This window comes from Enterococcus wangshanyuanii (genome assembly GCF_002197645.1).
GTDB lineage: Bacteria > Bacillota > Bacilli > Lactobacillales > Enterococcaceae > Enterococcus_L > Enterococcus_L wangshanyuanii.
In genome coordinates this window covers 3,113,478-3,344,163 of sequence record NZ_CP021874.1, presented here as the reverse complement: position 1 = coordinate 3,344,163, position 230,686 = coordinate 3,113,478, and the positions used below count along the sequence as shown (strand labels likewise).

General features: G+C 38.2%; 204 protein-coding genes and 1 pseudogene (2 of these 205 only partly in view). 39 read left to right on the top strand and 166 right to left on the bottom strand.

The features are described 5' to 3' along the window. Nucleotides 1-92 carry the start of a DMT family transporter gene (locus CC204_RS16585; protein ID WP_088271187.1) on the bottom strand. It extends 238 nt beyond the left edge of the window, so 92 of the gene's 330 nt are visible here — the first part of the coding sequence; it begins with the start codon at nucleotides 90-92; its stop codon lies off the left edge, out of view. A gap of 623 nt (nucleotides 93-715) precedes the next feature. After that, entirely contained in the window at nucleotides 716-2,044 is a 1,329-nt protein-coding gene (locus CC204_RS16575; protein ID WP_088271185.1) for a C1 family peptidase, read from the bottom strand. A 145-nt stretch (nucleotides 2,045-2,189) separates the two neighbouring features. Between CC204_RS16575 and CC204_RS16570 the strand changes: the two genes are divergently transcribed. From CC204_RS16570 to CC204_RS16560, 3 genes are all read left to right on the top strand, one after another. Continuing rightward, the gene (locus tag CC204_RS16570; protein ID WP_088271184.1) at nucleotides 2,190-2,564 is read left to right on the top strand and encodes a GntR family transcriptional regulator; all 375 of its coding nucleotides are present in this window, start codon (nucleotides 2,190-2,192) and stop codon (nucleotides 2,562-2,564) included. A 14-nt stretch (nucleotides 2,565-2,578) separates the two neighbouring features. Then, a complete protein-coding gene (locus CC204_RS16565) occupies nucleotides 2,579-3,961 on the top strand; it encodes a PH domain-containing protein (RefSeq protein ID WP_088271183.1) in 1,383 nt (460 codons plus the stop codon). Between the two features lie 435 nt (nucleotides 3,962-4,396). Continuing rightward, nucleotides 4,397-4,903 (top strand): GNAT family N-acetyltransferase, encoded by a 507-nt coding sequence (locus CC204_RS16560; protein WP_088271182.1) that lies wholly within the window; start codon nucleotides 4,397-4,399, stop codon nucleotides 4,901-4,903. A gap of 119 nt (nucleotides 4,904-5,022) precedes the next feature. Here CC204_RS16560 and CC204_RS16555 read toward each other — a convergent pair whose 3' ends face one another. Next, a complete protein-coding gene (locus CC204_RS16555; protein WP_087642208.1) occupies nucleotides 5,023-5,223 on the bottom strand; it encodes a heavy-metal-associated domain-containing protein in 201 nt (66 codons plus the stop codon). Between the two features lie 36 nt (nucleotides 5,224-5,259). Continuing rightward, the gene (locus CC204_RS16550; protein WP_088271181.1) at nucleotides 5,260-5,706 is read right to left on the bottom strand and encodes a CopY/TcrY family copper transport repressor; all 447 of its coding nucleotides are present in this window, start codon (nucleotides 5,704-5,706) and stop codon (nucleotides 5,260-5,262) included. 331 nt (nucleotides 5,707-6,037) lie between these two features. On the opposite strand from CC204_RS16550, the gene CC204_RS16545 reads away from it, so the two are divergent. After that, nucleotides 6,038-6,652, top strand: a complete 615-nt coding sequence (locus CC204_RS16545; protein ID WP_088271180.1) for a CPBP family glutamic-type intramembrane protease — start codon at nucleotides 6,038-6,040, stop codon at nucleotides 6,650-6,652. Between the two features lie 58 nt (nucleotides 6,653-6,710). On the opposite strand, the gene CC204_RS16540 is transcribed toward CC204_RS16545, so the two are convergent. The 7 genes from CC204_RS16540 to nirB form a co-directional block, all read right to left on the bottom strand. Then, nucleotides 6,711-7,244 (bottom strand): dihydrofolate reductase family protein, encoded by a 534-nt coding sequence (locus CC204_RS16540; protein WP_088271179.1) that lies wholly within the window; start codon nucleotides 7,242-7,244, stop codon nucleotides 6,711-6,713. A 109-nt stretch (nucleotides 7,245-7,353) separates the two neighbouring features. Then, nucleotides 7,354-8,034: a uroporphyrinogen-III synthase gene (locus CC204_RS16535; protein ID WP_088271178.1), complete on the bottom strand. Its 681-nt coding sequence runs from the start codon at nucleotides 8,032-8,034 to the stop codon at nucleotides 7,354-7,356. Beyond that, nucleotides 8,031-8,939: a hydroxymethylbilane synthase gene (gene hemC, locus CC204_RS16530; protein WP_088271177.1), complete on the bottom strand. Its 909-nt coding sequence runs from the start codon at nucleotides 8,937-8,939 to the stop codon at nucleotides 8,031-8,033. The genes CC204_RS16535 and hemC overlap by 4 nt, the downstream gene beginning before the upstream one ends. A gap of 47 nt (nucleotides 8,940-8,986) precedes the next feature. After that, complete coding sequence (locus CC204_RS16525; protein ID WP_088271176.1) at nucleotides 8,987-9,772, bottom strand: formate/nitrite transporter family protein; 786 nt, start codon at nucleotides 9,770-9,772, stop codon at nucleotides 8,987-8,989. 295 nt (nucleotides 9,773-10,067) lie between these two features. Continuing rightward, nucleotides 10,068-11,057, bottom strand: a complete 990-nt coding sequence (gene cobA, locus CC204_RS16520) for a uroporphyrinogen-III C-methyltransferase (protein ID WP_088271175.1) — start codon at nucleotides 11,055-11,057, stop codon at nucleotides 10,068-10,070. Between the two features lie 2 nt (nucleotides 11,058-11,059). After that, nucleotides 11,060-11,365, bottom strand: coding sequence for a nitrite reductase small subunit NirD (nirD, locus tag CC204_RS16515; protein WP_088271174.1), 306 nt, complete (start codon nucleotides 11,363-11,365; stop codon nucleotides 11,060-11,062). A 1-nt stretch (nucleotide 11,366) separates the two neighbouring features. Next, nucleotides 11,367-13,769, bottom strand: coding sequence for a nitrite reductase large subunit NirB (gene nirB / locus CC204_RS16510; protein WP_088271173.1), 2,403 nt, complete (start codon nucleotides 13,767-13,769; stop codon nucleotides 11,367-11,369). Nucleotides 13,770-13,928: 159 nt separating this feature from the next. Here nirB and CC204_RS16505 point away from each other — a divergent pair, with 159 nt between their 5' ends. Continuing rightward, nucleotides 13,929-14,348, top strand: a complete 420-nt coding sequence (locus CC204_RS16505; RefSeq protein ID WP_088271172.1) for a hypothetical protein — start codon at nucleotides 13,929-13,931, stop codon at nucleotides 14,346-14,348. Between the two features lie 54 nt (nucleotides 14,349-14,402). On the opposite strand, the gene CC204_RS16500 is transcribed toward CC204_RS16505, so the two are convergent. Genes CC204_RS16500 through CC204_RS16480 form a run of 5 tightly spaced genes read right to left on the bottom strand, consistent with a single transcriptional unit; the run spans nucleotide 14,403 to nucleotide 17,679 of the window. Continuing rightward, entirely contained in the window at nucleotides 14,403-14,843 is a 441-nt protein-coding gene (locus tag CC204_RS16500) for a precorrin-2 dehydrogenase/sirohydrochlorin ferrochelatase family protein (RefSeq protein WP_088271171.1), read from the bottom strand. Next, entirely contained in the window at nucleotides 14,831-15,568 is a 738-nt protein-coding gene (locus CC204_RS16495) for a sirohydrochlorin chelatase (protein WP_088271170.1), read from the bottom strand. Before CC204_RS16495 ends, CC204_RS16500 begins: the two co-directional genes overlap by 13 nt. Nucleotides 15,569-15,577: 9 nt before the next feature. Then, complete coding sequence (locus CC204_RS16490) at nucleotides 15,578-16,225, bottom strand: response regulator transcription factor (protein WP_088271169.1); 648 nt, start codon at nucleotides 16,223-16,225, stop codon at nucleotides 15,578-15,580. Then, nucleotides 16,222-17,241, bottom strand: a complete 1,020-nt coding sequence (locus CC204_RS16485) for a sensor histidine kinase (RefSeq protein WP_088271168.1) — start codon at nucleotides 17,239-17,241, stop codon at nucleotides 16,222-16,224. Before CC204_RS16485 ends, CC204_RS16490 begins: the two co-directional genes overlap by 4 nt. A gap of 9 nt (nucleotides 17,242-17,250) precedes the next feature. Continuing rightward, the gene (locus CC204_RS16480) at nucleotides 17,251-17,679 is read right to left on the bottom strand and encodes a GAF domain-containing protein (RefSeq protein WP_088271167.1); all 429 of its coding nucleotides are present in this window, start codon (nucleotides 17,677-17,679) and stop codon (nucleotides 17,251-17,253) included. Nucleotides 17,680-17,777: 98 nt separating this feature from the next. Between CC204_RS16480 and CC204_RS16475 the strand changes: the two genes are divergently transcribed. Next, nucleotides 17,778-19,283: an amino acid permease gene (locus tag CC204_RS16475; RefSeq protein WP_088271166.1), complete on the top strand. Its 1,506-nt coding sequence runs from the start codon at nucleotides 17,778-17,780 to the stop codon at nucleotides 19,281-19,283. 29 nt (nucleotides 19,284-19,312) lie between these two features. Here CC204_RS16475 and CC204_RS16470 read toward each other — a convergent pair whose 3' ends face one another. Beyond that, nucleotides 19,313-20,383: an acyltransferase family protein gene (locus tag CC204_RS16470; protein ID WP_088271165.1), complete on the bottom strand. Its 1,071-nt coding sequence runs from the start codon at nucleotides 20,381-20,383 to the stop codon at nucleotides 19,313-19,315. A 204-nt stretch (nucleotides 20,384-20,587) separates the two neighbouring features. Between CC204_RS16470 and CC204_RS16465 the strand changes: the two genes are divergently transcribed. The 3 genes from CC204_RS16465 to CC204_RS16455 all read left to right on the top strand — a co-directional run bounded on the left by CC204_RS16465 (nucleotide 20,588) and on the right by CC204_RS16455 (nucleotide 24,523). Beyond that, nucleotides 20,588-21,358 carry a MurR/RpiR family transcriptional regulator gene (locus CC204_RS16465; RefSeq protein ID WP_088271164.1) on the top strand — a complete coding sequence of 257 codons (771 nt, stop codon included), beginning with the start codon at nucleotides 20,588-20,590 and terminating at the stop codon, nucleotides 21,356-21,358. A 281-nt stretch (nucleotides 21,359-21,639) separates the two neighbouring features. Continuing rightward, nucleotides 21,640-22,971 carry a PTS sugar transporter subunit IIC gene (locus tag CC204_RS16460; RefSeq protein ID WP_088271163.1) on the top strand — a complete coding sequence of 444 codons (1,332 nt, stop codon included), beginning with the start codon at nucleotides 21,640-21,642 and terminating at the stop codon, nucleotides 22,969-22,971. Nucleotides 22,972-23,092: 121 nt separating this feature from the next. Next, nucleotides 23,093-24,523, top strand: a complete 1,431-nt coding sequence (locus tag CC204_RS16455) for a 6-phospho-beta-glucosidase (protein WP_088271162.1) — start codon at nucleotides 23,093-23,095, stop codon at nucleotides 24,521-24,523. A 144-nt stretch (nucleotides 24,524-24,667) separates the two neighbouring features. Here CC204_RS16455 and CC204_RS16450 read toward each other — a convergent pair whose 3' ends face one another. Together CC204_RS16450 and CC204_RS21555 are read right to left on the bottom strand one after the other, a co-directional pair. After that, complete coding sequence (locus CC204_RS16450) at nucleotides 24,668-25,375, bottom strand: substrate-binding domain-containing protein (RefSeq protein ID WP_227011184.1); 708 nt, start codon at nucleotides 25,373-25,375, stop codon at nucleotides 24,668-24,670. Beyond that, nucleotides 25,372-25,542: a helix-turn-helix domain-containing protein gene (locus CC204_RS21555; protein ID WP_227011183.1), complete on the bottom strand. Its 171-nt coding sequence runs from the start codon at nucleotides 25,540-25,542 to the stop codon at nucleotides 25,372-25,374. Before CC204_RS21555 ends, CC204_RS16450 begins: the two co-directional genes overlap by 4 nt. A gap of 153 nt (nucleotides 25,543-25,695) precedes the next feature. Between CC204_RS21555 and CC204_RS16445 the strand changes: the two genes are divergently transcribed. Further along, complete coding sequence (locus CC204_RS16445; RefSeq protein WP_088271161.1) at nucleotides 25,696-26,040, top strand: cupin domain-containing protein; 345 nt, start codon at nucleotides 25,696-25,698, stop codon at nucleotides 26,038-26,040. Nucleotides 26,041-26,331: 291 nt separating this feature from the next. Here the strand turns inward: CC204_RS16445 and CC204_RS16440 are convergent, their stop codons facing one another. The 9 genes from CC204_RS16440 to CC204_RS16400 form a co-directional block, all read right to left on the bottom strand. After that, complete coding sequence (locus tag CC204_RS16440) at nucleotides 26,332-26,874, bottom strand: DNA-3-methyladenine glycosylase I (RefSeq protein WP_088271160.1); 543 nt, start codon at nucleotides 26,872-26,874, stop codon at nucleotides 26,332-26,334. 412 nt (nucleotides 26,875-27,286) lie between these two features. Then, nucleotides 27,287-28,210, bottom strand: a complete 924-nt coding sequence (locus CC204_RS16435) for a transketolase family protein (protein WP_088271159.1) — start codon at nucleotides 28,208-28,210, stop codon at nucleotides 27,287-27,289. After that, nucleotides 28,210-28,998 (bottom strand): transketolase, encoded by a 789-nt coding sequence (locus tag CC204_RS16430; protein ID WP_229677500.1) that lies wholly within the window; start codon nucleotides 28,996-28,998, stop codon nucleotides 28,210-28,212. The genes CC204_RS16435 and CC204_RS16430 overlap by 1 nt, the downstream gene beginning before the upstream one ends. A gap of 42 nt (nucleotides 28,999-29,040) precedes the next feature. Next, nucleotides 29,041-30,408, bottom strand: coding sequence for a PTS ascorbate transporter subunit IIC (locus tag CC204_RS16425; protein ID WP_088271157.1), 1,368 nt, complete (start codon nucleotides 30,406-30,408; stop codon nucleotides 29,041-29,043). 54 nt (nucleotides 30,409-30,462) lie between these two features. Continuing rightward, a complete protein-coding gene (locus CC204_RS16420) occupies nucleotides 30,463-30,744 on the bottom strand; it encodes a PTS sugar transporter subunit IIB (protein ID WP_088271156.1) in 282 nt (93 codons plus the stop codon). Continuing rightward, nucleotides 30,741-32,792, bottom strand: a complete 2,052-nt coding sequence (locus tag CC204_RS16415; protein WP_088271155.1) for a BglG family transcription antiterminator — start codon at nucleotides 32,790-32,792, stop codon at nucleotides 30,741-30,743. Before CC204_RS16415 ends, CC204_RS16420 begins: the two co-directional genes overlap by 4 nt. Before the next feature lie 203 nt (nucleotides 32,793-32,995). Further along, nucleotides 32,996-33,439: a hypothetical protein gene (locus tag CC204_RS16410; protein WP_088271154.1), complete on the bottom strand. Its 444-nt coding sequence runs from the start codon at nucleotides 33,437-33,439 to the stop codon at nucleotides 32,996-32,998. 48 nt (nucleotides 33,440-33,487) lie between these two features. Beyond that, on the bottom strand, nucleotides 33,488-33,919 hold the full coding sequence (locus tag CC204_RS16405) for a DUF2188 domain-containing protein (RefSeq protein ID WP_088271153.1): 432 nt from the start codon (nucleotides 33,917-33,919) through the stop codon (nucleotides 33,488-33,490). Between the two features lie 18 nt (nucleotides 33,920-33,937). Further along, nucleotides 33,938-34,825, bottom strand: a complete 888-nt coding sequence (locus CC204_RS16400) for an SDR family oxidoreductase (protein WP_088271152.1) — start codon at nucleotides 34,823-34,825, stop codon at nucleotides 33,938-33,940. Nucleotides 34,826-35,168: 343 nt separating this feature from the next. Between CC204_RS16400 and CC204_RS16395 the strand changes: the two genes are divergently transcribed. The 3 genes from CC204_RS16395 (at nucleotide 35,169) to celB (ending at nucleotide 38,032) form a co-directional block, all read left to right on the top strand. Further along, entirely contained in the window at nucleotides 35,169-35,768 is a 600-nt protein-coding gene (locus CC204_RS16395) for a LemA family protein (protein WP_088271151.1), read from the top strand. A gap of 6 nt (nucleotides 35,769-35,774) precedes the next feature. Beyond that, nucleotides 35,775-36,593 carry a TPM domain-containing protein gene (locus tag CC204_RS16390; protein ID WP_088271150.1) on the top strand — a complete coding sequence of 273 codons (819 nt, stop codon included), beginning with the start codon at nucleotides 35,775-35,777 and terminating at the stop codon, nucleotides 36,591-36,593. Nucleotides 36,594-36,769: 176 nt separating this feature from the next. Continuing rightward, nucleotides 36,770-38,032, top strand: coding sequence for a PTS cellobiose transporter subunit IIC (gene celB / locus CC204_RS16385; RefSeq protein WP_088271149.1), 1,263 nt, complete (start codon nucleotides 36,770-36,772; stop codon nucleotides 38,030-38,032). Between the two features lie 239 nt (nucleotides 38,033-38,271). Here the strand turns inward: celB and CC204_RS16380 are convergent, their stop codons facing one another. Then, nucleotides 38,272-39,789 (bottom strand): zinc ABC transporter substrate-binding protein AdcA, encoded by a 1,518-nt coding sequence (locus CC204_RS16380; protein ID WP_088271148.1) that lies wholly within the window; start codon nucleotides 39,787-39,789, stop codon nucleotides 38,272-38,274. A 243-nt stretch (nucleotides 39,790-40,032) separates the two neighbouring features. Here CC204_RS16380 and CC204_RS16375 point away from each other — a divergent pair, with 243 nt between their 5' ends. Then, nucleotides 40,033-40,755 (top strand): GntR family transcriptional regulator, encoded by a 723-nt coding sequence (locus CC204_RS16375; protein WP_088271147.1) that lies wholly within the window; start codon nucleotides 40,033-40,035, stop codon nucleotides 40,753-40,755. Between the two features lie 48 nt (nucleotides 40,756-40,803). On the opposite strand, the gene CC204_RS16370 is transcribed toward CC204_RS16375, so the two are convergent. The 7 genes from CC204_RS16370 to CC204_RS16340 all read right to left on the bottom strand — a co-directional run bounded on the left by CC204_RS16370 (nucleotide 40,804) and on the right by CC204_RS16340 (nucleotide 46,604). Next, complete coding sequence (locus CC204_RS16370) at nucleotides 40,804-42,201, bottom strand: glycoside hydrolase family 1 protein (protein ID WP_088271146.1); 1,398 nt, start codon at nucleotides 42,199-42,201, stop codon at nucleotides 40,804-40,806. Between the two features lie 159 nt (nucleotides 42,202-42,360). Further along, a complete protein-coding gene (locus CC204_RS16365; RefSeq protein WP_088271145.1) occupies nucleotides 42,361-43,119 on the bottom strand; it encodes an ABC transporter permease in 759 nt (252 codons plus the stop codon). Then, entirely contained in the window at nucleotides 43,100-43,762 is a 663-nt protein-coding gene (locus tag CC204_RS16360) for an ABC transporter ATP-binding protein (protein ID WP_162288363.1), read from the bottom strand. The genes CC204_RS16365 and CC204_RS16360 overlap by 20 nt, the downstream gene beginning before the upstream one ends. 176 nt (nucleotides 43,763-43,938) lie before the next feature. Further along, nucleotides 43,939-44,787 carry a VOC family protein gene (locus CC204_RS16355; protein WP_088271144.1) on the bottom strand — a complete coding sequence of 283 codons (849 nt, stop codon included), beginning with the start codon at nucleotides 44,785-44,787 and terminating at the stop codon, nucleotides 43,939-43,941. A gap of 38 nt (nucleotides 44,788-44,825) precedes the next feature. After that, nucleotides 44,826-45,422 (bottom strand): nitroreductase family protein, encoded by a 597-nt coding sequence (locus CC204_RS16350; protein WP_088271143.1) that lies wholly within the window; start codon nucleotides 45,420-45,422, stop codon nucleotides 44,826-44,828. Nucleotides 45,423-45,587: 165 nt separating this feature from the next. Continuing rightward, complete coding sequence (locus CC204_RS16345) at nucleotides 45,588-45,953, bottom strand: DUF1304 domain-containing protein (protein WP_087642169.1); 366 nt, start codon at nucleotides 45,951-45,953, stop codon at nucleotides 45,588-45,590. A 12-nt stretch (nucleotides 45,954-45,965) separates the two neighbouring features. Then, nucleotides 45,966-46,604: a nitroreductase family protein gene (locus tag CC204_RS16340; protein ID WP_088271142.1), complete on the bottom strand. Its 639-nt coding sequence runs from the start codon at nucleotides 46,602-46,604 to the stop codon at nucleotides 45,966-45,968. A 102-nt stretch (nucleotides 46,605-46,706) separates the two neighbouring features. Here CC204_RS16340 and CC204_RS16335 point away from each other — a divergent pair, with 102 nt between their 5' ends. Beyond that, nucleotides 46,707-47,018 (top strand): ArsR/SmtB family transcription factor, encoded by a 312-nt coding sequence (locus tag CC204_RS16335; RefSeq protein ID WP_088271141.1) that lies wholly within the window; start codon nucleotides 46,707-46,709, stop codon nucleotides 47,016-47,018. A gap of 328 nt (nucleotides 47,019-47,346) precedes the next feature. Here CC204_RS16335 and CC204_RS16330 read toward each other — a convergent pair whose 3' ends face one another. The 6 genes from CC204_RS16330 to CC204_RS16305 are packed head-to-tail and all read right to left on the bottom strand — an operon-like array spanning nucleotide 47,347 to nucleotide 52,825. Next, nucleotides 47,347-48,177, bottom strand: a complete 831-nt coding sequence (locus tag CC204_RS16330; protein ID WP_227011182.1) for a beta-keto acid cleavage family enzyme — start codon at nucleotides 48,175-48,177, stop codon at nucleotides 47,347-47,349. A gap of 15 nt (nucleotides 48,178-48,192) precedes the next feature. Continuing rightward, on the bottom strand, nucleotides 48,193-48,963 hold the full coding sequence (locus CC204_RS16325) for a cyclase family protein (protein WP_088271139.1): 771 nt from the start codon (nucleotides 48,961-48,963) through the stop codon (nucleotides 48,193-48,195). A 30-nt stretch (nucleotides 48,964-48,993) separates the two neighbouring features. Continuing rightward, nucleotides 48,994-50,310, bottom strand: a complete 1,317-nt coding sequence (locus CC204_RS16320) for a GntP family permease (RefSeq protein ID WP_088271138.1) — start codon at nucleotides 50,308-50,310, stop codon at nucleotides 48,994-48,996. Further along, nucleotides 50,310-51,500 (bottom strand): acetyl-CoA C-acetyltransferase, encoded by a 1,191-nt coding sequence (locus tag CC204_RS16315; RefSeq protein WP_088271137.1) that lies wholly within the window; start codon nucleotides 51,498-51,500, stop codon nucleotides 50,310-50,312. Before CC204_RS16315 ends, CC204_RS16320 begins: the two co-directional genes overlap by 1 nt. Before the next feature lie 13 nt (nucleotides 51,501-51,513). Further along, on the bottom strand, nucleotides 51,514-52,155 hold the full coding sequence (locus CC204_RS21840) for a 3-oxoacid CoA-transferase subunit B (RefSeq protein ID WP_088271136.1): 642 nt from the start codon (nucleotides 52,153-52,155) through the stop codon (nucleotides 51,514-51,516). Next, entirely contained in the window at nucleotides 52,139-52,825 is a 687-nt protein-coding gene (locus tag CC204_RS16305) for a 3-oxoacid CoA-transferase subunit A (protein ID WP_088271135.1), read from the bottom strand. The genes CC204_RS21840 and CC204_RS16305 overlap by 17 nt, the downstream gene beginning before the upstream one ends. A gap of 167 nt (nucleotides 52,826-52,992) precedes the next feature. On the opposite strand from CC204_RS16305, the gene CC204_RS16300 reads away from it, so the two are divergent. Beyond that, nucleotides 52,993-53,889 carry a LysR family transcriptional regulator gene (locus CC204_RS16300; protein ID WP_088271134.1) on the top strand — a complete coding sequence of 299 codons (897 nt, stop codon included), beginning with the start codon at nucleotides 52,993-52,995 and terminating at the stop codon, nucleotides 53,887-53,889. 88 nt (nucleotides 53,890-53,977) lie between these two features. Here CC204_RS16300 and CC204_RS16295 read toward each other — a convergent pair whose 3' ends face one another. The 8 genes from CC204_RS16295 to kdpA form a co-directional block, all read right to left on the bottom strand. Next, nucleotides 53,978-54,919, bottom strand: a complete 942-nt coding sequence (locus CC204_RS16295; protein ID WP_088271133.1) for an NADP-dependent oxidoreductase — start codon at nucleotides 54,917-54,919, stop codon at nucleotides 53,978-53,980. 150 nt (nucleotides 54,920-55,069) lie between these two features. Further along, complete coding sequence (locus CC204_RS16290; RefSeq protein WP_088271132.1) at nucleotides 55,070-56,353, bottom strand: ABC transporter permease; 1,284 nt, start codon at nucleotides 56,351-56,353, stop codon at nucleotides 55,070-55,072. Further along, nucleotides 56,354-57,034 (bottom strand): ABC transporter ATP-binding protein, encoded by a 681-nt coding sequence (locus tag CC204_RS16285; protein ID WP_088271131.1) that lies wholly within the window; start codon nucleotides 57,032-57,034, stop codon nucleotides 56,354-56,356. A gap of 326 nt (nucleotides 57,035-57,360) precedes the next feature. Then, nucleotides 57,361-58,059 carry a response regulator transcription factor gene (locus tag CC204_RS16280; protein WP_088271130.1) on the bottom strand — a complete coding sequence of 233 codons (699 nt, stop codon included), beginning with the start codon at nucleotides 58,057-58,059 and terminating at the stop codon, nucleotides 57,361-57,363. Next, nucleotides 58,060-60,720: a sensor histidine kinase gene (locus CC204_RS16275; protein ID WP_088271129.1), complete on the bottom strand. Its 2,661-nt coding sequence runs from the start codon at nucleotides 60,718-60,720 to the stop codon at nucleotides 58,060-58,062. A gap of 14 nt (nucleotides 60,721-60,734) precedes the next feature. Further along, a complete protein-coding gene (locus CC204_RS16270) occupies nucleotides 60,735-61,265 on the bottom strand; it encodes a potassium-transporting ATPase subunit C (RefSeq protein ID WP_088271128.1) in 531 nt (176 codons plus the stop codon). Nucleotides 61,266-61,300: 35 nt separating this feature from the next. Then, nucleotides 61,301-63,361, bottom strand: coding sequence for a potassium-transporting ATPase subunit KdpB (gene kdpB, locus CC204_RS16265; protein WP_088271127.1), 2,061 nt, complete (start codon nucleotides 63,359-63,361; stop codon nucleotides 61,301-61,303). Between the two features lie 19 nt (nucleotides 63,362-63,380). After that, on the bottom strand, nucleotides 63,381-65,063 hold the full coding sequence (gene kdpA / locus CC204_RS16260; RefSeq protein ID WP_088271126.1) for a potassium-transporting ATPase subunit KdpA: 1,683 nt from the start codon (nucleotides 65,061-65,063) through the stop codon (nucleotides 63,381-63,383). Between the two features lie 261 nt (nucleotides 65,064-65,324). On the opposite strand from kdpA, the gene CC204_RS21065 reads away from it, so the two are divergent. Further along, nucleotides 65,325-65,411, top strand: coding sequence for a type I toxin-antitoxin system Fst family toxin (locus CC204_RS21065; protein ID WP_120308914.1), 87 nt, complete (start codon nucleotides 65,325-65,327; stop codon nucleotides 65,409-65,411). 124 nt (nucleotides 65,412-65,535) lie between these two features. Here the strand turns inward: CC204_RS21065 and CC204_RS16255 are convergent, their stop codons facing one another. Together CC204_RS16255 and CC204_RS16250 are read right to left on the bottom strand one after the other, a co-directional pair. Beyond that, the gene (locus CC204_RS16255) at nucleotides 65,536-66,009 is read right to left on the bottom strand and encodes a glutathione peroxidase (RefSeq protein WP_088271125.1); all 474 of its coding nucleotides are present in this window, start codon (nucleotides 66,007-66,009) and stop codon (nucleotides 65,536-65,538) included. Nucleotides 66,010-66,082: 73 nt separating this feature from the next. Next, complete coding sequence (locus tag CC204_RS16250; RefSeq protein ID WP_088271124.1) at nucleotides 66,083-68,422, bottom strand: helix-turn-helix domain-containing protein; 2,340 nt, start codon at nucleotides 68,420-68,422, stop codon at nucleotides 66,083-66,085. Between the two features lie 189 nt (nucleotides 68,423-68,611). Between CC204_RS16250 and CC204_RS16245 the strand changes: the two genes are divergently transcribed. The 4 genes from CC204_RS16245 to CC204_RS16230 all read left to right on the top strand — a co-directional run bounded on the left by CC204_RS16245 (nucleotide 68,612) and on the right by CC204_RS16230 (nucleotide 73,085). Next, nucleotides 68,612-69,805, top strand: a complete 1,194-nt coding sequence (locus CC204_RS16245; protein ID WP_088271123.1) for a M20 family metallopeptidase — start codon at nucleotides 68,612-68,614, stop codon at nucleotides 69,803-69,805. A 2-nt stretch (nucleotides 69,806-69,807) separates the two neighbouring features. After that, nucleotides 69,808-71,205, top strand: a complete 1,398-nt coding sequence (locus CC204_RS16240) for an MFS transporter (protein ID WP_088271122.1) — start codon at nucleotides 69,808-69,810, stop codon at nucleotides 71,203-71,205. A gap of 34 nt (nucleotides 71,206-71,239) precedes the next feature. Further along, nucleotides 71,240-72,385 carry an ArgE/DapE family deacylase gene (locus CC204_RS16235; protein ID WP_088271121.1) on the top strand — a complete coding sequence of 382 codons (1,146 nt, stop codon included), beginning with the start codon at nucleotides 71,240-71,242 and terminating at the stop codon, nucleotides 72,383-72,385. Between the two features lie 244 nt (nucleotides 72,386-72,629). Beyond that, complete coding sequence (locus CC204_RS16230; RefSeq protein WP_088271120.1) at nucleotides 72,630-73,085, top strand: GNAT family N-acetyltransferase; 456 nt, start codon at nucleotides 72,630-72,632, stop codon at nucleotides 73,083-73,085. A gap of 118 nt (nucleotides 73,086-73,203) precedes the next feature. Here the strand turns inward: CC204_RS16230 and cls are convergent, their stop codons facing one another. From cls to xylA, 10 genes are all read right to left on the bottom strand, one after another. Next, nucleotides 73,204-74,700: a cardiolipin synthase gene (gene cls, locus CC204_RS16225; RefSeq protein WP_088271745.1), complete on the bottom strand. Its 1,497-nt coding sequence runs from the start codon at nucleotides 74,698-74,700 to the stop codon at nucleotides 73,204-73,206. Nucleotides 74,701-74,898: 198 nt separating this feature from the next. Beyond that, complete coding sequence (locus CC204_RS16220; RefSeq protein ID WP_088271119.1) at nucleotides 74,899-76,230, bottom strand: dihydrolipoyl dehydrogenase family protein; 1,332 nt, start codon at nucleotides 76,228-76,230, stop codon at nucleotides 74,899-74,901. A 141-nt stretch (nucleotides 76,231-76,371) separates the two neighbouring features. Continuing rightward, nucleotides 76,372-77,238: an ROK family protein gene (locus CC204_RS16215; protein ID WP_088271118.1), complete on the bottom strand. Its 867-nt coding sequence runs from the start codon at nucleotides 77,236-77,238 to the stop codon at nucleotides 76,372-76,374. A gap of 20 nt (nucleotides 77,239-77,258) precedes the next feature. After that, the gene (gene xylB, locus CC204_RS16210) at nucleotides 77,259-78,746 is read right to left on the bottom strand and encodes a xylulokinase (protein WP_088271117.1); all 1,488 of its coding nucleotides are present in this window, start codon (nucleotides 78,744-78,746) and stop codon (nucleotides 77,259-77,261) included. A gap of 94 nt (nucleotides 78,747-78,840) precedes the next feature. Beyond that, complete coding sequence (locus CC204_RS16205) at nucleotides 78,841-80,277, bottom strand: glycoside hydrolase family 1 protein (RefSeq protein ID WP_088271116.1); 1,437 nt, start codon at nucleotides 80,275-80,277, stop codon at nucleotides 78,841-78,843. A 16-nt stretch (nucleotides 80,278-80,293) separates the two neighbouring features. Next, on the bottom strand, nucleotides 80,294-82,579 hold the full coding sequence (gene yicI / locus CC204_RS16200; protein ID WP_088271115.1) for an alpha-xylosidase: 2,286 nt from the start codon (nucleotides 82,577-82,579) through the stop codon (nucleotides 80,294-80,296). 231 nt (nucleotides 82,580-82,810) lie between these two features. Beyond that, the gene (locus tag CC204_RS16195) at nucleotides 82,811-83,635 is read right to left on the bottom strand and encodes a carbohydrate ABC transporter permease (RefSeq protein WP_088271114.1); all 825 of its coding nucleotides are present in this window, start codon (nucleotides 83,633-83,635) and stop codon (nucleotides 82,811-82,813) included. Continuing rightward, nucleotides 83,632-84,495 carry a carbohydrate ABC transporter permease gene (locus CC204_RS16190; protein WP_088271113.1) on the bottom strand — a complete coding sequence of 288 codons (864 nt, stop codon included), beginning with the start codon at nucleotides 84,493-84,495 and terminating at the stop codon, nucleotides 83,632-83,634. Before CC204_RS16190 ends, CC204_RS16195 begins: the two co-directional genes overlap by 4 nt. Nucleotides 84,496-84,574: 79 nt before the next feature. After that, nucleotides 84,575-85,861, bottom strand: coding sequence for an ABC transporter substrate-binding protein (locus tag CC204_RS16185; RefSeq protein ID WP_088271112.1), 1,287 nt, complete (start codon nucleotides 85,859-85,861; stop codon nucleotides 84,575-84,577). A 21-nt stretch (nucleotides 85,862-85,882) separates the two neighbouring features. After that, a complete protein-coding gene (xylA, locus tag CC204_RS16180; RefSeq protein ID WP_088271111.1) occupies nucleotides 85,883-87,190 on the bottom strand; it encodes a xylose isomerase in 1,308 nt (435 codons plus the stop codon). 137 nt (nucleotides 87,191-87,327) lie between these two features. Between xylA and CC204_RS16175 the strand changes: the two genes are divergently transcribed. Both CC204_RS16175 and CC204_RS16170 read left to right on the top strand, forming a co-directional pair. Next, nucleotides 87,328-88,488 (top strand): ROK family transcriptional regulator, encoded by a 1,161-nt coding sequence (locus CC204_RS16175; protein ID WP_088271110.1) that lies wholly within the window; start codon nucleotides 87,328-87,330, stop codon nucleotides 88,486-88,488. 235 nt (nucleotides 88,489-88,723) lie between these two features. Then, on the top strand, nucleotides 88,724-89,236 hold the full coding sequence (locus CC204_RS16170) for a LysM peptidoglycan-binding domain-containing protein (protein ID WP_088271109.1): 513 nt from the start codon (nucleotides 88,724-88,726) through the stop codon (nucleotides 89,234-89,236). Nucleotides 89,237-89,329: 93 nt separating this feature from the next. Here the strand turns inward: CC204_RS16170 and CC204_RS16165 are convergent, their stop codons facing one another. From CC204_RS16165 to CC204_RS16065, 22 genes are all read right to left on the bottom strand, one after another. Continuing rightward, the gene (locus CC204_RS16165; protein WP_088271108.1) at nucleotides 89,330-90,859 is read right to left on the bottom strand and encodes a bifunctional metallophosphatase/5'-nucleotidase; all 1,530 of its coding nucleotides are present in this window, start codon (nucleotides 90,857-90,859) and stop codon (nucleotides 89,330-89,332) included. Between the two features lie 37 nt (nucleotides 90,860-90,896). Next, nucleotides 90,897-92,087, bottom strand: coding sequence for a metallophosphoesterase (locus CC204_RS16160; protein WP_088271107.1), 1,191 nt, complete (start codon nucleotides 92,085-92,087; stop codon nucleotides 90,897-90,899). A gap of 16 nt (nucleotides 92,088-92,103) precedes the next feature. Further along, a complete protein-coding gene (gene phnE / locus CC204_RS16155) occupies nucleotides 92,104-92,883 on the bottom strand; it encodes a phosphonate ABC transporter, permease protein PhnE (protein WP_088271106.1) in 780 nt (259 codons plus the stop codon). Then, nucleotides 92,883-93,662: a phosphonate ABC transporter, permease protein PhnE gene (gene phnE, locus CC204_RS16150; RefSeq protein ID WP_088271105.1), complete on the bottom strand. Its 780-nt coding sequence runs from the start codon at nucleotides 93,660-93,662 to the stop codon at nucleotides 92,883-92,885. The genes phnE (CC204_RS16155) and phnE (CC204_RS16150) overlap by 1 nt, the downstream gene beginning before the upstream one ends. After that, nucleotides 93,659-94,426: a phosphonate ABC transporter ATP-binding protein gene (gene phnC, locus CC204_RS16145; protein ID WP_088271104.1), complete on the bottom strand. Its 768-nt coding sequence runs from the start codon at nucleotides 94,424-94,426 to the stop codon at nucleotides 93,659-93,661. Before phnC ends, phnE (CC204_RS16150) begins: the two co-directional genes overlap by 4 nt. Before the next feature lie 200 nt (nucleotides 94,427-94,626). Further along, complete coding sequence (locus CC204_RS16140; RefSeq protein ID WP_373285323.1) at nucleotides 94,627-95,565, bottom strand: phosphate/phosphite/phosphonate ABC transporter substrate-binding protein; 939 nt, start codon at nucleotides 95,563-95,565, stop codon at nucleotides 94,627-94,629. A 511-nt stretch (nucleotides 95,566-96,076) separates the two neighbouring features. After that, entirely contained in the window at nucleotides 96,077-97,087 is a 1,011-nt protein-coding gene (locus CC204_RS16135; protein ID WP_088271103.1) for an ABC transporter substrate-binding protein, read from the bottom strand. Between the two features lie 40 nt (nucleotides 97,088-97,127). Continuing rightward, entirely contained in the window at nucleotides 97,128-97,892 is a 765-nt protein-coding gene (locus tag CC204_RS16130) for an ABC transporter ATP-binding protein (protein ID WP_088271102.1), read from the bottom strand. Between the two features lie 3 nt (nucleotides 97,893-97,895). Further along, entirely contained in the window at nucleotides 97,896-98,951 is a 1,056-nt protein-coding gene (locus CC204_RS16125; RefSeq protein WP_188634492.1) for a FecCD family ABC transporter permease, read from the bottom strand. 72 nt (nucleotides 98,952-99,023) lie between these two features. Then, complete coding sequence (locus CC204_RS16120) at nucleotides 99,024-99,638, bottom strand: nitroreductase family protein (protein WP_088271100.1); 615 nt, start codon at nucleotides 99,636-99,638, stop codon at nucleotides 99,024-99,026. 206 nt (nucleotides 99,639-99,844) lie between these two features. Beyond that, a complete protein-coding gene (gene bglX / locus CC204_RS16115; protein ID WP_088271099.1) occupies nucleotides 99,845-102,061 on the bottom strand; it encodes a beta-glucosidase BglX in 2,217 nt (738 codons plus the stop codon). Between the two features lie 3 nt (nucleotides 102,062-102,064). After that, on the bottom strand, nucleotides 102,065-103,333 hold the full coding sequence (locus CC204_RS16110) for a PTS sugar transporter subunit IIC (RefSeq protein ID WP_088271098.1): 1,269 nt from the start codon (nucleotides 103,331-103,333) through the stop codon (nucleotides 102,065-102,067). Nucleotides 103,334-103,448: 115 nt separating this feature from the next. Next, entirely contained in the window at nucleotides 103,449-104,276 is an 828-nt protein-coding gene (locus tag CC204_RS16105) for an AraC family transcriptional regulator (RefSeq protein WP_162288362.1), read from the bottom strand. A gap of 151 nt (nucleotides 104,277-104,427) precedes the next feature. Continuing rightward, a complete protein-coding gene (locus CC204_RS16100) occupies nucleotides 104,428-104,964 on the bottom strand; it encodes an HdeD family acid-resistance protein (RefSeq protein ID WP_088271096.1) in 537 nt (178 codons plus the stop codon). A gap of 155 nt (nucleotides 104,965-105,119) precedes the next feature. Next, nucleotides 105,120-105,782, bottom strand: coding sequence for a PepSY domain-containing protein (locus tag CC204_RS16095; RefSeq protein WP_227011181.1), 663 nt, complete (start codon nucleotides 105,780-105,782; stop codon nucleotides 105,120-105,122). 115 nt (nucleotides 105,783-105,897) lie between these two features. Next, a complete protein-coding gene (locus CC204_RS16090) occupies nucleotides 105,898-107,271 on the bottom strand; it encodes a sensor histidine kinase (RefSeq protein WP_088271094.1) in 1,374 nt (457 codons plus the stop codon). Next, entirely contained in the window at nucleotides 107,268-107,960 is a 693-nt protein-coding gene (locus CC204_RS16085) for a response regulator transcription factor (RefSeq protein ID WP_088271093.1), read from the bottom strand. The genes CC204_RS16090 and CC204_RS16085 overlap by 4 nt, the downstream gene beginning before the upstream one ends. A 634-nt stretch (nucleotides 107,961-108,594) precedes the next feature. Further along, nucleotides 108,595-108,678 carry a hypothetical protein gene (locus CC204_RS21835; RefSeq protein WP_120308913.1) on the bottom strand — a complete coding sequence of 28 codons (84 nt, stop codon included), beginning with the start codon at nucleotides 108,676-108,678 and terminating at the stop codon, nucleotides 108,595-108,597. Nucleotides 108,679-108,701: 23 nt separating this feature from the next. Further along, nucleotides 108,702-108,983 carry a hypothetical protein gene (locus CC204_RS16080; protein ID WP_088271092.1) on the bottom strand — a complete coding sequence of 94 codons (282 nt, stop codon included), beginning with the start codon at nucleotides 108,981-108,983 and terminating at the stop codon, nucleotides 108,702-108,704. 8 nt (nucleotides 108,984-108,991) lie between these two features. After that, complete coding sequence (locus CC204_RS16075) at nucleotides 108,992-109,171, bottom strand: hypothetical protein (RefSeq protein ID WP_088271091.1); 180 nt, start codon at nucleotides 109,169-109,171, stop codon at nucleotides 108,992-108,994. A gap of 95 nt (nucleotides 109,172-109,266) precedes the next feature. After that, a complete protein-coding gene (locus CC204_RS16070; protein ID WP_088271090.1) occupies nucleotides 109,267-109,857 on the bottom strand; it encodes a type 1 glutamine amidotransferase family protein in 591 nt (196 codons plus the stop codon). A gap of 190 nt (nucleotides 109,858-110,047) precedes the next feature. After that, nucleotides 110,048-110,704, bottom strand: coding sequence for a Crp/Fnr family transcriptional regulator (locus tag CC204_RS16065; protein WP_088271089.1), 657 nt, complete (start codon nucleotides 110,702-110,704; stop codon nucleotides 110,048-110,050). A gap of 235 nt (nucleotides 110,705-110,939) precedes the next feature. Between CC204_RS16065 and CC204_RS16060 the strand changes: the two genes are divergently transcribed. Both CC204_RS16060 and CC204_RS16055 read left to right on the top strand, forming a co-directional pair. Beyond that, nucleotides 110,940-112,160: an MFS transporter gene (locus CC204_RS16060; RefSeq protein WP_088271088.1), complete on the top strand. Its 1,221-nt coding sequence runs from the start codon at nucleotides 110,940-110,942 to the stop codon at nucleotides 112,158-112,160. 18 nt (nucleotides 112,161-112,178) lie between these two features. Next, nucleotides 112,179-112,361: a hypothetical protein gene (locus tag CC204_RS16055; protein WP_088271087.1), complete on the top strand. Its 183-nt coding sequence runs from the start codon at nucleotides 112,179-112,181 to the stop codon at nucleotides 112,359-112,361. 51 nt (nucleotides 112,362-112,412) lie between these two features. Here CC204_RS16055 and CC204_RS16050 read toward each other — a convergent pair whose 3' ends face one another. From CC204_RS16050 to CC204_RS16005, 10 genes are all read right to left on the bottom strand, one after another. After that, the gene (locus CC204_RS16050; RefSeq protein WP_088271086.1) at nucleotides 112,413-113,234 is read right to left on the bottom strand and encodes a MetQ/NlpA family ABC transporter substrate-binding protein; all 822 of its coding nucleotides are present in this window, start codon (nucleotides 113,232-113,234) and stop codon (nucleotides 112,413-112,415) included. 16 nt (nucleotides 113,235-113,250) lie between these two features. Beyond that, the gene (locus CC204_RS16045; protein ID WP_088271085.1) at nucleotides 113,251-113,925 is read right to left on the bottom strand and encodes a methionine ABC transporter permease; all 675 of its coding nucleotides are present in this window, start codon (nucleotides 113,923-113,925) and stop codon (nucleotides 113,251-113,253) included. Continuing rightward, complete coding sequence (locus CC204_RS16040; protein ID WP_088271084.1) at nucleotides 113,922-114,653, bottom strand: methionine ABC transporter ATP-binding protein; 732 nt, start codon at nucleotides 114,651-114,653, stop codon at nucleotides 113,922-113,924. Before CC204_RS16040 ends, CC204_RS16045 begins: the two co-directional genes overlap by 4 nt. Nucleotides 114,654-114,668: 15 nt before the next feature. Further along, nucleotides 114,669-115,682, bottom strand: a complete 1,014-nt coding sequence (locus CC204_RS16035) for a lipoate--protein ligase (RefSeq protein ID WP_088271083.1) — start codon at nucleotides 115,680-115,682, stop codon at nucleotides 114,669-114,671. Nucleotides 115,683-115,969: 287 nt separating this feature from the next. Beyond that, on the bottom strand, nucleotides 115,970-119,266 hold the full coding sequence (locus tag CC204_RS16030) for a KxYKxGKxW signal peptide domain-containing protein (protein ID WP_088271082.1): 3,297 nt from the start codon (nucleotides 119,264-119,266) through the stop codon (nucleotides 115,970-115,972). A 303-nt stretch (nucleotides 119,267-119,569) separates the two neighbouring features. Further along, a complete protein-coding gene (locus tag CC204_RS16025; RefSeq protein WP_088271081.1) occupies nucleotides 119,570-120,661 on the bottom strand; it encodes a tyrosine-type recombinase/integrase in 1,092 nt (363 codons plus the stop codon). Between the two features lie 765 nt (nucleotides 120,662-121,426). Continuing rightward, nucleotides 121,427-122,848, bottom strand: a complete 1,422-nt coding sequence (locus CC204_RS16020; RefSeq protein ID WP_088271080.1) for a glycoside hydrolase family 1 protein — start codon at nucleotides 122,846-122,848, stop codon at nucleotides 121,427-121,429. A gap of 26 nt (nucleotides 122,849-122,874) precedes the next feature. Then, nucleotides 122,875-124,731 (bottom strand): beta-glucoside-specific PTS transporter subunit IIABC, encoded by a 1,857-nt coding sequence (locus tag CC204_RS16015; protein ID WP_088271079.1) that lies wholly within the window; start codon nucleotides 124,729-124,731, stop codon nucleotides 122,875-122,877. Between the two features lies 1 nt (nucleotide 124,732). After that, nucleotides 124,733-125,584, bottom strand: a complete 852-nt coding sequence (locus CC204_RS16010) for a PRD domain-containing protein (RefSeq protein ID WP_088271078.1) — start codon at nucleotides 125,582-125,584, stop codon at nucleotides 124,733-124,735. A 202-nt stretch (nucleotides 125,585-125,786) separates the two neighbouring features. Next, nucleotides 125,787-127,235 carry a glycoside hydrolase family 1 protein gene (locus tag CC204_RS16005; RefSeq protein WP_088271077.1) on the bottom strand — a complete coding sequence of 483 codons (1,449 nt, stop codon included), beginning with the start codon at nucleotides 127,233-127,235 and terminating at the stop codon, nucleotides 125,787-125,789. Nucleotides 127,236-127,399: 164 nt separating this feature from the next. Between CC204_RS16005 and CC204_RS16000 the strand changes: the two genes are divergently transcribed. Further along, nucleotides 127,400-128,191: a MurR/RpiR family transcriptional regulator gene (locus CC204_RS16000; protein ID WP_088271076.1), complete on the top strand. Its 792-nt coding sequence runs from the start codon at nucleotides 127,400-127,402 to the stop codon at nucleotides 128,189-128,191. Between the two features lie 202 nt (nucleotides 128,192-128,393). Further along, nucleotides 128,394-128,996: a hypothetical protein gene (locus tag CC204_RS15995; RefSeq protein WP_088271075.1), complete on the top strand. Its 603-nt coding sequence runs from the start codon at nucleotides 128,394-128,396 to the stop codon at nucleotides 128,994-128,996. A gap of 56 nt (nucleotides 128,997-129,052) precedes the next feature. Here the strand turns inward: CC204_RS15995 and CC204_RS15990 are convergent, their stop codons facing one another. After that, nucleotides 129,053-131,338, bottom strand: coding sequence for a glycosyl hydrolase family 18 protein (locus CC204_RS15990; RefSeq protein ID WP_088271074.1), 2,286 nt, complete (start codon nucleotides 131,336-131,338; stop codon nucleotides 129,053-129,055). 191 nt (nucleotides 131,339-131,529) lie between these two features. Next, nucleotides 131,530-132,201, bottom strand: a complete 672-nt coding sequence (yeiL, locus tag CC204_RS15985; RefSeq protein WP_088271073.1) for a transcriptional regulator YeiL — start codon at nucleotides 132,199-132,201, stop codon at nucleotides 131,530-131,532. Nucleotides 132,202-132,293: 92 nt separating this feature from the next. On the opposite strand from yeiL, the gene CC204_RS15980 reads away from it, so the two are divergent. Next, nucleotides 132,294-132,920 carry a YczE/YyaS/YitT family protein gene (locus tag CC204_RS15980; protein WP_088271072.1) on the top strand — a complete coding sequence of 209 codons (627 nt, stop codon included), beginning with the start codon at nucleotides 132,294-132,296 and terminating at the stop codon, nucleotides 132,918-132,920. 52 nt (nucleotides 132,921-132,972) lie between these two features. Here CC204_RS15980 and CC204_RS15975 read toward each other — a convergent pair whose 3' ends face one another. The 30 genes from CC204_RS15975 to CC204_RS15830 form a co-directional block, all read right to left on the bottom strand. Beyond that, nucleotides 132,973-133,761: an LssY C-terminal domain-containing protein gene (locus tag CC204_RS15975; protein ID WP_088271071.1), complete on the bottom strand. Its 789-nt coding sequence runs from the start codon at nucleotides 133,759-133,761 to the stop codon at nucleotides 132,973-132,975. 29 nt (nucleotides 133,762-133,790) lie between these two features. Beyond that, complete coding sequence (locus CC204_RS15970) at nucleotides 133,791-134,003, bottom strand: hypothetical protein (RefSeq protein ID WP_088271070.1); 213 nt, start codon at nucleotides 134,001-134,003, stop codon at nucleotides 133,791-133,793. 260 nt (nucleotides 134,004-134,263) lie between these two features. Beyond that, entirely contained in the window at nucleotides 134,264-134,839 is a 576-nt protein-coding gene (gene apf / locus CC204_RS15965; RefSeq protein ID WP_088271069.1) for an aggregation-promoting factor, read from the bottom strand. A gap of 429 nt (nucleotides 134,840-135,268) precedes the next feature. Then, nucleotides 135,269-136,510, bottom strand: a complete 1,242-nt coding sequence (locus tag CC204_RS15960) for a hypothetical protein (RefSeq protein WP_088271068.1) — start codon at nucleotides 136,508-136,510, stop codon at nucleotides 135,269-135,271. A gap of 24 nt (nucleotides 136,511-136,534) precedes the next feature. Continuing rightward, entirely contained in the window at nucleotides 136,535-138,358 is a 1,824-nt protein-coding gene (locus tag CC204_RS15955) for a glucosaminidase domain-containing protein (protein ID WP_088271067.1), read from the bottom strand. 18 nt (nucleotides 138,359-138,376) lie between these two features. Next, the gene (locus CC204_RS15950; RefSeq protein WP_088271066.1) at nucleotides 138,377-139,525 is read right to left on the bottom strand and encodes a coiled-coil domain-containing protein; all 1,149 of its coding nucleotides are present in this window, start codon (nucleotides 139,523-139,525) and stop codon (nucleotides 138,377-138,379) included. Between the two features lie 750 nt (nucleotides 139,526-140,275). Further along, on the bottom strand, nucleotides 140,276-141,010 hold the full coding sequence (locus CC204_RS15945) for a hypothetical protein (protein WP_088271065.1): 735 nt from the start codon (nucleotides 141,008-141,010) through the stop codon (nucleotides 140,276-140,278). Between the two features lie 32 nt (nucleotides 141,011-141,042). Beyond that, nucleotides 141,043-142,020, bottom strand: coding sequence for a DUF5067 domain-containing protein (locus tag CC204_RS15940; protein WP_088271064.1), 978 nt, complete (start codon nucleotides 142,018-142,020; stop codon nucleotides 141,043-141,045). After that, nucleotides 142,017-144,626, bottom strand: coding sequence for a YfhO family protein (locus CC204_RS15935; RefSeq protein WP_088271063.1), 2,610 nt, complete (start codon nucleotides 144,624-144,626; stop codon nucleotides 142,017-142,019). The genes CC204_RS15940 and CC204_RS15935 overlap by 4 nt, the downstream gene beginning before the upstream one ends. Nucleotides 144,627-144,651: 25 nt before the next feature. Beyond that, nucleotides 144,652-145,311: a signal peptidase I gene (gene lepB / locus CC204_RS15930; protein WP_227011180.1), complete on the bottom strand. Its 660-nt coding sequence runs from the start codon at nucleotides 145,309-145,311 to the stop codon at nucleotides 144,652-144,654. Nucleotides 145,312-145,358: 47 nt separating this feature from the next. Continuing rightward, a complete protein-coding gene (lepB, locus tag CC204_RS15925; RefSeq protein WP_088271062.1) occupies nucleotides 145,359-146,162 on the bottom strand; it encodes a signal peptidase I in 804 nt (267 codons plus the stop codon). A gap of 18 nt (nucleotides 146,163-146,180) precedes the next feature. Further along, nucleotides 146,181-146,846 (bottom strand): hypothetical protein, encoded by a 666-nt coding sequence (locus tag CC204_RS15920; protein ID WP_088271061.1) that lies wholly within the window; start codon nucleotides 146,844-146,846, stop codon nucleotides 146,181-146,183. A 24-nt stretch (nucleotides 146,847-146,870) separates the two neighbouring features. Beyond that, a complete protein-coding gene (locus CC204_RS15915) occupies nucleotides 146,871-147,971 on the bottom strand; it encodes a WxLIP family cell surface protein (protein ID WP_088271060.1) in 1,101 nt (366 codons plus the stop codon). Nucleotides 147,972-148,070: 99 nt separating this feature from the next. Further along, complete coding sequence (locus tag CC204_RS15910; RefSeq protein ID WP_088271059.1) at nucleotides 148,071-148,835, bottom strand: WxL domain-containing protein; 765 nt, start codon at nucleotides 148,833-148,835, stop codon at nucleotides 148,071-148,073. Nucleotides 148,836-148,869: 34 nt separating this feature from the next. Further along, the gene (locus tag CC204_RS15905) at nucleotides 148,870-149,670 is read right to left on the bottom strand and encodes a WxL domain-containing protein (RefSeq protein ID WP_088271058.1); all 801 of its coding nucleotides are present in this window, start codon (nucleotides 149,668-149,670) and stop codon (nucleotides 148,870-148,872) included. A 3-nt stretch (nucleotides 149,671-149,673) separates the two neighbouring features. Next, on the bottom strand, nucleotides 149,674-150,021 hold the full coding sequence (locus CC204_RS15900) for an LPXTG cell wall anchor domain-containing protein (protein WP_088271057.1): 348 nt from the start codon (nucleotides 150,019-150,021) through the stop codon (nucleotides 149,674-149,676). 20 nt (nucleotides 150,022-150,041) lie between these two features. Then, nucleotides 150,042-154,349 (bottom strand): isopeptide-forming domain-containing fimbrial protein, encoded by a 4,308-nt coding sequence (locus CC204_RS15895; RefSeq protein WP_157894313.1) that lies wholly within the window; start codon nucleotides 154,347-154,349, stop codon nucleotides 150,042-150,044. Between the two features lie 125 nt (nucleotides 154,350-154,474). Further along, complete coding sequence (locus CC204_RS15890; RefSeq protein ID WP_088271055.1) at nucleotides 154,475-155,176, bottom strand: DNA-binding response regulator; 702 nt, start codon at nucleotides 155,174-155,176, stop codon at nucleotides 154,475-154,477. Between the two features lie 294 nt (nucleotides 155,177-155,470). Further along, the gene (locus CC204_RS15885; RefSeq protein WP_088271054.1) at nucleotides 155,471-156,571 is read right to left on the bottom strand and encodes a tyrosine-type recombinase/integrase; all 1,101 of its coding nucleotides are present in this window, start codon (nucleotides 156,569-156,571) and stop codon (nucleotides 155,471-155,473) included. A 485-nt stretch (nucleotides 156,572-157,056) separates the two neighbouring features. Then, nucleotides 157,057-158,571, bottom strand: a complete 1,515-nt coding sequence (locus tag CC204_RS15880) for a helix-turn-helix domain-containing protein (RefSeq protein ID WP_088271053.1) — start codon at nucleotides 158,569-158,571, stop codon at nucleotides 157,057-157,059. A 198-nt stretch (nucleotides 158,572-158,769) separates the two neighbouring features. Further along, nucleotides 158,770-160,701 carry a heavy metal translocating P-type ATPase gene (locus CC204_RS15875; RefSeq protein WP_088271052.1) on the bottom strand — a complete coding sequence of 644 codons (1,932 nt, stop codon included), beginning with the start codon at nucleotides 160,699-160,701 and terminating at the stop codon, nucleotides 158,770-158,772. A gap of 178 nt (nucleotides 160,702-160,879) precedes the next feature. Further along, a complete protein-coding gene (locus CC204_RS15870) occupies nucleotides 160,880-162,520 on the bottom strand; it encodes a peptide ABC transporter substrate-binding protein (protein ID WP_088271051.1) in 1,641 nt (546 codons plus the stop codon). 40 nt (nucleotides 162,521-162,560) lie between these two features. Beyond that, nucleotides 162,561-162,938 carry an OsmC family protein gene (locus CC204_RS15865; RefSeq protein WP_088271050.1) on the bottom strand — a complete coding sequence of 126 codons (378 nt, stop codon included), beginning with the start codon at nucleotides 162,936-162,938 and terminating at the stop codon, nucleotides 162,561-162,563. A 397-nt stretch (nucleotides 162,939-163,335) separates the two neighbouring features. Continuing rightward, complete coding sequence (locus CC204_RS15860; RefSeq protein ID WP_088271049.1) at nucleotides 163,336-163,518, bottom strand: hypothetical protein; 183 nt, start codon at nucleotides 163,516-163,518, stop codon at nucleotides 163,336-163,338. Nucleotides 163,519-163,537: 19 nt separating this feature from the next. After that, nucleotides 163,538-163,846: a hypothetical protein gene (locus CC204_RS15855; protein ID WP_088271048.1), complete on the bottom strand. Its 309-nt coding sequence runs from the start codon at nucleotides 163,844-163,846 to the stop codon at nucleotides 163,538-163,540. Nucleotides 163,847-163,867: 21 nt separating this feature from the next. Next, a complete protein-coding gene (locus CC204_RS15850) occupies nucleotides 163,868-165,109 on the bottom strand; it encodes an alpha/beta hydrolase family protein (RefSeq protein WP_088271047.1) in 1,242 nt (413 codons plus the stop codon). Nucleotides 165,110-165,112: 3 nt separating this feature from the next. Further along, entirely contained in the window at nucleotides 165,113-165,517 is a 405-nt protein-coding gene (locus tag CC204_RS15845; protein WP_088271046.1) for a hypothetical protein, read from the bottom strand. A gap of 247 nt (nucleotides 165,518-165,764) precedes the next feature. After that, nucleotides 165,765-167,102, bottom strand: a complete 1,338-nt coding sequence (locus CC204_RS15840; RefSeq protein WP_088271045.1) for a metallophosphoesterase — start codon at nucleotides 167,100-167,102, stop codon at nucleotides 165,765-165,767. Between the two features lie 125 nt (nucleotides 167,103-167,227). Continuing rightward, nucleotides 167,228-167,560, bottom strand: coding sequence for a thioredoxin family protein (locus CC204_RS15835; RefSeq protein ID WP_088271044.1), 333 nt, complete (start codon nucleotides 167,558-167,560; stop codon nucleotides 167,228-167,230). Between the two features lie 78 nt (nucleotides 167,561-167,638). After that, a complete protein-coding gene (locus CC204_RS15830; RefSeq protein ID WP_088271043.1) occupies nucleotides 167,639-168,403 on the bottom strand; it encodes a MerR family transcriptional regulator in 765 nt (254 codons plus the stop codon). Between the two features lie 101 nt (nucleotides 168,404-168,504). Here CC204_RS15830 and CC204_RS15825 point away from each other — a divergent pair, with 101 nt between their 5' ends. Continuing rightward, on the top strand, nucleotides 168,505-170,229 hold the full coding sequence (locus tag CC204_RS15825) for an ABC transporter ATP-binding protein (protein ID WP_088271042.1): 1,725 nt from the start codon (nucleotides 168,505-168,507) through the stop codon (nucleotides 170,227-170,229). 27 nt (nucleotides 170,230-170,256) lie between these two features. Then, on the top strand, nucleotides 170,257-172,032 hold the full coding sequence (locus CC204_RS15820; protein ID WP_088271742.1) for an ABC transporter ATP-binding protein: 1,776 nt from the start codon (nucleotides 170,257-170,259) through the stop codon (nucleotides 172,030-172,032). Nucleotides 172,033-172,106: 74 nt separating this feature from the next. On the opposite strand, the gene CC204_RS15815 is transcribed toward CC204_RS15820, so the two are convergent. Together CC204_RS15815 and queG are read right to left on the bottom strand one after the other, a co-directional pair. Then, nucleotides 172,107-172,745 carry a lactate utilization protein gene (locus CC204_RS15815; RefSeq protein WP_088271041.1) on the bottom strand — a complete coding sequence of 213 codons (639 nt, stop codon included), beginning with the start codon at nucleotides 172,743-172,745 and terminating at the stop codon, nucleotides 172,107-172,109. A 25-nt stretch (nucleotides 172,746-172,770) separates the two neighbouring features. After that, nucleotides 172,771-173,928, bottom strand: coding sequence for a tRNA epoxyqueuosine(34) reductase QueG (gene queG, locus CC204_RS15810; RefSeq protein ID WP_088271040.1), 1,158 nt, complete (start codon nucleotides 173,926-173,928; stop codon nucleotides 172,771-172,773). 280 nt (nucleotides 173,929-174,208) lie between these two features. On the opposite strand from queG, the gene CC204_RS15805 reads away from it, so the two are divergent. Next, a complete protein-coding gene (locus tag CC204_RS15805) occupies nucleotides 174,209-176,167 on the top strand; it encodes a MucBP domain-containing protein (protein WP_088271039.1) in 1,959 nt (652 codons plus the stop codon). 139 nt (nucleotides 176,168-176,306) lie between these two features. Here CC204_RS15805 and CC204_RS15800 read toward each other — a convergent pair whose 3' ends face one another. Together CC204_RS15800 and CC204_RS15795 are read right to left on the bottom strand one after the other, a co-directional pair. Then, nucleotides 176,307-176,798 (bottom strand): LURP-one-related/scramblase family protein, encoded by a 492-nt coding sequence (locus CC204_RS15800; RefSeq protein ID WP_088271038.1) that lies wholly within the window; start codon nucleotides 176,796-176,798, stop codon nucleotides 176,307-176,309. Between the two features lie 44 nt (nucleotides 176,799-176,842). Beyond that, nucleotides 176,843-177,883, bottom strand: a complete 1,041-nt coding sequence (locus tag CC204_RS15795; RefSeq protein ID WP_088271037.1) for a zinc-binding alcohol dehydrogenase family protein — start codon at nucleotides 177,881-177,883, stop codon at nucleotides 176,843-176,845. A gap of 248 nt (nucleotides 177,884-178,131) precedes the next feature. On the opposite strand from CC204_RS15795, the gene CC204_RS15790 reads away from it, so the two are divergent. Beyond that, nucleotides 178,132-179,238, top strand: coding sequence for an NAD(P)/FAD-dependent oxidoreductase (locus CC204_RS15790; protein ID WP_088271036.1), 1,107 nt, complete (start codon nucleotides 178,132-178,134; stop codon nucleotides 179,236-179,238). 51 nt (nucleotides 179,239-179,289) lie between these two features. On the opposite strand, the gene CC204_RS15785 is transcribed toward CC204_RS15790, so the two are convergent. Next, the gene (locus CC204_RS15785; RefSeq protein ID WP_227011178.1) at nucleotides 179,290-179,688 is read right to left on the bottom strand and encodes a YbgA family protein; all 399 of its coding nucleotides are present in this window, start codon (nucleotides 179,686-179,688) and stop codon (nucleotides 179,290-179,292) included. 196 nt (nucleotides 179,689-179,884) lie between these two features. Between CC204_RS15785 and CC204_RS15780 the strand changes: the two genes are divergently transcribed. Continuing rightward, nucleotides 179,885-181,354: a peptide MFS transporter gene (locus tag CC204_RS15780; protein ID WP_088271035.1), complete on the top strand. Its 1,470-nt coding sequence runs from the start codon at nucleotides 179,885-179,887 to the stop codon at nucleotides 181,352-181,354. 131 nt (nucleotides 181,355-181,485) lie between these two features. Here CC204_RS15780 and CC204_RS15775 read toward each other — a convergent pair whose 3' ends face one another. The 8 genes from CC204_RS15775 to CC204_RS15740 all read right to left on the bottom strand — a co-directional run bounded on the left by CC204_RS15775 (nucleotide 181,486) and on the right by CC204_RS15740 (nucleotide 191,482). Further along, nucleotides 181,486-182,649: a cation:proton antiporter gene (locus CC204_RS15775; RefSeq protein WP_088271034.1), complete on the bottom strand. Its 1,164-nt coding sequence runs from the start codon at nucleotides 182,647-182,649 to the stop codon at nucleotides 181,486-181,488. A gap of 143 nt (nucleotides 182,650-182,792) precedes the next feature. Continuing rightward, nucleotides 182,793-183,356, bottom strand: a complete 564-nt coding sequence (efp, locus tag CC204_RS15770; RefSeq protein ID WP_088271033.1) for an elongation factor P — start codon at nucleotides 183,354-183,356, stop codon at nucleotides 182,793-182,795. Nucleotides 183,357-184,091: 735 nt separating this feature from the next. Then, nucleotides 184,092-184,550 (bottom strand): nucleoside deaminase, encoded by a 459-nt coding sequence (locus CC204_RS15765; RefSeq protein ID WP_088271032.1) that lies wholly within the window; start codon nucleotides 184,548-184,550, stop codon nucleotides 184,092-184,094. A gap of 17 nt (nucleotides 184,551-184,567) precedes the next feature. Beyond that, on the bottom strand, nucleotides 184,568-186,007 hold the full coding sequence (locus tag CC204_RS15760; protein ID WP_088271031.1) for a cytosine permease: 1,440 nt from the start codon (nucleotides 186,005-186,007) through the stop codon (nucleotides 184,568-184,570). 25 nt (nucleotides 186,008-186,032) lie between these two features. After that, nucleotides 186,033-187,172: an ankyrin repeat domain-containing protein gene (locus CC204_RS15755; protein WP_088271030.1), complete on the bottom strand. Its 1,140-nt coding sequence runs from the start codon at nucleotides 187,170-187,172 to the stop codon at nucleotides 186,033-186,035. A gap of 21 nt (nucleotides 187,173-187,193) precedes the next feature. Continuing rightward, nucleotides 187,194-188,618, bottom strand: coding sequence for a YlbE family protein (locus CC204_RS15750; protein ID WP_088271029.1), 1,425 nt, complete (start codon nucleotides 188,616-188,618; stop codon nucleotides 187,194-187,196). Next, nucleotides 188,615-190,168, bottom strand: coding sequence for an acyl-CoA synthetase FdrA (fdrA, locus tag CC204_RS15745; RefSeq protein WP_088271028.1), 1,554 nt, complete (start codon nucleotides 190,166-190,168; stop codon nucleotides 188,615-188,617). Before fdrA ends, CC204_RS15750 begins: the two co-directional genes overlap by 4 nt. A 417-nt stretch (nucleotides 190,169-190,585) precedes the next feature. Next, nucleotides 190,586-191,482: an oxamate carbamoyltransferase subunit AllH family protein gene (locus CC204_RS15740; protein WP_088271027.1), complete on the bottom strand. Its 897-nt coding sequence runs from the start codon at nucleotides 191,480-191,482 to the stop codon at nucleotides 190,586-190,588. Between the two features lie 168 nt (nucleotides 191,483-191,650). Here CC204_RS15740 and CC204_RS15735 point away from each other — a divergent pair, with 168 nt between their 5' ends. Then, on the top strand, nucleotides 191,651-193,327 hold the full coding sequence (locus CC204_RS15735) for a PucR family transcriptional regulator (protein ID WP_088271740.1): 1,677 nt from the start codon (nucleotides 191,651-191,653) through the stop codon (nucleotides 193,325-193,327). Nucleotides 193,328-193,405: 78 nt separating this feature from the next. On the opposite strand, the gene fabZ is transcribed toward CC204_RS15735, so the two are convergent. Continuing rightward, the gene (fabZ, locus tag CC204_RS15730) at nucleotides 193,406-193,840 is read right to left on the bottom strand and encodes a 3-hydroxyacyl-ACP dehydratase FabZ (RefSeq protein WP_010772238.1); all 435 of its coding nucleotides are present in this window, start codon (nucleotides 193,838-193,840) and stop codon (nucleotides 193,406-193,408) included. Next, nucleotides 193,837-195,081, bottom strand: coding sequence for a beta-ketoacyl-ACP synthase II (fabF, locus tag CC204_RS15725; protein WP_088271026.1), 1,245 nt, complete (start codon nucleotides 195,079-195,081; stop codon nucleotides 193,837-193,839). The genes fabZ and fabF overlap by 4 nt, the downstream gene beginning before the upstream one ends. Before the next feature lie 301 nt (nucleotides 195,082-195,382). On the opposite strand from fabF, the gene fabI reads away from it, so the two are divergent. Then, the gene (gene fabI, locus CC204_RS15720) at nucleotides 195,383-196,135 is read left to right on the top strand and encodes an enoyl-ACP reductase FabI (protein WP_088271025.1); all 753 of its coding nucleotides are present in this window, start codon (nucleotides 195,383-195,385) and stop codon (nucleotides 196,133-196,135) included. A gap of 141 nt (nucleotides 196,136-196,276) precedes the next feature. Here the strand turns inward: fabI and CC204_RS15715 are convergent, their stop codons facing one another. From CC204_RS15715 to CC204_RS15705, 4 genes and pseudogenes are all read right to left on the bottom strand, one after another. Continuing rightward, complete coding sequence (locus tag CC204_RS15715) at nucleotides 196,277-197,359, bottom strand: acyltransferase family protein (RefSeq protein WP_227011177.1); 1,083 nt, start codon at nucleotides 197,357-197,359, stop codon at nucleotides 196,277-196,279. A 167-nt stretch (nucleotides 197,360-197,526) separates the two neighbouring features. Beyond that, nucleotides 197,527-197,943: pseudogene (locus CC204_RS15710) on the bottom strand (GNAT family N-acetyltransferase); the annotation flags it as partial. A gap of 75 nt (nucleotides 197,944-198,018) precedes the next feature. Continuing rightward, on the bottom strand, nucleotides 198,019-198,132 hold the full coding sequence (locus tag CC204_RS21675) for a GNAT family N-acetyltransferase (protein WP_241389387.1): 114 nt from the start codon (nucleotides 198,130-198,132) through the stop codon (nucleotides 198,019-198,021). A gap of 253 nt (nucleotides 198,133-198,385) precedes the next feature. Then, entirely contained in the window at nucleotides 198,386-199,933 is a 1,548-nt protein-coding gene (locus CC204_RS15705; protein ID WP_088271024.1) for an ABC-F family ATP-binding cassette domain-containing protein, read from the bottom strand. Between the two features lie 426 nt (nucleotides 199,934-200,359). Between CC204_RS15705 and CC204_RS15700 the strand changes: the two genes are divergently transcribed. Then, nucleotides 200,360-200,950: a helix-hairpin-helix domain-containing protein gene (locus tag CC204_RS15700; RefSeq protein WP_088271023.1), complete on the top strand. Its 591-nt coding sequence runs from the start codon at nucleotides 200,360-200,362 to the stop codon at nucleotides 200,948-200,950. 64 nt (nucleotides 200,951-201,014) lie between these two features. On the opposite strand, the gene CC204_RS15695 is transcribed toward CC204_RS15700, so the two are convergent. The 10 genes from CC204_RS15695 to CC204_RS15650 all read right to left on the bottom strand — a co-directional run bounded on the left by CC204_RS15695 (nucleotide 201,015) and on the right by CC204_RS15650 (nucleotide 214,055). Next, complete coding sequence (locus CC204_RS15695; protein ID WP_088271022.1) at nucleotides 201,015-202,943, bottom strand: BglG family transcription antiterminator; 1,929 nt, start codon at nucleotides 202,941-202,943, stop codon at nucleotides 201,015-201,017. A gap of 35 nt (nucleotides 202,944-202,978) precedes the next feature. Continuing rightward, on the bottom strand, nucleotides 202,979-204,022 hold the full coding sequence (locus CC204_RS15690) for a tyrosine-protein phosphatase (protein ID WP_088271021.1): 1,044 nt from the start codon (nucleotides 204,020-204,022) through the stop codon (nucleotides 202,979-202,981). Between the two features lie 2 nt (nucleotides 204,023-204,024). Beyond that, entirely contained in the window at nucleotides 204,025-204,849 is an 825-nt protein-coding gene (locus CC204_RS15685; protein ID WP_088271020.1) for a PTS system mannose/fructose/sorbose family transporter subunit IID, read from the bottom strand. Next, a complete protein-coding gene (locus CC204_RS15680; RefSeq protein WP_088271019.1) occupies nucleotides 204,846-205,625 on the bottom strand; it encodes a PTS mannose/fructose/sorbose/N-acetylgalactosamine transporter subunit IIC in 780 nt (259 codons plus the stop codon). The genes CC204_RS15685 and CC204_RS15680 overlap by 4 nt, the downstream gene beginning before the upstream one ends. Continuing rightward, nucleotides 205,626-206,093, bottom strand: coding sequence for a PTS sugar transporter subunit IIB (locus CC204_RS15675; protein ID WP_088271018.1), 468 nt, complete (start codon nucleotides 206,091-206,093; stop codon nucleotides 205,626-205,628). Beyond that, nucleotides 206,080-206,511 (bottom strand): PTS sugar transporter subunit IIA, encoded by a 432-nt coding sequence (locus CC204_RS15670; protein WP_088271017.1) that lies wholly within the window; start codon nucleotides 206,509-206,511, stop codon nucleotides 206,080-206,082. The genes CC204_RS15675 and CC204_RS15670 overlap by 14 nt, the downstream gene beginning before the upstream one ends. Nucleotides 206,512-206,935: 424 nt before the next feature. Further along, nucleotides 206,936-207,259: a nitrous oxide-stimulated promoter family protein gene (locus CC204_RS15665; RefSeq protein ID WP_088271016.1), complete on the bottom strand. Its 324-nt coding sequence runs from the start codon at nucleotides 207,257-207,259 to the stop codon at nucleotides 206,936-206,938. 212 nt (nucleotides 207,260-207,471) lie between these two features. After that, on the bottom strand, nucleotides 207,472-208,902 hold the full coding sequence (locus tag CC204_RS15660; RefSeq protein ID WP_088271015.1) for a helix-turn-helix domain-containing protein: 1,431 nt from the start codon (nucleotides 208,900-208,902) through the stop codon (nucleotides 207,472-207,474). After that, complete coding sequence (locus CC204_RS15655) at nucleotides 208,903-209,502, bottom strand: bacterial Ig-like domain-containing protein (RefSeq protein WP_088271014.1); 600 nt, start codon at nucleotides 209,500-209,502, stop codon at nucleotides 208,903-208,905. 89 nt (nucleotides 209,503-209,591) lie between these two features. Next, on the bottom strand, nucleotides 209,592-214,055 hold the full coding sequence (locus CC204_RS15650) for a bacterial Ig-like domain-containing protein (RefSeq protein WP_088271013.1): 4,464 nt from the start codon (nucleotides 214,053-214,055) through the stop codon (nucleotides 209,592-209,594). A gap of 311 nt (nucleotides 214,056-214,366) precedes the next feature. Between CC204_RS15650 and CC204_RS15645 the strand changes: the two genes are divergently transcribed. Further along, complete coding sequence (locus CC204_RS15645) at nucleotides 214,367-215,038, top strand: hypothetical protein (RefSeq protein WP_088271012.1); 672 nt, start codon at nucleotides 214,367-214,369, stop codon at nucleotides 215,036-215,038. Beyond that, nucleotides 215,038-215,919 (top strand): sce7725 family protein, encoded by an 882-nt coding sequence (locus CC204_RS15640; protein ID WP_088271011.1) that lies wholly within the window; start codon nucleotides 215,038-215,040, stop codon nucleotides 215,917-215,919. The genes CC204_RS15645 and CC204_RS15640 overlap by 1 nt, the downstream gene beginning before the upstream one ends. Nucleotides 215,920-215,944: 25 nt before the next feature. Here CC204_RS15640 and CC204_RS15635 read toward each other — a convergent pair whose 3' ends face one another. The 3 genes from CC204_RS15635 to CC204_RS15625 form a co-directional block, all read right to left on the bottom strand. Further along, nucleotides 215,945-217,138 (bottom strand): AbrB/MazE/SpoVT family DNA-binding domain-containing protein, encoded by a 1,194-nt coding sequence (locus CC204_RS15635; protein WP_088271010.1) that lies wholly within the window; start codon nucleotides 217,136-217,138, stop codon nucleotides 215,945-215,947. A gap of 727 nt (nucleotides 217,139-217,865) precedes the next feature. Further along, nucleotides 217,866-219,182: a glycosyltransferase family 2 protein gene (locus tag CC204_RS15630; protein ID WP_088271009.1), complete on the bottom strand. Its 1,317-nt coding sequence runs from the start codon at nucleotides 219,180-219,182 to the stop codon at nucleotides 217,866-217,868. A gap of 190 nt (nucleotides 219,183-219,372) precedes the next feature. After that, on the bottom strand, nucleotides 219,373-222,456 hold the full coding sequence (locus CC204_RS15625) for a hypothetical protein (protein ID WP_088271008.1): 3,084 nt from the start codon (nucleotides 222,454-222,456) through the stop codon (nucleotides 219,373-219,375). Nucleotides 222,457-222,641: 185 nt separating this feature from the next. On the opposite strand from CC204_RS15625, the gene CC204_RS15620 reads away from it, so the two are divergent. Beyond that, entirely contained in the window at nucleotides 222,642-224,135 is a 1,494-nt protein-coding gene (locus CC204_RS15620) for a helix-turn-helix domain-containing protein (RefSeq protein WP_088271007.1), read from the top strand. Between the two features lie 79 nt (nucleotides 224,136-224,214). On the opposite strand, the gene CC204_RS15615 is transcribed toward CC204_RS15620, so the two are convergent. The 8 genes from CC204_RS15615 to CC204_RS15580 form a co-directional block, all read right to left on the bottom strand. Further along, nucleotides 224,215-224,493: a hypothetical protein gene (locus CC204_RS15615; RefSeq protein ID WP_088271006.1), complete on the bottom strand. Its 279-nt coding sequence runs from the start codon at nucleotides 224,491-224,493 to the stop codon at nucleotides 224,215-224,217. A gap of 176 nt (nucleotides 224,494-224,669) precedes the next feature. Continuing rightward, nucleotides 224,670-225,773, bottom strand: a complete 1,104-nt coding sequence (locus CC204_RS15610) for an NADH-dependent flavin oxidoreductase (protein ID WP_088271005.1) — start codon at nucleotides 225,771-225,773, stop codon at nucleotides 224,670-224,672. Between the two features lie 86 nt (nucleotides 225,774-225,859). Next, entirely contained in the window at nucleotides 225,860-226,228 is a 369-nt protein-coding gene (locus tag CC204_RS15605) for a MarR family winged helix-turn-helix transcriptional regulator (RefSeq protein WP_088271004.1), read from the bottom strand. 148 nt (nucleotides 226,229-226,376) lie between these two features. Then, on the bottom strand, nucleotides 226,377-227,690 hold the full coding sequence (locus tag CC204_RS15600) for an NCS2 family permease (RefSeq protein WP_088271003.1): 1,314 nt from the start codon (nucleotides 227,688-227,690) through the stop codon (nucleotides 226,377-226,379). Nucleotides 227,691-227,932: 242 nt separating this feature from the next. After that, nucleotides 227,933-228,322, bottom strand: coding sequence for a hypothetical protein (locus CC204_RS15595; protein ID WP_088271002.1), 390 nt, complete (start codon nucleotides 228,320-228,322; stop codon nucleotides 227,933-227,935). 114 nt (nucleotides 228,323-228,436) lie between these two features. After that, nucleotides 228,437-229,069, bottom strand: coding sequence for a hypothetical protein (locus CC204_RS15590; RefSeq protein ID WP_088271001.1), 633 nt, complete (start codon nucleotides 229,067-229,069; stop codon nucleotides 228,437-228,439). A 3-nt stretch (nucleotides 229,070-229,072) separates the two neighbouring features. Then, a complete protein-coding gene (locus tag CC204_RS15585) occupies nucleotides 229,073-229,729 on the bottom strand; it encodes a DUF998 domain-containing protein (RefSeq protein WP_088271000.1) in 657 nt (218 codons plus the stop codon). A gap of 46 nt (nucleotides 229,730-229,775) precedes the next feature. Next, on the bottom strand, nucleotides 229,776-230,686 hold the 3' portion of the coding sequence (locus tag CC204_RS15580) for a DUF4767 domain-containing protein (RefSeq protein WP_088270999.1). It continues 19 nt past the right edge of the window; only the last 911 of its 930 coding nucleotides appear in the window; its start codon lies beyond the right edge, outside the window; it ends in the stop codon at nucleotides 229,776-229,778.

Genomic DNA, 230,686 nt, shown 5'->3' with positions numbered 1-230,686 from the left:
AATTGCCACCAGTTAGAGCTATGCTTCATTCCAATCACCCACAGCACTTCAAAAAAAGCGCCAATGATCAATTTTATCCAGTCCTTATTCATTACAATTCCTCCTAACTTTAAATAAACAATCTGTTTGATCAACTAAAAAAAGCGTCAACCAACAATTCCATCTACGGCCTAAGAATTGTTGATCCACACTTTGAGTGACAGGCTGCCGGCGCAGACTGTCAAAAGTTTTTTATTTAATTTGGTTGTTCAAACTGATTCTCATTCTACGCCACAATAATCCATATGGCAATAGAGAGATTCTTTTTTTACATTGATTTCTAATGAAGATAGCCCACTTGTTTCTGTGAAGCTATTTTCATGGGCTGAAATTCTCAAAAAGCTCTTGATAATACCTATTTTACTATTATTATGAAAATCTTTTCGTTCTGTTAAAAAGCCCATTTCAATCTAAGAAATTCTTAAAATATAGCGTCCAGGATTTTGTAAATCCAAACAACATATGATACACTTACGTTATCAAAAAAAGATTCTAAGTGAATCGGTTAACGTTGATATTACTTACTTTAGGCGGTAGTAATATCAACGTCTTTCTTTATCTCTACAAATTATAACACACAAAAAGCTTTTTGAAAATATACATAGACCTTTGGTAACAAAAAAATCCTGCGTTTACTCGTAGGGATTTTTTTGTTAGCCAACAGCCTACTACTCTATTAAGCTAATGCCCCCATTGGATCCCAAGGTGCTAACATGATGGGTTCTTGTTGCCAAACTTCTTGTAATTCTTGAGACAGGAACTCTTTACGCACTACGATTTGATACGTATATTCATCCATCCAAGCATCACTCATCACGAAGAAGCCTTTATCACCAACTTTTTCTCCCCAGCTGTTTTCAACTTTCCATTTTGTAGACACGCCATCGATCAAATCGACACCTGTCAAGACCATTGCGTGTGTCATCAAGCTTTCACCGAAATCCAAACGCTCTGCTTTTGTCATCGTAAAATCGATATCAAAAAGATCATTCATCTCATAGGCATCTAACGACATGATCCCGCTATCTCTCGTAGAAGATTGACCAACATCACACCCAAACCAAACAGACTCTCCTTGTTCTAATTGAGCAGCTGCTAATTTTTTAAACGTTGTCATATCTACATTAATATATTTCACTGCTTTACTGCCGACTACGTTGCCAAGCATTTCAACCGTATACGTTTTATTATACGGCTTATCTGCCGTTGGTGCATTGATCACGCTGACATAGTCGTCTAAATCAACACCAACATATTTTTCATAGAAAGATTGCGGGGTCAACCCTTGATCCAGATGATAATTTTTCTCCTCATCGCGGTATTCAAAATCAAAGTTCTCTGGCGGTGTTCCCAACGAGATCGCCAAAAAATTATAAATTTCTCCCAGCATAATTTCTTTTGCTGCCTGTACTTCTTCAATTGTTTTACCATTGTGGATCAGCCCACGAAGGATGGTTGCATCTTTTCTCAATTTTTTGTTTAGGTAATTATTTAAATCACGAGAATTAGAGCTATTGCTGCTTTCCGGCATCGCAGTTTTTGGTACCACACCATACTTTTGGAAAATAGAAACGATCATATCCCACTGTCCACCATCTTGTTGTGGTGTTGCTAAAAGGAAAGCTACTTTGCGACTGTCTAATTCTTGATCAGCAGTTGCAATGATATTTTCATAGAAATAGTTAGATTTCTCATATTTATCCCAGAAAAAAGTATAATTTTGAGATAGTTCAAAATCTTTTAGATTAAAGCTATTGATCATTTTGTGTCTAAACGTATTCAGCGCTGCAAACATCCAGCAACGTCCACTTTGTTTTTGATTTGCTACTTTCCCAGTCGCAAGATCTACAGAAAAAACAGGAACATTATTCACTTCTGCCGCTTGGTTCTGAGCCGAAGCGCTGATACCATTTTTTACGACGCTTCTTTGCAGCGCATTTTGCTTATTGTTTTCTGCAAAAGCAGTGCGAAATTTTTGTGTCATTGTAGGTTCGATTGTTGACATATACATTCATCCTTCCACTTTTTCATCATTCTATTTTATTATATGCCTGATAATTCATTCTCACAAGTTTTTGTATAAAATCATTGCTTTTCAACAATACATGTATTAACATATATAATACAAACGATACAAAAGAGGTGAACTTATGCTATTGGAAATAGATACTCAAAGTCAAACGCCCATTTATCAACAAATCTGTAATCAACTAATCATTGGAATCGCTAAAAATCAGCTACATGCTGGTGAACAATTACCATCTGTTCGTCAACTGGCCGATGAAATAGGTGTCAATATGATGACTGTTTCAAAAGCGTATACATCATTAAAGGCAGACGGTTATATTTTAACGGATCGACGAAATGGGACGATCGTCGCTGATCGGCAATCACCGACATCACAGTTTCAAGAATATTTTTCTGAACGATTGGATTTATTGTTAGCTGAAGCTGCTATCCATCAAGTCTCAGAAGAAATGGTACAAAAAAAAGTGAAACAGATTTATCAAAAATTTGAACAATAAAAGGTGTGTTGAAAATGAATTTTTTATTATATGTGATCCTCGTGGGTGTTAACTTTTTGATGGCTTTTACAGGACGAATCCCTGCAAATCCTCACAAAAATATTATTTTAGAAACGACTTTACCAAAAGAAAAGCTGCAAGACCCTCAAGTTTTAGCTGTTAGTAAGTTGTATAAAAAACGGTTACTGCAAGGGGCTATCGCTTTTCTATTCATTGCTTTACCCGTGATCATCATTCCTTATGATTCACTGACAATGATCTACTTTTTAACTGTTCTATTTGGTTTTATCGGGACTTTTTACTACTTAGAAGTGATCTATATTCGTAAAATGACGGCCGTTAAAGTTCAAAATAAATGGTTTTTGCCTACAAAACCGATCTTGGTAGATACCAAGCTTGTTGCCAATAAAAACCGCAAATTGATCAGTATCTGGTGGTTTTTACCGAGTTTTATCCTCACTATTGCCGGAGCGATCTACTCATTAACTGCTGTCGGTAAGGATAATGGATCTTGGCTGCTTTTTCTTATCAGTTTCCTCTTATTCGGTTTTTTCTTGCTTTTCTATTATTTTATCGGACGTTTACCTGTTAAACCTTTGACAAGTGATGAAGCGATCAATCAACAGGTCAACGATTTAATGCGACACCACTGGTCTGTCTTGATGGCTGTATCAGCTTTGGTTTTGAGCCCACTACCTTTTATAGCTGGCTTGTCTGTCATTTTACCTTATGAACAAATGATGCTTTTGACCTTTGGTTTTGTTTTAGCCATTTTACTATTCATTGTGTTTACCTTCTATTATCTATTTTCTTCTCGCAAAAAGCAGGATCAGTTGATTGCTCTAGCAGAAGAATATCGTTATAGTGATGAAGATCAATACTGGAGATATGCGATTTATATCAATCCTAATGATAAAAGAATTCTTGTCCCTGATCGGGTCGGGATGAATATTTCAACAAATCTGGGGCGCCCTGCTGGAAAAATCATCATGAGTATTGTTGGTATCTTTGTTTTTGTTACCTTGATTGCAGTGAGCATCCCTATGTTGATCAGCGATTTTTCATCAAACCCATTTGAACTGGCAACTTCCCACGATGGCATCAATTTGTCTGCCCCATTTTCTAAAAATAGAGCCATCGAATGGAATGAAATCGAGTCGGTGCAATTGATCAATGAGCTTCCTAAAAATACCATTCGCGTTTACGGAACAGCTACAGAGAATTACATGACTGGTGAATTTCAAGTAGATAATGAACCAGCTTATCTCCTCGTTTATCGAAAAAAACAACCGATCTTAGAAATAGAAACGAAAGATAAGCGCTACTACTATACCAATAAAAATAGTCGCTTGACCAAAAAATATTACGAAGAGATTCAATCTATCCGTGAACAGTAGAAAAGAAATTAGAGCGTAATCCATAGTGATATGCTCTAATTTTTTTCATTGAATAAACAGAGAAAGTTATTTTCTAAAAAAGACATTACTGAATGACTTTTGTCTTTGATTATAACCCGACTACTGAACAACCTATTCAATTCTTCACTACTAGTATTTCTAGCTAAAGAGATGTTTTCGCCAATTTGACGTTCTATATTCCTTTTCATTTTGTTCGTTTAACACTATTTTTTCGTTTTCATTGAAAAGATTTTTATTCTTATTTTCTATGCGTTGTATGCTGTTGCTTTCCGTTTCTTCTTTACTTAAGCCATCGTCATAGTTGATTGTTCAATAACCGGAAATAAATAAAAATTTGCACTTTTTTTTAATTATATTTTGACATATTCCTTTTGTATGATTAAACTAGTTTTAACGAATAGGAGTGATGAACAAATGACTGTATTCAGTTTAAGAGACTATCAACGTTCTGACTTAGAAGAATTGGTTGCGTTATTTAATTCAACCGTTCAAGCGATCAATAAAAAAGATTATACAGAACAACAAATCGAACAATGGGTGCAGCCCACACCTGACTATGAAAAATGGGATGCGGCCTTAAGTTCAACTTACACACGTGTCGTATTGGTTGGTATGAAAATCGTTGGTTTTGGGAATATTTCAAAATCAGGTAAACTTGATTATTTATATGTAAGCAAAGAATGGATCGGTTACGGTGCAGGAAAATTATTAGCAAATGATTTGATCGATCACGCCTTTAAAGCTGGAGCAAAGGAAATTACTGTCCACTCTTCGATCACAGCGAAAACATTCTTTGAATCACTTGGCTTCAAGGTAATAAAACAAAACAATAATTATCGAAATGGTGTGCTCTTACTAAATTATTTGATGGTTTATGCTAAAGAAAGTACGCCTGATAAAAAGTTCTTTCCCTTTATGTAAAAAGGAGCCTTAGACAAAACTAAAAACAGTTTTGTCTAAGGCGCTAATTCCGAATAAGCGGCGAGAAAAAAACAGCTCCTTTTTCCAAAGGAGCTGTTTTTTTCTCAGCCGTTTTTACATTAAGCAACCGTAAATTTTGTTTCTGACAGAGCTTGCTGCAGCTCTGTATTTGAAATTTCTCGATCGCTTGTGATAGAAGCAGATTTTTTTTCAAGATCAACTGCGGCTTGTTGAACACCTGCAATCGATTCAAAATTTTCTTTGACGATATTTACACAGCCGTCACACTTCATTCCATTGATCGTTACTGTTTTTTCCATGTATAAAAACTCCTTAATTATTTTAGTTTCATTTAATTAATGAACATGATGACACTGACATTGACCAGGAATACAATTACAAGGAACTACTTCAACAGCCGTCTTTCTTTTCTCTTGCAAAAGGCTTTCCAGCTGGTCAAGATCTGAGAAACTCAAGGTACTATTAGTAATGATCGATTCTAATACCTTTCCGACTTTTTTACTACAGATTTTTCTTAATAAATCTTCTGAAAGAACTTCAATGCTTCTGCGCTCTTCCACTAATGGAAAATAAGTGAATTTATTCCCATTGCGCTTTGTTCCAAGCATCTCTTTTTCTACCAATCGGCTAAGCAACGTCTTCACCGTCGTACTTTTCCACTCAGTCTTTTCATTCAAAATCTCAGTAACTTCTTTACTGGTCGTTTCTTCTTTAGTCCAGACAACGCGCATGATCTCCCACTCTGCATCGGTGATTGCTGAAGTCTTTTTCTTGTCAGACATAGGAAGTCTCCTTTACTCGTATTCCAAAAACAACTACAATCGTAGTCTTTCCATAAATTAATAGTAGTCCTTTCTTTCGCCTTTGTCAACAGATGATTCTTTTTTTTCCTAATTTATCTGATTTGAAAATAAATCATGGTATCAAATATAGGACCTTCTTCAATAAACGGCTTTGTTCAATGTATACTCATACTATTCTCTAATTTATTAAAGCAACTTGTTTTTTTTATTAAGCGAAACCTATTATACTTAGTTGGATACTTTAGTAAACTTGGTACCCTTAATGATCATTTCTTAGTACAATAATTACTTTTCAGAAAGAGGCATTTTTATGAAAACAAACGAAACGATGCATAGTTCTACCGCTAGACTTACTGGCGCTGCTTTACTTTTATTGCTTGGCTTCTTTAGTTTAACAACTATTTCTTGGGCATGGAGCGGCCTTTTTGTCGGAGGTATTTTGGCTTGGCTTTTAGCCTTTGGAAGCAGCAGTAAACAAGCATTTAAAATGCCTCATAAACTATGGTTGATACCACTTGGAGTTATTAGCTATTTTGTTATCGGTCTCTTAGTAGGTCTACTTGCACAAGCTATCGGATTCAATTGGGCAGCAAGCCCTGAATCAGGGAAACTAGGCTCGATCATTTTTATGATTCCGTTTATGCTGATGGGAGAAGAACTATTAGGTATTGGTGTTCTAGAGGGTTCATTGAGTACCGGTCTATCTTTAAGAAGCAGTACTTTGTTGAGCGCGCTCATTTTTGGTCTTTTGCATATTCCTTCTTATTGGGATGGTTCGCTATTTTCGACAGTTATGCATGTATTACTATTACAAAGTGTCGCCCGCCTGATTTTAAATTTAGTGTATTTAAAAGCGGGAAAAAGTATTTGGGCTTCCTGGATCACGCATTTATTGATCGATTTAATTGCTTTATCCATAAGTTAATAAGTAATTTTCTAAAAAAGATCAGGATGTCATTGAGAGGCTGACATCCTGATCTTTTTTATCGTTTTGAATACGTTGTGTAAACCATATTGTTTTTTACATAAACATCTTCAACAGTGAGCTTAATTGGTCCATTAAATTCATTGAATAATGGAATTCCTTTACCTAACATTACAGGGATCGTTGTAATAATATACGTATCGATCAAGTTCGCTTCCACCAAAGGCGCAATAATGCTACCTCCTCCAACGATCCAGATTGCTTTTCCTTCTTCTTTTGCTAGTGCTTTGACCAGCTCTACAGGTTCTTGATTTGTAAAGATAAGGTTTTCTGAACTGTCTTCCGTACGACTTGTGATAATGTAAGACGTTTGTTCCTCATAAGGGTACTGATCTGGTGCTAATTCATTTACCACTTGATCATAAGTCGTACGCCCCATTACGACTGTATCGATTTTTGCCATCAATTCTTGGTAGCTTGTTTCATCCTCAAGTAATTCAGCTCCACCACCCAAAAAATCAATACTACCATCCATCTCAGCAATAAATCCATCCAAACTTACTGCAATATACAAAATAATTTCCCTGCTCATTATGATCCCCCTTTAAAGTAGTCATCCTAGTCTATTCATTGTACTAGATTTGTCTCTCTAGTCAATCAGTTTGTCTACTTCCCTGGATCTCTATACAGGAAACAACGGTTTATTTTATGATTGCATCATAGTTCACTTTTTTGATTGCCTGTTGAGTGGTTTCACCCAAACAATAGAGGACTGGCATCTTCTCTAGTCTTAGCTCTGAAAATATAGTGAAAAAACGGAACCACAAAGATGGGCTGGCGAAATAAGCAGCTGTAAGTTCTTTTTCATTCAAGTATTTACGCAGGCTTGTTTTACTTTCGACTGGAAAAAAATTGGTATAAATAATTGGTGTATACAGTGTATGTCCTTGCTTTAGCAAAATTTCTTCCCAAGCAGCGTCAGCTAAATTACTTTTAGGATAAAAAATCGAAGCAGGCTCCGTCTGATGCTCTGCCCAAAAATGAAACAAGCTCTTTTTAGTCGGTTCTGGTGCTACAAGTGAAATTTCTAATTGATCGTTCAACAGGACAGATGCTGTTTTAGCTCCAATAACAGCAAATTTTTTTGAGTGTAGCTGATCCATCAGCCCGTCTTTTTTTACGTGCTCTAAAAAAAAGATAGCGGAGTGCTGACTCGTTAAAAAAATCCATTCACACTGTTTTAACTCATCACCGAATGCAGGATAAATATGCGGTTTTAATCCAATCAAAGGTATTTCAACCGTCTCAAATCCTTGTTCTTGAAAATAAACTCGATCGTCTCTATTGTCTTCAATCATTCGCGTTAGAAGTATTTTTTTCATGCTTTTTCCTGATCAATCTTTGCCAATAATCGTCTCGCCATCACCTGACCAACACCTGTTATATCTTCTACGGTCATCGTTTCACTAAATGGCCGCTGCAAGTCTTTATCTCCTAGAAATCCTGAAAATTGATAGCCTTTGCTTGATTTAGCGGCGTAAGCTCCAATAGGAATATCACAATTTCCATTCAGCTCTGCTAAGAAGGCTCTTTCTTCCATAACCAATTTCCTTGTTAAAGAATCATCGATCTGACCTAAAAAAGCCCGCATCACTGGATCATCACTACGGCATTCCACAGCTAACGCGCCCTGACCAACAGCTGGTATACACTGTTCACATGTTAAATGACTATAGGAGTAGCCCGGCTCTTCAAACCAGTTCAATCGTTTTAATCCAGCAGTCGCCAAAACAATCGCATCAAGTTTTTCTTCCTCCATCCGCTTCAAACGAGTACCAACATTACCGCGAATCGACTCCACTTGAATATCTTCTCTCAATTTTTTCATTTGAAATTCCCGTCGTAAACTACTTGTACCGATCCTCGCTCCGTCAGGCAGCTGATCTACAGCATCGACTTCACGAAAAATCAGACAGTCTGTTGAGTCACTTCTTTTGGGCAGTGCTGCTAACGTCAATCCATCAGCCATCTTTGCCGGCATATCTTTTAAACTATGCACAGCAAAATCAATCGTCCCCACTAGTAAAGCCTGCTCCACTTCATTGACAAATAGTCCCTTACCACCTATTTTAGATAAACTAACAGAAAGTAACTGATCGCCTTTAGTAGTCATAGGTACAATTTCAAAAGTAACATCTTTATGAACAGCTTTTAGTAATTCCAAAACAATCATCGTTTGTTTCATAGCCAGAGGACTATTTCTAGTGCCGACACGGACAGTTTTCATTTTTTTAACTTCCTTTATGTTTTCTTATCCTATAATCATACTAAATTTTACTTGTTTGGCAACAGGTGCGTCCCTACTTTATAGGCTAAAAAGTATAAACCAGCGACAAAAAAACTACCTCCAACAATATTACCTAAATAAACACTGATCATATTTTGACCAAACGCTGACCAAGTATTTCCGCCTAGAAGAATTCCCATTGGAATCAAAAACATGTTGGCTACCACGTGCTGATATCCGCAAATCACAAATCCCATGATCGGTAAAAAGATTCCTACGATTTTTCCAATAAAATCTTTCGCTGCAAAATTTAAATAAACGGCTGTACTGACTAAAAAATTACAAGCAATTCCAGAAAGAAAACCTTGTAAAAACGTGTCCTTCGTCCTACCTAAAGAAACCTGAATCGCCCGCTCAGCAAAATCACCTTGTAACGCACCGCTTAAATAACCAAAGAAGTAAGCAACAAATAATGAACCAAGTAAATTAAAAATCGTGACGATCACAATATTACGCACCCATTCTTTGCCACTGATTTTTTTAGCAAACAGCGCCATGGAAACAACCATCATATTACCGGTCACCAACTCACCCCCAGCTAATAATAAGCAAATCAAACCAAACGGAAAAACAGCCGCGCCAATCACATTAACTAGACTGCCCCATTCCTTCGGCATCGTTCCCATCGCTCGAATCATCGCAACTCCTGCAACAGCAATAAACATCCCTGCTAAAAAGCCTAAAACGGCCAATGTCAAAATACTCGCTCGAGCCTTTTGAATCCCTTTTTCAATTGTAACATCAACTATTTCTGGTGGTTGAAGTGACCCCATAAAATTTCATCTCCTTAATTTAAAAGCGGAACAAGCCGCTTAGCCTTGACTGAAAAATAGGAAATTTGATTTGAGACGCTTTTTGTCTCAAACCAAATTTATCTTTTTTCCGAAAGGCTGACTTGTGCAGCTGGATAATATAGCTGATCAACACTTTCTTTCGAAAGTCTTATATTGTTTAACATCAACTCATTACTTTCGTTGTATTTCTCAGTAAAAGCGGAACAAATCACTTAATTCTGTAGAAAATCAGGAAATTGACTTCGTGACGTTCTTTGTCACACTGGCAATTTATCTATTTCCCTAAGGTTATTTCCTTTTTTAAAATATCCCATTGTTTGCTATACGTTGTCTCTAATTCCTGATCCAAATAAACAACTTCATTAAACGAGTGATCCGTCAGATATTGTTGATGAACCTCATCGAATCTACGATCCCGGTCTTCACCAACTTGAACGGCGTAGACATCCGCCCCTTGCTGCGTATAGGAAAGAATCGTATCGAACTTGATCTTTTGCGTATCGATCAACAGGATTTTATGTCCAAACAACGTCATGTCTTCAAACCAGTCTGAGCCTTTACGATATGCTGCCACTTCTCCTAGAATGATCAATGACGGATTTTGAATATGATTATTATCAATCGTTTTGACTAACTCTTGAAGCGTCGTTGTTATGGTACGCTGACGACCAAGGCTAGCCCACTCAATGATAGCTACCGGTATGTTTTTAGAGACACCTTGCTCTAGAAGTTTTTTCTGTGTACTGTGCGCTCGCTCTACACCCATGTATAAACACATCGTACCATTTTCTGTCAAACCTTTAAAATCGATCGTTTCATCAGCTTGACGATGAGCGGTTGCCAAAGTCACTTTACTACTGCATTCTCGGTGAGTTAAAGGGATTCCGCTATAACTACTGGCAGCAGAAGCAGCCGTAACACCTGGAACGATTTCATAGTTGATATTTTTGCTTTTTAAAGTCGTGATTTCCTCACCGACACGACCAAAAATACCGGGATCGCCCCCCTTTAAACGCACCACACGCTGCTGTTTTTGTCCTTCTTCCAGCAATAACTCATTAATAGTTTTTTGCTTTAGCACATGATTTTTAGGATATTTACCGCTATAAATAAAGCGGGCAGAATCCTTGGCTAAATACAATAGCACAGGATGAACTAAACGATCATAAATAATCACATCAGCTGATTCCAACACTCGTTTCCCTTTTAGTGTCAATAATTCCGGATCTCCTGAACCTGCACCGACAAAATAAACTTTTCCCATAACTAGACCATGATATAGACAAGTTCTTCTTCAACAATCGTTTCGTAGGCACGAACACAGCCTTCATCTGGTTCTTGTACTTGACCATCATTCAGGTTGATCTTATAGTCATGCAGCGGACAAAAGACATATTCACCAGAGACCGTTCCTTCGGCTAAAGGTCCTTGCTTATGGGGACAAATATTTTCGATTGCTTTCACACGATCATCACTTAAACGAAAAACGGCAATTTTTTGGTCTCCAACAATGACTTCTTTTCCCATTCTCGATGCTAATTCATCTAAGCGGGCAACAAAAACTTTTTCCATTTTAGACTCTCCCTACTGTGTACAATTCTTCTCGTGTTTGTTGATCTTCAACGACTTCATCCCAAGGATTGCCACGGCGTCCTTCAACTGCTTGATCTAATGCAGCTATTAATTCTTGTCGTTTTTCATGATTGAGTAAAACCTCTTTCACAACTTCAAAGCCCATCCGTTCAATCCATGGTGCAGTACGTTCTGCATAAATTCCTGTTTCCCGATAATATTGAAGCATTGCTCCGCAAATATCAATGACTTCTTGTTCAGTCTCAGCCGTTGTCAGCAGTTGAGCTTCTTTCACTTCTGTTCCGCCATTTCCGCCAATATAGATTTGGAATCCATTTTCAACACCGATGATTCCGAAATCTTTTACACCACTTTCCACACAACTTCTTGGACAAGCAGAAACCCCCATTTTAAATTTATGTGGTGTATCGATGAATTCATAGCGTTGTTCCAATTTGATTCCCAACCCCATGGAATCCTGTGTACCAAAACGGCAAAAGTTTGCCCCAACACATGTTTTTACAGAACGGACAGCTTTGGCATAAGCACCCGCTGCTTTCATATCCAATTCTTCCCAAATCTGTGGAAGATCTTCTTTTTTGACACCATACAAACCGATTCGTTGACTTCCTGTCACCTTCACCATTGGGACATCATATTTTTCTGCAACTTTTGCAATCAGCACTAATTGTTGCGGATTTGTTTTCCCCCCACGCATTCTTGGAATCACAGAAAACGTTCCGTCATTTTGAATATTGGCATACAACCGTTCGTTGACATAGCGGGATTCTTTTTCATCCTCATGTTCTTTAGGCCAAGCAACATTCAAATAGAAATTGATTGCCGGACGACACTTTGGACAGCCTTCTGGATTAGTAAAGTTTAATTCGCGATACACTTCTTCTGAAGAGGTTAATTTTTTCGCATAAATTTGGGTAACGATCTGGTCTCTTGTTAAGTCTGTACAGCCACAAATACCTGTCGGAGCTGAAACCACTTTGCCGCCTAAAGCATGTGCCAATACATCCCCGATAACGGACTTACATTTTCCACAAGAGCCGCCAGCTTTCGTATGCTTCGTGACAGCTGCAACAGAGGTCAATTCTTTTTCTTTGATAGCTGTCATGATCGTTCCTTTATCGATCCCGTTACAGCCGCAGATCACCTCATCATCCGGCCATTCACCAACATCTGCACTAGCTTCTTCACCGACTATGTGCAGCAGTGACACTGGTGTATAGTCTTCAATACTTTCGTTTTTCTTTAAAATATTGTAGTAGCGATTTCCTTCACTCGTATCACCATATAATACAACACCGACCACTCGATCCTCTTTGACGAAAATTTTCTTATACGTGTAATTGATGCCATCAAAAGCTTCAATGCTGTTTACGCCTTCTTCCTGCCTGATATTACCAGCAGAATAAAGGTCACAGCCGGATACTTTTAGCGACGTAAATGTCGTACTTCCTTTATAAGGTTTTGCTTCACGTCCGGTCAAAACATCTGCTAAAACTTTCCCTTGTTCAAATAATGGTGCCACTAAGCCGTAGACGTTACCGTTATGCTCTGCACATTCCCCCACTGCAAAAACATCTTCAGCACTGGTATGCATGAAGTCATCTACGACAATTCCCCGGTTGACTTCAATACTTGCTTCGCTGGCAATCGTTGTTTCCGAACGAATCCCGATCGACATCACCACTATATCTGTTTCGATCGATGTACCGTCATTAAAAGCCAAGCCTGTGACGCGCTCTTCTCCTAGGATTTTTTGAGTCATTTTTTCCATCAAAAATTTTAACCCTTGTTTTTCCAAGTCAGCCTGCAGCATTTTTCCGGCTTTTTCATCCAGCTGTGTTTCCATCAACCATTTTTCTAAATGAACAACGGTGACATCCATCCCTTGATCCAGCAGGCCCTTAGCCGCCTCCAAGCCAAGTAAACCGCCGCCAATCACTACTGCTTTTTGATATTTTTGAGCTGCTTCCAGCATATTTTCTGTGTCATCGATCGTTCTAAAACCAAGTACACCCGGCAAGTTTGCTCCTTCTACTGGTAAAATAAAGGCTCTAGAACCTGTTGCTATAATACATTTATCATAAAAAATTTCTTTACCTGATTGTGTAATAATTTGCTTTGCCGCTGTATCGATTTTTACAGCTGGATCATGATTGATCAATTCGATCTGATTTTCTTCATACCACGCCAACGGATTCGTAACGATTTCAGGAACCGTCATTTTCTTTTGCAGCACATTCGATAGCATGATACGGTTATAATTCGGATACTTTTCTTCACCAATGATCGTGATTTGATAGCGTTCTGCATCTCGATCAAGAATTTCTTCGATCGTTCGAACTCCAGCCATTCCATTTCCAATTAAGACAAGCTTTTCTTTCATTTTATTCATGATCTCCTTTTGTGATTACTTGAGCAATTTACTAGTCTCAGAATAACAAGAACGTGCAGCTATGCCTATTAGGGAATTGCCTAATTAACTACCCGCATGCCGCTCTCCAAAGAAAAGCTTTATGGTATACTAAGAAAAAAGAGTGAAAGAATGAACAAATGGAGAAATTTATTATATAAATCTAGAACAGACAGTTTAAAAAATGGGCTGGTTTTCACTATTTTAGGAATTGCAATTGCTATCGGAGCTAACGTTATATATGCCAAAATTTTCGGCTATATTATTGGGCTTATGTTTATTTTGATCGGGCTATTTTTCCTTATATTCAAAAGATCAGACCACATCGCTATTCATGAACATGCGATTTTATTGACTGTGAAAAAACAGATAGTTATAAAAAAGGAAGACATCAAAGAAATTGCTTATAAAGAATTAAATACCCATAAGAACCCTATAACCAGTTATTATCCTGTCTTGCTTTTGAATAATGGGCAAGAAATTTTTATCAATATTGCTTTTAACAAACTTATCAACAGAGATTTTGAAAAAATTATTAAATCCTATCTATAAAAAAGACAACCATGTTCTATCATCAAATAGTTCATGGTCGTTTTTTACTTGATTCTAATTAATTGTGTGATTCAGCAGAGTCTCTAATTTTTTTCGCTGCTCTTTTAGTTTAGCAGGATCCTTTCCGTAAGAAGAAAGAGCAATCAAGGAATCTTCTTGTTCGATCGTACTCATATTATAAAAGTTGCTATTTTCTTTTTGGCTGCAATCATTGATCCACTGCCATTCAGCTGTATCTTTCACTACTTGTTGATTGACAGATAAAGAATCTGTACAGGCAAAAATCAAATGTGCCGTTTTGATATATTTACTTTCATACGTTGATTCAATCCACTGAACAGCACTCAGCTCAAAAAATTCTGGTAAAATTGCTGGTGCAACGATCGTAACCTTCCCGCCTGCTTTTATAATTGCTTTCGTTTTTCTTAATGCAATGTTTCCGCCACCAATGATCACAATTTTTTTTTCAGTCAAATCGAGCATTATTGGATACATGATAATGCCTCTTTAACAATACCTTCTAAATCCGTCAAAATTCGCGAATCAAATTCTAGCGTTGGTGTAATGATAAAGCTAGTTATCGGAAACGCTTCCGCTAGTTTACTTTTCATGACCGTGATCAAATGCCCATCGAATAAAAAGAAAGGAACGATCACTGGTTTACGTTTTTGGTCCAGTTGCTCACCGATGATTTCTAAATAATTTTCTTGGCCTTTTAAACTGACCGCTGTTACTGGATAACCAACTTGTCGTTCGATTTCTGAAGCAATTTCAACCAAGGTTTGTTGCGGTTCCTCTGTTTGCTTTGTGCCATGAGCCACTAAAAAGCCAGTCAATCGGTCTTCCTGATATTCGTCAGAAACTTTCTTAAAGCGCTCGAGCAAAACTGCTCGGCTACCTTTTTTACTACCAAATGTCTCTGTTTGAAAAAATTGAACTGTTGGATAAGCCTTTTTAACTGGTTCAAGCTCAGCTGGAATATCGACTAAAGCATGTTTAGCAGCAAATAATAGAACTGGGACAACGATTATTTTTTCAACACCTGATTCGATCATTTTCTTAGCTGTGCCTGCAATCGTATCCGAATGATTTTCTAAAAAAGCTGTTTTTTGTAGAATAGTTGTTGGTATTCTTTCTTGGAGCTGTTGAATAAACACCCTCGCGGCTTGATTTTTTTCATTTTTTTGACTGCCGTGAAAGACATAAAGAATTCCTATCATTTTCTCACCTCATAAGTCGATTAATTGATGTTTCATACTATATTGCAACAATTCAGTAAATGTTTCAAATTCTAATTTCTTCATCAAATGAGATTTATGGACTTCGACTGTTTTAACTGAAATAAAGAGACGCTCTGCGATTTCCTTGTTACTATAGCCCAAAGCTACCAATGGCAAAACTTCCCGTTCTCGTTTTGAAAGACGCTCATATTTATTATCCTTTTCGATCGTTGTTCGTTCATTGTTCCAAAGTTCTGTACAATAAGGACCAAAAAATGGGTCGATCGTGACACTGCCTGTTGCTACTTGTTCGATGGCTTCCAGTAAAACCGTGTCCGAGGAACTTTTTAAAATGTACCCTTCCGCTCCATATTCTAACGCTTTACGTACATATTCTTCTTCATCATGCATACTCAAAATAATCGTTTTGACTTCAGGAAAATGTTCTTTGATTCGACGAGTTGTTTGCAGACCATTTTCACCAGGAGGCATCCGCAAATCCATCAAAACGACATCTACAGAATATTTTTCCAATAACATAAACGCTTCTGTTCCATCCGCGGCGTCACCAACTACTGTCCAATTTTCTTGATTTTCCAGCAACAAGCGTAACCCACTGCGCACGACCGCATGATCATCTGCTATGATAATATTCATATTTTTTCCCCCAGTCTAATCGGCAAACGTAGAATGATCGTGGTTCCTTCACCTTTTTCAGATTGTATTTCTAAGCGTCCACCGATCGATTCAGCTCTTTCCTGCATATGTAAAAGTCCCAGTCCCTGACTATTTTTGTTGACTGAAAAAGGGTCAAAACCTTTCCCGTGATCTCGTACAGTCAGCATTAAATGATGATCCCGTTCACTTAATGTTACCCACAATTCATCGACATCAGCATACTTCACACTATTCATCACACTCTCCTGCAATACACGATAAGTGATCGTTTCTAAACTATCTGCAAATCTTTTGTTGGGTACAACAGGAATAAAATGGATATCCATTCCTGTCGTTTCCTTATAACGATGAAGTAATGCTTCAATTGCTGGTATCAGTCCTAAATCGTCTAAAGCTGCTGGGCGTAAATCGACTGCAAGCTGTTTGACTTCACTAAGCAGCAACACAAAATCTTCGTCGATTTTTTGCAGTCGATCCATAAGGCATTCAGATCGATCTACCCATTTCAATTGACGTGTCTCCAGCATCAGACTGTAGATACTTTGCGCCAATCCATCATGGAGTTCTTGAGATAATGCCCGGCGCTCGTTTTCATGTGCTTGATTGACATACTCGATCAAGCGTTTATTTTGAATCATCTGCTGCAGGCGATCTTCAACTGCGATACGACGAATACTCAGCAAAGATATTTTTTCATCTACCTGGCTAAAGCTACCGCTAAATTGTTCCTGATGGCCGGCTGAGGTTTCCAATATAATTGGAAAAGATCCTTGATCCCAGTCTGCTCTGACCTCGCAGTCCAGACATTTCTCCAATGTTGAATGCAACATGCAGCCGTCACCTTTGGCAATTTCTAAAATCTTTTGTAAATGAATTGGATATTCATCACTCAACTCATCTGCCGCTTTATTTTGTTTGATACATCGATCCCCTTCGAGTAAAAACAACGCATCACTTACAACCTCAAAAATTTTTTCTAATCCTCTTTTTTCCATATTTATCCCCTATAAATAAGCCTCCAGCTCATTTGCTTTGTCTTGTGCAGCGGTCATCAATTCACTTGAAACGTCTCTTACCTCACGATAGCCGACAAGCAACACACCTTTGACCTCTCCTGTGTTCAGAACAGGATAAGCCAATACCGTTTCCAGTTTTTCCATTCGAGTGATCGGCAGTTCGACCAGTTGTTCAGGCTTTTTCTGTAAATTGGTTGCCTGATAGCTTCGACCTGTTCGCCAGACGATTCCGCCAATCCCTTTGCCTACTTGTAACCGAATCCGCTCATAGTGTTGATTCATATTGCCAGACACATATTTCCAACGGATTACTCGTATACTGGTTCTGTCACTGATCGTGGACAGCGCTAGCGCCGCAAAATCAACATGAAGTTCTTCTTTGATTTGATCGATTTTTTGTTGAATCGGCTCTATCATCTTCATACTCCTATTCCCTAATTTTTAATAAAAAGCTTGTATTCATTCTCACATTCTCTTATCCTTAAGCCTATATCAACTATCAAAAGGATTTTTTTATGAAAACTACTACTGCATTTAGTCCTAAACGTTTAATCATGATCATCACAATGACTGTCTTTTCTTTTTCCAGCTTGACTACTGCATTTTTCTTGATGGGAATCAAAGCTGTTCCTTTTTTTATCGGTGCTGCACTTTTTTATTTTATTCCTTACGCCATCATTATATCAGAATTTACTGGTGTATATAAAAATCATATTGGCGGTTTGTATCAGTGGTTAGCTGGACATCTGTCAGAAAAGGTTGCTTTTATTGCCTCTTTTTTGTGGTACTGCAGCTATTTCATCTGGATGATCAGTTTATTTATGAAACTTTGGATTCCTTTATCTATCTTGTTATTTGGGTCCGATTTAACGAAAAAAGACATCCCGCTACCATTTATCTCCTCCTCTGTTTTGATTGGACTATTGTCCTTGATCGCCGTTAGTGTGACTTTTTATTTTATCAGTCGCGGCTTTAAAGGGATCGCTTCTATTTTATATTTGAGCGGAGTCATGATGAGCCTATTAGTAGTCATCAGTCTTAGTGGAAATTTATGGTTATGGTTCACAAACAGTTCGGCTATTTTGCCCAACCTTTCTGCAAGTTTCACTAGTGGAAATCACGATCCTGCTTCTAAGCAATCATTAATGGAACAATTATCCTTTTTGATTTTTGCTATCACTGCTTTCGGAGGATTGGATACTATTGCCAGTTTAGTGGATAAGACTGGTGCACAAAAAAATCGGTTCCCACGGTTATTGATTTCAAGTAGTGTCCTTGTCGTACTTTGTTATTTTTTAGGAATTTTATTATGGAGTGGCGGAAATAATTTAGCTCACTTAAAAGCAAATAACACGATTCATTTAGGCAATCTTATGTATGAACTGATGGAAAATCTTGGCTACTCTATCGGAAAAACACTTTCTTTAAATCATGTGTATCGTCAACTTTTAGCACAACTATTCACCCGTTTTACTGCCTTGACCTTGCTATTTTCTTATATTAGTTTACTTTCAACAATCTCTTATCTCCCAATTCGAACACTCGTTGAGGGAACACCAAATCATTATTGGCATCCTTGGCTCAAACAAAAAAACAGATACGATATGCCGACAAATGCATTACTTGTTCAAGGAATCTTGATCAGCTTATTTATTTTGGGTATCAGTTTCGGTAGTCATTATGTGGTCGCTTTATACAATCAGCTAACCTTAATGACCAATATTTCAAGAGCGATCCCATATCTACTAGTTGCTCTTGCTTATCCTACATTCAAAAAGAAACAGCTAGCAGCTAGTCAGCCGATAAGTTTTATTCAATCTAATAAAATGAGTCAGGTGATTAGCTATAGTGTCATTTCCAGCATCACCTTAGCGATTGGTTTTCAATTATATCAGCCACTTTCTCAAGGAGAAGTGATGAAAAGCGCTTCTTTATTGATCGGTCCTTTATTATTTACACTGATTGCCTATCTGCTGTATAAAAATTTCCAGTTGAAACGGGAAGTGTATACATTAGATTAATGGACAAAAATAACCAATCCTAAATGACTCTAGGATTGGTTATTTTCGATTTCGGCATTTAACGTACCATATGTTCTTTCACCTATTGCCGCAAAGCGTTTCATTAGATAATTTGTAACGATCCTAACTAAATAAGAAATAACGACTGTGAACAGTACGACCAATAGGCCATACAGAAAGCGTTTTTCAACAAGCCATGCTTGTGTTTTTAAAGCTGATATCATCAGCCCATGATAAAGGTAAAGCTCAAAGGACATCTTTTTCATCATAGAAAAGAAGGGAGCATTCACCCAGTATTTATAACTAAGTGCAATCACTAAAACGGCAAATAAAATACATGCAAGCTCTCTAAAATAGATCAACGGTTGAATTTCATCCAAATAAAAGAAAAAGCTGAACAGCAATGCAATCGCTGCACAATATATTCTGTATTTAGCCCCTACGACTGCTACGATTCTTTTTTCTTGAGACGCCCACAACGCACCTACCGGAAATGTAAACACAGCATTATACCACCATTCCCCATAACCGATGTAGCTTGTAATACCAAAGAAAAGTGCTGTCCCTATAAATAAAAATACGATGAACATTGATTTGTTCCGAGAAAGTTTTCCAGATAAATAAAATAATAGATAGAAAAAAATAATCGCTATAACATACCAGCTATTACTCACGAATGGACTGCCGTTGACTAATGATTTGATCGCATCTTTAACACCCAATCCCCCAGTGATCCTCCGATAAATAAAATAGATGAGCATGGCAAAAGCATACGAAAACAGCAATGGTCCTAATCTCTTTTGAAGAAAATTTTTCAAATAACTTTCTTTTTTCACTAAGTATTGCTTAAAAAGCCCGTACCCAGAAATAAAAAAGAAGACGGAAACAGCCAAACGCCCCGCAACGGATAAACCATTAGACAAAAGTGAGCCTGGTGCTCCTGCTGTTACTTGAGAAATATGATGAAGCATGATGATAAATACCAATACACATTGCAGATAACTCGTCGTTTGAACGGATAATGTCTGATCCTTACTCGTAGGATTCGATGACAAGTTGAAAAAGAAAAAAATCAAAAATAATAACAAAAGTAAATCCATACAACACACTCCCACAAAAACGCATTCATCAACATTATACCTCTTAATAGCCGTTATTCAATCATCTATTCCAAATAAACTAACTTTTCTTTTATTTTTGATTAGATAAACAAGCGAAAATACTCACTTTCCTGTACAATATTAAAGTAAGCGTTTCTCTTTATTTATTCTAAAACAACTAACTTGCATATAGGAGGAATTCTTTTGTTTGATCTGGAGAAAGTTCAATCACTAAATGAGCTGGAAATGCTGGTCTATCATTACACGCTAGAGCACATGACAACGATTCCTACGTTAACGATCCGGCAATTATCTGCTGATTGTCATGTATCAACTTCAACTATTTTACGCTTTTGTTCAAAAATGGGCTTTGATGGCTTTTCAGAATTAAAATATGCACTTAAAAAAGAAGCTGAACAAAAAGAACACCAGTCTTTCGAGCAATATTATACTGCAACGATTCATGTTGATTCTTTTTTAAAACGAATCAATCAACAAACCTATTATGAAACGTTAAAACCAGCAATTACCATGATTACTGAAAATCGGCATGTCGTATTTTCAGGGATTGGAACCAGCGGCATTTTAGGAAGTTACGGCAGCCGTTATTTTGCGAATATGGGCATCAATGCCTATAGTATCGATGATCCCTTCACGCCTATTCCTCAAAGAGGATTCGAAAATACCTTAGCCATCATTCTTTCAGTTTCTGGAGAAACTTCTGAAGTGATCAAGCAGGTGACTGATTTCAAGCGTTCGGGCGCAAAAGTCTTGAGTATCACAAATGATGAGCATTCAACGATCGCCCGTTTAGCAGACTACAATATTTCCTATTATATGCCAGACGAACGATCATTATACGCGGATCCTTTTATCAATATTACCACTCAAATTCCTGTTATTGCTTTAATTGAACTGCTCGCTCATCAGGCAAGTAAGGAATTTTCAGAAAGAAATTCTCAAAATCGACCATAAAAACGAATCCACAGTCGCTTAGCTATTGTTTGCTACCGTTTATGAAGAATTAAGGTCTGGGCAAAAACTGTTTTATAGTTTTTGTTCTAGACCCTTTTTTTGTTTTTTCAGCTGGAACATGTTTCTCAAAACAGCAAAACTATTTTAAAAAGAGTAAAACTCCCTTATAGTAGATATGTAAACGTATTCAATCTTCTTAAAAAAAGACGGCCGCTTTTTTTGAATACACTACACGCACTTATTTTTATTTACCTAAACTCAGAACAAAGGAGAGGTTTTTAATGAACGAATGGATCAATGAAAAAGTTCTACCACCAGTTTTAAAATTTGTGAATACCAAAGCGATCACAGCACTAAGAAATGGGATGCTGTATACCATGCCGTTTACGATCGTTGGTTCGATTTTCCTTTTATTAGCAAATCTGCCGATCGAATCGGTTGCTAACTGGATCACTGAAAGTGGTCTTGTCGTTTATTTCAATCAGGCTTATGGAGCTTCTTTTGCGATTATGTCTGTTTTCGCTGTTATTGGTATCGCTTATTCTTATGTTAAAACTGAAGGGTTTGAGGGATTACCTGCTGGGATGATTTCTCTTGTTGTGTTTATCTTATTCATGTCTGCTGAAATCACTGATGCAGAAAGTGGTGTAACGATCGGCAACATTATCAATAAAGATTGGACAGCTGGTAAAGGGATGATCACAGCGATCATCGTTGGTTTGATCGTCGGTTGGGTCTACAGCTGGTTCTTACGTCATGATATCCGCATTAAATTACCTGAAGCTGTACCAGAAAACGTAGCAAACTCATTTACAGCCTTGATCCCAGCTGCGGCTTTGATCACTGGTGCGATGTTTGTCTATATCTTCTTTGACAAAGTCTTTAAAACAACGTTCTTTGATTTTATTTACGAAGTACTGCAATCTCCACTTCAAGGAGTTACTGATTCATTAGGCGGCGCATTAGTTCTTGGCTTCTTAGTTCCTTTGTTCTGGTTCTTCGGCGTTCACGGATCAACGATCGTTGGTGGAATCATGGGACCTATTTTACAAGCAAACTCATTAGAAAATACAGATATTTTAAACGCTGGAAAAGAATTGACAGTTGCTAACGGTGGTCACATTGTTACCCAACAATTTTTAGATCAATTTTTGACTGTTACAGGTGCTGGAATGACCCTTGGTTTAGTGGTTTACATGGTATTCTTTGCAAAATCAGCGCAATTTAAACAATTAGGTCGTTTATCTATCGGACCTGCAGTCTTCAATATCAATGAACCGATCACTTTTGCCACACCGATCGTAATGAATCCTATCATGGCGATTCCATTTATTTTAACACCAGTCGTTTCTTCGATCATTACGTATTTTGCTTTATATACAGGTTTAGTTCCATTATTTACAGCCGTTCAAGTGCCTTGGACAACCCCTCCGATCATTTCTGGATTATTAGTAGGCGGTTGGCAAGCAGCCTTGTTACAAGCATTTGTTTTAACGGTTGGATTCTTTATCTACCTACCATTCGCTAGAAAAATGGATGCAATCAACTATGCTCAAGAAACAAATCAACCAATCACAGAAGAAACATTGGAAGAAATCGAAGCACAAGCGTAATACTTTTAACCTAAGTTACCTACTGGCTCTCTCGCACAACTGATCCGTTCAAGCGTTTCCTCCCAGTTGTGCGGAGACCTTTTATTTATAAAAATAGTATATGCTGCAAGGAGTAGATTAGATGTCGATATTAAGAGAGAATTTCCTTTGGGGCGGCGCTGTTGCTGCTCATCAATTAGAAGGTGGTTGGGATCAAGGCGGTAAAGGAATCAGCGTCGCTGATGTAATGACCGTCGGAGCAAATGGGGTTCCTAGAAGAATCACTGATGGCGTTTTAGCTGGAGAAAATTACCCAAATCATGAAGCAATCGATTTTTATCATCATTACAAAGAAGACGTAAAATTATTTGCCGATCTTGGATTGAATTGTTTCAGAACGTCGATTGCCTGGACACGGATTTTTCCTAACGGAGATGAAGCGGAGCCAAATGAAGCTGGCCTTCAGTTCTACGATGATTTGTTTGATGAATGCTTAAAATATGGGATCGAGCCTGTTATAACTTTGTCTCATTTTGAAATGCCTTATCATTTAGTAACAGAATACGGCGGCTGGCGCAATCGGAAAATGATCGACTTTTTTGCTAAATTTGCCCGAGTTTGTTTTGAGCGTTATAAAGATAAAGTCACGTATTGGATGACCTTCAATGAAATCAATAACCAAGCCAATTATGCAGAAGACTTTGCGCCTTTTACCAACTCCGGAATCAAGTATCAGGATGGAGAAGATCGTGAAAAAATCATGTACCAAGCGGCTCATTATGAGTTAGTCGCTAGTGCTCAGGCAGTCAAGATCGGTCATGAGATCAATCCTGATTTTCAAATCGGTTGTATGATCGCAATGTGCCCGATTTACCCTTATTCATGTGATCCAAAAGATATGATGGCTTCTGTCAGTGCCATGCAAAAACGTTATTGGTTTACAGATGTTCATGTGCGTGGACATTATCCAAGTTTCATGGAAAAATACCTGACACGTAAAGGATTTGAATTAGATATCACTGCAGAGGATCTAGCTGATTTAACACAAGGCTGTGTGGACTATATCGGTTTTAGCTACTATATGTCTTTTGCGATCAAAGATCATGATAAAGGTCCTGCCTTTGACTATGATGAATCAAAAGATCTAGTTAAAAATCCTTATGTAGAAGCTTCTGACTGGGGCTGGCAAATCGATCCGTTAGGCTTGCGTTATGCAATGAACTGGTTTAATGAACGCTATGAATTGCCGCTGTTTATCGTGGAAAATGGTTTTGGTGCCATTGATGAAGTCGAACCCGATGGTACGATCAACGATCAGTATCGAATCGATTATTTGAAAGCGCATATCGAAATGATGAAAGAAGCTGTTGAATACGATGGAATTCCATTGATCGGTTACACGCCTTGGGGCTTCATCGATTTAGTTTCTGCGGGAACAGGTGAGATGAAAAAACGTTATGGTTTTATCTATGTGGATAAAGATAATGAAGGCCAAGGAACCTTGGCACGTTCTAAGAAAAAATCATTTGACTGGTATCAACAAGTGATCAAGAGCAACGGTGAAATTCTTTAGACTATAAAAAATAAGCTGGTGAGAAAGCCTAAAAGGCAAGTGTCTCATCAGCTTATTTTTGTAGTCCTTTGCTCATCACTATCTAGCCATATCCAGCTAATTGACGTTTTACTAGTAGATCGAACTGAAGTCTTTGTCCATTTCTCAAACAATAACAGTTCTTATCACTTGGATAAAATCCTTTAGATAATCAGAGAACCATTTGTCTTTGTGGTAAATCAGTTGTGTCATCATTTTATAGTCAGTCTGATAGTTGATTCTAACTAACGTCCCCTTTTCCAGTTCATCCTTAACTGTGATCAGAGGCAGTACACATACACCTAATCCACTAATTGCCGTTTGTTTGATTGCTTCTACACTACTAGTCTCAAAAACGATTTTTGGGGTAATTTCTGCTGCTTTTAGTTCATCTTCAAATAGAGTTCGATAGACACACTCTTTACTAGTTAAAAGTAATGGAACATCGGCAAAATCTTCGATGAGAGGATTAGATTTTTGAGCTAACTCGAAATCTGCTGCAGCAAACACACCGATCTCTTCTTCTAATAATGCCTCTGTAATAAATGAGGTCTGCTGATTTTGCAGATTTAACTCCAGAGCAAGATCTAACTGACTGTCCATAAGTAACGATGAAAAATCAGGAGAATCAATGATCTGTATCGATAGTTCGATATCCGGATGCATGGTTTTGAATGTTGAAATAATTTCAGGCAAACGATGAATACAGATAGACTCAGTCGCACCGATCACAATCGTTCCATGTGTTTCTTTAGAAAACTGTTCTTCTAAATCTGCTGAGAGGGCAAGCATTTTTTTCGCATAAGGAATCAATGACTTCCCGTCAGCAGTCAAATTAATTTTTTTCCAAGTCTTTCAAAAAGCTGCGTATCAAGCTCTTCTTCAAGCTGCTGGATCAGCGTTGAAACATAGGATTGCGCATAATGAAGCTGTTCAGCTGTTCTGGTAAAATTCCTAATGTCGCTTAGTGTCAAAAAAGTTCGTAAATGCTTGATCTCCATCGTTGTTTCCTTTCTATTAAAAAAAAATCAATCTGTATAAACGATCGTTACTATACGAATAATCTATTTTTAAGATAATTATTCTCATGCTATCATGGATACACAAAGAAATCAATAACATCTGATTTCTAGATAAGAAAGGGTGAAAGATGGATGAATAAAGTAAATTTAAAAGAAGCAGTTGATCAAGTAACACAGCTATATGTATATGAAAAAATCGGTGTGCTCAACGGACATGTACTAAGTGTGGTAAATGTCGAAAATCGAACACTTGATTTTCATGTACATGAAGAATCTGATGAACTATTTTATGTTATAGAAGGAAGTTTTCAGCTTGAAACAGAAGACGGATTGACTAGACTAAATACTGGCGAAATGATTATTGTACCCAAAGGAATAAAGCATCGTCCTGTGGTAAAAGACCTAACAAAATTTTTAATGATCGAGCTTGAAGGAACATTGAATAAAGAAAATAGCGGCGATTTATACGAAGCATAGAAAAATATAGTTTATTCATGTGTCTATTAAAAACGAGCATGTAAATAAACTGTATAAGCTGCAGTTCTCCTGAAAGCTACTTTTACAGTTTGTTTCCATAAAACTTATTTAACAAATAGTATCGATGAAATAGCTCAATCGATTGATTCAATTTTAAAGCCTGACTTCTTTGAAGCTTTTCCCGGCTTTGATTTCTACTAAAAGTAAAAAAGCATGAGGCGATGATCAGAAAATACTCTGATCGACGCCTCACACTCTACTAAACCAAAACAATATTTTTGTTACTATCACTTATTTTACTGATCGACCGTCTTGATTCAACACTTCATCTTGTATCATTCCACTGGCTTTCATAAACATGTAAGTAACAACTGGTCCCACAAAAGTAAATCCATGCTGCTTCATATTTTTAGCAACATTCTTGGAAAGCGGCGATACATTAGGGACTTGGTACGCTTCTTCATAAACATTCAAACGAGGAACACCGCCAACAAAATCCCACATATACTCAGCAAAGCTGCCATATTCTTTTTGTACTGCTACAATCGCTTGAGCATTTTGAATCGTCGCGTTGATTTTTCTTGGGTTGCGAATCATTTCAGGGTCCTGCATGATTTTTTCCACATCGTCTGGCATCATTGCAGCCACTTTTTGAATGTCCATATTGTGGAAATTTCTCAAAAAGACATCCAATTTACCAGCTGCAGCCTTCCAGCTTAATCCTGCTTGAAAGGTACCTACCGTTAATAAAATAAAAAGCAAGCGGTCATCATGTGTAGGTTTTCCCCATTGTTTATGGTACCAGTCGAATTTTGACGGTTGGTCTTTTTTCATTTTTCTCTCCTATGAATAGCTATTTCTCTTATCATAACATAAAATGAATCGTGACTTATTCATTGTTCTTGACCAAAAGAGGATGGGACAGAGGTGTTCAACTCCGAGAACCAAGTAGGTACTGTGCAAAACTGTTTATCTGCGACGAGTCTTTGACGAGAAAGCATCAACTCATTCTTCGTTGAGTTTTACAGCAATTTCGGCTTATTTCGAAACCTTCAACTCTTAGTGCTTTAGCACTTGGAATTTTGCTAGCTTCACTTTGTTCTCTAAACAATAGTGAAACTGTATGTGTTAGCTGATGTGATCGAAGCAATGCGTAGTAGTTACTTCTGCTTCCACCGTTTATTCGTTTTAAAAAGGACTGGGTCGTAACTCATAGAGTTATGTCCCAGTCCCTAAATGTGTATATTTATTTTAATAACTCTATCATCGCATTTGAAATATCAACAGCCTTTAATCCATAAACTTCTTTCAAATAATCCAGCTTACCCACTTGACCAAATTGTTCTTTTACACCGATTCGTTTCATTTTTGTTGGATGATTTTCAGCAATGATTTCTGCTACAGCACTTCCTAGTCCGCCAATCACGTTATGATTTTCTGCGGTTACGATCGGACCTAGTTTGGCAGCTTCGATTACGACTTCTTCATTCATCGGCTTGATCCTAAACAAATCGATCACTTGAACTGACATCCCTTGTTCTTCTAAAGCATTAGCTGCTTGAAGTGCTTCTTCTACCATGATTCCACTAGCAAAAATCGTCCCATGTGTTCCTTTTTTTAACCGACAATAACCTTTAGAGAAATCCTGATCTGCTTGATACAACGATTTTGCCTGCTTACGAATGGTCCGAATATAGAAAAGTCCTTCAGCTGTATGTGCGTATTCTAAAATAGCTTTGAACTGATAAGGATCAGAAACCTCATATACATTGTTTCCGGGAATCACCCGCATCAAGGCTACATCTTCAAACGGCATATGCGTACCGCCATTCATTTCCGCTGTAACACCAGGGTCCGTTCCAACGATGACTGCATGATTTTTGGCATACCCAAGAGAGATAAATACTTGATCAAATGAACGTCTCGTCGCAAATGGCGCAAAGGTATGGATAAATGGAATAAATCCCGTTACAGCTAATCCAGCAGCAGCACTCATTTCCTGCGCTTCCATAATCCCTACATTGATATAACGATCGCCCAGCTTTTCTTTTAGTTTGCTGGTTCCCATCGATCCAGCCAAATCAGCCTCTAATGCTAAAACGCTTTGATCTTTTTCTGCTAGCTCTTGTAGTGTTTGAGTATAAACTTGACGCATTTCTAAGTCTTTCATCACTGATTCACCTCGATCTTTTTAGCTAAGCTTTCAATCGATTCTTTGATCGCTATTTTACCTGCCTCATCGGGACGAACATGATGGTTATCCATCAGCTCTTCAAAATAAGGAACGCCTTGCCCTTTTACTGTATCCAAAACGATCGCGGTGGGTTTTCCATTCACTTTCTTCGCGTGATCGATTGCTGCTTCTATAGCTGACACATCTCCACCATTCACCCGCCAGCTATTAAACCCAAACGCCTGCATTTTTTCAACAAAATCAAGTGGATCACAAATCTCTGCAGTATATCCATCCAGCTGCTTTTTATTATCATCGATCAACACGATCAAATGGTCTAGCTTTTGATGTGCAGCAAACTGAAACGCTTCCCAGCATTGGCCTTCATTCAATTCTCCGTCACCAACGATTGCATAGGTAAAATTATTTCGGCCAGCTAACTGATTGCCTTTGGCGATCCCAGTAGCAGCGGAAATGCCTTGTCCCAATGATCCTGTCGTCATATCAACACCCGGTGTTTTGTTTCGATCCGGATGAGATGGTAAACGCGTCCCATTTTGATTTAAGCTAAAAAGAAAGTTTTCATCAAAATACCCTTTTAAAAAAAGCGTCGCATACAACGCGGGACCCGCGTGTCCTTTTGATAATACAAAATAATCACGATTCGGATCAGTCGCTCGTTCTGGAGAAACATCAAGCACCTTTCCATATAAAACAGCTAACGTTTCAACGATCGACAGACTGCCGCCAAAATGACCAAACCCAAGATTATCCAGCTCTTTCATCGTGTAATAACGAATTCGATCAGCAAATTTCTGAATATTCACTTATGCTGCCTCCTCAGTTTTTGTTGTTTTCTTTTTACCAAATACGGTTAGCGCCAAAAGTAAGACTAAGACTGCAACGATTCCAACCACAACTGCAAGCTGTCCGCCCATATCTGCTAGTTTTCCAAGGAAAATCCCTGTCACTCCATAATCGGTATCAGAGAATGTCGATCCTTGGAAGCCAAGATCGCCCATGACTGGCATCAATAGAATCGGCATGAAACTGATGATCACCCCATGGATAAATGAACCTACCACTGCTCCGCGTACACCGCCTGTGGCATTTCCAAAAACACCTGCCGTCGCACCACAGAAGAAATGCGGCACCACACCTGGAATGATCACGGTCGTACCCGTTGCTACCATGATGAACAAACTCACGATCCCACCTACAAAACTAGTTAAAAAGCCGATCAACACTGCATTTGGTGCATAAGGAAAAACGATCGGACAATCCAGCGCCGGAATCGAATTGGGAACTAATTTTTCAGAGATTCCTTTGAATGCCGGAACAATTTCCGCTAAGATCAATCGAACACCTGCAAGGATCACAAACACGCCTGCGGCAAACATACCTGCTTGCTGTAAAGCATAAATAATATAATTCGTGCCATCACTAAGGTTTTCTGAGATAAACGTGTTTCCTGCAAATAAAGCGACAATCGTATATACGATTCCCATTGTCAACGTTATACTAACTGTGGAATCTCGTAAAAACGCAAGGCCTTTAGGAAAATTGATATCCTCTGTTGATTTTTCTTTATTTCCCACATACTTGCCGATAAACCCACTAAGCGCATAACCAAAGTTTCCTGTATGCCCTAAAGCCACAGAATCATTCTTCGTGATCTGTTTGGTAAATGGTTGGGCAATTGCTGGAAAAATCGTATTTGCCAAACCTAAAGCCAAACCGCCAACCAAAACTAATGGTACAGCACTCATTTTTGTCACACTCATGATAACTGCAATCATACACGCCATGTAAAGCGTGGCATGTCCAGTTAAATAAATGTATTTAAATTTAGTGATGCGGGCGATCAAAATATTGAAGGCCATACCAACTAACATGATCAATGCTGTATAAGTGCCGTATTTCGTCAAGGCTAATGCTACGATCGCTTCGTTGTTCGGTACAACGCCCTGCATATTGAATGCATGCTGAAACATTTCTCCAAATGGCGCTAATGAGCCTTCAATAACTCCCGCTCCTGCAGTAACCACTAAAAAGCCAACAAAGGTTTTGATTCCGCCACGCACGACATCAGAAATCGGCTTTTTCTGTAAACCTAACCCAAGTACCGCAATCAAAGCAACCAAGATTGCTGGTGTACTTGCGATATCGATCAGTATATTTAATACCCCATTCATTGATTTTCCCTCACTTTCTTTTCCTCAAAATGCTCCTATGTTCTTTGATCATCATTACAACAGTTCATTTTCAACACAAACAGCTTTAACCTTTTCCCGCAATTCATCCATATCGATAATACTGTCTAACACCACGACATTGCCCAAATGCTGGGCACTATCTGCAAGATCTCCTGCTACAAAGAAGACATCTGCCAAATCAGGTGTAGCACTTCCCATATCATAATGAGCGACCTCAACACCTGTTACTCCCAGTTCATTCAACACACTGTTGATGTTCATTTCCACCATAAAACTAGATCCTAATCCTGATCCGCATACCGCTGCCATTCTCATAATAATTCTCCTTCCTTTAATAGCGCCATGATCGTTTGTTGATCGGTTGCAGCCAATAATTTTTCTAAATTGTCTTTATTTGAAAGTATCTTGGTCAAACTAGCTAAAGCTTTCAAATGCATCTCATTATCAATGGCTGCCAGACAAATAAAAATCGTGATTTCATGTTTGGGATCGTCTAAAAGCTCGATCGGTTCACTCACTTTTAACAACGACATCCCTAATTGTTTGACACCATCTTCTGGTCTGGCATGCGGCAAAGCAATCCCTTTGCCAATGTGAATGAAGGCACCATAGTCTTTGACCTTTTGGATCATTGCTTCTATATAATGATCGGTTATTTTTTCTTGTTTTAATAATGGGGCTGCCGCATAAGTAATGGCTTCTTCCCAATTCATTTTTTTATCCGTCAATTGGATCATCTCTTCGGTCAGCAACTCAGATAACATTGGTTTCTCATCTTCTTTCACTTTCAATTTTTTGATCATTTTACGATTTAAAATTCGATAAATTTTTTCTTTTGTGACGCCTTTTTTCAGTTCCACATATGGCAAGAGTGTTTCGATGATTTCATCCACAGAAGGAACGACAATTCCAGGAATCAATAAATCTTCCTGCACACACCTCATCAGATTGTTTTTCTCTAATTGCGACATGATCGGTTTGACTAAATACACCTTTTTAGGAATCGTCAGCGGAACACTTGAAAAGATCACGTCATACTCTGTTTCAGAGATAGTTTCCAGCTGATCAACTGTCGTCGTTAAACTAAAATCGATCGTCGGAAACAATTCTTTCAATTCAGACTGCATGATCAATGATGAACTGATCCCGCTGGGGCATAAAACGAGCGCTTTGTATCGAATCACCCGGTTCAATTCCCGCTGATTGCCGATTTCTCCACCAAACAAAATGGTAAAGTAACCAATTTCTTCATCTGGGATTTTTTCTCCTGTCAGCACTTCTAAAGGAATTAGCGCGCGCTTAGTCAAAGCAAATATTTCACCATATTGTTCTTTGATCTCCTCGATCAACACATTGGATAACGAAAAATGATACTTGATCCTAAAAAAGGCAGGGACTAAATGGTAAAAAAGATCCAGCAACAACTTGCGGTACGCTTTAAATTCGATCGCCGCCAAACGCTCCATTTCATGAATGATCTGACTAGCACATTCTAATAAAAACTCTAAAGCCGTTTCTCTAACCTCACCTTGAATGATGGTCATCAAAATCAATGAACAATAAAACGCCTCATTACTAGAATATTCAAGTGTCGGAAACTGAGCTAAAAAATCCTGACTGCCTCGAAATACGATCAATTGGCTCAGCCATTTTTTACTTTCCTCATCTACTAAGACAGGCTGCTTTGAGCGTCGGTATAATATATAGGCTAAAAAATAGACTGTTTCTTCGATTCGACTAGGTACGATCGACCAGTCATATTTTTTGATCGTTTCAAATAAATGGAAACGAACATCAGCTTCAACTGTTTTTGATTGCATTAGTAGCCCTTTTTTCAAGCCCCATTTTCCTGCTTGTGTTCCAACGATTTTCGTGATCATCTCATGCGCTTTGAGGCGAAGCTGATTTTCCTGACCAACCAAATGAAACCCGTGTTTTCTTGAATAGTTCAATGTGATGTGATTTTTCGAAAGTATCTCCCGCAGTTTTTTGATATCTGACAAAATCGTATTTTTACTTACCTGAAAAAAATCTTGATAATGAAAAACGGATAAATCTTCTTTTTCTAAAAACGTTAAAAGATATAATAGCGCTTGTCTTTCCTGCTCTGAATAATAAATATCCCACTCATGTTTGCCAAATTGTATTTCCAACCACAGCTCTGTCAGCTGATCCGAAAAATAAACACGATCCTTTTGCCAAACCATTGGTCGATAAGAATTCTCCTGTAAAAATTCATTGATCTTGCCTAGCTGATCGATGACTACTTCTGTTGTCAAACCTGTCTTTTCATTGATTTCTTGAATGGAGTAACCCACTCCGGCCGGCATTGCGATAAGATAACTCATTCGATAATCAATCATATGTGTTCCTCCTGTTTTCACTATATAATGTAAACGCTACAAACGAAAGAAGTCTTGGGTCTAATCTATTTTTTATTTTTTAAAAGAATTGGACTTAACTAAAAAAATAACAAAATAGCTATGGAAGTCAACAAAAAATTGATTCCATAGCTATTTTGTTTGTAAAATTGAATGGGTAGTGATTTTAATGAATTTTTGATCCGCTAAAGCCAGACTAAACGCCTGACCTCATCCAAATCAAGACCATACTGTTGCGGTGAATCGGCGATCACTTGCTTAACCTCGTTTATTTGAGCCGATTCTTTTACCAGCACATCGATTCCTGCCGGTGTCAAAAAGGACCGTTCAAATTTGATCACCAAAATCGTTTCTGTCAAAGCCAAGATCGACCAGCGGCTGCTCAATACTTTTAAGATTCCCCTACCGCGCCAGATAAATGTATTTTGCTTCCAAGTATCTTTTCCAATAATCGTTTTACTTTTCCCCTGCTGGTTTTTATAGCAGACTGTATCTAAAAAAACGAGCGGATCGACTGATAAAAGCTTGTAAGAAATCATCGGCTGCTGACGTTTTCCTGACAGCCACAAAGGAAAGGTCGTTCCTTTTATCAGCCAGTTTCCTGACAATGATCCAGCTTTCTTTTCCACGTCTCAACCACCTTTCCTATTTACGCCTTTCAACAAGCAAAGAGCTGATTATTTATCCGGTGTTTCACCTTTTTTATAGGTTATAACGTGAGCGTTTTTATTTTCTGCAATTTCTTTCGCTCTTTTTACTGCCTGCTCTTTTGTGTCAAAGGAATCTGCTGCTTTTTTGGCGTTTTTTGTTTGAACATACCAGCGATCATTTTCATAATAAACTAATACATCATTGTCCAAAAAATCCGTATTGATTTTGTTTGGGTGTTTATCGTTTTTTTGCGGATCAGCAGCGTGCTTAAATGCTGTTTTCTCCGACTCAGACGCTTCAGCATACCATTTTTTTGCTTGAGAAATAGCAATCGGAATAGCATCACTTTCGGGATACCCTTCACTCACAAGCGCATTGACAATATCGATGGCTTTTTTCTTAAGGAGCGGTTCAAAATGTTTGAATGACGCTGGATAATCATTTAGATCCCAAGGCATAAGTCAGCTCCCCCTTTCTTATGCAAAAAAGCTTCCGCCAGTAATGGCATACACTTGTCCGGTGACATAGCTAGCTTCGTCAGAGGCTAAAAAGACATATACAGCAGCTAATTCAGCTGGCTGCCCTGCTCTTTGAAGCAACTCATTTTGACCAAATTCCGGAATTTTCTCTTGCGGCTGTCCTCCGCAAATCTGTAATGCCGTCCAAATCGGACCTGGTGCGACAGTATTGACACGAATACCAGATGCGGCCAATTGCGCAGACAGTCCTTTACTGAATGAAGTGATCGCGCCTTTCGTCGCTGCATAATCAAGCAAATGTGCACTAGGTTCTGCACTTTGGATAGAGGTAGTGGTGATAATACTCGCTCCCTTTGGCAGATAATCCAATGCTTCTTGGACAGCCCAGTACATTGAAATGATATTCGTTGTATAGGTATCGATGATTTGTTGTGTCGATAGATCCTTGATCGATTCAACTGCTTGTTGCATTCCAGCATTCAAAACTAAAATATCTAAACCATCCAGTTCCTTAGCAGCATCATGAATCAATTTTCGTGTAAAATCTTCTTCTTTTAAATCTCCAGGAAGCAACACTGCTTTGCGTCCTTCTGCTTCGATCAATTGTTTTACTTGCTGCGCATCATCTTCTTCAAAAGGCAGATAGTTGATAGCAACATCCGCACCTTCTCTCGCGTAAGCAATTGCTGCTGCACGACCGATACCAGAATCTCCGCCTGTGATCAATGCTTTACGGCCTGTAAGTTTCCCAGACCCGTGATAAGATTCTTCCCCACAATCAGGAATAGGAGTCATTTTTTGCTGTAATGCCGGTGCTTCTTGAACTTGCTTCTCAAATTTCCCATCATAGAATTTCGTGAGCGGATTTTCAATTTTCTTCGTCATACTGATTCCTCCTAATTTTTTTGTGAACAGTGAACATTGAGATTTCCTTCTATATTTAGCCTAATACAAAAAAGCAACCTTCACAAATCATATGATTTTCATTAAAAAAATCACATTCTTTGGTTTATATAAAAGAACTTCGTATAATGAGGGATAGAGATGTTACAATAAAAATAGGTCTTAGGATGGATGTCAAAACATTTCATAAATATTACAATATCATTACACTATACTTTAATAGGGATCCTTTCGTTGAACATCCGATGATTATTTGATGAATGAATCCTATAGGCTTTTTACAAAATAAGTATTGATGAATGCTAAATTTGAGGAGGAATTTTTTATGAAGAACAGTAAATCGAAAATCGGCTTGATCGTTTTGATTGGTGTCATTTTATTAGGGGTATTCGGTGTCAGTCAATATAACGGCTTAGCTAAAAAAGAACAATCTGTAGAATCACAGTGGAGTCAGGTGGAAAACGTGATGCAGCGTCGTGCCGACCTAGTCCCTAACTTAGTCAACAGCGTTAAAGGCAGCATGCAGCAAGAGCAAAAAGTCTTTGGTGATATCGCTAAAGCACGTGAAGCATACGGCTCAGCAAACAATGATTCAGACAAAATCAAAGCCAGCCAGGAGTTAGATCAATCGGTCGGTACATTGATCAATGTCATCAATGAAAACTATCCGGAATTAAAATCAAATGACAATGTCCAAACATTGATGACCCAGCTTGAAGGAACTGAAAACAGAATCTCAGTTGAACGTAAACGATACAATGATGTTGTGAAAGAATACAATGAACAAGTTGTTTCCTTCCCTAAAAATATCTTTGCAAATATGATGGGCTTAGGCAAAAAAGATTACTTTAAAGCAGATCCGACAGCTAGCAGCGTCCCTTCTGTCAACTTTGATGATTCAACCAGCACATCCAGCGGGAAGTGAAACTAAATGAATAAAAACAGACGAGGCCTTTTCATCAGTGTCATTCTTTTCCTTGTCACCATTTTTGCTGGTTTTCAATTGCCGGCTTTTGCAGAAGAACTGCCAGCAGCACCTAGTCATTTCTATTTAGATCAGCCTGGTATCCTTAATGAAACAACAAAAAACTTAGTTGATCGAAAAGGAGCCGTATACAAGGAAAAAGCTGAAGCTCCCCAAGTTGTTTTAGCTGTTATCGATTCAACGGATGGTGATAGCATCGATAGCTATGCGCCTGATCTTTTCCAAAAATGGAAAATCGGTAATCAAAAAGAAAACAATGGAATCTTGATTCTTTACGCCGTTAATGATGGCGAACGAAATGTCCGCATCGAAGTGGGATATGGGTTAGAAGATGTGATCACCGACAGCCTTGCGGGAAATATTCTGCAACAGGCAAAAGATGATTTAAAATCGAGCGATCCAGCTGCGATCAACAAAGGATTACAATATACATTCAATGCCGTTACGACTTTGATCGATAAGCATTACGATTATCCAGCAGATGAAAATGCTCTGTCAGAGGATGAACTTGATCAAGTAACCGCGGATGATTCTGGTATTCCTGACTTTTTCTCTTTTGGGATCGTAGTGATCGTCATCTTAGTAGCGATCTTTGGTTCCGGCGGACGCGGTGGTCGCGGTAGACGCGGCGGTCCTTGGTATTGGGGCGGTGGCGGTTATGGCGGCGGCTTTGGTGGCGGTTCATCAAGAGGCGGTGGCGGCTTCGGCGGAGGAGGTTTCTCTGGCGGTGGTGGTTCATCCGGCGGCGGCGGTGCTAGTATTTAGACTGTTGAGTATAAAATGAATAAAAGATAGAGCAGACATTTGAATGTTTGCTCTATTTTTTTTACTCTCAAAATAAAACCAGATTTAAAAACATAAAAGTATAGACATTTATAATTAAAGATGGTATATTATTTTTGTAATCGATTACAAATTTATGATAAAGGATCGTGATTTTCATGAATGGCTTTATGGATTCTCTTGCTGAAAAAATTATGCCTTTGGCTAATAAGCTCGGGCAAAACCGTTACCTATCTGTACTTAGAGATGCTTTTATGCTGTCTTTCCCTTTAACAATGTTTGGTTCGATCATCGTTGTAATCAATAATTTACCATTTTTCAGCGATGCCACGAAAGGTACCTTATCTTCATTATTCGGTAATGGACAAAATGCCACAATGAGTATTATGTCCGTGTTTGTCACATTCGGTATTGGCTATTATTTATCAAAATCTTATGATGTTGAAGGTATTTTCGGAGGCGCGGTTTCATTCGCAAGCTTCCTATTATTGACGCCTTTTATGATGACAACCGCTGAAGGTGTCGAAGTTTCTGGTGTGTTATCTTTAGACCGTTTAGGCGCTAAAGGTATGTTTATTGGGATGATCGCAGCATTTTTAGCCGCTGAAATCTATTGTCGGATCACTAAAAAAGGCTGGCAAATCAAAATGCCAGATGGAGTTCCGCCTGCAGTTGCAAAATCTTTTGCCGCATTGATTCCGGCTATTTTAACTCTTTCTGTTTTCTTATTCCTAAATGCCGCTGTGACTGGTCTATTTAATACAAATCTTCATGATGTTGTGTATGAAATCATCCAAAAACCACTTGTTGGTCTAGGCAGCAGCTTACCAGCAACATTGATCGCGTTATTCTTCGTTCAATTCTTATGGTTCTTTGGTTTACATGGCCAAATCATCGTCAACTCTGTGATGGACCCGATTTGGAATACATTGATGTTAGATAACTTAGAAGCATATAAAGCAGGACAATATCTACCTCATATCATTACCAAACCATTTATGGAGACCTTCACTGTGGGACTTGGAGGTTCTGGTATGACTTTAGCGGTTGTATTGATCATGGCATTTATCATGAAGAAAAAACAATACCGTGATATCGGACGATTAAGTTTAGCTCCTGGGATTTTCAACGTCAATGAACCCGCTATTTTCGGCTTACCGATCGTATTGAATGCAACGATTTTGATTCCATGGGTCATTGCACCTTTGATCGTCACAGTCTTTAACTATCTGATCATGGCAGCAGGTATCGTGCCACCGCCAACGGGGGTTTCTGTTCCTTGGACTGTACCGATCTTCTTTAGCGGGATGCTTGCTACAAACTCTATTTTAGGAGGTATCTTACAATTAGTCGATATGGTTCTCGTAGGTCTTATCTGGTATCCATTCCTACGTATTTTAGATAAAGAGAAATTAAGCTAATTTATTCCTATGATCACAAAGTGAAGCTGAGACAAAAGTGCTTAGCTCCGAGAAATAAGCCTGCAACATTCTAAGTGCTTTAGCACTTAGAATGTTGCTAGCTTCACTTTGTTCTTTGAACAATAGTGAAACTGTATGTGTTAGCTGCTTTTGTCTTGCCGTTTATTCCTTTTTAGAGAGCGAAACAAAACTGATATTTAGTTTTGTCTCGCTCTCACTTTTCTATTTTATAGTTAAGCTCAATGAGCTAGCATTTCTTGTGCTATTTCAAATCCTGTCATCGTCTCAGGATAGTAGGTCGGCCAATTGTCCATTTGCTCCAGCAGATTTTCTTGACTGTCATTGCCAAAATAGATATGGAAATGTGCCGCTTTGTTCGGTGCTATTCCATGATCAGAAAATTGGACATATTTGTAAGGTGTATCTTCAGTGGTTTCAAATAGAAAGCGTACTCCGCGATTTCCTGCTTCATAGGTCAAAATTTGCTTTCCAGCATAAGTATAATTCGCTTTATATTCTTTCTTGCCTACCACAAACGTCATTGTATTTTCAGTAATGCCGATTTGATCTACATCTGTTTGGTAGCCATTGCGATAATACTCTTTGTATTCTGAGGCAGACATTTTTTGAGTCAATTTTGCTTTATAATCAAAAACCTGATCAAAGGTTCCTTCTTCTAAATAGGGATAAACAGATTGCCAGTTCCCAGCATAGTCTGACAGTTCACGATCTTTCACTTGTTCATCTTCAAAATAGCCATTATAGACCGTTTTCTCTGTAGCAGAAGCAGTCAGTTCCTTTTTAGGCGTTGTGTCAGTTGACTTTGTTAATGCGCTTAAATTTTCCTTCATTACACTGATGTAGGTTTTGCCCGCATCCATATCTTTTTGCGTCAATCCCTCAAGCGGATTGAGTACGAGAAGGTCTACATTTGCTTCACTCGCCAATGTTTTTGCGACACGGTCATTAGCATTTTCTTCAAAATAAATATATTTGATACCTGTTTCATCGACTATTTTTTTTAATTCTGCTAGCCTTGAAGGCTGTGGTTCTTGATCCGGCGAAATCCCTGCAATCGGTAATTGTTTTAATCCATAATCCAGTGCCAAGTATGAAAAAGCTGTATGTTGAGTGATAAAATTTTTCTGTTTCGCTGCTGATAGCTTTTCTTCAAAGTCTTGATGAAGGGCTGTTAGTTCTGAAATGTATGCAGCAGCATTCTTATTAAAAACAGTCGTTTGTTCTGGAAACTGTTCAATCAAACCATCTCTGATTTTTTCTACTGCCTGGATTGCACGATATGGACTCAGCCAAATATGAGGATCATAATCGTGAGAATGTCCGTCATGGCTTTCTTGTGCTCCGTGCTCATGATCTTCTGTCCCCGGAAGTAAGAGCATTCCTTCAGTAGCTTTGATACTATTGACATTTTTTAAAGATTTCTCTGTTTTTGGAACCCAGGTTTCCATGTACTCACTAAGATAAATAAACGCATCGGCATCTTGTAGCTTAGCAATTTCTTTGGCGGAGGGTTCATAATCATGTGCCTCTGTTCCTGCTGGAATCATCAGCGAAACGTCTCCAGCAGCGCCAACGATATTTCTTGTAAATTCATACATAGGATAAAAAGAAGTTACGATCGTAAGCTCCTTATCCTTGTTCTCAGTTTTATCTTGAACGTTAGGAGTCGTACATGCCGTTAAAATCCCTACTAAAAAAAGGACGCTCCAAATGATTGTTTTTAGCTTTTTTTTCATTTATTTTCCCCTTAATTCTAGAATGAATGCTTTTGCTTTTTTGTCTTATTTCGATTTGCGCAAACCAAAACGTAATAATTACGATTTAGACATTCGATACTATAGCAATTCATGTTTTTATTGTCAAGGATTTATATAATTTTTTTTGCACATCATTCAAACAAATCGATTTAGTTTCATTTTATTACAATTGTCTATACATTGATAATCGGGTACAATACAAGTTAGGAGGTCGTGAAAATAATGAAACCAAAATATGAAGAAATTGCAGATACAATACGCGAAAGAATCAAAAATAATGTCTACGAAGCGGACACTCTTTTACCGAATCAAACAGATTTAGTCAAGGAGTTCAATGTCAGTCGTATGACTGTCAAAAAAGCCATCGGTATTTTAGTGATGGAGGGCTTGCTGTATTCTCAAAGAGGTTCTGGAACGAAAGTATTGAATCGCTCATTTTGGGATAAAGACACTTCTCCTGCAAATGAATACGGTGGTCTGAGTAAGCAGATGGATGAACGCCATAAAGACCTCAAAAGTCGTGTGATTCTATTTGAAGTTGAATTTCCAACCAAAGAAGTACAAGAACGTTTAGCGATTTCTGCTGAACAGCCTGTCTATAAAATCATCCGTTTACGTATTCTTGAAAACGAACCATTTATTTTAGAACATACTTATATGCCATGTGACTTAGTTCCTGGCTTAACAACAGATATCTTAAAAAAATCGATCTACACTTATGTTAAGAAAGAATTATCCTTAAACTTTGCCGGGGCTTATCGAAATATTCAGGCCAGCAAATCTGATGAGTATGACCAAAATTATTTGAATTGTAAAATAGACGATCCAGTTCTTGAAGTACAGCAAGTCGTTTATCTAAAAAATGGACGACCGATCGAGTTCTCTTGCAGTCGAAATCGATATGATCAGCGTGGGTATTCTATTTTAAATGTAGATTATAATTAAAAAGCGTAATGAGAAAATGCTAGTATTTTCTCATTACGCTTTTATTCTTTAATCGCTTAAGCTGTTTGTTTCAGCAACTTGTTTAAACCAATGACCTGATTTTTTGATGGTTTTGATTTGTGTATGGATGTTTGTAGAAATAAAACCATAGCGGTTTTTATAGGCATTTGCCCATGACCAACAATCGATCGGCGTCCATAAATGATAGCCAAAACAATTTGATCCTTCTTCGATTCCTTGATGAACCCATTCTAAATGCTCACGGATAAAGTCGATTCGGTAACCATCTTGAACAACGCCTGATTCATCCATAAAACGTTCTTCGCCTGAAATCCCCATCCCATTTTCAGAGACAAACCAAGGAATATTATTATAGTTATCCCGAATATTGATCGCGATATCATACAATGCTTTCGGATAAATTTCCCAACCGCGGTCGATATTCATGCGACGTCCAGGCATATTGTATTCATCAAAATAGCGATTTGGCAACCAAGCACCAACACTATTTGATGCAACATCTGGAGCTTTGACCCGATTTGGATGATAGAAATTAACCCCTAGCACATCGATCGTATTTTCTTTGATGAGTGCTAACTCTTCTGGTGTACTTTCCCATAGAACGCCATCTTTTCGCAACAGTTCAACCAATTCTTCCGGAAATTCTCCAAGAACTGCGGTATCTAAAAACATCCGATTATTAAACAACTCTGCAATATTAGCTGCTGCTAAATCTTCCGCACTTTCTGACCTTGGATACGTCGGTGTTAGATTCAGAATGATCCCGATTCTTCCTCCGTCGTTTTGAAGACCCATTTTTCTAAATGCTTGAACCGCTTTTGCAGAAGCTAAATTTAAATTATACGCCACTTGGACTGCTTTTTTACCATCAACGATTTTTGGATAATGGAATTGATATAGGTATTCACCTTCTACTACTACGATTGGTTCGTTATGGGTGAACCAGTCCTTCACACGATCACCGAATAATTCAAAACATTTTTCAGCAAATTTAACATATAGATCAACGACATGTTTTGATTCCCAACCGCCGTATTTATGAAAAAGCTCTACAGGTAAATCAAAATGATGTAGATTCATCACGGGACGAATCCCCGCCGCGATAAATTCATCGATGACTTCATTGTAAAAACGGACAGCATCTTCATCAACACTTCCTGTTTCAAAATCATCGATCAAACGAGTCCACTGGATCGACGTCCGCACACTATTCAATCCGATTTTTTTCATCAATGCGATATCTTCTTTAAAGCTATTATAGAAATTTGAAGTGACATCTGGTCCTACTTGATCATAGAAATCTTGCGGTTCAATTTCATACCAGTGGTCAAACATGTTAGCATGTTTTTTATTGAATCTTCCTTCACTTTGAGGCCCAGATGTTGCTGCGCCCCACCAAAAGTCATCTTTAAATGTTTTTACCATGAATTTACCTGCTTTCCTTAGATAATTAATCGATCGTTCAGTTATATTATAAAGGGAAAACCCGTAAATGTCTAGACTTTTAAATTAAAAGTCATTCAAAAAAAGTGTGGAGCATCTGTATAAAAACATTTGCTTCACACTCAAAAATCCATGTCCTATTTAAACGATCAATTGTTTTCGCTCATTATAATACTCTTTATACGCCAGATAAGTTGCAATCACTGAACCAATACTTGTTGCAGATAGCAGCATAAAGGTTACCATGATTTGATATTTGATCGCATGTACTGGATCGACTCCGGCAAAAATCAAACCTGACATCATTCCAGGTAAACTAACGATTCCCACTGTTTTAGCTGAATCGATCGTCGGTGCCATCCCCGTACGGATACTTTCTTTGACGATCGTAATAGATGCTAATTTGATCGAAGCACCTAGTGCAAGCTTTTCTAAAACGGCTTGTCTTTGATCATGAAAAAGTCGATCTAAGCTTCTATAACACAACCCGATCGCAATCATCGAGTTACTGGCGATCATGCCGCTGATCGGTACGATTTGAGAAGGAATAAAACGGATCGCACCAGATAAAATCAAGACACCGATCGTTATGATCGTACTGGCAGCAATTGCAATGAACGAGATCAAAAAGCCATTTTCCAACTGGTTATTACGCTTTTTCGCATTTAAAGAAGCATTTATAATAATAATTGCGGTCATTGCCAACGTCAAAAAAACATTATTGACTTGAAAAATATATTTAAGTAAATAACCGACAAGCACTAGCTGGATGATTGCTCGAAACACACTGATTAAAATATCTTTGGTAAATCCAAGTTTTTCTTTGTAGCTAATAACGATCGAAACAAGCACAAGCACTGCCGCTAATGTCAGCGATAAATTATTTACTGCGAGATTCATCAGCTATCACCTGCCTGTCTTTTAATTGAATCAGCTTTTGTGCACCCGCAATTTCTTGAGTATCATGGGTCACTCGGATCAACGTCACTTTTTTCTCGCGATTTAATGCCGCTAACCATTGATTGACGATCTCTTTGCTTTGTTGATCAAGCCCCGCAGTAACTTCATCAAGCAATAGAACCTTAGGTAAAAAGAGGACATTTCGAATCAAGGCCACACGTTGTTTTTCGCCTCCCGATAATTCGTTGATCGGTTTATTCAAATAATCTGGTTTCAACTGCATATCATCCAAAAGCTCTATCGCATGCTGGTCATCAAATGATTTCTTGCGAATTTGATAAGGAAATAAAAAATTATCCTTTACCGTATCACCAAACAATGATGGCTGTTGAAAACAATAAGAAACGGCCATCCGATATTCTTCCACTGGTACAGCCAAGCTATCGGTTCCTTCAAACATAATTTTCCCTTTTGTCGGCGTTAGTAACGATGCTAATAGTTTTAATAAGGTACTTTTTCCACTGCCGGAAGGTCCAGTGATCGTCACATGACTTGCTGAGTCGATTGTGATCGTGATATCCTGAAGAATCATTTGTTGGTCAGCTTCATAAAAAAGAGATTCTGTTGCTAAAATCGGGTTCACTTTTTCTACACTCCAATCCTATTTCTACTCTTGTCATCTTCTATCTTACCTTTCAGTTTATCCTGACTCAATAGTAAATTTAACTTAAAGCAAAAAACAAGACAACGAGACACACTCTTTGATCACTCATAGAGTATGGTTCGTTGTCCTGTTTTTACTTAGTTTTTGAAATGAGCTTACTTATACGTGAATATCAATGCTGTCCCATTTGGATCTGAAACAGTCACAGTATTTTCCTTCACTTCATACGAAACCGCTTCTTCCTGCAAGTGCTTTTGCAATTGATCGGAAGCTTCTTTGTTCGGCAATATGAACGCATAGGATTCTAAACCAAATTGCTCCGGCTGCATTTTCGGCAGATTACGGCTCTCCCAGACGTTCATCCCAATATGATGATGGTAATTGCCAGCGGCGAAAAACTTCGCCTGACGCCCAAAATTGTATTTTAGCGAAAAACCGATTTTCTCCATAAACATGCCTGACTCTTCTATGTCAGAGACACTTAAATGGATATGCCCGATTTTCGAGCCTGAAGGCAGACCTAGCCAAGTTCTATCAGCCTCTGAGATAATCCCATCTGCATCAAGTTCTTCTGTTATACCGACAATTTCACCGTTTTCTCTGATATCCCAGTCTTCCATTGGACGATCGCGATAAATTTCGATTCCATTTCCTTCTGGATCTGAGAAATAGAGTGCTTCGCTATAGCCATGCTCGCCAGCACCGATTTCGATATTATTTTGCAGCAACCACAGTAACGTGTTGCCTAGATCTTTTCTCGTCGGAAGCAAGAAGGCGATGTGATACAACCCTGCCGTATTCATCTCTTTTTGAGGTTCCGGTAGTTGTTTTAATACTAAAATAATTTTTTCAGGCGTTCCCTGTGCACTTAGAAAAGCCATTTGTGCTTCTGACTTAACAAGCATCAGTCCAACGATCTCAGTATAAAACGCAACCATTTTCTCTAGATTTTTTACTTTTAAAACAACTTGACTTGGATATGTTTCAGCAGGTAATTGAAACATCGTGATCCCTTCTTTCTTCCAGCATGACCTATTTTCTTTTAACCGAATGTTTTAAAGCGAGCGCTATCTTCCATATATTCTTTTGAGCCAGCCGCTTCTTCGATTGAACCGAAGACTAATTGTCCTCTTAATTTCCAGTTGCTTGGGATTGACCATTCTTTAGCAACAGCTTCATCGATTACTGGGTTATAATGTTGTAGGTTTGCACCAATGTTTTCTTGTGCTAATGCAGTCCAAACGTTCGCTTGAGTTAAACCACTTGCTTGTTCTGACCAAACAGGGAAGTTTTCTGCATATAATTCAAATTGCTCTTGTAAAGATTTCACTACGTCTTGATCTTCGAAGAATAAAATCGTTCCTTTACCTGCTGCAAAGCTTTGTAATTTTGCTTGAGTATTTGGGAAAGCTTCTGCTGGTGTTAGAGGTTTCAATGCTTCTTCAGTGATTGACCATAATTTTTTATGTGCATCTCCGAATAAGAAAACAACACGTTGTGTTTGTGAGTTGAATGAAGATGGACTTTCTCTTACTACTTCTTTTACTAAAGCTTCAATTTCTTCATTTGATTTTGTTACATTTGTTCCTAAAGCGTAGATTGAACGGCGTTTTTTTAATGCTTGAATAAATTCTGTCATGGGTATTTCTCCTTTTCGATTTCAAATAGTTTTTAGATTACTTACATAGTATACATACTTACCAAAAGTAAGTAAAGCTTTTTGACTTACTTTTTATAAGTTTTTTTAAAAATGAAAAGAAAAGCCTGCAACCATACGATCCTTGTTGCAAGCTTTTTGTCTTTTCTATCTAAATATAATCAACGTCACTAACGTAATAATTGCCGGCACACCTTGTTTTAAAAGAATTGATTTTGACGAGGTAAGTCCGCCATATACAGCTGCCACCACTACACAGCTAATAAAAAAGGTTACGACTGCCCAAGAATTGGACGCGAAAAATGCGCCCCATAAAATACCCGTCGCTAAAAAGCCATTATACAATCCTTGATTCTTAAATAAGGTCTGTACGCGTTCATCTGATAAAAATTCTTTATCTAGACCAAAGGCCTGTTGCGCTTTTGTTGACGTTGTCTGAAACATCTCTAAATACAAAATGTAATAATGTTCAAGTGCAACAATCACTGCTAAAACTAAAGGAATCATCTGCATTGTAGGTTTCTCCTATCTCCAAAAAGTAATATCTTCTGCTGGTAAACGATAAGAAGGATAGCCTGCTTCTTTGGCTTTTCCGATCGATACGATCATTATAGGATAGTATTGTTCTGGGTCCAACTTTAATGCTTCAGTGATTTTTTCACGGTCAAAGCCGCCGATCGGATTCGTATCATAGCCATACGCACGCGCCACAAGCATCAAATTCATAGCAGCTAATGAACCATCGATCAAAACCGTTTCTTTTTTCACATCCAAAGGCATTTTTTCCATCAACGGACTAAACATTTCTAGTTGTCGTTCTTTGACATCTTGAGGCATCAGATTTTGTTCAACCGCTGTACCATAAATTTTTTCTGCCTGTGCAAAATTATCCAGGTCACCAAAAATCACGACCATTGCCGCTGATGTTTCATTTTGCAGTTTATTGAAATGAACTAATGGAGCCAAGGTTTCTTTCCCTTCATCACTGCTCACTACAACAAAACGCCACGGCTGCATGTTGATCGACGATGGTGCTGTAACAGTATCATTGATGATTTGCTCCATTTCTTCTTTGCTGATTTTAACAGTTGGATCATAGTTACGAACAGATCTTCTGCCTTTTAAAATCGTTGAAAAGTCATTTTCTTTATATGTGTTTGACATAATATCCCTCATTTCATTTTTAGTTCGAAAACAATCGAACTACAAAAATATAGCATGGTCTAAGTAATATGTAAAGTAGAACGTTTGTGATATACTCATGCTATGAATAATAAATATGATTCTAATAAAAATGACCCTGTTTTACTCGCTCTTCAGGCCGTTAGTGATCCGATCCGCTTGAATATTTTGACTTGTTTACTGATGGATGGCGAGAAACGAATTACCTCGGAAACGTACAATATTGTCAAATCTACACTTTCCCATCATGTAAAATTGTTGAAAGATGCCCAGTTGATTTGTGAAAACAAAGTAGGCACCACTAAAAAATATGCATTGAATCAGACTTATATTGAACAAGAATTACCTGGTTTGATTGAACTTATTCGCCATAGAGCAAAAAAACAGAACGGTTAAAGAGAGCGAAACAAAACTAAAAATCAGTTTTGTTTCGCTCTCTAAATTTGAATAAACGGCGAGAAAAAAGCAGCTGCTACGATACGCTTCGATCACATCAGCTAACGCATACAGTTTCACTATTGTTCAAAGAACAAAGTCAAGCTAGCAACATTCTAAGTGCTAAAGCACTAAAATTTGAAGGCTTCGGAAATAAGCTGAAATTGCTGTAAAACACAACGAAGAATGAGTTGATGCTTTCTCGTCAAAGACTCGTCGCAGATAAACAGTCTTGCACAGTACCTACTTGGTTCTCGGAGCTAAACACTTTTGTCTCAGCCTCTTCTGGCTATACTTTTTTCGTAAGTCCTAGGATAGCTCTCGCTTCTTCCGGTGTCGCTGGTTCTTTCCCTAATTCTTTGATCAAGGTTTTTGACCGTTCGACAAAATCAACGTTCGATTCGGCCAACTGACCTTTAAACAGATAGCTATTGTCCTCCATTCCAACACGAACATGACCGCCAAGCGCCAATGTCGTCATCAGGATAGGCGTGCTTTCTTTACCGATTCCAAAAGCGCTCCATGTCGCATTTTCTGGAAGTAAGCTTTTTAGATAGACTAAATTTTCAACCGTTGCCGCAATACCACCTGGCGCTCCTAATACGAATTGAAAATGTAACGGCTCTTTTAAAATCCCTTTTTTAGCATAGTATAATGCGTTATACAGCATTCCTGGATCAAAGACTTCGATCTCTGGTTTGACATTGACTTCCTGCATTTTTTTACCTAATTTTTCTAAAAACATAGGATTGTTTTCAAATACTGTCGTATGCTGCCAATTCATTGTACCGCAATCATAGCTGGCAATTTCTGGTAACAACTCAACGAAAGGCTTCATCCGTTCCTCATCATTGAATCCTGTACCGCCAGAGGTTGTGATATTGATGACGATATCACATTTCGCTCGGATCAATGCTACAGTTTCTTTAAATTTCTCGAAATCCATCGTTGGATTTCCAGCTTCATCTCTCACATGGATATGAGCGATCGCCGCACCTGCTTGATAACATTTGTAAACCTCATCAGCGATCTCAACTGGTGTTAAAGGGACATTGGGATTATGCTCTTTTGTTGTATACCCGCCTGTCGTCGCAACCGTAATAATTACTTTATTGTTCACTTTTCTCAAACCTTTCTATTCGTCGATCATAGCAACAGCTCTAATCCAGCCGCCGCTTGCTGCTTTTAATTTTACAGGGAAACAACTGAATTTAAAACCTGTCGCAGGGACTTGATCCAGATTTGCCAATTTTTCGATATGACAATACGCTTTTTCGATCCCAGCAAAATGTCCTTCCCAAATAATACTCTTGTCACCCGTTTCATCAAACTCTTTACCGACGATTTTCAGCGGGCGATCCCAGCTCCACGCATCTGTTCCCATCACATGAATGCCTTGATTGATCAGCCATAACGTGACCTCTCTGCCCATTCCGCAACCAGCTGATAGATACTCGATCGACCCCCATTTTTTAGAGGCTCCTGTATTTACCAACACGATATCGCCTGGTTTCAAAGTATAGTCCAAACGTTTAAACTCTTTTTCAAAATCTTCGATCGTCGCAGCCGAACCATCTGGTTTATGTGTAAAATCAACGACTACACCGTCGCCATAACACCACTCTAACGGTACCTCATCGATCGTCCATGCACGTTCACCGTTATTCATTGTTGGATGATAATGATATGGTGCATCTAAATGTGTGCCTGCATGAGTAGTCAATGTCACATCTTCCAAAGCCCAAGCTAAACCGTCTGGTAAATCTTCAGGCGTAGCCGTTCCAAAAAAGCTTAACATATACTCGATACTGTCCTTGTGATCTTTATACTTGATCTCCGGGATCATTCCAACAGGATCAGACGGCAAACCACTCTCAATCGTTGTACTCAAGTCGACAAATTTCATAGTTCTTTCCTCCTAAATAATGTATTCTCTTTAAAATAAAACAGCTAAAAGCAAGGCTGCTATAAACGCAATAAAACTACCTACTACAACAGAAATGAATAAATTTTTGTATGTTTCCTTATGTGTCAATCCTGTTAAAGCATACATGGATAAAAGTGCTCCACATTGTGGTAAACAGGTCAATACGCCAGAAGCAATCGCTGACATTCGATGGATCACAGCCGGATCAATCCCCATATCGACGTAAGGCTGAACAAAATTGTTCATCACGATTCCTAGTGCACCAGAAGATGAACCAGTCACACCTGCCATCGCTCCTGTCAAAATCGATAAACTGATCAATGGATTTCCTGGAATACTTTGAATTCCCGCTAAAATCGTTTGAAAGCCTGCTGCTGAAGCAACGACTGAACCGAAGCCAACTGCCGAAGCAGAAAAAATCGTTGGCGAAATCGCTCCTGTCGCTCCTAAGTTCAGCACTTGTTTATGACTTTCAATATAAGGATGCAACACGATTGCTGAAAGAACGATCGAGACAGTCAACGCAGGAATGATGATATTGCTGACTTTTAAAAAGCTGCCAACGAAGATAATAATGATCAAGGTCACCAAAGGAAGCAGACTCACGATTAAGCTCGGCTGTTTTCCTGCTTCTTTGACATCTTCTTTTTTAGCATACTTTTGATCGAACGTTTCACCATTGTTCAAGGCTGTTTTAAGCTCTCTTTTCATGCACCATAAACCCCAGATCGTCACCACGATCGAAGCAACGATCCCAAGCAGCGGGGCAGCTGTCAATGTCGTGCCCAAGGTCATTGTAGGAATAACATTTTGAATAGCTGGTGTTCCCGGCATCATCGTCATCGTCACTGTTGCAACTCCTAAAAAATAAGGCGTAATGATCAATCGCCAAGGAATGTTCAATTTTTCAAACAAATTTCTCGCTAGAGGGACAACCGCAAATAAGACAACGAACAAGCTGACACCACCATAAGTCAATAAAAGACTCATTAGAAAAATCGCGACTAAAACAGAGTAAGGTTTTTCCGTTCCTGTCAGTTTTAAAATACCATTAGCAATCGAGTTTGCTGCACCGCTTTCTTCAATGTATTTTGCTAAGACCGAGCCTAGCAAAAAGATGATAAAGAACGATGATACAAAGCCTGACAGTCCACCCATATACGAATTAGGACCTTTTAACAAACTATCTAAAATCGGCATCTGATTGGTCAGCATGACAAGCAGCGCACAAAGTGGCGAAATCACTAGAATATTGATTCCTTTCAGTGATAAATAGATGATCAGTCCAGTTGCAAAAATAACTCCTACAATCGCTAAAATTTCCATTAGTTAGACTCCTTCCGTTCAACAATTACTGATACACCCATACCGCCGCCGACACACAATGTAGCTAAGCCAGTTTTAGCTTTAGTAGCTTCTAAGCCATATAATAAGGTCGTTAAAATCCGAGCACCAGAAGCGCCGATCGGATGACCTAAGGCAATAGCTCCGCCGTAGATATTTGTCTTGTCTAAATCTAGGCCAAGTTCAGCAGAAACGGTAAGCGATTGTGCCGCAAAAGCTTCATTTGATTCTACTAAATCAAGATCTTCGACCTGCATGTCCGCTTTCTCAAGAGCCTTTCTCGTTGAAACAACGGGCCCGTAACCCATAATATCAGGAGCCACTCCTTCAAATGCATAGCTTTTGATCGTTGCCATATAAGATATACCAAGCTCCTCAGCTTTTTCTTTACTCATTAATATCATCATTGCCGCACCATCATTGATCCCAGAAGCGTTACCGGCTGTAACTGTTCCTGCTTCTTTGAAAACTGCCTTCAAGCTGCCTAACTTTTCAAGGGATAACCCTGCACGCGGTCCTTCATCTGTCGTCATGTCAAAAGAAGGTTTCTTCTTTTGCTGGATCGTGATTGGGACGATTTGTTCATCAAATAAATGATTTTCGATCGCCTGTAACGCTTTCCTCTGACTATTCAGTGCAAAAGCATCCTGCTCTTCACGGCTGATATTGAATCGCTCCGCTAGATTCTCTGCTGTGATTCCCATATGAATGCCAGAAAAAGCATCCGTCAAGCCATCAGATAAAATCGTATCCGTCAGCTGACTATGTCCCATTCTCATACCCCAACGACTATCAGCCGAAACATATCCAGCCTGACTCATACTTTCCGTACCGCCAACCAAAACAACATCGCGATCGCCACACAAAATTGCCTGTGCTCCGTTGATCACAGCTTTCATACCAGATCCGCAAACATTGCCCACAGTTGAGGCTGGGACTGAAAATGGCAGACCTGCGTTTACTGCAATTTGTCTTGCAATATTTTGACCTTTTCCAGCAGACAGGACATTTCCAATGATGACTTCTTCGATCATCTCTTTGGGTAAATCGGTTTTGGCAATAAGACCCTCAACAGCTTTCACTCCCAAATCAACGGCGGAAAACGATGCTAAAGTGCCACCAAACGTTCCGATCGGCGTTCTCATTGCTGATACAACCACTACTTCTTTCATATTGCTCTCTCCTTTAGCTTAACAATTCTGGAAGAATATCAAATTCAGCTTCTGTTGCTGCTTTGATTTCTTCTAAATTACTTCCTTCACAAATTTCGATAAGCGTTAATCGATTTTCAATAAATTCAAATACTGCTAATTCTGTCACGATCATTGAAACGGCGCCACTTGCCGTTAACGGCAATGTGCATTCCTTTAAAATTTTAGGTTCCTTTTTTTTAGTCATATGTTCCATCGCAATGATCACTTTTTTTGCTCCAGCGACAAGATCCATTGCTCCTCCCATACCGGGAACTAATTTGCCAGGAATCATCCAATTTGCCAAATTACCTTTTTGATCCACTTGCAAACCGCCTAAAACAGTGATATCGATATGTCCGCCTCGGATCAGAGAAAAGGAAGTCAAACTATCGATAAATGCGCCGCCTTTGATGATTCCAGCTGGTGCGCCGCCGGCATTGACTAACGTCGGATCGATTTGCTGTTCTAGCGGTTTATCGATGCCGACAACGCCATTTTCAGACTGTAAAAAAACTGTGATCGTCGGATCGATATAATTTGCCACCAATGTCGGCATGCCGATTCCTAAATTGACAACATCCCCATCTTTTAATTCTTTCGCTACTCGTCTTGTGATTTTATCTTTCAACTGCATCGCTTTTCTCCTTCACCAAAATTTTATCGACAACCACAAATGGTGTCACGATTTCTTCTGGATCAAGCGCTCCTGCTTCTACCAGCTCATCCACTTCAACGATCACCGTTTTCGCAGCCAGCGCCATAACCGGATTGAAATTCCGAGCGGCTTTTTGATAAACAAGATTGCCTAAAGTATCAGCCTTATGTGCCTTAATAAGGGCAACATCTGCTATCAATGGTGTTTCTAGAAGATACTCTTTATCAGCAATCGAGAGGATTTCTTTTCCCTGAGCAACTACTGTCCCAAGCCCAGTTGGTGTCAAAAAGCCGCCCAAGCCGGCACCACCGGCATGGATTTTTTCTGCCAGCGTTCCCTGGGGAACCAGCTCTACCTCGATTTCTTCATTGATCATCTGGCGCCCTGTTTCAGCATTCATCCCAATATGTGATGCAATAACTTTTCGCACCTTATGTTCTAACAACAGACGACCGATCCCTAATCTACTTTTATCCTCTCCAACAGAGACACCTGTGTCATTACTGATGATCGTCAAGTTTTCCACTTCACTTTGAGCAAGTACCTGAATCGCTGTCTCAGGAATCCCAACTGACATGAAGCCGCCAATCATGACCGTCTCTCCTGTATGAATTAAATTCATTAATTCTTTTTTATCTATCCTTTTCATAACATCCTCCACCACTTATGATTAAAACGGTTGCATTTCCTTATATACTAATAATATCAATGCTTATTTTTTTCGTCTAAGACTTTATTTTCATAAGACCTATATGTTAAAGTTATAGGTATAGAATAGTTTATAGGAAGAAATATTTACTAAAGGAGGGGAATCATTTGGATATCAAGCAATTAAAATATTTTGTGACGATCGTTGATTCCGATAATAATTTATCTGCTGCGGCAAAAAAAATGCACCTTTCTCAACCAGCATTGAGTAAGATGATCAAAACATTTGAAGAGGAAGAAAATATTGAGTTGTTTATACGCAAACAGGGAAAACTCTCCGCTTTAACCGCTGTTGGTGAAACATTTTACGAACAAGCAATTGAAGTGATTGCTTCTTACGAAGAAATGATGAAACAGCTCGAGGAAAAAAATCAGTTTTTGACTGGCAGTATCACGATCGGAATCCCACCATTGATTCTTTCTCTGGTTTTTGCGAATTTTTTATCTCAGTTTATCCTAGAACACCCAGAAATAAGAATAAATATTGTCGAAGAAGGTGCGTATGAACTTAAAAAAATGTTGTTAGTCAATGAAATTGATTTGGCTATTTTACTACAGCCGACAGAATTAGTGAATATTGAGGAACATACACTGGTGGAAGATGAGCTGTATGCATTTATGAGCATCAACAATGCCTACGCTAAAAAAGAATGGATCACTTGGGAACAATTGGCAAAGGAGCCGTTGGCATTATTCAACGATACTTTTATGATCCATCATTTGGTCATGAGTTATTTTGATAAGCTGAACTTAAAACCGATGATAAAAATTCAGTCTGGTGCTTGGGATTTACTATTGAAGATGACCTTTAATACAGCGTTTTTGACCATTTTACCCGCGCCAGTCAAGGATTTTATTCAGGAACGCGATTATAAAGCAGTCCGCATTCAAAATCCGCTTTCTTGGAAGGTCACTGTTTGTCGTCCTAAAAAGAAGAACTATTTAAATGTGGAAAAGTTTGTTTTAAAAAGTATACTCGAGCACTTTGCTAATCCAACTCCTTAAAAAAAGAGCCTGGGCTCTGTCTTAAGCTATCAGCAGGAACGGTTTCCTTTTGATCGTCTAATGACAGAGAGCTCAGCCTCTGATTTTTTTATTCATCCATTTTTATCACGATTTTTCCGACAGCATGATGGGTTTCACTCAACGCATGAGCATCATAGACCCCTTGTCTTGAGAAGGGGAAAAACTCTCCAATAACAGAAGTCACTTTCCCTTTTGCCATTAAATCAGCAATTTGGCTCAACTGCTTACCATCCGGCTGCAGCCAAATCCCTTCCGCTCGAATATTTTTTTCTTTAGCAAGCTCCTCATCTACGATTCCGACGATCGAAATCAAGCGTCCTGTATCAGCTTTTAAGACCTTGAAACTATTTTTTTGAACGTCTCCGCCCATTGTGTCAAACACTAAATCGATATCCGATAAAACATCTGTAAAATCTGTTGTATGATAATCGATCACTTCATCTGCGCCTAATTTTTGCAATAGCTCATGATTTTTCTCACTGGCTGTTGTAATAACATAGGCTCCAGCATCTTTTGCTAATTGGATCGCATAGGTTCCAACACCGCCTGCACCTGCATGGATCAAGACTTTTTCACCTTTTTTAAGGTCGCCATGATCAAACAATGCTTGCCAAGCTGTCAGCCCTGCTAATGGCACAGCCGCAGCTTCTTCAAAGCTAATATTTTCAGGGATCGCTGCTAATAAATGATCATCGACGATCGTTTCTTCTGCATAGGTTCCAAAACGAGTGGTTTCAGGACGAGCGAAAACTTTATCGCCGACTTTCCACTCTGTTACAAGGCTTCCAACTTCAGTGATCACACCGGCAACATCCCAGCCTAAAATAATGGGAAATTCCCAGTCAAACATTTGCTTCAAATAGCCTTCTCTAAGTTTCCAGTCGATCGGATTGATCGACGTTGCATATTCCTTTACTAATACCTGATGTTCTTTTAATTCAGGTAAGGTAACCTCTTGTTCTTCTAAGACATCCTTACTGCCATATTGATTGATGACTACTGCTTTCATGATCGTTCCTCCGTTTTTCAACAAAATGTAAACTTAGTATACTCCTTTTTGTTTATTTAGGTAACTAATATGCTTACTAAAAGAAAGTAAAAAAAGACAAAGCAAAATGAGCTGTTATCTTTGCTTTGTCAATCGATTTTCTATTTATTTTTATTCATAACGTAAAGATTCGATTGGATCTAATTTGGCCGCTCTTCTTGCTGGTAATGTTCCTGCTAAGAAAGCGATCGCCATGATCACTAAGATAATCACAAGTGAAGACCCTGCTGAAAATTGGATCAGTGTAAATCCAGTCAAGGCTTCCAAGAATGAATCTGCCGCGATTTGGTTCACAAGTGCACCAACACCGACTGCACCTAAAATTCCTAGGACTGAGCCTAAGAATCCGATCAATGCTGCTTCTACACTAAAGATCGTAAAGACTTTCCCACTACTTAAGCCCATTGCTTTCATCAATCCGATCTCTCTTGTACGCTCTTGAACGGACATGTACAACGTATTGATGATTCCAAAGCTTGCTGCTAATAATGCAATCGCCCCAAACATTGTTAAGACTCCTGTAATTGCATTGATGATATTTCTGATCATACCGATTTCATCTTCCACGGTCGATCCTGTGTAGCCTGCTTTGTCTAAACGTTCTTTGATTGCCGTAATGTCTTCTTTTGTACTGTTTTTATCCGCAGCTGCAATGACCATTCCATATTGGTTTTGCATGTTTTCCGGCAGACCTTCTTCATTGATTTCAACCAGTTTATCCACTAATGAGCGGTTCATCAATGACATACCGCCTTGAATCAAACTGGTATTACGAACGCCAACGATTTTTGCTTCAACAACTTTTTCTTCGCCGCCAAGCGTCGGAGCCGTTCCTAGTTTCACGGTTTTACCAACTGCGTCCTTACTTGATATGAAGCCAAGTGATTTCACATATTCAGGTGCTAAGTTGATTTCAAATGCTGTGCTGTCTTGAGAAACAGTTTTGCCTGTTTCCAGATCGATATTCATATCTTCCATCGTTGAACTTGCAGAAAATACATATTTTTCACCGTTTGTACCTTCGATATAATCGATCGTTGCAGATTTCATAGGCTCAACTGAATCGATCCCTTTAAGTTCTTTTATTTTTTCAACATCTTTCTCTGTCATTGCCTGTATTTGAGACATCGTGCTGGTCTTTTTATCTGGATCATATTTGGTAGGCTCATCACTATTGCCCATGTTCATTTCCATCTTCGGCTGAACAAAAATCTGGTTTTCTCCGCCGACACTGCCGACTTGTTTATCGATATAATCATTGACACCGATATTGACCCCAGTCGTCAATGAGATAGTAAAGGCTCCAATAAAAATTGCAACAATCGTCAAAATCGTCCGACCTTTGTTGCGCATTAAGTTTGAACTTGCTGATTTTAAAATATCGCTGAATTTCATCTACTCATCTCCTCCTATGATCAAGCCGTCACGAACATGGATCTGACGATCACAGCGGGCCGCAAGTTCTGGGTCATGCGTTACAATGATCAGTGTGATGCCTTTTTCTTTGTTCAAATTGAATAAAAGCTGCTCGATTTTATCTCCTGTTGCCGAATCCAGGTTTCCTGTTGGTTCATCAGCAAAAATGATTTTTGGATTATTGACTAACGCACGCGCAATACAAACACGTTGTTTTTGTCCTCCGGATAAATTATTGGCTTTGTTATTGATTTTATCTTCTAAATCAACGGCTTTAAGTGCCTCAAGCGCCATTTGTTTACGTTTACTGCTGGAGATCCCACCGATTTTCAGCGGCAGCATCACATTGTTTAAAACGGTATCTTTAGGATTCATGAAGAATTGCTGGAAGACAAAACCAAATTGTTCATTCCTTGTTTTATCTAATTGTTTTTTACTGATACTTGTTACGTTTTGATTATTTAATAAAATTTCACCAGAAGTTGGTTTATCTAATAATGCCAGAATATGCATAAATGTTGATTTCCCCGATCCGCTTTTTCCGATGATCGCTACAGATTCTCCTTCTTTAACTGATAGATCCACACCTTTTAAGGCATCAAATCTTGATTCGTTTCGTCCATAGCTTTTTTTTATGTTTTTTGCTTCGATTACAGACATTTTATCCCTCCATTTTTTTGACTTACTGCTTGATTTAGCAAGTGATGACTGTCTCAGTCTTCCCTTTTTCTACATACAACCTCCTGCTACCCTTACTATTTTGAACTAAGTTGCTTTGCTTGTCATGGTACTTCAGACCTATAAACGGATAGACTTTAGATGGATATTGAAAAAACAACACCGAACAAGTCGATCGACTGCTCTGTGTTGCTTTTTCCATTATTTTATAACATGCGATTTTCAGACTTTGCTGTTTGGACTAGTAACATTCGATTCTCATTTCAGGTCATCAACCTTTTTTTGAAGACTTAAATTTTTTAATTCTTTTAATCGACTGCTTTTTTCGTCTCCAACATTCGATACCCGATCCCTATCTCAGTTAAAATATATTCTGGTTCTACTGGATTTTCTTCGATCTTTTTACGAATATTCGACATGTTGACTCTTAGTGTCTGGCTTTCATTGCTGTATGGTCCCCAGACTTTTTGAGAAATATAGGTGTGCGTCAAGACTTTCCCCATATTTTCGCCTAAGACTTGGATGATCTTGTATTCATTTGGCGTCAAGTGGATGACTTGTCCTCGTTTTGTCACTTGATGATGTTCAATATCGATACATAAATCTCCATTTATGATTTGTTTAATTTCTTGGGTATTCGAATGAGCAGCTGCGTGACGCAAAGCTGTTCTGATTCTTGCTAAAAGCTCAGGTGTCCCAAAAGGCTTAGTGATATAGTCGTCAGCACCTAAATCTAGCGCTTCAACTTTATGATCTTCATGATCCCGTGCTGAAATAATGATGATCGGTATAGATGAGGTTGTCCGAATGCTTTTCAATACGTCCATCCCATCTTGATCCGGCAAGCCAAGGTCCAGCAAAATCAAATCAACGGGCCACATTCGGTACGTTGACAAACCTTCAAGAGCAGAGCGTGCAATATAGATCGTGTGCTTTTCTTTTTCTAAAACAGCACCCATAAATTCTGCGATCACATCGTCATCTTCTATGATTAAAATCGTTGCCATTTATAATTGCTCCTTTCTTTCCAGCGGAAGCGTAAAACTAAAGAATGCGCCCCCTTGCGGTCGATTTCCAGCTTTCAGCGTGCCATCATGTGCTAAGATGATCGTTTTTACAATAGATAATCCGATGCCCATGCCATTTTTTGAATCGACGGGTGTACTTTGCTGGTTCATTCCGCTGAATAGACCTTTCAGCTGTTCTGAAGTCAAGCCCTGTCCTTGATCTGCCACTTCAAATACAGCATCATTTTCAGCTAGTGAGACCGTCACAAAAATCGCTGATTGGCAGTTAGAATGACGAATAGCATTTTCCATCAAATTAAAAAGGACTTGTTCGATCAAAATAGAATCCATCGGTACTAAAATAAATTCTTCTGGTAAAGAAACCTTGATTTCACTTGTTGGATAGCTTTTTCTAATTCGCTGTATCGCAGAAGCCACGACTTCTTCAATCGCTTCTTTACGTTTTGCGACTTTCATAGTTTCTTCATTGATACGAGTGATCGATAATAGATTTTCTACCATACGAATCAACCAGTCTGCATCCTCTTTGATCCCGATAAGTAGCTTTTGTTTCGTTTCTTTAGGTAGTAAAGTACGTTTATCTTCTGCAAGAATGGCTTCAACTGATCCTGAAATTCCTGTAAGTGGTGTACGCAGATCATGTGAGATCGCCCGCAATAAATTGCCGCGCATCCGTTCTTTTTCACTTTCAAATAAGATTTGCTGACGCTCTGAAGTGAGGATATTTTGTTCGAGGGCAAGTGCCAACTGTGTGGAGATCAGCTCCAAAAAACTAATGATTTCATCCGTGATCGGATTCTCTTTACTTTTTTCAATGCCGATCACAGCTAGGGTTACACCATTTGATAATACTGGCAGATAGAGTGCTTTAGCCCCCATCAATGTATCTGTTCCATAGCCAGCTTGCTTTTGATTGACAAAAACCCAGTTTGCGACTGCCAATTCTTCCAAACTTCTTAACGGTCCTTTGATCGGTGCGCCATTTGGTTCTTTGACTTCTTGTTCATCATACAGCACGACTTCGCGATCGAGCATGTTCGATAAATAGTCAGCTGTCGTCGCTAGAATTTCTTTTTGGTCATGAGTCACTAAGTATTTTTTATTTAGCTCGTATAAAATTTCCAACTGATGTTCACGTTTCATCGCATAGAAAGCCTGTTTTTTGATCTGCATCATCAAATTGCTGACTAACAAAGCAACCAAAAGCATAAAAAAGAGGGTCAATGGGTAACCTTGTTTATAGACCGTCAACGAATACAGCGGTGCTACAAAAAACCAATTGAACATCAACACACTGGCGATCGATGCTATCGCAGTCCATAAATAACCTGTTGTGGCTCTAGCTACCAATAATACAAATAAAATGTAGATCAATATCAGGTTCTGATCACCAATATGAAAATAAGATCCCAGCTCTGATAAAATGGTTGCCATTGCCAACAAGCCTAAAGTCATATAAAAATCTTTCCAAGTGAAAACAGTATTCAGATTTTTTTTCTTTACTGCATACTTATTTAAAAGATACTTATTTGACTGATACGGCACTAAATGGATGTCCACATCCGGGATGAAGGAAACAAGCTCATCTTCTAAATCGGGACGATATAAGCGGATAAAACGAGAGCGATTGATGACTTTCCCCATCACAAGATCCGTAACACCGCGCATTTTTACATACTGGATGATCGTATCTCTTTGATTATCACTTTCTAAAGTGACCACTTCACCGCCTAATTTCGTTGCTAATTTTGCGTTTTCTGACTCGGAATGCTCAGACAGATCTTCTAAAATTTCCAATGCGATCCACTCAGTTCCCAATGCTTGTGCTAACCGAGCGGTCCAACGTAAACATTTTTTAGTCATTTCAGGATTTTTCTCATCAATAACTGTTAACAGTTTAGAGTGAATGCCTGTACTTTTTTGTGTTTCCTGTTGATTTGTCGTATTGATATGATCGGAAGCTTTACGTATGGCTAGTCCTCTTAACAGTGTGAGATTGTCCGTCGTAAAAAAGTTTGCCATCGCTTTTTTGGCATTTTCTGAATGATAGATCTTCCCTTGTTTTAGACGCTCTAAAAGCTCTTCTGTTTCAATATCAACGACTTTTAAAGCACTTGTTTCAAAAAAAGTATCTGGGACTGTTTCTGAAATATGAACACCTGTTACTTGTTCAACGATATCATTCAAGCTTTCGATATGCTGAACATTGACTGTCGTATAAACATCGATTCCAGCTTTCAGCAATTCTTCGATATCCTGATATCTTTTTTTATTGCGGGCACCCACAGCATTTGTATGCGCCAATTCATCTACTAAAATAAGATCCGGCTTCTTTTTTAAAGCTGCATCTACATCAAACTCTTGGATCGTGATCCCTTTGTAGGTATATTTTTTAGTCGGCAAAACGGGTAACCCATCCACTAATGCTTCTGTTTCAGGCCTAGCGTGAGGTTCTACATACCCCACAACGACTGTTTTCCCTTCTGTTTGCTGTTCATGCGCTTCTTTCAACATAGCATAGGTCTTTCCTACACCTGCTGCATAACCGAAGAAAACCTTCAGTCTACCAGACCTCAGGCTTTGTTCGTTTTTCTTCCATTTTTCTAATAAGTATTCTGGATCTAATCGTTCCTCAGTCACGTTGATACCATCCTTTATTTCGCCTCATCCAGCATTTGATTGACTCCTAATACATTGATCCGCCTTGAGTCTGCTGGTCCGATTTTAAGCCCAGTGATATTTTGTTTGATTATATCACGGACCTCATCTTTTTTCATCGTTCTCGCTAAGGCGATTCGCGAAACCTGACTCATTGCAGCATCGAGCGAAATTTCAGGATCGACACCGCTGGCTGAAGCGGTGACTAATTCGATCGGGACTTCTTTTGAGTCGGCTTGTTCAATTCTTTCATCAATCAATTTTTGTTGTTCTTTTGAAACTGGCGAAAGCTGGCTGACTGTCGTTGGTCGTCCATGTAAATATTTATCCGCTGAAAACGCTTGTCCAATCAATTTGGAGCCGATGATCTGTTTTTTCCCTGCTTTTTCTGTTTCGACTAAACTGCCGTTAGCCTGAGATGAAAAAAGTACTTGCCCGAACGCAGTGACAGCTGCTGTATAAAACACACCGCACAATAAGGTGAATACGACGAGACTCTTTAATGAGGCAATCATTGTTTTTTTCACTGTTTCTACTCTCCTCTTTATATATAACCTACGAACTAATACAATAAAAATGTGAGACAAAGATCGATCAATTTGATCGCAATAAATGGTGCGACTACTCCGCCTAAACCATATACCAGTAAGTTGTGACGCAAAATTTGACTAGCCGGTTTTTCTTTATAGGGAACGCCTTTCAATGCAAGAGGGATCAACGCTACAATGATAAATGCATTATAGATGATCGCAGATAGAATAGCCGTTGTCGGATTTGTCAGTTTCATGATATTCAGTGCTTCTAAAGAAGGATAAATACTGAAAAATAACACCGGGATGATCGCAAAATATTTTGCGATATCATTGGCGATACTAAAAGTTGTCAATGCGCCGCGTGTCATCAACAGTTGTTTGCCGATCTTAACGATACTGATCAATTTTGTCGGACTAGAATCCAGATCGATCATATTACCAGCTTCTTTAGCCGCTTGAGTGCCAGTATTCATTGCAACAGCAACATCAGCTTGAGCAAGCGCTGGCGCATCGTTCGTCCCATCTCCGGTCATAGCAACCAAGTGTCCTTTTTCTTGATAATCACGAATCAAGCTCATCTTATTTTCCGGTGTTGCTTCTGCCAGAAAGTCATCTACACCAGCTTCTGCTGCAATCACTGCAGCAGTCATCGGATTGTCCCCTGTGATCATGATCGTTTTGATCCCCATTTTACGTAGATCATCAAATTTTTCTTTTACGCCATTTTTGACGATATCCTTCAAATAGATCACACCAAAGACCTGATTGTTTTTAACAACAACTAATGGGGTTCCACCTTCGTTGGCTACACGCTGAACGATGTGATCACATTCCTCTGGGTATCGATTGCCTTTTTCTTCTACATAACTTTTCATTGTATCTGCGGCACCTTTACGGATCTCATCGCCTTGATAATTGATTCCGCTCATTCTAGTTTTAGCTGTAAACTCAATGAATTCAACGTCTGCATGATTGAGTTCACGTCCGCGAATATCAAACTTTTCCTTTGCCAAAATGACGATACTTCGGCCCTCAGCTGTTTCATCTGCTAAAGAAGAAAGCTGTGCTGCATCCGCCAGCTCAAATTCAGACACTCCTGGTACAGGGATAAATTCACTAGCGCGACGGTTTCCTAAGGTGATCGTCCCTGTTTTATCTAGTAATAGAATATCCACATCTCCCGCAGCTTCGATTGCCCGTCCGCTCATAGCGATCACATTTTCTTTATTCAAGCGACTCATACCCGCAATTCCGATCGAAGAAACCAGTGCACCGATCGTTGTCGGCGCCAAGCAAACCAATAATGCAATGATCACAGTCAATGCTAATGCAGAGCCATTTCCAACTAATTCACTGGAAAACTTCGTAAATGGCAGTAAAGTAGCTGAAACAACAAGAAAAATAATCGTCAGCATGATCAAAATGATCTGTAAACCAATTTCATTTGGTGTCTTTTTACGTTCGGTTCCTTCAACCATAGAAATCATTTTATCTAAAAAAGATTCACCACTTTCAGCTGTTACTTTGATCACCAAATAGTCGGAAACGACCGTTGTCCCTCCAGTTACTGCACTGCGGTCACCGCCTGATTCTCTGATCACAGGTGCTGATTCTCCTGTGATCGCACTTTCATCAACAGAGGCAGCTCCATCGATCACATCGCCATCCATAGGAATTTGTTCATTGGCACTGACATAAACAAAGTCTCCTTTTTTCAGCTCTGATGATTTAACCTCACTAAATCTTTTCAAAGCAGCATCTTCTAATGAAGCAACCTTATGTGCAACGACATCTTTTTTTGCCTGCTTTAAACTTTCGGCCTGAGCCTTACCTCTTCCTTCTGCGATCGCTTCAGCAAAATTGGCAAACAAAATCGTCAACCATAAAATCAATGCGATCGCTAAAATAAAGAATGGTTCTGTATCCGTGTATCCTGCAAAAGTCAAAATATAAAGAACGGTCGTTAATATCGCTCCCAGATAAACAACGAGCATCACTGGATTTTTTATTTGAACAGCGGGAGCTAATTTTTTAAAGGAAGATCGTAAAGCGTCTAAATAGACGGTGCGTTTACTTTGTGTATTTTTCAATTCTTTCCCCTTCTTTACTTTATTTAGTTATAAAATGTTCAGCGATCGGACCTAATGCCATTGCTGGTAAAAAGCTTAGTGCTCCTACGACTAAAATCACGATGATCAGCATCGTCACAAAGGTCGCATTCGTCGTTGATAATGAGCCTGAGCCTGTGGCAACAGTTTTCTTTTTCCCTAAATTAGAAGCCAGATAAATCACAGCCAGCATAGGAATAAAACGAGATAAAATCATGATCACACCACCAAGTATATTCATAAATGTCGTGTCTACACTCAATCCAGCAAATGCACTTCCGTTATTATTTGCTAACGAAGAAAATGCATAGAGGACTTCTGAAAAGCCGTGAGGTCCCTGATTGCCCAACCAGCTCATTGCCTGAGGATTCAAAATAAACAACATTGTTCCGATCAAGGTCAACAAAAGCGGAGTCAAAATCACTAAACAGACCATTTTCATATCGAAAGGCTCAATTTTTTTCCCTAAATATTCGGGCGTCCGTCCAACCAATAAACCGGCAATAAAAATGGCTAGTAAAATAAAGACGATCATGCCATAAAGTCCACTGCCTGCTCCACCGAAAATGATTTCACCAAGCTGCATCAAAAACATCGGCAGCAAACCGCCCAGCGGTGTGAAGCTGTCTAACATCGCATTGACTGAACCATTTGACGCGGCTGTCGTACTAACAGCCCATAAACTTGACCAGCCAACACCAAAACGCGTTTCTTTTCCTTCAAGGTTCATTTGACTGATCACTTGCTGAAACTGCGGTCCGTAATATTCACTCAAGGTCACACCGATCAAAGCTGCGATCAAAAAAACAAGAGACACGATCATGATCGTTCTGCCTTGTTTCCAATCCTTGACGAATAATCCAAAAGCAACGATCAAAGCAGCTGGTATCAGTAAAATAGAAATATTTTCAATAAAATTACTGATCAAATTAGGATTTTCAAAAGGATAAGCAGAGTTTCCACCATAGTAGCCGCCACCATTTGTTCCTAATTGTTTGATCGCCACTTGACTGGCTACAGTTCCCAACGGTAAAAAGATCTTTTCTCCAAGCTCTAAACTCGTTGTTTCAACTGATCCAGCAAAGGTTTGAACAACACCTTGAGAGATCAAAAGGAGCGATACGATAAAAGAGAGTGGCAATAATACGTATAAAATGATTCTCGTCAAATCTTGCCAGAAGTTTCCAATCTGTTTCGTTGTACGGTTCACAAAACCACGTAGCAAAACGTATAAAACCGCAATCCCTACACCAGCAGAAACAAAATTCTGAACGGTTAAGCCAAATGCCTGACTAAAAATCGACAATGTTTCTTCCCCTGCATAGGCCTGCCAGTTCGTATTTGTTACAAAGCTTGCCGCTGTATTAAAAGCAAGGGACACATTCATTCCAGGCAGTTTTTCTGGATTTAAAGGCAAAAAGCCTTGTGTTAAAAGCATGCTTATTAGCAATAGAAATGAGAACAAACTAAAAAATAATACACTTGCACCATATTGCTTTGCGGTCATCGCTTTTTGTGCTGGACTGCCTAAAAACTGATATATTTTTTTCTCGATCGGGGCAAGTATCCTTGTCATAAATGTTTTTTGTCCTGTCATTACATTGTTTATATAAACACCTAACGGAATTACTAAGCCCATCAGTACGATAAAAAAGAAGAGCTGTTGTATCAAAATAGTACTCACTGTTGATCCCCCCAAAGTAGTTGGTAAAATAAGTAAATAAGCAATAACCCTGCGATAATGCCAGAGATAATCGTCATTAAAATCCCTCTCCTTCATTTGATAGGAGAATCATATCAGTTTTTATATAAAGATAGTGTTAAAGTAGAGGGATTTTCTTTATAGAATCTTTATACGTGAAAAAGAACCTATTTATCAGTATTTATGCGTATGTTATTTTGTCGCCTTTTCTTACAGTTTTGCGACTGAAAGGAGGTGTGCTTGATGTTTTTGGCATTTCTTTGTCCACTTCTTGTCGGGATTTTGCTTGCTCTATTCGAGTATTGGTTAAATAACAGAAAGAAGAAGTGAAAATAGGCGACAAAAAAGCCCCCCTAGAGTCCTACTCTCTAGGGGGGTTGTGTACTTGATGTTTTTAGCTTTCAAAGGTAGTATACCATGATCAGCATTTAAACATCAAGAAGAATGTTATATTTTACATTAATTTCTCAATATCTCCAGCAATTTTCTCTGGTTCTACTGTCGGTGCAAAGCGCTTCACGACCTTGCCTTCACGATCAACTAAAAACTTCGTAAAGTTCCATTTGATCGCCCCACCTAAAAGTCCACCTTTTTCACCTTTTAAAAAAGTATATAATGGATCCGCATTTTCACCATTCACATCGATTTTTCCAAATGTTTCAAAGGTCGTTTGATAGGTCAATTGACAAAAATCACTGATTTCCTGATTAGTCCCCGGCGCTTGATGACCAAACTGATTACAAGGAAAATCCAAAATTTCAAATCCTTGCTCTTTATACTCTTTATATAATTTTTCTAATCCCTCATATTGTGGAGTAAAACCGCAGCCAGTCGCCGTATTGACGATCAACAGCACTTTGCCTTTGTATTTATCTAGTGAAACCGTCTCGTTATCAGTCGTTTTTACTTGATAATCATAGATTCTCATTATCTTACATCCTCTCTTGAAGCTCTTTCTTAAATACTAGCTAGTTGAATGGCTTTCGTCAAGAATACACGCTTCAATGATAAATTGGGGTCATTTCCAGTAAAACGATACCATTCGTATCTAAGGTTATGAAGTAATGAAATACTTCTTGAATTTGTACATCAAACACTCTCATTTTTGGTCGGCTTTTATTCGTGATATATTCTTGTGCTTCTAGATCAAGTGATGCAGCATTTTTAAATTCTTCATAAGTATAAAACAACGCACCATTATAGCGATTAAAATCTATTTGTTTGACCTGATACTGTGCAGACTTGATCTTTGATAGATCCAGTTCGATATTTACCGAATGGCTTTTCAAAAAAGCTTCTTCTGTAGAAAGATGAGGATCAAAATAATTAGTATTGAATAACAATAGTTGATATTTTCCATCATTATCCGTCAATATATACTCTTCTCCTACTGCTACAATGGTGCCCGCCAATCTACGCGCCAGCCATAAGCAAAAATACATCGGTCTTTTACCGCTATGATAATGAAAAAGCTCTAATCCATCATTTTTCAGCGGACGATTTTGAGTGTTGACCTCATATAAATCGATATTCAGCCAAAAACCATAGCCTTGAAGTAACGGTGTCAACATCAATAGATCTTTTAGTATGATCGCTCCTCTAAAAAATGTACCATTACTAATACGCGTCATTCCAGTCAATGTGTTCCATTCCGTTAAATACAATGGTAATTTCACATCAAATTCCTTCATGAGATGCTTGATGTAGATCGTTTTGTTCAAGACATATTGATGATAATTCTTCAGATCAGGAAACGTACTGTCTAAATTTCTAAACACATAATTCGGTTCTGCTGAAAATGAAATAAATTTACAAAAAGGAGCAATCTCTTCAAAGAAAAATTGAAACGTACTTAAATCATTATGTTCAAAGAAAGGATCATCTAAAGACAATTCTGCACCTATTTCGATTTCTGGAAATTGACTGTCCATGATTTTCTTTAGCTCCAAAAATTCAGAATGATCACTCTCTGTCCTCTGCTCTTCAAAATGACAATTGATCTTCCAGTGCGCCAACAACTGTTTACCAAACGTACTTTGAATGTGTCTGAAAAATTTACGATAATTTTCTCGTTCGTAGGCGCCCATTGCTCTGAATTTTGGTAATGAAAGCTGAAAAAATAGTCGAAATTGATGCTTATTCAAAAATGCCAATATACAATCCAGTTTTTCAAATGCTGGGAACGAATTCATTCCAGCTTCTTGATGAATCTGGACGGTCAGCGGCAACTGACTATAGAGCGAATGAACACTGATGTAATCGATTCCCAGCTGCTCATTCAATTCAACAAGCTCTTCTTGAACTTTTTTCAATGCTAAATTTTCCAGCGTGCCAATCTTGATGATCACTTCTTTCTTCTGATATTCTGTCATTGTTTTTTCACAAGTAATCTGTAATTGCTTCGTTTTTAAAGAGAGCTCAGAGCTCTGGGATTCTTCAAGTGTTGCTTGAAGGTAACTATATAAGGGGGCCAAAATTTCCTTGATCGTTAAATCAGCAGTTGATGCTTTCAAATGCAGCGTTGGATTCACCTCTTTTTTGGCTAAATGGGAAGAACGATAGTCCGTTGGAGAGACCTGGAACGTTTTCTTGAAATGTTCACGGTAAGTCTTACTACTATGAAAACCCACGTCAAGAGCGATTTGTTCAATGCTTTTTTTTGTATACAGCAGCTCTATCAAGCTATGCTTGACCGCTATAGATCGAACGTAGTGAGAAAAATAATCGCCGGTTTCTTTTTTGAAAAATTTTGATAGTGTAGGCTCCGACATAAAAAAATGATCCGCAGTCTCAGCCAAAGACACTCCTCTCTGGTAATTGTTTTCGATATATTCCAAGATATCCCTCAATGTTTGATTTTCTGAATGAAGCGCTGTGCTCTCTTCTTCTCTTTGAAAATGATGCACCAGCGATAAGATAATTTGGTTCAAGTATAACGAGGCTTTTAATTGTTTCGTCGATTCCTCACTAAACTTCACTAAGCATAATTCAGCGATCTGTCTTCTTAAAGCTAAAATAGCAGGCGTTTTCCCATATTCTTTTTGCTTAGGTCGACAATCAAAAGATGTGTAAAAAAAGGCTGGGAACTGAGAGGCAAAGAAAAGACTATCGATAGTCAATTCAATATAAAAACAGGATTCTTGCATCTGTGTATTCAATATAAAATACTCACTGGCATTGATCACAAATAATTCGCCCGCTTGGATCGTTTCGTTTTTTTCTTCTATTGTAATCGACAATTCGCCTTTCAAAACGACTAAAATCGTTAGTTCTTTAGCTAATTCTTGTCTTTCATCAATCAGTTGATGATAACGAACGCGATAATTTTCATTTGTAATCATTCGTTTGCTCCTTTATCAGATTTCTCTAACATTGTAGCACATTTTAGAAAATATCGTTCTTTAATAACCTATTTATTTTCCCATATTTTATTTAATAAAAATTATCCTGAATTTATGAAAATATCTGCATTGTCTTAACCAGAAATAAGTATAAACTATGGAGTGTATTTGAAAGGAGATTCACAAAGAATGGATATTAAAACGCAATTATTTACGTTACTTCAACAAAAAGAAGCTGAAATGATCAAGATTCGCAGACATTTCCACGAAAATCCTGAACTTTCATTTCATGAAACCAAAACAGCACAATATATTGCTGACTTTTACGCTGGCAAAGATTGTGACGTAAAAACCCAGATTGGTGGCGGAAATGGTCTTTTAGTCGATATTCATGGTGGGAAAAAAGGACCTGTTTTGGCGATTCGAGCAGATTTTGATGCTTTGCCGATCCAAGAAGATACAGGTCTGGATTTTGCCTCTAAGACTGATGGCGTGATGCATGCCTGCGGTCACGATGGTCATACCGCTTATATGATGATTCTAGCGGATTCTCTGATCGAGTTGAAAGATCAGCTACCTGGTACGATCCGAATCATTCATCAACCTGCAGAAGAAGTTCCGCCAGGTGGAGCCAAAGGAATGATCGAAGCTGGCTGTTTAGACGGCGTGGATCATGTTTTAGGCATTCATGTCATGAGTATGATGCCTTTAGGAGATGTCCTTTATCACAAAGCTCCTGTTCATACTGGTCGTGCAACCTTCAAAGTTGTTTTGCAGGGAAAAGGCGGACACGGATCTACACCGCAGGATGCAAACGATACGATCGTCGCCGCTTCGCAATTTGTGACAGCTGTCCAAACAATCGTCAGCCGCCGCATCGATCCTTTTGATACAGCCACTGTAACGATCGGTTCATTTGACGGCAAAGGCTCAGCCAATGTCATCAAGGATTCTGTTACGCTTGAAGGCGATGTGCGGATCATGAAGGAAGAAACCCGCGGAATCGTTGAAAAAGAATTCAAACAAATCTTAGACGGCATCTGTACTGCTTTTGGTATTCAGTATGATCTTGACTATGCCAATGATTATCCCGTTTGTGTCAATGATGAACAAACCACTGAAATGGTGGCAGCGGCACTTACAGAAGCACAAATTCCCGAAATCAAACATTTAGTGGAATGCGGCCCGCAAACACCTTCTGAAGACTTTGCTTACTATGCTAAAGAACGTCCAAGTTGTTTCTTTTTTGTTGGTGCGCACAAAGAAGGCACGCCAATGTATCCACATCACCATCCAAAATTTTATATCGATGAAGACTGCTTGCTGATCGCAGCAAAATCAATGGGGGCAGCCGTTTTACATTACTTATCTGAAGGAGTTTAATCATGAAAGCAACAACACACACAGCAGAAAATGCAACATATAAAGGAACAAATAAATTATTAGTTGGGATCGTTTTGAGCGTATTGACCTATTGGTTATTCGCTCAATCTTTACTCAATATGGCTCCGGATGTTCAACGTGACTTAGGAGTCTCATCTGGTATTTTAAGTATTGGTATTTCTATGACAGGATTATTCTCTGGTATTTTTATCGTCGTTGCTGGCGGCTTAGCTGATAAATTGGGCAGAATGAAACTGACTTATATCGGTCTGATTTTAAGTGTGATCGGATCAGGCGCATTAGTTGTCGCTCACGGTCCTGGTCTATTTATCGGTGGTCGCATTTTACAAGGGTTATCCGCTGCTTGTATCATGCCGGCAACAATGGCTTTAGTAAAAACATATTATGAAGGAAAAGATCGGCAACGGGCATTAAGTTACTGGTCGATCGGCTCTTGGGGCGGTTCAGGTTTTTGTTCTTTCTTCGGCGGAGCGATCGCTAGTTCTTTAGGTTGGCGCTATGTATTTGTTTTTTCAATCATTATTTCTATTATCAGCGCGCTATTGATCTTCGGTACCCCTGAAAGCAAAGTCGAAACAAACAGCAACAGCAAGTTCGATACAGTTGGTTTGCTTCTCTTTATTATCTCAATGGTCGCTTTGAATATCGTCGTTTCTAAAGGCTCTGAATTAGGCTGGACTAGTCCGATCGTCTTGATTTTAGCTGTCATCGTAATAGCTGGATTGATCGCCTTTTATAAAGTTGAACAAGCGATCGACAACAGTTTCGTAGAATTTTCACTCTTTGAAAACCGTGGCTATCTCGGTGCGACGATTTCAAACTTTTTATTAAATGCTGTCGCTGGAACATTGATCGTGATTAATACGTATGTCCAACAAGGACGTGGCCTTTCATCGGCTAAAACAGGAATGCTTTCTATCGGTTACCTTTGTTTAGTGTTGATCACGATCCGTATCGGAGAAAAATTATTGCAAACGATCGGTGCGAAAAAACCGATGCTTTGGGGTACGATTCTTTCTGGTATCGGTGTAGGCTTGATGGCATTGACCATGGTCACAGGTACAGCTTATTTTGTTCTTGTTTTTATCGGCTATAGCTTGTTTGGTATGGGACTTGGTATGTATGCCACACCTTCAACTGATACAGCCATCTCTAGCGTTCCAAATGAAAAAGCAGGTGTAGCATCCGGTATTTACAAAATGGCCAGCTCTTTAGGCGGCGCACTCGGTGTAGCAATTTCTGCCGCTGTTTATAATGGCTTGAGTGCTTCAGGGAATTACACATTAGGTGCCACAGGCGGACTACTTACGAACATCCTGTTCTGTGTATTGGCATTAGGCTCTATTCTTTTTATCATTCCAAAAGAAAAACGTAATTAAATTAGTCTTATTTCATAAATTGGAGGAAATACGGATGAACAATCAAGAAGCATTACAATTATTAAAAGAAGTCGTTCAAATCAAAAGTATTTTAGGGGAAGAAAAACAAGTAGCTGACAAGCTTGAAGCGCTATTCAACTCCTATGGTATTCCTTGTGAGCAAGTGACTTACAGTGACGGACGAAGTCAGTTGGTCGCTACGTTGAAAGGCACTGCACCTGGCCCTGTTTTAGGCTTTTCTGGTCATATGGATGTCGTACCTGTCGGGGAAATTCCTTGGGATGAAGATCCATTTGCGGCAGTTGAAAAAGATGGCTTACTTTACGGCCGAGGCACTTGCGATATGAAATCAGGTCTGATAGCAGCTGTTGTGGCTATGATCCGTTTAAAAGAAGCAGGCAGTCCGTTTAAAGGAAGTATCAAACTATTAGCGACTGTCGGGGAAGAAACGAGTGCGATCGGATCAGGACAATTAGTCGATGAAGGCTATGCTGACGATCTTGACGCCTTAGTCATTGGTGAACCAACAAATGTAGAAATCGGTGTGGCCCATAAAGGTGCTTTATGGCCTCGAATCACAACTTATGGAAAAACAGCGCACGGTTCTATGCCTGATCAAGGTGTCAACGCAATCGAACATATGCTTTTAGTATTAAATGCATTCAAAGAAACCTTTGACTTCTCTAAATCTGTCGATGAATTGGTGGGCGCATCTACTTCTAGTCTGGATATTATCAACGGTGGCAACGGCACTAATGTTGTTCCCGATAAATGTACAGTAGAAATCGATATCCGCACGATCAAAGCGCAAAATCACGCTGAGCTAAAACAACAATTTAACGATATGCTGGCAAAACTGACTGAAACCGTTCCAGGATTTAAAGCAGAAATCGAGTTCATTAACGATTTACCGTCAATGAGAACAGAGCTTGACGATCCATTTACAGTTTTAACACAAAAAGTTGTCTCAGAAGTCACTGGTCAAACGGCTAAGACCTTCGGCATGACAGGCTATACTGATGGGTCACAGTTTGGACGCGTGAATAAAGACTTTCCTATCTTGATTTTAGGTCCTGGTGAAACCAAATATGCTCATCAGCCAAATGAATTTGTCAATATCGATGATTTTTATCAAATGATTACGATCAATGAATCGATTGCTAAAGAGTATTTGAAATAAAGTGAAACGAGGCCGAAACAAAACTGTTTTTTAGTTTTGTTTCGGCCTCTAAATTCAAATAAATGATGAGAAAAAAGTAGATTATTTCTGGAAGCTAAACGTTTTTTGGTCTCCGCCTCGTGAATTTCTAACTAAATATTTGCAACGATCATACTATATTTAAGTTCCTTTTAAAAACCTCACTCATCAATTGAATGGCTATTTACGATAAGCTATAGTATTAAGAAAAGGGAGGTAAAATAACTTGGAAATAAATATTAGATGTTCAGAAATGAAGGATCTTCCAGAATTAACTACATTAATGCAGAAGTATATGGATTTAAGTGTTCTAAAACCAACCATAACTAGAACTCAGATAGAGGAACATATTAGACATCTCGTTGATTCTGATTATTTAGGTTGCCAGTTGGTTGCTGAGATTGATCAAAAAATCGTTGGTTTTGCAACCTTGTATTATTCATTCAGCACAATGAAATTACAGAGAGTCCTCAATATGAATGACCTATTTGTTGATAGTGACTATAGAGGGTTAGCTATTGGTAAAAAACTTATTCAAGAATGTATTCTTTTTGGAGAGAAACATAATTGCGCCAGTATGATTTGGGAAACACATATAGATAACCTTGGTGCTCAAAAACTTTATGACTCCTTCGGAGAAAGAACTGATTCTTGGGTTCATTATGAAAAAACATTATTATAGTCGATTATTAGATGCAGCTGCTTCGTCTTTTGAACAGCTGTTTTATTTTATTCATTTTTAGATCACTAAACAAACTTAGCTCCAATTTGGAAAATAAAATCGAAATTTCTCAATTTAATTATAAAAGCGGTGCAAAAAGACCGCAGACTCTGCCTTTGATTTTTTTCCAGCGGCTTCTTTCAGCAAGATCTACGTCAGTGATCTCAGTAGCTTTCTGCACATCCCTCCGATAATCCTCTGCCAATTTTTTTACCCCTTTTCCATTGTATAAAATAACAGAAACCTCATGATTGATATCAAAGCTGCGAATATCAAAATTCGTAGAACCAACAGTCGCGATCTTTTCATCGATAATCATCACTTTACAATGTAAAAAGGCTGTATTGTCATACTTATATACCTTGATCCCTGCACTGATCAATGTTTCTAAATAAAAATCATTTCCATAATACGAAAGCTTCCGGTCTCCTTTTCCCGGAATCAAGATTTCTACCTCGATCCCATTCCGGGCAACTCTTCTTAACAAAGCCAGCATCTCATCATCTGGAACAAAATACGGACTGGCAATCGATATCTTAGCGGTTGCTGAGTCGATCATATTAAAAAATACATCACGGATCATCCGTTCCTGATCATAAGGTCCACCATAAATCACCTGACCCTCATCATTACCCGCTCTCTCGTTTGGAAAATACTGTTTAGATAAAAATTCACTGGCACTCCCAATTTTATTTTTCATATACAGCCAGTCATAAAGAAACGTTTCCTGTAGTTGTGTGACTACTGGCCCTTGTAGCCTTATATGTGTATCTCGCCAAGATGAAAATTTTTCAGTCAGACCTAAGTATTCATTTCCAATATTCAAGCCACCAGTGAAACCTATCCGTCCATCGATCACGATCACTTTCCGGTGATTGCGCCAATTGGCTCTAAATAGGTGATAGAAGGTACGGATCGGATTAAAAATACATACCTCTACGTTCGCTTCTCGTAATGCGTTTAAATAGGCATCAGACAATTTCAACGACCCTAAGCCATCCACCGCAAAACGAACCTGTACACCTTCACCGGCTTTTTTGATCAAAGATTTCTTCAATTTTTCAGCCAACTCATCTTCTTTGATGATGAAATAAAACAAATGGATATGCTCTTTTGCTTCTTCGATAGCGGTAAAAATGGCATCAAATGTCGCCTCACCATCTGTTAGGATATCAAAACGATTGCCTCCGAGCACTCTCTTCTCAGTTAAGCGTTCATTTTTGATCTTTAGCATGCTTGTCGGACTAGTATAATTTGTCTGAAGGGTTTGAACATATTCATGTAGATATTGCTGTTCTTTTTTTTGGATCGCTGTGCTTTTCAACTGGCTTCGACCAAAAAAAAGATACAAAAATATACCAACTATCGGTAGGCAATACAGTGTAAGTATCCAAGCAACCTTAATACTCGTCACATCTGTCCGTTTAAATAAAATATAAATACTCAATATAATAGCAATAATTTCAAAAAACATAAGAAAAACAAGCATCACTTGAGGAAAAAGAAGAAACAGTATTCCTATTCCAATAATCAGTACTGCTAATAAAACACCAAATTGCCGTATCGTTTGATTCATATCATTTCCTCTACTTTTCAACATTTTTTACGATCCCTATATATTATAAAGGTAGTAAACACTAAAAATAAAGCATAACGATAATTCATAGACAATTGATTTTCTATCTAAAAAGGTGCTGAGACAAAAGTCGTCTATCAAGAAGTAGAGCCCAAAACAAAACGGCTTTCTAGTTTTTGTTCTGGACTCTTTTTGCCATTAATACAAATACCCTAGATCACTGCCCACCGTTGGATAGAGCATAATCAATCGATCGATTTGTTCTGCTGGTAATTTTTGATTGATCATGATAGTGAAAAGATTGATCAATTGATCGGCCTCATTGCCTAAAACAGATGCTCCTACTAACATTCCTGTCGCTTTTTCGGTTACGATCGTAGCTTTAACCAGCGGCTCATTGATGCGTTTATATGTAAACCATTGTGACAGATCTAACTTTTGTACCTCATAGTTTTCAGCATCTAGTTTTTCTTCATTTGTCAAACCAACTTGAGCAAGTTTAGGCGAGCTGAAAATAATGGTTGGTATAGTCGGATACTCAATAGGCTCTTGTTTATTTTTTCCAATCAAATCCGCTAAATAACTGCCTTCAAAACTTGAAACGGGTGTTAATTTAGGGAGTGATTTTTCTAAACAGTCTCCTAATGCATAAATATTTTTAACACTCGTCTGCAAATAGTCATTTACGATAATTCCCTTTCGACTATAATTTACTCCAATTTTTTCTAATCCTAAATTCTCTACATTTGGTATTCTTCCGACCGCACAAAAGACACGATCAACAAGTAATTCTCCGCCACTTGTCAAGGTTACACTGTATTTTTTCTCCTGCTTGACGATTTTTTCAGCAGATTCATTTAGATGAAAGTGAATTCCCCGAGCACTTAATTGTTCGATCAATTCCTTGGTCAACTCTGCATCAAAGCCTTTCAATGGATGATCATTATGATGCAGCAAATGAACCTCCGCCCCACAGCTGTTCGCGATATTTGCCAACTCCAAAGAAATATACCCGCCTCCGACAAAAATCATTGTCTCAGGTAATTCCTCCATACTGAGAAATTCAGTACTTGTCTCAAAATATTCCTTGCCGGGAATCGATAGAATAGCTGGTCTTTGACCTGTTGCTATGATGAAGCTATCTGCTTGATATTCCTGTTGTGCCACAGTAATGGTGTGCTCATCTTTAAAAACAGCCTGTCCGTAAATCGTTTGAATACCTACACTATCCAAGCCAGCTTTTTGTTCAGTTGGAACATGCTGAGTAAAGGTTTCTTTGTAAGCCATCAATTCACGCCAGTTGATTTTAGGCACGGTAGAAAAAACATGATGTTCAAGCTGTTGAACGGCATCTTGCGCTTCTATTGCCCCATACAATACTTTCTTTGGATCACATCCCCGGTTAGGACATGTGCCACCCCAAAGATCAGCTTCAACAACAGCAATCTTTTTACCGCTAGCCGCTAGATCATACGCAGCTGCCATTCCGCCAGGACCACTACCGATGATGATTATATCAAATTTTTCCATACTGATTCCTCCTTTGTTCCATTCGATATCCCTAAGGACTTCACAATTCAATTATATCAAAGGAGGAAACGACCGCACAGTAAAGACTCTTTAACAAAAAACGTTTGAGCAGTGCGAACACTGTTCAAACATTTCCATTCACTACGCATTATTTTCCATAAAATGATAGACCGCACCAATCAAATTTGCATCATTCCCAAATTCACAAGTAACCAACTCGTAGTCCATATCTGTCACTGCATGTTCCAATAAAATACGCGTTAAATGTCTTTGGATATTCGGCAGTAGCTGTTCATTTTTAGAGACTCCGCCGCCTAAGACGACCCTTCCCGAGTCAAAGCAAACTAGTAGATTATAGATGCCTCTTGCGATCGCTGCATAAAACTGCTCGACTAATTGGACGGCTAATGGATCTTCTTTTTCCGCCCGCTCAAATAGCTCTTTACCATCTATTTGGGTGCCATTGATCAAATTGTACTTTTTGACGATTTTCACTGAGCTGCCTAACTCACTTAATGAAGAAGATTCATTCAGCGCCATATAGCCAAATTCGCCGCCAAATAGATTTCTGCCTTTAAACAGTTTTCGATCAATGATCACTGCTCCACCAATTCCTGTGCCGATCACAAAGAAAATCGAATCAGCCGTATCCTTAGCCGCTCCCTGCCATACTTCCGCTAATGCGGCACAATTAGCGTCATTTTCCATTGAAACGGGTACTCCAAATAACGTTTCTAACTCTTCACTAATTGGAAAATGATGAATGTATGGTACGGCGCTCACTCCACGAATTTCACCCTTTTTATCATCAACGACACCAGGTGCACTGAAAGCGACGCCTGAAAGAGTTCCTGCTTGGTTTTTTTGGTCAAAAATTTGTTTGAAGGTCTGTTTCATTTCAGTCCAGTCTTTAGGTAAAGGGAAACTATCCTGTTCGGTGAGCTTTTCATTTTTCCACAGTCCGTATTTAACTGAACTTCCCCCAATATCAAAAGCTAATAGATTCATCGTTTCAACTCCAAACCGATTTATTTTAATTGATGACACAACTCTCTCGTTTGCGGATAGACTTGCGCATATAAGTGGTAGATTTTTTCGTATTGCATTGCTGCTTTTTCATCTGGGAAATATTCTCTGTCATAATCGACGAACGTTGCTGCACATTCTTCCACTGTTTTGAACCAGCCGCATCCCACAGCAGCGAGCATGGCTGCGCCCAAACCTGGACCTTGCTCTGTTTTTAATGTCACGATTTTCGTATTAAAAATATCAGCTTGTATTTGCATCCAAAGATCACTTTTAGCCCCGCCGCCAACCGAAACAATTTCTTTAAATCGCTTCCCTGCAACGGTTTCCATCAACACTTGGGCATCTCTTAGAGAAAAAGTAATTCCTTCTAAAACCGCTCTGGTAAAATCGGTGATTTCTTGGCTCGCATCGATCCCGATAAAGCTCCCTCTGATTTGACTATCTACATGAGGCGTACGTTCGCCCATGATATAAGGTGTAAATAATAAGCCATTTGCACCAATAGGACTTTTCCTTGCTCCGTGAAGCAGATCGTCAAACGACCTTTCTTTTGCAAAGGTTTCTTTAAACCAAGTCAAGCTTTGACCAGCAGCCAGAGTGACGCCCATTGAATAATAAGCCTTTGGGATCACGTGATTGAAGAAATGCAGTTTGCCCTGATATTGTTGTTCCTCTATTCCCTCGTATGCTAAAAAAACACCAGAAGTACCAATACTGCATAACCCCCGCTCTTGATTGATGATTCCCGCACCGAGAGCCGCGCATGCGTTATCAGCTCCACCAGCAAAGACCTCGACACTGTTTTTGATTCCTAACTCTTCACATAAAGATTTGTTTATCGTGCCTACTTTATCGATTGAAGAAACGAGTGTCGGCAGCAATTCATGAGTAATTCCAAAAGCATCTGCTATCTCAAGATCCCATTTTTGATCCATCACATTCAATAATAAAGTCCCAGCTGCATCAGAAAGCTCCATCTGCTTATTTCCTGTCAGCCAAAAAGCGACATAATCTTTCGGCAAAAGGAAATGCGCTGCCTGCGTCCAAAGATCAGGTTCATGCTCTTTGACCCAAAGCAGTTTAGGTAAGGTAAACCCTTCTAAGGCTAAATTTTTCGTTTTTACAAGCAATTGTTCTCCCAAGATTTCAGTGATTTCTTCACATTGCTTTGTCGTACGTACATCATTCCATAAAATAGCGTTTCTCAAAGGCTGATCGTTATGATCCAGCAATACCAAACTATGCATTTGACCGGAAAAGCTGATGCCCTCCAACTGTTCTTTTAGCTCTGGCATTTTTTTGATCAATCGCTTCAATACTTGCTTGGTTCCATTCAGCCAATCTGCTGGATCTTGTTCACTATAGCCTTTTTCTGGATGATATAACGGATAATTTTCGGCAGCTTCTAAAACTACCTTACCTGCTTGATTTACCACCAGGCCCTTGACTGAGCCAGTTCCTAAATCGATACCAATTACATAGGACATTTTATTCACCTCATTTTGTAATAACGGTTACATTTTCATTTTAAAAATGGCTGGAACAAATGAAAAAATTGCTCCAGCCTTTCTTACATACACTTTAAACATTCGCACCATTTTCACTGATCACTTTTTGATACCAGTAAAAGCTGTCTTTTTTATAACGATTCAGTGTGCCATTTTGGTTTTCATCTTGTTCAACGTACACAAAACCATAGCGCTTTTGGTAGCCATTCAACCAGCTCAAAAGATCTGTATAAGACCACGTGCAGTAGCCTAGAACTTCTACGCCGTCAGTGATTGCTTCTTTGATCGCATGCACATGGCTGTTCAAATAATCGATCCGGTAATCATCATGGATTTCTTTGTCTTCGGTCAGCTTATCATATTCACCAAGACCGTTTTCAGTGATCAATACAGGAATCCGATAGCGACTGGCAATTCTTCTTAGTCCGATCCGCAACCCTTCTGGATCGATTTCCCAATCCCAGTTCGTCCGTTCAACAAAAGGATTTTCAACGCGTTTGAAGACACCAGGCAACCCAGATTCTTCCGTGGAACCTTTCTCTCCTGTCGTATTCATTTTGCCCATGCCGACACCATCAAGAGGATTAAACACGACTGTATTCGTTTGATAGTAATTGATCCCTAAAAAGTCTGGTTTCCCTGCTGCTAACAATTCTTCGTCTCCGGCTTCCATCGTTGGCGCCAGACCTTGTTCCTTCAACATTTTCATTGCAGCGATCGGATATTTTCCGAATAAGTAAACATCCATCCAAAAATGAGCATTTAAATCTTCTGCATCTTCAGCGGCCAACACATTTTTAGGATCGCTATCTAGAGCATAGTTTGGACCATAAGCAAAACTTGGACCGATTTGTCCCGGCATATCCATCTCATGGAACTTTTTGATGACCGCAGCATTGGCAAGGTTCGCATAGTGGTTGGCTTGATACATCCGTTTTGGATCACTGACTGCTGGCGGATGTGACGCCATTAAATAGCCATGGCTGATAAAAATATTTTGCTCATTTAAACTGACCCAGTATTTTACTTTCCCGCGTAATGCTTCAAACAAAGTCGCTGCATAATTCGTAAAGTCTTCTACGATTTTTCTTGATTCCCAGCCTTGATACTCATCTTGAAGTGCTTGAGGCAAGTCCCAATGATACAAAGTCAATACCGGTTCGATTTGATTATCGATCAGTTCATCGACTAAATCGATATAAAACTGCAGCCCTTTCTGGTTGATCTCACCGCGTCCGTTTGGAAAAATCCGTGTCCAAGCAACTGAAAAGCGATAGGCTTTCAAGCCTTGTTCTTTCATCAAAGCAACATCTTCTTTGTAGCGATGATAATGATCGACAGCTACATCACCATTGGTTCCTTTAAACGTTTTTCCAGGAATCCGTACAAACTCATCCCAGACAGAAACACCTTTGCCGTCTTCTTGCCAAGCACCTTCTACTTGATAAGCAGCAGAAGCTGATCCCCATAAAAAATTCGTTGGAAACTGATCCAGTTGTTTATGTTCCATCTTATTGCCTCCAGTTTTAGTTTGCGCTGATCTCGATCATTTGTTTCGTTTCTGTTAATCGATCTTTGATCACACGCTCATTTTCGTGGATGTACACGTCATTTTCTCCGACCAAACCTTCGGTACGAATCACCACATGTTTATTATCCTTCTCTATTATAATCTTAGCAAGAGGATTTCCACTACTATTTACAATAAGTTGTTCGTGAACGCCATTTGATAATTGATAACAATGAATGGCCAAATCTTGATTGTAGTCATAAACCACACTTGGATGCTCATTTTTTGCCGTGACTAAAATTGTATTTTCTTTGACCCAAACAGGCAGACTTAAATAATCATGCCGTTCGCTTTGCCACTGACCGTTGCGATCGATTGCCTTGAATGAGTGATCTAGCAGCTGAGTCCATCTACCTTCTGGTAAATAATACGAAACGTCACCCGTTTCTGTGAAGACAGGTGCTACCAGCAAGTTATCACCTAAGAAATATTGTTTATCTACAAAGTAGCTGTTGCGGTCTTTTGGGTACTCCATAAAAACAGGACGCATCATCGGTACACCAGTTGTTGCCGTGTAAACAGCTTGTTGGTAAAGATATGGCATCAGTTGAACCTTAAGTTTCGTGAATTTTCTAGTAACTTCCACCGCTTCTTCATCATAATTCCAAGGAACCCTGTATTCGATATTGCCGTGGTAACGACTGTGAGTTGAAAGTAGACCGAATTGTGTCCAGCGTTTGTAAATATCTGCCGACGCATTTTCTTCGAATCCGCCAATATCATGGCTCCAAAAACCAAATCCTGATAATAAGAAGGACAACCCGCCTCTTAAGGTTTCTGTCATCGATACATATTCGGATAAATTATCGCCTCCCCAGTGGACCGGGAATTTTTGAGACCCAACGGTTCCAGAACGGGCAAACAGCACCGCTTCATTTTTCCCACGCTTTTCTTCTAAAAGCGAGAAGACGGCTTCGTTGTATAAATAACTGTAATAATTGTGTGCTTTGTTCGGATCCGAGCCGTCAAAATAAACGGCATCTGTCGGGATCCGTTCGCCGAAGTCTGTTTTAAAACTATCTACACCCATATCCAGCAATTCAGCTAAATAACCTTGATACCACTTCACTGCTTCTGGATTCGTAAAATCAACGATTCCTTGACCAGCCTGCCACATATCCCATTGCCAAACATTGCCATCTTCTTGCTTTAAGAAATACCCATTTTTCCTGCCTTCCTCAAACAACGGCGATTTTTGCCCAATATACGGATTGATCCACACACAAACTTTGATACCTTTGTCATGGATACGCTGAAGCATACCTTTAGGATCCGGGAACAAGTCTTCATCCCACTTAAAATTACACCATTCAAAAGCCTTCATCCAAAAACAATCAAAATGGAATACTTCCAACGGAATGTCTCTTTCCAACATGCCATCAATGAAGGTCATGACTGTTTCTTCACTATAATCTGTTGTAAATGAAGTGGATAACCATAGACCAAAGGACCATGCTGGCGGCAAGGCTGGTTTCCCCGTCAAGTTGGTGTATTTTTCCAAGATTTCTTTTGGTGTTGGTCCATAAATGACGATATACTCCAGCGCTTCACCTTCCACACTGAATTGTGCCCTTGAAACATTCTCAGAAGCCATTTCAAATGAAACTTTTTCGGGATGGTTGACGAACACACCATAGCCATTGCTGCTTAGATAAAAAGGAATATTTTTATAGGCCTGCTCACTGCCCGTTCCACCATCTTCGTTCCAACTATCAACGGTTTGGCCATTTTTGATAAATGGTGTAAAACGTTCACCTAAACCATAAAGCTGTTCATCGATCCCTAAAGAAAGCTGCTCTCGCATAAAATGTTTCCCACTGACATGTGTAATTTCCCCTTGAGCGCCAAATTTTGATTCAGTTAATAATTGTTCATCACCAAAGAAACGCAACTGAAATTTGTCCGCCAAAGCAACAGTCGTTTTTAGTTTTCCCGCAGTAAAAGATAGCTGTTCCGCTGTTTCTTCAATAATCGGCTGAACCTCAGTCTTCGTTAGCTCAAAATTCGGCCCTAGATCATTTTTATCATGATGAACGATTTTTACTGAAATCATATCTGTTTGAGGGCTTGATAATGTAATCGTGCTCATTCCTAAATTGAGCGTATCACCACGCCGTTCAATTTTCTTATAAGGTGCATATAAAACGACAGAATCCTGATTTTTCTGATAAGAAAAAACTTCTTTAGGGGACTGGATCGTAAACCCCTCTTTTGTCATCCAATAACCATCTGTAAACTTCATAATTTCCTCCTGACTATAAAAGCGGAACAGGCTCGTCCTGCTCTGAGTAAAAAATGATCAACACTTTCTACGAAAGTCTTGTACTGTTCATCATCAACTCATTACTTTCGTTGTGATTCTCAGCAAATAGGAACTATTGATTGAGATGCTCTTTATCTCACTCAATAGTTATCTTTTTTCCAAAGAGCTAGCCTGTGCAGCTGGATAATTCATAGGTAACAACGTTCCGTTTTACTTCACCGCACCATCCGAAATTCCTTTGATGATATACTTTTGCAGGAACACGTAAAGAATGATGATCGGAATAATCGCAATAAACAGCGCCGCCAGAGCTAAATGCCATTGTTTTGAATATTGCCCGAAGAAATAAAACATCTTCAGCGGGATAGTGTACATGCCTTCTTTATTGATCACCAAAGAAGGAAGTAAGTAATCATTCCAAAACCAGATCGCATTCAACACGATAACTGTGACAGTCGTTGGCTTTAATAATGGCAAGATGATATACCAATAAATTTGAAACTTTGAAGCACCGTCGATCGTTGCTGCTTCATCCAATGACTGCGGTATGCTTCTTAAAGCCCCAAAGTACAGAAAAATCGCCATACTGCTGGCTAATCCAAGATACATGATCACAAGTCCCGGACGGTTCAGCATATTGGCCTTTCCAAAGAAAGAAACCAAAGGGATCATAATTGCTTGAAAGGGGATCAATAACCCAATCGCAATCACAAAATACAAGGTATTACTCAACTTGCTTTTATTTCGAGACAACGCATAAGCAGCCATAGAGGTACAAACGACGATCACAAACAATGAAATACCTGTAATCAAAATTGAATTGAAGGCACTTCTAAAGAAATCCAGCTTTTCAAAAGCGACTGGATAATTTTCTGTTGTAAAATTCTGCGGCACACTCAATGTATTCTTAAAAATCTCAGATTTTGTTTTGAATGAATTGACAACGATCAAATAAAACGGATACAGCCATAAAAGTGTCAAACCAATCCCAAGAAGCTTGATCCAGAGTGCTTTTCTTTGTTTTTGCTTTCTCATAGGTCAACCTCCCGCTTTCTAGTAATACTGATTTGAACGACTGAAATCACAGCGATGATAACCAAGAAGATCACGGCTTTCGCTTGCGCATAACCCATATTTCTCACCGCAAAGGCTTCATTGACGATATTCATTGCCACCATTTGCGTCGAATCAAATGGACCACCTGCTGTTAATGCTAAGTTTTGGTCATAAATTTTAAACGCATTCGATAGCGTCAAAAACAAGCTAACGGTAAAGGCAGGTGCCAGCATTGGAAACTTGATTTTCCAAAATGTTTGCCACGCTGTTGCCCCATCGATTTCTGCTGCTTCGATCATCTCATCTGGAATATTATTGATGAATGAAATATAGATGATCATAATATAACCACTCATTTGCCAAACGAATAAAATGACCAGACCCCAAAAACCTGTATTCGTCGTCGATAGCCAGCCTTTGAAAAACTCGATCCCTGTCGCATCCCCAATAGCAGAAAATGCTTTGATAAAAATAAACTGCCAGATGAACCCTAAAATGATCCCACCGATCAAATTAGGCATAAAGAAAACCGTTCGAAACAGGTTATTCAATTTATCCGCTTTTTGCGTCACTAATAGCGCCAAGCCAAGCCCAATCACATTGACCAACAGAATAGCAACGACAGAAAACTTCGTCGTAAACCAAATACTGCTAAGAAAACGTTCATCCTGAAACGCCCGAATATAATTATCTAAGCCTAGAAACTGATCCACTTTGATCCCATTCCAGTCAGTCATTGAATAGTAGGCACCTGTGATCAAAGGTATAAATAAAACAACTGCCATCCCAATCAGACTAGGCGCCAAAAAGAACCAAAAGGATTTTGATTTATTGTTCACAACGATTTCCCTCCTTAAATGATAAGAGTTTGACAGAAACTTTTATCACCGTTTCTGTCATCTCCTATCGAAACATCGATTATTTACGATCAGACGCCCAAGCTTCTTTGCCTTTCGTCAGCACTTCGTCCCAGCTGATATCTCCATTCAAATATTTTTGGAACTCAGGATAAAACTGTGTTTGAGAAAATCCGTCAGGGTATTGATTATGCGCCCAAGGAACAACTTTTCCATCTGATAGATAATCAAAAATTTGTTTTGAGGTCGGATCACTGATCGCATCAGATGAGAAGTTTGTGTATGCCGGAATAAATTCCATTTCATCCGTTACAACTTTCATTGCATCTTTATCGGTATACAGCCATTCCAAGAAATCCTTACTTGCTTCTACGACTTTCTCATCTTTGTTTTTATTCACACCCCAATACCAAGGAGCACCAGCTGCGATTTTTCCATCGGTATCGTCTTTTACGTACAATGGCAAAATTCCTAATTTGTCTTGAGTAAATTCTGGATCTAAACTGTTCAATGTTGGCACGATCCAGTTTCCTTGATGGACGATCGCTACTTGATCATTAGCGAAATCTTCTTCAACTGATGTGCTGTAGTCTAACGATAAAATCGGTTGTACGTTGTATTTATTGATCAAATCTGTGTATTTTTTGAATTGATCCCCATATTTAAAATCGATCGTTTTCGCATCGTAGATTTTTTGTAAATTATCATCAAATTCTGGTGACGTAAAATGAGCGCTGTATTGGCTGACTACCCAAAATTCCTTCGCACTAAAGCCAAAAACCGCTTTCATTCCTAGGTCCTCTTTTTTGCTGTCTAACGTTTTTACAGCTTTTTCAAAATCTTGGTATGATTTGATACCTTCAACATCGACGCCTGCTTTTTTAAACAACTCTTTATTGATCAATAAGCCGAAACCTTCAATATTCATTGGTAAACCATAAACTTTGCCATCTTTTGTCGCACCATCTAAAGTTCCTTCAATCGCTGTTTTTGCTAATTTCGTATCGCTTAAATCCGCTAGGCTATCGCCCCATTTTTCTACGTCTGCTAAACCACCTAAAAGGAACACACTTGGCTCATCGCCGGAAGAAAACTTAGACTGTAATGCTGCATTCGCATCTTGTCCGCCGCCCACGGTTGTTACATTGATCTTGACTCCGTCATGGCTTTCTTCATATTTCTTAGCTAATTCATCCAACTGATCTTTTGTTTCGACTTTGATATTGAAGACATCCACTGTTGTCGTATCTTTTGAACTTGCACTGCCGCCGCCATTTCCACACGCACCTAACAATAAACCTACTGCCGCTACAACTGTTGCTGAAAGAATAAGTTTACTACGTTTCATTTTATCTCGCTCCTTCTTATTTTAGACTAAATAGTCGTTCAAACGTGATTTTACATACTCCAAGTGACTAGACTCTAAACGAACATCATCATGTGTCAGTGCATATTCTGTTAAACTTTCTAGTGTTTCCTGATCACCAAGAATTTTTGCGCCGATCCCTGATCGATAAGACGCATACCGTTGTTCTTTCAAATCATCGAAGAAGCGATCTTCTTTCAATTTCGCTGCTGCTTTCAAGCCGCGGGCAAAAGTATCCATCCCTGCGATATGAGCTAATAATAAATCCTCCATTTCAAACGATGAACGACGAACCTTCGAATCAAAATTGATGCCGCCAGGTGCAATACCGCCATTTTCTAAAATTTCGTACATCGCTAAAGTTGTATCATAAATATTCGTTGGAAATTCATCTGTATCCCAACCTAATAACATGTCTCCCTGATTGGCATCGATCGAACCAAGCGCTTCATAACAACGGGCAACAGTTAACTCATGTTCAAAGGTGTGGCCAGCCAACGTCGCATGATTGGCTTCTAAATTCAATTTAAAGTCGTTTGTCAGATCATATTTTTGTAAAAAGGCCATCGCTGTAGCTGCATCAAAATCGTATTGATGTTTCGTTGGCTCTTTTGGTTTTGGTTCGATCAAGAATTGAACTTGATGGTTTATTTCTTTGGTATAAGCGACTGCCATCTTGAATAAACGGGCAATATTCTCTTGTTCCAGCTTCATATCTGTATTTAATAGCGACTCATAGCCTTCACGTCCGCCCCAAAATACATAATTTTCACCACCAAGTTTTTTACTGATGTCCAAGCCTTTTTTCACTTGTGCTGCAGCATAAGCAAACACCTCAGCATTATTTGAAGAAGCCGCACCATTCGTATAACGAGGATCAGAAAACATATTCGCTGTATTCCACAATAATTTGATACCGGTTTCATTCATTTTCACTTGAATCAAATCTGTGATTTCATCAATATTGGCGAAAAATTCTTCTAATGAATTTCCTGTAGGCGCAATGTCGACATCATGAAAGCAAAAATACTCTACATCCAGCTTAACCAAGAGTTCAAAAAACGCCTCTACTCTATTTTTCGCCGTTTCCATTGGATCACTTGTTTCCCATGTTCGAATATTGACTGGCTTACCAAATGGATCAGCCCCATCTTGTGTCATCGTATGCCAGTAAGCAACAGCAAAGCGTAACTGTTCTTTCATTGTTTTCCCAAGAATCACTTCATCCGCATTGTAATGACGGAAAGCAAACATATTCTCTGTTTTAGGACCTTCATATACAACTTTTTCTACCTGTGGAAAATAATTCATTCAAATTCCTCCCAATAAATGACTTGCTTCTAGTTGGTTAGTAAGTTAAACTAACTTACATAAAGAATATAAAACATTCGAAATTACTTGTCAAGCGCTTTCAAAAAAATTATGATAATCAATAAAGAGGTGGACATATGGTTGTAAATAAATACAAAATACGTGAACAAAATGAATCACTTGTCTTAAAAGGCATCATCGATCATGAAAATATCTCCCGAGCAGAGCTATCAACTCTGACTGGATTAAACAAAGCATCAGTCTCTTCTATCACCAAAACACTGTTGGATGATGGTTTGATCTTTGAAACAGGTATCGGCTCTGCCAGTATACAAGGCGGGCGTAAACCAATTATGCTCCAATTCAATCCAAAGGCAGCTGCGATTTTATCCTTTGATATCGGTATCGATTATTTAAAGGGCTCACTTGCCTATCTTGACGGAACAGAAATTTTATCTTTACAAAAGAAACGAATCACTGTTGATGCTAAAACAGTCATGCCTTTATTAGAACAAGCAATCGAGGAGTTATCTATCAAAGCAAACGTAGAGATCGTTGGTTTATGCACAGCAGTTCATGGAATCGTCAATGAAAATTCGATTGTTTTTACGCCCTATTATGATTTAGATACAGTCGATCTTTACCAAGAATTAACGGCCCGTTATGATTACCCGATTTTTATAGAAAATGAAGCGAACCTTGCTTCATTGGGTGAATATGTTTTTTCTTTGGATTCTAAAACACTAGTCAGTTTAAGCATCCATAGTGGTATTGGCGCAGGGATCGTCGACCATGGAATTTTACGTAAAGGACAATATGGGGAAGCTGGTGAAATCGGTCATTCTATCTTATATCCCAATGGAAAAAAATGCCCTTGCGGTAATCACGGCTGTCTAGAGCAATATGCTTCAAACTCCGTTTTATATGAAACATTAGCCAAAGTTAAGAAGCTAGATTATGTAGATTCCGCTATCGTTAAAAGATTGCTTGATCAAGCTGATGAAGAAACGCTACAAGAACTAAACATGAATGCTTTTTTACTAAGTGTCGGAATCAATAATATCATCGCTGTTTACGACCCAGAGGTAGTGGTGATCAATAGTTCTATTTACCGCAACAGTCCTGCTCTACTTTCTGTCGTCGAGAATCATTTAACCAGTAGAATCGCCCGTAAAGTACTGATTCAAAATAGTGCCTTAGGCAGCCAAGCTACTCTTTACGGCGGGATTGCTTTATGTTGTCAAAATTTCTTAAATATCAGAGAATTGAAATTTCATTCACGAAATAGTCAGGGATAAAAAACGAATATATAATAATAATAAACAAAAGCATCCAACACAAAATTATATTTCAAAATAATTTGCATTTTTTTACAATAATATGTTTTTTTATTTTATTGATCGAATACTTTTTTTCAGCTATTTCATTCGTTTAAAAAATCTACTTTGAGCCTACCCTAATTGTATGATATACTATTATTACTTTATTTTAGGCTTTTCAATTTAATCAGATGACGAAAGGAATGAAAATAACTTGGAAGAAGAATACTCTCGACGCAAACAAACACGACCAGCTTCCACACCAAAATCGTGGATGATTATTGTTATTTTATTATTATTCATCAATACGCTGGCGCTAGGTAGTTTGCTGTTTATGAATATGCAGGAAAATACCAAAAATGAAGAACGATTCAATAACATTGAAAAGAAAGTCAGTCAGCTTGATCAAGAAACAAACAAACAGACACCTGTCTCTGAAGAAACAGAACAGAATGTTTTGACACGACCAAGCTCAACTCAAGAAAGCCAAACAGAGCAATCAAGTTCAACAACAGTAGATTCCACACACACTGCAGATCAGACAACACCCTCATCTGAAACGACTACTCATGTTGCTGAACCTGCTGCAACGACGTATACCGTTCAATCAGGTGATACACTTTCTGTAATTGCTGAAAAAAATAACATTTCTCTTCAAGATTTGATGGCTAAAAATAATCTAACTGATGCAACTGTCTACATCGGGCAGGTACTTTCATTACAATAGTTTTCCTACATAATTCTATGACAATAAAAAAACACAAAAGGCCAGAGCCTTTTGTGTTTTTTTTGGTTTACTTGTTCTTTTTTGAAACCTTGATCATGAACAGGAACAACTAATTTTATACTTCAATTGATTGGGTACTACTATTTTTTCTGAAGAACGAATGTATTCCACGATCAACTCAACGATTTCTTTTGCCCCTTCGTCAACAACCGGACAGTCCTGATACGTCGAAAAACCACCGCCTCCGCTTGCTCGATAATCACTCAATGAAATCGTAAACTCCTCATGATCTTCAACAGGGGTTCCTTGATAAGTTAGAACAACTAAGCGTTCTCCCGCTTTTTGACAAAGATCGATTTCATATTCTACTCCAACAAAAAAATCATAATGGTAATGTTCAATTTTAGGATATAAATAGGTTGGTGAGATAATTGCGTGATTTTGTTCGTCTAAAGCAAAATAATCTGCATTTTTTTCTATCACCTGCTTTAATTGTGCTCCTGTGATTTTCAACGTGATCAAATGATTGGTGTAAGGATACGTCGCAATAACATCACGCATCGTTACTTCCTGATGAAATCCTGGTGATGTATTCGCTAAAGAAACTACCGTGATCTGTGCCTGACTGGCTTGACGTTGAACAGCGCCAATCAGCTCAACAACTGGACTGCCATGAATGGCTATTTCTAATTTTTCATCTGCTAAAGCTTCTTTATCCAGTGACCCGATCGATTCATCCAGCCATTGTTGGACTTTTTGTTCCACAGGCTGTAACCGTTCAACAGTCTCTGCTTGAGGCTGGCCACTTGGTTTGCCGACAGTTGATGCTATCGCTAAGGTACTTTCTGTTTTTTCAACGGTGATTGCTGCATAATTTAATGCATTAGCAGAAGGCTGAACAATATAGGTTCCATGTAAAAACTGACCTTCGATCAACAGATGCTGATGACCAGTTAATAAAAGATCAAAATCGAGCTGTTCACAGATTTTATAGCCGATATTCTCAGTCGTTGCCGATAATTGTTTCCCCGACTTTACATCACGCTCAAAACCACCATGGTAGACGCAAATCGTCAAATCGAGTGCTTGTTCTTTCATTTCAGCTAATGCATTTTTTGCTGCTTCAAAAGGATCAGTGATCAAAATATCCTCGATATTCTCTTCTTTTTCCCAGACATTGATATAATCCGTAACCACACCTACGATCCCAATTTTCATGCCGTTTGCTAATGTTTTAACTGTCCACGGGTATTTTTTACTTTGGTTTTTTCGATCAAGTATATTTTCGCAGAGACACTCGGCATTCAATTGTTCTAAATAGTGATATAAATAATCTGTGCCAAAATTGACATCGTGATTTCCTAACGTCACAAAATCATAGCCTGCCTGATTTAAAACCGTCGCTTGTGGAAATCCTTCTTCGGGATGTGCTTGACAATAGGACGCTAGTGCTGAGCCTTGCAACATGTCTCCACCATCAATGATCAAGGTATTTTCATCCTTTTGAAAATCAGGAATACATTTTAATAATCCCATCGGGCGATCTTCTGTATCCGCGTAATTTGTAGGGAACAAATAGCCATGGACGTCAGAGGTATAATAAATCTTCATTTGTTGTTTCACGAGTCTTCTCCTTTCAAACAGCTTTTGATTCTTTCAGTTATTGACTGATAAATGAAAGATATTCGTCGAAAACATTGTAAATATAATTTGTTTCTAAACGATACTTTGGAAATATTGCTGTATTAGCTGTGATGCGATAGTCCTGTTGTTCCGGCTCAATTTGTCCTTCATTATCGGCTATACCGCAAATTTCTTCATGCTGTAAATAGTCTTTCAGCTCTTCTTTTGAGATATGATAAGTAGATAATGTATACGGCGGCTTAAAGCTTTGTAAAAATCCGCCAATTGTTTCATCCTGCAATTTAATAGAGTAAAAGGTATTCGGTACCTTCTTTCTTAAATAGCGATCTAGTTCATCTAGATTTACTTTTTGCTGCAACCAAAGCTGATAGGCTTTTTCATCATATACTTTGTACTCTGCTGGCGGATATTCTCGAGTGGTGATCAATTGTGCCTGCTTTTTGATGATTTGACGATGTTGAACAGAAAACGATAATCCTCCAACATAATTGCCGCGATAGCCAGGCTGAACAAATGCTGTATCATTCGTGATCCCTGCATTGCTTCGATGTTGATGCCCGCATATCAGGCCGTCGATCCCACTGATTTCATTAATGATACGATACGTTTGGTCCTCACCTGTATCATACTGTGTTGATGCACCAGTCATCATATCACGTTCGATTCCGCCATGATAACTAACGATGAGCACATCAACTTTTTCTCGTACGATCGGCACCCATTTGTTTAGCGTTTCGATGACATCTAGGAATTTTAATTCCTTTATTTGGTCATAATCTGAAATTTGAGGCATAGCACTTGTTATGACACCAATCACACCAATTTTTAACTGTCCGCGTTCCAAAATTGCGTACGGATCAAAAACCAAACGATCTTCTAAATCCAATACATTGGCACATACATACTTTCCTTTAAAAGCTGCTGCCTGACGGATCAAAAATTCAAGTCCATAATCAAAATCATGATTTCCCGGCACCATTACATCATAGCCAACTTTGTTAGCCAACTCGATCAATGGAGAAATCGTTTTTGTGGTATTAAAAAAAGTCGTTTGTGGACTCCCTACTAAAAAATCCCCATTATCGATCAAAATGGGGGCGTCAAAATTTTCAGCAATTGCTGAAAGAGAGCAAATTCCGCTCTCACTTTCAGCCTCTGTCAGAAAACCGTGGATGTCTGTTGTACCTAAAATGGTTAATTCAGTCATTTTCTATCCTCACGAATCATTGTAATTTTTTGCGTAAATATCCAGTCACTGCATCGATCAGAAAGACCGTAATAATGATGCCGAACAAAATGATCCCAACTTTATCCCACGCTCTTGATTGAATCGCAAAAATCATTGGCGCACCGATCCCACCAGCACCAACCAATCCAAGTGTCGCTGCACTACGTACAGCTATTTCAAAATGATTCAATGCTAATGATAGAAACGTCGGAATCAATTGCGGCAAGCGTGCATAAAACATGGTTTGCCAGAAATTGGCGCCAACCGCTGTCATCGATTCTACAGGCGCTTCATCCATCGATTCGATTTCTTCTGTATATAATTTACCCAACATTCCAATTTGGTGGACACCGATCGCTAAAACACCCGCAAAAGGACCCGGTCCCACCATTTTTACGAAGATGATCGCATAAACCAGTTCTGGAAATGCTCGAAGAACATTACAGATAAACTTCCCGATTTTAGAAATGATCGTATTCGATTTCCACAAATTATGTGCACTGATAAATGTCAATGGCAAAGCCAAAATCGTAGCGATCACCGTTCCTAAAAAGGCGATACCGATTGTCAAAAGCATCAAGCTCACTAAATCTTCACCGCTGCCATCATATACATACGCCCAATCTGGCTGAAACAATCCCGTTAAAACTGATTTCACCATATCAAATGACATATTTCCTGCTTCTGAATAGTCAATACCTGCCGCAGAATAAAGAATGATCGCCAAGACAATCAGGATCGGCATATAGCGTTTTACTTTTCTATTTATGCTCATTACACCAACCTCTTTCTGATGATTTCACTGATCCAGTCGATCGTGATCACAACGACTAAAATAGATAAAATGATGATTGATACACGGTCATAACGCATCAAACTTAATGAGGAATTCAAAATCACACCGATTCCTCCTGCACCAACATACCCAAGGATCGTTGACGCACGAATATTCACTTCAAAAGCATACAATGAATAGCTGGCGATCTGATGTGTGATCTGCGGTGCAATCGACCAAAAAGCAACCTGCGTTTTAGTTGCACCAACTGATTCAGCCGCTTCGATCGGACCATGATCGATCGTCTCGATCGCCTCATAGACTAATTGAGAAACCATCCCAAAAGTAAAGACTGCTATCGTCAGTACACCTGTAAACTCTCCGATCCCAAACATCGCAACAAACAGCGCCGCTAGTAAAAGATTGGGGATCGTCCGAACAATACTCATCAAAAAACGGATAATCGTTGTAAAAAAGAAATTTCTAGTAACAACTGTTGTTGCTAGAAAAGCAAATGGAACCGCAAAAACCACACCGATCGTCGTTCCTACAACGGACATTTTGATCGTTTTCAACATAGGTTCAACAAGCTTTGGAATATAACTCCAGTCCGGACGAAGAAATCGCTGCAGGAAAAGCCCCATTTGATCCAGATTATTGAAAACATCTGCCATTTGAGCCCCCGTGACACGAGCACTAGAATACACACAAATCAAGACTAAAGCTAAAATAAATAAGTGCTTATACAAATTTCGATGGATCGTATCTTTCAGCTTCATTCTTGTACACCTTCAGTTTGTTTCAAAATATCCGCACCATAGATGCTCGTAAGTATTTCATCAGTTGCCTCAGCAGCAGTTCCATCAAACACGACCTCACCATCCCGCAATCCAATGATCCGACTTGAAAATTCACGCGCCAAATCAACTGAGTGAAGATTGATCACAACTGTATGATTCAATTCTTGATTGATTTTCTTCAAATCTTTCATGATTTTTTGCGTAGTGATCGGATCAAGAGACGCCACAGGTTCATCGGCTAAAATGATCGATGCTTGCTGCACTAATGTCCGAGCGATCGACACTCGCTGCTGTTGTCCACCACTAAGCTCATCACTTCTTGAATGTAACTTATCGGCCAAACCAACACGTCCTAAAGCATCTTCTACCAGCGCATAATCATCTGCTGAAAAGATCCCGAAAATACTTTTGAATGTCGAATAATAGCCTAAGCGTCCAGAAATAACGTTTTTTTGCACGGAACTTTTCTTAACTAAGTTAAAATGCTGAAAAATCATACCGATGTTTCTTCTTATTTTTCTTAGGTTTCGCTTATTGGCCTTTGTGATCGATGTCCCATCGATCAGGATATTTCCTTCTGTGATTTCATTCAAACGATTGATCGAACGAAGCAATGTACTCTTTCCAGCTCCACTTAAGCCAATAACAGAAACAAACTCGCCATCATTGATCGTTAAATTGATATTTTTCAATCCCTTAACACCGTTGCTATAGGTTTTTGTAACATTTTCAAACTGAATCATGATTTCTCCTTTTAATATAAAAAATAGAAAAGAGCGTAGACCAAAAGTACATACAAACTTTTGTGCACGCTCCAAACTCAAAAAATAGCAAGAAAAAGCAGAAGCAGGGGGCTTATTATACAATAAACGATAACAGAACGCCTAACTTCTATAGCTTTTATCTCATTCTCTTGATACTTACTCTTTCAGGTACACTCAATTTACTCCGCTGCTTTTTCCGTATATTCTTCAACGGTATCGTAGTTTTTATCATCTGCTTCTACATAGCCTTTGTGTCCCCACATTGCCATCGCTTCAGAACCTTCTTCGTCTGCGGACATTGCTAAGAACGTTTCTTTGACTTTTGCCTGAAGATCTTTATCCATGTTTGGCTGAACCGCGATCGCGTCATTCGGAATGTCCCCTTCAGTTAAGTAAAGGACTTTCAACTCTTTGAATAGATCATCTTTTTCAAATTTTGAAGCAAATACATTACGAGCTCCTTCAAACACAAAACAAGCATCCTGCTGGCCGTTCAAAACAGCTGTGATTTCACTTGGGATATCATTGACTGTTGTCAAAGTAACGTCTTTCGTTGGATCGATCCCAGCTTCTTTCATCTCAACGACAGGGTAGATATAGCCGCTTGCTGAGTTTGGACTCAAGGTAGCGATTTTTTTACCTTTCAAATCTTTCAATGAATCAATCCCACTATCTGCTCTAACCAAAATTTCTCCCTTGAACGTACCGGATAATTTGTCCTCTTCCGGCTTGCCTGTTTCACGGTTATACGCACCTAATTCAGAAGATAAAATCGCTGTTGCTGCTTTTTGATTACGCGCCTGAACATATGCTGACGGCGGCATGATCCCGATATCGACTTTACCGGAAGCCATCGCTTCAACAATGGTTGAATAATCTGTTGCTAAAGTAACATTGACCTCGCGACCTAATTTGTCTGATAAGTATTTTGCGAAAGGTTTCGCTTTGGCTTCCATTGAGCCATCGTTATTTGTCGGTACAAATTGTAGTTCCAATGGTTTGGTATCGTCCGCAGCTTTTTTATCGCCTGATGAACCGCAGCCTGTAAGCAAACCAACACTTAAACCAATCACTGATAATAACCCTAACAATTTCGTTCTCTTTTTCACTCTTTCCATCCTCTCGCATCTTGGCATAGCTAAAACGAATGTTTTTTCTATTTTAGCTATATTCATTCTAGTTTAATGATGTAAACTTATGATAATAACGATGTAAATATTGTGTAAATTTTCAATCCCTACTTCGCAATCATCATTCATTTGTCATGGACTACAGCAAATGTTATTTTCAGTAATTTTCACTGTTTCTCTCATGAAATGCTTGTCCAAAACTAAATTTAGTATAGCATAAATCCGATAATATTCTAGCCTTCTTTTTCATTTTTTTGTTTATTTAGTTCTCTTCTTTTTTTCTGAAAACACGAACATTCTCCTCATTTCAAAAAAATTCTGACAATAAAAGCGGAACAACATCAGAATTTTTTTGATGTTTGTCCCGCTTTTTAGCGCCATTACTTAGGAGAATGAAACGAGTTAGCTCACTATTTTTATTTTTTCAAGTCTGTGATCTTACTAAAAAAGCAATCAAGCGATTACTCAGCGTTGATTGCTTTTTAGTTTCTTATTGAACTTATTCGTTTTCTGGATACATTTCATCTGCTAGTTTTTCAATTCCATCTAAGGATTGATACCCATATCCAAACATATAATTATAATCCATTGTATACACTTGTTTATTTTTGATTGCCTGCATGCTTGACAGTTTGGCGTTGTTCATGATGCCTTCCAGCATTTTCTCACCGGTCATTCCATCTTTGGTTGAACTCCAGTCTGCTAAAATAAGGACATCTGGATCTGTTTCAATCAGTTTTTCAACACTGACTTCTCCTTTTTCATCCTTAAAGACATTATCCAGTTTGACCATGGTAAAAATATCATTGAAAAATGTCTCGTTATGTGCCGGGTAAACATATAATTCATTTGGATCAGTCGTATGAATGTAGGCAAAAGTACGATCATCTTTGATTTTTTCAAGCTTTGTTTCAAGTGTTTTCTGACGTTCTTTTAGTTCATTTTTAAATGCATCTGCTTTGTCGGCAACATTGAATACTTTACCTAAATTATCGATATCATCATAGACCGAATCAAATGTTCCGCCGGTCACTGATGAATTTAGAACAAACGTATTTATCCCCATTTCGTTCAAACTATCAACGGTTCCAACACCCCAATCCTGATTATCAAAGAGACCACCGCGACCATAAACAAGATCCGGATCAACACTTAACGCCATTTCTTTGCCGATATAATCCTCAGATAACTGATTCAACTGATCAAAGTCTTTCTCAACAGCAGTATCTGGTGCACCAAAAACAGCACCAACTCCGGCAATCTTATCTTTTAAGCCTAAATGCAGTAGTAACTCTGCTGCAGGACGTGTATTCGCCAATACTTTTTCTGGCACCTTATCAAATGTCTGCTCTTTCTCTTGCCAGCTTTCAGCCCCTTCAGCTCTAGTGAAATTTTGGACAGTGACTGGATAGCCAGTACTTGTTTCTTTATTACTTGATTGCTGCTCTTTTGATGTACAGCCCGTAACAATGGCTAAACTCAATAAACTAATCATTACTGCTTTTTTCATTTTTTTCGCTACCTCTTTACTTTATTTTTATTTGATCCTCTTAATCCAGCGAATACGCAAAGCCTAAACGTTGTGTGACCGGATTTGTATAAACCGTACATTTTACTCCATAGATTTCTTCGATCAGCGCTTCTGTAAACAACTCTTCTGGTTGCCCTTCTGCAATGATTTTTCCTGCCTTCATCGCATAAATATAATCACAATAATGTGCAGCTAGCTCTAAATCATGCAGTGCAGCCAATACACCGATCCCTAAATTTTTCACGCAAGACAAGATCTCCAACTGATAGCGAATATCTAAGTGATTCGTTGGCTCGTCTAAAATCATATACTTGGGTTGCTGTGCGATCGTCCGTGCTAAAATGACTCGCTGTTTTTCCCCACCAGATAAGGATAGAAAACTACGATTCGCATAGGTCGTCAAATTGGTTTTTGCCAAAGCATCGTTGACGATCTCAAGATCTGCTTGTGTATCTGATTCAAGCAATTTTTTATGCGGCGTCCGTCCTAAAAGCACCATCTGAAAAACCGTTAAATCAAAATTCAATTCATTGAATTGGTTGACCACACCTAAGCGCTGCGCTACTTTTTTTTCAGAAGCTGACAAAAGATCTAGATCATCTAGGAAAACCTGTCCTGCCTGAGGCTTGATTCCTTTATAAATTCCTTTAAGCATCGTAGACTTTCCACAGCCGTTGGCGCCAATGATCCCGACAAACTGCTCCTTTTGCGTTTGGAAAGAAATACTTTTGACGATTGCTTCTTGTCCGATTGTAATTGCTAAATCTTTCACATTTAATTCCATTGCTCAGCCTCCGAAATTATAGCCTTTTTTAACAATAATATAGATAAATAATGGGGCGCCGATCACCGACGTGATGATCCCGATCGGCAGCTCTACACTATCAAGCAAGACTCTTGAAAGTAAATCCGCCCAGATCATAAAAAGAGAGCCCGCAAAGGCTGCTGTCGGTAATAACCGTTTATGATCAGAGCCTGTCAATCCCCGTACGATATGGGGAATGATCAAGCCAACAAAACCAATCATTCCTGAATACGCAACAATTACGCCGGTCAATAATGCCGCAAGCATCAAATAAAATTGACGGTATTTGCTCAGCGGAACACCTAATGTGATGGCCGCTTCATCTCCTAGCAACATCACATTCAAGATACGATGCTGAAATAAAAAGAAGACTGTGATCACGACTACTGTAATTGAAAGTACACCCAGCTTATTCCAGCTTGCAGAAGCTAAGCTGCCCATCGCCCAAAATGTGACTGTCTTCATTCCTTCTGCATTATTCGCAAGATACACAATAAAACTAGAAATAGAACTGCAAAGGGCACCGATCACAGAACCCGACAACACCAATTTCACAGAAGTTATCCGACCACCGATTCCAGACAAGATCAAGACTCCGAAAGCCGCGGCCATCGCACCAACAAACGCACCAAACGCCAAGCCAAATTGTGAAAAGACACTAGCAGTCCCAAAACCGATCAAAATCGCAAAGGTCGCGCCAAGCGAAGCTCCTGATGAAATCCCTAAGATATAAGGATCTGCTAAAGGGTTCTGCACAACCGCCTGCATGACTGTACCCGTTACAGCTAATCCCATCCCGACAAAAACGGCTAAGATCACGCGGGGTGTTCTAACGAACCAGATAATATTGACTGCTGAATTACTGGCAACGCCATCCAATGAGCCAAACCTGCCGCCAGATATTTTTGTTACTAAAATTTGAATGATATCCTCCACAGAAATGTCTGCTTGTCCGTTAAGCAGGGAATAGATGACCGAAATGAAAATAGCAACGATCAATCCAATGAGAACTAGAGGATAATACTGTTGTGTTTTCATCTTCACTTTGTCTTCTGTTGCTTTGATTGCCTGCAAAAAAATGCGCCTCCTAGATAGCTAAACCACTACTTATTATTCTTTATTTTCTGATAATTTTTCCGATAAACGAACTGCCCATTGTTCAACTGCTTTTCTTTTGGCCGTTGGTAATTTAACTATTTCGTCGATCATGCTTATATCTAATAAACCGATAATTTGCCGATCACTTCCAATGCCTAGCTCCTGTTTAAAAACATCATCAAAAATGATCGGTACTGTACGCCAGGTAACACCAACGTTTCGAGACCAAGCGGCTAACTGAAAATTTTGAATAAATGCTGATACGGCACTGATCGCCTCTAAATTCGCTTTTCTCTTTTCATGAACAGGGGCTGTCACGATCAATGTTACAGGGACACTTAAATAGTATTCCTCCGTCCTTTTTTTAGATGCTGCCAAATGTTGCTGATCATATCGGGCCCAAATATTCAACCGTTCATAACTATCCATGATTTTTTCCACAAATAATCTACGTTCATCCTGTCCTGCAACAATTACTACCGACCATGGCTCTTCCTTCGAATGAAAGGGGGCATAACTGGCAACTTCTAATAATGCTTGAATATCCTCAATGGAAACCGACTGATCGGATACTGCCCGAACCGTCCGGCGTTCCTTAATTATCTGTTCAATAGACTCACTGACCATCTTCTTCCTCCATTCTTTCTTATCTAAACTGATATCCGCACCAAATGCGAATGAAAATCATTCTCAATTAGAAATTAAGAGTACCATTCCATTTCTTTTTTTGCAAGTCTCATTCGGCAAAAAAATACCAAAATTAGAGGGCAAAATCATCGACAGATGACTTTGCCCTCTAATCTTAGTTTGCTTATAAATCAATGATACCTATTTTACACAAGTTCAAAAGAAGCTTCCAATGTCTCATTGACATTTGGCCCAACAAACACGATAAACGCACCAGGCTCTTCTGCAAAAATCATTTCCTTCGTGTAAAATTTCAACTTCTCTCTATCCAAACAGAAGCTTACTTTCTTCTCTTCACCAGCTGCCAAAGTAACCTTTTGAAAAGCCTTCAATTCTTTAACAGGACGAACAACAGAACCCGTAACATCCTGAATATATAGTTGAACGGTTTCCAAAGTAGGACGAGCAGAACTGTTTTTCACATTCACAGAAATTGTCAATGTCTCTGTCATTTGCTCATTGCTAAGGGTTAATCCCGAATAATCGACTTTACTATAAGATAAACCAAAACCAAATGAGAACAACGGTTCATTAGGACTATCTAAATATTTTGAGACAAAACGTCCTTTATGCGTAGGACTGGTCAAGGGTCTGCCCGTTTTGAATTCACTGTAATAAAGCGGTAGCTGTCCAACAGAATAAGGGAAACTCATACTTAAACGCCCAGATGGGTTGGTTTCGCCAAAAATAATATCTGCTAAAGCATTTCCGCCTTCTGTGCCAGGGAACCAAGCTTGAAGAATCGCATCGACTTGTTCTACTTCTTTCGTTAATACAAGCGGCCGTCCACTAATCACGATCAAAACTGTTTTCTTTTTCAGCTCGACTAGCTGTTGTAAAAAGGCTTGCTGGATTTTAGGTAATGTAATATCGGTACGACTTCCTGCTTCCCCACTTTGCATAGTATGTTCACCTAAGGCAAACACGATCGTATCTGCCTGTTTTGCTAAGGATAACGCTTGTGCAAGCTCTTTTTCCTTCATTTGCTTGTCCAGACCGAGCTGTTCGATCTGATCTTTTGTCGCCCCGAATTCACCCAGAAAAGTATAGTCTTCCAACATATCGCAGCCTTGAGTATACAGAAGGTGTTTAGAATCAAGATACTTTTCAAACCCTTTTTTGATCGTCACCACATCTTCCCGCTGACCATGGACCGCCCACAAACCGATCAATTCTTGATTGTCACCATATGGACCGACTAAAAGAATTTTTTCTTTATTTGGCTCAAGCGGCAAAACATTCTTTTTATTTTGCAGTAAAACGACTGATTCAGCTGAGACTTTTCTCGCTAACTGGCGCTTTTCTTCTGTTAAAAAGACACGTTCCTCCAATGCCTGACTTGCTCCTCGATAAGGATCTTCAAATAGTCCTAAATCATTTTTCAGTTTAAGGACACGATAAACCGATTGATCGACCAGTTCCGCACTGATTTCTCCAGCCTCGATCAAAGGCTCCAGCTCTTTCGCATAACAAGGCGTTTTCATATCGATGTCTGTGGTTGCTTCGATCGCTAATTTTGCTGCTTCCCGATCATCAACTGCAACACCATGAGCAATCAATTCTTGAATCGCCGCATAATCAGAAATGATTACCCCGTCAAAGCCCCACTCCTTACGTAAAATCTCTTTCAATAAAAACTGATTTCCAGTAACTGGCACGCCATCATACGTATTAAAGGATGTCATCACCAATTGGCAACCAGCATCGACTGCTGCTTTATACGCTGGTAAATACTCTTGGCGTAAACGCCGTTCAGACATATCTACTGTATTATATTCACGTCCGCCTTCTGCTGCACCATACGCTGCAAAATGCTTGACGCAAGAAGCAATTCCACCGCCATTTAGCAAATCTTTTTGTAGGCCGGCGACCATCGCTTTCGCAAATGCAGCATTCAGCACTGGATCTTCTCCCGTTGCTTCCAACGTTCGACCCCAGCGAGCATCTCGTACTAAATCAACCATCGGTGCAAACGTAACGTGAGCCCCTGCCGCTTTCGATTCTTCTGCGGTTTGCTGATACGCCGATTCGATCAATGCTGGATTCCATGTTGCTCCCAAGCCTAAAGGAATCGGAAAAATGGTGCGATACCCGTAAATGATATCCGCCATAAACAGCAATGGGATCTTATGTCTGCTTTTTTCCATGTGACGCTCTTGGATTTCTCTTGTTTTTTCTGCCCCTGTCACATTCAACACAGAACCAACCTGGTCAACGATACGTTGATCAATCCCTAATTTTTTTTGCGGTCCAACGGCCAATTGATCTGCATGGAAAAAATCGCCAGATAATTGAACTAATTGCCCGATTTTTTCTTCCCAAGTTAAAGACGCCAATAATTCTTTCAATGCTTTTTCTTCCATTTTTTACACCTCTTCACTTTGTTCTTGTAAATAGGTTTTGTTGTCTAGACGTTTAAACCATGGATACCATAATAACGGTGACAAAATCAACTGAATCATTAATTGTAAAATAATGATAGAAATGCTGCCTTGCACCGCCGCATGGAAACCGATCGGCAGACCGAAAATTGCCTGAACGCCGACAAATCTTGAAACCAAGCCAATTTTCGTTAAAATATACGCTAAAATCAACCCAATACTGTTATTAAAAATAAATGGTACAGCCAGATCAAAATTCAATACTAGCGGTGAACCGAAAATCACTGGCTCTGTAATCCCAAACAGCGCAGGTACGATAGAAATTTTTCCGACTTCACGATACTGTTTACTTTTCGCTTTAAGCATCAGTAACACCAAGCCCAGTGCCATTCCACCAAACGTAATGATATTGAAAAAGGCTAATCCAACAATATTCGGCGGTGTTTGTCCAGCAGTCACTGCGTTCATATTTTCCACGTCCATCGCCATCCACAACGGTGTCACTAATGGAAGTATCACATTTGTACCATGGATCCCGAAAAACCAGAGTATTTGCTGCAATAAACTTAAAATGATCATTGCGCCAATTGAACCGCCGATTCCTTTTAACGGCTGTTGAATAATCGTATACACAAATTGATGCATATTTTCAAACGGCGTTAAACTAAAACCAAAATCAACTAGAATAAATAGAATACCGATCAGCACGGTTGGAATCAGCGATTCAAACATCCGTGTAACCATTGGCGGAACGCCTTCCGGCATTTTGATCGTCCAGCCTTTACGTTTGATTGCTAAAAATAAACGACCAACAACTAATCCTACGATCATCGCAGAGAACACACCTTGGGCACTTAGCCACGTTGTCGGCAAGGCAGCAACTTCATCTGCTGTTTTATCCAAAGGGGTGATCAATAAAAAACTCATTAAAGAAATAATACCTGCAGCGACATAATCCTCTTTTTCATCTAGTTTGCGAACGACATTGATCGCCATTAAAACAGAAATATATAAGGCCAGAGATCCGATGGTAAATGTATTGACTTTCCCTAATAATGAAATGACTTGCGTAAATCCCTGCAAGGTTTTCGACATATTCATAAAAACAACTAATAAGACCGCGACCGATCCAATAAAAACAGGTCCCAATGTCGACATCATCGCACCAGAAATCGCTTGTAGATAAGGATTGTTCCCCATCTTATCAAAAAATGGACTAACTTTGTCAAAAAAATCCACTAACTTCTTTTTCATGTTGCTTGCTCCTCTCAAAATAACAGTAAGCGCTTTACTTACACTTAGTATACTGACACATCCAACATAATTCTTTGCTAAATACGTCATAAAATCGGTAAAATAATGACTTTTTCTAAGAGAAATATTTTTTCCGATATTGCTGAGGAGAAAGGTTGTAATTCTTTTTGAACACATTGTAAAAGGACTTCACAGAGAAAAAACCATTTGCCATAGCAATCGCCATCACCGTCATATCGGTATCCCTTAATTGATAATACGCTTTTTCTAAACGAACTGTATTGACATATTCAGAAAAAGGGATGCCCATATATTTTTTGAAGAAACGGGAAAAATAGGCTGGATCGTAATTAAAAACCTCCGCTACCTGCTCCAACTTCAGCGCTTGATAGTAATTCTCCTGTACATAATCATTGATTTGTTTTAACCGCTCTAAATGCTTTAAGCTTTTGATTGAATGCTGTGAAGTCAAGGGGATACTGTATTCCTCTACCAATAAAGAAAGCAATGCCAAGGTTTGGCTTTTAACCAAAAGATTCGTTGCCAGCTCTTGTGTTTGATAGTTACGAAAAATTTGATTCAATACGTGCTGCATACGTCGGTCTTTTTGCTTCATAGGAATCACATTGAACAAGAACTTTTCATTGTATTGATTTTGAGTCATTTCCTGTAAAAAACGAAGCGGAAACTGCATAACAAAAACTTCATTTGGCAGCGGACTTCTAGAAGAATGAATAATATTTGAATTGATAAACAACGTATCACCAGGCTCCAGAAGATACGTTATTTGTGGAAAACGAACTTCTAAATTGCCTTTTAGACAGTACAAAAGTTCGGCACTTTCATGCCAATGTGTACTGATCAGCCGATCTGGATTTCTCGATGTAAACGAGAACAGTTTAAATGGGTAGTGTTCATTTGGAGAAATCATCTCATGTTTCATTACCATACCTCTTTCTTTTGAACAATGATAAGCAAATTATAAGCTATTTTCTCTTTAGAAAAAACGGAAGGAACCTAATGCTACTAAAAAGAGCATATTAAAAAGGATCGACCAACATCTTACTCCTGTCAGTCGATCCTTTTCTCTGCTTTTAGTCAACCTTACGTAGTTGGAAAAAGGCCGCAAATTCGCCAATCCCCATAAAAATCAAAATGCCACCAAATAATTGGAAAAGCACCAAAACACTGCTAAACGGATTAAAGGTCAACACTAATCCTGCAATGATCAAGATGGCACTATAAATCAGCATTGGCAGCCAGTTCACATTCACATAGCTTCGTAGATTGACCGCCTGTATCCCACGGCTAACACCCACGATAACGATTGCTAAACCTAAGAAAATCGGTAAAATACTTACGATTCCTTTTGCAAATACCAAAACGATTCCAGCAATCACCAAGAGCACGATCCCTCCAAGAAAACTCAAACCGTACGTTCCTGTCGCTTTTTTCACTTTAAAGCCATCGTACAAATTAAGCAGACCCATAATGGCGATATAAGCAGAAATGAAATACACCGCTGCCTGAAAAACACTTCTTGGATTAAACACAATCAGCAAGCCAAAAAGAATGTAGACGATCCCTCTTAAGAGTGCATATTTTCTTAATTGTTCCATAACATTATTCATTCCGATCCCTCCATTGTTTCATTTACTATGTTCCTCTTAATTGTATAGAATTTCTTCAAATAAGACGAGCAATAAGACCTTTCGTTCAGCAATTTTATAACAAAAAAACATAAGACATGACTTAATAGCCGTGTCTTATGTCTTCTCATCATCAATTAGTCATCTAATTCTTTTTCTAATACATCACCTGTTTGTGCGTTGATTTTAACAGACATTTCCTGATTGCCTGACTGAACTTTGACTTCCCAATACGTTGTTGATAGCTCTCTTTCCAGCGACCATTCAATTGCTTGCCCTTCACCGAAGCTATCTACAGCAATTTTTGAGATATCATCCATTGATTTAAGATTGTTTAAATCCAAGGCTTCATTGGCTTTTTCTACACCATTTTGATCTTCACGATCTAAGGTTTCTTCCCGTTCTTTCTTCAATTCTCCAGTTTCAGCATTGATTTTCACTTCGTATTCTTTCGAGTCATCCACACCTTTTATTTCATAGTAATATGTGCCAAAAGATGGGTCTAGATCTAAAGAAGTGATTGCGGTATTTGGATACGCTTCTTGGTACGCTTTGACTGCGTCTTCCAAAGTTACTTTTACCTGAACTTGATTTTTAGTAGCGTCAGCTGTTGCTGTGCTAGATGACGCTGTATTTTTTGTACTGCTTGACTCACCTGTGCTTGAATCAAACGTGATTTTTTGACTAACCTCTGTACTTGCTTTACTCTGATTGTTTGCTTCCAACGATTTATTATTGCTCGTACATCCTGCTAAAAGTACCCCTAAACCTATTGTTGCTACGATCACCTTTTTATTCATATCATTCATTCCTCTCGAGTTGTTGTTTTTATTTTTCTTTATACTAGTATCATAACAGGCAATTGTGCCTATAAAAATAAATCAACGTGAAAGCTAAATGAAGAAATCTTCATTTTTACGTATTAGGCGGAAAAGAAACCGTAAAACATGTTCCTTCGGGCTGAACATCGGTTATTTGAATCGTTCCATTATAGTGTTCAACCAAGCTTTTCACAATTGCTAGCCCGATCCCCGTTCCCGCAATCTCACTTGATCGGGACTGATCCACACGATAAAACCGTTCAAACACTTTTTCCTTTGCTTCATCCGGAATGCCCATGCCAGAATCTTCCACAGCAAAATAAATCTGTTTTGCATCAGAAGATAATCGTATACTGATTTGTCCATTTTTTTCTGTATACTTCATCGCATTCTCTATTAAATTTCTGGCAATCTGATAAAAATGCTCTTTTTGCCCAGTGATCATGATTCCTGCTTCAATCTGTACCGTTAGTTCTTGAGTCATCATCACGCTAAGCTCATCAACTGTCTGCTGAATCAATTGAGATAAATCGATCCTTTCACCTTCTCCAAAATTTTCCAGTCGACCTAATGTCAGCAACTGATTTACCAAGATTTCCATTCGCTTCGACTCTTTATCGATATAAGACAAAGAGGTTGGAATCACTTCTGGATGCTTTTCACCACGTCGCTTGATCAAATTGACATGACCCCGAATAGCCGCAAGCGGTGTTCTCAGCTCATGTGACGCATCTGTAACGAATTGCTGTTCACGTTTCAAGGACAAACGCTGTCGATTCAATAACTGATTGAACGATCTTGAAATATTTTGCACTTCCTGCGGTGTTTTTGGAACCGTCAAAACTTGTTCGTCTACGGAACTTTCCAGCTTCGTGATTTCCTCATTCATCACAACTAATGACCCGCTGAGTTTCTTAGAAAAACGATACGTAACAAAAGAACCCACTGCGATGACAACGATCGTCAGTAACATCGTTAAAGAAAAAATCCTACCGATCACTTCAAATTGATCCTCCATATCGACTAACATAGTGACTTTGCCATTGCCGTCTTCAAAGCTTCTATAAAAGTAAGGCTCCATCTCACTCGTCCATAATACCTGATCTAAAAAGAACAATTGTTTTAAACGAGGAAACTCCGCATAAATTTCCTGCGCATCTTCAGAAGAATAAATGATTGCACCTGAGTTCAATCCGACACGAATAAGATACGATGACTTATCCTGTGTGCGATAGCTTGTAAGAACAGCTTCCCAGTCTTCTTCATCCTCTGCTTCACTACGTTTAAGCGAATCTTCCAATAAAACAGCTTGCTTTTCCGTTGAATCATACAGCTCAGCAATCGTGATTCCTATGATCAAGACACTTAAAATCAAAACAGCTGAGACAAGCAGACCAATAAACCAGATCGTCAATTGAAATTGCGTTGTATTTTTTCTTTCTTGAAAAGCTGCTCTAATTTTTTTCATGATTTTTCCCTCAATACGTAGCCTACGCCACGAACCGTTTGAATCAATCGCTGATCTGCATCGTAATCCATTTTATTGCGAAGAGAGCGAATATAGACATCCACCACATTCGTTTGGCCAAAATAGTCATAGCCCCAGACGGCATTAAGCAGTTCATCTCGAGTCAATACCTCTTCCGGGCGCTTGATCAGCTCGGCTAATAGTTCAAATTCTTTTTGCGTGAGCTGAATCCTTTCTTCGAAACGTTCGACTACACGTTTCGCTAAATCCAACGTCAAATTGCTATAATGATACACCATAGCTTGCGTTTGTGCTTGCGCTGCGCGTCTTACAACGACACGAATTCGAGCTAATAGTTCCTCTATTTCAAAAGGTTTCGTTATGTAATCATCTGTTCCCGCATCCAATCCGACAACCTTATCTGTCAGCTGATCTCTCGCTGTCATCATAATGATCGGTACTTGACTCGTCCGCCTGATGCGTCTAGCCACTGTGATCCCATCATATTTTGGCAACATCCAATCCAGCAAAAGCATCGTGATTCGCTCTTGATTTTCTTCATATAAGGTCAAAGCTTGTTCACCATCTGCGGCATACAATACTTCATACCCTTCAAAACGAAGCTCCTCTGAAATAAAATTAGCTAAGCTCGCTTCATCTTCAACTAATAAAATGACTATCTCGTTCATTTCTCCACCGCCTTTTTTATAGAGTACCCAGTATTTTAGACCAGGTCAATCAAATCATGATGAAAAAATCTTCATTTTCGTAGTTAAACAGGATAGAAAAGACGGAACACAACGCTATACATTATGCTCCGCCTAATTCAATTAGTCAGTCTTATTCATATTTTTGATCTTTCTTTGCTTGTTAAAGGTGACCAGACTGCATACTAACAGCGAAAAGAAAATATACTTCAAATAGCTTTTCATCCCCAGCATGATCATTAAATAAAAAATTCCTAATAAAGCTTCTATACTTTGGACATACATAGCAACTAAGCTGCCAACTAAAATAGTTATCATAAGAATACAAGCTAGACAAGATAAAATACCGGATAAAAAAATCGTTACTAAAAAAATAGTTCGTTTTGATTTTTCTATGCGTGGATTGAAATGTATTTATGTTCATATTTTTAAATTGCAAACCTAACAATTATGCTCTGGATTTACTTTTTTACTTTCATCAGAATTTCTAAAAATTGTCCTTTTATCTAGACATATTTGACAAAAAGATTTTTTCATTTTTATTCTTGACTCAACTTTTTATATAAGATAAGCTAACTTTAGAAGCCAATTTAGCATGTTTCACATCAAAACCCCATCACTCGTCCAAGTGATGGGGTTTATTTTTGGCTCTCAGTCGCTTCCAATTATCAAGCCAATGTTTGAAAAGTGCTATGACCATTCCAACAATAAGAGATTGTTTTCTTATTCTGATCCATTGGTGAGTTCTGCTTCATATAGTTGATAAAGTACATCTTGACGACTTCTCAACAGCTCCTTCGCTTCTCCTACTGTGAGAGCATTGGGGTCTGTCTCAGAATCTACTTCAACTAAACGATCATTATCGACCATTTTTCCTGTAAGCATCGATCCATCTTTTAAAGCAACGATTTTTGTGGTGTCTTCATGATCAAAAAATAATTCATCTATTCCTTCATTTGTGTAACCAAAACGTTGATAGAGCTCTTCGTCACTTAAGTCATACAAAGAAACAGTTAATAGTCCTGGCGCTTTTTTATATTCAGCTCTTGGTTTGTGATTGATTGTTCCTGTCGTGCCTGTTTGTTTAGAGTTTGGTTAGGAGTTTCTTTCCAGCCATCCGAGTTTATTTTTACGGCAATACCGATTCCGCCTGCAAGTACTAACATGGCCAACATAAGTAATCCTTTTTTCAATACGTGCTCTCCTTTTTATGTTTGTCTTTTTCTTGATTATAGGCCATCATCTCTTACATGACAACCGAACTTACAGAACATCACTTTCGATTTGTCTAACTTTTTTTCATTGCTTCATAATAGCCTAACTTATAAAAATCATACCATTGAGCAATTTCTGCTTCCGACATTGCTTGAAGTGCAAGCAAGACTTCTTGGGCAAACTCTAAATGTCCCGTTCCATTTGCTGTGATGATATTTTTATCTCTTACTGCCTGAACGTCAAGATAATGATTTTCACCTGTATATTTTTGCCCAGCATAGGCTTTTAGATCAGGCAATTGATTGCTCGTATGCTTCACTTCGTTTAACAATCCTAGTGTTCCAGCATAAACTGTAGCATCACAAATTGCTGCAATGATCGTTCCTTTTTGCTCTGCCTTTTTCACTAGACTGGCTACTTCATCCGCTACATTCGTTCGCCAAGATTTTCCGCCGATCAATATAAGTGCTTCAAAATCGATTTGTTCTGCTTCCGCAAGTGTATAATCTGGTAAAGTGGTAAAACCACCCATCGAATGAACAGGCTGTTTTGTATTCGATACAGTTTTGACGGTAAAATTTTCCAGCTGATTGAGAGCTGCCGCTAGTGATGCTGCCTCCCAGTCGGCATATTCTTCTAGTAATACAAATAAAATTTCTTTCATGATTGAGTCCCCCTCTATTAAACTGAACTTATCATACCTTAAAAGAGTGACAGCTGTTTGTCAGCATTTATAAAAAATAGTCATCCGATAAAATTCGTCTGAAGAAATTGTTCATTCAAACTTAAATACATTTACTTATAAAAAAATATTGCAATCCTCACAACTGCAATACTTTCTAAAAACCATCTTCTTACAAAATAATATTATCCTTCAACATCTCCAAATCCTTAATCAAAATCTTCCGATCCCGTATCTTGATCGCTCCTAATTCTCTCAATTGCTGCATCATCCGATTCACACTACTAGCGGAAGTGATCCCGCAAAAATGAGCGATTTCTTCATTCGTCACCACAAAATCGATCAACAAGCCTTCATCTGTTTCCACTCCAAACGTATCATACAACTCATAAATTTGTGTACAAACTGCACCAAATTTTCCGTTCATCAGCATTTGCTGCATCTTTTTCATCGAGTACATCAACCGCACACGGTAATAATCTTTCACATACATCTGTAAGTCCTTGCTCTTATTGATATCCTTCCAAAACTGTACGCGGTCGATCTGATACAATTCAGCCTGCTCCGATTCTACGCGTATATTGAACGGCGCATCAATAAACTGGGAATATTCATCTCGTAACAGAGAAACGATCTCTAAACTATTGATATAACGCAAATTAAATTCACGTCCATCCGGCGAAATCACACTGGTCTTGATAATACCGCTTTTTAGCACATACGCATAACGATCTTGTAAACCTTCATACGTGAGGTAATTTTTTCTCTTTTTTACGACGACTCTAAATGAGTGATCATCTAAATATTCTTGTAACACATGACTATCCATTGCTGCCGAACTCCCTATTTATTTTATTGTCATTCTTATTTAAAAGGATATCACATCAAAAAACAATAACAAATGTTAATGACTTTTGTTGTATTTTTATGTGTTAAACGTTTTTTATCTACAAACTCGCATTTTTTTCTTCTATTTTTTTTGTATAGTATCACCTATAAAAAGCTTTCAGAAAATTAGTTGTAATTTCATTTTTAGCTATTAAAGAAAGAAGGATTTACGGAAAATGTCGGAACAATCAAAAGAAAAATTATTCAACAAAGGCTTCATTAGTATCACCTTGATCAATTTCATCGTTTATTTAGTTTATTATTTACTGATGGTGATCATCGCAGTTATCGCGCAAGATACTTTGCATGCTACATTGGGACAAGCAGGTCTCGCATCAGGTATTTATATCATCGGGACTTTGATCGCTCGGCTATTCATGGGGAAAACCTTAGAATTGATCGGCAGAAAGGCTGTCCTACGATACGGTGCCTTATTTTATCTCGTAACAACGATCGCTTACTTGTATATTCCAAGTATTGGTGTTCTTTATTTCGTTCGTCTGCTAAATGGCTTTGGCTATGGTGCTGTTTCTACCGCAACGAATGCGATCGTTACAGCGTATATTCCTAAATCTAGACATGGTGAAGGAATCAATTATTATGGCTTAAGCACAAGTTTAGCTGCTGCCATTGGACCATTTATCGGGATGGTCTTGCTAAATACGATGAACTTCTATTTTATCATTCTATTTTCAATCATTCTGATTTTACTGACTACGATCGCCTGTTTTATTTTCCCAGTCAAAAATATTCAGTTGACGCCTGAACATCGGGCAAGTTTATCACGCTGGAGCTGGGATAGCTTTATCGAAAAGAAAGTTCTATTTATTTCATTTATTGGTTTTCTAATGGGCTTATCTTATTCTAGCGTTCTTTCTTTTCTTTCATCCTATGCAAAAGCGATCGACCTTGTGAGTGCCAGTTCTTTCTTCTTCGTCGTGTATGCGTTAGTAATCACAGCAACACGTCCACTCTCCGGCCGTATTTTTGATGCTCGTGGTGAAAATGCGGTGATGTACCCTAGCTTCATATTCTTAACGGGGGGTTTACTTTTCTTGAGTATAACGACAAGTAGCTGGATGCTATTCGTCTCTGGCGGATTGATTGGTTTAGGCTACGGTACGTTTATGTCTAATGGACAAGCAATTTGTTTAAAAGCTAGCCCAACCAGTCATCGTATCGGGATTGCTTTGTCGACTTATTTTATTGGCTTGGATCTGGGCTTAGGTGTCGGACCTTATATTTTGGGAGAATTACGAAGCTTTCTGACATTTCAGGAAATGTATTTTACAGCAGCGATGATTCCTGTTGCTTGCACGATTCTTTACGCACTATTTTATCGGTCAAAAGCAGTTGATTATACGATGAACCCAATTAAAAAACTAGAAGAACAATAATATTTTGGAGGAATGATCATGAGTACAGATGAACGTATGCTTGAAGTGTTAGAACAAACTCTTATAAAAATCAATGAATTAAATAAACGTTTGAGCCATATCGAACATGACTTGACTTCTATGGATAATTACCAGTTGAGCATGAGTCATTATGCAAAAGAAATAGAATTAGCAGCAGAAAATAATAACATCATGGGTTAGTAAGAAAAAGGTTGTGGTATTGCTCTTCGAGCGATACCACAACCTTTTTTTCTAGAATGCCGGTGTCAATGTCTCACTATATTTTGTTTCTAAAAGCTCTCTGACTTTGTCACTGGTCATAGCTTTTTTCAATGCTTTGATTTCATCTGAATCTTTGTTGTCTTCACGTGCGACCAAACTGATCGCAAAACGTTCATCGACTTTTTCCTCTAGTAAAATCGCATCTTTTGGTGTTAAACCGATCTTCGCAATATATGTTGGGTAATTATAGACCATGGCAATATCTTTTTCATTATAAGCTTCTGCTAAATTCAACAAATCCACAGATACCCATTCAAACTTTTTAGGATTTTCAACAATATCTTTGATCGTTCCATTGAAGCCTACGCCATCCTTTAATTTGATCAAGCCAGCCTCATCCAAAATTGCCAATGCACGACCTTCATTGGACACATCACTTGGTAAAGCAATTTTGGCTCCTTGCGGCAAGTCTGCAATATCTTTATACTCTTTAGAATAAAAACCAACTTTTGCATTATAAATTTTTTGAACGACAACTAAATTTCCATCTTTTTCTTCATTGAATTTTTGCATAAACGGTTCGTGCTGGGCAAAGTTTGCATCGATTTCTTTAGCATTCAGCAACTCGTTATACTGAATATTATCGTTCACTTGCACCAACTCTACTTTATACCCATCTTCAATATTTTTTCCTGCTAATTCAACGACTTCAACGGTAGAGGGAATGTGTGAAGCGACTTTGATGACTTTATCTTCTTTTTCCGTTGAATTTGCGTCTTTCTTTTGTCCACCACATCCGACTATTACCAATCCCGCAACTACTAACAAACTGATCCATAACTTTTTCTTCATAATTCGCTCCTATCACTTATTTTTTATTTATTCGTTTCGCGACCCAACTGCCGCTAATTTGAATCAAACTAACAAATAGAATCATTAAAACGATCGCTGTGTACATTACCGCATATTCGTAACGCTGATATCCGTATCTTAGAGCAAAATCACCGATTCCACCGCCACCGATCACACCCATCACTGTTGAATAGGAAACCATACTGATTATAACTGAGGTCAAGGCCAACACTAAACCTGAACGCGCTTCTACATATAAAAAACGGAAAATCAACTGAGGTCTGGTACTGCCTAAAGCCTGAGCTAATTCTAAAATATCCGTAGGCACTTCCAGCAACACCTGTTCCACCAATCGCGCATAAATCGCCACTGCCACAAAACTTAGGGGGAAAGCTGCCGCGTAGGTTCCAAAAGCCGTTCCTAACACTAAGCGTGTCACAGGAATCAACGCCACAACGAATAATAAAAATGGAAATGAACGTACAATATTGATATAGCCATTTAAGAATATACCCATAACTCGATTTGATCTCGTTGGCTGTTGCTTGACTAAATAGACATACGTCCCTAATGGCAAACCAACAATAATTGCTGCGGCAATGGATATCACAAGCATGATTCCACTCTCTGATAATGCTTGTGACATTTCAGGAAGATAATAGCTGATTTTTTCTAAGTATTCTGTCATCATGTTAAGCTCTCCCGAATACGTTCATAATAATTTTCAAAGGTTGGCTGCTGTTCTTTTTTTGGTACCGTGATTATCTCTTGCACTTGCCCTTTATCCAATATAGCCACTCGATCACATAAATATTTGATCAAATTTAATTCATGACTGACAACGACCATTGTTGTACCGAACGTTTGATTGATCTCTCTCAACAGTTCCATAACGTCAGAAGCATTTTGACCATCTAAAGCAGAAGTCGGTTCATCACAAAGTAATACCTCCGGTTCATTGATCAGCGCACGTGCGATACCAACACGTTGTTTTTCGCCACCGCTGAGCTGCTTGGGATAATGATTTATTTTGTCTTCTAAACGAACAAATTCAAGAACTTTCTGAATTTTAGGCTCATCATACGTTCTATTTAATCGTAATGGTAAGCCCACATTTTCTTTAACCGTTTGGTTGTGGAGCAAATTGAACTGTTGAAAAATCATTCCAATGTTTTTACGACTTCTTCGTTGTTCTACTTCGCTAAACGTTTCAATATCATGATCGGCAACTTTGATTTGTCCATGATCAGGTAGTTCCAATGTGTTGATCATTCGCAGTAGGGTCGATTTCCCTGAACCACTTTCACCAATTACGCCAAATATTTCATGATCATTAATTTGCAAGGTAATGTCTTTTAACGCAGAAATCACCATGCCGTTATGGTGGTAATGTTTTGATACTCGTTCAAATGTTATCATTTTACTTCCTCCTGATTAATCTACCAAGAGCTGGATAAATTCCGCTTTCGTTACATGATTAAAATACTCGTCGATCAAAATTGGCTTTAGTCTTTGCTCGATTGCTTCACTCTTATATTCACAACCAACTAACAGTGTTTCTAGATCCTTAGTATCTTTTTGGCTAAAATAATCACCATAGATCGTAATAGCTGCTATCCGCCCTTTTTCTACAGAAATATTGGCTTCCATGAGTCCACCTTTGAATTTTTCTTCACGTTTGATGGTAAATTTAGGCTCCTCACCAAAAATCCATTCGTCATTTGCATAGATATCTGCGACAAGTTGATCGATTGCAGCTTCATCTTTTTGTGTCAGCAAATATTCATAGTCTTTGATTGCTTCCAAGGTATCTACTTCGAATAGACGTAATAGTAATTGATCTCGAAACTCTTCTGTAGTAAGTGTTTGATATTCCTTTGATAAAAATGGTTTGAGATTCGTTACACGGCTTCTTACAGATTTTGTGCCTTTTGATGCTAGCTTCTTTTCGGATACAGTCAATACACGACCCACTTCATCAAGTTTGACGTCAAACATCAGTGTTCCATGAGAATACATCTTTTTATTTTTCGTGTACATCGCGTTACCAGAAAACTTCTTACCATCGATCAACAAGTCATTGCGTCCACTGATTTCAGCGCCAACAGCTCCCATCTCATGTAAAGCAGTGATCAACGGTTCTGTAAATCGTTTAAAATCGCCGAATGCTTCATGTTCTGCATTTACAACAAAGCTAAAACTAAGATTACCCAAATCGTCATACACAGCACCGCCACCGGATAGTCTGCGTGTGATCGTAATATTATTTGCTTCAGCATATTTTAAATCGACTTCTGCTCGAACATTTTGATTTCGTCCGACAATTACACATGGTTTTTGAATATAAAATAAAATCACTGCTTCGTCAAAGTCTTTTTGATTCAATATATATTGCTCTGTCGCTAAGTTTCGACGAATATCGTGAGAGGACATCACTACATAATACATTTTCTTCCCCTTTTCTATTTAAGTGCTTTCAAAAACAGTCTATCATTCTCAATTATAAAATTACATATATTTGCTTACAAAATCCACAATTTGTAATAAAAAACGATATTTTATATAACAGATCTATAGAGATAAAACAGTTTATAGCACACAAAAAACATGTTTCAAGCCCATTTAATTATAAAATGACACAACAACTAGAAATCACTCTAGATGTTGTGTCATTTAGCGTCTAACTATTGTATTTAAGCAAGGGCTTTAAAAGGTCGATTTTGAATTATTGAGAGCTATTTTTTCTCTACTAAACGGATTTGGACAGCTTCCATTCGTAGTGATTTGCCTGTTGTTCCAGCCACAGCTCCATTGGAAACATATTTTTGCCAACCAATGTCTTTCACATGTGCACGGTATTCAACATTATATTTTTCTGCTAATTCACCTGTCAATTTGATTTGAATAGCTTCCATTTGTAATGATTTTCCTGTTGTTCCAGCCATCTCTCCGTTTGAAACATACTTTTGCCATCCGATGTTGCGAACATGCGCACGATATTCAATACCGCCTTCAAGTTTCTTCGCATCCTCTGGCATTTCAACATCTGCCAAATTGATTTTCACTGCTTCAAGCGCAAGTTTTCTACCAGTTGTACCAATAATTTCATTCATATCAACTGTTTTTTGCCAACCAATCTTACTTACATGACCCGTTCCTTTGATAGTCGGTGCTACTTTTTGTGCATCTTCTAATTGCTTTTGTAGCTTAGCTTTTGTTTCAGCATCACGGATTCTTTCAATTGTTTTTGCAGCTGCTTCAAATTCTTTTGCTTTGATTTGAAGAGTAGCCATATCGATCAAATCCTTGTCATGTGCAAGATTATCTGCTTTGACTAGTTCAGCTACAGCTTTTTCTACCGCTGCTTTTGTTGTCAATTTAGAAATCTTTTCTTTAGCTGCAGTTTTCTCTTCTGCACTTAAGTTTCCTAAAGTATCGATTTGCTTGTTCGCTTCAGCTTTAGCCGTTGCTAGAGCAATACTTTCATCCAATTTCGTTTGGTATTCTTTACGAGTACTGTCTGTTCTTAATTTATTGATCTCTTTTTGCGCTTCTACAAAAGAACCAGAAGCAATTAGCTTAGTGATATTATTGACAGTTGCTTTATCGGCTACTCTATTGTTTTCAGCCTTCGCTTCGTTGTAGACTGCAACCATATCTGCCTTTTTCTCAAGCGCCTCTACACGGTTTTTGTATGCTGACTTCTGAGCAGCAGACAATTGATCCAATGTATCGATTTGATTTTTGATAACGGTTTTTGCTACTGATTCAGCCGCATTTTCAACTGAGCGATCTGCAATCAATTGTTCTACTTTTATTGTAAGATCAGCAACCTCAGCGTTTGTTTTACAGTCAATCGCTTCAGAAATCAAGGATTTTTTATCTTCGGCAGTTAATTCAGCTGAGTTATTGATTCGATCCACAAGCGCTTTTTTTGCCGCTTCAAATGCTGCTTTTTCTGTTTCAATAGTTGTATTTTCAGTATTTGCTCTGCTCAATACTTCATTGACAGCAGCAGAATCTTTAGCATTTGTTACTTCCGCTTTGTAACCATTTTTCATTTCTTGTGTTAAATAAGGCAACGCATCAATTTCTGCTTTTGCATCTGCTTTTTCTTTTTCAAGAAGCTTTGCAGCTTCATTCGCATTCGCATTTTCTTGATCCATAGTCTTGGCTACATCCAACACATTTGTTACTGCCGTTTTATTTGTTGCTTTGGCAATATCTTTAAGGGCAGCATCTCTTTGAGTAGCAGTTAAGTTTTCCAATTTATTGATTGCTTCTTTAGCGATTGTTTTCGCTTCATCCAACTCAACCTCTGCATTGGCAACTCCTGCTTTATAATCGTCATAAATGGCTTGATTCAACAATGCTGTGATTGCTGCTGAATCTGCTGCAGCATCAATAGCTGTTTTAGCGATAGCTTTTGCTCCGTCAGATAAGTACTCTAAAGCTTCTACTTTTCCTTTTGCAGCCTCTTTTTCTGCAGTTAATGCTCTAGCTGCATCTGCCTCTTTAGCTGTTCTTACTAAATCAGCTATTTCGTTTTTATCATTTGTTGCTTCTACTGCATCCGTTTTTGCTTTCTTTTCAACTTTTGATAAATTAGTAAGTGCGTTAATTTCTTTGATTGCTTGATCTTTGATCGCTTTTAATTCAGCTGCATTTTTTTCAACAGCTTTACGTTCCTCGGCTTGTGCTGATGTAACAATAGCAGCAACTTCTTCCGATGTTTGAGCCAACTCGACATCTTTTAAATAATTTGCTTTTAAGGTTGCATCGATCGTTGGCAGACCTCCGATCAATGTAGTTGCCCCACTTTTAGCCTCATCAAGCTCTTTTCCTTTAATAGTAGCTGCAGCCACAAATGATAGCCAATCTGCTTTTACCACCGCAACAGCTTCAAGTGTTTTTGCTGAATTCACTCTACTATTAAATGCACTTACATCGGCATCTGTAATCTGTTGGTTTTCCGCTTTATCATTTGCAATTTTAGCTTTAAGTTCAGATTTTGCTGCATTCAATTTAGCTAATTCATCATTCGCCGTTGCTTCTGCAATCGCTTGTTCAATCTCGCCCGCTAAAGTATTTAATTTAGCTAATGCAGCATCGTCATTGGATCCTGCTACTTCATCGATTTTTGCATTAAGTTCAGTTTGTTTTGATGAATTCAACTCAGCTAGTTTAGCTGTTTCAACTTTCAATTCAGCCACCTTAGCTGCCACCGCAGTTGCTAATCTTGTTTTATTTTCAGCTTTTGCATCAGTTATAATCCCATCAATCGCACTTTTATCTGCGGCTTTGTCAATTTCTATATAAAGATTTTGCTTTTCAATTTCTTGGAATTGACTCAAGCCATTGATCACAGCTTTTTGCTCTGCTTTATATTTTGGAAGATCTGCAAGTGCAGCATCTAGTTCGACATTCTCTTTTACCAAAATATCAGCAGCTTCTTTGTTTTTAGCTAGTTGTTTATCAAATGCTGCTTTAAAAGTACTGTATGTTGTTGAATCACTCATTGCATTGAAAGCATTTTTTAATGAGTCAAATGCTAACGCTGCACTAATAGCATTTTTGGCAGCTTCTTTTTGGTCTGTCGATAATGAAGTTAGACCATCAATTTTACTAACATAAAAAGTGTCTACAGCTTTTAAAGCTTCTGCAACATCTTCTTTATATGCGTTCAATAACTGTTCTTCAACTTTTTCTTTCGTATCTGATTCCTGCACTGCTGCTACATACGTTGCTTTTGCTTCTGAAGTTAGTGAAACTAATGCATTGATATTTGTAGTTGCCTGTTCAATTAATTCTAAAAGCTCATTATCCACAGCTCTTGCTTGTGCTGTCACAGCATCCGTCTGCTCTGAATCAGTTACAGCTAAAGCTGCAGCTGGACTCAATGCATTAAGTAATAATCCTAATACAACCGGTGCTACTACCCATTGTTTTTTTCTCTTGTACATCTTGTAGATTTTTTTTGTGTTGCTTTCAGGACTTAAATCGTCTTTTCTGAAATTCTTGTTGCTCTTCATTAACCAATACCTCCAAAATATTTTTTTAAATACCAAAATCAATTAGTATCCACTCAAAGTAAAATAATGGACACGACCAAAAAAATCCATATAATAAAGTACAGAACATAAATAGATCAGGACGTATCCAGTTCGTTTTTCATTTCTTCTTTTTTGTAGGAACAAGAAAGAAGTTTTTTTAGCTTGCTCTTTGTGCTTTATTCAATCCATGACGGCTTAGTTGACGGGTATAAAATAACGCTTAGAACAAAAAAATGTTGAGAATGTACCTGGATTAGAGGTGTCCTCAACATTTATTATTCATTAAATTGCTGCTATTTTTTCCATAGCTTTACGCTCATCTTGCATAAATGAGCTCGTATAGACATCCAAAGTCATTTTTGTAGAGGTATGTCCAAGTATTGAACTTATCGTAGCAATGTTTACTCCTAGTTCCAAACACCGGGTAGCAAAAGTATGACGCAAGGAATGGAATGGCAAAGGAGTAATTTGAAGTTCCTCTTGTAACTTTTTGAAGCGATAAGTAATCGTCCTTGGTTCAGTACATGAATCTTTTATGCCAACAACATATGGACTATGTGATGTCTTTTTCACTTCTATTAAGTATTCTTTCAGTTGGTTTGATAGTGGTAAAATCCTTTCTGATTGAAAAGTTTTTGGTGTTCCTTCAACTAAAGCCGTTTTTCCTACACCAATTTGCAAACGTTGCAACGTTCGTTGAATATGGATCGTCTTTTCAGAAAAATTAATATCCGTCCATTGTAGTGCACTGATTTCACCAATACGCATTCCTGTTTCTAGCGCAATAAGGATAGGTAGGTATCTTTCTTCTTTTACTATTGCCGCTTTGATCATTTTCTGTTGTTGCTTTGAAAAAGCCTTGACTCTTTGCTTTTCTAACTTAGGCAACTCAATCATGAGTGTTGGATTTTTACTTATTATTTCCTGTTTCAGAGCTTGAGTTAGAGCATTTTTCAATACTCTGTGGACAGCATGCACAGAACTCGAAGAAAGTTGTGTATTTAGTTGTAATAACCATTGATCAATATCAGCAGGTAGCAACTCTCGCAGAAGAATTGTTCCTAACTTGGGTAAGATGTGTAATTGTACTTTGCTCTTATAGCCATTGTACGTACTTAGTTTAACCCTAGGCTTTACAATAGTTTCTAGCCAAAACTTCAGCCAATCACCTAATGTACCATCATATGTGATTTGCAAGATATCAGACTTTAAAGTTTCAGCTTTTATGAGCATTAACTTTTTTTTAACATCTACATATTTTCTAGAATAAATATATCCATAGCGGATTTTCCCATCGACCTTTCTTTCTTTAATATATCTTCCTTCCCAGCGTCCATCTTTTCTTTTATATATATTTTCCCCTCTTTTAGCCATTCTAAAATCCCTCTTTCATTTTCCAATTCGTGACGGCGCATTTGACGGCTTTGAAAAACATTAACTAAACCTTAATTTAGCGGTATTCTTAAAGCTATCTATACACATTCCCAATTTTTCAGGGGAGAATTTTTCATTCATAAGTCGTCAAAATGCAAATAGATGCATATTTTCATTATTCTATATGAGTCGCAGAATAACATTATGAACGTTTTTTTAATAACATAAAAGATCAAGACTATTTTTATAAAACCAATTACAGCAATACCTATTGACAGTATCTATACTTAAATAGTACAATACTAGGTGTTGAATGAATAAAGCTGTTTCTAAAACCAACATTTTTTATTCATCAAATTTTAATTTCCATTTCTTGTTCCTACAAAGAACAAGAAATTTTTACTTTAAAAATCTCACCTACTTTAATTTATTATTCTTTCCCTTTTTCATGTCTTTTCTATTCTTTAGCAGATAATTAAATTACTCCCCTTGTTTAGAGTATATTCCATCTTTTTTACAACTATATCAATAACTTTATAGACTCGCTTATACCAACTATTTTTTTCTATCACTCTCCCTATTTTATAAATACGCAATTTTAATACTTTCCAATTTTTATGTGTCGTCATTTTTATGGTACCGTATTCTTAACTATCTTTCCATTTTATTTTTTACAAAAAAACAAATACTACCGACATACAACTGGATAAAAATAGACACTTTTACTGATTGAATCAGTGAAAGTGTCTATTTTTATTCTTTATCCTAAAATGTCGATTTAGCTTTAATCAATTCTTGATACCAAGTAAATGATTTTTTCTTTATTCTTGCCAAACTACCCGTCTGGTCATCATTTTTATCAACGTAGATAAACCCGTAGCGCTTCTTCATTTCTCCAGTAGTGGCACTAACTAGATCGATCGGTCCCCACATTAAATAACCGAAACAGTCAACATAGTCTTCTACGATCGCTTTTTCCATTTGTTCTAAATGCTTTTGGACATATTCGATTCGATAATCATCTTGGATCGTCCCATCCGCTTCAAGTTGATCCACTGCCCCCAAGCCATTTTCAGTAATGATGATTGGTAAGCCGTAGCGGCGATAAATATAATTCAATAAGTAACGCAACCCTGTCGGATCAATCGCCCATCCCCATTTACTTTGCTGTAAATAAGGATTTTGAGTTCCACCAAATAAGGTTTCTTCGTTTTCATCATCACCTTCATAATGTGCAACACTTGATGAGTAATAATTCAGTCCAATAAAATCAAGCTTGCCTTCAGCAAATGCTGATGCATCTTCTTCTGAAACGATCAGTTCAATTCCTTGGACTTGATATTCCTTCAATTTATACTCTGGAAATTTTCCCATGCACATCGCATCAATTTGATAAAACTCTCGATCTGTTTCTTTAAACGAATTCATCACATTTTGCGGATCACAATTCAACGGATAAGCAGGAGTTAGACCAAAAACACAACCTACCTGATTTTCAGGATCGATCGTACGAGCGATTTTAACTGCTTTCACACTCGCTAATGTCATATTATAACTGATCGTCGCCAGCGTTTGTTTTTTATTTTCCATCTCAGTATACTTCAAACCAGCAATAATATAGGTAAAGATGTCAGAAGCTTCAGTCTGAGGATCAATGTGATTCATCTCGTTGAAAGTTACCCAATAACGCACTTTGCCTTTCAATGCCTCAAACATCGTTTGGCAATAGTTCAAATAGAACTCGACCACTTTAGGATTGACCCAGGAGCCGTATTCTCTCACTAAATGAACTGGCATTTCAAAATGATACAATGTCACAATCGGTTCAATATCATGCTTCAATAATTCATCCACAACATTTTGATAAAACTGAATCCCTAATTGATTTGGTTCTGCTTCATCCCCTTTAGGATAGATTCTTGACCAATCGATCGAAATTCGCAGTGCTTTAAAACCCATTTCAGCAAGTAGTGCAATATCTTCTTTATATCTGTGGTAAAAATCGATCCCTTCATGCGAAGGATATAATTTGTCTGGATCAATTGTTTTACAAATTTCACGTGGTTTCTCATAAGTCCCTTGGGTAACTAAATCCATGATCCCTATTCCCTTGCCGTCCTGATCCCAAGCACCTTCACATTGATGAGCAGCGATACTGCCGCCCCATAAAAATTCATTTTTCGTCATTCAAAAACTTCCCATCTTCATTAAATCTATAAAATAACTGTTAAACAAGCTCCGTCATCCAACATATTCTCTTGAACCGTCGGTATCACATCTAAATACTCTACTGTATTTGTGACCACTACAATAACTGTTGGATCATAACCAGCATCTTTGATCCCAGAAAAATCAACTGTCGCTAATAATTGTCCCGCCTTAACAATGTCACCTTGTTTCACAATTGTATCAAAATATTGACCATCAAGCTCAACAGTATCGATCCCAATATGAATCAAGACTTCTATTCCTTCTTGCGTTTTAAGTCCAATAGCGTGTTTTGTTGGGAATACAGCAGAAATCTCACCATCGATCGGCGCTACGATTTGATTATTTGCAGGAATGATCCCCAATCCTTTACCTAATGCACCAGTAGAAAATGCTTGATCATTAATCTCTGCTAAAGGAACAACTTCACCTTCAACAACATTCCCCAATGGTACTTTTTTTAGATTCGTTACTGTTCCCGTCGCAACCTCTGTTTCCGTTGTCTTTTCAGTGCCCTTCTCTTCTTGCGGAATTCCTAAAACAAACGCAGCGATCGCAGCTCCCACAAAACCGATCACGACACTAATGATCATGAAAACTAAATTCGATATATCTTGATTATCCGCATATGACGGCAGCCCCATCAAGCCCCAAACGATCGAATAGGTTTTTACCTTCATCAGTCCGGCAAACAAACCACCTAACCCACCGCCGATCATGACAGCGATAAAAGGTCTTCTAAACTTAATAAATGCGCCATAAATTGCTGGCTCTGTCACGCCCATCAACGCACTAAAACTAACTGTTCCGAATAATTGTTTTTGCTTAGCATCTTTAGCTCTTAAGAAATAACCTAACATAGCACCAGAAACAGCAATATCAGAGATCGTAGCTGCTGCTAAGAAAATTGGATCATAGCCCATTTTATTTACAAAATTCAACGCAAGCGGCATCATGAAATTGCCTGCCCCCAGCATGATCAAAAATGGTTGTAACGCGGCATACAGCATCACAACGATCCAACTGCCGAAAGTATTGTGCAACACTTCAAAGAACCAGCCGATGCCATCACCGATCCAAATCCCGATCGGTCCAAAAATCAACAGCGTTACAGGTAAACAGATCACCATGATCAATAAAGGATTTAAAAAATATTGTAAAAATTTAGGGACATATTTATTTAAAAGAACTGTCAATCGTCCCATAAACCAAACCGCTAAAATAATCGGGATAAACGAGTTCGCATAGACCATTTGTGGTAACTTGATTCCAAAAATACTCAACCCTGCCACATCATTGATCGAACTTGAAACAAGTACTGCAGCTAATGCCACAGCTAAGTAAGGGCTCGCTTTCAAGCGTTTTGCACAAGACATAGCGATAAAAATCGGTAAAAAGAAAAATACTGCAGAACGGATCGAATCTAACAATTGATAAGTTGGGCTATCTGCTGAAATCAGTCCTGTGATTGAAAACAATGATAGAAAACCAGCTAATAAACCCGATGCAATGATCGGTTCGATCACAGGAGTCATTGTCTCCGATAAAAGATCCATAACAGCTTTTAAAGGATTTTTCTTGGCATCAGTTCCTTTTTCGTCATCTGTAACAGGGGATAATCCCAGCATACTGATCAGCTCGGCATGTACTTCGTTGACATGAGTGCCGATGATGATTTGATAAGCCACGTTGTTCGATACAACATCGATTACTCCACCTAACTTTTTTAGCTCCTCTGTTTGAGCTTTCGAACGATCTTTTAAAGTAAAACGTAAACGCGTCATACAATGTACGACTGCTTGAATATTGTCTTTTCCGCCTACAAGTCTGATAATGTCTTCATTAAATGTTTGATACTTCATTTTATTCTGTCCTCTCTCTTTGACTCCGATGCGTTACGCGATGGATATGCAGCATAAGATAGGTTTCTTCATCGATCGTCAGATCACAGGCATATTTTTGTTGAACATAGACTCTGATTTTTTGCACACATTCAAACGATTCTTTGTATAATGATTTGATTTGTTCATTTAAAATCGTGTCGCTTTCTTCATGATTGCTTTTCGTAAGAAGTCGTTGAATAAAGTATTGCAAATGCGTCATTAGTCTCATATAGTTCAGCGAGCCTTCATCTAATTTGATCTGAAAATGATATTGAATGATCGATAGAATATCTCTTAAACTTTCCATCGAACGAATCGTTTCGTCCAAATTATTCTTATCCTCCTGCAAATTAACGAAATGAAGGGCGATCGATACGGCTTCATCTTCTGGAAATGCCACTTGAAATTGTTCATTGATCAAATCAAGAGCATACATTCCGATCTCAAAATGCTGCGGATAAAATTTCTTTACTTCCCAAGTCAATGGGCTGCGAATAAATTGTCCTTTGGCTGCACGCTTCAATGCAAATTCAATGTGATCCAGTAAGGTCAAACTTAGATAATCATTTGACTTTTCATTTAGTTTTTCTTCTCCGTAAGCAATGATTTGATTCACTAGGGTAATATGGCTAGCATCCGAGTGGGCTAATAAATAGCTGAAATGCTCAAGCATATCATTAGAATCCAAGACATAGGTCTTCTCGATCTCATTTTCATGAATGACTTGACCAACTTTTTTTCGAAATGCCAATCCTTTGGCATAAACGATGACCTCATTATCTCCTCTGCTTACGATCGCAACATTGTTATTTAAAATTTGACTTACTTTCACTTTCTTACTCCTTTCCAGAAAAAAAACTCAAATTACCCGGGAAAGGACATTCCTAGGTAATTTGAGTTCTGCCTGCATTATTCAGTAACATACTCTATAAAATGACTGCCTCGTCATTATCAGTTTTTTTTCTTGCCTCTAGTATAATGCATCTTCATAGAATTTGCAACGCTTTCATGGAATCAATTCGAGTCTGGTTTAACTAAGCTAGATCTGCACCATTTGTTTCGATGACTTTTTTGTACCAATAAAATGAATCTTTTCTTGAACGAGCAAGCGATCCTTTTCCTTCATCATCTAAATCAACATAGATAAAGCCATAACGTTTAGACATTTCACTCGTACTGGCACTGACTAAATCGATACAGCCCCATGGCGTGTAGCCCATCAAATCAACGCCTTCATCGATCGCTTGTTCCATCTGTTCGATATGACTTCTTAAATAATCGATACGATAGCTATCATGAATACTACCATCTGCTTCAACAACATCTTTTGCACCCAACCCATTTTCTACAATGAATAACGGTACTTGATAGCGGTCATAAAGTTTATGCAACGTCACACGCAATCCAACTGGATCGATCTGCCAGCCCCAATCACTTGCTTTTAAATAAGGATTTTTCTTGGAGCCTAATAGGTTCCCACCTGTTGTGTCTCCATTCTTTTCGTGAGAAGCAATGCTGCTCATATAGTAACTAAAAGACATAAAATCAACGGTTCCTTCTCTAAGAATGTCATCATCCTTTGCTTCTTTTTCGATCGTAATGTTGTGATCACGGAAAAATTTATTCATATAACTTGGATAATAACCGCGAATTTGAACATCAGAATAAAATAGATTATTGTGGTCGCTATCGATACTTTCCATAACATCCAAAGGATTACATGTTTCAGGATAAGCTTCCATTCTTGCTAACATACACCCGATTTTTGCATCTGGTATGAGTTCATGACACGCTTTGACTGCTAGAGCACTCGCAATAAATTGATGATGTGCTGCTTGATATTGAGCCTGTAATAAGTTTTCATGTCCGTCAGCTAAGATTCCGCCACTTAGATAACCCGTCATTCCGATAATGTTGATTTCATTAAAAGTCAACCAGTATTTTACTTTGTCTTTATAACGATTAAATAAAACACGGGCATAACGTTCAAAATCGGCAATCGTTTCACGACTCTCCCAGCCATTTTGCTTGAAGGCTAAACCTAAAGGAAATTCATAGTGAGAAATCGTAACAAGCGGCTCGATCCCATAACGCAAGCATTCATCAAAAACCGCGTCATAAAATACTAAGCCCGCTTCATTCGGTTCTGCCTCATCGCCATTCGGAAAAATCCGTGGCCATGAAATCGATAAACGAAAGGTCTTAAAGCCCATTTCAGCAAATAATGCGATGTCTTCTTTATATTTATGATAAAAGTCGATCCCATGTCTTTTAGGATAAATCCCATCTTTGTCATTCATCGCAAACTCAACATCCGCTTTAGTTGTTGGTTTCAGCAACTCCGACATACTAATACCATTTTCTTTTACATAACGGGCAGTATCTGCTGTTGACCACCCTTTACCATCTTCTAAAAATGCACCTTCAAATTGATTGGCCGCTGTCGCACCGCCCCATAAAAAATTCTGTGGAAATCCGCTCATTCGTTCCCATCCTCTCGGTCATTGATTTAGTGTATAATAGTTGTAACAAACCTATCTTAGCATGAGAACAGACAAAATTATTTTTTTGTTGCACTGGCTATTTTCATTATTTCGATTCATTTTCATGATCGTGAAAATGAGTTATAGAAAAGGAGTTTTCGTTGATGCTCGATCTACTTGATTTCCTGCATTTTTTAAATACAAATAAACGTGATACAACCTATGCCCGAATCATCATCTATCTACTGAACCATTCAAAAGAAATCCAAACATTGACGATCACTGAAATCGCTGAACGCTGCTTCGTTTCACCAGCAACATTGACACGGTTTTGCCGTCATTTTGGTATTACCAATTTTGCTGTATTACGTGACTCCCTAGCATCATTGAGCATGATGAAAAAGCATAACGGACTAAGAATGAAAGAACAAGAGTTGATCGATCTAAAAAATGATCCTAAAGAGTATCTGATTTCTTATGGAAAAGAAATAAATACAGCAATCAATGATGTTCTTCAAACAATAGATATCGAGGAAGTCGATCACATTTTAGAAGATATTCAACAAGCCGAAGAAGTTGTGTTGATCGGCTATAGCTCAACGCTAGAGTTAGCCAAAGAATTACAAACTTCGTTTTTACTTAGTCAAAAGCTGGTCTTTGTAGGCGAAACAGAAGAAACACAACAGTCACTTGTTGCAGACCTAAAAGAAACTTCTGTCGTGATCGTGATTTCTTCTTACGGCTCTTTGCTAAATAAAAGCAGTGATCTTATGAGAAGAATCAGTGATAGTCCAGCAAAATCGATTCTCTTAACACAACATACACAAAATACATTGACCTATTTATTTGATTTATCTGTTAATGTGACCACAACAAACTATGTACGGATCGGGAATTATCCTTTGATGTTTTACTTGGATTATCTGGTTCGGCGGTATGCTAGTTTGTATCAGTGAAAGACAGTGAATGATGAGAAGGAATGTTGAACAGTACAAGACTTTCGTATGAAAGTGTTGATTATTTATGTTATCCAGCTGCACAAATCAATCCTTAGGAAAATAGACAAATTACCAGTGAGACAAAAAGCGTCTCAATGGTAATTTCCTAATTTTCTACAGGATTGGACGATTTGTTCCGCTTTTAAATTAAGGAGGACCTATGGCTTTATTTGATTTTTTTAAACGTGAAACACCGAAGGAAACAATTGATTTAGACAAAGAAGCGGCTAGAATCGCTGCCATTTATGAAACATATCCAGAATTTCCAGTAATGTCTGCTGATCGTGATGTAGATGCATGGTTGGAGGAAATTGCAAATGGGTCCGCTAAAATTGTTCCTAAAGAACATATGATCCGTAATGAAGATGGGTTGTTGCCTGGTGAGGTCTTACTACTGGATTGGGTCAACGAGAAGGATTCTACGTTTACTGATTTTCCAGATTTTTTTGAAATGGACTTTGGGATCGATCCTGCGGAGACAACCAATCAATTACTATTTTCGGACTATCTAGATATTTTGAATGAGCCCTCTGTTCTTGAATTTTGGTCACTGACTCAACTAAATGATGTGCTGGAGGAAAATGGCTTAACAATCTGTTCAGACAAGAAGCAAGCTATCACCAAAATAAAAAAAGAGTTTTCTAAAGATTATATTACAAATATGATCGATCCGGGAATCTATGTACTGATGGAAAAAGGACAAAAAATTGTAGAAAAATACACTGATTTTATCCATGGTTATCTAGATACTCCACCTGAATAAACAATAATAAAAAAAGCATGCTAAAACGAACAATCCGTTTTAGCATGCTTTTTATTTTATCCAATCAATTCCCAAGGTCCCCATTCTTCTGTCCCAGGAACATTTCCTTGTGTCCACCATTTTGCTTTGTAAGTCTTTCCTTGATATGTCACGATTTCTCCACCATTATATGCTTTTGATGTATCCCAGGTATTCGATACTGGAGGCGTCGTACTTTCTTTGGTTTTCACGCTAACTGCATTACTATCTGCTGAGAGATTTCCAGCAGCATCGTAAGCTTTGACCGTATATGAGTAGGTTGTATTTGCTTTTAGTGTTGTATCAGTATACGTTGTATCAGAAACTGTTCCGACTAATACACCATCACGATAAATTTTATACCCTGCCAATTTCACATTATCTGTGGATGCTGTCCATGTCAATGTTGCAGCTGTCTCTGTGATCGTTCCAGCTGTAAGATTTCCCGGAACAGTTGGCGGTGTTGTATCTGACGGATCTGGAATCACTCCGCCGCCACCGTAAATGGTTTGGCGACTTAATTCCGCACCATTTTTAGCAATTCGTTGTGATAACTCAATACTGCTGATGCGATTTACATCCGTTGTCGCTGCACTTGATTTTAATCGGAATGTGTAACTAGCACCTTGCGGTATTTGCTGTGCATCATAAACAGAAGATAGATCAACGACTACAAAACCATTGGCGGTTGTCACTGTCCCAGCTTTATAGTCGCCAGCAGTCAACGTTTCTGCGGTATTGACTGGAATATACAGTTTAGGTAATTTTACTGTTTCAAATGCCGCTTCCACAGCAGTTAACACATCGCCTGTTTCTCCTGCGCTTTCATTGTTTTTGATCGTTATTTCGTAACCAACACCATTTTCACTATACGGCGCAATCGTTGCTTTGACATTCAAATCAGCATAAACGGTTTTGTTTGCAGGTAATGCTGTGGCGCCAAATAATCCTGCCTTGATTGCTTTTGTCAGCTCATCACGTTTTGTTGTATCAGTTGTTTTATCTTGTGATTGCATCCATGAAATCACACCACCCAGCTGATTATTTTTAACATACTCCGCTTTATACCCAATAGAACGAGTATTATCGTAGGTATAAAATTCTCCGGTTGTTTGGCTATACATATACGGCGCTTTAGCGACATCATCCCAGTATTCTTTCAGGTCTGGAGATTTAACTTTCAAATCAGCAATGTTTCGATATGGCCAAACACCCCCAGCGCGTCCACCGTCACCAGATTTTAATGGGTTTTTATTATTTGCCCCATACGTTGGTGATAAATCTGCATCTTTATTATTTTTTTCTGCTGCTTGGAACAACCCAGGATGCTGTACATCAGTTCCCGCTGCTACTTTATTCCAGCCGCGTGTATAAAAGGCTGCTCCGATAACGATTTTGCTTGAAGGAGCACCATTTGTCTGAAGATATTTTACTGTTTGGTCTACAGAAAAACCACTAGCATAATTAGGATCAGCCGGATTACCGTATAAAGCCGTATGATGGGCACTATTTGGCGTCCAGGCACCATTCATATCATACGTCATTACATTTGCAAAATCGACTACATTGAATAATTGCGCTACATCAACCCCATTTTTTAGCGTATTTTGAGCAGCTGGTAAAGCAACGGATAATTCATAGGTTTTCCCTAAATCTTTTCCTTGTTTATCGATCGCTGTACGAATATCCTGTAACAATGTGATGAAATTTTGCTTGTCTGCCGGTTTCGCATGAGGCGTTCCTTCGTCATTTGTATTATCTACTTTATCCGGTTCACGAACTGAAGCAGGATACTCCCAGTCCAAATCAACAAAGTCCATATTCGTATATTTGATAAAATTGGTAATATTATTTACAAAATTTGCACGAATCGTTGGGTTTGCTGCTACATCAGAAAAGTCTCCTGATTTAGACCAACCGCCAATCGATACACCGATTTTTAAGTTCGGATTTTTTGCACGAACATCTTGTATAGCATTCAAAATTCCCGAGCTTGCACTATTCCATTGCACGCCATCTTGACCAACAGGTGCGCCAACAGCAGCATCCTTATCAGTAAATTTCAAATTTCCATTCCCATCAAAATCTAAAAACGCAAAGTTCAAATGAGTCAGTTGATCTGCTGGAATGTCCTTGGGATAAAAATTCTCTTCGCCTCCCCAAATCGACCAATCGCCATAATACATGACGTTACGATATTTGGGAGATTCTGCCGCTTGTACGACCTTTGCTGAAGCAATTCCTGATAAAGATAACACCAAACTAGAAGCAATAAGAACAAGCACCGATAAAACGTTTACATTTTTTCTAAACACCTTTTTCAAACTTTCCACCTCTTTTAATGTTTTTCATACCTGGTAATACTCTTTATGAAGTTCTCATCCCTGCATCCATTCCGTAGCCAGCTATCCATCTCCTTTACTATTCAGTCACTAAAAGAATAAATCAATTTTCCAATAAATGCGAATGATATACTTTTCAAATTATATTTTTTTATTAACTATATATTTTTCCGTCAGATACTTAAATCAAGTGCTAATTCTTTTAATTTAGTTCTATTTAGATTATATTTTTTACCCTGCTTTTTTATCAAGCCTAATTGTTGAAATTCATTGAATGTATAGATCAAGTGACGATAACTGACTCCTAGAAACTCCGCAGTCTCTGTATGTTTTTCCTGATAACTTCCTGCCACTTCTGTTTGCAGCATGTACGCTGCCAAGCGATGCTTTAATTCATAGTTTTGATTATTCGAAAAATGTTCCACCCGTAATAAAACCTTTTTTCCCAAATATTTAGCGATCGTTTTTAGAAAGTGATTATCATCCAACAACTCTTGTTTAACTTTATGATACGGTAACGCTAAACAAATACACTGATCGATCGTCTGAACATCTTTAACCTGATCCTCTACTTCCAAAAGAGACAATTCCCCAATGAAATCTCCAGTTGTCAAAAATTGAAGCAGTGATCGCTTTCCATTTTCGTGGATTTTATAAATTTTAGCCCGACCTTCTATCATAAAAAAGAGTTGTTCGACTGGTTTATCAAATCGAACGATATATTCATTCTTTTCATAGACAAAAATACTTGCTGCTTTTAAGCTTTGCTTTGGAAATTCTTCAAAGATCACTTGTGCGTCTTTTTTAGTTAGCATTTCTAATTGATTTAATGGATATATTTTCATAAGCCCTCCTAAAATGTGAGATATCTCCTATTATTATGAAGCATTATCGATTAAATTACTATTATAATGTTCAATAATTACAGGAGGGTATCATGAAAAAAATTCTATCATCTATTCTATTTTATGCGCTTAGCGGGGTTGGGATCAGTTTAACGTTGAAAGCAGATATCGGTGTCAGCAGCTTCAATTCACTTAATGTAGCTGTATCCTCTATCAGCAATATCAAAGTCGGAACAGTCACTTTTTTATTCAATAGTCTATTTTTACTAGCATACATTTTATTGAGTAAAAAGAAAGAACCCTTGAAATATGCTTTAATGTTTATCTCCATTTTATGTTTGGGGAATATCATCAATTTCTTTTCTTACAATGTTTTCGGAGGATTGCAGCTTGATAATTATCTCTTGAAACTATTAATCTTTGTCCTTGGAACCGTGATTGCTGGTTCCGCTACAGGAATGGTCATTTCTTTAAATATTCTGCCGTTTCCGATCGAAAGTGTCTGTATTCGTCTATCTGAGATGTCAGGTGCTCCATTCTCTAGATTTCGATATGGCGTCGATATTATTTCCGTCTCTATTTCTCTAGCACTCTCTCTGTTTTATCATTTACCGATTTTTGTTAGAGAAGGAACGATCATTAGCTTATTCTTATTATCTGGAGTCATCTCATTTACCAAAAAAGCTTATGAAATAAACTTTACTAAACAGGAAGCCTAAAAAATAGTGGTGATAGAAGTGGAACTTAGAAAAAAGTCCGCCTCTATCACCACTATTTCATTTTAATAAAAGGTAATGCCCCATCTGTGAATATTTCATCTCCGCCGCCATTTCTCCCATGATAACTTGTGGTAAAATGTTCAACGAGTTCAATAGAAACAGGTTGTTTCGGTTTTTCAAACGTATCCAAGACAAAATCACGTTCCTTATCGACATCTGAGTTGATTTTATGCGTAACCTGACCAGTAAAAAAAGAAAGTCCCACTTTTTTATCATAGGTTGCAGCTCCTAACCAATCTGCTTGTCTGCCTCCAGGTAAATACCAGTTTTCTGGTGTTTGCCAAAAACGGACATGATGTCTTCTTCGTGGATTATTTTCGATTTGCTTTTCAAAAGCTATATCCTGGCGTTTGTCAAATAGAAATAGGGAACTAACAGGAGCACTAGGATAGGACTTCCCTAATACACTTGCTAAAATCATTTTTACACTTGACTGCAATGATAATTTTTCGGCAACAGTCCAGCCGCTATCAATAAATAATTGCTCTAATTCTGCTTTACTTCCGATAAAGGCAAGATTGACTGGATCTCCTAGCAGACCATCACTAGTTCTGGAACGACCAATAAAATAATTGGGAAGATACCGGCCGGTCATCAGCTTATTGATAAAAGGCAAAATTAGGTATGAACTAAATAACCATAAAAGAATATACGCAAAAATATGGGTCTTTTTTGTTAAAATTTCAGAAAATAATACTTGATAAATCAAACTACCGCTAATCACAATAAAAATGAAACGAATCAATCTAAATGCGCTATTGAAAAGAGTTTGTTTTTTCATCAGCTCCCTCCTTTCCCGATTTCAACTTCTTATTGCTTCTCTTCTTCTGGATCATAAGGAACATACTCACTATAATTATCCAATTCTCCTTCAAATACATCATTCACAAAATTACTATAGGAACCCATTCCCATTGTTCCTAGATCTGAACTTGTCTCAGTCATATTGGTCATGATCTTTTCTTGATATTCTTCCGCTGTGATCACAGCACCTGTCTTTACATTTTTATAAAATTTTGGCATTTCACTACATCCTCTCATTCATAATTAGATAACCTTTGTCGGAAAAGGAGGGAATCGATCTAATTAAATTATACTTATAACTAGAAAAAAAGTCGCTTATGAACTTCTCTGTACAAAAAAAGGGTAAAACAAAAGTATCTTTATACCTTCGTTTTACACCTTAAATTTAAATATATAGTTGGAATAGAAGTAAGCTCTGTTATTCTCAATGAATGAATCTACTTCTGCTTCCTTTTTCTACACGTTACTTTTTAATCTGCTTAATACCAGCCGTTAGCCATCCAGAAAGCTTGTGCTGCTTCCCATGAGCCATAGCGTCCAGCAACATAGCTGTCAGCGACACGTTCTTGGTTTGCCTCAGAATAATCGCCATTTAGATAAGAAGCATCTAATTGATATCTGCCGATATATCTACCGTTTGTCGCAGCATATGAACCACTTGATTCTTTTTGCGCGATCCATTCTTTCGCAGAAGAAGTTGTTGCTGGCGCTGTCGTTGCTTCTTGAGCTGGTGCTGCGGGTTCAGCTTGCACAGCTGCTTCTTGTACTGGTGCTGCTGTTGCTTGAACTGGCGTTGCATCCTTGCCAGCTTCTTCAGCTGTACGGATTACCAATTCTTCTCCTTCAAAAATCATATTTATGTTTGTAATTTTATTATCTTTTGCGATTAAATCAATTAAACTATTGTCACCACTGAATTGTTGAGAGATCGTAGATAATGTATCTCCAGTTTTTACTGTATATAAGCTATCAGCGTGTGCGTCAGTCGTTCCCATAAAAAAGCCAAGTCCTGCAGTCAAAGTTGTTGCTAATAAAATCGTTTTAAGTGATTTCATGTTGTTTCTCCTTTGTGAAAAATATTTTGTCGTTTGTTTATCGACTTTGCATACTTTAACATCTAAAAATATTTCATAGGTGAAAAAGCAATGACAATTCGTTACGAGTATTGGCTTTGCGTAACAGTTTGTAAAAAAAGCTGAGTAAAACACCTGTTCGTACTGGATTTTCGTTTCAGCATCTCAATGAAAAAGATCATGATTTTTTCTGAAATTTTATCGTTTTTCTTTTCAAATTATTGGCTTATATTACAAAAATTTGGAAATATTACAGAATTTCCTCTTGAATTCCAGCTTCTTTTTGACGTTTTTTTCATTTTTTAAACGGGGGACATGTTTATTTAGCACTCAAAAAACCGAGACAAAACTAAAAAATAGTTTTGTCTCGGTCTCTAATTTTTAATAAACGGTAGCTAAAAGCCAGATTCTTTATGCTTCAAATTCTTTTTGTTCAATAACAGATTCTAATAAACGATTCTCAGTTTGGATAATATCAAAAAAAGCACTGATTTTTTCTAGTTGTTCATAATCGATTTGATATAACTTTACTCTTGGTTTAAAAAATAAAAATCCAGGTCTGATTTTTACTCTCTCGTTGATCAAATGGCATTGCTCCATCATAGATTGTAGATCCATTTCAGAAACACTGTTTTTGATCTTTTCGATTCGAGCACGCTCATAGATCCATTGGTCTTTTGTTACTGTCATTTTTTCGGTGATCGTCACTAATTGACGATTCAAGCGCCAAGACTGTTCAATAAATTTCGCCTTTTTATAAAGATCGTCGTATTGAATCAAATCAATGCGAACTGGCTTGTACCAGTCTTCTTCATCGATCGATGACTTTTGATGCTTTTTGAATCGTTTTAATCCGCTAACGAGTAAACTGTTTTCTATGGCGAGCAGCTCGTACTCCAATTTTTCTTTTGCTACCCGCACGCGTTCCTTTGACGCTTTTTCTCGTTTCAGACTTTCTTTTAAAAATAAAACTTCACTTTCATCTGAACGAGCAGGAACCGACGAATCCGTTTCTTCCACAGGAGTTATATCAAAAAATGTTTCGCTCTCTTCGATACTTTCAAGTATTGGTTCTTCCTCAGACGATGAACGCTCCTCTTTTTCCTTTGTTGACTCAGTTATCGTCACTTCTACTGGAAAACTCAGGGGTTCTCCCGAAATAGGTTCGCCTTCTTCTTCTTGAAAAATAGAAAGAAACTTTGCCTCTAAAATACTACTGACAGACTGACTTTTGGTAAAGCCCATCTGCTCTAAACTAGTCGATACACTGAATGATACAGGATCTTCCTCTTGTGTTTCTAAAGATACCGGAATAAATTCACAATAATATGTACTAAATGCACCCTCAACTTCTTCTACAAGTTTTGTCCAAACAAACTGCGGGAATAGTTCTTCCAGTTCTTCTAATAAGACATCCCAATTCAATTCTGCTTGAAAAAATTGGATCTCCACATGCTTTTTAAGCGGCAGAGAAGAAACTTTTCGAGAAATTTCATCATTTTCTCGAAAAGTAAATAATTCTCCTGTGCGATCTTCATAAAACGCTTCACATGCATCAACTATTTCTTCCGTACTATCTTTTTGATAGAGAACGGTCCCAGTAGTGAATGGGATTGCCTGTTGATGGAAAAAAACATCAAAAAAATCATTCATTGAGCCATTCTCCTTTCTTAATTTTTACGATTGAAGATCATAGATAGGGGTCAAAATAAGTTGTTGTCCTTCCGTCAAGAAGTATTGGTCTAAGTCATTCCACTCTTTTAATGACCAGACAGAAACACCTGTTTTTTTAGAGATACTTGCTAACGTGTCTCCTTTTTTCACTTCATAGGTTTCTTTCGTCTTCTTACGTGTTGCACTTACTTGATAATCTTTCGTATCTTTTTTCACTGAACTATCTGCTGTTTCTTTTGTCGCATTTTTTTCTTTTTTAGTAGTTTCTTTTGTTGTGGTCTCTTTAGTAGTCGCTGTTTTTGTTGATTTGGCTACTTTTTTCTCTGATGATTGGGTCGTCTCTTTATCTGCAAAAGCAGTAGATAATTTTTGCACCATATCTAATGAACGATCTACAGCATCTTCTTTGACTACAACAGTTGTTTTTTCTTCTTGTTTTGGAATACTTAACTTTTGGCCGATAAACAACATACGTCGATCCAATTGATTTTTATCAAGGATCGCTAAAGTAGAAATATTGTAAAGTTCACTGATTGACTTCAGAGACTCTCCTTTTTCTACGATATGCGTTATGTACTCGATATTTTGATCAGCTTTATCATTTTGTTTTTCCAATTTTTCAAAAGAAGTATTTAATGAAATCTTCTTCGCTTTTTTCGTTTTCTTGTTATCTTTTAATGTATCGTATTGGGTCAGATCATACGCATCGATCAAACCATTTAGTTTTGCGTTATAGCTTGTATCTGTTGCATAACGCCCTGTCAGAAATTTCGTTGCGTCTTTATATGATTTCGTATTCGTTTTCCAAGTACCACTATAAAAAGAGTTATTGAAATCAGTGCCGCCTCTGATCAGCTTCACGTAATCTTCTAACGATTCTTTGTAAGATGGGTACTTTCTGAAGTCTGAACGAATCGTAAACATACTACCAGAACCGTCATCTTCACTTGTCAGAAAGTTTGCACTTTGCCCTTTATAACTACCTTTGATCCCAAATAAATTATAATTCGGAGCTGAAGCCAATGCACTGTTCCCAGATGCACTTTCCAAAATGGCCTGTGCGATCATGACTGAAGCATACACATTGTTTTCGCCAGCAATCTGACGAGCATCTTCACCGATCACTTTGACAAAACTTTTAGTTGTCAAATTAGGACTGATATGGAATACCTGATTTGATCCAGCTGGGCTTGCACCTGTCGTTGTACTGCCTATTGAAACATTATTCGTTGGCGACGTAGTAATTGGCTGCTGCGGTCCTTGGATCGGCTGCTGCGGCTGTACTGGTGTTGGTGTACTTGGTTTCGGAGCCGGTTTTGGTTTACTTGGCTGCGGTTTTGGTTTTGGTTTCGACGGAGTAGTAGTTGAGCTTGTTGTACTTGAACTTGTACTTGAACTAGTACTTGAAGTCGAGCTGTTACTGGAACTAGTGCTTGATGTTGAGCTAGTAGTACTAGTTGTTGTATCGCTTGTATCTGGCGTACTTGTCTCATCGGTTGTCTCTTGTGTTGAACTTGAACTTGTTTCGTCTGTTGTAGATGAGTCTGTTGTACTTTCTTCTATCGTTTCGTCCGTTGACTCACTACTGCTTTCTTGTGTAGAAGAACTTGTTGCGATTCCTTCTACTGTACTTTCTGTTGGTTCATATTCACTCGTTGAAGATAAAATTGCTACGTCTTCTTGTTCTTCCGATCCTGCAGTTACATGATCTTCTGATTCTTTAGCAACAATTGGTTGAACATCATTAACAGAAAGGACAGCAGTCGAAGTAAGCAACCCAACACTTAACACGCGCATTTTTTTACTGTTTAGATTTCTTTTTTTCATTTTGTGTCCTCTCTTTTCTTATTGGTATGGATCTTCTTTGACTAAATTGATGATTTGATTGAAGGCTTGTTCTGATTCTTCTTTCACATCTTTAATACGTTTGTAATAGTTTTGGTATTCTTGCTCTGCACGTTCCAAACGTTTTAAAACGCCAGCTTTTCGCTTAGTTTCTTCATTGATCATTTGTGCTCTTTGATTTGCCTGATTAATGATCTCTTTGGCCTGTTTTTTCGCTTCAAGTAACACTTCACCAATATCTTCTTTTGATAGTTGGTTATCAACATCGATCGTTTTTTGAGCTAGTTGACGTTTCGTTGCTTCTAGTTCTTGACGAACTTTCGCCAATTCTTCATAGGTCGCTGAATCAGTTGGAGTGTCAGAAGCCATGATCACAATACGATCTTCTGAAAGCTTATCGATTTCTTCTTGTTTCGCTAATAATTCCTGCTCATACTGGCGAACTTTATTTGCAAAACGCTCTGCTTTTTTACGGTTTAAATCGTTCTCGTCAATTTGGCGGTTGCTTTCACGTAACAAGCTGTTGTATTTACTTTTTACTTGTTCCAATTCAGCCATACGCGCATCATAATCTTTTGGCACAGCTTGAACCATTGATAATTCATTTTCCAATGACTCATTTACTTGCTGAGCAGATTCAACTTCACTTTGTAATTGCGTATTCTCTCTCTTACTCTTACGCAACTCAGCTTTCAATTCACGAAGTTCATTTTGAAGCTGTAGATTTTCTTCTTGAAGCTCTTCCAACTCTTCGTCATCGATCACTTCATTAACAGGTGGTCGTTTTTTTGTTGGTTTAGCTTTTCTAGGCGCTGGTGGTACCGGTGTTGCTTTTTTCTTCTTTAAAGAGAATAATGAGCGTGGTTCGTCGTCATCGTCATCATCATAATCTTCATCGTCATCGTAGTCGTCATCATCGTAATCTTCGTCGTCATCGTAGTCATCATCATCATAATCTTCGTCGTCGTCATCGTCATCGTAGTCATCATCATCATAATCTTCGTCGTCATCATAGTCATCATCATCATAATCTTCGTCGTCATCATAGTCATCATCATCGTAATCTTCGTCATCGTACTCTTCATCATCATATTCATCGTAATCTTCGTATTTTTTTCTTTTTTTACCTTTACCAAAAATTTTTAGCATATGCTCACTTCCTCCTAAAAATGGGACTATTTCTTTTGATTATTTTTATTTTGTAACGTCAAACGTCTAAGTAAATTATGTGGGTTGTCTATATATGTAATATAACGACAGTGCGGTAGTTTTCAATTTTATAAAAATAACCAAATTTACTTTTGATTCAAATCATATGTGCACTCTTTACTTATTCTCCTCATAGGTCTGCTAATCAAACATATGTTGATTAGTCTATTCGCCATTTTACCTATAAAAAATCTACCTACCTTCCTCTATTTTATCAGATAACTTGCAAACAAACAAACCGAATTGAGGCTTTATTCTTATTTTTCCATTACTATTTTTCACAAATAATTCCTTTGAAAAAAATATAATATAATAACTGTCGAAATTCTTGTTTTTTTATCATTTTGACTTTAAATCATATAATCGATCAAAAAAAAGAAATGTATTGATGCAACTTTCAAAAAATTAACAATAAGTTGCTTTACTTGTCATTTTCTTCCCTATACAGAGAGGTGAATATTGTTATAACGATTAGACTTTCTTTCTCTTCAAAAAATAAAAACAAAAAAAGGGACAGTTTCTTATCTATACAAAAAACCATCCCTTTTAAATCTTAATTTTCCCGCCCCGTCCACTTCCATTGCTAAAAAAAGATCTTTATTTGTTATTAATTTAAATTTTGACATAAAAATGAGGTGACGTAAAAAAACATTTCTACTCAATTTTTTCACAAAAAAATCATATTTATGATCATTTTTGAGTATAGTCCTTTACAAAGATTCGTATCAGACTTAACGTGCCATTTTCACTAAAATCCATCCCAATATTTCTTGCTACTGTATGATCTTTTTCAGCTTGTTTCAGTGTATTTTCAAGTTTGAGTTTTTTCCCTTTTATTTCATCCGTCGGCTGGTCTATGTTCTTCTTGAACGTAGTTATTTTTTCATCAAGATCCTCTATTTTAGTTAATACTGCAAGTTTTTCAAGAGCTTCCATCGGATCATTGAGATACACCTTACCTTGTTCAGGGTAGTTAAAAATCATGATGTCTTGAGAGCTCAACCAGGTTATTTGCTTTTGAGCATCAAATTCATAGGTCATTTCAATGGTTGCATAAGAATAGTACTTGCCATCTTGTTTGTTCTTGTAAGAATAAGTCCCATTCATCACTAATGTATTACCTGTCGCGACAACTGTATAAACCGGTTCTTCTTTGACATTTTCTTGTGTTTGCAAAGTCTCAGTTAAAATCGGAAGTGCGGACGTATATAGTTCCGGCAGGGAAATTGCAAATTTTTCTTTCATTATTTTTTGTGCTTCTTTTTCACTTATATCAAGATAATCAAATTTCCCGAAGCTTTTTTCCTGCTTTTTTTGCCAACTAACTGCTTGATCTGCCTTATTTATCGATACTTGTTCTTCTTTTTTACACCCAGCGACTGAGAATACACAGGCTAAAATCAGGAGTGCTATTTTTCTGTTCATTGATTATTCTCCCTTTTCTAATAAATAGTCAGTTATTTTAGTAGGTCTAGATCTAAAATAACCGGATCTTGTTCAGGGAATTTCTTTGTATTGAAATTCAAGACGACATCACCCGTTGTTTTTTTCAATTCATAAACCAATACAGCTTCTACAGTTTGATCTTTTTCCACTAGATCCTGTTGATGTTGCTCCAATAATCCTAAAGCTGAATTTTTTTCATTTTCCGGCAGTGAAGTCTCTGTTAGTTGTTCCTCTTTTTGCTTCACGTCGATCACTGTTTTTAAAGAATCGGCTGTCATTTTTTCTTCAGCTAGGTTTACTACTTCATAACGGATAGCTAATAGTGTTTTTCCATTTTGGCCTGCTACTTTTCTAAATCCTTTGATTTCAAAAGATACCTCAGCATTTTTTACAGTAACGCTATTACTATCTGAAGTTGTTGCAGTATCTTCTTTGGCCTGATCCTGATACGATTGATCGACTTTTGTTTCTTGTAGTGATCGAGCTGATTGATCGATGATTTTTGAACGAGCTTCATAATTACTGTCATCCGCTGAATAATAAACCAACTGAACAAAGCCCGTTTTGGTTTCAATGTAATAAAGATGAGCCCAGACGTCTTTTTCTTTAAATCGAGTAAATACAGTATATTTATACGCGGGAAAATCTTTTAACTGAAATTCCTTCATATAGACATCTTCAACATCCTCGTAACGATACGTTGCGGCTAATTGCTTACGGGTTTTGTTTCCAAAATCATTTAAATCCAATGTATCTTTTCTTGTTGTACTGATAAACATCACGGAGTTGCTTTTTTTATCTTTTGCAGCAAATACCGCACTTTGACCATAGTTTTCTTTTGAATCTGTTTCTTTTTCCCACGAAGAAGGTAACTGGATCGAATACGTAATCCCTTGATCTGAAAATGTTTGTTGCTCCTCTGATAATTTAGCCGAACAGCCTGTAAGTGTCAGCAGTAGACCGAGGAGTAAGATCATTTTAGTTCTCATTCATTGATTCTCCTATCTATTTTGTTAGCCTGTTTTTTAAGCCAAACTAAATACAGTAAAAATGTCCCTATACAGAAAATAAATAGACTGGCTCCCACAACAAATCCTTGCGGCAAAAAGACAAACTCTATTGTGTGTGCACCTTTTGCAACTGGTAATGTTAAAAATGCTTCCTTAAATGTAGGAATCTCAACTTTTTCACCATCTACATAAGCTCTCCAGCCTTTATCATATGGAATGGTCGTCCAAATCACTTGGTCTTCTGTTAAGTCAACCTGTGCACTTGCTTTACGACCACTAATATCAAAACCTACGCCTTTTTCTTTAATTTTCTCTAATGAAGATTCAAAGCGGTCAACATTTAAGAGCGCAATATCAGGTTGATAAAGACTGATTTGGGCTTTGGAAGAATCAAAGCTCGCTTTAACTTTTATTGTTTTCGCCTCTTGATAGTAACCAAGATCATAGTATTGACCTGATTCTAAGATACTGCTTTTTCTTGTCGTTCCATTTACTTCAAGGATCACGTCTGTTTTTGCCATCATACTTTGATCTGCTGCGACTAAGCTTAAATACGCTTGTGTTTTAGCTGGAACTTCAACTGTCCATGTGATCGAAGAAAGTTCTGTGACATTTTCTTTTGCATACAGTAAGCTGTCGTCGCTAGATTCTAAAACAAGATTTTCTAATGTATCTTCTTTTACATTTCCAAAACTAAACAAGTCCTCTTCCATCCCAGAAAGATGTTTGATCAATTCTGTTTGATTACTTACTGCATCGGGTTCATAAATTTCTTTGTCTGTAAGCACGCCTAATGGAAGTGTATTTTTATTCTCATATAAGCTATATTCACCTTTGCTGGAGATCTTATCAAAGCCATATTTATTAAGATCATCTTGCTTAGAAAGGTTGTATTTGATTCCTAAGAGTGAGTCCATGATCAGCGTATTATTTTCATACGCGATATTTAAATTACTTCCTGTAGAGCGAAAGCCAAGATTATTAAGATAGCTGGATGAATGACGATTTCTGATTGAAGAAAACATAGTCACTCCGCTGTAGCCATAATTAAAACTATCATTCCGTGAAACAGCATCCAAATTTTCCATGCGATAAAAATCGTCATTCTCTTGCTTCGTTTTTTCCACTAACGATTGGATATCCTCATACTGTCCATTATAGATCCTACGTCCAGCATAGCCCCAATCCTCTTTGATCCCTTCAAGCATGACCTTTGTATTGAAGCCTGCCTCTGCGATCATAAGTACAGCCAGTATGATCGGTACTATCCTTTTTAACTTTCCTTCTTTATATACAAGTAATAAAATCAGATACAACGCCAACAGCACAATCGTAACAATAAATGACATTGGCTGAATATAATCGTACCGCTGTTTATTCGCAAAGAAGTAAGCAACTAAAAAGACCGCTAATAACAAGAGAATACTATTGAGGATTTTTTCTACATCAGATTTTTCAATTTGTTCAATACTATATCCGGCAAGCAATATGATCAAAAAAGAAAAAAGGAAACTAAAACGGTATAAAAACATATTTGGTGCATGTAACCCGTGCCAAAATAAATTCAAATTTGCAATATAAACACTAGCAATCAAAATAAGAAACAGACTACCGTATAAAATTTTATTACGCAACGCGATTTTCTTATCTAAGAAATAAAATAAGCAGAAAATCAACGGCAGCAATCCAATATAAACAAAAGGGGCACTGCCAAACTTACTCGTATCATAAACACCAGTCATCGATTTAGTCACTAAATCCCATGCACCTGTATCCGGTTGCCAAAATTGACTGAAATCACTCAAGCCTTCTCCGTTGTTTTTTAAATCCAGCACCGTTGGCAAAATCGTGATCATCGAAGCTCCGCCTGCTAAAAATGAAGGAACTAAGTAAGGGATAAAACTCTTTTTATAGCGCTGATAATCGGTCAGAACACGGACACAATAATACATGAAACTAAAAACACCGATCATAAAGGCCATGTAAAAATTTGAAAGAAACAATAATAAGTAACTAACGAATAACAGCAGGGGCTTTCTTTGATCCATGACTCGATGAATACCCAAAATAATCAATGGTAAATAAACAAATGCATCCAGCCACATTATCACCTCTGAATAAGCAGTCGTATAAGCCATCAACGCATACGCTACACTAAAAGATACATGAAGCCATTTAGACAGCTTGAAGGTTTGAGTTGAAAAGACCCAAAAAGCTGCCCCCATTGCACCAAACTTAACCAATGTAATAAAATATAACGCTTCCGGCATCGCCTGATTATCAAAAAAGAAAACCAGCGGCGTAAAAAGCCCATTTAAATAATAGGCTGAAAAAGCCCAATAGTTTAGCCCTAATGAGCCATACCATGTATAAAAAATATTTTGCTTTCCATGTAGAACATTATTAAAACTGGCATGAAAATTCGAATACTGACTAAAGCTATCGCTTGCCATGACTGTTCGTTCACTACCAGGATAAATTCCTATCAAAAAATAACCCAAAGCCATCAGCAGCATTGGCAATAAGATACTTAACAAAAGATATACGCCATTTTCCTGTATCCATTTTTTTACTGTCTTCTTCATATTTCCCTCGCTTAAGTTGTTTATTTTATCTCACAAATCCAAATTTATTCAACGGATAATATCTAAATGAAACGACGCCTTCGATTTGATTCTCCTCGATCAATCCCATCATTCGGCTATCTGTCGAATGGTTGCGATTATCGCCAAGCAAAAAATAATGGTTCTTGGGGATTTTAGTTAATCCTGCTAACTGATTCATCACATCAACAGAAACATTGATCTTGATCGTACCATCTGGTAAATCGATTGCACGCTTATCTGTATTACTGACAGGGGCTTTTGTCCCCTCTTTTATCTGATGATTAATGAATAGTTTATTTTCTTCAAGCCAGATCGTATCTCCCGGCAGGCCAACGACTCTTTTTACATAAGAATCCTTTGGTTTATCTTTCGGTGAAAAAGTAACGATATCCAAACGAGACGGTGTTTTACCTTTCGTCACAACGATTCTATCTTTATTCGCAAAAGTTGGAGCCATAGACACACCGCTAACTCGATGGGTCTTTAAAGTAATCAAAAAGAAAATACAAACTAGAACTATACAGGCCATGAGGATATTCTTCATCAGCTTGAGTTTATATTTCAATCTTCGATAGTCTTCCATGTTTTGATCTGTTGCTACTGATTTTTTTTTGCCTCGTTTCTTTTTTGAAACGGCCATCTTATCTCTGTGTTGTTTAGTCATTTTGTTCGCTCTTTCCTTATCCTTTTTAAAGCAATCAAACATATCAATCAAAAATGTGCTGCTGCATGTATCGGAAAAACTCTCAATTCAACGATTCCAATGATATCTTTTTTATCGATCAGCCCGTAATCACGACTATCAGAAGAAAATTGACGATTATCTCCCATCACAAAAAATTTGTCTTCTGGAATACGTTCCGCATTTGTTGTTTGCTTCAAGCTAAAATCTTGGGTCAGTAAAAAACCAGACTGCTTTGCTTCTGCTACTGCTTTTTCAAGAAAACGTTCTGGGATTAGTTTATTATTGATGTACAGTTGATCATTTTTATAATACAATTCCTCCCCAGGCATTCCGATGATTCGTCGTATCGTTTTTTCTTTTGTCTGAGGATGTTTAAAATAAACCATTTTGAAGCGTTTTAGCTCGCTCACCTTGCTGACCAGCACACGATCATTATTGGTCAATGTCGTGGTCATCGCATAGCCTTCCATTTTAGGTGTGCGAATAGTGAAGTAGATGATGGTGGAAAATAGAACCAGACTGATTCCGACGGTCAGTACTAGCTGTTTTAACAGTAGTTTTAGTTGTTGTCTTTTGCACCGTTGTTGTTGGATCTTCTTTTTTTTCAGCTGCTGTTTTTTTCTTACAGAATTAGCTGTTTTCGGCCTATTATTTTTACGCGGTCGCTTTTTCTTTGCCGCCGGATCAGCAACTTTTTTTAGTTTCTTTTCAGCTACTAGCTTCTTCTCTGCTCTGTTGTTTCTTATGTATTCTTCTTTGGTTTTCACCTTATTTTGAGAGGAAGAGCGTTTCTTTTTCGGCCGCTTTACAGGCTGTTTTAAACTAGTCATACCCTCACCTCTCAACAATTATTTCTTCTGCTGCAAAGCTGATTCATTTACTTTGAAGTGCTTGAAGACCTTCTGTTCACTTGCAGTTACTTTTTCTATGTCTTTTAAATACGTTTCTCTGATACTAGAATCTGCCATCGCTTCTTGATTTTGATTACTAATATTCACAGCTAGCTGACGTGTCAATGATAGATGTCGATTCAGTAATTTTTGTCCTTCAACTGACATTCCCTGAGAAGCTGGTTTAACACTGGCACTTGCTAATTGTGCACTTAAGTCACGTAAATTTTTCACTGTCTTTTCTGGACTTGCACCATTATCTACAGCCGTGATTTGTTTTTTCATTTCCCCCACTAGATAGTAGGATTTCGCTACAGCTTCAGCATCTTCCGCTGTTAAATTTGTTAATTGATAATACCTAGAATACCCTGCACCACCAGCGGTCATCAGAAACAGAACAAAACAAGTGATCGCCCAAATCAATTGACGTTTTTTCTTTTGTTCTAGCTGTTTGCGTATGCGCTGAAGTTTTTTCCGCTTCTTTTTATTTTTAACTCGGCGTACTTTTATTTGTTTCCACTGTTTGTTGGTAGAAATTCTAAAGAAAAACAACGCCACACCAAAAATGAAAAAGAGGATAGCGCTGGATAATAGACCGATAAATGACATATCCAATATGCTCATAGGTTTCTATCCCCTTTCGTTTCTTTATCTTGCAGCTGGTTTCTTTCTATTGCCCTTTTTCTTCTTGCTTTTCGTTTTTTTCTTTTGAATTGAACGCACAATAATGAAAATAACTACTACAACAGCTATGATTCCACCAACGATCATTGCAATCAATTTCCAGTCAATTCCACGTTCTTGTGTTAATGACACATCTTGCCCATTAAATTTATCGGCTTCTTCATCTGTGATCGTGAAATCTTCTGTCCATTCCCATTTTTTATCATCCGCTGTAACTAAAATATGGGCTTTGTAATCGCCCGCTTCCATGCGATCTCCATTCATTTCAACAGGAAAATCGATCAAGCTGTTTGGCGCCATCCGCATGCCTGCTTTTTTGGTATCATACAAGACTTCTTCTGAATCTTTTTTCATGACTTGCACATCTACGGTCATATTTTCAAGATACGCTGGCTGAACATTTGAAAAATTAACAAATACGGCATTACGATAATTTGCTAATCCAGCATACACTTTATTTAATTCAAGATTTGGTTCAACTACATTATCATTTTCGCTTAATAGCATTCCAACTAAGTAAGCATATTCGTTCGTGATCCCAGTTTTTTTCTTGGCTTCTTTGTCTTCTTTTGTCTGTTGCTTCAATTGAATTCCGCCAGAGATAAAGCCATCAAAATCAGAGGCCGGCATGGCAATCTCCAAGTTTAAAGGAACCATTGTTTTTGGTGGAATGACCACTTCTTTAGGTCCAGTGACGATATCCACAAAATCATATTTTAATGATTTATCTTTTTCAATCGCTGACGGGCCATATTCGATGACACCATTTCCGTTCGTCTTTGCACCATTCAGTGAAACTCCGATGGTGATTTCTTCATCAGAGCCATTTGCTAATTCGATAACTGCAGTTTGTTTCTGCCCTGCATTCATTCGTAAGTCAAAGTAGCCAACACTACTTCGTTGATTTTCAGGCTTCACTACTTTATAGGTAAACCCTAACCCAAGATCTGCTGCTTGTTGATCTGCTGTCTTATTGGTTTCATCGGCAAATACATCCACAGAGACGCCCAATCCGAAAACTATGTATGTGAGTAGTGCTAAGTAAGTGATTAGTCTTTTTTTCATGAATGTTATAAATCCCTTCCTCTTTATGTTAAAACAAGTCACCGGCTTTACGCCGGTGAGCCTGTTTCTACATATTAATCACAGCGGTTAAACTGTTTTTTATAATGTGTCTGATAATGTCCAAGTTACTGTCGCATTGTATGCTGCAGTACGAACGTCAACAGATGCTGGGATATCGATTACTACAGAGTTGCCGTCTGTACCTTTTTCATCGTCACCAAATGTTACTTCATAACGACCTTTACCACCGTTTGCATCTGTGTTTGTGTAAACTGGTAATGAACCACTTGTTTCAGAGATTGTTTGTACGCCAGTTCCGTCACCAAATACTTTTTTATCGTCAGCTGGTTGTAGATCTGGGTTAAGTGTAGCTGCTACATCGATGTTTTTGTAAGTCAATGTTGCACCAGCTAAAGTTACATCTGTTCCATCAACAGTTGCAGTAAATTGTTTAGTTAATGCTGCTGATAATTTGTATGTGTGGTCTACTGTTGAACGAACGTCTTTGATCGCTACATAGTTTTCTACGTTGTACTCATCAGCATTTCCTTTGTTTGCTACGTGAGGTGCAGCTTCATATTGTTGCGCGCCTACTACTGCAGCGTGAGCTTTGAAGTCTAATGGAGTTACAGCGATGATCCCAAATTCGTCAACGTGAGTTGGGTCGATTTCACTACCAGTATCGATTGGACGAGTACCAGTTGGGTCAGTCATTGTTGTATCTTCAGAAGTATTTTTTGTGAACTCGATATCTGCAGTTCCGTTTTTAGTTCCTTCTAAGGCTTGTGTTGCACTTGGTACTGCTACTGCGAATCCTACTGCTGTTAATAATGCAGCTCCGCATAATTTGTGTGTTAATTTCATGTGTGTTTCCTCCTAGGTTTTGTTTGTGTTGCATTTATGGTAACTCGGCTATAATCCAAGTTAGCACCGTTGAATAGGGTACCGGATCACGTTTTGTGGCTCCCGGTATACTTAATGTGACTGCGCTGTTTTCATACACTTGCTGATTGCCAAATGCTGCATCCAGTACAGGTTCGTCCTTTAGTAAACGCGGACTTAACGTTGACGCAATGCTGTTTTTATTGTCAGCAGATGCGCCGAATGAAATGCTCCAAGTTCCAAAGCCGGTGCCTTTTTTGGCATCTGCCAAATTATAGGTTTCTCCGATGTTGCTCAGTCTGATGATCTCTTTAGAGACAATCGGCGCTTCACTTTGATCACGTGTCGAATTGACCCATGATTTATCGAAAGAAATCACCGCACCGTTTAGTTCTGGATTTTTTGCTGTTTCATTTCTAAATTGTGATTCTTGACGCACTTGTAATGTCCAACCTTGCTGGCCGCCGCGATAATCAGAAACTTGTACAAAATTTCCTCTTGGCTTTGTGCCGTCTTTAAATAGTTGTGCGTTTACTGGATACGTCATATCTTTGTCTGTAATTGCATATTGACCAAAATTCAATTGAGGAACAAAATCGATCCGTAAACGTCCTTCTGTACTTGGACTTGGTCCAGGATCTACGATCGTTCCCGGATTTTCCGGATCACGAACGCCTTGTTCATCAGGAATCTCAGTTAAATCAATCGCTGCATTTCCTTCTGTAGTATCCTCTACTGCATATGAATAGCTTGGAGATATTGCGGTGAGTCCTAACGAAAGAAGTAGCAAGGCTGAATAGATTCGTTTCTTTTTCATTCCTTAACTCCCTTCTTTCTGTTCATCGTTGTCTTTTTTCCGTTTCCAGAAAAAGGCGATCGCTGCAATAATGACTATCGCTGCACCACTGATCGATAAACTTTTCTTCACTAGCTCTCCAGTTGAAGGATACTTGCCGACTGGTTTTGTGATCTTAGGCGTTGAATCAGAGGTTGTCGGTTCTGTCGTTGGCTCTGTTGTCGGTTTTGTTTCCTCATAGAACCCGATTTCACCATTTGTCTGAATCCCGCCGCCATTGCCTTCCCCTTCAGCTTGTACGCTAATTGGTCGAATGATAAAAAGTGATACACATGCAATGGAGAACAAAACCAGATAATTTAATTTTTTCATCACTCGTTATTCCTCCATTTTTATGGTGTATCTGACAAGGAGAATTGAATCGTCGCTTGATATTTACCAAGTTTATTGACAGCACCCGGTGCTAATTCAATCTTAAAGCCGTTGTCTTTTTTCACCCATTCCTCTTCACTGATGTTATAATCGCCAACTTCTTCATTCGTATGAGTGAAGATCGGTTTTGCTAAACCAGTGATGATTTCATCTGATTCACCATTCACGTAATGAAGTGCATCAGGGAAAATCGCATCGCCATTTGATAAAGGTGTCAGCAATGTTGCTGTCATCGTCCATTTTTGTAAGTTTCCACGGTTATCAGAAACGACTAATGGATCACCAACCAGATCTGGGTTGGTTGCGACCGTGTTGCCGTTCAAGCTTTCTGTTTTAACACCAAAATCTAAAGCTGTTGGCGCTGAGACAAATGACAAGATACCGAAAGCCGGTCCACCAGGCAACCCAATTTTATTGGACGTTACATCAATTGGAACATGTGTTGCATTTGGATCAACAGGTCCAACTATAAATGGATCTTCCTGAGGCGAACCACCTGTAGCAGTTGCTATATTCTCCAAATCTTTATCAACTGCGCTTTGCTCAACCGTTACTTGGAATGTCACTCTTACTTCTTTTGAAACCAATGTTGGATCTGTCTCTGATTTTGGTTCTGGTTTACTTAGATCTCCTACTTTAATCGTTAATGTACGTGTTGTTTCGTTGTAGTTATACTTATCAGTACCTACTTCGACATTGTCGATCGTTACTTTATGTTTAGTAGGATCAAATTTTAAGCCTTCAGCTAAGACATCAGATATTTCAACATTCGTCCAATCGTAAGAATCAGCTTTGGTATTTGAAACAAGCAATGAGTACGTCAGGATATCACCAACAGAAGTCGTATTTCCACCGCTAGATTCCACCCCTTTGACCAATTTAGGTGCATCTGGGATAACATCAGCTACCGTATTCAATGTTGCAGGATCGAAACGATCATCTGTCGTACCTTTAAGTGCATCATGATAACCTGTATAGCTATCATACGTTGTAGCAACTTCATTCAAGTTACCAGCAACGCCATCCGGTTCCGTTGTGTAAGTCCGCGGAAGTACAAACGATGGTAATGGCGTAATTTCTGTTGTGTCTTTTAGATAAACTTCCACTTGGGCCGTTTTATCGATATAGCTTGGTAAATCAATTGTCCAGTTACCGCCGACTACAGTGGTTGTCACTGCATTTCCAGCTGAATCTTTCAACCATTCACCATTGACTTTCACAAAAACTTTCGCGCCATCTTCATCACTGGTTCCTTTGATTTGTTTGGCCGCATTATTGATATCTGTAGATACGACTGCCTGAGTTGGCGGTGTAACGTCTAAACTAGTCACTGTATCTGTAAACCATAAATCTCCATGAACGACATCAGCAGGTGTCCCAATATGCACTGTCGTATCATCAGCAGCGGGCACATCACTTGAACCACGCCAAGCACGAACGACATTTACCTTAGTTCCCGTTGGAATAAATGTTTCGCCAGCTGGAAGCAGTGAAGACATATCCGCTTTAAAGATACCAGCTCGCGCTTCTTCACCATGAATACTGTATTTACCCGTATCGCCATCTTGAACAGTTGTTCCATAAATTTTATGCTTAGTCGTTTCATTAGGAAGCTGTACTTCTAACTCAACATGTACTTCATCTGTCCAAGCATCACGGAACCCATCTTTACCTTCTGGGATACTGACATGCCCAAAAATAAATTTATCTGCATTCGTCGGTGTACGAATTTCATCTACGATTGGATTCGCATTATTCCCTGACATCCGTGAGAAACGATTGATCCCGTTACTCCCGAATGAGTCTGTTCCAGTATTGAACGTAGGATCACTTGACGTATCGAAAAGCATATTTGTACCTTTCAAACTATAATCCACTAATGTCCATGATCTAAACGGATTGCCATCATTCCCATTGTTTGCTTGTCCAGTTTTAGGTACCCATAAAGAGACATCTGAGTGAATTGACTGGAACGTAGATGATGATCCAGGAGACATCAATGCTTTTCCGGCACCATTATTTTTGAAATCATAATACATCGGCTTATCAAGAATAAATGTTAAATCTCTACTACCATAGGTATTAAAGATCGCACCACTTGAAGTATTCCCGATCACTTCAAAATAAGTTCCTTCAGTCGCAGATACTGTGTTCGGACGCCATGTATCGATTCCGGCACCGTTATCAGCTAAGATTTTCACTCGGCTTCCAGGATCCGTCAATGTAAAACTATGAGGATTAGAAGCACTTGATTCATAGAAGATAATTCCTTGTCCTCTATTATCAGCACCTGGTGCTTGAGGTGTCCCAGTTCCTTTGTTGTGAACGGTGAAGTCGGAGTTTCCAGAGACTAATATATTATTATTTCCACCAAACATCCGAATTCCAGGAGCTCCTCCAGCAGATTTATTGATATTGATTTGAGATTCTCCAGAAACATTAAATGACATGTTTCCTTCAAGCCTAAAACGTACGGTAGCAGCATAAGCATTACTTTGACCTTCCGAATTCATGTCAAGAATCGACTGACCACTAGCATTAAAGCTCCCTCCGCTACTTTGAATCATGACTGCGGGTGTTGCACTCCCTGGCTCTAAAGAATGGATTTTGAAATACGCTTTATTCTCTACATTTAGCGTTGAGTTTGCTGCCGCAATCGAGATGATACCCCCGTTATCAGCTGTCTGAGTTGAATTTCCAGATACTTCAAGCTTCGTTCCTTCATCTTTTACAGTGATATCTACTTGTGCACTTGATCTCAAAACATTGTTTGAGCGACTATACGCAGTAAATTGAGCTTTATTTTGAACAATCATATCTGTACCAGCAGCTGAATTACTAAATACTTGTCCGACACTATTCGCATTAAATGTGGAGTCATCTACAATGAAACTCATGACACCAGATGCATCGATAATGTCGCTGGTTGTTGTACTAGTCAAATTGATATCTGACTTTTCATTGATTACTAATGATGAATTTGTTGCATTATTTCGATGGAAATTCCCAGAAATATTTGTTGGAATATCAATCTTACTATTACTAATCGTTGTATTTATAGATGTTCCATAAATAAAGTTAGCAATCGTATCAGCTGTAATCGTTGAGTTTCTAATATCAAATTGCGTAGTTGCACCCGTCACATTAAATAGACCCGAAACTTTCTCAACAGTTAGATCAGCATTTTCAATTAGGAACTTCCCATTTGCGATTGTTGAGTTAACAAAGTTTGAACCATCATTGATCGTAACCGATGCTCTTTGTGCTTCGGTCCCTTGAATATATACTTCCTTCGCAGTGATCATATTCGTTGAACGAACAATGCTTAGTACATTTGTTCCATTGATCGTAACCACACTATTTGCTGCTGTGATCAATGCTCGAGAACTACCAGACAAAGTTGTAATATTTTCAAAATTCACAGTCCAGTTGTTACTATTTGTTGCACTTGCATCGAAAATAGCTGTCCCATTATTACCTGTATACTTGAAATTTTTCACAGTCAGTATACTTCCTGTAGCACTTCCTTGAGCCATCGTGATTGAACGTCCAGTTGTAGCTGTAAAATCAATCTCGTAGCCTTGCCCATCGATTTCTAATGATGAACGTGCAGCAAGTGAAGGGTTCGTTGCAGCTGACATATTTGCCGCAATAGTGATTTTATCGACTGTTGGGTCCGCTAACGCTGTAACAAAATCAGCCCAAAGTGTAACGACCTTTTCATTCACCGGTGCTGCAAATGTTGAGACATCCAATGATGAAAGTGCCCTTGGAGCAACATAATTTTGTTCCACAACTTTTTCTTCTGGAATACTTGGTAAATCTAGCGAAAGTTTCGCTACTTCACCAGACTCATTTGCCAGTGAAACTTGTCCAGTTTTTGCTTTATTTCCTGCAAATGTTCGAACAAAGAATTGAACGATCAGCGGCTCTTTAGATGCTTTTGTTTTAATCGTAAATGAATCATCCGAAAAATCGACTACTTCAATAGTAGATAAATCGTTTTTTGTTTGCCCTTCTACGAAGTCCTCGTAAGAGATAGTATCTAAATCGGTCGCTTTGAATGTCAGCTCCTCATCCTTCGGATTATTGATCGTTAATTTGACTGGAAGTAGTTTTTCGTTATCACTGGAAATATCCCCATGCTCTAATGAATAATTGTCTGATGCCGCACGCAATGGACTTACGTCTCTAAACGACACATACCCTACAACCGTAACAAGCAGTACAAGTAATCCAACATAGAAACCTCTGTGTTTTATTTTCATTATTTTCCTCCTTTCCTCAAAAATCGTTGTGCTAAGAAACACACAATATATTTCAATTTTTTGACCTAATGCTACGCTAGCCATTTGATCAAAAAAGAGAAAACTGATTTAATTGAGAGGACCCCTTACATAGACAACATGTAACCTCTTGAGCGAACAGTTCGGATATACTTAGGTTTAAATGGATCGTCCCCAAGTTTTTTTCTAAGATGGAAGACTAGATTAGAAATGCGATACTTGCGATCACCTTTTTCATCTCCCCAAATCGCCTGATACATTTCTTCATAAGAAACGGCATCTCCTTGGCGTCTAACTAAAATCTCCATTGCCTGAAATTCCAATTTAGTCAAGCTGACTTCACCTTTCTTTTCCACATTGACAGAAAAGTTGTTAGGTACAAGTTCGATAGGTGCTAATTCTTCGATTTTGTTAGCTTGCGGCTCTACTTCTTTTACAGGTTCAACCCTTTTTGTTCTTCTCTCCAATGTCGTCCCTACGTAGATACCAAATTCATCAGGATCGACCTGATCATCAAATGTTCCGTCAGAGCCTAATTGTAAATAGACGATTCGATTGATTTTTGTAGAAGCTTCTGAAAGAATCCAAATGAAACGATCGGTCAAACTTCTAATCTTAATGATCAGCTCGCATGTTTCACCAATTTCTTCTAAAGAAGACTCCTTAATAATCACCGCATCCATAGTATTTATTCTTTGATCTAGTTCATCAGACTCTAAGTAATGCACATCACATTGCTTTTCCTTCAAAACCTCTATGTATCGCGAATCACCAATCTTTTTATGATTGACTAGTGCTATGTTAAACATTTTTTTCCTCCTTGATTTTTGACATTCCAAACAGTAAATCTAAAGGGCTACTTTTATGTCTGTTTGCTTACAACCGTCTGTTTGCTATTCCTCAATAAAACGAGCAATAAAATAGTGATTCTTTATTTTTTATTGTAAAATTTAACTCAAGCTAAAGTTACATTTTTTTCTTATCTTAATTTTTTTCTATTCTCGTTCTATGGAGGAACAAGAGATCCTCATAAAAAGATTGATATAGCAAGGCTTATTTATTTAGGTGACGGCGATTGTGACGGCGAATTTGAAATTTTTATACTACACACAGGTGACTGATTCAACTGCTAAACGTTCTTCATTCAGATTCGAATTTGTGTAGATATCTAATGTCATTTTTGTAGAAGCGTGTCCCATCAAGGAACTGATAACTGCTATATTTACACCTTTTTCTAAACAACGAGTCGCAAATGAATGTCGTAAGGCGTGGAAAGAACATTTTGGTAATTTTAATGATTCCAGTAACCGTTTGAATTGATAACGAATCGTACGAGGCTCAACAAATTTTTCTCCCTTAGAGATTACATAAACACTTTTACTTTGATTTTTTGCTCTTTGTAGACGTTTAACTAATGCTGTGGAAAGCGGAATGATCCGTTCTGATGTCTCTGATTTTGGTTTTTCTTCTATAATATGCGTCCTGAATTTTCCCTCTGAAAGAGTTCCCACTCGTTGCAATGTTCTTTGAACTGAAATTGTTTGATTCTCAAAATCGATATCTTTCCATTTTAATCCTGAAATTTCTCCAATTCTCATCCCTGTTTCTAAAGAAAGAAGAACAGATAATCCTTCTGGTGATTTTTTTGCTTCCTTTACTAAGCGTTTATGCTCAGTTCTTGTAATAGTAACGATCTTCGGTTTTTTAACTTTAGGTAACTGGATATTCTCATATAAGGACCTTTGAACAAAGTTAAGCTTTTCTGCATACTTCAGTGCGGTTTTTAAAACTCTGAAAACAGCATGCAGTGAATTAATTGAGATTTTTTCTTTTGTACTATTTATGAAGTTTTCGATTTTAGTGGATGTTAGCTCGCTTAAATGGATATCTCCAAGAGCCGGGCGAATATGGCAATCGATTTTACTCTTATAGCTATCGAAGGTACTAGGTTTTACATTGAAGACAGCTACTGATTCCAACCAATAATCTAGCCAATTGTTGACCGTTCCATAAAATCGCTCGGTGGTATTGGTATTTGAGAATATACTAGCTTTTTTGATGACCAATTTCTTTTTAACTTCTTTATAGTTATTAGCATAGATGTAACCATAATAGATTGAACCATCTGCTCGGCGACCTTTTATATATCGTCCCTCCCATCGTCCATCTTTTCTTTTATATATATTTTCTCCCTTTCTAGCCATAGCTGATCTTCCTCTCTACAAAATTATTGACGGCTATATTGACGGCTAAAATTAAACAATTTTTTCTCAATTTTTTTAAATATAATCAAAAAAATTGATAAGTTTTCCTTTTAAAAATGAGTTATAATGATTTTGCTACCAAAATTTTATCTTTTTTGAGATATTAATAATTATAAATTTAGGATTGCGATTATAAATAAAAAGAGAATCTTCGAAAAAAATATTATTTTAATTTTTCACCAACAACATTTCCCGTTCCTCCATAGAACGAGAAGTGTTTTTCTTTTACTATCATTATCTTATACTATTTCTAAAATAATTTGGACCAAAAAAAAGGAGCTATCAGTCCCCTTTTTTAAACATTTTTTATAAAAAAATGATAAAAATATTTTTTTAATGCAAAATAATCTCTTTTCCCTAAAGAAATCCATAATAAAAAAATAAGCACAGTCGTTATCCATTCTGACGTTCTTCCTGATCAAATCCTATTGGTTCACTCCTCCAGGCAAAGACATATGCAAGTAATCCGATATCATCCGAATATCTCTTCTTGTTAATATTGGATGAACTAAGAAATATTGGGCTCGATCAGTATAAATTCTGAAGGTTGGAGAAACACAGGTTGAAATAATGATATCGAACTCTTTTCGTTCTTTTTTCAGCTTGTTCAAACTTGTATAGATTTTTATATTGAAAAATATTTTGAAATTAGCTTCAATTTGGTTAATTAACTTTTGTTCCATCATTTCTGATAAATCAGTTTCTATATAAATAATAAATTCTTTTTCATAGCAGACTGCTGACTTGAAGAAAGAGAATATCAGGATATATTTATCGATTAAATAGTGCTCATTCAAGAATAAGCTGAGCCCAGTTTCTTCATATAATTCAGATAGAATCTCTTTCATTTTGCTTTTTAGAATTGGAAAATAGTTTTCCGTCCGCTGATACATCCGATAGCCTGAGCTGGTGTAAACAATATCCAAGAACAATTCAGCGTAAACATGACAAGGATACGTATATTCAAAAAAGAGCCGTTCTTCTGTTTTTGATAACATGCCAAATTTTTCTTCATATTTTTTCAATGATTGTTCACAAGCTGTATAAGCAGGTGTATTTTTTAAATTTACTAAATTAAGTATTTTTCGCTTATCCGAATGCGTATAGATTTTACTTCTAGCAAGTACTTCTAGCAAAAAGAAATTGGTTTCTGATTTAGATAAGCCATAATTATCTAAAAATAGCTGATAAATATTCGTCTCATGATCAATCTGTTCACATAAAAATAGATAAGGCTGCCAGTTTGATTTTATTGTTATGTCATGTCCCTGACGTGCTCGATTATAATTGATCGCAAATAAGTAGCCTACTTGATATAGTGTGAGCGATTTAAACGACAGATTGATTTCACCGCTGATACTAGCTAATAATTTAAACAATTTTTTTTGATTCACATTTCTAAACGGCCATTCTGCCCCTCTATAGAGACGCCAAAAGATCGTATTGAGCATCACCCTTATTTGTGCTTCTTCTCCCTGAAATCGGTAATGATTTTTACGACTTACTATTTTTACTCCAATTGATTTTGTTAACTGATTTACAGCCTTGATTCGATTCCTAATTGAAGATTCACTTACAAAATTATTCATAGACAATTGGCCTAAAGTCACTTCTTTATCAATAGCAACTGCTAAAATAATTTGAAAAATGATAGAGTTTTCTATAATAGATTGACGCAGCTTCACATATTGCTCCGGATCATCTATCTGTAAATAGCTCCCTCTTCCTTTCAGTGTTGTGAGCTGGATAGCATCAGAATTAAAATCCATTAGATCTTGTAATAGACTACTTATTAGCGTATGAACTCGCTTAGTAGGTACATCTAGTTTCGCTGCCAACTCATCACCGATCATCCAGACATTTTCATCTCTCATAATTGCTAGCAGGTTCAATTTCAATTCCGTATTCTCTTCTAACACACTGACCAAATTCCGTTCCATAAAAGAGCACCCCTATCTTTAATTTATTTCCATTATCTTCTATTGTAGCTACCTTTCTATTTTCTATCTCACATATTGCTTTTCCGATTATGTTATTAGGGCATCAAAAAAATAAGACTGAATTATAACTTAAAAAGTTACAATTCAGTCTCTTCATAAATGGACGAACACTTCTATTCCAATTTCATCTCAAACCCGTTATATTTTTGTTGGGATCAATAAACGTAACCCATTCAGTATTACTAGCAATGTGCTCCCTTCATGGGCGATCACTCCGATCGTGATATCCATTTTTCCAAATATATTCAATGTAATCAATAATACGACAATAAACATAGAAAAGATAATATTCTGCCAAATGATACGGTCCAAGCGTTTAGCTGTGGCATGAGCATAACTAAATTTTGTTAAGTCATTTTGCATCAATACTGCATCAGCAACATCGATTGCAATATCCGTTCCATCTCCCATTGCAACACCGATATCTGCTGTCACTAAAGCTGGGGCATCATTCACACCATCTCCAAGCATCGCAACACTGCCATAGCGTTCTTGTTGCTCTTGAACGATCGCTGCTTTATTTTCCGGTAAGACATTTCCCACAACTTCATCGATCCCGATTTGGCGCCCAACTGCTTGTCCTGTCAACTCTGCATCACCTGTAATCATTGTGGTATGGATGCCTTGTGCTTTCAAATAACTGATGACTGGTTTAGCATGTTCATTTGGGACATCCATCATCGCAATCAAACCGATGACTTCTTGATTTTTCGCAAAATAGACAACTGTTTTTCCTTCTTTGGCGTATTGCTCACTGTGTTCAATGATTTGTTTGTTCGTATTCACAAAGATCTCGGGTTTTCCAAGCTGATAAGTTGCTCCGTCAAAGACAGTAACCAAGCCTTTTCCAAGCTCATTTTCAACTGTTAACTCTAATTTTCCAACAGGAGTAAACTTCGCTAATATTGCATTGGCTAAAGGATGATTGGCTGTTTTTTCCATAGCAACAATGATATCGATATATTCTTGTTCATTTGTTTCAGTTAAAAAGTAAAAATCAGTCACAACTGGTTTTCCTTGTGTCAATGTTCCGGTTTTATCAAATGCGACAGATTTGATCGTTGCAAGGTTAGCTAGATAAGAACCGCCTTTAAATAGAACGCCTCTTTTAGCTAAGTTGGAGATTCCTGACAAAGTTGCAGGTACCGCACTTGCTGCCAAAGCACATGGAGAAGCAGAAATTAGAAAAACCATTCCACGATAGAAGCTATCATTCCATGACCAATTGAAAATGAACGGGCCTGCCGCAATAAAAAGTGGCACTAAAATCAATACGATCGTCACATAATATGGTTCTAACTGTTGGATTTTTGTTGCTGTTTTAGACAAATTGGATTGAGATTGATTCACCAATTGAACGATTTTAGCAAAGACCGTGTCGCTGCTGTCTTTTGTGACCTCCATTGTAAACGTTCCATTACCATTGATCGTGCTGCCAAATACTTCGTCTCCGACTGATTTTTCTCTAGGGATACTTTCTCCATTGATCGATGATTCATCGATAGACGTAGCTCCAGTTAAAATACGACCATCTGTCGGGATTTGATCGCCATTCAAGACTTGAAGTTTGTCACCGATTTTTAATTGAGAAACGTCCACTGTTTTGACACTTCCGTCAGGTTGGATCAAGCGAGCTTCCGTTGGATTCATTTTCAATAAATTAGTGATTTCTCTTTTACTGCGCCCTTCAGCATATTCCTCAAGAAAATGGGCAGCCGCAAAAATCAAGATCAACAGTGCTGCTTCTTCATAGCTTCCGATGATGATCGCACCAAAAGCTGCTAAAGTCATCAAAATGTGAACATTTGGTGCAAATTTTCTTTTGGCTTTAGACTGCTCTACTGTTTCTACGATTCCTTCCAAAATAATGTGATAGCCCGATAGGAATGTAGCACTGATAAAAAGAATATGTTGGATCAAAGAACCTTCATTTGTAAAAAAAGCAACAATAAATAATACCAAACCTGTAAAGAATAAAATAACGGGTGATTTGCCATGACTATGATTATGGCCATGATCATGTGTGTGTCCTTGTTCTCCTGAGCATTTTTGTGCATGAGTTGTTTCCATTGTAGTCATCCTCCTTAATTGATTATTTTCTGAAAAGATACACTTAGTTTTTCACATGAGCAATCGTTCATATATCATAAATACATAATACATGAACGGTCAGTCATATGTCAAGAGAAAAATAAAAAATATAGGAGAAAGCATATTTCATACTTTCTTCTATATTTTTTCTACTATACTATTCTGTTTTATCTACACGGATATACTTAAAACTATAGGGTGATCCAAAGCTATGTTTTACAACACCACTGATCGTTTTCTTTTGTAACAAAGCTGTTTGCTGCTGATAGATCGGTGCGATAACATAATCTTTTCCTAATAAAACATGCTCCGCTTCCAATAAATCAGACCATCTCTTTTCCTCATCTGCAGCATCGGTCGCTACCGCTGCTTCAATCAGTCGATCATATTCTTCACTCTTATAATTCACATGATTTAGACCAGACATTGATGTAAACATATCTAAAAATGTGATCGCATCTTTAAAGTCTGGCATCCATTGACCAAAAGCGATGTCATAATCGCCAGATAAATAGCGTTCCTGTAAATTATTGCTTGGTAAAGTCGTGATTTCAAATTTAACTTCAGGTAAAACTTCAGCAACTTGGCTTGCTAAATATTCTGCCGTTTTTTTCTCACTATCCGTATCTTTTGCTAAATAAACCAATGTAAATTCTGATTGATTCAGCTCTTTCTTGGCAAGATCAAGTGCTTCCCGTGCCGCTTCTTTATCAAATGTCTGCTGTACGCCACTTTCTTCACGGAAATCTTCACCTGTTGTAGGATTTTGGACAAAATTTTGCGGAACAAATCCAGTTGCTGCGATCGAGCCGTCTCCTAAAACATTCTCAACAAAGGTTTTACGATCGATCGCTAATGAAATGGCTTTTCTCAACTGAGCATTGTTAAGCGGCTTGTCTTTTCCTTGATTAAAACGAAGGTAGCCCATTTTTGTATCATTTTGATTTTGGAAGTCAGGATCATTTTTATACTGCTTTGAAAACTCACCATCTAAAACGACACGATCAAGTTCATCTGTTTGATATAAATTGACTGCTGTACTTGTCGATTTAACAACCGTTGTCTGGATTTCATCGACTTGGACATTCTTTTTATCCCAGTACTCCGGGTTTTTGACATACTGCCATGTATCGGAATTTTGCTCCCAGCCTTCTAAAGTAAATGGTCCATTATATAATGTCGTTTGACTAGATGTCCCATAATTACTCCCTTGTTTTTCAGCAAAGGCTTGATTGATCGGGAAAAATGTTTCAAAGGTCAGTAACGAGGTAAAGTAAGGTATCGGCTTGATCAAATGAACAACTAATGTATAGTCATCTGGCGCTTCTACGCCTAATTCTTCAGGTTTTACTTTCCCTTGATAAATGTCATCAGCATTTTTGATCGTTGAAACAAACAGACTAGCATAGGAGGGGGCCGTTTCAGGCGTCACTGCACGTCTCCATGCATAAAGGAAATCATTAGCTGTCACCGCTTCGCCGTTTGACCATTTCGCATCTTTTCTGAGATTGATCGTATAGGTTTGTTTATCTTCACTGATTTCTGGAAGCTTTTCAGCAACCGCTGGAATCGCTTCATCTTTATCATTTAATTGGTACAGTCCTTCCAATACCTGATTCTGTGCATTGAAGCTAGTGAAATCTTCTTCTTGTGTCGTATCAAGAGTCAAAAGCTCTGCTGGTTCAGTAAAACGAACGATTGCCTTCTCTTTTTCATTGTTTGTTGATTGATCAGTCGTTGAGCATCCTGTCAAAAAGATTCCTGTGATGATTGAACTGATAATAAAAAACTTTTTCATTTGCTTCCTACTTTCTCTTTCTCAAAAAAAGCTTATTTGATTAAACGAATTGAACTCTCTCTATAACTTCGATCGCTGGATCTAGAGACTGCATCACAGGACAGTTTTTCCCAATTAATTTTAAAGCACGTTCGGCTTTCCCTTGGGCTTCTTCTGGTACTTGGATCGTAAAAAGGATCGTTACCTGACTCAATGGCTTTGCAGGTTTATCTTCCGCACGTTCATAGGAAATATCTACTGACTTGATCGTAAAATCTATGGTAGAGTTTGTTAAAATTTTTTCGTAGACATACGCACCGCATCCACCGATCGATGCGACCAACATTTCAACTGGTGAAAAACCAAGATCTTTTTTCATCAGCCAGTTCCCACTTTCATGTACTAGCTCAAACCCTTTTTCTCCTGATACTAATTGCATTTTTTCCCGCTCCCTTTCTTGTTCACTTACTTTTTATGCTTTGTCTTACTATGATAGTACAAAACCGGAGAAACTGATAATAGTTAATCTCGAGGTATGATAAGGAAAGGCTATCATGACTTTTTTAATTTTCTATACTTAAAAGAGTGCAGATAAAACTAAAAATTAGTTCTGTCTGCACTCTACACCCGAATAAACTGTGAGAAAGAGGCAGCCCCTTCGGAAGTCTCACCCTTCTACTCTTGATTCATCTTCAAAAAATGACCTGCATAGCTCTTACTCTTGCATCCATTTAAGCTGATATTCATTTCTCTATATTGATTGAATTTTCGCACTCTGTTGTTTTAAAGCTGCTTTTACTTTTTTTCCTGCTTGTCCTTGTAAAGAGTCGCCTAAGTTACTTGATAAACTCTCTAAAGAGCTTTTCAATTCGTTTATGTATGTATCCTTGTTCTCTTGATGTGTGCTCCAAAAGTGCCGCCGTTCCTACAAAAGAACGAATATTATTTTTTTGTCGCGCTTTTCTAAGCTCTTTCATTCCAGCTTCATCAAGAATATCATCTGTAAGTATCTCTGCCATATCTTCTAAAATACTCCTTTTAATTTTCTAAATTGTATAGTTCCTTTTTATAGTTCTGTTCTAACGCATCCATTTCATTCATTAATTTTCTTTTTGCCAGATGAAAATGATCTTCTAATTCTGACGATTCATGTTGGAAGTTACGATATGCTTCAGATATCGCTTCACGTCCAAAAGGAAGACGTCCCGCCCAATACTCCGTCTCTTGGATATAGTCATCGATTTCCTGAAATATTTTTGCTTTGCTCCAAGCTAACTGCTCTTCTTTTTCCTCACATATACGTAATTCTTTCGTATATTCCAGCTTTAGTTCTTCTTCTTTATCCATTCTTAACCTGTTCCTTTATAGTTATTCCGGTTGAAATTGTTTCGCTAATTGTTGATCGATCGATAATAGTTTTTCAATACTTCCAAGAATTTCTGATTTGAGGGAATCACAACTGCTTGCGATTTCTTTACATTTAGCAATTTTCGATTCATTTCTCTCTTTAGGTTGATCGGAAATAATTGATTTACTGACGCCCATAGATTCAAGTGCATCTTGTACTTCTGGTTCACTTAAATCCGGCCCTAAGGTTCTACCTGCATTTAACGAAGTTTGCCAAGATTGTTCTGCTTTTTCTGTTTGACGACGAAGAAAACTTTCTACTTCCAAAAATGTCGCATGAACTGTACTCATTTGCGCATTCAGTACAAGAAGAGCTTCACTATTGTCTAAGACAATCGTTTCATTGACTGATAAACCACCGCCACTTTTCTTTAATTTGTCTCGTAAGGCTTTCATCCAGGCTTTTGTACTATTAAGAATCCCCAGTAGCTGTTGTTTATCATTTCCGGCTCTTTTTTTGATTGCTTTCACATTGAACGCATTGTCTGGAATCAACAATCGTCCAGTTTTTTTATCAAACTGCCATGTTGCAAGACTATGGTACGCGCCGCCAAATCGATCAGCCAGCTTTCCATCTTTTTCCATATCGATAATAATTGCAAAATCCCGACCAGTCACTCGAAGACCACCGATAGCATCTTTCTTATTTCGGTAATTATAAAACAGACCTGGGTTATCTTCTGCCCATTTTTTTCCATCTTTAGACATCATGCTTCCTGCATAAGGACCATTGAACCCCACATTCATCCACTTGTTTTCCGCAGCAATAAAAAAGGCTAAACTTTCTCCTAAAGAATGTCCAGTCGTTGTAATTGATGCAAATGGGTACTGATTTCTAATCGTATCTGCGAAGCGCTGAGCTGTGACAGACTGTGCTTCGACAATATATCCTAGTCTATCAAGTGTTTCGCTTCCTCTACCAACTGTTTGTATATCTGTTGCTATATCTGCTTTATCCGATGAATTCGTTCCAGCATAAGCGATCACTACTTGTGAGGTGTCTGCTTTACCGTTAACGATTGGGGCGACGGCCATGGCTTGCATGCCGTTTTTAGGTTCATTTTTAGTTTCGAGAATTTCGTACTCAATTCCTGCTAACTTTCTAATAGCTCCTTTTTTCATAGTTGGATCATACTTCTCATGTTTTGGATCTAACCAATACACCCTGTCACTCAATCTATTATACGAATTTTCTGTATTCAAAACCTAAATCTCTCCCTCAATACTGTTAGAATATATAACAAGAACTTTATTTTCTGTTTTTCCTTCTTTTTGAATATTTCTATTTTCTATTCCATAATCTTGTAATTCTGAATCTTTATCCATAAATCCAATACTAAATTCTACAGATTCTCCTTCAATGTCAGTCATTTTAACAATCATATTATAAGAATCAGTTGTACTATTATAAATAGTCTCTAAAAATTCTATTGACTTAATTTCTGAAAAAGTATTTTTCATCGCTAATACTGCCATTTTTTCTGATTCATAAATATGCGTTTTTTTTAATATACTTTCTTCCTCCGCTCGCTTATTCATATATAATATCCCTCCAAATCCAATAAATACTAGAGCAATAATTCCAACTATTACAGCAATTCGCTTGTTCATTCTATCCTCCTGAAAATAGGTGATAAATTAATTATATCATAATAATAAAAATATTTTCATGACTTTTTCTATAGGATAATTTCTAGAAACATACATAAGTGTTAGTTAGTCCTACATAATCCTATAATAATCAGCTAATACAATTTTCAGCATCGTTCCCATTCCTTTTATTAGTCTGAATAAATTTTATCAACGCATAAAAAAAGACCTATATTCGTATAGAAAATAGGCCTTATAATGGGTTCATTTATTTATTCGTGTAATGATTATCCTCTTGGTTATTATCTTGTATGATCGAATCAATATATTCTTTTAGAAATTTACTATGCTTTTCGATGATTTGGTAGCCTTGTTCCTCTTTGATTTTTGCTGCTTCTTCATCTGTACAAAAATCATTGCCTGAGAAAAAGCGGACATTCATACGCCCAATAAATTCTGCGGCAGTATCAAGTTCTTGATCATCGGTCAAGCCAGCATTCAATAACTGGCTATAGCCCAATTTTTTGCCATCTTCCATAAAAAGAGTTTCAAGATACGCTGAGTAATTCTGAACTTCCGGGATCTTATTTTTCGTTTCTTTTGCCCAAGCATCTACATCATTGCTGGCTTTTTGATAGTCTAAGCGGTCTCCCTTTAGCTGCACAACTCCATATCCCTGTGGCGTGATCGAAAAAGAACTTGAGGCGATTTCTGTTAATTCATGATCGTTGATCGTCTTTGTCATGATATCCTGTGCGTGAATATGACCTGAGAATACAACTGGAACCTGATAGTCAGCTAATATTTGGTTAAATTCGTCTGCATTGTTGATCACAAAACCGTTGGACAGCATCTCATTATGAGCATAGATATTGTGATGCATGAAAACCAACGTCTTTTTCTGCGCTTGTTTTGATTTTTCCAATTGCTCTTTAGCCCATGCCATGGTTGTTCCTTTGATCGTACCACCTGTTGCTGGTCTTGTTTGCGGTTCAGTGTCTTCTGGATAAATATTTGAATCTAGAAAAAGGAAATCATAATTTTGATTGACTGCTACAGAATAGCTAAGTGACTGTTTATCATGATCTGTCGCATTTTGATAGCCAAAATCGGCAAAGATTTCTTTAAAATCAGCCGTTGTGATCGATTTTGCTCTTTCTTGCTTTTCTCCAACAAATTTTCTGGCCCAGCCATCATTGATATCATGATTTCCTGGAATCACATAAACATCGATTCCTGCAGCTTTTAATTGTGTTAGAAAATCGGCTAATTTTTCTGCACTGATTTTTTCACCATTTAACGTTAGATCCCCTGTAATAATGATCATATCTGGTTTTTTCTGAATGGCGGTTGCGACAAATGCCTGCCAGCTTTCTTTTTGATAATCCAGCTCTTTGCCGGCAGCTGTTAGTTTGATTTTTTCGAAAGCTGAACCTGAATCTGTTAAGCTCTTATCTAAATAGTGAGGATCACTCAACACCCAAAATTCGACTTCAGATTTGTTGTATAATGTCTCTTCCTGCTCTTTTTGCCCCGCAATTGAATAGATGACTGCTCCTACTATTACTAAAATGCATGCTACTAGAGCGGCAATTGTCTTTTTCATCCCCTGTTTCTCCATTCTTTCAACTATGTTCTGTTCCATTTTATCCTTTTTTAATAAAAAAAGCGCCTCTTGATTTCAATTTATTGAAATCAATTGAACGCTAATGCTATCTTTGCTGGTTATGCTTAAAGTAAACTCTCTTCAAATGTGTAAACTTTTTCTAAAGCAGCTTCCAATTTTTTAAACTGAACAAACCTGCCATCACGCAAGTATTCTTTCCCTTCTACAAAAAAGAGCAATGCCGGTGCTGAAAAGACTAAATATTCAGCTGATATTTCCTTTACTTTATCTGCTTCTACTTCTCGTAATTCAATTGCAGGATAGTTCTTTAAAAGCTCACTCAGTTTAGGCCTAAGTGCGTGACATACCGAACAATTATCTTGTGAAACGTATAAAAATGCGAGATGGTTTTCATTGATAAATGTTGTTACTTCTTGAATCGTTTGTAGTTTTTCCATTTTTGTTTCACCCTTTTTTTATTTGGCTACATCATAACACCTTGGCTTCTCTTTATCGACTTTTCTGCCTTAGCCTAGCTACATCACTTCGACCCATGCTTTGTAATAATCTGTGTAAAAACCTTCTTCATCTTCTGCAGTCATGATATACCGTCCGATCGCTCTCCCTGTTCGAAACCCTTGTTCGATCAATTTTTGTTTGATCGAGTGAAAATTATTGACTGTCGGCTCTTCAGAACGGATGGTCAATAAAAATTGTTTGTAGTTAGCTGTTTGCTTCGGTTCACTCTGCCAAATTTTCGGTTCCTCCATAAATTCACCTTCTTTAGCAGCAAAACCATAAATAATGTCCGCTTCATGTTGGGAATCGATATAAACAACTAAGCTTGAAGGGTCTTCGATATATGTTTGTAATTCATTCGGATCTTTTAAATCGATCGCAATGATCCGCTTCACATCCAGTTCGCCATCACTCAGCTCATTATCTTTTAACTCGATCAATTGCACTAACTGGCTCTTTCTACGCTTGATTCCTTGATACCGTTTCTCTAATTCAGCAAGTTCGGATGCAACTCGTTCTTGTGTTTCATCTAAAATCGACCACAATTCTTCTGGTGATTTTCGATACAAGTTTGTCATTTTATTGATAGGAATATCTAATCTTCGGTAAAAATCAATATCACTGATCGTCAATAAGTCTTCCATATCAAACATCCGATACCCATTTTCTGTATTCCTTGATGAGGTCAACAGATTCATATCGTCCCAATAGCGAATCTTGGATTTGGGGATTTTCATGATTTCAGCGACTTGTCCAACTGTCAGTAATTTTTCTTTATCCATCTGCTCACCTTCTTTCTTTTTATTATAACTAAAAAGCATTGACATTCAAGTTACTTGAAGGTGTAGAATCGTTTAGGATTGATGAAAAGGAGGAAATTACAATGAACATCATTCAATTTTTTATGAAGAAAAATGTCAAATTGATTGCTGCGACCGTATTTTTCTTGTGTCTGCAAATCATCGGGACATTAGGTGTACCGTTACTAGTCGCTCGCTTGATCGACGTCGGGATCACCAGCGGAAATGAACAAACCATCAAGTCGATCGGTATCCAAATGCTGATGATGGCCATTTTTGGTGCCCTAGCTGCTATTTTAGGAAGTTATCTTTCAGCTAAAGTTGCGGCAAAGTTCGGCTTTGAAATTCGGACGTTATTTTTTGATAAGGTTCAAGCTTTTTCAATAAAAGATGCGGATAAAGTGGGAACAGGCTCTTTACTGACCAGAATGACAAACGATATAGATAATATCCAGCAAATGATCGTATTGTTTTTACAATTGATTTTACCTGCACCGATCATTGCTGTCTTTTCTTTATATATGACATTCACTTATTCAGAAACTTTAGCGCTTGTGCCCTTAGTTGCGATTTTAGTATTCGCTTTGATCGTCTACTTATTGATGAAAAAAGGGACTCCGCTTTCTCTAGCGATCCAGCCAAAGATGGATCAGGTGATCGTTACTTTACGGGAATTTTTTACAGGTATCAACATGATTCGAGCGTTCAATAATCAAGACTATGAAGAAGAACGGACAAATAAACGTTTTTCAGAATATGCTGAAGGTATGATTCGAGTCAACCGGATTTTTTCTTTTATCACGCCGATCGCCTTTTTATTGATGGGCGTCGTTTTTTCTTCGATCCTTTGGTTCGGCGGACATTTAGTCGCAGTCGGAACGCTTCAAATCGGAACGGTCTCAGCTGTCGTCGAATATGCTTTATTAACACTTGCTTACTTGATGATCGCTGCCATGGTTTTAGTCATGATGCCTCGTTCTTTTGCATCTGTTAAACGAATCGAAGAAATCTTGAACACCAAAGAAGAGATTCGTGATAAAAAGCAACCGCAAATCATCGAAGAAAAAGAACACACAGGTACAGATTTGATCAAGGTGGAGCACGTGACATTCAACTATGAACAAGCAGATGAACCTGTTTTAGAAGATATCCATTTCACTATCCCTAGAGGAAAAACAACGGCGATCGTTGGCGGTACCGGCTCTGGGAAAAGTACTGTAGCTAAATTATTATTGAGGCTAAGTGATGTGACGCAGGGGAAAATTTTATTCGATGGGATCGATATTCGCTCATTATCTCAAGAAGAGTTGCGTTCTAGAATCAGCTATGTTCCTCAAAAGGCTTTCTTATTCAGCGGAACGATCAAGAGTAATTTAGCGATGGGACAACCTGATGCAACCGTTCAGGAAATGGATTATGCAGCAAAAATAGCACAGCTTTACGACTACGTTTCAAGTCTACCAGATGGCTACGATTCATTTGTTGCTCAAGGTGGAACGAACTTTTCTGGTGGGCAAAGACAGCGATTGTGTATTGCTCGGGCGTTGATCAAACCTGCTGATATTTATATTTTTGACGACAGCTTCTCAGCATTGGACTATAAAACGGATGCTGCCTTAAGAAAAGCCTTAAAAGAAGAAATGTCAGATAAAACATTACTGATCGTAGCGCAGCGCTTAAGTACGATCCAACAGGCAGATACGATCATCGTTTTAGATGAAGGAAAAATCGTTGGTCAAGGAACACATACAGAATTATTGTCGAGCAACCAAACCTATCAAGAGTTTGCCCGTTCACAGGGATTATAAAGGAAAGGAGTCCTTCCCATGGAAACTATGGAAAAAGTAAATAAGCAAACATTCAAACGATTCTTTCAGTTGATCAGCAAAGAGCGGCCGATATTTTTCGGCTTGATCGTCTGCAGCATGATCGGAAATGCTTTAGTGATCGCGATGCCTTTCATCATGGGGATTGCGATCGATGATTTACTCAAATTGATCAGCACATACGGAATCGGTCAAATCACCTTTGCTCAAGTAAAGGAAGCATTGCTGGTACCCGTTTTGATCTTGATCGTCTTTTCGCTCTTCAGCAGTCTCACATCCTTTATCCAAGAACGTGTGATGGCTTCTTTAAGTGAAAAAATCACCTTACGCGTGAGAAAAGAAGTCGCTAAGAAATTTAAAGCTTTGCCGATGTCCTTTTTTGATCAGCATCAGGTTGGCGATATTTTGAGCAGAACGACAACCAGTCTAAATCAGCTGTCACAAGTACTTCTGACAGGGATCAACCAATTTTTCACCTCGATTTCAACGATTGTTTTTGCTGGAGTCATGTTGTTTTATATTGATGTAAAATTAACGTTGATCGTCGTTGTACTGATTGCAGGCAGTTCTTACTTGACCGGAAAAATTGCCAATAAAAACAAAATTTTAGCAGAAAAAAGTCAAACAGAGCTAGGTATTTTAAACAATCAAACGGAAGAATTTTTATCTGGAAATCTGGTGACTAAAACGTTCAATCAGCAAGAGCAAGCCAAACAGGTCATTTTAGAGACTAATCAAAATCATTACAACGCCTTTTTAAATGCTCAGTTTATGAATTTTGCGATCTATCCGGCGATTCGTTTGATCAATCAGCTGGCATTTATCGTCAGCGGAATCTTCGGCGCCTTTTTAGTCTTACAAGGAACGATCACTATCGGTCTGCTTCAAGCTTACTTACAATATATCAATCAAATATCTGAGCCGATCTCCACCGCTTCTTATGTGATCAACTCGATCCAGGCAGCTCTTGCTGCGATCGATCGAATCTTTGAAATCCTCGATGCGAAAGAAGATGTTCCTGAAAAGGCTGTATTGAAACGAATTGAAAAACCTACAGGAAAAATTGCTTTTGAACACGTAAAGTTTGGTTATTCTGAGGAAAAAATCTTGATGAACCAAGTTGATTTTTCTGTCAAGCCAAAACAAATGATTGCAATCGTTGGTCCAACAGGTGCCGGCAAGACGACTTTAGTCAATCTATTGATGCGTTTTTACGAATTGAACGGCGGACGGATCACTTTTGATGATGTGGATATCACCGATCTTTCACGAGGAAATTTGCGGGCTTTGTTCGGCATGGTTTTACAAAATACTTGGCTGTTTGAGGGGACTGTTGCAGATAATATTGCCTACGGTCGTATGGATGCATCTCGAGAAGAAATCATCGAAGCTGCAAAGATTGCGCAATGTGATCATTTTATTCGTACTTTACCTAACGGATACGATTCAATTATTTCTAGCGAAAACGGCTCACTGTCTCAAGGGCAGCAACAGCTTTTGACGATCGCCAGAATCATTTTAGCGAACCCTCCAGTGGTTATCTTAGATGAAGCAACTTCCAGTGTGGATACACGAACAGAAGCGCATATCCAAAAAGCAATGGATGAAGTCACGAACAACAGAACCAGTTTCGTCATCGCCCATCGTCTGTCAACAATTGAAAAGGCCGATTTGATCCTAGTGATGAAAGACGGCGATATTGTAGAAAAAGGCACACACACAGAACTACTTGCACAGCCTTCACTGTATGCTTCCTTATATAATAGTCAATTTCAGGAAACGTAATTCTTAAAAAAACTGGAAAAAAGCAGCTCCATGCTATTCGGAGTTCTATGCTTTTATTCCAGTTTTTTATTCTCTTAAAATCCTGCTTCTTCTAAAATCAAAAGGATGTGGATGCGATCGGCAAGCGCGGAACGCCGAGTCAGCGAAATAATATTACAGATACATTCTTCTTTTAGACAGTCACCACAACTCCCAGTTTTAATACACGGTGTCGTTTGTAAGCCTAAGCGAAATGAATTCAATGGCGCCGTTCGTTTTCGAACCATGTCAATGGTTGTATTCAGATTGCCATATAGTTTATTGATCCCTACAAAGGCAATCACCTGATCTGGTCCATAGGTCAGGGCGGCTACTCGATTGCCAATGTTATCGATATTCACTAATATACCCTCTTCACTGATTCCATTGATACTCGTCAGATAATAATCAGCTAGTAATGATTGCTTCATCAGTTGGTGACGTTCTTCAAGATCCTTAGCTAAATCACGATCGATGATCGGCTGCGCTCTTAGATACAACGCATCGATGATGCCGACTTCGCCTAAGGTTTGTGAACCGCCAAAAGCAACGGTTTTATCTTCTTGAATCATAGACAATGCCTGTTCTTTTGCCTCCGCTAAGGTTTGACAGATCGACACACCAAAATTTCTACGGGTCAGTTTTTTGCTGATCGTCTGCGCTCGAGTTTCTTGATAAGTCTTTTGATCATTCATAGTGTGTTCCTTTCTCACGTTCTATTCATTTATTGAGAGTTTGTTCCAACTGTTCGACTGCCTTGTTTATTTCAAGAATAACGATCTCTTCCGGCTCTTTCTCTAATAACTCATGTAAAACGGCCAACCATTTTTCAGCTTCTTTATTCCCCAATCTTCCAATCGCCCAGACTGCTGTTCCTCGAATGACCGGACGTACATCTTCTTTGGCACACCTCATGATTTCCGGCAACGCACTGCGGTCGCCTAAATTTGCTAAAGCAATCAGCGCATTACGCTGCAGAGGCTTCTTTCCCCGCCATGATCCTGAAAGATGCCCGAAGGTTTCTTTGAATTCTTTGTTGGATAGATTCAGCATTGGTTTTAACTTAGGATACACCACATCAACTTCAGGCTCCATTTCTTCATGAAAATGAAAGTCTTTCCCTCGATTATAAGGGCACACCAGCTGACAAATATCACAGCCGTAGATGACATTATGCATTTTTTTACGGTATTCTTCCGGCATCATATCTTTTGTCTGTGTTTGATAAGACAAACACTTCTTGGCGTTCATGCTGCCATTACCCAACAAAGCCTGCGTCGGACATGCTGTAACACAGCGGGTACAATCACCACAGCCAAACGGAACCGGCTCATCGACCTCAAAATCAATATTCGTCACGATTTCACCAAGGTAGACAAAAGAACCAAATTCTTCTGTGATCAACAACCCATTTCGACCGATAAAACCAAGCCCAGCTCTTTGAGCGACAGCTACATCAACCAGTTCTCCCGTATCGACTTGAGGAGCAAAACGCCAATTTTCGACTTCTTCCAGTTTTTCGGCTTGAGACTGAATAAACGCGATCAACTTTGCTAACCGATCTTTCAGTACATCATGATAATCGATCCCCCACGAAGCTCTGGCAAACATTCCCCGTTTTTCATCTCTAGGAACTTTCCCGCTGATTTTTGTCGGATAAGCTAAAGCAATCGAAATGATCGTTTTCGGATTTTCAAATGTTTTTTCAGGATAGACCCGCTCTTCGATCACTTGATGTTCAAAACCGGAATTAAAGCCGCGTTCCCGTTGTTCCTTCAAAGAGTCTTCTAATTCATAAAAAGGAGCTGCAGATGCAAAACCGATTTTATCTATCCCTAAGCGCTGACTTTCTATAATAATTTTTTGTTTTAATGACATCGTTTTCTCCTCACTTTAAATCCAGACGACCAAATAAACCAAATTGTTACTTTTCGTCTACAAACACTATTAATTTAAAAAATATAAAAATTTTATCTTTTTTTAATCTTTTAGAAAACGCCAAAAACCAATTACACAGGCATTCATAACCAAAAAATCATAATTTTTCTATTTATTTTAAAAATAAAAAACAATTTTATTATATAAATATGATAAAATACTTTGATGACACTTTTTGTCGTTCACACACACTTTATCATGAATCATGGAGGAAATACATATGAAAAGAACAGATTTACATGTAAAACATAAGCAAAAGGCACTACACAAATTTTTGCTGCTTTCACTTTTAGCACCAACTCTCCTGACACCTACTTTAGTTTTTGCTGAAGACTTTACAACAGATTCTGATCAAGCAGCAACGATGCAAACGCAAACTAGTGAAGAATCAACAGAAGCTAGCAGTGAAACGACTGCTGACTTCACCGAAGCTTCTAGCGCTGAAGAACCTGCTGAAACAATACCTGTCCAAGAGGAAGAGTCTGCAATTTCACCGGAAACAGCCTCTACAACGATTTCATCAGAGGAAAACGCTCCTGCGGCAGCTACTACTTTTAGTGCTGATTCCGTGACCATTGCGGATCCGTTTTTAAAACAAGATATTTTGAAAGCTTTAGGTTTGGCAGCTGATAGCGAGTTAACACAAGCAGATATGGATAAGCTAACTTATCTTTCTGTTAGCTCAGCCCAAACGAGCAGTCTTGCCGGCTTGGAAACAGCTGTAAACTTAGCAACGATTTATATCAATACGAATAATGCGATTACTGATTTTAGTCCACTGGAAAAATTGACCGCATTAACCTATGTAACGCTTCAAACAACTAGTTTAACGAGCGCAAATTTCCCTGATTTACGTAATAGCCCGGGAATCACAAATCTTTCGTTAGGTAGTACAAGTATCGACAATGATGTCTTACCGAAAATTGCGCAATTAACAAATCTAAAACGGATCTATTTAGATTCAAATATGGCGATCACAACCATTGAACCATTAAAAGTTCTACCAAATTTAACATCACTTTCAGCTCAATTCTGTGGAATCACTGATTTTACGGTCATCAATGATTTCCCTGTGCTTTCTGACTTAGCTGCTTTCGGTCAAAATACTGGAAGAAATGACCCGCCGACAACAATCGGTCGTTCAACACTGGATTACGATGCAGACAAAGAAACATTGTTTATCCCTTTTTCAATGATGCCAAACCGAATGACAAATTTCGATGGCGTTATTCCGCCATTTACTACATCAAGCTCTGCAAGTAATACTTACTTTGATTTTAATGGTGTACAGCTGCCTTCAACTCGTTTACAGATTACCGATCAAGGCATTACAATTACAGGGGTGAGCACAGACGAGTTTACCGGCATCCATAGTTTTGAATATAATGCACGTTTGAATAACCCAGCTGGTTCTTATGCTCAACCGGACGGTTACACTTTTTATGCCATTTCTTCTGGAACTTATCTTCACCAGTTCAATGTATTGGAAGATGGTAAACCTGTAACTGTTCATTATCAAGATAACAACGGAAACGAATTACTTCCTACCGAAACATTGAATGGTTTGGTTAGTGAAACCTTTGACATTTCCAGTCCAGAAATTTCCGGATATGATTTAATTGATACGATTGGGAATCCATCAGGTGTTTTCTCTGACCAAGAGCAGGTCGTGACGTTTGTTTATAAAAAAATCCCTGATCCTATCGTTGAGGAAACGGGCCACGTGATCGTTCATTACGTCGATAGTGACAATACATCCATACAGGATGATTTTATCTTATCCGGAACAGTTGGTGATACCTTTACTACAGAAAAACTAGCCATTGAGGGCTTTACTTTCAAAGAAGTGAGAGGTAATGAAACAGGTCTCTTTACCAAAGAAGATCAAGTAGTGACTTATGTTTATACAAAAAAAGAAGGCAAACTTGATCCAGTTGTCCCTCCAACTCCTTCCGAACCAAAAGAACCTGTTGATCCAACTGGAAAAACACCAACAAAAGGTGCAAATAATCCAGCAGTAACACAACATACAACAAACGTCCTAAACAAGAGTACAACTAGCAAAACATTTCCAGCAACGGGAGATCAAACCAGCACCTCATGGGTATTGCTAGGTTTAGCGCTGATTGCTATTGTTACTATGCTAGCAAGGCTAAAAAAAGTACGACAAGAAAAATAATATTTTGTTTATTCATAAAGAAAAGAGCGGGACAAAACTAAAAATCAGTTTTGTTTCGCTCTTTAAATATGAATAAACGGCGAGAAAAAAGCAGCTCCTTCCGAAATAAACACTTTTGTCTCAGCCTCTTTCCTATTTATCAGGAGGAGCTGGAACTTGCTGCTTCTTCCTGTTTAACAAAATCGATAGCAATGACCACTAAAATGATCGCATGTTCAAGAGCCTGCTCATATATTTCAACTTCAAAGGTATCGCCCCACGTAAACCATTTTTCATTGACTGCTGCAATCCTCTCTCCATTTCGTAAAATTTCAAAATGCTTATCCCACCAATCACCTTGAATTTCAAGCTGTTCGGATTCAATTCGATATTTTGCTTTAAAAAAAGTCAATTGCTTTTCAATCACCATCTCTTCTTTCCCATCAACGGCTATAAAAAATTTAGGTAAGAAACTAAAGATCTTTTTGGTGATCGTACCAATCACCTGATCATTCAGATCCTTGATCGTAAATACTTTAGGAATCGATAGGAAACTTCCTTCGATCATATATTGATCTTCCTGATTCTCATCTTTTACCGAAAAATGACCACCTAGACTAAATACTTTTTGTTTGATATAGAGTTTTTTCACCAAACTATCTCCTTTTAGTTCTATTTTCTCACATTTGTTCTCCATTAATTTCCATTAAACGCCCCGCTGATCACTATTTTGCCTTGCGTATGACCCGATTCGACTTCGGCTGTTGCTTTTCTTAGATTATTTGCGTTGATGCCACTATCGTAGGTTTTCCAAAGAGTCGTTGTCAGCTCTCCTTGATCGATCAAGCCTGCGATCTTAGCAAGAATCTTCCCTTGACTTTCGATTTGGTAATCCGTGTCTGTTTTGGTAAACATATATTCCCAGTCGAAGCTGATCGATTTATTTTTCAAACGTCTAATATCAAGCGTTTTTTCAAATTCAACAATCGTTCCAAGATGCCCAAACGGAGTAATTAGTTCTGTCAAAAGTTCAAAATAGGGCTGGACATCAAAAAGGACAGCTGCATAATCGATCGTTTCGATTCCAATCTTGTTTAACTCTACTTTAAGATCCTCATGATAATTTAAAGGATGATCCACTCCATGGTCTTTTAACCAGTCAAATTTCGCCTGACTTGCGGTTGCATAGACTGTCATACCCGCCCATTTTGCTAACTGTGTCAAAATCGATCCTACACCGCCTGCACCGTTGATTACCAGAATCGTTTTTCCTTGATTCGCATTTTCTTCCGGAATCAGCCCAAATTTTTCAAAGAGTAATTCATAGGCTGTTAATGAAGTCAACGGTAAAGCAGCTGCGGATGCATCACTCAATGAGTCTGGCGCTAATGCTGCGATTCGCTCGTCCACACGTTGGTATTCCTGATTACTGCCTGCTCGTTTCGTCGTGCCTGCATAAAACACTCGATCACCAACCTTAAATGCGGACGCTCGACTTCCAACCTCAACCACTTCTCCGACAGCATCAAAACCTAATATCGTTAGGTACTCTGCTTTTTTTGCCTTTTGTCGTAATTTCGTATCCACTGGGTTTATGGAAACGGCTTTGACTTTCACTAAGATATCATGTGGCTCAAGTGGCTGAATCGGTGTGCGACTATCTACAAAGCTATCATCCGCTTCGATTGGAAGCCCCTCAAAAAAGCCAACTGCTTTAATTAAATCATTCTCTTTCATCTACTATTTCCTCCTTTATTCCATTCTGTTCTCTTTCAGTATGAACCTATTTAAACCAAATTTATAGGTATCTGCTCATTTATCTCAATTTCAAAAAAACCGTTCTATTAAAAATTTCTTAGGGTGGCTTGAACTGATATAATGTAAACTAGACTGAAAAAGTATCATGATTTTCACTTATCTTGCTTTTTAAGTCAGTTTAGATAAAAATATAAGATAGTCTATTCATGTTATGAAGGAGTTCTATTATGAAAAAATTAGCGATTATCGGCGGCGGGATCATCGGTTTGACCCTTGCCAACTATCTTGATTTAACAAAATATAATGTCACACTTTTTGACGATCCAACAGGGCAAGCAACGAAAGCCAGTGCAGGAATCATTTCTCCCTGGTTGTCAAAACGGCGCAACAAAAAATGGTATCATTTAGCAAAAAATGGCGCTGCCTTTTATCCTAAATTGATTCAGGACTTTTCTTTGCCTTTCTCGGTTTATCAACGATCAGGAACATTGATCCTACGTAAAGACGGAGAATTGGAGTCCTTAAGAGTCTTGGCAGAGGAACGCAAACAAGAGGCGCCGGAAATCGGTGAGATTCAATTATTGGATGCTGCAGAAGTCACGGCAAAATTGCCTTTACTAAAGGCAATTCCAGCTCTTTCGATTTCCGGCGGCGGCAAACTAGACGGGGCAAATTATCTAGAGAACATGCGACAGCACGCAGCACGCAAAAACATCACCTTACACACCGGCTCAGTCAAAATAGATCGTAAGAGAGATCACTGGCTGATTTACAAAACAGATCAGCCAGAAGCTTTTGATGCAATTGCTATTTGCGCAGGTCCTGGCTTATCTGCTTTGTTAGCTCCATTAGGTTATAAAACGGATATCCGAGCACAAAAAGGACAATTACTGTCCTTTGAGACCCCCTACAAAGATAGTGGAAATTGGCCTGTTGCTATGTTGGATGGTGAAAGTGACTTGATTCCTTTTGAAAATGGAAAAATCCTGATCGGCGCGACACATGAAAATACCGCTGGTTTTGATTTAAATCCAACCGAAGAAGCCTTCATTCAGCTGAAACAAAAATCATTGCCCTTTCTATCCTCTCAGACCTTTTTTGAGGATCATGCATCTTCCTATCGTATTGGTACCAGAGCTTATACTTCAGATTTTGCTCCATTTTTCAATTGTCTGCTGGATGATCCAACTGCAGTTGTCGCTAGCGGCTTAGGTTCCTCTGGTTTGACAACAGGTCCTTATATAGGGTTTCTCTTGGCTCAGTATTTTAATAGCGATTCACAGAATTGGCTGGATTTTCAAAAACCGATCAGTACTTATATTTCAAGAGAATAGTAAAAAAAGTGAGGATGGATATGTAATATTACATTTCATCTTCACTTTTTTCTATGGGAAAAAGAGTTTTGAGTTCCGTAAATAAGGGGCATCATAGGTTAGAATCATCTCTTTCAAAAACAGCCAAAGCTGATCATCTTCTAAAGAAAAATCATCCAGCAATTGTCTATATTTTTTTCGCTCCTCAACTGTCGCCTGTTTTTTAAAATAGCCCCATACATGCTGATAAGCATTCAATTTACTTCCTTTATCATCAGGCAGATTCAGTGCATGCTGAAGGTACGATTGAAACAAGGCTTCTTTTTCTTTATTCCACTCTTTTCCAGACACTAATTTTCGAATCGCCTTATAGTCATTTTGTGATTTTGATAAAATCAAATATTTCAAAGCTGCCCACTCTTGTTGCTTTTTGGTTATTTCTTTCAATCGATCACGTTCTTTCTTTTGCATTAATTTAGGTTATTCGGTATCTTTTAGGATAGATTATGAAAATAAAATGATATATGAACACATTTTTTTTATAGCTTAATCATGAAAATCTATGAAAATTAAAAGAGTAACGGTTTACAATGTAGGGTGGATAGTTTTCAGAAAATCTAGCTTAAATAAATTTTCTGAATATTAAAAAGAATTGAGGTTATTTTCTATGAATGAACAGCAGCTAGACAAATCTTTTCTAGGACAACCTAAAGGGCTATCAACACTTTTCTTTACAGAGATGTGGGAAAGATTTAGTTACTATGGCATGCGGGCAATTTTACTCTACTATATTTATGACACAGTCGCAAACGGCGGGCTCGGCTTACCAAAAGAAATGGCCTTAGCAATCATGTCGATTTATGGGTCGCTTGTGTTTATGTCCAGTATCGTTGGCGGATGGATTTCTGACCGAGTCTTAGGCGCTAGAAAAACGGTTTTCTTTGGCGGATTATTTATTATGGTCGGTCACATTGTATTAGCGACGCCTTTTGGGGTTGCCGCATTATTTCTATCGATCCTTTTGATCGTGATCGGAACTGGGATGTTAAAACCAAATGTTTCCGGTATGGTCGGTCATCTCTACTCAACAACAGATACAAGGCGGGACGCTGGGTTTTCGATTTTTTATATGGGCATCAATATTGGTGCGTTGATTGCACCGTTTGTCGTTGGAACACTAGGTCAAACGTATAATTATCATATCGGTTTCTCTGTCGCAGCTTTTGGGATGTTCTTTGGTTTACTGCAATACCACTTCCAAGGGAAAAAATCTCTATCGAACATTGGCTTAGCACCAACAAATCCGATGGATGCTGAAGAACGCAAAAAATTCATGCGTTCTTTCCTGATTGCTTTAGTTGTAGCTGTTTTGATCTTCGGCAGTGCTTTTATCTTAGGTCGTTTAACGATCGCTTTTTTCATCAATATCGTTAGTATTATCGGGATTTTACTGCCAGCCTATTACTTTATCAAAATGCTGACATCAAAAGATGTGACTGATGAAGAAAAACCACGTGTGTTAGGCTACATTCCATTATTCTTAGCCGGTATCGTTTTCTGGTCACTGGAAGAACAAGGCTCTTCGATCTTAGCTTTATTCGCAAATGAACGAACACACGATACCTTGTTCGGGTTTTCAATTGCTCCAAGCTGGTTCCAATCACTGAATCCAATTTTCGTTGTTGTGTTGACACCGATTTTTGTTGCTTTATGGACTCGTTTGGGTAAAAGACAACCTTCGACCGTAGTGAAATTCTCACTAGGTTTGGTGTTCGCTGGTCTTTCTTTTGTCCTATTGATGCTTCCAGGCCTATTATATGGAACCGAAGGACGTGTCAGTCCTTTATGGCTATTCTTTAGTTTCTTCATCATGATCGTAGGAGAAATGTGTATTTCCCCTGTTGGCCTATCGATCACAACAAAATTAGCGCCGAAAGCCTTCGAATCACAAACGGTTGCCATTTGGCTTTTAGCTGATGCAGCCTCACAAGCGATCAATGCTCAAATTGCTCGCTTTTACACACCACAAACCGAGTCTGCTTATTTCGGGATCGTCGGAATTGTCGCTGTGATTGCAGGTGTGATCCTCATGCTCTGCAAAAATCCAATCAAAAAATTGATGGGCTCCGTCCGTTAAAAATAAAAACGGGACTGTGTCGTAACTCTACAAGTTACGACACAGTCCTTTTTAAAACGAATAAACCGGGGAAGCAGAAGTAATTCCCTCTTATTTTCCAGAGCGGAACTTTTCTGTCCCATCCTCGTCTTTTAAGCGATCATTTGTTTATTTTGTTTCATGATCGTTGCCTTTAACAGCAATGGAGCGATGATCGTGGTAGCAATCACCACAATGATCACCGATGAATAATACTCTTCCGAAAGAAAGCTTGATGTTAAACCAACTTGAGCTATAATCAATGCCATCTCTCCTCTAGAAACCATCCCCGAACCAATAATCATCGTCGAGATTCCTTTAAAACCAGTTAACCTTGCCCCTAAAGCGCCACCTAATAATTTTGACAGTACAGCTGCAATGGTCAAAATAATGATAAATAAGAAATGTTTTGACATGCCGGCAAACGTCATATTCAACCCGATCGACACAAAAAACATCGGAATAAATACTGCATAACCAATCGTTTCCAGCTTTTCGTCTACTCGTTTACGATAATCTGTCTGAGCAATCGCTACACCTGCAAAAAAAGCACCGATGATTGCCCCCATATCAAGCATTTCAGCAAAATAGGCAAAACCTAGACAGACTACTAAGGAAATAGCTGATACAGCTTCGATCGCAACTAGTTTTTCACTTAAATTCAGCAGCCATGGAACTAGCCATTTACTTGCTGCGAAAATAACGATGAAAAAGAAGACTTTCAACAGCAAGACTTCCCATAACGGTAAGCTACTATCAAGTGTTGAACGGTTCATCAAGCTCAACATGATCCCTAAAATCAAAACAACGACAATATCATCAACTACCGCTGCCCCGAGAATCGTTGCACCTTCTTCCGTGTCGATCTTTTTCAGATCCTTCAACACTTGAACTGAAATACTAACGGACGTCGCACTAAAAAGCACCCCTAGAAAAATCGCATTTTGAACGGAAAACTGAAACAATTCTCCTACGCCAAATCCCATTACTGCTGGGAAAACAATGCCCATCAACGCGACAGCTAAAGCAGGCCGCCAATATTTCTTTAAAAGCTCTAAATCACTTTCTAAGCCTGCAATAAACATCAAAATAATGACACCTATTTCAGAAAAGTAATGCATAAATTCATCTGGTTTGATCCAGCCTAAAATAGCTGGCCCGATCAAAATACCGACCAATAATTCACCGATCACTGAAGGTATGCCGATCCGATTACAAAAATGACCAGCGAGTTTGGTGAATAGTAAAACCAAACATAAGGTTAATAAAAAGAACATAGATTTCTCCCTTTCTACAAATAAACTTCCTTTTTTATTATAACATGTTTGAATCCTTTCACCTTGTCGTCAAGATCAAGAACACCAACAAAAAAAGCCTGAAATCTAACATTACGTTATTTCCAGGCTTAAAAAAATCAAGTTTATTTAGATGCACGTTTTAAGTACGTACCTTCTTGTGTATTGATTTCTAATAATTCATCGGCTTCGATAAAATCAGGCACGTTGACAACTAATCCTGTTTCCATCACAGCAGGTTTACCAGAACCTGAAACAGTCGCACCTTTGATCGATGGTTGTGTTTCCTGCACACGCAGAACAACTGTTGTCGGCAATGTCACACCAATTACTTCTGAACCGAAGAATTGAATTTTTACTTCCATGTTTTCTAGAAGATATTTTAATTCATCTTCGATCACAGTTGTTGGGATTTCATATTGTTCGTATGTTTCTAAATCCATGAAGTTCGCTGTGTCATCTTGACTGTATAGATATTGTACAGGTTTACTTTCGATAAAAGCTTTTTTGACTTTATCATCTGGACGCATTGTTGTATCAGTGGTAGCGCCTGTACGAACGTCCTTTAGTTTCATACGCATAACGGTATTTCCTTTACCCGGTTTGTGATGGCTAGCTTCCATTACACGAATCAATTTTCCGTCTTGTTCAAACGTCATACCTGCTTTAAGATCACTTACTGCTATCATTTTATAGTTCTCCTTCTTTTGTTAAGATTGATTGCCGCTATTAAAATAGAGACTCGACTATACTCCTAGACTATTGTAGCAGATTCAGCGCAGTTATTCTACTAGAATAGGCAGTTCTGATGGGAGAAAATGTTTTTAGTATTTGACATAAGTGAATGGGGCAATTTGCTAAAATCCTTATTTACTAAAAAAATCTACCTCGAGGACAAACCCAAAATTCTTTTTTGAATAAGAAATGAGCTATTCGTTTGATTTGTTATGTAGAATGCTAAATGAGGCAACTCTATAAAAAAGACAAGTTTCATGAACAATTGCTATATCTGCTCTTTTTCAAGTTCATTTGTGGTAATCATCAAAATAAAGACTTCATTCTCCCTATCAAATAACAGACCCTTAATTGGTATTCAATAAAGAATCTGATTTCAACATCTAATCCATGTTCATAATCATGATTTATTTCATCTGCCATCTTCTAAAAAAGTCTTTCGTATTTCTCCTACTTTCTATTATTTATCCAGTCTCTAATTGATAAAAAACTGTCCAATCTTCTTTTAAAAGATCAGAAATATTAATCATGTGACGAAAAGTTCGCTATGCGACTTCTATCTAGATCGGCTCTCAAAAAGAAAATCAGTTAGCCCTTCAATTGATTTTTCCGTCTCTTGTTCTCACAGACTACGGCGAAACAAAAGAGCCGACCGCTCCTTAGCAACCAGCTCTTTTTGATCCACTTCGTTATTCTGATTCTTTAGAAATATTCTCAAACGTTTGCCACAGTTCATCACATTCTGGACAGTTGCCTGTGTGGATCATCGAAAGCGGTGTTTGATCGGTACCGTCTAAATAATGACGTAAATGCATGTCTGAAAACCCATGTTTTGCTGCGTCTTCTCTCGTGTTGGAGTAATATACTGTTTTGATACCGGCCCAAAGAATTGCGCCCACACACATCGGACAAGGCTCACAGGTTGCATAAATTTCGCAATCAGATAAATCCATCGTATCCAGCTTTTTACAGGCTTCCCGCACAGCGATCATTTCAGCATGTGCAGAAGGATCTGTATCTTTCATCATCGTATTACTGACTGATACGATCACTTCTCCCTTTCGAACTAACGTAGCACCAAATGGTCCACCGTACTTCTTCTTCATTCCTGAAACAGTCGAAGCTGCTGCCATTTTCATATAATCCATGATTTTTTCCTCCAATACTAGTTCGTTTCTTTCATTACTTTGCTTAAAATACTGTACACGACAAATGAAAAGATCAATCCTGAGAAGAAAGCAAAATCATTGATCGTTTTCAAAAATGGAATCGATTGCAAAAAGGCACCTGACATCGTTATCACAAAACTGATTCCTAAAGTCAGCATTGCTTTTTTATTATAGCCTGATTTGAACTCACCCAGATCGCCGTCTTCTACATAGATGGTGTCCAAATTGATCACTTGTTTGTGCTCAATATAAAAGCTAGCAAGCATGATTCCTGCGATTGGCCCAAACATAGAACCGATAAAGCTATAAAAATAAAACAGGGTCGAAGCATTTTCCACTAATTTCCAAGGTAAAATCATTGTACCAATAATTGCGGTCAACACACCAGCCTTTTTAACATCCAATACTTTGGGAAATAGTGAAGACATTTGTAATCCTGCTGGAAAAAGATTCCCAAATACAACGAAAGCCAACGCCCCCATATTCAAGGCTAGGATCAAGACGAAAACAGCAAACGTATTATTGATTTTATCAAAGGCATTTACGATATTGAAAATCGGTTCACCAAATGCGATTTGCGTTCCTGCGATCAGACCCACACATGTGATCGCAAATAATATATAAGACAAGATAAAGCCTAATGGTAAACCGATGATCATCGCTTTTGGTGTTTTTGCTTTTTGAGTAAAGTCACCGATATTTACGATCGGACCAGCCCAATTTGACACTAAAGCACTGACACAGGCGATAAAGACGATCGGACTGCTCGTCGCATTTGCTGGTGTGTAAGCTAAAATCGGACCAAAACCGCCGGCAATTTGAATCGTCCAGATCGCTGCTCCAACAATAAAGACATAGACGATCGGTGAAGACCAGTTGCCAAATTTATCTAACACTTTTGTTCCGCCTAAAAATAAAGCAACCGTCACACACCAAATGATCAAATAGCTCAGCATCGTTGGTGCCGGCATTCCTAAAATCGTCATCCCGCCGCCGATAGTCATATAATTAGGCATGATTCGGCTGAATAAGACATCCAGCGATTGGGCACTCACCACGCTTTGTGTTCCAAAGAAAACAACACCTGCGATCAACCCTCGACAAAGCGATGGAATGATTGCCCCTTTAACACCAAAAACCGAACGGAGCAACATAGGAAATGGTAAGCCATATTTAGCGGATGCAACACCGTTCAACACATAAAATACGGAAACGATCACAGCAGACAACATGACGGCAGCTAATACTTGTTTCGTGTTTAATCCAAGTAGGAAAAATCCTGCTACGGTCATATAGGAAAGAATATTGTGAACAGCACCCATCCATAAGGTTACGTAATTAAAGACGCCCCAGTTCTTATCGGCTCCTGTTTTTGGCAGTAATTCTGCAGAATAAGTTGGTGCAGTGTCGATCGTTTGTTTCTCTACTGATTCCATTGTCTTTTCCTCCAATACTTTTTCTTTAGATTTTTAGAAATTGAAGTGACTGCGCTCTATGTTCTGAAAATAATGGATTATCTGGGTTTAACTGGATGGCTTTGTCCATCGCTTCAATTGCTTCTTGATGGCGATTTAAACTGCGTAAGCTATTCGCCTTATGAAAATAGAAATCTACTCGATCCGGATGATCCTTTAATAAATCATCCATCAATTCGACTGCTGCTTGATGACGTCCTAACTCTCTTAAAAAGTTTGATTTGTGGTAGCGATAAAAGAAGCCTCGATCCGTCTTGATCGCTTGGTCGTACACTTTTAGTGCTTGCTCTATTTCTCCCATCATACGAAATGTGTTCGCAAGATAAAAAGCAAATTCTGCTTCGTGCTGCCAGCCTTTTTTATAATATCCGATCGCTTTCTGGTAATCTTTTGACCGCTGATAAGTGTAACCTAAATAATAGAGCACATCTAAGTTCGTCTGATTTTGTTTTTCAAGCAGATCTAAAGCTTGAATAAAAGCATCTTCTCTTAAAAGACTGCGGGTCCTTTGGAAAAACGGCGCTTCGATTTCTTTTTTTTCGAGAATCGCAATTAATTGCTCGTTTCCTGACTCTCTTGCGTAGTCAAGAGCACTTTTTCCCGCATCATCTGTTTGATTCACGTCTGCCTGATGCTGAACTAACTCTCGAATGACATCACGATATAAGCGTCCGCCATTTCCTAAAATCGTCGCTTCTAATAACGCTGACCAACTCAATCGATTGACATGATCGACTGGTACTCCCGCTGCTAAACAGAGCTGAACGGTTTTCAGATAACCTTTCTCACTAGAAGGAAGCAAGGCGGTTCCGCCAAAACGATTCACTGACGGTAAATCCGCCCCTCCTTGAAGCAGCTCAGAAACGATGTCATCAAAGCCATTCGCTGCTGCGCAGATAAACGGTGAGAGGCTAGTATTATCCTTTTGATTCACATCCGCATGAAAACGAAGTAGTTCTTTCACCAGTGTCAGATTATTTTGTTGAACAGCTAGCATCAAAGGCGAGCGTCCGGCTTCATCTGTCACAGAAACTTCTGCTCCTTCTGCAAGTAATTCATGCACTTGTTCAATTTTATTTGCCGAAATTGCTTCAAATAAGAGTTGGTCTGTTTTTACTACATCCATTATTGTTCACTCCTTTCGATTTTATAATTGTTCGCTAAACGCGATGATCGCTTTTTCAAATGCTTCCATCGGCGGATGTGTGATACCTGCACCGATCATACCGATTCCTGCTTCTTTATGGGCAATCGCTGTATTGATGATCGGCAAGGTATTTGTCTGAATCACTTTTAAACTGTCGATGCCGGAAGGAACACCCATAAAATCAAGGGTCGGGATCGTAATGTTGGGATTTTCAGCGGTTGTGATGCCTTGCATCTCAACAGAAAAACGTAATGCATCTTCAATGGTTCCACCAACTAAGGCAACGATTGCGGGTGCTGCAGCCATCGCAAAACCGCCGATTCCATAAGTTTCTGTGATTGCACTATCACCGATATCAAGTCCAGCATCTTCTGGCTTATATCCTGCAAACATCGGACCGATCACTTTTTGAGAAGGTCCAACAAACCACGGATTTCCTTCGATTCCGCTGATATGAATGCCAAATTCTGTTCCATTTCGAGCCATTGTTGTTACAACGGTGCTATATGGAATCCCCACAGCAGAATCTAAAGCTGCTTTACACATCGCCATCCAGGTTGGGCCTGAAAAATAATCACTGCTGGCAACAAAATCAAACACTTCCTTCATCTCTTCGATCGAATGATCCGTTTGAATGATATAAGGTGTCAGCGCTTGAATCAATAACGTCGTTCCGGCATTGTTACGATTATGACATTCATCCCCCATATGCAGTGCTTGCGCCAGCATCAATTTCAAATCGATTCCTTCCTTGCACAACTTCATTGCATCTCTTAAAATCGGGCCAAATATATCTCTCATCCAAATCAGACGTTCGATCACACTTTCATCATTGGCACCCATCCGTAAAATTTTAGACATTTGTTCACTTAAATTAGTAAAAGCTAAATTCCCGTACGTTTTATTTTCAACAATATGCATGTACATAGAAGCAGAAGTCACGCCAGCCATTGAGCCGACACATTGATGCTCATGACAAGGAGAAAAAATAATGGCACCAGATGCCGCTACACGTTCCGCATCCTCTAAATCCTTTGCCAAGCCTTCAAAAACTAAAGCTCCTTTGACCGCACCTTTCATCGGACCGTTCATTTTTTCCCAAGTGATGGGAGGTCCGGCATGTAAAATGGTATTTTTCGTCATTCCAGGTACAACATTGATCGCCTGATCATAACCAATCAGTGAAATTTGCGAAGAAATGATCCGATTTACTGCTTCTTCATTGGCTTTTTTGATCTTTTCGAGATTTTCAGGTGTTTCAATTTTTTCTAATGCAGCTAAGATGCTCGCTTTCCCTTGACCTGGAGGTGCCCAATTTAGGTAGTTGGCTTTGACGTGCTGTTCAGCTAGTTCTTCTTGAAATGTCTCAATACCAAGATCGATGATCACTGGTTCTTCTTTGAATAATTCTGTTATTTTACTCATGATCGTTCTGCCCCTTTCACAACAAATTCTCTTGCCAATAATCCGGCATTTTGGCTGCTGCTGGCATATGTTGCGCCAATTGCAGTTAATTTTTCGACTTGTTCATTGATATCCTGTTTATCTAAATCCGTTCCTAACACATAACCGATGATTTCTAAATGGCGCCCTTCTGCCGCTGCTTTTTCTTTTGCTTCTTTCATATATGGCACCATCACACCCACTGGATCAGTATGTGAGCCATATCCTAAAACAAAGTCCATCAAGATGACCCCGACCGTTGGATCAGCTGCTTCTTCAACAAAGCGGGCGATACGATTTGACGGATCGATCATTGGATGCGGTTTGCCATTCGTGAATTCATCTGCACCAAAATCAATAAACGTATGAGCACGACTAGGATCACCAAAATGAAGCAAGTGTTCATCATCTGTCGCGATATTGCTGTAAACATCGGAGAAACGTTCTTTCGCAGTAAACATCGCTTCATCACAAAGCGTTCCGCCAGTAAATAATCCTCGAATATAGCGTTGTTCTGAATTTAACTTTGTCCGAACCTCGTCGATCAACGGCAGATTCAATGGATGAACATCTAAGCTGTTTTCATCGATTCCAGCAAGCGTGACTGCTCTTAATGCCGCTGCCTTAGACATTTTTTCAAAATAAATTCCTTCTTCATTTTGGCGTGACTCACTGCCGATAAACCAAATCACTACTGGCTTCGTTGATTGTCTAACCCGTGTCAGAATTTTTTCTTCCACTGCTTTTGCGGGTGGTTTAGAAATCAACACGATGACTTTCGTATCCGGATCTGCCTCTAAAGCATCGATCGCATCCATCATCATGCGTCCGCCGACTGCTTCACTTAAATCTCGTCCCCCCGTTCCAATCAATTGTGAAACACCTTCGCCAAATTCATGGATGCGAACACTGATTTCCTGACTACCTGTGCCAGACGCTCCAACGATTCCAATGCTGCCCTTACGAACTTTATTCGCAAAACAAAGGCCGATATTATTGATGATCGCTGTCCCACAATCCGGTCCCATCATCAATAAACCTTTTTCATGCGCTAAATCTTTTAATTGAATTTCTTCCTGCACACTTACGTTATCGCTAAACATCATAACATGCAGATCATTTGTCAATGCTTTCCGCGCTTCTCTAGCAGCATATTGACCATTAACTGAGATCACCGCTAGATTCGCTTCAGGTATCGCTTTTTTCGCTGTTTCAATCGTTGTATACTGTTCCGTAGATTGCCCTGAACTTTTAGTTTTTTTCTCTGTCATCAAGTGCTCGATTTCTTTAAACAGATCTGCAGAATCCGTTGAAGCATCTGCCTCAACGGCAATCACTAAATCACTTGTCTGCGCCTGTTCAACCTCATCGGTAAACAAACCAACATTTTTCATCACTTCTTTATTCATCTCTGTTGCCATTGCAATGATTGCCTGATCTACACCAGCCAATTGATTAGCCCGAGTAGACAAAGCCATCAAAGACACAGAATCGATGTAAGTATTCGGTTGAATCTTAATACTGATTGACATAAAAATTCCTCCTTAATTTAAAAGCGGAATGAGCCGTCTAGTCTCGACTGAAAAATAGGAAAATATAACTGAGGTGCTTTTTGCCTCATTTATATTTTATCTTTTTTCCGAGAGACTGGCTCATGCAGCTAGATAACAATAGATGCGGAACAAATCGCTTAATCCTGTAGAAAATTAGAAAATTGGCTTTGAGGTGCTTTTTACCTCACTGACAATTTATCTATTTTCCTAAGGATTGATTTGTGCAGCTGGATAACAATAGATGCGGAAAAGGCTTGCCCAGCTCTGACTGAAAAATAGGAAATATTGATTGAGATGCTCTTTATCTCACTCAATATTTATCTTTTTTCCGAAGAGCTAGCCTGTACAGCAGGATAATACAACTGATCAACACTTTCTCCGAAAGTCTCGTACTGTTCAACATTCTCTTCCCTCTGCCAGCGTAAACTCTATTCCAGCCAACATGCCAGAAAGAATATCTCCTCCTGACGTCGAGCCGATCGCTAAAACTGCAAACATCTTCTCTTTAAGCTCTCCTTCATCGTCACCATAAAAAAGTTCATTTAAAAAGGCACCTAAGCGTTCACGTGCTGCTCCTTTGATTGCCCAATCCAGCGTAGAAAAACTAATCTCATTCGTTCGCTTTTTTAACTCTTGCCGACAATTGAACAGCCATTGTTTCAATGAATGATACGGATAATCTGTTGTTGTAAAAATAAGTGCTAAACCAACTAAAAAATCATCTCCTGAAGGTGTCAGCCCCGGTCCCAATCCGACAACTCGATTCACTTGCTTCATTGCTTGAAACAGCTGCTTTTCTTTCAAATAATTAAGTAAGTGACCCGTTTCTTTCCAAAGCATCGTATGCATCATTTTTTCATAAGCAGTTGCTTGAGCACTATTTAGTATATAGCCCCCTTTGCTTTCTATTTGCTCCAACCACCGATTAACTATTCGGATGCGGGACGTTATTTGTTGGTAAGTCTCTTGAGATGGAAAAATGATTTCCGGATATTGCCACTTCTTCGCATCGTCAAGCGCTATCGCAGCAACCCCCTCAATTACTAGCTGACCCTGTTGAACAAAAACACGCGTATTCAATGGCACCTGTAATCGATCTTTAAAAAAATTGGCCACTCGTATCGTATTTGGTGCGTCGTCTAATTCTGCTGTAGCAATCGTATATAATGTACCAGAATCATCAATGATATTTATTGTCCGATCAAATGTACTATGAACCTCTCCTGCCCAACGATTTTCTTGAAGCTCTAGTAGAAAATTTTGAGAACCAGAAAGAGTTTTATACGTCCGCATACCTTTCACCTCCTTTTCCAACTCTTCTTTACATGATTAAATTTACACTAAGTAAGCCTTTTCAAAAACAGGTAGATTATCTGAATATCCCCTCTTAAAGTTGTATACTTTAACCAAGTGCCGTATAGTTAAACTAAATACTCTTAGAGGATGAAAGTAGGTGCCTACGTGTTAACCGTCAAAAATTTCTTAGCATTACCCCAGTTTAAAGCATTCAAGCTAGTTGCCGGGGAAAAAGGTCTTAACAATAAAATTACTGGTGTCAATATTTTAGATAATCCAGACGCCTCCGACTGGTTATCCGCTGGGGAATTGTTGATTACTTCTGGGTACTTTTTTAGTGAAAATACAGATATCCAGCAACGATTTATTCAACGTTTCAAAGAAATCAACTGCTCCGCGATTTGCATCAAACCCCATATTTACTTAAAAGGAATTCCAGAATCAATGCGTCAATTAGCTGATGAATTATCGCTTCCACTAATTGAAATTCCATATGGGATCGCTTTTTCAAAAATCATGAACATCGTCATGGCGGAAATTTCAGGACATGTGAATGAATTAAATCAGGCTTCTCTGGACATTCATTCACAATTTTTTGAAATCTCTTTACATGGTGGAGGAATGAAAAAAATTGCTGCTGGACTAGCTCAAATGGTCCATAATCCAATCGTGTTGGTCGATACGGATTGGAACGTAATAACTGTCAGCGATCAAAATGTACCTATTATCGAAAAGACTCTTAGAAAAACAGGAGAGCGCTTCAGCTTTCCTCTCACTGTCTTCTCTGATTTGCCAACAAATTTTGAACGTATCCAAAAACCATTTACACGATCAACCTTGTTTGATGATACAGAATATCCTTGGGTGATCATGCCGGTCTATTTTGATACGATCCATTATGGTTTTATTCTCGTATGTCAGATAGAAGACGCCTTGACGGATCTTGATTACGTTGCTTTAGAAAACGGCTCCATGGCTTTTGCATTAGAACAAATGCGGTTATTTGAAATCGAACGTACAGAAAATAGAATCAGACGCGACTTTTTTGATCAGCTATTATCTGGACAAATCAAAGACTTAAATACTTTAGCAGCTTATGATACAACACTTGATCCATCACTGAACTATACTGTTTTAATTTTTTCTATCCAGACACTAGAGCGCGAGACGATGTCACTGATCCAAAAAAAACAAACAGAAGATCGCTTGATGAAAAGTATGCTGGCATCCTTAACGACCTATATCGCTACTCGGTTTCCGCAGTTGCATGTCTTTAGCCGCAAGAATCAGCTCGTTATGCTTTTAGGAACTGAAGCGACACTCAGCACGGTTAAAACCTATAACGAAGTCTCCGATACAGCGGAACGAATTCGAATATATTTGGAACAGCTGGGAAAAACAGAGCAGGAAATTTTTTGTACTATCGGCTCAACCTTGCCGATCTTAGAACTTTCACAAAGTTTTGAAGAAGCAAAAAAAGTCATCCATTTGCTTGAGGATGACGACAAAGAAGAGAAAATCTATTTTTTCAATGATTTTTATTTTGATTCTTTTTTGGTAGATTCTATTTCAAAGGAGCAGGGAAGGAAATTCTATACGCATTATCTGCACCCTTTGTTGGCGTATGATCAAAAAAATAATACGAGCTTCACTCCAACATTAAAAGCGTATTTGGCACATCATTTAAATATCGCTACAACTTCTAGGGCGTTGTTCATCCATCGAAATACGCTCCTGTACCGGATCGATAAAATCAAAAGTCTTTTGCCAGTAGATTTAGAACAAGAAAAAAATACCTTCGCTTTACAGTTAGCCTTAAAATTGTATGAGCTTCACCGATAAAAAAACTGGGAAACCACTCATTGTAGAGTGGTTTCCCAGTTTTTTTATATCACACTTATATTTCCGCTATCCTATTGATTATCTACCTACGATAAACGTCAATTCACATTCACAAACTTTTTTATCTTCGACGAAGGCAGTCGCTTTTCCGATTCCAACATAGTCTCTGATTTTTACGATTTCAAAATGTAATTTCAGTACATCGCCCGGTACAACCTTTTGACGGAATTTCGCTTTATTGATGCCGCCAATATAAGCCGTTTCTCCTTGGAACTGCTCCATTTTTAAGATCAGGATCGATCCCACTTGCGCTAATGCTTCAATGATCAAAACACCTGGCATTGTTGGGTTTCCAGGGAAGTGTCCTTGGAAGAATTCTTCGTTGATCGTCACATTTTTTGTTGCAATGATTTTTTTCTCCGGGATGATTTCATCCACGTAATCGATAAAGCAAATCGGGTAGCGATTTGGAATCATTTCCATAATTTCAGTTGCATTCATTAATCTTGTCATTGTTCGTTTTCCTCCCATTTCTTCATACAAATAACGCCATTGTGTCCACCAAAGCCAAACGAATTGCTGATTGCATATTCCGCCTGAACCGTACGTGAACCATCTGTTAGATAATCTAAATCACACTCCGGATCTGCTGTTTGATAGCCAGTTGTCGGGTGAGCGATTCCTTCTTGCAAGGTTTTCACACAAGCAATTGCTTCGATTCCGCCTGCCGCACCTAAAAGATGGCCTGTCATACTTTTCGTGCTGGAAATCGGAATATCATAGGCTCTTTCACCAAAAATGCGCTTGATCGCTGCTGTTTCAGCGGCATCATTTGCAGGCGTTGATGTTCCATGCGCATTGATATACCCAACTGCCTCAGCATCGATTTGAGCCTCTGCAAGTGCCAATTCAATAGCGTCAGCAGCTCCACTGCCGTCTTTTAATGGCGCAGTCATATGGTTGGCATCACAATTACTGCCATAGCCGACAACTTCGCCCAAGATCACGGCTCCACGTTTTTTTGCATGTTCCAACTCTTCAAGCATCAGCATCCCTGCCCCTTCACCCATGACAAAACCATGTCTTTCTTTGTCAAATGGAATAGATGCCCGTGCTGGATCGTCTGTCGTATTCAGTGCACTCAAAGCAGCAAAACCAGCAATGCCGATTTCACAAATCGTCGCTTCAGTTCCGCCAGTGATCATGACATCCGCCAAACCATATTTGATCGTACGGAACGCTTCACCAATTGCATTAGTAGCAGATGCACAAGCGGTTACGATCGTTTGTGATGGGCCTTTTGCCCCTAACTTGATTGAGATATTTCCTGAAGCCATATTTGCGATGACCATCGGAACAAAAAATGGTGTCACACGTTTGGCTCCTTTTTTATCCATTACCCGAACCTGATCTTGTAAGGTCGTCATGCCGCCGATTCCACTGCCGACGATGACACCAAAACGCTTAGGATCGATCGAATCATAAGTCAAGCCGCTCATTTCCCACGCCTCTAGCGCCGCAACTAATCCATATTGAGAAAATAAATCCATCCGTTTTTGTTCTTTACGGTCGAGCACTCCGCTTGGATCAAACTCTTTTACTTCCCCTGCCAATGCAACACCTGTATCCTCTGAATCAAACTTAGTGATCTTTCCGATCCCTAATTTTCCGTTGACCAGATTCTGCCAGTATTCTTTGACTGTATTCCCTAAAGGAGTCACTGCTCCCATTCCTGTGATAACTACGCGCTTCATCTTGCACCTCCATCGATATTTTGATGTTCAAATTAAAAAAAACTTGCATAACCAATACTTTTTTGTTTAAAATTAAGTAAAATAGTTTGACTTTCAAAGTATTTTAGTTAATAATTCAGACATCGATAAAATGTCTGTCCAGTTGTGATTATCAATTAGAGAATTATATTATCATTCTCACACAGATAATACCAGTTGCATTTTTATCCGTCAACCCAAATAAAATCAGATGTTGAGATTTTATTAAGTTACGAAACCATTTTTCACATACTAAAATAATTATAAAAGGGGAAAATCCAATATGTTTCTAAAAAATAAAAAAGTCGTCGTGATGGGCGTCGCTAACAAAAGAAGTATCGCTTGGGGTTGTGCCAAAGCATTGAAAGAACAAGGCGCTGATATTATTTATACTTATCAAAACGAGCGTATGAAAAAACAGCTATTAAAATTAGCTGAACCAACAGATTTGCTTGTTGAATGTGATGTTGCTTCTGATGAGTCGATCGCTCAGGCCTTCCAAACAATCCAAGACAAATACGAAAAAATCGACGGTTTAGTCCACGCTATCGCGTTTGCCAATAAAGAAGAGTTGGATGGAAATGTTAGTGATATCAGCCGTTCAGGCTATTTACTAGCACAAGATATCAGCAGTTATTCATTGCTAGCTGTGGCTCACTATGCTAAACCGATGCTAAACCCAGGTTCTGGTATCGTAACAATGACTTATTTAGGCTCTGAAAGAGCCATTCCAAACTACAATATGATGGGGATCGCTAAAGCTTCTTTAGAGACTGCAGTAAAATATTTAGCTTATGAATTTGCGGCAGATAAAATTCGTGTCAACGGAATTTCTGCTGGTGCAATTAAAACATTAGCGGTAACAGGCGTCAAAGATTACGATCAATTGATCAAGATTTCAGAAGATCGTACCCCAGATAAAGCTGGCGTAACGATCGAAGAAGTCGGTAATACTTGTGCTTTCTTAGTGAGTGAGCTTGCTGCTGGTATTGTAGGAGATATTATCTACGTGGATAAAGGGGTTCATTTGACTTAATTTTTTCATTTCAGTAAACAAATAGAACGGATTCAGATGTGTTTAGCGCTGTAAAATCATTCTTGATTTTAGCACTTATTCAGAATAAAAAGAGTAGAGACCTCCACTCATCGAGTGATTTCCCTACTCTCTTTCTCTGTTTTATGTCACTAAAGAGCGATGAGTCAATTTTATTCTACGCCATAACTCGATATATTCCATCGGTGGATATTCGATCAACGAAATGATCAAAGAGCTTACAATATGTGTCATCACAAGTACAGTGATCAACTGTACCCAATTATTGTTAAATAGCTCATAACTTTTTACCAGACTGCCTGCCCATAAAATACATAAAGGATGGATAAAGAAATAATATTTCCCTAACTCCCGCAATCGTCTAACATTAAGCTCCCTACTCACAGCAATCGTTAAGCTCTTCCAAAAAAGCAGAGCAGTAAATGGAATCAAACTAAATAAAAAATTCTTATCGATCCCCAGATTATTATAAACGACTGCACCTTCTACTATTAAAAGAAGCGCAGCTCCCAAAAACAAATAATTGCTGTATGTTTGATACTTCTCAAGCTTCGCTTTATAATCCCAGATAAAAAAGCCCGCTGCAACAAAGATCAACGCAAAAAATAAGCCATTTCTTGTCGTGATAAACACTTGTAAATACTGATCAAAAAACGCTTTCACCTGCCCATTTCCAATATAACCATAATAGGTTTCCAATGAACCAAAACTATACAATACGACAGCTAGGCCAAGTAAAAACGGATAGCCGATTTTTTTCAACAACCATTGAACCACAACGATTGCAAAGATAGTCGCTGGAATATACCAAAGATGATAATACGTTCCTGTATAAAATAGACCAACAACTAGAGCTACTGGATACAGTGCTGGACTAAGAGAATAGCTTTGCTGAATCCACATAAAACCGACAGGCAAATAAATCAAGCTCCAAAACAAGTAAGATTTCAATAATGACCTTAGGTAACGTTTTGTATATCCTTCGGAACGTGTTTGTCCTCTGCGCACAAAATAACTTGTGGAGATCAAAAAGAACGGAACAGCAATTCGGCATAAAACATTTTTAAATAAAAAATTCAATTCTGGTTCTTGAAAGACACGTTCACAATGAAAACAAATCACTAAGATCGCTGCAGCATATTTGATCACATCGATCCCAGCAGTCATTTCCTGCGTTTTTTTGATTGTCTGTTCGATCTTTTTCACCCCCACACTCTCTTTTTACGCTTCTTTCATCAAGTATAGCAAAGCGGATTTCTTATTTTATCGGTACAAAGTCTGACTTTTCTCTCTATAAAAAGTCCTATTACTGCTAAAAAAACATACTAATTTTAGATGATATACCCACCAGTGGATGAGTTTCTCTTCTAATCTTAGTATGTTTTTAGATACTTTCTTCTATAAAGTGTACCGATGATCGACGCCAATATTTTTTGATACACTCGTTTTTGATTCCCATCAAGATTCAATTGATACATTTTGAACGTCACTAGAAAATCTTTTGGCTGCCACTGTTCTTCATAAGAATACTGATACTTCATTCCCAAGCGTTTCATCACTTCGCCGCTGCGAGGATTATTGACATCATGTGTTGCAGTTATATACGGAATATTATCTTGTTTTAGCTGTTCGATCACTGCGTGACTTGCTTCTGTCACGATCCCTTGATGCCAAAATTCTTTTTTCAGCTCATAGCCAAAATCATGACTATCATCCAGGCTGACATTTACATAACCAATCGGCTGATTATTTTCTTTTAAACAAATCGCATAGCGATAGCCTTGCGGTTGTTGGTATAGTTGACAATAGTGCGTATCAAAAAATTCGTGCGCCTCTTTTAATGAAGCTAATGAAAACCACGGTAACTATGTATTCACTGCTTTATCACTATAGATCGCAAATAAATCAGCTACATCCGCCTCAACAAATTTTCTTAAAATCAAGCGTGTGGTTTGAATAATGGGTGTGTTTTGTTTCATCATATCTCCTTTTATTGCTCGTCTCCAGTATATAATAAGAGAGCGGGACAAAACTAAAAATCAGTTTTGTTTCGCTCTCTAAACGTGAATAAACGGCGAGAAAAAAGTAGCTCCTTCGGAAATAAGCAGAAATTCACTAAAATTTGAAAAGCAATTTTCGTAAATTCCTTCTTATTTCTCGGAGCTAAACACTTTTGTCTCAGCCTCTTTATGCTGTTTTCGCTTATGTTAACACACGATCTCTATTTTGTATTTATTGCTGCAGTAATTGCTGATTCTCCAATGTAAAGACTTTATCCACGACACCTGTATAAAATTGTTCATCATTTGACACTAAGAGCACGCAGCCTTTATAGGCCTTTAATGCTGTTTGGAGCGCTTTTCTTGAATCGACGTCTAAATGGTTGGTCGGTTCATCAAGTATCAGAAAATTGCTTGGCTGCATCGTTAAATCACATAGTTTTACTTTAGACTGCTCACCTCCGCTTAACATATACAAATTTTTATCTGCAAGTTCGCGCTTGATTCCACATTTTGCAAGCTCTCTACGGACATCTTCATACGTCAATCTAGTATATTTATTAGCTAATGTTTCGATCGGTGTCCATTCTGTGTTTTCCCATTCGATTTCCTGTGAGTGATAGCCTACCTTCACTTGAGGAGAGAAATGACTTTCACCGGCTAGTGCTGGAACTTGCTCTAACAACGTTTTGATCAATGTGGTTTTGCCTAAGCCATCGGCACCTGTAATTGCGATTTTTTCTCCTTTTTTTATTTGTAGCTCAAAATCTGCTAGCAAGGGTTTTTCATACCCAATCGCTAATCCTTCAATTGTTAACGCATTCGGAGAGCTTTGAGGGGCACTTTTGAAGGAAAAATTAGCGGGAACTGTTTTTTCCGGTTCTTTCAGTCGATCCATCCGCTCTAGATGCTTTCTTCTTCCTTGTGCCATTTTCGTTTTGATCCCTGCAATATTTTTTTGGATAAAAGCTTCGGTTTCTTTGATTTTTCTTTGCTGGGCATCAAATTGACTTTGATACGCTTCGATGAAATGGGCTTTTTGTTTTAGGAAATCCGCGTGGTTGCTGTGGTATTTTTTGATTTCACCGAAGTCGATATCACAAATACATGTAGCTATTTTGCTAAGAAATTCTGTATCATGAGAAACGATAATAAACGCATTTTCGAAGGCTTTCATATAATCTGTGAGCCAATCGATGTGTTCCTGATCCAAATAGTTAGTCGGTTCATCTAGAATCAAAACAGACGGCTTTTCTAATAAAAGCTTAGCGAGTATTACTTTGATTTTATCCCCGCGATTCAATGAAGCCAACTGTCTTGTCGCTTCTCCATTGCTGATCCCAAGCCCTGTGATTGCTTTATTGATTTCATTTTCAACTTCATAAAAACCATTGATTTCCAATCTTTCCTGATAGGTTGCTGCGCGGTCCAGTAATTGATCGTCCCCAGTTTCTCCATAAGTTTCATATAATTTAAGCATTTCTTTTTCCGTTTCATAGAGCTCCTGATAAGCCGAGCTTAAAAATTCATGAATCGTTAAGCTTTCGTCCATATTCGCGTATTGATCCAGATAGCCTAAAGTCGCATTAGGATTCCATAGAATCGTTCCTTCATCAGGTAAAACACTTCCTAAAAGAATTTTTAATAGCGTACTTTTCCCAGCACCATTTTTTCCAACGATCCCCATATGTTCGCCACTCTGCAGGGTGAATGAACTCTTTTCGTATAATTGTTTATCTGGTACAGCATAAGTTAAATCTGTTACTTGTAATATTTCCATTATTTTTTCCTCTTTCTTGTCATTTTTTTACCAAAGAACATACAAAAAAGACCCAAAGACAGAAATGTCCTGGGTCTGTTAATCTATATATTCTTCAGTAAATGTGTACACTAAAAATAGAATGACAACTGAACCATTTTTTTCAAAAAAAGGCCGCGGCAAACAATTTATAGCTATACAAAATTTACTGATGAATATGAAAAGCACTACTTGCTTTTCGATTAAGCTCCATACAACACTTCATCAAAATAAGTTGTAGGGAGCAAAGAGTTGATATATATAAAACGTACATGTGTAACACCTTCCTCAGAAGATACTCTACCATTTTGAAAAAAAATAGTCAACTTGCGATAAGCATCTCCCACTTAAGATCGTTGCTTATCGCAAGAAATCCATTTAAACTAGAGAAAAAAGGAGGTCCTGATCTTGACCAGTCTGCCCAAAATTGGAAAGCCTGCAACTAACGCATTGCAAATAATAGGTATCACCAGCCTCGAACAGGTTAGCTCATTGGATAAAAAGACGCTTTCAAACATGCATGGTGTAGGTCCTAAAGCTATTGCGATTTTGGAGAAAGCTTTAGCAGAAGAGGGCTTAGCATTCAAGCAACTAACCATCGAAAATCATTCTGCTACAGACTTTGCAGTTCTTTGTTCGTTAGATTGTGATAATGCACCCAAAAAACGATTGATTCGTGACTTTCTGATTGCTGCTGTTGCCGGAAATCAAACTACCTTGACTGATCTTTTGACACACCATTTTCGTTTCATTTTACCAGGTGATCGAATGGTAGATAGTCTTGGCACATTTATTGATCTTACCCACAGAGAGAAAATAGCCGTCAGCGTACTTGAGATCCATTCCATTATCACCCACGGAAAAGAAGGGGCCGCTCATGGTACAATCACGACAAAAAAAGGAAGAAAACTATATTTTTCAGTAATCGTCCTTTTTTCCGGCAATCAAAAAGAAGCCTTGATCACCCAAGTAACGGCCTTTGCTATCAAAGATAAGTAAATATGAAAAACCTGAAAAATCACGCCAAAAGTGATTTCTCAGGCTTTTAACTCCTGTTTTTTCTCTACAGAAAAAAATGACTATAGGTTGCTTCTTTTTTATCACAAACCGTTCGCAACTTGCCTTTATCTAACGCTAAACTATTCACGATATTTAAAAACATCCTGAGTTTTTGTTTGTCCTCTCCTATTGCTAGATCTACTAATAAATAATATTCCTGGCCATCACTATTTTTATCATCTGTTTTGGGAAAAGAAAAAATTTGGATGCCTTCTTTTTTTGACTGAAGATCAAAATAGACATGAATCTGATTACGACCATTCAAATTGATTTCTTCATAGTTACTTTCTGATTGAAAATAGGTTTCGATCGGAAAATGATTGAATTTATATTTTGGATTCATCTCTACGAACGACAGGTCAGGCATGATTTTATCATAATCAAAAGCGTCTAAAAAAATATGTCGGAATGAATCCACGTATTCAAATTCAGTCATATCTGCTTCTGCGAAGTAAATGGGCGCATAATCGATCGTCATATTTTTCCCATAGTTGGAACAAAGGTAATAATCATAGCTTTGCTCCTTCAAAAAATCTAATTCATAAAGCACACGCGTTTCAATTTTTTCAATGTACTCTGAAAAATAATGCTGCAAATTAAACTTCAATTGCTGTGTACTCAATCGACCGTCGATTGCAATGATCGCCAATTTGAGTTTTCGATGCTCTAAAATGATTCGATTCAGCATCCCTAAAAAGATATTGAATAACATATGCTGCTCTCTCGTCGAAATTTTATAGCCGTATTTTTCCTGAAAGGATTCACATAATTTGAACATATAATGTTCCAACAAGGGTTCATTTTTATACTCTCGAATATTCTCATATCCTAGATCGATACAGTCCGAAACACCCAATTTGATTTTCAAGCTGATCGGAATCATGATTTTCAATAAGTCTTTGATACAGGTATAATCATCAAAAACATCGATTTGAAGTGCTTCTGAAAGTTCTCTCAATAAAAAGTTGCGTGTCTCTTCTCCTAATTCGATCAGACTATCATAGTTTTCTTTCGTACAGTCTTTAAAGCGATACAGGTCTGAGCTGATCACTGCAATATAGGTTAAAAATTCGATTACTTCATCCGAAAACTCAAACCCTGAAAATTGATTTCTAAGTTTTTGAATCATTTCAACCACTAGGGCATACTCTTCGGTTTGTGTATAGCGAAAGGCCAACTTTGGAAAGGCCAAATGAGTTAGTTGCTGTTTATTTCTAAAATAGATTAGATAAATAAAAAAACGTTCTGCATTGATGTCTGAAAAAACCACTCTTGATTTGATCATCGTTTTATAAAAAACTTTACGGATTTTATTTTTTTCCTCCGGCTGACAAAAGAATAATTTATTGTAGGCAGGTATTCCAAAGTCTGGATTCGATACTTTATTAAAGTGCTTATACACTCTGATCGTCAACATGATTTTTTTATATTCACTGCCTTGGATCGCCATGCCATAGTGCGGTCGAGCCATTAATAGTAGTCCGTATTCTGATAGCAGTTCTTTCACATGCAGCAGCTCTTTTCTCAACGAGCTGCTGGTTACTAGCTCGTCTTGTAAAAAATCCATCTTAACAAATTGATCAGCAGTCAATAAGCGCCTCAAAATATAGTGGACTCTCATATCGAATTCACTATCAATCGTAGTCGATTGATAAATCTGATAAAATTCTTTGATTTGCTTCTCGTATTCTGTATCATGAATCTCCAGTGCGTACCCTTTTGATCGTTTCGAAAGAACAGTTATCCCGATTTTATCTAGCTCTTCTTTTAGTAATTGAATATCAGATTTGATCGTCCTTGAGGTAACACCAAGTTCTGCTGCTAGACGATCACTTTTAACGAATTCCGGCGAACGAAGCAGGAGTAAAAAAAGTGCTTTGAATCTTGCCTTATCTTCAAGAAACGCCATCGATTTCATCAAATCAGCTTTCATTTTCTACTCCTCCTGTACATTCCCTTTTCACTTTTCTATTCTAGATAGAGCTCTCGCAAAGCAATTATTGTCTGCTCGTTTATCCCTAGTTCCTTAAGTGCATACTCTGTAATCGATCCGTATTGCTGCTCTATCTCAGTGATTGATGCTTCTATAAACGCCGCTTTTGTTTCGATCAATGAATAAAGATAGTTTAAAACATCAGGGTCACTGGTTAGCTTTTTATAGCCAGTCATTTTGATTTGGTTTCTCTCCACCCGATTCGTGTGGGTCAACATATAATCCGCGATCAGCTCAGCTTTTCCCACACCTAAAACCCCTAGTAAAAGCATTGCTCCAAAACCCGTTCGATCTTTTCCGCCGCGACAATGTTGGACGATCGCAGGCGCTTTAGGATCCGCAGCTATTTCCAATAACTGACGAAAGGCCTGTTTTGATTTTTCTTTATGAACAAAATTTTTATATTGCTCCATTACGATATCATACCGGCTGATAAGTTGTCCGTTCTCTTTTTGTTCGATGATCTTATTGATCAAGTTGATATCTTCATTATCTTTAGAAGAAGTGAATTGTGCGGATAATTCAGCTGCATGGGCATCTGGATCTAATTGGTACGTTTTTATGCCTTCTGCAATTTTTTTGTTTGGATACTTTGCAATTTCATCCTCGCTGCGGTAGTCGATGATCGTGTGAATTTGCAATTGTTTTAAGTACTCGATACCTTTTTGCTCTGCATTATAGATATGATCAGAGCGATACAACATTCCCCATTTTACTGTTTTCCCTTTTCCCGCTTCATAGCCGCCCATATCTCTAAAATTATTCATCCCAGCAACAGGCAACGTCCGCTCAGCAACAATTTTTTCTGACTGCTGATCTTTGATCAAAAAATACGGACGAAAATCATCTGCTTCTACTTCCACTTCAAAGCGCGGCTGTGCTGTTTTTAGTAGAAATATTGGTTGGTTATCCGTAGGCGTTTTTTTGACGTAAACCTCTATTTCACTCGTTGAAGCCGTCAGTGTTTCAAACGTAAACTGATTTTTCTTTGTTTGTGTGACCGTATATTGTTCTACCATGATTATTTACCCAACACGCCAAACATTGTCAAAATGATGGAAATAACCATGATTCCCAAAATCAACAGCGGCGCATGTTTTCCGTTCGTTTTCTTCAATATTTTATAGACAACGACTGTTACTAATATACTGAACAGCCCAGGCATAACTTTATCAAACATTTCCTGAAACTTGATCACGTTTTCTCCAGCTGAAATTTCCGCTACAACATTGACCTTCACAACAGAAGCAACTAATGCCCCAATAACCATCAAACCAACGACATTCGCCATATTTGATAGACGTTGTAATACATTGCCGCCAGCGCCATTGATCATTTCCATTCCTTTTGAATAGCCTAGATGGATCCCATAGTATTTAGAAGCAATATTGACAACATTGTACAAAAGAAACATCAAGATCGGCCCTAAGAGACTGCCATTCAATGCCAGAGAAGCGCCTATGCTTCCACAAATCGGCAACCAGGTGAATTTTAAAATACTGTCACCAATGCCGGCTAATGGACCCATCAAACCAGTTTTGATTGCGGTCACTGTTTCTTTCTCCTCTTCGCTAGTCGTCTCCTCAACTGCAGCTGCAACACCTAAAATCAATGCATCCGCGTTAACATGGCTGTTAAAAAATTCTAGATGTCGTTTCATTGCTTTTTTCTTCAAATCATCTGGTTCATCAGCATAAAGCCGTTCTAAGACAGGGGTAAAACTAGATAAAAAGCCTATGGCCTGCATGGATTGAAAGTTGTTTGTGACGTTTAATAGCTGCATGCGCCAAAATACCCGATTGAGATCTTTTTTAGTTATCTTATTGATTGTTCTTTGACTGTTCATAGATCATAATCCTCCTCATCGTCACTCAATTCCGCTCCATTTGCCGATACATGGACTACTTTTTCCTGTGTCGCCAAATCATAAATCAATGCGATCGGCAACGAGATCAATGTGATTGGCAAAACAGCCAGATCTAAGTATACCGCTAAGGTAAAACCTGCAATCAAAAAGGTCCATAGTTCTCCTTTTTTGATCATCATCAACATCAGCAAACCAATCCCAACAGAAGGGATGATCGAACCAGCTACACTCAATCCGTTCATAATAGAATCTGGTAATGCTGCAACGACTTTATCGATGGCACCTGCACCAAAATAAATTGCTAGAAAGGTCGGAACGGCACGAATTAAAAAAGCGATCATCATAGGAACATAATTGATTTTGAATACTTTTTTAAAATCGCCGGTTTCTGCGATTTTCTCTGCGATTGGATTTAAATAAACGATTCCTGACCGATATAAAATCAATAATTGCTGCGCTAATAATGAGGTTGGAACGGCCAAAGCAACAGCCGTAGCTGTTCCGCCAGAGGCAATCTCCAACGCTGTACCGATCGCTGTACCAGAAATAATATCCGGTGCTGAATAAGCACCCACATTTCCGACACCCATCCACATCACTTCTAAAGTTGCACCAATGACTAATCCAGATTTCACGTCGCCCATAATAAAACCAACAACCGTTGCGATCAACAATGGACGTCTGATCATTTGTGTGCCAATATCGTCGATGGCACAAATTCCAGCCCAAGCAGCTACAAGTAATGCTGACAGCATCTAAATGACCTCCTTTAAATTGATCTTCTCATCATTAGGCACCATTTGAACAGTGATGTCCATTTCTCCTGCCAACAGTTCTTTAAATGCAGCTTTTTCTTCCGGCGTGACTGCTAAAGCTTTCGTCAATCGTTCTCTGCCTTCTTGATACCGCATTCCACCAATATTCAAAGAAGGAATTGGCACACCAGCACGAACTGCCGTCAATACATCCACACTACTTGAAAACAAAAGCATCGTTCTTCTAGTGATCTCGGTTGTTTTGATTATTTCGCCAAATTTTTCGATAGGAAATGCTTTGACTTTTATTCCTTGTGGTGCAGCCATCGCTAAGATATTTTTTTGTGTTTTATCATTTGCGATTTTATCATTTAATACAATAATTTGTTCGATATTGTACATATTTACCCAAGTTGTCACTACTTGACCATGGATCAATCGATCATCAATTCGACTAAAGCAAATCATCTTCATCCTCATCCTTTTCTAAATCTTTATTTGTTTTGATCGTTACACCTTGTGCATACGCATTCATAATGATGTCTTTGAGCTCATCCATTGTTTTTTCCCGGTTCATCAATACCTCAAGTAGAATCGGCAAATTGATTCCTGAAACCAGCATGGTATTTTCTTGCGCTAGTAAATAAGCCGCCAAATTAGCCGGTGTCCCACCAATAATATCTGTCAAGATCACTAAGCCCTTTTGAGTGTCCAAACTTGCAGCTTTTCCCAGCATTTCTTGCTTTAAATCATCTACTTGGTCTACAACGAACACGCTAAGTGTTTCGTAATTTTTTTGTTTTCCGACGATCAATTCTGCACTTTCAATGGCAGCTTTTCCAAAATCACCATGACTCATGATCAATACCCCTATAGAACTTCCCATTTCACTTTCTCCTTTCACTAACTCTAAATATTTCATTTAAACAAGCGCTTGTTTACTGTAATTTCATTTTAAGTTTAAAGAAAAACGTTTTCAAGCTCACGTTTTTCACTTTATTTAGTGAATTCCAAGATAAGTGTCACGTTATTCACGCTATCTTACTATTATAAAATACGCAGAGTCTTCTTCTTTCTATGTTTAAGCTGGTTTAAATTAAACAAAAAAAAACTGCGACATAACTCTGTGAGAGATAGTCCAGTTTCTTTAAAAATGAATAAACAGTGAAAGCGGAAGTAACTACTACCCTTCGATCACAGCAGCTAACGCATACAGTTTCACTATTGTTCAAAGAACAAGTAAAGCTAGCAAAATTCTTAGTGCTTTAGCACCTAGAATTTTACTAGCTTCGGAAATAAAAACTCAGTTTTTATTGCTCTACTTTCCTTATAAAGCCACGATAGCCATGTTTGATCGTTAAAATGGGATGCCTAACTAGCATTCGCGGTCCAGAATAGCGCATGACTTTTTTCATTTGTTCTCGATATTTAGGCTGATAACAATGGACAGGACAACGCTGACAGGTCGTTTTTTCTTCTCCAAACTGACAAAATTCCAAGCGCGTTCGTGCGTAATTCAACATTCGCTCTTCTGGAATGTCCGTTTCTACTTGAGCAGCATAATAGACTTGGATCATTACTTCCATCAACCGAATTTCTTCCATGATGACCGGTCCCGTGTTTTTTTGTCTCATTCGTTATTCTCCTCCTACACACCATCTTATTCAGTATAGCACAATCTAAAATGATTATTTATAGTGTTTTTCGGGAGACTACATTTAAAGTGGAGAATGGGACATAATTTTTCCTGATCGGATAACCGGCGAAGCAGAAGCAAGCGATTCTTCTTTGCAGGGCACATGCTTTTATTCAGTTTATGTTTGATTCATTCAAGCTAATACGCTTCTCAGTCATTTCTTTGCTTCGTTAACTGTAGATTTTTGTTGATCGCTATAATTTCATTGCCAAAATTGCGCCAATCGCTTGCTCTTGGCGGAGCGAGCCAAATCAGTTTCCGTGCTGAGAAAGCTGTATTGAGCAGATAATCAGAAACAATCAAATCTGTATCCGGACGAACAGTCGAATGAAAATTGATGCTAAAGGCATCGAATATTTTGATTTGTTCTTTGATAAACTGGTTATACTTTTCCCCTTGCGTAAAGTTCACGTGTACATTGATTGGATGCTTTTCATTTTCTTTATCGTATTGTTGTGAAATCGTAAGAAGCAAGTTGAAAAATAGAGATTTTTTACTGAAAGGAAATTCTTTTTCTGATAATTGACGGATAAAATGATGGCATTTATCAAAAATGACTGGATAACGTTCGTGGAAAAATTCTAGATCCATGACACGCAAAGTAATATCGATCAAAGGTGTGATCATCAGATGGCGATATAGGATGCGGTCCACCTCTGTACAAAAATTCGATTCAGTACTTCTCAACACGGGCGTCCCTTGAAATGCTTGCTGCAGCAAAACCAGATACGGTTCAACAGCCGGATGGTCAACATCACAAAACTCTATTCTGTAAATAGATAAGTTATTTACTATCCCTTTGATTTCCGCTTCGATCTCCTTTTTCGTTCCGTTTACATGTTGCGTTAGCCAGTGACCAATTTCATCGCAAACGTGATTCTTTTGAGCCAACAATCTGTTTGGGTCACTCGCAGATAAAAAATAACGATGTTTTCTCTTGATCCGTTCTAACATGATCAGTAAATAATGACGAAATAGGTAGAAAGAATTGATTTCTTCATAAGTTGCTTTAAGCGTTGAAAAAAGGTCATTGACAGCTATGATATCCAGCTGACTATATAACTCGTCTGAATCTTTATAAATCCGATAATAAAGCATCGTAAAGTATTGACGTATGCGAAGTTCATTTCCGACGAGTTGAAAGGTTTTTGATAGCTTTATGCCATATTGTTCAAGTTCTTTTTTTATACGATCCACGATTTTGTATACAAGTGTTCGACTCATACCATGTTCTTCACCATATTTCTTAATAGACGTAAATTGGTGAAAAAAGATTGTTTTTAGTAGAGTAAATTCTAAAGAATGCTTCAGATAATATTCTTCGACGATGCTTGACGATATTTTAACACTTTGGAAAAGAATGATTTCATTGTTTTGCTCGATGATTTCCATTGCTTCTATTAATTCAAACCGTTTCAGGTCTTCATTGATCTCCAGTATGCTGCGTTCTAAAAGGTACTGTGAAATATCCAGCCGTCCGCATAAAATATCTTTTCGTTCGGAAAATGAATATTGCTGTTCCAAAATGCGAAGAATTGCCAGTTTTAAATTTGCGCGATCATCTAATAACAAGAAATCCATTTACTCTCTCCTTGTTCCATACAAAAGTGTACCTGATAAAAAGCTCAGCAGACTTCCAAAACTCGTGAGCATCGGTAGGTCTGCTCCGCCTGAAATACTGACTTTTTTCGTGGACAGTTCTCTTTTTAGCAGCTCATCATTGAGCATTATTTTTACTTTATCATCATTTGGGGAATGATCGATCATAACTCTCTTTTGTTGCGAAAGATCTGGTAGATCTTGAACGATTACTTTCGCTATTGAATTATATGCGTTATAAGAAAATTTTACAAAATAAACACCAGCGCTTTGTAGATTTACATTATTTTTGATCGTAACTTTTTCAAGCGCTAATGGTTCACCCGTTTTATCTTTCAGAAAAACAATATTATTTTCAGGTGACCATTTACTACCCTTTTTTACTACGATATCTTTTAAGGCTATTTCTGTTTGGTCCGGCTTGACCTCGATCGTTACAGTTTTGACCTTACCATCAAGCTCATAGTTTAGTTTATATTTCCCGGAAGTTGTGATTTCAGCACTATAAAAGGGCTCGATTTTTGCCCAAAATGCCGCAGAAACAAGAAAGGCTGTTCCAAGTATGAGTGTTTTCTTTTTCACTTTGGGGCAGCCTCCTTAATATTTACTATACGCTAATGATTGATCGTACGAAAAAATCTTGCTTCTATATTTTCATTCTTGTATCAAATTCAATCTGGTCTTTTTCTTTTTGATGCGGTAATGCTCATTACAATAACTAGAAAAATAGCGCCTATACCTAACAGATACAGTGATTGATCTAGTGCTTCACCCGTTTTAGGATACGTTTTTTGACTTGCAGGTGTTTGATTTTTACTTGATTTTCCTTGGTTGACTGCTGCTTTTTCTTTTACAGTGATTTTCGCCGTAGCGCTTAACAGATCCTCCGTTCTGCCACTAGTAGTTGAACGTGTGTTTCTGCTTTTTTGTGGTTCAGTTTTTGGGGTCGATTTCGTGGTATATGTCACGTTCGTTTCCCCTTTTTTCTTGGTATCGACAGTTCCTGTTACGTTGACTTTATCAAAGGAAATGGCTCTACCTTCTTTATCTGTTGCAGAGACAAAATTGTCGCTTGCCTGCCAAGAATCACCGACATATAACGTAGAATCCTTCACTACTAAAGAAGAAAGATCTTCTTTAACAGTGATTTTGGCAATTTCCGTCTGTGTTTTAGAGCTATAGGCCACTTCATAAATTCCTGATTTAGTTGTATCGACTGTACCGTTTACGTCAATTTCTTGAAATGGAATCTGTTCTCCTTCAGCTGTTGTTGCAGAGATAAAGTTATCTGCGGCCTGCCAAGAATCACCAACGTATATCGTAGAGTCTTTCACGGCTAATGTTGTTTGGTTCGCTACGACAAAAACTGTGATCGTCGTGGCTTTTTTACCATTTTGATACGTAACCTCATAGGCGCCCGGTGTTGTCGTATCTACCGTTCCTTTGATAGTGATCTGATCTAAGCTAACTGCTTTTCCAGCTCGATCCGTGGCACCTAGGAAGTTATCAGCGGCCTGCCAAGTCGTTCCTACAGAAATCGTTGAATCTTTCGCACTGACACTTGTTTGATCTGCTAGAACCGTGATTTTGGCAATAGCGGTTAGTCCTGCAGCGCTATAAGTCACCTCATAAAGACCAGCTTTTGTTGTATCCACCATTCCAGATGTCGTAACATCTTGAACTGGTATATCTTTACCTGCCGCATCTGTTGCTGAGACAAAGTTGTCGACCGCCTGCCAAGAATCGCCGACATAAATGGTCGAATCTTTCACAACTAAGGTCGCTTGGTCTGCAACTACTGATATAACAGCGGTGGCTTCTTTCCCTTGATTTTGATAGGTCACTTCGTACTTACCAACCTTGTTAGTATCAACCGTTCCGGTCACTATGATTTGCTCAAAATCAACTGGAGAGCCATTTTCATCTGTGGCTTCAATGAAATTATCGATCGGCTCCCAAGGCGTTCCTACAGAAATCGTTGAGTCTTTGACTTGAACACTGGTTTGATCGATCTGTTCTTTTAGGGGAATATCAAATTGGTTAGCTTCTTTTAATAATTTGATCGTTTTGCCCGTAAGATATTCTTCATCGATCGTATATCCTGCTGGTAGATTTGTCGCTCTTAGCGTATAGTCGCCAGACATGATTCCGTCGATCGTATATATGCCGTTTTCATCTGTACTAAAATCTGATTGATTTCCTGTAACATTGTCAGTCAACTCGAATTGAACATCTGGAACATTTTCTGTTGGCTCTGCTTCTTTGAACGTATGGAAGTTGGCTTTGGTTAAAAAGACAACACCTTCTGCGTCACCATCAGAAAACTTCAATACAACAGGTGTAGTCGCCACGGTTCTACGAGCTTCAGCCATCTGCTCTAGATTGTCTGATTTGATGATTGTTTCAGTTGAAATCTGCCCCGCATTTTTAGAAATCGTATTAAAGGTGATCGTGATATTCTTTGTCAATACATAGTCAGAAAAAATCAACTGAACACCAGTGCTGGTCGCTTCAACTGTATAAGCATCACTTGGCACACCATCTATTGAAATTGAATTTAAATCAATGGCTGCATTCGTTGTTCCTTTTGTCGTAATATCAAAGGTTGGATTTTTTACTTTCCGTGTTTGGTCATCGATATTTTTCGTTTTTACTTCATTTTTTGTGACATTTTTTAATGTATCATGACCGGTTTGTGTTGCGGATAGAATCTCCGTTCCTTCATTTTTTACAGATACTGTCGCAGACAGAAGTTGATTATTGTATAAAGGTTCAGTTGTACTGCCCGTCACGTTGATCGTGCTTGTGTCGATCCAGCCATTCGCATATTTATACTCAATAATGTAGCGTTTGGAGGTCTTACCAAAATCAAACGTATACGCGTTATTACTTTCATCATAGCTGATTTCTGGATAGGCCTCATCTTCCTTAGATAAAGGATGATCTGAATATTGCCCGCGGTCCCAGTACTGTGGATAAATCGACTCTACTTGATCATTCGATACATCATAAATCGCATAAACGACATCCGCCCCAACAGGAACTTTAGTTGTCACAACTAAAGAGTCAAAGGAATCATTTCTAGCATTGACTAAAAATTGATTTTTACTTGCTTGAAGCGTTCGCTCTGAATACATTTTACGGTTTGTTTTAACGGTCGTATCGACTGTTTCAAGTCCGTCAGCACTTAGGCTTACTGGAATCGTGTCCGTCGGTATCGCAACATTTTTTGCTAAGCTATCCGGGACATAGTTAAAGCCTAAATCAAAATTAAGGTCTCGAGTGATCGGCGTTGTAAATTTGACTACTGAGCCGCCTGATATTTTCGTCACTGTATAATCGACATCTAATTTATAGTAGGGAAAGATTTCCTTCGGCGCTCTTAATTGTAAGTACTCTGGATGATCTACTTTGATTTGCAAGTTTTCGATCGGTGCACTTTGACTACCTTGGATGCCTACCGTTGTATCACCCATGTAAGCCCCATTTCCATCAAAATTGCCCCAAGCAGTTTCAGCATTATTAGGATTGATGATCGACAGCGGCTGAACATACTGGTCTGAAATCAGCATGATCTCCTTGTTTGCTGCTACAGCAGGCGTGCTAACGGCTAAATCGATATCTTTTTGATCAAAAGGAATCTTTAAAGGATTCGCATCTATTCTTAAAACACTTTCTTTAGTCGCGGTCAATACCAAGCGATTCGCTTCTTTACGTACATCAAAAAAATCATCGATGGCTACAGTCTGATAATCTGCTGTTCTTGCTGAAATTTTATAATCGCCAATAGCTTGACCGTTTTTGCTTTCTAAAATGATTTGCTCCCCTACCTTCGTTCTCGTAGGCAAGCTATAGATATAAACATAATAATCTTCTTTCGCATAGAAATTGGCACCCTGCAACTGCCCTAAAGAGCCTTCTTTGACCATTTTCTGTGCCGACGTTGATTTAGCGGTAAATTCATAACCGCCATTAACAGCATTCGTTCTCCGTAAACTGACTGAACCTAATTTAGTTGTCGGGTACTGATTGTAAAAACTATAACTGTAATCCGAAACACTCTCCAACGCTAAATCACGAGTAACCGCTATTGCATAGGCTTTTTGTTGATCCATGTCAGCGATCGTCACACTTGTTTGATATAAATCATCAGCAACAACCGTATAATCCTTATCTTTCTCTAAAAGCTGTTTGGTTTCTGGAAGCACCGTTCCGTCGATTGTGACATCATAAGAATAAACCTGCAGCGGTTCTGACGAAGAGTTTGTGAAAACAGCTCCTGGTGTTTCTATCATTGATAATTCCAGTGTTTGACTGCCGGATAATGTTCGATCTAAATTGTAATAAACAGTTCCAGCTATTCCATAGCTGTTATGGCTTTGTTCATAACTGATCGGCGAAACGTTTTCATATAAATCAAAAACATAATGGTTTGTTATCTGTCCAGGTGTTTCTACTGTGACTAACGGGTTTTGCTCTGAGAAAACATAGCTTTTTAGCTCTAAATTAAATTGCGTATCCGTAACTCTTTGTTCGAATGTAATCGACAGTGTTTTGCTTTGCGCATCTACTGACCATTTAGCGCCTACATTTGCGACCTCTCCACTAACATCGGAATAGCCTAAGCCTTCTGGTAAAGTAGTCGTATAAACGGAACCCGGCGCATAATCTTTATCTGCAACGACAAAACTCAATTTAGCTGTGACAGGTGTTGTATTCAATACACGATTTGTTTCTGTCTGGCTGTATTCATTCCCATCCATGTCTGTCACAATCATTTCGGTCAAAATCTCATCTTCTATTTGTTTTGCTTCAGGAGCTTCAGCAGCTCTATTTTTCTTTATGATCTCTTCTGACTGCTCTGATTCTGAAGTTGATGTTGTTGTCGAAGAATTCACTTCGGGTAAGATTGGTTCAATAGCACTTGTACTGTCCATAGTTTCCTCTAAAGGTGGTTCTATGTTTTTCTCAGTAAGCGTATCAAAACCACTTGATCCAGTTGTCTCATCGGTCTGAATATTTTGGGCAGATGCTTCTGATTGCTCAGTTGTTACTGCTAAAACCGGCAGTGCAGGTCCTATACTTTGTGTGAATAACAGAGCAAGCATAAATAGGTGCAGTGTACGTTTTTTCATTGACAAATACTCCTTCTCTTAAATGGATATATACTTATCATATCCTCTCCTATCTTTTTTTATGATTATTTTTTTATATTTTAACAAAAATAAAAAACACATAAAATTGTATTTATGACAAAAAACCAGTGTACAAGCCTTAAAATATAGCTATCTATTTCCTACATCTTATTTCTATATAAAAAAAATCGTTATTTTATCTAAAATATCAAAAATAAAACAAGCTTCATTTTTCAAAAAAAGTGAACAAAACACTTTAAATAAACGAACATATGTTTTATAGTAGTAGAAAAGCCATTAAAGGAGCACCCATGAAAACATCCTTAACCATTCAAATGGAAGAAACCTTATATTATTATTGTCGGGAAAATGGCGATGTCGTCGTAGAAGAAGTGACGATGCCTGATGACCAAGGGATCGTAGACACTCTTAGCTGCCGCCTTTCACCAGATAAACAATTCGAATGGCGCTGCTACGAATTAAAGGCAAGTAAAGCAGACTTTCGTTCAAAGGCAAAGCTGTCCTTTATCGGTCACTATAACTATTTCGTCTTGCCAGAAGCGCTTTTTGAAAAAATCAAAACAGAAATTCCAAAATCAGTTGGAGCAATGGTTTATCATCCTTACAGTTCCGCTGAAGAACAGATGCTTCCAGGATACTTCACTATTGAAAAGAAGCCGCAAAAGCAAGAACTTCTTGTAACCGAGCAAGAACTGCTCTTCCGTTTGATCACAGCACAGGCCAGAGAAGTCGGTAAAGCAAAGCAAACCGCTCGAGGCCTTCGCGTTTTCTCAACTGATCAACTATACAAAGAGCTGAAAAAAAGACAGCCTGATTATGATCTTTTTGGCGGAGGCATCAATTTTTATGATCGTTTTTCAGAAGATATTTCTAATCAGGCCATTGAAGCATTGAAAGAGGAATTAGAGGCGACTCGAGCGGCTTATTTTCAATTAGAACAGCATCTATTGGAGGAACGATGATGTATTATCCTTATTTTCGCGGCAAACAGTTTGATTTATTAGCTCTAACAACTCTTTTGACTAATCAGCGACTCTCAAAAAACATTGTGCCGATCATCGATCCCGTCAAAAATTCAGCCACCTTAAAAAAATTCTTAGTAGAAATAAAAAAAAAGCAGCATCCTTTTTTTATGATTCAGAATCCTCAAGCTGGTGATTTTCTAACCCTAACAGGAGCAAACTATCTAAACCTACTTTCTGTGCCTAAAGCTTCAATTATCGATCAGCCAATTGAGACATTCCCAAATAACGCTCAACTGTTTATTGCCGAACGAGCGGCTCCTGTCCTTGAAAGTGACTGGCAAAGCAATCAGATCCCCGTCTTACTTCCCGAAGAATTTCGACTTTTACAAAAAGTTCAGGGACCTAAGATTCTTTCACAAGATGTTTATACGCGTCTCCCTCGAGCAGAATTTTACCAAGAATGTCCAGATGAGCTATTTTCGACCGCTCACTTGACCTTTCATAAAAGAGGATTTATTGGCTTCAGTGATTTTTCTATTGATAGCCGAATCTACTACGAACAAAGTTATCCATCAAAATATTTAAGTCTGCATTTAGTCTATTTTGAAAAAGAAGTATTGAGGATTCATCATTTTTTGTCGACTAATGAAGAGCTTTCTCAAAAAGAACAATTTTTTGATCTCATGGAGCAACTGATTCTTTGGAAAGAGACATTATGTGGTGAAGAGACAACACTGGGCTTCACGCTGCTTCTAGAAGCTTTTTCTGCAGACAAATTCCCTGGCATGGGCGTTATGCGAAAAGCGGCTGTGATGCACCATCTAGAATTGATGTCTCGTTATTTAGACAGCAAAAAAGAAAGAGAGAAGCAAAACTGATCCGATCGTTTTGCTTCTCTCTTTTTTATTCCTCAGACAACTTTTTAGGCTCTGACTTGATTTTGATTGTAAAGGTATTATTGACATTTCTTACCATCTTTTGTAAATTCTGAAGCAGCAATACGATCCAGCTAAATGCGATCATAAATGCTAATAACTCAAAAGCTGTAAGTGACAGATAATGCATTCCTTGAAACAAAATACACACAGCAACTAAGACAGCTACAATCAAATAAGAAAACGTAAGAAACTCTTTTGAAACCGTTGGCAAAAGCCATTTGATGCCAATGATCAAAATGATGATCAAATAGACAAGATAGCCAGCGACTTGATTATGCACTCCTTGAAATGGACCGGTTTCGGTATAAGGAAACAACCCAACTGCACCAAGATCCAATGCAGTCAGCGTTAAAAGAATCCGTAAAATCGTTAGACGTTTACTATGGGGAATCGCTTTTTGCAGCTCGACAAACAATGTATCGATCAAGGCAACCATCAGCAAGGCTGAAAACATCAATGTCACATTAAACTGCCAACTTTTCGTGGCCTCAATGGTTCCTAGAAAACTAAAATTATACTGCCACCATTGATGATCCCGGTTGGTGATCATTGCAAGCAGCACACCTCCGACAATCACGAATATCAGTAGATTAGTCAATTTAGACAGAGTAATGGACAACGCTGAATAAATCATAAAATAATTGACCATTCCTACAAAAACTAGAAAAATCAACGTTGCCGTATATTTATCAAATGTGGCGCCAATAAAAACTAGCCCGATCACTTTAAAAAAGACTACTAGTGAAAAAACTAAAATAACAATAAAAGATAATAAAATTGCTGGAAAATTACGCCAGTAAATATTCTTGGATTTCGTTAAGATCTGATTTCGTTTGCCTTTAATAAAGAAGAATACGAAGCTGATCACGCCAGTCACTAGACCAAGTGAAAGGACAAAATTTGCAATAGAATACGGTCCAACTAACGCAATTTGTGTCGTATTAGAAAAGAAGAAATAAGTAAAAAAGAGCAGACTTGCAATCATCGTCGGTATTAAAAACCAGCGAAGGGAGATCGTTTGGTTTCCTGCGGTTCTCGTTACAGGCTCGATCAGAATTTTTTGTTCGTCGATTCGCAATGTTACATCGGTTTCTCCTTGCAACTGAAATTCTTCGACGACTTTTTCAGGTAAAGTAATACTAAATTGTTCTTCTTCCATTTTGTTTCCTCCATAAATCACACTAAAATAGGTTTCTTCATTATTATAGTGCCCTCAAACATAAAAGCAATCAAAATGGATACTAAACACGGAAACTTTTATACTACTTTCATTCCGTTCCTTACCTAGGTTCTATTTTACTTTTTAAAAGATAAAAATAAGTGCATTAAATTAGTTGTCTCCATCTTATGATTTAAATTCTCGCTGCACTTAATCTAAAAAACAAAAAGACAACCGATCGAAAAAGTGGCAGTCTTTTTGTTTTAAAATTCTCTACTTATTTGACTCTTTTCTCTATAGCTTCCATACCCTAATCGATTTTAAGTAATGATCGATGCTCAGTCTTTCATCAATCACATGCTGTCCCTGCAAAGAATCAATTATCGCCGATACAGAGTCACTATTCTTTGAAAAATGAAGCAAGTCAGCTTGATAGTCAACTAAACAAATGAACAGTAGACTTAAAACTGTTGTAAATACGATATCTTTGAGGATTCTATAAAAAAAGTGATTTATTTTTACAAAATAGCAAACCGAATCCGACGACTATACATAGTAATACTAGCAATCATTTATCCTTTCTCTATTCACATGCTTTGTACATCATTCAAAAACAACGATTTCCCTTATTCTTAAACCGTTAAAAAGAAGACTACTAAAACTAATGTAAGTGTCCCAACAAATAGCAGGTTCAACTTATTTTTTTGGGAAGAAATAAGTCTCATATTTACCACTCCTTTTCTAATGATTCGTCTGCATTCATCGTATGAACTGTCTTTTTCCAATTATTTTGAGGTCTGAACCATGTAAAAAAGCCAACTATTTGTGCAATCATATACGTCAAAGAATTCCAAACAAATCCAACCACCAGCCTAAAGAGAAGCAAACATTTAGCTAGAAATGTCTTTTTCTGTTTGAAATAAGGTTTAGCTTCCTGAAAAAAATACGTACATGGAATAATCAAAAAATTGAAACACTCGATCGTCAGCCAAAAATAGAGTAGGGACAGCAGATGGGGAAGATAGTCGATCAAACGATGATCGATACAAACTGCTAATCCTATAAACAAGAAGGCAACTGGTCGAACCATGGAATATGAATAAAACAATGTTTCTATTTTGCTCAACAACTCTGTCAAGGAAGCCGATTTTACGATCGTTCCAAGTTGCTTCAGGGTTGTCGTAAATGCTACCAGCCAATGCCCTTGTGCCCAACGCGTACGCTGAGTGTGACTCGCCTCAAATGAATTAGGCTTTTCATCATAAACAACGGCAAAATGATTCCAGCCGCTGCGCTTACCAGCCATCGATAATTCTACTTGTAATTCAAAGTCTTCTGTATAACTGCGCGGATTCCAGCCCCTTTCAGCTAAATAAGACGTATCCAAAATAAAACCAGTTCCACCGATCGCTGCATTCCAGCCTAATCTATAATTGGCATATTGCACCGCACGATTCGTGATAAAGTAAACTGCTGCGTAGCCGGATGCTGTTAACGAGGTAGCCACATTTTTTATGCCCAAATACCCTTGGATCACAGAAAACTCCGGATGCGCAATGAGCTGACTATTCATTTCTCTCAAAAAATTTTTACTGACAATATTATCTGCATCAATAAAAGCCATATGATCATAGTTTCTCCAATGACCCGTTTCAATATATTTTGCAATCGCATGAGGTTTGCCCCTTGGTTCATCAGCAGATGCATGATTTTCAAGAAGCCCTACATTGCCGTATGACTTTACGATGTCCGGTGTCCGATCTGTACAATTATCCGCTATGATCACAATATCAAATAATTCTTTTCTATAATTTTGCTGTAGTAAACTTTCAATTGTTTTTCCGATCACGGCTTCTTCATTATGTGCTGGTACAACAAAGACGAATTTTTTTTGATCCGGCACGATCAGATAATCTCTTTTAGGTTTTCTTAACCCAAAAAAAGACAAGCAGGTAAAATAAATCAAGTTCATAAAGACTATGACAACTAAAATCAGGCAGAGCCATTTTAATGGTAAAAATAAAAATATAGGTAAAGTAAACATGGTTGTTCCTTTCTTTTTTGACCCATTAGCAGTTACACATTAGATCACCGCAGACAGATTTCATTCACTCTATATGCGGTGTCTGTTTTAATTTTTTGCAAACACAAAACAACTTAAAGAAGTTGGTTATCCTTGCTCTTAGAAGTCTATCGAATGGGCTTCTGATCGATAGGTGTTTCATTCGATCACTTTATGCAATTTGTGATCGAACGATTCTATTTCCCTCTTGATCCTCAATGATCACGTGATAAGAGTATGTTGCTTGATCAGTGAATTCTTGAGGAATGATCGCTTGAAATGACACCTCATCTGAAATGCCGGTTACTGTTCCCCATGAAGTCGGAGCTGCGGAGAGTGCTTCTTTTTTATACACAACGGTTCCTGATTTATCTATGATTTCCAGTTGCTTCTCAGCCTTACTGAAATCCAGCTCTGTTTTGAAATACCCATCAAATACAAGCTGATTTTGTTTATTCCAATATTTATTGAGTAGTTCGATACCTGTGTTCTCATTTTTGATGATCGAAATACTTGGCCGCTGATTCCAAACTTCCAGTTTTACGATATTTCCTTTGATCACAACTTGTTCCAACTCAGCATAATCATCATGAATCGCACCCATCCGGGAAATCTTTTGGTCTAATGTCAATTCTGTTTCGTCAAGTGTTATACCATCTAACATCACTGTCATATAAAGGGTATATCTTCCTTGTGTCATTTGACCAAGAATATCGTTATCGATAATGAATTGATACCCATTGTATCTACCAGATTGGTACCAATCTGTATTTTGGGCAGTAATACCTTCAATTCTATTTCCTGAATCAGCTTCGACTAAGCTGACAGTCTTAGTGATACGTGAGGAATCAGATAAATCCCACCCGTCATTTTCAACAAGTCCTTCGTAGACTAATCCATAATCTTCCCAATATCCTCGTTCAAATTTTGATGTTGTCGGGTACTCTTTTTTCGCTACAGTCAGCTCTGTCTGCTCACTTGTTTTATCTGCCATGTCTTTTTGATGCCCAATGATTTGAACCGTCACAACATCATTTTCTTTTAGATCGACCTCTTCAGCCAATGTCAATGAATAATCCGTGTCAGAAAAGACAGTACTTGATGCTACTTCTATTCCATTGACTTTTGCCAGTAACTCATAAGTCCGACCATATTCTGTGTCCTGTAAAGAAATATGGCCTTTTAATTGATGCTCATGTTCATAGATAGTTTCAAGCGTGGCTTCATTTACGACCCACTCCTCATAATGTGTCGCATCTCCAACGATTTGAGCGACTGCTTCGCTAGGCTTATCCACTCTTTGCGGCTGTTTACCTATCACGGTAGCTGTAATTTCATCCCCGGCTGTAAGCTTTACATCTGCTGGTAATTCTACTTCAAACTTTTGCCCAGGCTCGACGTCGATTTCGGATAACGTTTCACCATTGATCTTGGTTTCAAGTTTATAGGTACGTTCATAGCCTCTATCTTGTTCGCCTATTTCGCCTGTCAGCACACGATCAGTATCCATTACTTCATTTAAAATCGGTGCATCGACCTGCCATTTTTGGTAATCCGTGCTATCAACTATAACTGCCTCTGTTTCAGCTGATTTGTCGGCTTTATCATCTTGATGCCCAACCACTTTAGCGATTATTTTATCATCCACCTTCAATGATCGTACACTTGTCTCAAATACATATGGTTTTAAAGAAACATCGATTGCAGACTGTTCAGAAACTAGCTCATCATTCACATAGATCAATAAATCATAATAACGCTGAGCTGTACGATTTTGTACTGGCACCTGACCTTTGATCTTTGTTGCATTTTCATGAAGTGTTGCGTTTGCTAGTACTGGAGCAAAAACTTCCCAATCATCATAGTCGTCCTCATTTTCTGACCCTACGATCATTTCTGTTACAGCACTTGTTTTCTCTGCTTTCCCTTCTTCAAAGCCGATGATCGTTGCTTCGACTTTATCTCCTTTCGATAATCCTTTTATATAAGGAATCAAAATATCTGTGTCATCTTTGATATTTTCTTTTTCGTAAATTGTTTTTCCGTTAAGTGTTACGAACAGTTTATAGATCCGATTCAGCTGATGATTTTGGCTTGGTGTTGAGCCTTGAATAATAAACTCATCTTCATGCGCTTGATTGATCACTGGTGCAGCAACTTCCCAATCTTCCCATGAAATGATGTCTGTTTCATTCACAGCAAACCGCTCTTCTGAGTATTTTACATTGATGATGCCATTTCCATTCGTAGTGTTTTCTACTCCTTTGACTTTAGCAGAAACGATATCGTTCTCTGTTAGATAGTCACCAAAATCGAATTCCCAGCTGCCATCTTTTTTCATCGCTAACTCTCTATATACTTCACCATTGACCAGTAGTTCTATAGAATAATTCGTGGGATGCTCATTACGTTCATCTTGTAATCCATTCCCATAAAAATAAGCTGGATCTTCTTCCAATCGATATAAAGTTGTCTCTTCGACAGGATTTTCGATCCATGAATCTAGAATGTTTTCTCCATTGACGACAGAAACGATCGAGCCTTTACCGCCAATCGTTAGCCAGTCAGCAGAACTGGTACGTGAGCGAATGACGTAATCATTTTCTCTTTCTACTAGACGGCCTGTCTCTTTACGCCATTTCCCTAAATCGATGAATAGATCGGTTTCGATCGTTACAGAGCTTAGGCTAGTTGTGTAATTCGGCGTTTTATACACGATTTTCTTTTCATCTGCTTCGTAATTCATCGTCTCAGAATTAAATAATGTTACTTTTTTCCCCCAGACATCTTTTTCGATCGATTTTTTGGTACTTCCTAAACCACTGGGACGTGTGACTGTTCCGCGGATATATTTTTCAAATCCGGGCGTACTAAAAAACTCAGCAGTGATTTCTTTGTCTAAAAAGATCTCTTGTTTATACTGTGCGCTGACACCAGCACTGAATGAAGATTTTCCTTTTGTTTGAATATGTACTACTTCTTCATTAGCACTCAATTCTTGAAATGAATCCCTGAAACCTGTATTTAAATTGGCATAAGGAATTGAATCAGCTTGTTTTTCCAGAATAGCATCAGTTGTTGGCTGAAAATTGATTTGCTCTTTTGCTGCTTCCTTTACTTTTTTCTCGTTTGTTTGTGAATGTTCCATTTCTTTTGCTAAATGATGCGTACTATAAAATAAAGAACCTATAACTGCAATCATTAAGCATGTTTGTTTGGTAAATACTTTTGTATAGAAACGTCTTTTTTTACTCATTTCTGCTCCTCCACTTCTCTCATTTTCACAAACTCATTATAGGAGATAGCATCGTACAATGGAGGTCAAAAATGACAGTTGATTAAACGAACATTTTGATCTTAACTTGTTTTACTTGCTAAAGTGAAAAATTTCATTATACTGTAGCATTACCAAACATAATTAACTGAAAAGAGGAAATACCTGTGCAACATTCACCTATTTTTGATAACGGAACACGAATCAAACTGGAACTTTTAACAATTATCGGTAACGCCTCGACCTGGTTTAGTTCTGAAAACCTCTCTATGATGATTTCGATCGAAAAAAAAACCATTTTAAAATATTGTAAAGAACTTGATTCAGATGCAATCAGCTTTAATGACGGCATCACTATCCATATCAATAAAAGCAAAGGCATTTTTTTGGAAAAGAAAGATGAACTTTCTTTAGTGAAATTTAAATTATTTATTATAGAAAACACTTTGGCAGTAAAATTGATGAAGCGCCTGTTTTTTAATCAGCCTTGCAGTTTAGCTCAACTAGAGCAAGAGCTTTTTATTAGTGAATCAACGATTCGTAGAAAAATTCGAGCCTTTAAAGCCCTTGTTGCTGAACACGATATCTCGATCGCCTATAAAAATAATAACTATGTACTAACAGGTGACGAAGCCCAAATACGTATGTATTCACTGATGGCCTTTTGGATCACATACAAAGGAAACACTTGGCCATTCCCGACGATTGATGAAAAGAAGATCGTAAAGACGATCGATGCATTTTTGACGTATCATGGAATAAGTGGAACTTCGATCAATGAAACAGATAAACGTCTGCTAACGTATATCTTTACGATCACTGTCATACGTTATCACTTGGGAAACTCGATAACTTGGCAAAAAAGCTGGGATCCTTATATTCCAACGAATGCTCCTTTTGATTCAGGAAAAGTTCTACAAGATTATTTTTTGCCGAAGGGTGAGCTCAATTTTTTTTATTTGATTCTTCAAACTTTTGTGAAAACTTACGATTTCAATGAGATCGGCTCACAAATCATGACTGCGCATAAAAAAAATAATACACCAGCATTTCTAGCGACAGAGCTTTTTTTTTCTAGAGTTCAAGAAGCTTTCGGTCTTACACTGAATGAACGCACAAAACAAAAAACATATGGTTTTCTTTTATCCAGCCATCTATTTGCAGATATTTTCAAGAATTTCAAGTTAGGGATCAGTGGGGTCGATATCAATCAAGAGGCAAAAGAAAACTTTCCCAGACTTTCAAAAAAGCTCTACACATTCATTGATGAACTAGCCAAGATGTCAGCTCTTCCTTTGTTTCAAGAAAAAGATACACTGCATATGCGATATATACTGCTCTTTTCTAGCTTTGAATCATTGACTGTTTTTGAACCCGTGATTCGTATTTACTTTGAAAGTGATTTACCTGATTTTTCGGAAAAGATCATACAGGATACGATCAGTAATATGTTTACGAACTGGTATAATATTTCGTTTAATACACAAAGTGATCAACCAAGTGACCTAGTTATTATTACCAGTTCAATGCCTAGGGTTCAAAGTATCAATTTAGAAGAAAAAGAAGTGATTTATATTGATTCAACTCTTTCTGCCAACGATTTTTTCACATTAAATGAGGTTCTCAAAAAATTACGGCTGAAAAAATCATTTAACAAGTAAAAAAACTGTGTAGCTGATTCCATCAATCAACGACACAGTTTTTTTATTGTCCATAAAATAAAAGCGTTTTCATTTCTTTTTATCTCAAACCGCCTAAACTTGCTAAATAAAAGTCCATTGTATAGTAACGATAATCACTTTTAGAATACTTAGATTTTGTATCTTCTAATTTGCTGATCAAATCAAGCCGCTCTGCTTCCGTCACTTCTTCCCAATCTTTTTCGTCAGTCCGACAATATAATCTAAAAGGCAACTCAACATCCATATGAACTTCCAAGAAGTCTTTTGGTTCACCTAAGCCATGGTACTCAACATCTGTAATGATTTCACCGACATAATTTAAATAATTTTTACTCATTCTTCTATACCTCCTAATATTTTTTTAGCTAACAAAAATATTTTTCTTTATATTGAAATTGTACTAGAAAACGCTTAAATACTCAACTGATTTTTGCTTTAAATTGCCTGAGTTGTCCTTTTTTTATATAAAAAAAGAAAACATAGTCATTCATCTATGTCTCCTTTTTCGTCTTACTATTGTAAACGCTCAGGCATCATCATTTCTAAAAAGCTCCAGACGCCATTACTGATTCGTAATTCTTCTCGATCATAATGCGTCAGCTCTGTTCGAATCAATGATTCCCTATCATCCAATATTTTTTGCGTCCAATGTGGATCGATCAGAATAGCACGACCAACAGCAACTAAATCGGTTGTTTCTAATACTGTTTCAACATCTTTTCTTGTACGAATATCCCCCGCTACGATCAATGGTACTCGATCTCCGACTGTTTCTTTGATATAAGTCAAAATTGTCTTTTCTTTGAACTCTTCACTAACAGAAACTTTTTTATAATCATTGCTCGACATATGCAAATAATCTAGCGGTTTGTCAGCTAATCGATCAACTAAATAAAGGGTATCACTTAAACGAATGCCCGGTTCTTCATATTCTTCCGGTGAAAAACGATAGCCGACAATAAAGTCCTTTACACCTGATCGATCCACCACAGAAGTCACACCGTCTACTAATTCATTGATAAATTTAAACCGTTTTTCTAATGAACCGCCCCAATCATCTGTTCGTCGGTTAGAATGAGGAGAAAAGAATTGCTGGATCAAATAGGTATTCGCTCCATGTATTTCTACACCGTCAAAGCCAGCTTTGATAGCTCGCTCAGTTGCCTTTTTGAAACTCTCTAAAATTTCGTAGATTTCCGCTTCTTCCAAGGCTCTTGGTGTTTCAGCATTTGGTCTTTCTGCTGGGATCGCACTTGGTGCTACGGGTCGAACCCCCTGCAGGACTTTAGAATCGGTCATGCGGCCGCCATGAAAAATCTGTAAAATAGCTTTAGTTCCATTCTTTTTGATTGCTGCCGCTAATTTTGATAGGCCAGGAATAAAGCGATCATCATATACGCCTAATTCACCATCCCAACCTTTACCGCCTTCATGGACATTAGCAGCTGCAGTTATAAATGCACCAGCTTCACCCGAACGTAGCGCATAATAGTCGATTTCATCCGTCGTAACGACTCCATCAAAAAATGACATTTTCGTTGTCATAGGTGCGATCACGATTCTATTTTTTAAGGTTAATCCTCGTTTAAATGTTAATTTTCCGTCTAAATGATTCATTCTTCTTTCTCCTTCTCGAAAAGTTGTATGCACATGCATGTATTTATGATAAAAGAACGGAGACCAAAATGCAAGTGTTTTGTCTCCTAACTAAAATACTCTTTTAAAATAGCATCTACATCCTTTTCGATCGACGCAAGCATCTTTTCCCCTGCAGTTGTTATCCCTATGTAAATCCCGCGCTTATCATCTGTACACATCTTTTTTCCAATCAGTTGCGGTTCTTTTTGCTCCAAACGATCAATCAAACGAGACAAGGCACTTTGACTCAAACATAAATAATTCCCTAAATCATTTTGACGCATGCGGCTACCATGTCGATTTAGCTGATATAAAGCATAATACTCACTAAGCGTTAGCTGACTTGTCTTTTTCAGCAATTCCTCTAACTGTTTTTCAGCTCTAGATTGTTTCTCACGCTCATCCAGCCATTGAGAAATCAACGATGTCTCCATGTAATCCCTCCTTACTCAAAGTTTTCAGTACAACCTATTTTGCTTGTTTTTGTCTAAAAAGTCAAAGATTAAAAGTCAGAGTGAGGTTGAAAGAGACTGGGCGTAACTCGTAGAGTTAGGTCCCAGTCTCGCCTCAGACCTTTTACTATTATTTCACATTTAAAATCCACATAAATCCAATAAAAACAAAGAACAATGCATACATGATCGGAGAAACTTCTTTCCCTCGTTTTGCAGCAATCATTGTGATTGGGTAAAAAATGAATCCTAATGCAATACCGTCTGAAATGCTATAAGTCAAAGGCATCCCCAGCAAAATCAAGAAAGAAGGGATCGCGATTTCCATTTCTTTCCATTTGATTTGACTTAGTGATTGAGCCATCAAGACACCCACTACGATCAGCGCCGGCGCAGTCACTTGTGAGGTTACAACTGAAAGTAATGGTGAGAAAAATAAACCAACGATAAATAATAAACCTGTTGTTACTGCTGTCAATCCTGAACGGCCGCCTACAGCGATTCCAGCAGAGGATTCAACGTATGCTCCTACCGGAGAAGTTCCAAAAAGCGAACCCGCCAGCATCGCAGTTGAATCTGCGGCTAGGGCTTTCCCTACTCTAGGCATTTTATTGTCTTTCATAAAACCAGCCTGATTAGCTAATCCAACAAGTGTCCCAGCTGTATCAAAAAAAGTAACCAGTAAAAACGTCAAAACAACGACCCACAATTGAATCGAATTAATATCACCTACATGTTTTAAAGCCACTAAAAAAGTTGGTTTTAAGCTTGGTGCACCTGAAACCAGCTTGTCAGGCATTTGGATCAAACCTGTTACTAGCCCTAAAATCGTCGTCGCAGCCATTCCAATGAAAATCCCGCCAGGTACACGACGAACTAATAAAATCGCCGTTACCACTAAACCAAAAATCGTCAACCAAGTTGTTCCTATATTCAATGGTCCTAACCCAACAAGCGTCGATTCATTCGACACGATGATCCCGCCTTCGCTTAGTCCAAGGAACGCAATGAATAAGCCGATACCGCCAGAAATAGCATATTTTAAATCTGCTGGTATCGCATCAATGATCAACTCCCGTAATTTAAACACCGTAATCAGGATAAAAATCAACGATGCAACAAAAACGCCAGCTAACGCTGTCTCCCAAGGAACCCCCATTCCTAAACAAACAGAATAAGAGAAAAAGGCATTGATCCCAAGTGCAGGAGCCGTCGCAATTGGATAGCGTGCTAAAATCCCCATCAAGATACAACCTAATGCACTAGCTAAAGCTGTTGCAGTAAATACTGCCCCTTCATCCATACCAGAAGCGCCTAATACCGTTGGATTGACAAACAGAATGTATGCCATTGAAATAAACGTCGTAAATCCAGCTAGTATTTCCCGCTTAACACTTGTATTTAATTTTTCAATCTCAAAATAGGAAATAATTTTCTCTTTCATTCGTTATCCTCCTAAAAATTTGAACAATAAAATGTTCGTAAAAAATGCATTTTTTGAATTACACAACGTGTTTAATCATATAATAAACGAAAGAATAAGTAAATATAAAAGTAGAGAATAAAAGAAAGACGAACATTCCACAAATGCGCTCAAATTAAAGCAATCTTTTTAAAAAAATACTAAAAAAGAACCAAAAAGCCTAAACAGCTTTCTGGTTCTTTAGTTATTTACTATCTTTTAAACTATTTTTTCTCAAAGCCCATGTCAGTTAATTCTTTTTCGCCAGCTTTGAAGCTAGTTCCTGATTTCATACTGCCAGCAGGCGCATCGTAGGTGATCACTGTCTCTTTTTTAGAGTATTTCACTTTGACATCCTCTAAATTTGAAGAAGATTTAAACGCTTCTACTACCTGTTCAGAAGCAGCTTCGTCTGTGATCATCAGCTTTTCATTATCAAAGACAGCTTTTGCTGATGCTCCAGTGATCTTGTCGCCTTTATGCTCAACAATGATCGATACTTCTGTTCCAGCCATAGGTGATTGCGTGAACGTTGTCGTTTCCGCTTTTCCCCCACATGCTACTAAAACCAACAACATTACAAATACTGATATAACCCCTAGAATTTTTTTCATTTGTTCCTCCTTAAATTTTAATTCCAGACTCCATTATATCAAACCGTATCTTAAAATAGAACATAATTATAAAAAAATGATAATTAATAGATTTAAAAATATCTACTTGTACTTTTAATAGGCACTCGCAAAAATGTTTTCTGGATATTGCCCGCTAAAATTAGTCCCCATCTGATCATCATATTCTGAACTTCCCTTATAGACTAAGCTTCCAGCCATGCCCCCCATGACACTGCCAGTCGAAGTTTCTGGAAATTCTCCATTTGGTACTGGCTGTCCGATCGTCTTCAAATTTCTATCGATATATTGTTGGTTTTCTGCAAGAGCCGGATCTAACCCGTAAAGTCTTGTAACCAAATCTAATGCTCTTGTATACTCCGTTCGATTGTATTTCGAATAAAATGCGGTCACCTCGTCTTCTGTAACAGGATTCTCTATGACCTCTGTTTGAATTTCCTGCTCCTCTACTGATGCAGATGATTCAGAAACTGGCTGTGTTGTTTCACTTGTCTGCTCCGAACTTTCCAACATAGTGGTAGATTCCACAGAGGTACTAGATAAACTGCTGGATGTTTGAGTCGTGGTTTGAGAGCTAACTGTACTATTTTCACTACTTGCTGTTTCTTTGGTTACCTGATCCGCTTTTTGATTCTGACAACCAGCAACGATCCCAAGTACAGCGATACCGAGTACGCTAACAGCTCCCCATCGCTTGATCCACGTGTTCTTTAATTGACGCTCTGACATCTTTTATTTCTCTCCTTTTTCCTTAGTGTCTCTTATTTGTTGAATAGACAAAATAGCTAATGGTATATAATTAAAAATAAAACTAATTCGCTGACACAATCCAATGTTATTCAACAATGGTAATTCATTGATAGTAGGTATCCGTGCAAGACCGTAAATCCCTGCACTGAATAAACTGAGTACAAGTAATAGTGAATAAAAATGGATAAGTTTTCTATTTCCTTGCTTTCTATAAAGAAGAATCAGAAAGAGAGGAAACAATAAGAAGCCAGCATACCCCAAACCAGAGCCTATATTATGAACCCACGTTGAAAACGTCCAAGTGCTTTTTTCCGTATCTATACTAAACAATCCAGTAAAAATACAATCACCCACTCCATAAAATCCTACTGCACTAGTCAATATCAGTGCTAATGGCTGAGAGATCTTAGAAAAGCTTTGATAGATTACCGGCAATGCCAAAACAAAGAACACACCGGAAATAACGGACCAGATCAAAAATGCTTGACGAACGGGACTGGCTACGTCTCCAAAAACACTGATCACCATTGTGAGCTGATTCATTTTCGGATAAAATAAACCCAAAACATAGGGTGTTAATAAATCACTGATCACACCGAACAAAAGAAAATACCAGCCATATTTTTTTAGAAGACTCATTTTATCCCACCTATTCTTCATTTGTCACTCACCTATTGAACGATTATCAACTACCGACAATCTGAGCAAAACCACTAGTTAAATCTGCATTCTGCGTTGTGGTAAAATAAACTAGATTCTCCGCATTTCCTTGATTTTGCTGTGTAATCAAAACAATTGGCTGCCCATTTAAAATAGTAAATAAATATAAATGATTATTCATAACTGCTCCTGTTGTTCCCATATCTGAGTATATTGCTACAACATTATATACGTTATCTGTGAGACCACTCTCCGACCATTGAACGGTTGCCGGACTGCCATTGACAGCAATATTGTTGTTGGCAAAGGTACTTGGAAAATTGATTCCATACCAATTCACCTGCCTATTAGGTGAATATTCCACATAAGACTGATCCATACTTTGGCCCCAATCAGCCATAAATTGGACTAAATCTGCTCGCTTTTGTTGATCCCAAGGAATATTATTTTCTGCTTTTTGGGTCGTTTGTGGTGTTTCTACAGTACTCGAGGTTTCCTGCGTTTTTTTGTCATTTTCTTTCGTTGCTTCTGTTTCCTTAGACTCCACTACTTTGGTATTTTCCTTAGCAATTGCTTCTCTCAGGTCCTGAACATATCCCTTAAGTATTGCTGAGCCGTTTTTTTGCTTATCGATTTCTGTTAATTTTTCCAATGCAGCAGAGTATTCTTTTTTCTCTTTCAACGAAACGGCCTCTTTATAAAGAACCACTTGTTCCAGTAACGCCTGTGCTTCTTCCTCCTTTTTATATTCCAATGCTAATTGAAAAGAGGCTTGAGCTTTAGACATATCTTTATCGACTAAGGCTTCTTTGCCCTTAGCAAGCGCTGAATCATATTTTGCCGCCTTCATCGCGCTACTCGTTGTTTCGTTTGCTTTTTCCTTACTGGATTCATTATTCCCGGCACATCCAGTTACTAATAAAAGCAGTACACACC

Coding starts and splice junctions, on each gene's coding strand:
- CC204_RS16575 (WP_088271185.1), bottom strand. CDS start 2,044: ATGTCAACAATCGAACCTACAATGACACAAAAATTTCGCACTGCTTTT.
- CC204_RS16570 (WP_088271184.1), top strand. CDS start 2,190: ATGCTATTGGAAATAGATACTCAAAGTCAAACGCCCATTTATCAACAA.
- CC204_RS16565 (WP_088271183.1), top strand. CDS start 2,579: ATGAATTTTTTATTATATGTGATCCTCGTGGGTGTTAACTTTTTGATG.
- CC204_RS16560 (WP_088271182.1), top strand. CDS start 4,397: ATGACTGTATTCAGTTTAAGAGACTATCAACGTTCTGACTTAGAAGAA.
- CC204_RS16555 (WP_087642208.1), bottom strand. CDS start 5,223: ATGGAAAAAACAGTAACGATCAATGGAATGAAGTGTGACGGCTGTGTA.
- CC204_RS16550 (WP_088271181.1), bottom strand. CDS start 5,706: ATGTCTGACAAGAAAAAGACTTCAGCAATCACCGATGCAGAGTGGGAG.
- CC204_RS16545 (WP_088271180.1), top strand. CDS start 6,038: ATGAAAACAAACGAAACGATGCATAGTTCTACCGCTAGACTTACTGGC.
- CC204_RS16540 (WP_088271179.1), bottom strand. CDS start 7,244: ATGAGCAGGGAAATTATTTTGTATATTGCAGTAAGTTTGGATGGATTT.
- CC204_RS16535 (WP_088271178.1), bottom strand. CDS start 8,034: ATGAAAAAAATACTTCTAACGCGAATGATTGAAGACAATAGAGACGAT.
- hemC (WP_088271177.1), bottom strand. CDS start 8,939: ATGAAAACTGTCCGTGTCGGCACTAGAAATAGTCCTCTGGCTATGAAA.
- CC204_RS16525 (WP_088271176.1), bottom strand. CDS start 9,772: ATGGGGTCACTTCAACCACCAGAAATAGTTGATGTTACAATTGAAAAA.
- cobA (WP_088271175.1), bottom strand. CDS start 11,057: ATGGGAAAAGTTTATTTTGTCGGTGCAGGTTCAGGAGATCCGGAATTA.
- nirD (WP_088271174.1), bottom strand. CDS start 11,365: ATGGAAAAAGTTTTTGTTGCCCGCTTAGATGAATTAGCATCGAGAATG.
- nirB (WP_088271173.1), bottom strand. CDS start 13,769: ATGAAAGAAAAGCTTGTCTTAATTGGAAATGGAATGGCTGGAGTTCGA.
- CC204_RS16505 (WP_088271172.1), top strand. CDS start 13,929: ATGAACAAATGGAGAAATTTATTATATAAATCTAGAACAGACAGTTTA.
- CC204_RS16500 (WP_088271171.1), bottom strand. CDS start 14,843: ATGTATCCAATAATGCTCGATTTGACTGAAAAAAAAATTGTGATCATT.
- CC204_RS16495 (WP_088271170.1), bottom strand. CDS start 15,568: ATGATAGGAATTCTTTATGTCTTTCACGGCAGTCAAAAAAATGAAAAA.
- CC204_RS16490 (WP_088271169.1), bottom strand. CDS start 16,225: ATGAATATTATCATAGCAGATGATCATGCGGTCGTGCGCAGTGGGTTA.
- CC204_RS16485 (WP_088271168.1), bottom strand. CDS start 17,241: ATGGAAAAAAGAGGATTAGAAAAAATTTTTGAGGTTGTAAGTGATGCG.
- CC204_RS16480 (WP_088271167.1), bottom strand. CDS start 17,679: ATGATAGAGCCGATTCAACAAAAAATCGATCAAATCAAAGAAGAACTT.
- CC204_RS16475 (WP_088271166.1), top strand. CDS start 17,778: ATGAAAACTACTACTGCATTTAGTCCTAAACGTTTAATCATGATCATC.
- CC204_RS16470 (WP_088271165.1), bottom strand. CDS start 20,383: ATGGATTTACTTTTGTTATTATTTTTGATTTTTTTCTTTTTCAACTTG.
- CC204_RS16460 (WP_088271163.1), top strand. CDS start 21,640: ATGAACGAATGGATCAATGAAAAAGTTCTACCACCAGTTTTAAAATTT.
- CC204_RS16455 (WP_088271162.1), top strand. CDS start 23,093: ATGTCGATATTAAGAGAGAATTTCCTTTGGGGCGGCGCTGTTGCTGCT.
- CC204_RS21555 (WP_227011183.1), bottom strand. CDS start 25,542: ATGGAGATCAAGCATTTACGAACTTTTTTGACACTAAGCGACATTAGG.
- CC204_RS16445 (WP_088271161.1), top strand. CDS start 25,696: ATGAATAAAGTAAATTTAAAAGAAGCAGTTGATCAAGTAACACAGCTA.
- CC204_RS16440 (WP_088271160.1), bottom strand. CDS start 26,874: ATGAAAAAAGACCAACCGTCAAAATTCGACTGGTACCATAAACAATGG.
- CC204_RS16435 (WP_088271159.1), bottom strand. CDS start 28,210: ATGAAAGACTTAGAAATGCGTCAAGTTTATACTCAAACACTACAAGAG.
- CC204_RS16430 (WP_229677500.1), bottom strand. CDS start 28,998: ATGAAAGAGCTGGATAATCTTGGGTTTGGTCATTTTGGCGGCAGTCTG.
- CC204_RS16425 (WP_088271157.1), bottom strand. CDS start 30,408: ATGAATGGGGTATTAAATATACTGATCGATATCGCAAGTACACCAGCA.
- CC204_RS16420 (WP_088271156.1), bottom strand. CDS start 30,744: ATGAGAATGGCAGCGGTATGCGGATCAGGATTAGGATCTAGTTTTATG.
- CC204_RS16415 (WP_088271155.1), bottom strand. CDS start 32,792: ATGATTGATTATCGAATGAGTTATCTTATCGCAATGCCGGCCGGAGTG.
- CC204_RS16405 (WP_088271153.1), bottom strand. CDS start 33,919: ATGCCTTGGGATCTAAATGATTATCCAGCGTCATTCAAACATTTTGAA.
- CC204_RS16400 (WP_088271152.1), bottom strand. CDS start 34,825: ATGACGAAGAAAATTGAAAATCCGCTCACGAAATTCTATGATGGGAAA.
- CC204_RS16395 (WP_088271151.1), top strand. CDS start 35,169: ATGAAGAACAGTAAATCGAAAATCGGCTTGATCGTTTTGATTGGTGTC.
- CC204_RS16390 (WP_088271150.1), top strand. CDS start 35,775: ATGAATAAAAACAGACGAGGCCTTTTCATCAGTGTCATTCTTTTCCTT.
- celB (WP_088271149.1), top strand. CDS start 36,770: ATGAATGGCTTTATGGATTCTCTTGCTGAAAAAATTATGCCTTTGGCT.
- CC204_RS16380 (WP_088271148.1), bottom strand. CDS start 39,789: ATGAAAAAAAAGCTAAAAACAATCATTTGGAGCGTCCTTTTTTTAGTA.
- CC204_RS16375 (WP_088271147.1), top strand. CDS start 40,033: ATGAAACCAAAATATGAAGAAATTGCAGATACAATACGCGAAAGAATC.
- CC204_RS16370 (WP_088271146.1), bottom strand. CDS start 42,201: ATGGTAAAAACATTTAAAGATGACTTTTGGTGGGGCGCAGCAACATCT.
- CC204_RS16365 (WP_088271145.1), bottom strand. CDS start 43,119: ATGAATCTCGCAGTAAATAATTTATCGCTGACATTAGCGGCAGTGCTT.
- CC204_RS16355 (WP_088271144.1), bottom strand. CDS start 44,787: ATGTTTCAATTACCTGCTGAAACATATCCAAGTCAAGTTGTTTTAAAA.
- CC204_RS16350 (WP_088271143.1), bottom strand. CDS start 45,422: ATGACAGAATTTATTCAAGCATTAAAAAAACGCCGTTCAATCTACGCT.
- CC204_RS16345 (WP_087642169.1), bottom strand. CDS start 45,953: ATGCAGATGATTCCTTTAGTTTTAGCAGTGATTGTTGCACTTGAACAT.
- CC204_RS16340 (WP_088271142.1), bottom strand. CDS start 46,604: ATGTCAAACACATATAAAGAAAATGACTTTTCAACGATTTTAAAAGGC.
- CC204_RS16335 (WP_088271141.1), top strand. CDS start 46,707: ATGAATAATAAATATGATTCTAATAAAAATGACCCTGTTTTACTCGCT.
- CC204_RS16325 (WP_088271139.1), bottom strand. CDS start 48,963: ATGAAATTTGTCGACTTGAGTACAACGATTGAGAGTGGTTTGCCGTCT.
- CC204_RS16320 (WP_088271138.1), bottom strand. CDS start 50,310: ATGGAAATTTTAGCGATTGTAGGAGTTATTTTTGCAACTGGACTGATC.
- CC204_RS16315 (WP_088271137.1), bottom strand. CDS start 51,500: ATGAAAGAAGTAGTGGTTGTATCAGCAATGAGAACGCCGATCGGAACG.
- CC204_RS21840 (WP_088271136.1), bottom strand. CDS start 52,155: ATGCAGTTGAAAGATAAAATCACAAGACGAGTAGCGAAAGAATTAAAA.
- CC204_RS16305 (WP_088271135.1), bottom strand. CDS start 52,825: ATGAAAAGGATAGATAAAAAAGAATTAATGAATTTAATTCATACAGGA.
- CC204_RS16295 (WP_088271133.1), bottom strand. CDS start 54,919: ATGAAAGCAGTAGTCATCAATCAATATGGCAGTAAGGATGTCTTAGAA.
- CC204_RS16290 (WP_088271132.1), bottom strand. CDS start 56,353: ATGAAATTCAGCGATATTTTAAAATCAGCAAGTTCAAACTTAATGCGC.
- CC204_RS16285 (WP_088271131.1), bottom strand. CDS start 57,034: ATGTCTGTAATCGAAGCAAAAAACATAAAAAAAAGCTATGGACGAAAC.
- CC204_RS16280 (WP_088271130.1), bottom strand. CDS start 58,059: ATGGCAACGATTTTAATCATAGAAGATGACGATGTGATCGCAGAATTT.
- CC204_RS21065 (WP_120308914.1), top strand. CDS start 65,325: ATGTTTTTGGCATTTCTTTGTCCACTTCTTGTCGGGATTTTGCTTGCT.
- CC204_RS16255 (WP_088271125.1), bottom strand. CDS start 66,009: ATGAGAATCTATGATTATCAAGTAAAAACGACTGATAACGAGACGGTT.
- CC204_RS16250 (WP_088271124.1), bottom strand. CDS start 68,422: ATGATTACAAATGAAAATTATCGCGTTCGTTATCATCAACTGATTGAT.
- CC204_RS16245 (WP_088271123.1), top strand. CDS start 68,612: ATGGATATTAAAACGCAATTATTTACGTTACTTCAACAAAAAGAAGCT.
- CC204_RS16240 (WP_088271122.1), top strand. CDS start 69,808: ATGAAAGCAACAACACACACAGCAGAAAATGCAACATATAAAGGAACA.
- CC204_RS16235 (WP_088271121.1), top strand. CDS start 71,240: ATGAACAATCAAGAAGCATTACAATTATTAAAAGAAGTCGTTCAAATC.
- cls (WP_088271745.1), bottom strand. CDS start 74,700: ATGAATCAAACGATACGGCAATTTGGTGTTTTATTAGCAGTACTGATT.
- CC204_RS16220 (WP_088271119.1), bottom strand. CDS start 76,230: ATGGAAAAATTTGATATAATCATCATCGGTAGTGGTCCTGGCGGAATG.
- CC204_RS16215 (WP_088271118.1), bottom strand. CDS start 77,238: ATGAATCTATTAGCTTTTGATATTGGGGGAAGTTCAGTTAAATACGGA.
- xylB (WP_088271117.1), bottom strand. CDS start 78,746: ATGTCCTATGTAATTGGTATCGATTTAGGAACTGGCTCAGTCAAGGGC.
- CC204_RS16205 (WP_088271116.1), bottom strand. CDS start 80,277: ATGGAACATAAACAACTGGATCAGTTTCCAACGAATTTTTTATGGGGA.
- yicI (WP_088271115.1), bottom strand. CDS start 82,579: ATGAAGTTTACAGATGGTTATTGGATGACAAAAGAGGGGTTTACGATC.
- CC204_RS16195 (WP_088271114.1), bottom strand. CDS start 83,635: ATGAGAAAGCAAAAACAAAGAAAAGCACTCTGGATCAAGCTTCTTGGG.
- CC204_RS16185 (WP_088271112.1), bottom strand. CDS start 85,861: ATGAAACGTAGTAAACTTATTCTTTCAGCAACAGTTGTAGCGGCAGTA.
- xylA (WP_088271111.1), bottom strand. CDS start 87,190: ATGAATTATTTTCCACAGGTAGAAAAAGTTGTATATGAAGGTCCTAAA.
- CC204_RS16175 (WP_088271110.1), top strand. CDS start 87,328: ATGGTTGTAAATAAATACAAAATACGTGAACAAAATGAATCACTTGTC.
- CC204_RS16160 (WP_088271107.1), bottom strand. CDS start 92,087: ATGACTGAATTAACCATTTTAGGTACAACAGACATCCACGGTTTTCTG.
- phnE (WP_088271106.1), bottom strand. CDS start 92,883: ATGAGCATAAATAGAAAAGTAAAACGCTATATGCCGATCCTGATTGTC.
- phnE (WP_088271105.1), bottom strand. CDS start 93,662: ATGAAGCTGAAAGATACGATCCATCGAAATTTGTATAAGCACTTATTT.
- phnC (WP_088271104.1), bottom strand. CDS start 94,426: ATGATTCAGTTTGAAAATGTTACAAAAACCTATAGCAACGGTGTTAAG.
- CC204_RS16140 (WP_373285323.1), bottom strand. CDS start 95,565: ATGGAAAGAGTGAAAAAGAGAACGAAATTGTTAGGGTTATTATCAGTG.
- CC204_RS16135 (WP_088271103.1), bottom strand. CDS start 97,087: ATGAAAAAAGCAGTAATGATTAGTTTATTGAGTTTAGCCATTGTTACG.
- CC204_RS16130 (WP_088271102.1), bottom strand. CDS start 97,892: ATGGAATTAAATGTGAAAGATTTAGCAATTACAATCGGACAAGAAGCA.
- CC204_RS16125 (WP_188634492.1), bottom strand. CDS start 98,951: ATGAAAACACAACAGTATTATCCTCTAGTTCTCATTGGATTGATCGTT.
- CC204_RS16120 (WP_088271100.1), bottom strand. CDS start 99,638: ATGGTCAGTGAGTCTATTGAACAGATAATTAAGGAACGCCGGACGGTT.
- bglX (WP_088271099.1), bottom strand. CDS start 102,061: ATGGAAGAAAAAGCATTGAAAGAATTATTGGCGTCTTTAACTTGGGAA.
- CC204_RS16110 (WP_088271098.1), bottom strand. CDS start 103,333: ATGAAAAAGAAGTTAGTGGATTTTTTTGACAAAGTTAGTCCATTTTTT.
- CC204_RS16105 (WP_162288362.1), bottom strand. CDS start 104,276: ATGAAACATGAGATGATTTCTCCAAATGAACACTACCCATTTAAACTG.
- CC204_RS16100 (WP_088271096.1), bottom strand. CDS start 104,964: ATGAATAATGTTATGGAACAATTAAGAAAATATGCACTCTTAAGAGGG.
- CC204_RS16095 (WP_227011181.1), bottom strand. CDS start 105,782: ATGAATAAAAAGGTGATCGTAGCAACAATAGGTTTAGGGGTACTTTTA.
- CC204_RS16090 (WP_088271094.1), bottom strand. CDS start 107,271: ATGAAAAAAATTAGAGCAGCTTTTCAAGAAAGAAAAAATACAACGCAA.
- CC204_RS16085 (WP_088271093.1), bottom strand. CDS start 107,960: ATGAACGAGATAGTCATTTTATTAGTTGAAGATGAAGCGAGCTTAGCT.
- CC204_RS21835 (WP_120308913.1), bottom strand. CDS start 108,678: ATGGTCATAGCACTTTTCAAACATTGGCTTGATAATTGGAAGCGACTG.
- CC204_RS16070 (WP_088271090.1), bottom strand. CDS start 109,857: ATGAAAGAAATTTTATTTGTATTACTAGAAGAATATGCCGACTGGGAG.
- CC204_RS16065 (WP_088271089.1), bottom strand. CDS start 110,704: ATGGATAGTCATGTGTTACAAGAATATTTAGATGATCACTCATTTAGA.
- CC204_RS16060 (WP_088271088.1), top strand. CDS start 110,940: ATGTCGGAACAATCAAAAGAAAAATTATTCAACAAAGGCTTCATTAGT.
- CC204_RS16055 (WP_088271087.1), top strand. CDS start 112,179: ATGAGTACAGATGAACGTATGCTTGAAGTGTTAGAACAAACTCTTATA.
- CC204_RS16050 (WP_088271086.1), bottom strand. CDS start 113,234: ATGAAGAAAAAGTTATGGATCAGTTTGTTAGTAGTTGCGGGATTGGTA.
- CC204_RS16045 (WP_088271085.1), bottom strand. CDS start 113,925: ATGATGACAGAATACTTAGAAAAAATCAGCTATTATCTTCCTGAAATG.
- CC204_RS16040 (WP_088271084.1), bottom strand. CDS start 114,653: ATGATAACATTTGAACGAGTATCAAAACATTACCACCATAACGGCATG.
- CC204_RS16035 (WP_088271083.1), bottom strand. CDS start 115,682: ATGTATTATGTAGTGATGTCCTCTCACGATATTCGTCGAAACTTAGCG.
- CC204_RS16030 (WP_088271082.1), bottom strand. CDS start 119,266: ATGAAGAGCAACAAGAATTTCAGAAAAGACGATTTAAGTCCTGAAAGC.
- CC204_RS16025 (WP_088271081.1), bottom strand. CDS start 120,661: ATGGCTAAAAGAGGGGAAAATATATATAAAAGAAAAGATGGACGCTGG.
- CC204_RS16020 (WP_088271080.1), bottom strand. CDS start 122,848: ATGACGAAAAATGAATTTTTATGGGGCGGCAGTATCGCTGCTCATCAA.
- CC204_RS16015 (WP_088271079.1), bottom strand. CDS start 124,731: ATGAAGTATCAAACATTTAATGAAGACATTATCAGACTTGTAGGCGGA.
- CC204_RS16005 (WP_088271077.1), bottom strand. CDS start 127,235: ATGAGCGGATTTCCACAGAATTTTTTATGGGGCGGTGCGACAGCGGCC.
- CC204_RS16000 (WP_088271076.1), top strand. CDS start 127,400: ATGCTCGATCTACTTGATTTCCTGCATTTTTTAAATACAAATAAACGT.
- CC204_RS15995 (WP_088271075.1), top strand. CDS start 128,394: ATGGCTTTATTTGATTTTTTTAAACGTGAAACACCGAAGGAAACAATT.
- yeiL (WP_088271073.1), bottom strand. CDS start 132,201: ATGAAAATATATCCATTAAATCAATTAGAAATGCTAACTAAAAAAGAC.
- CC204_RS15980 (WP_088271072.1), top strand. CDS start 132,294: ATGAAAAAAATTCTATCATCTATTCTATTTTATGCGCTTAGCGGGGTT.
- CC204_RS15975 (WP_088271071.1), bottom strand. CDS start 133,761: ATGAAAAAACAAACTCTTTTCAATAGCGCATTTAGATTGATTCGTTTC.
- CC204_RS15970 (WP_088271070.1), bottom strand. CDS start 134,003: ATGCCAAAATTTTATAAAAATGTAAAGACAGGTGCTGTGATCACAGCG.
- apf (WP_088271069.1), bottom strand. CDS start 134,839: ATGAAATCACTTAAAACGATTTTATTAGCAACAACTTTGACTGCAGGA.
- CC204_RS15960 (WP_088271068.1), bottom strand. CDS start 136,510: ATGAATGATTTTTTTGATGTTTTTTTCCATCAACAGGCAATCCCATTC.
- CC204_RS15955 (WP_088271067.1), bottom strand. CDS start 138,358: ATGAAAAAAAGAAATCTAAACAGTAAAAAAATGCGCGTGTTAAGTGTT.
- CC204_RS15950 (WP_088271066.1), bottom strand. CDS start 139,525: ATGCTAAAAATTTTTGGTAAAGGTAAAAAAAGAAAAAAATACGAAGAT.
- CC204_RS15945 (WP_088271065.1), bottom strand. CDS start 141,010: ATGAACAGAAAAATAGCACTCCTGATTTTAGCCTGTGTATTCTCAGTC.
- CC204_RS15940 (WP_088271064.1), bottom strand. CDS start 142,020: ATGAGAACTAAAATGATCTTACTCCTCGGTCTACTGCTGACACTTACA.
- CC204_RS15935 (WP_088271063.1), bottom strand. CDS start 144,626: ATGAAGAAGACAGTAAAAAAATGGATACAGGAAAATGGCGTATATCTT.
- lepB (WP_227011180.1), bottom strand. CDS start 145,311: ATGACTAAACAACACAGAGATAAGATGGCCGTTTCAAAAAAGAAACGA.
- lepB (WP_088271062.1), bottom strand. CDS start 146,162: ATGACTAGTTTAAAACAGCCTGTAAAGCGGCCGAAAAAGAAACGCTCT.
- CC204_RS15920 (WP_088271061.1), bottom strand. CDS start 146,846: ATGAGCATATTGGATATGTCATTTATCGGTCTATTATCCAGCGCTATC.
- CC204_RS15915 (WP_088271060.1), bottom strand. CDS start 147,971: ATGAAAAAAAGACTAATCACTTACTTAGCACTACTCACATACATAGTT.
- CC204_RS15910 (WP_088271059.1), bottom strand. CDS start 148,835: ATGAAATTAACACACAAATTATGCGGAGCTGCATTATTAACAGCAGTA.
- CC204_RS15905 (WP_088271058.1), bottom strand. CDS start 149,670: ATGAAAAAGAAACGAATCTATTCAGCCTTGCTACTTCTTTCGTTAGGA.
- CC204_RS15900 (WP_088271057.1), bottom strand. CDS start 150,021: ATGAAAAAATTAAATTATCTGGTTTTGTTCTCCATTGCATGTGTATCA.
- CC204_RS15895 (WP_157894313.1), bottom strand. CDS start 154,349: ATGAAAATAAAACACAGAGGTTTCTATGTTGGATTACTTGTACTGCTT.
- CC204_RS15890 (WP_088271055.1), bottom strand. CDS start 155,176: ATGTTTAACATAGCACTAGTCAATCATAAAAAGATTGGTGATTCGCGA.
- CC204_RS15885 (WP_088271054.1), bottom strand. CDS start 156,571: ATGGCTAGAAAGGGAGAAAATATATATAAAAGAAAAGATGGACGATGG.
- CC204_RS15880 (WP_088271053.1), bottom strand. CDS start 158,571: ATGGAACGGAATTTGGTCAGTGTGTTAGAAGAGAATACGGAATTGAAA.
- CC204_RS15875 (WP_088271052.1), bottom strand. CDS start 160,701: ATGGAAACAACTCATGCACAAAAATGCTCAGGAGAACAAGGACACACA.
- CC204_RS15870 (WP_088271051.1), bottom strand. CDS start 162,520: ATGAAAAAGTTTTTTATTATCAGTTCAATCATCACAGGAATCTTTTTG.
- CC204_RS15865 (WP_088271050.1), bottom strand. CDS start 162,938: ATGCAATTAGTATCAGGAGAAAAAGGGTTTGAGCTAGTACATGAAAGT.
- CC204_RS15860 (WP_088271049.1), bottom strand. CDS start 163,518: ATGGCAGAGATACTTACAGATGATATTCTTGATGAAGCTGGAATGAAA.
- CC204_RS15855 (WP_088271048.1), bottom strand. CDS start 163,846: ATGGATAAAGAAGAAGAACTAAAGCTGGAATATACGAAAGAATTACGT.
- CC204_RS15845 (WP_088271046.1), bottom strand. CDS start 165,517: ATGAACAAGCGAATTGCTGTAATAGTTGGAATTATTGCTCTAGTATTT.
- CC204_RS15840 (WP_088271045.1), bottom strand. CDS start 167,102: ATGAAAAAGACAATTGCCGCTCTAGTAGCATGCATTTTAGTAATAGTA.
- CC204_RS15835 (WP_088271044.1), bottom strand. CDS start 167,560: ATGGAAAAACTACAAACGATTCAAGAAGTAACAACATTTATCAATGAA.
- CC204_RS15830 (WP_088271043.1), bottom strand. CDS start 168,403: ATGGATAAAGAAAAATTACTGACAGTTGGACAAGTCGCTGAAATCATG.
- CC204_RS15825 (WP_088271042.1), top strand. CDS start 168,505: ATGAACATCATTCAATTTTTTATGAAGAAAAATGTCAAATTGATTGCT.
- CC204_RS15820 (WP_088271742.1), top strand. CDS start 170,257: ATGGAAAAAGTAAATAAGCAAACATTCAAACGATTCTTTCAGTTGATC.
- CC204_RS15815 (WP_088271041.1), bottom strand. CDS start 172,745: ATGAATGATCAAAAGACTTATCAAGAAACTCGAGCGCAGACGATCAGC.
- queG (WP_088271040.1), bottom strand. CDS start 173,928: ATGTCATTAAAACAAAAAATTATTATAGAAAGTCAGCGCTTAGGGATA.
- CC204_RS15805 (WP_088271039.1), top strand. CDS start 174,209: ATGAAAAGAACAGATTTACATGTAAAACATAAGCAAAAGGCACTACAC.
- CC204_RS15795 (WP_088271037.1), bottom strand. CDS start 177,883: ATGAAAGAGAATGATTTAATTAAAGCAGTTGGCTTTTTTGAGGGGCTT.
- CC204_RS15790 (WP_088271036.1), top strand. CDS start 178,132: ATGAAAAAATTAGCGATTATCGGCGGCGGGATCATCGGTTTGACCCTT.
- CC204_RS15785 (WP_227011178.1), bottom strand. CDS start 179,688: ATGCAAAAGAAAGAACGTGATCGATTGAAAGAAATAACCAAAAAGCAA.
- CC204_RS15780 (WP_088271035.1), top strand. CDS start 179,885: ATGAATGAACAGCAGCTAGACAAATCTTTTCTAGGACAACCTAAAGGG.
- CC204_RS15775 (WP_088271034.1), bottom strand. CDS start 182,649: ATGTTCTTTTTATTAACCTTATGTTTGGTTTTACTATTCACCAAACTC.
- efp (WP_088271033.1), bottom strand. CDS start 183,356: ATGATAGCAGTAAGTGATCTTAAAGCAGGTATGACGTTTGAACAAGAC.
- CC204_RS15765 (WP_088271032.1), bottom strand. CDS start 184,550: ATGGATTATATGAAAATGGCAGCAGCTTCGACTGTTTCAGGAATGAAG.
- CC204_RS15760 (WP_088271031.1), bottom strand. CDS start 186,007: ATGGAATCAGTAGAGAAACAAACGATCGACACTGCACCAACTTATTCT.
- CC204_RS15755 (WP_088271030.1), bottom strand. CDS start 187,172: ATGGATGTAGTAAAAACAGACCAACTCTTATTTGAAGCAATTTCGGCA.
- CC204_RS15750 (WP_088271029.1), bottom strand. CDS start 188,618: ATGAGTAAAATAACAGAATTATTCAAAGAAGAACCAGTGATCATCGAT.
- fdrA (WP_088271028.1), bottom strand. CDS start 190,168: ATGTCAATCAGTATTAAGATTCAACCGAATACTTACATCGATTCTGTG.
- CC204_RS15740 (WP_088271027.1), bottom strand. CDS start 191,482: ATGCGGACGTATAAAACTCTTTCTGGTTCTCAAAATTTTCTACTAGAG.
- fabZ (WP_010772238.1), bottom strand. CDS start 193,840: ATGACAAGATTAATGAATGCAACTGAAATTATGGAAATGATTCCAAAT.
- fabF (WP_088271026.1), bottom strand. CDS start 195,081: ATGAAGCGCGTAGTTATCACAGGAATGGGAGCAGTGACTCCTTTAGGG.
- fabI (WP_088271025.1), top strand. CDS start 195,383: ATGTTTCTAAAAAATAAAAAAGTCGTCGTGATGGGCGTCGCTAACAAA.
- CC204_RS21675 (WP_241389387.1), bottom strand. CDS start 198,132: ATGAAACAAAACACACCCATTATTCAAACCACACGCTTGATTTTAAGA.
- CC204_RS15705 (WP_088271024.1), bottom strand. CDS start 199,933: ATGGAAATATTACAAGTAACAGATTTAACTTATGCTGTACCAGATAAA.
- CC204_RS15695 (WP_088271022.1), bottom strand. CDS start 202,943: ATGAAAGCTGATTTGATGAAATCGATGGCGTTTCTTGAAGATAAGGCA.
- CC204_RS15690 (WP_088271021.1), bottom strand. CDS start 204,022: ATGGTAGAACAATATACGGTCACACAAACAAAGAAAAATCAGTTTACG.
- CC204_RS15685 (WP_088271020.1), bottom strand. CDS start 204,849: ATGAACAGTCAAAGAACAATCAATAAGATAACTAAAAAAGATCTCAAT.
- CC204_RS15680 (WP_088271019.1), bottom strand. CDS start 205,625: ATGCTGTCAGCATTACTTGTAGCTGCTTGGGCTGGAATTTGTGCCATC.
- CC204_RS15675 (WP_088271018.1), bottom strand. CDS start 206,093: ATGATTTGCTTTAGTCGAATTGATGATCGATTGATCCATGGTCAAGTA.
- CC204_RS15670 (WP_088271017.1), bottom strand. CDS start 206,511: ATGGGAAGTTCTATAGGGGTATTGATCATGAGTCATGGTGATTTTGGA.
- CC204_RS15665 (WP_088271016.1), bottom strand. CDS start 207,259: ATGAGACAAAAAAACACGGGACCGGTCATCATGGAAGAAATTCGGTTG.
- CC204_RS15660 (WP_088271015.1), bottom strand. CDS start 208,902: ATGGATTTCTTGTTATTAGATGATCGCGCAAATTTAAAACTGGCAATT.
- CC204_RS15650 (WP_088271013.1), bottom strand. CDS start 214,055: ATGAAAAAACGTACACTGCACCTATTTATGCTTGCTCTGTTATTCACA.
- CC204_RS15645 (WP_088271012.1), top strand. CDS start 214,367: ATGAAAACATCCTTAACCATTCAAATGGAAGAAACCTTATATTATTAT.
- CC204_RS15640 (WP_088271011.1), top strand. CDS start 215,038: ATGTATTATCCTTATTTTCGCGGCAAACAGTTTGATTTATTAGCTCTA.
- CC204_RS15635 (WP_088271010.1), bottom strand. CDS start 217,138: ATGGAAGAAGAACAATTTAGTATTACTTTACCTGAAAAAGTCGTCGAA.
- CC204_RS15630 (WP_088271009.1), bottom strand. CDS start 219,182: ATGTTTACTTTACCTATATTTTTATTTTTACCATTAAAATGGCTCTGC.
- CC204_RS15625 (WP_088271008.1), bottom strand. CDS start 222,456: ATGAGTAAAAAAAGACGTTTCTATACAAAAGTATTTACCAAACAAACA.
- CC204_RS15615 (WP_088271006.1), bottom strand. CDS start 224,493: ATGAGTAAAAATTATTTAAATTATGTCGGTGAAATCATTACAGATGTT.
- CC204_RS15610 (WP_088271005.1), bottom strand. CDS start 225,773: ATGAATCATTTAGACGGAAAATTAACATTTAAACGAGGATTAACCTTA.
- CC204_RS15605 (WP_088271004.1), bottom strand. CDS start 226,228: ATGGAGACATCGTTGATTTCTCAATGGCTGGATGAGCGTGAGAAACAA.
- CC204_RS15600 (WP_088271003.1), bottom strand. CDS start 227,690: ATGAAAGAGAAAATTATTTCCTATTTTGAGATTGAAAAATTAAATACA.
- CC204_RS15595 (WP_088271002.1), bottom strand. CDS start 228,322: ATGAAAAAAATTCTAGGGGTTATATCAGTATTTGTAATGTTGTTGGTT.
- CC204_RS15590 (WP_088271001.1), bottom strand. CDS start 229,069: ATGTCAGAGCGTCAATTAAAGAACACGTGGATCAAGCGATGGGGAGCT.
- CC204_RS15585 (WP_088271000.1), bottom strand. CDS start 229,729: ATGAGTCTTCTAAAAAAATATGGCTGGTATTTTCTTTTGTTCGGTGTG.